This window comes from Alteromonas sp. Cnat2-8, from assembly GCF_022348355.1.
Lineage (GTDB): Bacteria > Pseudomonadota > Gammaproteobacteria > Enterobacterales > Alteromonadaceae > Alteromonas > Alteromonas macleodii.
In genome coordinates, this window is sequence record NZ_JAKREX010000004.1 from 1 (window position 1) to 230686 (window position 230686).

The 230686-nt window shown below is 43.3% G+C and carries 195 protein-coding genes and 6 tRNA genes (1 of these 201 cut by a window edge); 85 read left to right on the top strand and 116 right to left on the bottom strand.

The features are described from left to right. Positions 1–331: 331 nt before the first annotated feature. Both MHN00_RS10905 and cysK read right to left on the bottom strand, forming a co-directional pair. On the bottom strand, positions 332–790 hold the full coding sequence (locus MHN00_RS10905) for a hypothetical protein (RefSeq protein WP_014949692.1): 459 nt from the start codon (positions 788–790) through the stop codon (positions 332–334). Positions 791–1035: 245 nt separating this feature from the next. Continuing rightward, on the bottom strand, positions 1036–2001 hold the full coding sequence (gene cysK / locus MHN00_RS10910) for a cysteine synthase A (protein WP_101564755.1): 966 nt from the start codon (positions 1999–2001) through the stop codon (positions 1036–1038). Between the two features lie 271 nt (positions 2002–2272). On the opposite strand from cysK, the gene MHN00_RS10915 reads away from it, so the two are divergent. The 3 genes from MHN00_RS10915 to MHN00_RS10925 are packed head-to-tail and all read left to right on the top strand — an operon-like array spanning position 2273 to position 5058. Beyond that, positions 2273–3109, top strand: coding sequence for a MoxR family ATPase (locus MHN00_RS10915; RefSeq protein WP_039220753.1), 837 nt, complete (start codon positions 2273–2275; stop codon positions 3107–3109). Next, positions 3109–4290, top strand: coding sequence for a VWA domain-containing protein (locus tag MHN00_RS10920; RefSeq protein ID WP_039227619.1), 1182 nt, complete (start codon positions 3109–3111; stop codon positions 4288–4290). The genes MHN00_RS10915 and MHN00_RS10920 overlap by 1 nt, the downstream gene beginning before the upstream one ends. Before the next feature lie 48 nt (positions 4291–4338). Then, complete coding sequence (locus MHN00_RS10925; RefSeq protein ID WP_239301160.1) at positions 4339–5058, top strand: nucleotidyltransferase family protein; 720 nt, start codon at positions 4339–4341, stop codon at positions 5056–5058. A gap of 88 nt (positions 5059–5146) precedes the next feature. Here the strand turns inward: MHN00_RS10925 and MHN00_RS10930 are convergent, their stop codons facing one another. The 9 genes from MHN00_RS10930 to cmoA all read right to left on the bottom strand — a co-directional run bounded on the left by MHN00_RS10930 (position 5147) and on the right by cmoA (position 15297). Next, positions 5147–6520, bottom strand: a complete 1374-nt coding sequence (locus MHN00_RS10930) for an MATE family efflux transporter (protein WP_014949686.1) — start codon at positions 6518–6520, stop codon at positions 5147–5149. 100 nt (positions 6521–6620) lie between these two features. Continuing rightward, positions 6621–7835 carry a gephyrin-like molybdotransferase Glp gene (glp, locus tag MHN00_RS10935; protein ID WP_014949685.1) on the bottom strand — a complete coding sequence of 405 codons (1215 nt, stop codon included), beginning with the start codon at positions 7833–7835 and terminating at the stop codon, positions 6621–6623. Positions 7836–7973: 138 nt separating this feature from the next. Then, a complete protein-coding gene (locus MHN00_RS10940) occupies positions 7974–8645 on the bottom strand; it encodes a phosphoglycolate phosphatase (protein WP_232362753.1) in 672 nt (223 codons plus the stop codon). 99 nt (positions 8646–8744) lie between these two features. Beyond that, a complete protein-coding gene (locus MHN00_RS10945; protein ID WP_061095214.1) occupies positions 8745–10499 on the bottom strand; it encodes a sugar phosphorylase in 1755 nt (584 codons plus the stop codon). Positions 10500–10504: 5 nt separating this feature from the next. Continuing rightward, the gene (locus tag MHN00_RS10950; protein WP_014949682.1) at positions 10505–11728 is read right to left on the bottom strand and encodes a glycosyl transferase; all 1224 of its coding nucleotides are present in this window, start codon (positions 11726–11728) and stop codon (positions 10505–10507) included. Positions 11729–11740: 12 nt separating this feature from the next. Beyond that, on the bottom strand, positions 11741–12550 hold the full coding sequence (locus MHN00_RS10955) for an HAD-IIB family hydrolase (RefSeq protein WP_014949681.1): 810 nt from the start codon (positions 12548–12550) through the stop codon (positions 11741–11743). Then, positions 12547–13419 (bottom strand): kinase, encoded by an 873-nt coding sequence (locus MHN00_RS10960; protein WP_239301162.1) that lies wholly within the window; start codon positions 13417–13419, stop codon positions 12547–12549. Before MHN00_RS10960 ends, MHN00_RS10955 begins: the two co-directional genes overlap by 4 nt. A 94-nt stretch (positions 13420–13513) precedes the next feature. After that, the gene (cmoB, locus tag MHN00_RS10965; protein ID WP_014949679.1) at positions 13514–14512 is read right to left on the bottom strand and encodes a tRNA 5-methoxyuridine(34)/uridine 5-oxyacetic acid(34) synthase CmoB; all 999 of its coding nucleotides are present in this window, start codon (positions 14510–14512) and stop codon (positions 13514–13516) included. 53 nt (positions 14513–14565) lie between these two features. Further along, complete coding sequence (gene cmoA / locus MHN00_RS10970; protein ID WP_039227627.1) at positions 14566–15297, bottom strand: carboxy-S-adenosyl-L-methionine synthase CmoA; 732 nt, start codon at positions 15295–15297, stop codon at positions 14566–14568. Between the two features lie 173 nt (positions 15298–15470). Between cmoA and MHN00_RS10975 the strand changes: the two genes are divergently transcribed. After that, positions 15471–16106, top strand: coding sequence for a response regulator transcription factor (locus MHN00_RS10975; RefSeq protein WP_014976692.1), 636 nt, complete (start codon positions 15471–15473; stop codon positions 16104–16106). A 35-nt stretch (positions 16107–16141) separates the two neighbouring features. Here MHN00_RS10975 and MHN00_RS10980 read toward each other — a convergent pair whose 3' ends face one another. The 5 genes from MHN00_RS10980 to purM all read right to left on the bottom strand — a co-directional run bounded on the left by MHN00_RS10980 (position 16142) and on the right by purM (position 22096). After that, positions 16142–16855, bottom strand: coding sequence for a CAP domain-containing protein (locus tag MHN00_RS10980; protein WP_039227628.1), 714 nt, complete (start codon positions 16853–16855; stop codon positions 16142–16144). Further along, a complete protein-coding gene (gene fadE, locus MHN00_RS10985) occupies positions 16839–19301 on the bottom strand; it encodes an acyl-CoA dehydrogenase FadE (protein WP_014976690.1) in 2463 nt (820 codons plus the stop codon). The genes MHN00_RS10980 and fadE overlap by 17 nt, the downstream gene beginning before the upstream one ends. A gap of 386 nt (positions 19302–19687) precedes the next feature. Then, the gene (locus tag MHN00_RS10990) at positions 19688–20449 is read right to left on the bottom strand and encodes a DUF3108 domain-containing protein (RefSeq protein ID WP_231506486.1); all 762 of its coding nucleotides are present in this window, start codon (positions 20447–20449) and stop codon (positions 19688–19690) included. Then, entirely contained in the window at positions 20409–21059 is a 651-nt protein-coding gene (gene purN, locus MHN00_RS10995; protein ID WP_014979424.1) for a phosphoribosylglycinamide formyltransferase, read from the bottom strand. Before purN ends, MHN00_RS10990 begins: the two co-directional genes overlap by 41 nt. After that, a complete protein-coding gene (gene purM / locus MHN00_RS11000) occupies positions 21056–22096 on the bottom strand; it encodes a phosphoribosylformylglycinamidine cyclo-ligase (protein ID WP_239301164.1) in 1041 nt (346 codons plus the stop codon). Before purM ends, purN begins: the two co-directional genes overlap by 4 nt. Before the next feature lie 304 nt (positions 22097–22400). Here purM and MHN00_RS11005 point away from each other — a divergent pair, with 304 nt between their 5' ends. Both MHN00_RS11005 and hda read left to right on the top strand, forming a co-directional pair. After that, the gene (locus tag MHN00_RS11005; protein WP_239301165.1) at positions 22401–23852 is read left to right on the top strand and encodes a DUF2066 domain-containing protein; all 1452 of its coding nucleotides are present in this window, start codon (positions 22401–22403) and stop codon (positions 23850–23852) included. A 6-nt stretch (positions 23853–23858) separates the two neighbouring features. After that, on the top strand, positions 23859–24596 hold the full coding sequence (hda, locus tag MHN00_RS11010; protein ID WP_061095203.1) for a DnaA regulatory inactivator Hda: 738 nt from the start codon (positions 23859–23861) through the stop codon (positions 24594–24596). Positions 24597–24700: 104 nt separating this feature from the next. On the opposite strand, the gene MHN00_RS11015 is transcribed toward hda, so the two are convergent. The 4 genes from MHN00_RS11015 to arsC all read right to left on the bottom strand — a co-directional run bounded on the left by MHN00_RS11015 (position 24701) and on the right by arsC (position 28154). Further along, the gene (locus tag MHN00_RS11015; RefSeq protein ID WP_239301166.1) at positions 24701–26668 is read right to left on the bottom strand and encodes a hypothetical protein; all 1968 of its coding nucleotides are present in this window, start codon (positions 26666–26668) and stop codon (positions 24701–24703) included. Between the two features lie 43 nt (positions 26669–26711). Beyond that, positions 26712–27134, bottom strand: a complete 423-nt coding sequence (locus MHN00_RS11020; RefSeq protein WP_039220793.1) for a DUF2069 domain-containing protein — start codon at positions 27132–27134, stop codon at positions 26712–26714. Between the two features lie 76 nt (positions 27135–27210). Next, positions 27211–27801: an NAD(P)H:quinone oxidoreductase gene (gene wrbA / locus MHN00_RS11025; RefSeq protein ID WP_014976683.1), complete on the bottom strand. Its 591-nt coding sequence runs from the start codon at positions 27799–27801 to the stop codon at positions 27211–27213. After that, complete coding sequence (arsC, locus tag MHN00_RS11030) at positions 27801–28154, bottom strand: arsenate reductase (glutaredoxin) (RefSeq protein ID WP_014949666.1); 354 nt, start codon at positions 28152–28154, stop codon at positions 27801–27803. The genes wrbA and arsC overlap by 1 nt, the downstream gene beginning before the upstream one ends. Positions 28155–28372: 218 nt before the next feature. Between arsC and MHN00_RS11035 the strand changes: the two genes are divergently transcribed. Further along, positions 28373–28885 carry a TlpA disulfide reductase family protein gene (locus MHN00_RS11035; RefSeq protein ID WP_239301167.1) on the top strand — a complete coding sequence of 171 codons (513 nt, stop codon included), beginning with the start codon at positions 28373–28375 and terminating at the stop codon, positions 28883–28885. A 17-nt stretch (positions 28886–28902) separates the two neighbouring features. On the opposite strand, the gene MHN00_RS11040 is transcribed toward MHN00_RS11035, so the two are convergent. Next, the gene (locus tag MHN00_RS11040) at positions 28903–30366 is read right to left on the bottom strand and encodes a M48 family metalloprotease (protein ID WP_014949664.1); all 1464 of its coding nucleotides are present in this window, start codon (positions 30364–30366) and stop codon (positions 28903–28905) included. A gap of 343 nt (positions 30367–30709) precedes the next feature. Between MHN00_RS11040 and MHN00_RS11045 the strand changes: the two genes are divergently transcribed. Further along, complete coding sequence (locus MHN00_RS11045; protein ID WP_014949663.1) at positions 30710–31783, top strand: AI-2E family transporter; 1074 nt, start codon at positions 30710–30712, stop codon at positions 31781–31783. Positions 31784–31943: 160 nt separating this feature from the next. On the opposite strand, the gene bcp is transcribed toward MHN00_RS11045, so the two are convergent. After that, positions 31944–32408, bottom strand: coding sequence for a thioredoxin-dependent thiol peroxidase (gene bcp / locus MHN00_RS11050; RefSeq protein WP_239301168.1), 465 nt, complete (start codon positions 32406–32408; stop codon positions 31944–31946). Beyond that, complete coding sequence (locus MHN00_RS11055; protein ID WP_014976680.1) at positions 32386–32949, bottom strand: glycine cleavage system transcriptional repressor; 564 nt, start codon at positions 32947–32949, stop codon at positions 32386–32388. The genes bcp and MHN00_RS11055 overlap by 23 nt, the downstream gene beginning before the upstream one ends. Before the next feature lie 178 nt (positions 32950–33127). Here MHN00_RS11055 and dapA point away from each other — a divergent pair, with 178 nt between their 5' ends. The 6 genes from dapA to MHN00_RS11085 all read left to right on the top strand — a co-directional run bounded on the left by dapA (position 33128) and on the right by MHN00_RS11085 (position 40672). Continuing rightward, positions 33128–34012: a 4-hydroxy-tetrahydrodipicolinate synthase gene (dapA, locus tag MHN00_RS11060; RefSeq protein WP_014949660.1), complete on the top strand. Its 885-nt coding sequence runs from the start codon at positions 33128–33130 to the stop codon at positions 34010–34012. A 12-nt stretch (positions 34013–34024) separates the two neighbouring features. Continuing rightward, positions 34025–35128 carry an outer membrane protein assembly factor BamC gene (bamC, locus tag MHN00_RS11065; protein WP_239301169.1) on the top strand — a complete coding sequence of 368 codons (1104 nt, stop codon included), beginning with the start codon at positions 34025–34027 and terminating at the stop codon, positions 35126–35128. Between the two features lie 12 nt (positions 35129–35140). Then, positions 35141–35854: a phosphoribosylaminoimidazolesuccinocarboxamide synthase gene (gene purC / locus MHN00_RS11070; protein WP_014949658.1), complete on the top strand. Its 714-nt coding sequence runs from the start codon at positions 35141–35143 to the stop codon at positions 35852–35854. Positions 35855–36042: 188 nt separating this feature from the next. Next, positions 36043–36918, top strand: coding sequence for a DMT family transporter (locus tag MHN00_RS11075; protein WP_039227637.1), 876 nt, complete (start codon positions 36043–36045; stop codon positions 36916–36918). Between the two features lie 170 nt (positions 36919–37088). Then, positions 37089–38273, top strand: coding sequence for a diguanylate cyclase (locus tag MHN00_RS11080; RefSeq protein ID WP_014949656.1), 1185 nt, complete (start codon positions 37089–37091; stop codon positions 38271–38273). A 65-nt stretch (positions 38274–38338) separates the two neighbouring features. After that, the gene (locus MHN00_RS11085; RefSeq protein ID WP_110289162.1) at positions 38339–40672 is read left to right on the top strand and encodes an EAL domain-containing protein; all 2334 of its coding nucleotides are present in this window, start codon (positions 38339–38341) and stop codon (positions 40670–40672) included. 37 nt (positions 40673–40709) lie between these two features. On the opposite strand, the gene MHN00_RS11090 is transcribed toward MHN00_RS11085, so the two are convergent. Then, a complete protein-coding gene (locus MHN00_RS11090) occupies positions 40710–41807 on the bottom strand; it encodes an NADH:flavin oxidoreductase (RefSeq protein WP_014949654.1) in 1098 nt (365 codons plus the stop codon). Between the two features lie 330 nt (positions 41808–42137). Then, on the bottom strand, positions 42138–42449 hold the full coding sequence (locus tag MHN00_RS11095; protein WP_014949653.1) for a hypothetical protein: 312 nt from the start codon (positions 42447–42449) through the stop codon (positions 42138–42140). Positions 42450–42775: 326 nt separating this feature from the next. Here MHN00_RS11095 and MHN00_RS11100 point away from each other — a divergent pair, with 326 nt between their 5' ends. Then, positions 42776–43018, top strand: coding sequence for a DUF2164 domain-containing protein (locus MHN00_RS11100; protein WP_014949652.1), 243 nt, complete (start codon positions 42776–42778; stop codon positions 43016–43018). Positions 43019–43100: 82 nt separating this feature from the next. On the opposite strand, the gene MHN00_RS11105 is transcribed toward MHN00_RS11100, so the two are convergent. From MHN00_RS11105 to ubiG, 5 genes are all read right to left on the bottom strand, one after another. Beyond that, a complete protein-coding gene (locus MHN00_RS11105; RefSeq protein WP_239301170.1) occupies positions 43101–43838 on the bottom strand; it encodes an SDR family oxidoreductase in 738 nt (245 codons plus the stop codon). Positions 43839–43952: 114 nt separating this feature from the next. Next, positions 43953–44225, bottom strand: a complete 273-nt coding sequence (yfaE, locus tag MHN00_RS11110) for a class I ribonucleotide reductase maintenance protein YfaE (protein WP_014949650.1) — start codon at positions 44223–44225, stop codon at positions 43953–43955. 12 nt (positions 44226–44237) lie between these two features. Continuing rightward, positions 44238–45368, bottom strand: coding sequence for a class Ia ribonucleoside-diphosphate reductase subunit beta (gene nrdB, locus MHN00_RS11115; protein WP_014949649.1), 1131 nt, complete (start codon positions 45366–45368; stop codon positions 44238–44240). Between the two features lie 122 nt (positions 45369–45490). Then, entirely contained in the window at positions 45491–47812 is a 2322-nt protein-coding gene (gene nrdA / locus MHN00_RS11120; RefSeq protein ID WP_014949648.1) for a class 1a ribonucleoside-diphosphate reductase subunit alpha, read from the bottom strand. Positions 47813–48361: 549 nt separating this feature from the next. Then, positions 48362–49066: a bifunctional 2-polyprenyl-6-hydroxyphenol methylase/3-demethylubiquinol 3-O-methyltransferase UbiG gene (gene ubiG, locus MHN00_RS11125; protein WP_014949647.1), complete on the bottom strand. Its 705-nt coding sequence runs from the start codon at positions 49064–49066 to the stop codon at positions 48362–48364. A gap of 302 nt (positions 49067–49368) precedes the next feature. Between ubiG and gyrA the strand changes: the two genes are divergently transcribed. The 10 genes from gyrA (at position 49369) to pyrF (ending at position 62378) form a co-directional block, all read left to right on the top strand. Further along, positions 49369–52083 carry a DNA topoisomerase (ATP-hydrolyzing) subunit A gene (gene gyrA / locus MHN00_RS11130; protein WP_014949646.1) on the top strand — a complete coding sequence of 905 codons (2715 nt, stop codon included), beginning with the start codon at positions 49369–49371 and terminating at the stop codon, positions 52081–52083. Positions 52084–52228: 145 nt separating this feature from the next. Continuing rightward, the gene (serC, locus tag MHN00_RS11135) at positions 52229–53314 is read left to right on the top strand and encodes a 3-phosphoserine/phosphohydroxythreonine transaminase (protein WP_239301171.1); all 1086 of its coding nucleotides are present in this window, start codon (positions 52229–52231) and stop codon (positions 53312–53314) included. A 1-nt stretch (position 53315) separates the two neighbouring features. Beyond that, complete coding sequence (aroA, locus tag MHN00_RS11140) at positions 53316–54599, top strand: 3-phosphoshikimate 1-carboxyvinyltransferase (RefSeq protein WP_239301173.1); 1284 nt, start codon at positions 53316–53318, stop codon at positions 54597–54599. A gap of 183 nt (positions 54600–54782) precedes the next feature. Next, positions 54783–55454, top strand: a complete 672-nt coding sequence (cmk, locus tag MHN00_RS11145; RefSeq protein ID WP_014976668.1) for a (d)CMP kinase — start codon at positions 54783–54785, stop codon at positions 55452–55454. A 118-nt stretch (positions 55455–55572) separates the two neighbouring features. Continuing rightward, entirely contained in the window at positions 55573–57243 is a 1671-nt protein-coding gene (gene rpsA, locus MHN00_RS11150) for a 30S ribosomal protein S1 (protein ID WP_014949642.1), read from the top strand. Between the two features lie 76 nt (positions 57244–57319). Further along, positions 57320–57607 carry an integration host factor subunit beta gene (gene ihfB / locus MHN00_RS11155; protein WP_014949641.1) on the top strand — a complete coding sequence of 96 codons (288 nt, stop codon included), beginning with the start codon at positions 57320–57322 and terminating at the stop codon, positions 57605–57607. Between the two features lie 201 nt (positions 57608–57808). Further along, entirely contained in the window at positions 57809–60151 is a 2343-nt protein-coding gene (locus MHN00_RS11160) for a PilZ domain-containing protein (RefSeq protein ID WP_014998498.1), read from the top strand. Between the two features lie 92 nt (positions 60152–60243). Further along, complete coding sequence (locus MHN00_RS11165) at positions 60244–60504, top strand: lipopolysaccharide assembly protein LapA domain-containing protein (protein WP_232298182.1); 261 nt, start codon at positions 60244–60246, stop codon at positions 60502–60504. Then, positions 60504–61673, top strand: coding sequence for a lipopolysaccharide assembly protein LapB (gene lapB / locus MHN00_RS11170; RefSeq protein ID WP_014949638.1), 1170 nt, complete (start codon positions 60504–60506; stop codon positions 61671–61673). Before MHN00_RS11165 ends, lapB begins: the two co-directional genes overlap by 1 nt. A gap of 6 nt (positions 61674–61679) precedes the next feature. Further along, positions 61680–62378, top strand: a complete 699-nt coding sequence (gene pyrF / locus MHN00_RS11175; RefSeq protein ID WP_239301174.1) for an orotidine-5'-phosphate decarboxylase — start codon at positions 61680–61682, stop codon at positions 62376–62378. 115 nt (positions 62379–62493) lie between these two features. Here the strand turns inward: pyrF and ald are convergent, their stop codons facing one another. Then, positions 62494–63627: an alanine dehydrogenase gene (gene ald / locus MHN00_RS11180; protein ID WP_239301175.1), complete on the bottom strand. Its 1134-nt coding sequence runs from the start codon at positions 63625–63627 to the stop codon at positions 62494–62496. A 185-nt stretch (positions 63628–63812) separates the two neighbouring features. On the opposite strand from ald, the gene lrp reads away from it, so the two are divergent. From lrp to MHN00_RS11220, 8 genes are all read left to right on the top strand, one after another. After that, a complete protein-coding gene (gene lrp / locus MHN00_RS11185; protein WP_014949635.1) occupies positions 63813–64298 on the top strand; it encodes a leucine-responsive transcriptional regulator Lrp in 486 nt (161 codons plus the stop codon). A 284-nt stretch (positions 64299–64582) separates the two neighbouring features. Further along, on the top strand, positions 64583–67378 hold the full coding sequence (locus MHN00_RS20555; protein WP_239301176.1) for a DNA translocase FtsK 4TM domain-containing protein: 2796 nt from the start codon (positions 64583–64585) through the stop codon (positions 67376–67378). Between the two features lie 16 nt (positions 67379–67394). Next, positions 67395–68219 carry an outer membrane lipoprotein chaperone LolA gene (gene lolA / locus MHN00_RS11195; protein ID WP_239301177.1) on the top strand — a complete coding sequence of 275 codons (825 nt, stop codon included), beginning with the start codon at positions 67395–67397 and terminating at the stop codon, positions 68217–68219. Then, positions 68206–69513 (top strand): replication-associated recombination protein A, encoded by a 1308-nt coding sequence (locus tag MHN00_RS11200; protein ID WP_239301178.1) that lies wholly within the window; start codon positions 68206–68208, stop codon positions 69511–69513. Before lolA ends, MHN00_RS11200 begins: the two co-directional genes overlap by 14 nt. Positions 69514–69586: 73 nt before the next feature. Next, entirely contained in the window at positions 69587–69970 is a 384-nt protein-coding gene (gene crcB / locus MHN00_RS11205; protein WP_014949631.1) for a fluoride efflux transporter CrcB, read from the top strand. A gap of 10 nt (positions 69971–69980) precedes the next feature. Beyond that, on the top strand, positions 69981–71282 hold the full coding sequence (serS, locus tag MHN00_RS11210) for a serine--tRNA ligase (protein WP_014949630.1): 1302 nt from the start codon (positions 69981–69983) through the stop codon (positions 71280–71282). A gap of 508 nt (positions 71283–71790) precedes the next feature. After that, positions 71791–74697 carry a TonB-dependent receptor gene (locus MHN00_RS11215; protein ID WP_061485930.1) on the top strand — a complete coding sequence of 969 codons (2907 nt, stop codon included), beginning with the start codon at positions 71791–71793 and terminating at the stop codon, positions 74695–74697. Between the two features lie 110 nt (positions 74698–74807). Then, a complete protein-coding gene (locus MHN00_RS11220) occupies positions 74808–75521 on the top strand; it encodes an SOS response-associated peptidase family protein (protein ID WP_239301179.1) in 714 nt (237 codons plus the stop codon). Positions 75522–75597: 76 nt separating this feature from the next. On the opposite strand, the gene MHN00_RS11225 is transcribed toward MHN00_RS11220, so the two are convergent. From MHN00_RS11225 to MHN00_RS11250, 6 genes are all read right to left on the bottom strand, one after another. Beyond that, positions 75598–76035 carry a host attachment protein gene (locus MHN00_RS11225; protein ID WP_239301180.1) on the bottom strand — a complete coding sequence of 146 codons (438 nt, stop codon included), beginning with the start codon at positions 76033–76035 and terminating at the stop codon, positions 75598–75600. 270 nt (positions 76036–76305) lie between these two features. Then, a complete protein-coding gene (locus tag MHN00_RS11230) occupies positions 76306–76653 on the bottom strand; it encodes a TusE/DsrC/DsvC family sulfur relay protein (protein ID WP_014949623.1) in 348 nt (115 codons plus the stop codon). After that, positions 76650–76970, bottom strand: a complete 321-nt coding sequence (locus tag MHN00_RS11235) for a hypothetical protein (protein WP_061095153.1) — start codon at positions 76968–76970, stop codon at positions 76650–76652. The genes MHN00_RS11230 and MHN00_RS11235 overlap by 4 nt, the downstream gene beginning before the upstream one ends. Continuing rightward, positions 76970–77338 carry a DsrE family protein gene (locus tag MHN00_RS11240; protein WP_239301181.1) on the bottom strand — a complete coding sequence of 123 codons (369 nt, stop codon included), beginning with the start codon at positions 77336–77338 and terminating at the stop codon, positions 76970–76972. The genes MHN00_RS11235 and MHN00_RS11240 overlap by 1 nt, the downstream gene beginning before the upstream one ends. Further along, complete coding sequence (gene tusD / locus MHN00_RS11245) at positions 77338–77727, bottom strand: sulfurtransferase complex subunit TusD (protein WP_239301182.1); 390 nt, start codon at positions 77725–77727, stop codon at positions 77338–77340. The genes MHN00_RS11240 and tusD overlap by 1 nt, the downstream gene beginning before the upstream one ends. Before the next feature lie 55 nt (positions 77728–77782). Further along, positions 77783–78448, bottom strand: coding sequence for a Bax inhibitor-1/YccA family protein (locus tag MHN00_RS11250; RefSeq protein ID WP_014949619.1), 666 nt, complete (start codon positions 78446–78448; stop codon positions 77783–77785). A 239-nt stretch (positions 78449–78687) separates the two neighbouring features. Here MHN00_RS11250 and MHN00_RS11255 point away from each other — a divergent pair. Continuing rightward, positions 78688–78779: transfer RNA gene (locus MHN00_RS11255), tRNA-Ser, on the top strand. 143 nt (positions 78780–78922) lie between these two features. After that, complete coding sequence (locus tag MHN00_RS11260) at positions 78923–80389, top strand: DUF3360 family protein (protein ID WP_014949618.1); 1467 nt, start codon at positions 78923–78925, stop codon at positions 80387–80389. A 182-nt stretch (positions 80390–80571) separates the two neighbouring features. Here MHN00_RS11260 and MHN00_RS11265 read toward each other — a convergent pair whose 3' ends face one another. Continuing rightward, the gene (locus MHN00_RS11265) at positions 80572–81477 is read right to left on the bottom strand and encodes a LysR family transcriptional regulator (RefSeq protein ID WP_014949617.1); all 906 of its coding nucleotides are present in this window, start codon (positions 81475–81477) and stop codon (positions 80572–80574) included. A gap of 194 nt (positions 81478–81671) precedes the next feature. Between MHN00_RS11265 and MHN00_RS11270 the strand changes: the two genes are divergently transcribed. From MHN00_RS11270 to MHN00_RS11285, 4 genes are all read left to right on the top strand, one after another. After that, positions 81672–82121 (top strand): DoxX family protein, encoded by a 450-nt coding sequence (locus MHN00_RS11270; RefSeq protein ID WP_014949616.1) that lies wholly within the window; start codon positions 81672–81674, stop codon positions 82119–82121. Between the two features lie 176 nt (positions 82122–82297). After that, positions 82298–83188 carry a class III extradiol ring-cleavage dioxygenase gene (locus tag MHN00_RS11275; protein ID WP_239301183.1) on the top strand — a complete coding sequence of 297 codons (891 nt, stop codon included), beginning with the start codon at positions 82298–82300 and terminating at the stop codon, positions 83186–83188. 169 nt (positions 83189–83357) lie between these two features. Further along, positions 83358–83449, top strand: a tRNA-Ser gene (locus MHN00_RS11280). Positions 83450–83850: 401 nt separating this feature from the next. Beyond that, positions 83851–83942, top strand: a tRNA-Ser gene (locus MHN00_RS11285). A gap of 71 nt (positions 83943–84013) precedes the next feature. Here MHN00_RS11285 and MHN00_RS11290 read toward each other — a convergent pair. Continuing rightward, complete coding sequence (locus tag MHN00_RS11290) at positions 84014–84415, bottom strand: hypothetical protein (RefSeq protein ID WP_014949614.1); 402 nt, start codon at positions 84413–84415, stop codon at positions 84014–84016. Positions 84416–84844: 429 nt separating this feature from the next. On the opposite strand from MHN00_RS11290, the gene ovoA reads away from it, so the two are divergent. The 19 genes from ovoA (at position 84845) to MHN00_RS11390 (ending at position 105520) form a co-directional block, all read left to right on the top strand. After that, positions 84845–86956 (top strand): 5-histidylcysteine sulfoxide synthase, encoded by a 2112-nt coding sequence (gene ovoA, locus MHN00_RS11295; RefSeq protein ID WP_239301184.1) that lies wholly within the window; start codon positions 84845–84847, stop codon positions 86954–86956. 137 nt (positions 86957–87093) lie between these two features. Continuing rightward, a complete protein-coding gene (locus tag MHN00_RS11300) occupies positions 87094–88557 on the top strand; it encodes an aminotransferase class I/II-fold pyridoxal phosphate-dependent enzyme (RefSeq protein ID WP_239301185.1) in 1464 nt (487 codons plus the stop codon). 207 nt (positions 88558–88764) lie between these two features. Further along, on the top strand, positions 88765–89493 hold the full coding sequence (locus tag MHN00_RS11305; protein WP_049588228.1) for a pirin family protein: 729 nt from the start codon (positions 88765–88767) through the stop codon (positions 89491–89493). 180 nt (positions 89494–89673) lie between these two features. Beyond that, complete coding sequence (gene uvrY / locus MHN00_RS11310; protein WP_014949610.1) at positions 89674–90318, top strand: UvrY/SirA/GacA family response regulator transcription factor; 645 nt, start codon at positions 89674–89676, stop codon at positions 90316–90318. A gap of 31 nt (positions 90319–90349) precedes the next feature. Next, a complete protein-coding gene (gene uvrC, locus MHN00_RS11315; RefSeq protein WP_039227661.1) occupies positions 90350–92167 on the top strand; it encodes an excinuclease ABC subunit UvrC in 1818 nt (605 codons plus the stop codon). A 123-nt stretch (positions 92168–92290) separates the two neighbouring features. Then, complete coding sequence (pgsA, locus tag MHN00_RS11320) at positions 92291–92863, top strand: CDP-diacylglycerol--glycerol-3-phosphate 3-phosphatidyltransferase (RefSeq protein WP_014949608.1); 573 nt, start codon at positions 92291–92293, stop codon at positions 92861–92863. 169 nt (positions 92864–93032) lie between these two features. Beyond that, a tRNA-Gly gene (locus MHN00_RS11325) sits at positions 93033–93108 on the top strand. Between the two features lie 41 nt (positions 93109–93149). Next, positions 93150–93223 (top strand) — tRNA-Cys (locus tag MHN00_RS11330). Positions 93224–93282: 59 nt separating this feature from the next. Further along, positions 93283–93369: transfer RNA gene (locus MHN00_RS11335), tRNA-Leu, on the top strand. A 248-nt stretch (positions 93370–93617) separates the two neighbouring features. Continuing rightward, entirely contained in the window at positions 93618–94631 is a 1014-nt protein-coding gene (locus tag MHN00_RS11345; RefSeq protein ID WP_187447638.1) for an FRG domain-containing protein, read from the top strand. Between the two features lie 978 nt (positions 94632–95609). Next, positions 95610–99293 carry an SIR2 family protein gene (locus MHN00_RS11350; RefSeq protein WP_239301187.1) on the top strand — a complete coding sequence of 1228 codons (3684 nt, stop codon included), beginning with the start codon at positions 95610–95612 and terminating at the stop codon, positions 99291–99293. A gap of 320 nt (positions 99294–99613) precedes the next feature. Next, a complete protein-coding gene (locus MHN00_RS11355; RefSeq protein ID WP_014976631.1) occupies positions 99614–100306 on the top strand; it encodes a DTW domain-containing protein in 693 nt (230 codons plus the stop codon). Between the two features lie 74 nt (positions 100307–100380). Then, positions 100381–100878 carry a thiol peroxidase gene (gene tpx / locus MHN00_RS11360; RefSeq protein ID WP_014949606.1) on the top strand — a complete coding sequence of 166 codons (498 nt, stop codon included), beginning with the start codon at positions 100381–100383 and terminating at the stop codon, positions 100876–100878. Positions 100879–101000: 122 nt separating this feature from the next. Next, on the top strand, positions 101001–101831 hold the full coding sequence (locus tag MHN00_RS11365) for a sulfurtransferase (protein ID WP_014949605.1): 831 nt from the start codon (positions 101001–101003) through the stop codon (positions 101829–101831). 82 nt (positions 101832–101913) lie between these two features. Continuing rightward, a complete protein-coding gene (gene cobB / locus MHN00_RS11370) occupies positions 101914–102639 on the top strand; it encodes a Sir2 family NAD+-dependent deacetylase (RefSeq protein ID WP_101564704.1) in 726 nt (241 codons plus the stop codon). 12 nt (positions 102640–102651) lie between these two features. After that, positions 102652–103278 carry a LysE family transporter gene (locus MHN00_RS11375; protein ID WP_014949603.1) on the top strand — a complete coding sequence of 209 codons (627 nt, stop codon included), beginning with the start codon at positions 102652–102654 and terminating at the stop codon, positions 103276–103278. An 82-nt stretch (positions 103279–103360) separates the two neighbouring features. Next, positions 103361–104092, top strand: coding sequence for a stress protein (locus MHN00_RS11380; protein WP_239301189.1), 732 nt, complete (start codon positions 103361–103363; stop codon positions 104090–104092). Continuing rightward, positions 104085–104876: a glucosaminidase domain-containing protein gene (locus MHN00_RS11385; RefSeq protein WP_014949601.1), complete on the top strand. Its 792-nt coding sequence runs from the start codon at positions 104085–104087 to the stop codon at positions 104874–104876. The genes MHN00_RS11380 and MHN00_RS11385 overlap by 8 nt, the downstream gene beginning before the upstream one ends. After that, positions 104873–105520 (top strand): DUF2987 domain-containing protein, encoded by a 648-nt coding sequence (locus tag MHN00_RS11390; RefSeq protein ID WP_014976627.1) that lies wholly within the window; start codon positions 104873–104875, stop codon positions 105518–105520. Before MHN00_RS11385 ends, MHN00_RS11390 begins: the two co-directional genes overlap by 4 nt. Before the next feature lie 14 nt (positions 105521–105534). Here the strand turns inward: MHN00_RS11390 and MHN00_RS11395 are convergent, their stop codons facing one another. The 12 genes from MHN00_RS11395 to ccoN form a co-directional block, all read right to left on the bottom strand. Then, on the bottom strand, positions 105535–106557 hold the full coding sequence (locus MHN00_RS11395; protein WP_014979378.1) for a patatin-like phospholipase family protein: 1023 nt from the start codon (positions 106555–106557) through the stop codon (positions 105535–105537). After that, positions 106558–107511: a tRNA 2-thiocytidine(32) synthetase TtcA gene (ttcA, locus tag MHN00_RS11400; protein ID WP_014949598.1), complete on the bottom strand. Its 954-nt coding sequence runs from the start codon at positions 107509–107511 to the stop codon at positions 106558–106560. Between the two features lie 148 nt (positions 107512–107659). After that, positions 107660–108583, bottom strand: coding sequence for a universal stress protein UspE (uspE, locus tag MHN00_RS11405; RefSeq protein ID WP_014979376.1), 924 nt, complete (start codon positions 108581–108583; stop codon positions 107660–107662). Positions 108584–108827: 244 nt separating this feature from the next. After that, positions 108828–109565 carry a fumarate/nitrate reduction transcriptional regulator Fnr gene (gene fnr / locus MHN00_RS11410; protein ID WP_014949596.1) on the bottom strand — a complete coding sequence of 246 codons (738 nt, stop codon included), beginning with the start codon at positions 109563–109565 and terminating at the stop codon, positions 108828–108830. Positions 109566–109610: 45 nt separating this feature from the next. Next, on the bottom strand, positions 109611–110270 hold the full coding sequence (locus MHN00_RS11415) for a sulfite exporter TauE/SafE family protein (RefSeq protein WP_014976623.1): 660 nt from the start codon (positions 110268–110270) through the stop codon (positions 109611–109613). Further along, positions 110257–110487, bottom strand: a complete 231-nt coding sequence (ccoS, locus tag MHN00_RS11420) for a cbb3-type cytochrome oxidase assembly protein CcoS (protein WP_014949594.1) — start codon at positions 110485–110487, stop codon at positions 110257–110259. Before ccoS ends, MHN00_RS11415 begins: the two co-directional genes overlap by 14 nt. Before the next feature lies 1 nt (position 110488). Next, entirely contained in the window at positions 110489–112939 is a 2451-nt protein-coding gene (locus MHN00_RS11425) for a heavy metal translocating P-type ATPase (RefSeq protein ID WP_239301191.1), read from the bottom strand. Then, positions 112939–113418: a FixH family protein gene (locus tag MHN00_RS11430; RefSeq protein ID WP_039227668.1), complete on the bottom strand. Its 480-nt coding sequence runs from the start codon at positions 113416–113418 to the stop codon at positions 112939–112941. The genes MHN00_RS11425 and MHN00_RS11430 overlap by 1 nt, the downstream gene beginning before the upstream one ends. Positions 113419–113634: 216 nt before the next feature. Further along, a complete protein-coding gene (gene ccoP, locus MHN00_RS11435) occupies positions 113635–114588 on the bottom strand; it encodes a cytochrome-c oxidase, cbb3-type subunit III (protein ID WP_014949592.1) in 954 nt (317 codons plus the stop codon). A 16-nt stretch (positions 114589–114604) separates the two neighbouring features. Continuing rightward, a complete protein-coding gene (locus MHN00_RS11440) occupies positions 114605–114766 on the bottom strand; it encodes a cbb3-type cytochrome c oxidase subunit 3 (RefSeq protein WP_014949591.1) in 162 nt (53 codons plus the stop codon). A 1-nt stretch (position 114767) separates the two neighbouring features. Beyond that, entirely contained in the window at positions 114768–115373 is a 606-nt protein-coding gene (gene ccoO, locus MHN00_RS11445) for a cytochrome-c oxidase, cbb3-type subunit II (protein ID WP_014949590.1), read from the bottom strand. Positions 115374–115388: 15 nt separating this feature from the next. Further along, the gene (gene ccoN, locus MHN00_RS11450; RefSeq protein ID WP_014949589.1) at positions 115389–116822 is read right to left on the bottom strand and encodes a cytochrome-c oxidase, cbb3-type subunit I; all 1434 of its coding nucleotides are present in this window, start codon (positions 116820–116822) and stop codon (positions 115389–115391) included. A gap of 229 nt (positions 116823–117051) precedes the next feature. On the opposite strand from ccoN, the gene MHN00_RS11455 reads away from it, so the two are divergent. Next, positions 117052–117531 (top strand): hypothetical protein, encoded by a 480-nt coding sequence (locus tag MHN00_RS11455; RefSeq protein ID WP_039227669.1) that lies wholly within the window; start codon positions 117052–117054, stop codon positions 117529–117531. Positions 117532–117651: 120 nt separating this feature from the next. Here MHN00_RS11455 and bfr (MHN00_RS11460) read toward each other — a convergent pair whose 3' ends face one another. From bfr (MHN00_RS11460) to MHN00_RS11470, 3 genes are all read right to left on the bottom strand, one after another. After that, positions 117652–118119 (bottom strand): bacterioferritin, encoded by a 468-nt coding sequence (gene bfr / locus MHN00_RS11460; RefSeq protein ID WP_014949587.1) that lies wholly within the window; start codon positions 118117–118119, stop codon positions 117652–117654. Next, positions 118119–118595 carry a bacterioferritin gene (bfr, locus tag MHN00_RS11465; RefSeq protein ID WP_239301193.1) on the bottom strand — a complete coding sequence of 159 codons (477 nt, stop codon included), beginning with the start codon at positions 118593–118595 and terminating at the stop codon, positions 118119–118121. The genes bfr (MHN00_RS11460) and bfr (MHN00_RS11465) overlap by 1 nt, the downstream gene beginning before the upstream one ends. A gap of 134 nt (positions 118596–118729) precedes the next feature. Next, positions 118730–120301 carry a cation:proton antiporter family protein gene (locus MHN00_RS11470; protein ID WP_239301195.1) on the bottom strand — a complete coding sequence of 524 codons (1572 nt, stop codon included), beginning with the start codon at positions 120299–120301 and terminating at the stop codon, positions 118730–118732. Between the two features lie 339 nt (positions 120302–120640). Here MHN00_RS11470 and MHN00_RS11475 point away from each other — a divergent pair, with 339 nt between their 5' ends. Next, a complete protein-coding gene (locus tag MHN00_RS11475; protein ID WP_239301197.1) occupies positions 120641–122272 on the top strand; it encodes an FMN-binding glutamate synthase family protein in 1632 nt (543 codons plus the stop codon). A 78-nt stretch (positions 122273–122350) separates the two neighbouring features. Here MHN00_RS11475 and MHN00_RS11480 read toward each other — a convergent pair whose 3' ends face one another. Next, entirely contained in the window at positions 122351–122827 is a 477-nt protein-coding gene (locus tag MHN00_RS11480) for a c-type cytochrome (RefSeq protein ID WP_014949583.1), read from the bottom strand. Between the two features lie 203 nt (positions 122828–123030). On the opposite strand from MHN00_RS11480, the gene MHN00_RS11485 reads away from it, so the two are divergent. Both MHN00_RS11485 and MHN00_RS11490 read left to right on the top strand, forming a co-directional pair. Continuing rightward, entirely contained in the window at positions 123031–123453 is a 423-nt protein-coding gene (locus MHN00_RS11485; RefSeq protein WP_014949582.1) for a universal stress protein, read from the top strand. Positions 123454–123578: 125 nt separating this feature from the next. Then, positions 123579–123935: a diacylglycerol kinase gene (locus MHN00_RS11490; protein ID WP_069944377.1), complete on the top strand. Its 357-nt coding sequence runs from the start codon at positions 123579–123581 to the stop codon at positions 123933–123935. Between the two features lie 38 nt (positions 123936–123973). Here the strand turns inward: MHN00_RS11490 and MHN00_RS11495 are convergent, their stop codons facing one another. The 3 genes from MHN00_RS11495 to MHN00_RS11505 all read right to left on the bottom strand — a co-directional run bounded on the left by MHN00_RS11495 (position 123974) and on the right by MHN00_RS11505 (position 128786). After that, the gene (locus MHN00_RS11495) at positions 123974–124324 is read right to left on the bottom strand and encodes a hypothetical protein (protein ID WP_014949580.1); all 351 of its coding nucleotides are present in this window, start codon (positions 124322–124324) and stop codon (positions 123974–123976) included. A gap of 204 nt (positions 124325–124528) precedes the next feature. After that, positions 124529–125725 carry a tyrosine-type recombinase/integrase gene (locus MHN00_RS11500; RefSeq protein WP_239301199.1) on the bottom strand — a complete coding sequence of 399 codons (1197 nt, stop codon included), beginning with the start codon at positions 125723–125725 and terminating at the stop codon, positions 124529–124531. Positions 125726–127481: 1756 nt separating this feature from the next. Next, a complete protein-coding gene (locus MHN00_RS11505; protein WP_239301200.1) occupies positions 127482–128786 on the bottom strand; it encodes a DUF2254 domain-containing protein in 1305 nt (434 codons plus the stop codon). Between the two features lie 160 nt (positions 128787–128946). On the opposite strand from MHN00_RS11505, the gene MHN00_RS11510 reads away from it, so the two are divergent. Beyond that, on the top strand, positions 128947–129636 hold the full coding sequence (locus MHN00_RS11510) for a response regulator transcription factor (RefSeq protein WP_239301201.1): 690 nt from the start codon (positions 128947–128949) through the stop codon (positions 129634–129636). Then, complete coding sequence (locus MHN00_RS11515; RefSeq protein WP_239301202.1) at positions 129633–131006, top strand: sensor histidine kinase; 1374 nt, start codon at positions 129633–129635, stop codon at positions 131004–131006. Before MHN00_RS11510 ends, MHN00_RS11515 begins: the two co-directional genes overlap by 4 nt. Positions 131007–131025: 19 nt before the next feature. Here MHN00_RS11515 and MHN00_RS11520 read toward each other — a convergent pair whose 3' ends face one another. The 12 genes from MHN00_RS11520 to MHN00_RS11575 form a co-directional block, all read right to left on the bottom strand. Continuing rightward, positions 131026–132147, bottom strand: coding sequence for a heparan-alpha-glucosaminide N-acetyltransferase domain-containing protein (locus MHN00_RS11520; RefSeq protein WP_239301203.1), 1122 nt, complete (start codon positions 132145–132147; stop codon positions 131026–131028). 44 nt (positions 132148–132191) lie between these two features. Next, positions 132192–133733 (bottom strand): PepSY-associated TM helix domain-containing protein, encoded by a 1542-nt coding sequence (locus tag MHN00_RS11525; RefSeq protein ID WP_039227684.1) that lies wholly within the window; start codon positions 133731–133733, stop codon positions 132192–132194. A 246-nt stretch (positions 133734–133979) separates the two neighbouring features. Next, on the bottom strand, positions 133980–134315 hold the full coding sequence (locus MHN00_RS11530; protein WP_239301204.1) for a hypothetical protein: 336 nt from the start codon (positions 134313–134315) through the stop codon (positions 133980–133982). Between the two features lie 38 nt (positions 134316–134353). After that, positions 134354–135199, bottom strand: coding sequence for a sugar phosphate isomerase/epimerase family protein (locus MHN00_RS11535; protein WP_239301205.1), 846 nt, complete (start codon positions 135197–135199; stop codon positions 134354–134356). Continuing rightward, entirely contained in the window at positions 135196–136449 is a 1254-nt protein-coding gene (locus MHN00_RS11540; RefSeq protein WP_239301206.1) for a DUF6005 family protein, read from the bottom strand. Before MHN00_RS11540 ends, MHN00_RS11535 begins: the two co-directional genes overlap by 4 nt. Before the next feature lie 74 nt (positions 136450–136523). After that, positions 136524–137828, bottom strand: a complete 1305-nt coding sequence (locus tag MHN00_RS11545) for an AMP-binding protein (RefSeq protein WP_239301207.1) — start codon at positions 137826–137828, stop codon at positions 136524–136526. After that, a complete protein-coding gene (locus tag MHN00_RS11550; RefSeq protein ID WP_110289125.1) occupies positions 137821–139635 on the bottom strand; it encodes an IucA/IucC family protein in 1815 nt (604 codons plus the stop codon). Before MHN00_RS11550 ends, MHN00_RS11545 begins: the two co-directional genes overlap by 8 nt. Beyond that, positions 139625–141517 (bottom strand): IucA/IucC family protein, encoded by a 1893-nt coding sequence (locus tag MHN00_RS11555; RefSeq protein ID WP_239301208.1) that lies wholly within the window; start codon positions 141515–141517, stop codon positions 139625–139627. Before MHN00_RS11555 ends, MHN00_RS11550 begins: the two co-directional genes overlap by 11 nt. An 80-nt stretch (positions 141518–141597) precedes the next feature. Continuing rightward, positions 141598–142974: an MATE family efflux transporter gene (locus tag MHN00_RS11560; RefSeq protein ID WP_101564667.1), complete on the bottom strand. Its 1377-nt coding sequence runs from the start codon at positions 142972–142974 to the stop codon at positions 141598–141600. Between the two features lie 163 nt (positions 142975–143137). Further along, positions 143138–143290 (bottom strand): DUF2256 domain-containing protein, encoded by a 153-nt coding sequence (locus MHN00_RS11565; protein ID WP_014949565.1) that lies wholly within the window; start codon positions 143288–143290, stop codon positions 143138–143140. Then, the gene (locus MHN00_RS11570; RefSeq protein WP_101564666.1) at positions 143277–144815 is read right to left on the bottom strand and encodes a cryptochrome/photolyase family protein; all 1539 of its coding nucleotides are present in this window, start codon (positions 144813–144815) and stop codon (positions 143277–143279) included. Before MHN00_RS11570 ends, MHN00_RS11565 begins: the two co-directional genes overlap by 14 nt. Positions 144816–144818: 3 nt before the next feature. Beyond that, a complete protein-coding gene (locus tag MHN00_RS11575; protein ID WP_239301210.1) occupies positions 144819–146243 on the bottom strand; it encodes a deoxyribodipyrimidine photo-lyase in 1425 nt (474 codons plus the stop codon). Between the two features lie 111 nt (positions 146244–146354). On the opposite strand from MHN00_RS11575, the gene MHN00_RS11580 reads away from it, so the two are divergent. Both MHN00_RS11580 and MHN00_RS11585 read left to right on the top strand, forming a co-directional pair. Then, complete coding sequence (locus tag MHN00_RS11580; protein WP_239301212.1) at positions 146355–147662, top strand: DASH family cryptochrome; 1308 nt, start codon at positions 146355–146357, stop codon at positions 147660–147662. A gap of 16 nt (positions 147663–147678) precedes the next feature. Further along, a complete protein-coding gene (locus MHN00_RS11585) occupies positions 147679–149310 on the top strand; it encodes an FAD-binding domain-containing protein (protein WP_239301214.1) in 1632 nt (543 codons plus the stop codon). A gap of 5 nt (positions 149311–149315) precedes the next feature. Here MHN00_RS11585 and MHN00_RS11590 read toward each other — a convergent pair whose 3' ends face one another. Beyond that, positions 149316–149603: a hypothetical protein gene (locus MHN00_RS11590; protein WP_014976601.1), complete on the bottom strand. Its 288-nt coding sequence runs from the start codon at positions 149601–149603 to the stop codon at positions 149316–149318. Between the two features lie 208 nt (positions 149604–149811). On the opposite strand from MHN00_RS11590, the gene fabA reads away from it, so the two are divergent. Next, positions 149812–150330, top strand: coding sequence for a bifunctional 3-hydroxydecanoyl-ACP dehydratase/trans-2-decenoyl-ACP isomerase (fabA, locus tag MHN00_RS11595; RefSeq protein WP_014949559.1), 519 nt, complete (start codon positions 149812–149814; stop codon positions 150328–150330). Between the two features lie 101 nt (positions 150331–150431). On the opposite strand, the gene rmf is transcribed toward fabA, so the two are convergent. The 28 genes from rmf to MHN00_RS11735 all read right to left on the bottom strand — a co-directional run bounded on the left by rmf (position 150432) and on the right by MHN00_RS11735 (position 190819). Continuing rightward, positions 150432–150608, bottom strand: a complete 177-nt coding sequence (gene rmf, locus MHN00_RS11600; RefSeq protein ID WP_014949558.1) for a ribosome modulation factor — start codon at positions 150606–150608, stop codon at positions 150432–150434. Between the two features lie 302 nt (positions 150609–150910). Next, complete coding sequence (locus MHN00_RS11605; protein ID WP_239301216.1) at positions 150911–152668, bottom strand: DUF3466 family protein; 1758 nt, start codon at positions 152666–152668, stop codon at positions 150911–150913. 12 nt (positions 152669–152680) lie between these two features. Beyond that, a complete protein-coding gene (locus MHN00_RS11610; RefSeq protein ID WP_239301218.1) occupies positions 152681–154621 on the bottom strand; it encodes an ABC transporter ATP-binding protein in 1941 nt (646 codons plus the stop codon). Then, positions 154618–154851, bottom strand: a complete 234-nt coding sequence (locus MHN00_RS11615; RefSeq protein ID WP_014949555.1) for a glutaredoxin family protein — start codon at positions 154849–154851, stop codon at positions 154618–154620. Before MHN00_RS11615 ends, MHN00_RS11610 begins: the two co-directional genes overlap by 4 nt. Beyond that, entirely contained in the window at positions 154848–156944 is a 2097-nt protein-coding gene (rlmKL, locus tag MHN00_RS11620; RefSeq protein ID WP_239301220.1) for a bifunctional 23S rRNA (guanine(2069)-N(7))-methyltransferase RlmK/23S rRNA (guanine(2445)-N(2))-methyltransferase RlmL, read from the bottom strand. Before rlmKL ends, MHN00_RS11615 begins: the two co-directional genes overlap by 4 nt. Before the next feature lie 84 nt (positions 156945–157028). Continuing rightward, positions 157029–158036 (bottom strand): quinone-dependent dihydroorotate dehydrogenase, encoded by a 1008-nt coding sequence (pyrD, locus tag MHN00_RS11625; RefSeq protein WP_014949553.1) that lies wholly within the window; start codon positions 158034–158036, stop codon positions 157029–157031. A 166-nt stretch (positions 158037–158202) separates the two neighbouring features. After that, positions 158203–163041 carry an NAD-glutamate dehydrogenase gene (locus MHN00_RS11630; RefSeq protein ID WP_239301221.1) on the bottom strand — a complete coding sequence of 1613 codons (4839 nt, stop codon included), beginning with the start codon at positions 163039–163041 and terminating at the stop codon, positions 158203–158205. Between the two features lie 196 nt (positions 163042–163237). Further along, positions 163238–165556, bottom strand: a complete 2319-nt coding sequence (locus MHN00_RS11635; protein ID WP_239301222.1) for an MMPL family transporter — start codon at positions 165554–165556, stop codon at positions 163238–163240. A gap of 15 nt (positions 165557–165571) precedes the next feature. Continuing rightward, complete coding sequence (locus tag MHN00_RS11640) at positions 165572–166618, bottom strand: YCF48-related protein (RefSeq protein ID WP_014976597.1); 1047 nt, start codon at positions 166616–166618, stop codon at positions 165572–165574. 79 nt (positions 166619–166697) lie between these two features. Next, positions 166698–168065, bottom strand: coding sequence for a DUF1329 domain-containing protein (locus MHN00_RS11645; protein WP_014949549.1), 1368 nt, complete (start codon positions 168063–168065; stop codon positions 166698–166700). Between the two features lie 11 nt (positions 168066–168076). After that, complete coding sequence (locus tag MHN00_RS11650) at positions 168077–170137, bottom strand: DUF1302 domain-containing protein (RefSeq protein WP_014949548.1); 2061 nt, start codon at positions 170135–170137, stop codon at positions 168077–168079. A gap of 333 nt (positions 170138–170470) precedes the next feature. Further along, positions 170471–170713, bottom strand: coding sequence for a DUF2835 family protein (locus MHN00_RS20470; protein ID WP_039227708.1), 243 nt, complete (start codon positions 170711–170713; stop codon positions 170471–170473). Further along, positions 170700–173309, bottom strand: coding sequence for an aminopeptidase N (gene pepN, locus MHN00_RS11660; RefSeq protein ID WP_239301223.1), 2610 nt, complete (start codon positions 173307–173309; stop codon positions 170700–170702). Before pepN ends, MHN00_RS20470 begins: the two co-directional genes overlap by 14 nt. A gap of 47 nt (positions 173310–173356) precedes the next feature. After that, complete coding sequence (gene nhaC / locus MHN00_RS11665; RefSeq protein WP_014979337.1) at positions 173357–174832, bottom strand: Na+/H+ antiporter NhaC; 1476 nt, start codon at positions 174830–174832, stop codon at positions 173357–173359. Between the two features lie 72 nt (positions 174833–174904). Further along, entirely contained in the window at positions 174905–176239 is a 1335-nt protein-coding gene (locus MHN00_RS11670) for a sodium-dependent transporter (RefSeq protein WP_014949544.1), read from the bottom strand. Positions 176240–176321: 82 nt separating this feature from the next. Beyond that, positions 176322–178364, bottom strand: a complete 2043-nt coding sequence (gene prc, locus MHN00_RS11675) for a carboxy terminal-processing peptidase (protein ID WP_239301224.1) — start codon at positions 178362–178364, stop codon at positions 176322–176324. Between the two features lie 3 nt (positions 178365–178367). Beyond that, positions 178368–179036 (bottom strand): RNA chaperone ProQ, encoded by a 669-nt coding sequence (gene proQ, locus MHN00_RS11680; protein WP_014949542.1) that lies wholly within the window; start codon positions 179034–179036, stop codon positions 178368–178370. 16 nt (positions 179037–179052) lie between these two features. After that, positions 179053–179343 carry a hypothetical protein gene (locus MHN00_RS11685; protein ID WP_014949541.1) on the bottom strand — a complete coding sequence of 97 codons (291 nt, stop codon included), beginning with the start codon at positions 179341–179343 and terminating at the stop codon, positions 179053–179055. Between the two features lie 2 nt (positions 179344–179345). Next, on the bottom strand, positions 179346–179801 hold the full coding sequence (locus tag MHN00_RS11690) for a GAF domain-containing protein (protein WP_014949540.1): 456 nt from the start codon (positions 179799–179801) through the stop codon (positions 179346–179348). 12 nt (positions 179802–179813) lie between these two features. Beyond that, a complete protein-coding gene (locus tag MHN00_RS11695) occupies positions 179814–180545 on the bottom strand; it encodes an SIMPL domain-containing protein (RefSeq protein WP_014976589.1) in 732 nt (243 codons plus the stop codon). A gap of 372 nt (positions 180546–180917) precedes the next feature. Beyond that, the gene (locus MHN00_RS11700) at positions 180918–182039 is read right to left on the bottom strand and encodes an alanine--glyoxylate aminotransferase family protein (protein WP_239257516.1); all 1122 of its coding nucleotides are present in this window, start codon (positions 182037–182039) and stop codon (positions 180918–180920) included. A gap of 520 nt (positions 182040–182559) precedes the next feature. Then, positions 182560–183084: a gamma carbonic anhydrase family protein gene (locus MHN00_RS11705; protein WP_110289107.1), complete on the bottom strand. Its 525-nt coding sequence runs from the start codon at positions 183082–183084 to the stop codon at positions 182560–182562. 10 nt (positions 183085–183094) lie between these two features. After that, on the bottom strand, positions 183095–183955 hold the full coding sequence (gene tesB, locus MHN00_RS11710; protein ID WP_014949536.1) for an acyl-CoA thioesterase II: 861 nt from the start codon (positions 183953–183955) through the stop codon (positions 183095–183097). Further along, positions 183948–185828: a phosphotransferase gene (locus MHN00_RS11715; RefSeq protein ID WP_039227720.1), complete on the bottom strand. Its 1881-nt coding sequence runs from the start codon at positions 185826–185828 to the stop codon at positions 183948–183950. Before MHN00_RS11715 ends, tesB begins: the two co-directional genes overlap by 8 nt. Positions 185829–185911: 83 nt before the next feature. Further along, positions 185912–186790, bottom strand: coding sequence for a 23S rRNA (adenine(2030)-N(6))-methyltransferase RlmJ (rlmJ, locus tag MHN00_RS11720; RefSeq protein WP_239301227.1), 879 nt, complete (start codon positions 186788–186790; stop codon positions 185912–185914). A 147-nt stretch (positions 186791–186937) separates the two neighbouring features. Beyond that, the gene (locus tag MHN00_RS11725) at positions 186938–188638 is read right to left on the bottom strand and encodes a dihydrolipoyllysine-residue acetyltransferase (RefSeq protein ID WP_239301229.1); all 1701 of its coding nucleotides are present in this window, start codon (positions 188636–188638) and stop codon (positions 186938–186940) included. Between the two features lie 16 nt (positions 188639–188654). Next, positions 188655–189632, bottom strand: a complete 978-nt coding sequence (locus MHN00_RS11730; protein WP_014949532.1) for an alpha-ketoacid dehydrogenase subunit beta — start codon at positions 189630–189632, stop codon at positions 188655–188657. Next, entirely contained in the window at positions 189632–190819 is a 1188-nt protein-coding gene (locus tag MHN00_RS11735; RefSeq protein WP_069944353.1) for a thiamine pyrophosphate-dependent dehydrogenase E1 component subunit alpha, read from the bottom strand. Before MHN00_RS11735 ends, MHN00_RS11730 begins: the two co-directional genes overlap by 1 nt. 501 nt (positions 190820–191320) lie before the next feature. On the opposite strand from MHN00_RS11735, the gene MHN00_RS20475 reads away from it, so the two are divergent. Next, positions 191321–195289 (top strand): S8 family serine peptidase, encoded by a 3969-nt coding sequence (locus tag MHN00_RS20475; protein WP_275444310.1) that lies wholly within the window; start codon positions 191321–191323, stop codon positions 195287–195289. A 42-nt stretch (positions 195290–195331) separates the two neighbouring features. Here the strand turns inward: MHN00_RS20475 and rmuC are convergent, their stop codons facing one another. Next, on the bottom strand, positions 195332–196621 hold the full coding sequence (gene rmuC / locus MHN00_RS11755; protein WP_239246722.1) for a DNA recombination protein RmuC: 1290 nt from the start codon (positions 196619–196621) through the stop codon (positions 195332–195334). A 233-nt stretch (positions 196622–196854) separates the two neighbouring features. Then, positions 196855–198384 (bottom strand): fumarate hydratase, encoded by a 1530-nt coding sequence (locus MHN00_RS11760; protein ID WP_014949528.1) that lies wholly within the window; start codon positions 198382–198384, stop codon positions 196855–196857. A 268-nt stretch (positions 198385–198652) separates the two neighbouring features. On the opposite strand from MHN00_RS11760, the gene pabB reads away from it, so the two are divergent. From pabB to MHN00_RS11775, 3 genes are all read left to right on the top strand, one after another. Then, positions 198653–200092 (top strand): aminodeoxychorismate synthase component I, encoded by a 1440-nt coding sequence (gene pabB, locus MHN00_RS11765; RefSeq protein ID WP_239301231.1) that lies wholly within the window; start codon positions 198653–198655, stop codon positions 200090–200092. Between the two features lie 62 nt (positions 200093–200154). Continuing rightward, a complete protein-coding gene (locus tag MHN00_RS11770; RefSeq protein ID WP_239246720.1) occupies positions 200155–200727 on the top strand; it encodes a CoA pyrophosphatase in 573 nt (190 codons plus the stop codon). 153 nt (positions 200728–200880) lie between these two features. Continuing rightward, the gene (locus MHN00_RS11775; RefSeq protein ID WP_239246719.1) at positions 200881–202254 is read left to right on the top strand and encodes an L-serine ammonia-lyase; all 1374 of its coding nucleotides are present in this window, start codon (positions 200881–200883) and stop codon (positions 202252–202254) included. Positions 202255–202341: 87 nt separating this feature from the next. Here the strand turns inward: MHN00_RS11775 and cysB are convergent, their stop codons facing one another. Further along, entirely contained in the window at positions 202342–203316 is a 975-nt protein-coding gene (cysB, locus tag MHN00_RS11780; RefSeq protein WP_014949524.1) for an HTH-type transcriptional regulator CysB, read from the bottom strand. A 208-nt stretch (positions 203317–203524) separates the two neighbouring features. Between cysB and MHN00_RS11785 the strand changes: the two genes are divergently transcribed. Together MHN00_RS11785 and MHN00_RS11790 are read left to right on the top strand one after the other, a co-directional pair. Then, the gene (locus MHN00_RS11785) at positions 203525–204229 is read left to right on the top strand and encodes a HAMP domain-containing sensor histidine kinase (protein ID WP_014976578.1); all 705 of its coding nucleotides are present in this window, start codon (positions 203525–203527) and stop codon (positions 204227–204229) included. Between the two features lie 95 nt (positions 204230–204324). Next, on the top strand, positions 204325–205083 hold the full coding sequence (locus tag MHN00_RS11790; protein WP_014949522.1) for a hypothetical protein: 759 nt from the start codon (positions 204325–204327) through the stop codon (positions 205081–205083). 37 nt (positions 205084–205120) lie between these two features. Here the strand turns inward: MHN00_RS11790 and MHN00_RS11795 are convergent, their stop codons facing one another. Further along, positions 205121–206005 (bottom strand): LysR family transcriptional regulator, encoded by an 885-nt coding sequence (locus MHN00_RS11795; protein ID WP_014949521.1) that lies wholly within the window; start codon positions 206003–206005, stop codon positions 205121–205123. Between the two features lie 122 nt (positions 206006–206127). On the opposite strand from MHN00_RS11795, the gene MHN00_RS11800 reads away from it, so the two are divergent. The 4 genes from MHN00_RS11800 to MHN00_RS11815 all read left to right on the top strand — a co-directional run bounded on the left by MHN00_RS11800 (position 206128) and on the right by MHN00_RS11815 (position 209849). Further along, a complete protein-coding gene (locus tag MHN00_RS11800; RefSeq protein WP_239246717.1) occupies positions 206128–206835 on the top strand; it encodes a CoA transferase subunit A in 708 nt (235 codons plus the stop codon). Continuing rightward, positions 206835–207488 (top strand): CoA transferase subunit B, encoded by a 654-nt coding sequence (locus tag MHN00_RS11805; RefSeq protein WP_014976576.1) that lies wholly within the window; start codon positions 206835–206837, stop codon positions 207486–207488. Before MHN00_RS11800 ends, MHN00_RS11805 begins: the two co-directional genes overlap by 1 nt. A gap of 262 nt (positions 207489–207750) precedes the next feature. Then, on the top strand, positions 207751–209073 hold the full coding sequence (locus tag MHN00_RS11810) for a DEAD/DEAH box helicase (protein WP_239301233.1): 1323 nt from the start codon (positions 207751–207753) through the stop codon (positions 209071–209073). Between the two features lie 242 nt (positions 209074–209315). Next, entirely contained in the window at positions 209316–209849 is a 534-nt protein-coding gene (locus tag MHN00_RS11815) for a hypothetical protein (protein WP_239301235.1), read from the top strand. Between the two features lie 523 nt (positions 209850–210372). On the opposite strand, the gene MHN00_RS11820 is transcribed toward MHN00_RS11815, so the two are convergent. Further along, complete coding sequence (locus MHN00_RS11820; RefSeq protein WP_239301237.1) at positions 210373–211836, bottom strand: hypothetical protein; 1464 nt, start codon at positions 211834–211836, stop codon at positions 210373–210375. 179 nt (positions 211837–212015) lie between these two features. Between MHN00_RS11820 and MHN00_RS11825 the strand changes: the two genes are divergently transcribed. Next, complete coding sequence (locus tag MHN00_RS11825) at positions 212016–212780, top strand: hypothetical protein (RefSeq protein WP_239301239.1); 765 nt, start codon at positions 212016–212018, stop codon at positions 212778–212780. A gap of 722 nt (positions 212781–213502) precedes the next feature. Beyond that, positions 213503–213868, top strand: coding sequence for a hypothetical protein (locus MHN00_RS11830; protein WP_239301241.1), 366 nt, complete (start codon positions 213503–213505; stop codon positions 213866–213868). Positions 213869–213896: 28 nt separating this feature from the next. On the opposite strand, the gene MHN00_RS11835 is transcribed toward MHN00_RS11830, so the two are convergent. Then, entirely contained in the window at positions 213897–214784 is an 888-nt protein-coding gene (locus MHN00_RS11835) for a LysR family transcriptional regulator (RefSeq protein WP_239301243.1), read from the bottom strand. A gap of 219 nt (positions 214785–215003) precedes the next feature. On the opposite strand from MHN00_RS11835, the gene MHN00_RS11840 reads away from it, so the two are divergent. Both MHN00_RS11840 and MHN00_RS11845 read left to right on the top strand, forming a co-directional pair. Continuing rightward, complete coding sequence (locus MHN00_RS11840; protein ID WP_239301244.1) at positions 215004–215732, top strand: SDR family NAD(P)-dependent oxidoreductase; 729 nt, start codon at positions 215004–215006, stop codon at positions 215730–215732. A gap of 62 nt (positions 215733–215794) precedes the next feature. Beyond that, a complete protein-coding gene (locus MHN00_RS11845) occupies positions 215795–216385 on the top strand; it encodes a 2-hydroxychromene-2-carboxylate isomerase (protein ID WP_239301245.1) in 591 nt (196 codons plus the stop codon). Between the two features lie 210 nt (positions 216386–216595). On the opposite strand, the gene MHN00_RS11850 is transcribed toward MHN00_RS11845, so the two are convergent. The 5 genes from MHN00_RS11850 to MHN00_RS11870 all read right to left on the bottom strand — a co-directional run bounded on the left by MHN00_RS11850 (position 216596) and on the right by MHN00_RS11870 (position 220393). Continuing rightward, the gene (locus MHN00_RS11850) at positions 216596–216952 is read right to left on the bottom strand and encodes a hypothetical protein (RefSeq protein ID WP_239301246.1); all 357 of its coding nucleotides are present in this window, start codon (positions 216950–216952) and stop codon (positions 216596–216598) included. Then, the gene (locus MHN00_RS11855) at positions 216939–218087 is read right to left on the bottom strand and encodes a transposase (RefSeq protein ID WP_239301247.1); all 1149 of its coding nucleotides are present in this window, start codon (positions 218085–218087) and stop codon (positions 216939–216941) included. The genes MHN00_RS11850 and MHN00_RS11855 overlap by 14 nt, the downstream gene beginning before the upstream one ends. 305 nt (positions 218088–218392) lie before the next feature. Next, positions 218393–218635 carry an EF-hand domain-containing protein gene (locus MHN00_RS11860; protein WP_012518428.1) on the bottom strand — a complete coding sequence of 81 codons (243 nt, stop codon included), beginning with the start codon at positions 218633–218635 and terminating at the stop codon, positions 218393–218395. Between the two features lie 58 nt (positions 218636–218693). Next, complete coding sequence (locus MHN00_RS11865) at positions 218694–219689, bottom strand: rhodanese-related sulfurtransferase (RefSeq protein ID WP_014949513.1); 996 nt, start codon at positions 219687–219689, stop codon at positions 218694–218696. A gap of 149 nt (positions 219690–219838) precedes the next feature. Beyond that, positions 219839–220393 (bottom strand): VC2046/SO_2500 family protein, encoded by a 555-nt coding sequence (locus MHN00_RS11870; protein WP_239301248.1) that lies wholly within the window; start codon positions 220391–220393, stop codon positions 219839–219841. 121 nt (positions 220394–220514) lie between these two features. On the opposite strand from MHN00_RS11870, the gene MHN00_RS11875 reads away from it, so the two are divergent. Further along, positions 220515–222155, top strand: coding sequence for a response regulator (locus MHN00_RS11875; protein WP_014949511.1), 1641 nt, complete (start codon positions 220515–220517; stop codon positions 222153–222155). Positions 222156–222174: 19 nt separating this feature from the next. After that, a complete protein-coding gene (locus MHN00_RS11880; protein ID WP_039227739.1) occupies positions 222175–222720 on the top strand; it encodes a hypothetical protein in 546 nt (181 codons plus the stop codon). Between the two features lie 120 nt (positions 222721–222840). Here the strand turns inward: MHN00_RS11880 and MHN00_RS11885 are convergent, their stop codons facing one another. Then, positions 222841–223683 carry a DUF6279 family lipoprotein gene (locus MHN00_RS11885; protein WP_239301249.1) on the bottom strand — a complete coding sequence of 281 codons (843 nt, stop codon included), beginning with the start codon at positions 223681–223683 and terminating at the stop codon, positions 222841–222843. Between the two features lie 176 nt (positions 223684–223859). Between MHN00_RS11885 and MHN00_RS11890 the strand changes: the two genes are divergently transcribed. Beyond that, complete coding sequence (locus MHN00_RS11890) at positions 223860–224864, top strand: ATP-dependent 6-phosphofructokinase (protein WP_014949508.1); 1005 nt, start codon at positions 223860–223862, stop codon at positions 224862–224864. Between the two features lie 111 nt (positions 224865–224975). Here MHN00_RS11890 and MHN00_RS11895 read toward each other — a convergent pair whose 3' ends face one another. The 4 genes from MHN00_RS11895 to MHN00_RS11910 all read right to left on the bottom strand — a co-directional run bounded on the left by MHN00_RS11895 (position 224976) and on the right by MHN00_RS11910 (position 228231). Continuing rightward, positions 224976–225803 (bottom strand): LytTR family DNA-binding domain-containing protein, encoded by an 828-nt coding sequence (locus tag MHN00_RS11895; protein ID WP_014949507.1) that lies wholly within the window; start codon positions 225801–225803, stop codon positions 224976–224978. 1 nt (position 225804) lies between these two features. Beyond that, positions 225805–226878 (bottom strand): histidine kinase, encoded by a 1074-nt coding sequence (locus MHN00_RS11900; protein WP_239257526.1) that lies wholly within the window; start codon positions 226876–226878, stop codon positions 225805–225807. A gap of 147 nt (positions 226879–227025) precedes the next feature. Next, positions 227026–227487, bottom strand: a complete 462-nt coding sequence (locus tag MHN00_RS11905; RefSeq protein ID WP_014949505.1) for an Mpo1-like protein — start codon at positions 227485–227487, stop codon at positions 227026–227028. A 60-nt stretch (positions 227488–227547) separates the two neighbouring features. Beyond that, positions 227548–228231 (bottom strand): PilZ domain-containing protein, encoded by a 684-nt coding sequence (locus tag MHN00_RS11910; RefSeq protein ID WP_014949504.1) that lies wholly within the window; start codon positions 228229–228231, stop codon positions 227548–227550. Positions 228232–228423: 192 nt separating this feature from the next. Here MHN00_RS11910 and MHN00_RS11915 point away from each other — a divergent pair, with 192 nt between their 5' ends. Continuing rightward, complete coding sequence (locus tag MHN00_RS11915) at positions 228424–230250, top strand: PDZ domain-containing protein (protein WP_239301250.1); 1827 nt, start codon at positions 228424–228426, stop codon at positions 230248–230250. Between the two features lie 96 nt (positions 230251–230346). Here the strand turns inward: MHN00_RS11915 and MHN00_RS11920 are convergent, their stop codons facing one another. After that, on the bottom strand, positions 230347–230686 hold the 3' portion of the coding sequence (locus MHN00_RS11920; RefSeq protein ID WP_239301252.1) for a M23 family metallopeptidase. The gene runs 569 nt beyond the window's last position; 340 of the gene's 909 nt are visible here — the last part of the coding sequence; its start codon lies off the right edge, out of view; the stop codon is at positions 230347–230349.

The following is a 230686-nucleotide window of genomic DNA, read 5'->3' on the forward strand; positions in this document are numbered from 1 at the left end:
CCAAAAATGAAACGGTGCCCGTAATAGTAGAGCATATGAATCCGAGAAAAATCGCTAATATCCTTTCTCTTCTTGTAGGCAGTCTGTCAATAGATTGGGGGTGAGCAATTTTCATAGAGGCCCTAACAATTTAATGTACAGAAAAAATCCTTTGTGCAAGGTGGAAACTATCCGTATATCACTTATGAGCGCTTTGAAATTATTACCCTAAAACAACTCATTAAACAAAAAATAAACGCTTTTAAGCATAAAAGCCGGAAAACATCCTTTTTATTTTCTTCATTTGTAAAAAGCTACGTTGCTGGCCATAAAAACAGCGTTTATCTACACGTTATAAATAGGCATCTGGATGAATTTTATTAACCTTCCATTCACCGTCTTCTTTAATCAAGTCTAGGCTACGCAAGTCTTCAATTTTATCGTCGTTGTATGTTCCACTTAAAAATACGGTGATTGTCGATTTTTCTGCGAACTCGTTGCGGCCAACTCGGCCTGCACTTTGAGGCGTGATGGTGACGGTGTCATATTTAAGGTTTAAGAGGTGGCGCTGAACGTTACTGTTAGTGTGGTATCTCGTTAATATACGAGACAGTTTTTCGCTTGATAGTCGAATTGCTGTATCAAGGTTGTCATCTTCATAAACACTTTTGAGAAACGCTACGGTGGTGTACTCAGGGGTACTTTCATCAAGCATGCCGTACCGCCCGATGCCTTCTTCCTTTTTACCGCAAGCGGATAAAATCAACACTGTAAAAAGCCCGAATAGGGCGTACCACATACGCGTTTTCATTTGGATTACCTTAATGTAAAGAGGTCCGTTTCTTATTGATAGTTTTATATCTCAACGAAGTCAATGTGCTCGCCGCTTCGCTAATCTATGCTTTGATTATTCACAATATTGCGCACAAAAGCAAAGTAATAGAGCGTAAAGCTCAGGTGTTTGTGTTCATGAAACTTCAGGAGAAACAGAAGAGAGTAGGCATAAAAAAACGAGGCACTAGGCCTCGTTTTTAAATAATTGAAACATTTTGGTGGTTATTGAACTTCTTCTTGTTCGTCGAACGCACCAGCAAACAGAGGGCTACTTAGGTAACGTTCTGTGCCGCTTGCTAGAAGTACTACAACCACTTTGTCTTTGTTTTCTGGGCGTTCAGCAAAACGCTTAGCAGCAACAACGGCCGCACCAGAAGAAATACCTGCAAGAATACCCTCGTCGGTCATTAGCTTGCGCGCCATGTCCATACATTCTTCGTTGGTAACTTGCTCAACTTCGTCAATTAGGCCTAGGTCTAGGTTACCTGGAATGAAACCTGCGCCAATACCTTGAATTTTGTGTGGGCCAGGGGTTAATTCTTCGCCCGCAAGCGCTTGGGTAATTACTGGAGAGTCTGTTGGCTCAACGGCAATAGAAGTAATTGCTTTACCTTTCGTATTTTTAAGGTAGCGACTTACACCCGTGATTGTACCACCCGTACCTACACCAGCTACGAATGCATCTACTTTACCGTCTGTATCTTCCCAAATTTCAGGGCCAGTGGTTTTTTCGTGAATAGCCGGGTTAGCCGGGTTGTCGAACTGTTGAAGCAATACGTATTTGTCTGGATCTGATGCCACAATTTCTTGTGCAGCGGCAACGGCACCTTTCATGCCCTTAGGCGCTTCAGTAAGAACAAGGTTTGCGCCCAAAGCTTTTAGAAGTTTGCGACGCTCAAGGCTCATGCTGCTAGGCATGGTTAGCGTTAGCTTATAACCGCGAGATGCTGCAACAAACGCCAAAGCGATACCTGTGTTACCACTGGTCGGCTCAACAATTTCTTTACCTTCGGTAAGGACACCGCGCTTTTCAGCATCCCAAATCATGTTTGCGCCAATACGGCACTTAACGCTGAAGCTTGGGTTACGCGATTCAATTTTTGCGTATACATTACCTGATGTTACGCGATTTAGCTTAACTAGTGGCGTGCGGCCAATAGATAGGGAATTGTCGTCAAATACGTTCATTATAAATCCTTACCTCGTTCCTTATTTTATAGGAAACCCCGTCTGTCGTGATCTGTACGACCTTTTTAATAGTTAATAATTCAACGCGTGTGATAGTTAATAATTCACAGCCTGAATTAGGGGATTTCGTCATACCCCTATATCATTGGTCGCAATCAGTAAAATGCAAAGTGCTTTTTAGCTATATGTTATATCTATGGGCAATCATGAGAAGGCCTTGATATTATAGTTAAAATTGCAAAGACGAAAAATTATACGGAGTACAACAATAATGGCTTTTAGTGGCACGTCTAATTATATCGCAACCAAAGACTTACAGCTGGCGGTTAACGCAGCTATTACGCTAGAGCGTCCGCTTTTAATTAAAGGCGAGCCGGGCACAGGTAAAACCATGCTTGCTGAAGAATTGGCCGAGAGTTTAGGCACCGAACTAATTCAGTGGCACATTAAATCAACCACTAAAGCACAGCAAGGTTTGTACGAATACGACGCAGTATCGCGTCTTCGCGACTCTCAACTTGGTGATGATCGCGTTCACGATATCAGCAACTACATCGTAAAAGGTAAATTATGGGAAGCCTTTAGCGCAGAAAAGCGCCCGGTACTATTAATTGATGAAATTGATAAAGCTGACATTGAGTTTCCCAACGACTTGCTGCTAGAGCTCGATAAGATGGAGTTCTTCGTTTATGAAACGCAGGAACGTGTAGTCGCGAAGCAGCGTCCTATTGTTATTATTACATCGAACAACGAAAAAGAGCTGCCAGATGCTTTCTTGCGCCGTTGTTTCTTCCACTACATTCAGTTCCCGAATCCAGAGGAAATGCAAGAAATCGTTAACGTACATTTCCCAGATTTAAAGAAAAAGCTGCTTGATGAAGCGTTAAAGGCTTTCTTTGAAATTCGAGATGTACCAGGGCTTAAGAAAAAGCCTTCTACCTCTGAACTTATCGACTGGCTTAAGCTCTTGGTTGCCGAAGATATTCCACCAGAAGCGCTTCACTCAAAAGACGGAAAAGCTGCTATTCCACCACTTTACGGGGCACTACTTAAAAACGAACAAGACATACATTTGTTTGAAAAACTGGTCTTTATGGCGCGTCGCTAATGCTTATTCAGTTTTTTTATACACTGCGAAAATATCAGGTGAAAACCACGCTGCGCGAGTTGCTGGATTTGCTTAGTGCGCTTGAAAAGCACGTGGTGTATGCCGATATCGAAGCGTTCTACAGTTTGTCGCGTACTATAATGGTGAAGGACGAAACTCAGTACGATAAGTTCGACAGGGCGTTTGCTGAATATTTTGAAGGTGTTGAATCTGTCGATTTGTTTGGCAAAGAGATTCCTGAGGAATGGCTGCGTAAGGAAATTGAGAAAAATTTAAGCCCTGAAGAGCGTGAGGCACTGCGTAAAGCCGGTGGCCTTGAAGAACTGATGGAAACGTTGAAAAAGCGCTTAGAAGAACAAGAAAAGCGTCACCAAGGTGGAAATAAATGGGTGGGCACCGGCGGAACATCCCCGTTTGGCGCTTATGGCGATAATCCCGAAGGTGTGCGAATAGGGCAAAAGGGCAATAGAAAGTTTTCGGCAGTAAAAGTATGGGATAAACGCGAGTTTAAAAACCTAAGCTCTGATGTAGAGCTGGGTACGCGTAACATAAAAGTGGCCCTTAGGAAGCTACGCAAGTTTGCTCGCACCGGCGCCAGTGAGCAGCTAGATGTACCTACCACCATAGGTGAAACCGCTAAAAAAGGCGGTTTACTTGATATCCACATGGCACCAGAGCGTCACAATGCGGTAAAAGTGTTGATGTTTTTTGATGTGGGCGGCTCTATGGACCCACACGTAAAAAGTACTCAAGAGCTTTTCTCTGCGGTGCAAAGCGAGTTTAAATACTTAGAGTACTTTTATTTCCACAACTGCGTGTATGAGGAGGTGTGGAAAGATAACCTTCGTCGTAATAAAGAACGCATTCCTATCTGGGATATCATTCATCGCTACGGAAAAGACTACAAGGTAATTTTTGTAGGTGACGCTACCATGGGGCCGTATGAAATAACGTATCCAGGTGGCAGTGTAGAGCATTGGAATGAAGAGCCGGGCAGTGTGTGGATGCAGCGTTTATTGAACCACTTTAACAACGCTGTGTGGCTTAATCCGCAAGCTGAGAATTATTGGCCGTATTATTCGTCTATCAAAATTATTCGTGAAATAATGGAAGACAGAATGTATGGGCTAACGCTTGAAGGGTTAACGGCTGCTATTAAAGGGCTTAGCAGAAGCCGCTAAGCCCTTTGACGTCTAACGTTTTATTTCTTTGATATAACGGATGTTGAATTGAAGTCGGAAAATTATGCCGTAGCTCTTGTGGTGTTGGCGGGCGGAAAGAGCGCTCGCTACAAGGGTAATAAGCTTTTATCGGAACACCCAATTTCTGCGCTTTCTCTTATACAACACAGTGTGGGGGAGGTAGTTAGTGCGCGCAATGACTTAGCGTTAACCAGTGAATTACCCATTACTGTTGTTACGGGTAAATGGCATGATTCCGTAAATACGCAGCTAGAACACTCTCCATCTAAGGTTTCTGAACTACCCATCAGTGTCGTTCGCAACGCTAATTGGGATGAAGGCCTTGCATCAAGTATTCGCACTGGACTCACGCACCTTTTAAGCCTTTCATCACAGTCGAAATCAGTGTCCCCGACAGCAAAGGGCTTGTGTACAAGACCTACTCATGTGCTATTCACGTTGGCCGATTTGCCGAGTCTTAATGCACAAGACTTCGTTCGCCTTATCAACACTTCTTATGCGAACCCTAATCACATAGTATGCAGTGAATGGCAAAAGCAGGGAGAGAACAATAGTCGATTAACCGTACCTGCTATCTTTCCTGAAGCGGTATTTAGTGAACTGCTAGCGCTAAGTGGCGATATGGGGGCTAAGCCGGTTATTAGGAAGCATGCGAAATTAGGTAGGGTAACGGCTGTGTCTATACCTAACGCACAATTTGATATAGACACGCCACATGACTGGGACAAACTAAAAAGCAGGGGGTAACTGCTTTGGTTCAATTGAACATTTTAAACTCGGCCTTCGGGAAGGTCTGGCAAGCTTCTGAGTGGGCAATGATCTATGCGGATTGGTATTATGCATTCGCGATACGATGCACAGCACTGGGCCTTTGGATGTAAAGAAGGCGTGCACCTAGCATAACAGCTGCGGCACTCAATCCTACAATGAAGCCAATCCAAAACCCTGCTGCGGCCATTGGTTCTGCCGTTATCCAGTTTGTTCTACCTAAAATAACGCCTGTAGGTAGACCTATTAACCAGTAGGACACAAAGGTAATAACAAACATCGCTGTTGTGTCTTTATAGCCGCGTAATGCATTAGCCGAAATCACCTGAACCGCATCAGACAATTGGAATAACGCCGCATAAATCAATAGCGCATTTGCCAAGGTATATACGGCTTCGTCGCTGGTGTACAGGCCAATAATGAATCCCTTTGCTAGCAGAGTGAAGCTAGCCGTACACGCAGCGGTGAAAAAACCGATCAGAATAGCGGTTCGAGCTGCAATTTTTGCCTGTCGTGGGTTATTTTGCCCTATGCGATAGCCAATGCGAATTGCTGCTGCCATACCAATACTCATAGGAAACATGAACATCAGGGCTGAGAAGTTCAGTGCGACTTGGTGGGCCGCTACCGTTGTGGCACCAAAAGGGGCTAATAACAATGCAACCAGTGAAAACAGCGTCACTTCAAACAGGATAGTCATAGCAATGGGTAAGCCCATTTTGAAGGTGCGATTTATGGTTACCATGTTAGGTTTATATAACTGTCCGAACAAATTGTACTTTTGCAGGGCAGGGGCAAAACGAACATAGATAACGGTTGCTATAAGCATAGTGTAAATCACAATGGCCGTTGCAATACCACAACCCGCACCGCCCATAGCTGGTAATGGGCCTACACCATAGATAAACAGGTAGTTTCCTACAATGTTCGCCATCAGCCCGATAACCGTAATAATCATAGTGGGTTTGGTTTTACCCAAGCCTTCACAATAGTTTCTAAGCCATTGGTAAAGTGCAAATCCAGGCATAGCGAACAGCACATACAGTACGTAGTCTACGGTAATGCTAAATAGCTCGGGCGCCATAGGGAACAGCGCGACTATGCTTTCAGTAAATGGAATTAAGCCTGCTACCGCTAATCCCACAAAGAAAACCAGATAACCAGCTTGCTGACTTGCGTCGGCAATACCACTTAAATTTTTGTTTCCCTGCAGCCGTGAAATGATTGGGGGAAGTGCCAGCGCTATACCCTGTATAAAGCAAAGCAGTGGAACAGTGATGCTAAATCCAAGTGCTACCGCAGCCATGTCGGTTGCACTGTAACGCCCAGCCATAATAGTATCGCTAACGCCCATTAGCATTTGAGTAATCTGCGCAACCAACAATGGCCATGCTAGTTTTAAAATGTCTCTTCCTTCTAAAAGAAAGCGTTTCTTATTCACGGTAATGTGTCTCTATATGGGTCGCCTAGGGCGATAAAAATGCAGAAAATAAAAACGAGCTTAAAAGCCTTAACGAAGTAGCGTTTCAACAACGAACTTGTTAAAAATGTAGCGGTATAACCGGAACCGTATCGCCAACTTTTAACTCACTTATATCTTCATGTACTACCATTAGGCAGTTAGCAGAAGTGATTGAAGTCATAACGCCAGAGCTTTGTGACCTAAATGGTGTGACTTCCCATTCACCTTGATTATTTCTTACCATGGTTGCACGCTGAAAGTCTCGGCGGCCTGCACGTCGCTTAAGAGGTGTCGTAATGCTAGCGTTAACAAAGAACTGCTCGTGCGGTTGTACTTGCCCTTGCATTTTTTTGATAACAGGCACAACCAATAATTTTGCGGTAACAAATGAAGACACAGGATTGCCCGGCAAACCGCAAAACAACGTGTTGTTTATTTTACCCAGAGCAAAGGGTTTACCCGGTTTAACTGCGACTTTCCAAAAGTCGATAGTGCCCAATTCAGCGATGATATCTTTTACATAGTCGGCATCGCCCACAGATACACCACCGCTACTTACCATTACATCTACACGCTCGCTCGCCTCAATGAAGAGTTTACGCAAAGAAGCTTCGTCGTCTTCTACAATGCCGAAATCAACAAGCTCTACGTTTTCATTGCTTAAAATGCTGCTTACACCAACGCGATTAGACTCGAAAATTTGTGTCGATTTACAGGGTTCGCCAGGTGCAGCAAGTTCAGAACCAGTCGCGACTACACCAACGCGAAGTTTTCTGAATACTGCCACCTTACTGTTTCCTTGGGAGGACAGCAGCATAAGGTGTTCGGCGTGAAGGCGCGTGCCCTTGCTTATTAGTGTATCGCCACTGGCGATATCATTGGCCTTTTTACGTATATTCTCTTGCGCCGATGGAATTTTATTGATCAAAACCGCGCCATCATGACTTTCGGTATTCTCTACCATTACAACGGCGTTAGCATTGGCAGGCACCGGGGCCCCCGTCATTATTTTAAATGCTTTGCCTTTTTCAAGCGGCTCATCAGCACTCATGCCAGCTGTAATTACACCCTGTACTTTGAGTTTATCACTGTGTTTAAGATCTTCCGCATTTACGGCATAGCCATCCATTGCTGAATTATCCCATGGCGGGACATCAACGTGGGCAGTTACATCTTGGGCCAAGATGCGGTTGTTGGCGTCAAAAATGCTCACTTGCTCAACGTCGTTTATCGCTTTTGCAGCGTCTAATGCTTTAGTGAGGGCTTCTTCTAGTGAAAGCCATTTAGATGACATACCAACAACTCCATGAAATGATTTAACACGCGGATATTACAGAAAAAGCGGCCTTATACCAAAGGTTAAAGCGTGAAATAAAAGAAAGTATGCGTAAACGACGCAATTGAAGTTTCATCAACGGCTATGTCAGATGAATTAAGAAGCGAGCGTTAATATCTCTTCAAAGTCGTCGAAAACCCAGTTAGGTTTATATTTTGCGATGCTCTCACCATAGTTATACCCATAGGTAAGCCCTATACTCTTTATGTTCGCGGCTTTTGCGGCAACAATGTCATTTTTAGAATCTCCAACCATTACACACTGTGAGGGTGAAACACCAAGCTTTTCACAGGCATGCACAAGGGGAAGGGAAGAAGGCTTTTTTTCCGGTAAACTATCACCGCCAATGGTAAGCGAAAACAACGAAAATATTGAGAACGAAGAAAGAATAGGCTCAATAAATTCCGAAGGTTTATTAGTGATTAATGCTAGCGTGAACCCTTGTTCTTTTAGCGCGTGAAGTGTTGCGAACACGCCGTCGTACAGCACTGTACTTTTAGTATCTAGCGTTCGGTAATAGAACAGAAATTTTTCTAAAGCGGCATCAATCTCGTTTGATGTGTAATGGTGTCTGATCTTTGCGTTGCCGCTCAATCCGCGTTCCACCAGAACACGAGCACCATTTCCAACCCAGTGTCTAATTGTCTGCTCGTTATACGTTGGTAATTGGTAGTCGTTTAATGTTTGGTTTAACGCTGTTGCCAAATCAGGAACAGAATCTACCAAGGTTCCGTCTAAATCGAAAAAAAAGGTATTAATTTCTTGCATTACAAACTTTTGATTTGCTAACTCGTGTGACAAGCATAACACCGCAGTATCCTTACCGCGGTAGATTTATTGGTCAACTGGCGTTATAAGCTCAAAGATTCATTCAAAATCTTGGTTGCTGATCCAAAGCACTTGATAAGGCTTCATTTGTAAGAAACCACTAGAAAGGGCTATCTCGTCACGGGTGATGAGATCAATCCAATTATCTGTGCCAATAAGATTTATGTCAGACAGCAAAATTGTTTGTTCTTCGTCTGAAATATTACTAATACAGAAAATACTTTGCTTTCTATCGAGACTTTGTCGCCAGTAGCCAAATAATTGATTACCAAGCTGCAATGTAAACTGCGTTGCATTGGGGTGAAATGCGGGCTGCGCTTTACGTATGCGTATAAGCTGCGAGATTCGAGTGAGTACTTTATGATGCTGTGAAAAGGGCGAGTCTAACAGAGCCTCTAACTCGTTAAAGTCCCAACGTTTTCTGTTGATTGAACGATTTTGTCCTGTATTAGCGACTTTTTCGTAATCGTTGGATGTGCCGAGTAAACTGTGAATGTAAATTCCTGGTATACCTTCCATACCTAACATTATGGCGTGAGCACAAATAAATCGGTCCACTTGATACTTATCAGGGCCCTTGGTGGTTCCTTGCAGCGCGTCGAACAGGGTGATGTTTATCTCGTAAGGCTTTTGCTGACCGTGATCAGAAGCGCGCCACGACACCTTGCCGCCAAAGTGCTGCATTGTATGCACAAGCTCTGAAATTTCTTCATCTGACAGTAGGCCTTCCGCCGGACGCAAGCCAATACCATCGTGCGAAGCGATAAAGTTAAAGTAGGCTGTGCCGTTTTGCGCCGGTGGCATACTCATCATCCAGCTTTTCAAATACGTACAATCACCCGTTACTAATGTATTTACAAGTAACGGCGGAAGCGAAAAGTTGTAGATAGCATGGGCTTCGTTAGCATTACCAAAGTACGTTAGGTTTTCCCTGTTGGGAATATTGGTTTCGGTAATGATTATGATGGAAGGATCCACATGTTCAATCAGCGTTCGGATCAAACGTATGACTTCATGGGTTTGGAATAGATTAATGCAGTTTGTACCTACAATTTTCCAAAGGAATGCCACTGCGTCTAAGCGAAAGATTTTAGCGCCTTTATCAATATACAGCTTGATGATATCGATGAACGCTAACAAAACCTTGGGGTTTCTAAAGTCAAAGTCAACTTGGTCGTGACTAAATGTGCACCATACATGCTTTGTACCGTTGGCGGTTTCCGTTTCTCGCAGCAAGGGCGACACACGAGGGCGAGTTACCATGGAGAGGTCATCGGATGGATCTGCCGTGAAGAAAAAGTCAGATCCTGGTCCTTCACCCTTCACAAAGTTATCAAACCACACGCTTCTTGCAGAGCAGTGATTGATAACTAAGTCGGTCATCAAGCCATAATCCTCAGCAATGACTTCAATATCATCCCATGAACCTAGTGCTTCATTCACCGTAGAGTAATCGATAACCGAAAACCCGTCGTCTGAGCTGTATGGGAAGAAGGGCAGGATGTGAACGTTATTAACGGTATTCTTGCAGTAGCGGTGCAAAAACTTATTTAACGTAACCAGCGGGCGCTCCCCTTCGTCAATGACACTATCACCGTAGGTAATCATGATAATGTCATCTTCATCCCAATAATTGTGATGAGACTGAGGTGAAGCAATATCCGTTTGCTGTTGAATGCCTATAGTGTTCATTAACTCAGTCGCTAGCGTCTCATACGAGACGTCCAGCGATACATCGGCATAAATGCTTTCTAAATGGTGTTTTACTTTGTCATGGAGATGGTCCCATGCCATATTACTTACTCCATATATTCTGCAGTATCGGCTTCAACCGCTTCTAATAGTCGTTCTAAAATATCGGGTACCGCGCTGGTCACGCGGTTCCAGCTTGGTATAAACGGTGTTTCCATAGGGTTTTCTAAAAAGTTTTGCCCCGCTTTCATGATGTTGCTGGCAAACATTTCTACTGCTTTTTCTTCGCTGTGAATGTCTAAGTTCAAACCGTTCATTACCGCGTCATTGTGGTAGGTTTCTATAAAGTCTAGTGCAATACGGAAATAGGTGGCTTTAATTGAGCGGAACATTTCGTTGCTAAACGTATAGCCTTGCGTGGCAAGTTTTCTGAAAATGGCTTTGGTAATGTCGATAGACATTTTAGACAAACCACCTTGGTCGTTATTAAGCGATAAATCCTGATGTTTATGGTCGTAAATATCACATATATCTGCCTGACACAGGCGGTTGTGCGAATAGTTGCGATGCATTTCAGAAAGCACACCAATTTCTAAGCCCCAGTCACTTGGAATGCGAATATCGTTTAGTACGTCGCGTCTAAACGAAAATTCACCCGCTAATGGATAGCGGAAGCTATCCATAAACTCCAAGTATTCGTTGTCTCCCATAATGCGTTTTAATGCACGAAGTAATGGCGTAACAAGAAGTCGAGAAACACGGCCATTAATTTTGCCGTTAGCCACACGCGCATAGTAACCCTTACAAAACTCGTAGTTAAACATTGGGTTGGCTACAGGGTAGATAAGCTTGGCGAGCAAATCTTTGTTATAGGTAACAATATCGCAATCGTGTAACGCAACTGACTCTGCGCGATTCGATGCTAGTACGTAGCCCATGCAGTACCAAACGTTTCGGCCTTTACCTAACTCCTTTGGCGCCAAGCCTTGAGCCTGAAGCTCTTCATCAAGTGCTTTAAGGCGAGGACCGTCGTTCCATAGCACTCTGTGATGCTGAGGAAGTTTGCCGAAGAATTTTAGTGCGTGTTTGTACTGCTCTTCATTGGCTCGGTCCAGACCGATGACAATTTCTGATAAGTAGGGCACGTCTGTTAATTCGTTGACGATATGTGGAAGTGCGTCGCCTTCTAATTCAGAAAAGAGCGACGGTAAAATAAGTGCCATAGGGCGCTTCTGTGAAAACTGTAGAAGCTCTGCTTCAAGCTCTTCGGTAGGACGACGAGCTAAGTTATGTAACGTAGTAACCACACCATTTTGATAAAAATCAGCCATGTGTCCTCCTGATCATAGGGATAGCAATTGAGTAAGCATTTCGTTCCAGCCTTCAGGGCCGGTTAGGGTGCTGGTATAGACCTCTTCTTTTTTTACTGCTGGTGGAGGATTTACCGGGGATAAAATGCGAATGGGGACGTGCGCCGCTTCAAGCATTGCAACGTCGTTCTTACCATCGCCAAGGGCAATAGTGTTAACTTTGGTGGTATGTTGCTTTTGATATTCATTGGCCAGCCACTTGAGAGCCTGGCCTTTATCGCAATTACCTGAAATATGAATGAAGCGGCCGCCTTCTAGAGGGAAAGCACCGCGATCTTTTACTACCTTTAAAAAGCGTTGTTTTTCTTCGTCAGTGCCAAGCCACAAAACCGGCTCGCCAAACTGGCGTTTGGCAGCAAGTGACGCTGACCTTTCGTCAAGCCCAGTACATTCCTGAATTTCTTGAATCGACATTTTTGAGAATTGTTTATACTTGCCGTCAAATTCGCTACCTATTTTTTCAAGTAGCTTAATCCAGTAATTTTTGTTTGAGATAAACGCCTTACACCAGTAGCCATCTATCCAAACCGTACCGCTGGGTTTTTGTTTGAAAAAGCCATGAGGGATGAAAATAGCGGCGCCATTTTCAATAATAAAAGGCCCGTCTAAACCAATACTCTCGCGCAGCGGTTGTAATTCAGCAAAGGTTTTGCTGGTAGTGGGAATAACGGGAATGTCCTTTTTTTCTAATGCCGTTAAAGCCGGTTTCGCCGCCTCGAAAGAGTAGGTATGGTGGTCTAACAGCGTGCCGTCCATATCGGTGAAAACAAGCGTTTTCGTCATCGTTTTACGTCCTGTTTAGTTATCGTTCTTGTTTCATCTAGATAAAACACGGTGTCGCACTTTTCAGGCAAGTGACTTAATGCGTGTTCAGTGATGCGTTGGTAGTGTTGCACAAAGTTTGCCACTTCTTCATCAGACATCACTCCATCGCTATCTTTTAACGCTTTTTGGGCGAGTTTATGTTCTTGTTCTAACCGCCATTGATACACACAGTCGAAACTCGGTGCTTTCAGCATAATGCGGTAGTCTATTTTGTCGAACAACGTCTGATAATCGCCTGCTAGTTCAGTGTTTACAAAAGAGCGCCAAATGCCCAATGGGTCCTCTACTTCTTCAAGGTGGTTTACTGGCCGTTTAAGTTCGCAAGATGTTTGCGCAATAGCGCCCACACACCATCCTTCAAGTATGATGAAATCGGGTGAAGATTCGATTACAGGCCACTGTTCTTTGGGGAACGGGTTATCTGTAGCTTTGTTAAAGCGGGGCAGCGATGTACGCGTGCCTTTTTCTAAACTGCGAAACGTATTTAACGCTAGAGGAATGTCATGAGTACCCGGTACACCACGAGTTGCTAGAAGCGGGTGAACTTTTATTGCTAGCGCATTTCGCTGCGACTGGTCGTAGTAAAAATCGTCAATTGAGAGTGATACCACTTTTTTGTTGTGGACCGAGGTAAGGAAGGACTCGATAAAACTGGTCAGAGTTGATTTACCTGAACCCTGACTGCCATTTATGCCCACGATAAATGGTTGTGTTGCACCGTCTTGGTGCTTAAGCAGTTGCTCACATAATGGGGTGAACCATTTTTGTGCAGTTTCTGCATAGGTACTTGGCAATTGATGCGTCGTTAGAAAGCCATGTATATCCATGTTGTCACCTTAATCAATGCAGAATTCGCACGTTCTTCTTGATTAAGATAACAACATTTGTGCCAATAGGGTAACAGAGGCGTGGTCTTACGACTTACTTCTTGTTAGCGACAATAACGGCCCTTTGTGGTGCAGGGTAACCTTCGATAGTGCGAGTAATATCTTCCGGATCGAGAAAATCTTTCAAAGATTGCGTTTCCATCCAAGGCGTTGCGCGCTGCTCATCTAGGGTTGTGTGGTTGATATCTACAACGCGAATATTTTCAAAGCCTAAGCGGCCTAACCAAACAGATAGGGCTGCAGTGCTCGGTAAGAACCACACATTTCGCATTTGTGCATAGCGTTCACCCGCCATCAATACTGTATTTTCATCACCATCCACAACAAGGGTTTCAAGAACCAGTTCGCCACCTTTTCTTAGCTGGTCTTTAAGTTGCTGCAGAAACGCCATTGGGTCTTTACGGTGGTAAAGTACACCCATAGAAAACACAGTGTCGAAAGCTCTCAGTGGCTGCATGTCTTCAATGCCCATCGGTAGAAAATGGATATTCTCGGAAGGCGCACTACTTTTACTAATAAATTGTTTAATGGCGTGAAACTGAATAAGAAACAGTTGGGTAGGATCTATACCTATTACGTTATTGGCACCTTCACCCAGCATGCGCCACATGTGATAACCACTACCACAACCTACGTCTAAAACGTTTCGGTCTTTCAGCGAACTAATATGAGGTGCTACGCGATCCCATTTCCAGTCTGAACGCCACTCTGTATCAATATGAATTCCATGAAGATTAAATGGCCCTTTTCTCCAGGGCATAAACTGCTTTAGTAATCCTTCAATTTGTTTTTGGACATATTCATCTACGTCATTTTCGGTGCCAATAGAAACGCTTGAAGCTAAATCAACACAACTCGGCGACGTAGTCGGCAGCTTCGAAAGTAAACGGCACCATTTATCAAACTCACCGTGTTTAGCAGTTCGCTGCCAGGTGTCCATTTGTGCCGGCAGCGTTTGAAGCCAATGTGATAGCGGGCTGTCTATTAACGATTTGTAGCAATCGGTAAACCAAGTTTGTTCTAATTTGCTCATACTGTTCTTAATATGTGTTGGCGTTGCGAAAAGACGGACGTAGCGAGATTTGTTTAGCCTTTAATGGCAACCATAGACGTGAAGTTATAACATTTGTACCACATCACAACATCGGTAAACCCGACTTTTCTCAAGCGAGTATCATGCTCGTTAAATGTATCGGTTAGCATAACTTTTTCTAACGCGGCGCGCTTTTGGCTCACTTCTAGTTCACTATAACCGTTGTCGCGCTTAAATTGATGATGTAAATCTACCAGCAGTTCATTGCCAGTAAGGGTAGGGTGGCGTATTTTTTCTGATAGCACCAACATACCGCCGGGGTTAAGCCCGTCGTAAATGCGCTTTAATAACGCTTCGCGGTCAGCGGGTGGGATAAATTGCAAAGTGAAATTCATCACAACCAAAGAGGCATTCTTAATTTCTACACTTTGTGCAAACCCATGCTGAATAACAATTGGGTTTGGCAGTGTGAAGGTCTGTACGACGCGTTTGCAGCGTTCTACCATTGCTTCTGAAGCATCCACACCAATAATTTCACATGTATCGTTAGGTACAGCTCTTGCCACAGATAAACTTGCAGCACCTAAGCTACAGCCAAGATCATAAACGACGGTATTGGGCGTAACGGCAATTTTAGCCAATTCGCCTATAGTGTGAACAATGGTTTCGTATCCAGGCACTGAGCGCTGAATCATATCGGGAAACACATCAACGACAGACTCGTCAAATTTAAAGTCATCTACTTTATTGAGTGCCTTTGCGTATATATTGTCGTGTTTCTTCACAGTGGGTCTTCAATTAACTAATTTGGGGCGCAATTTTACCGTTTGATACGTAAATGCCAATGGAAAACACCAAATTTGTTATATTTTGCGTGATTTTTCTGGTTTAGGGCTTTTCGTTAATGATCTAAAGTATTAATCTATACTCATAATACAATAAGGAAGCAGTAACGCTAATGACAAGAATTCTAGTAGCAGACGATCACCCATTGTTTCGCGAAGCTTTGAGCGGCGCGTTGGAACCTTACTTTGAAAACGCACAGATAATTCAAGCAGGAAGCTTAGATGATGCGATGGCGAAGCTAAACGAATTCGACGGTGTTGAGCTGATCCTTCTTGACCTTAATATGCCTGGCGGTGAATATTTTAACGGCCTTATCACGCTGCGTGAACAATACCCGAATATCCCTATTGGTGTTGTTTCGGGCAGCGATACTGTTGAGGTTGTCGCTCAAGTAATGAGCCTAGGTGCTCAGGGCTTTATCCCCAAAGTGTCCCAAACACGAGAAATTGCTCAGGCTATTGTAGACATTATTGGTGGCAAAAAGTGGCTTCCAGAAGGTATGGAAGAAGAACTAGAGAAAGTTGACGATGAGCTTAAAGTTCTACTTCAGCGCTTCCGTGAACTTACACCTAAACAGATTCAAGTGCTTTCTTACTTACGCGCAGGCTTAATGAACAAGCAAATCGCTCACGAGATGAACGTTACGGAAGCAACCATTAAAGCACACATTAGTGCCATTCTTCGCAAGCTAGAGATCAACACGCGTACGCAAGCCGTATTGTTGATGGATAAACTCCAACTTAGTTAAACTAAGTATTTATCTAGCGCTAATAAAAAACCGGATTATTCATCCGGTTTTTTTGGCTGTAAAATAATTTCACCACTTTCCGTGACGATCCCAAGGCCTTTATCAGGGACATGGTCAAACTTCTTTTGACGCTTTATTAGAAGCGTAGTTGTTGTGTCATCCTTTAAGTCATTGTTAGACGTTTCTGTGTCAATCAGTTTGGTCAAGTATATAGCCCAGTATTCAACGTGAGGCGTTGAGTAATCTTTGTAAAAGGCAATACCTATTTGATCTTGTTCTTGATAAAAAGGTAACTCTGCTAACAAGTGTTGACGGTGTGAAGTCGATGTTTTAAGTGCGTACCACACGTCATCAGCTGTTATATAACCACCAGCAAGGGCCTCCACTTGATTGCTCATCGCATCGCCATAATATTCTGGTAACGTTAAACCAGCATTGCGAATGCGAGTGTTCGGACTGCCGCCCAAAAAGTGAGACACCAAGCCTCTCTCAGCCATGTCTTTCGCTTTTGTTTCAGCCAGCATAACAAGCGTAGGATTACATTTTAGTACCGAACGTTGTTGACCTTTGTCGTTAGCAATTAATAAAGAGAGTTCTCTCGCCTGTTCGGTATTTCCGCAGGTTGTTTGATCGGCCAAGCAAAGGCTAGAAAATACGTAGGTGAGTGATGTTAATAGAATGAATCGTTGACGAAAAAGGCCGCGAGAGCGGCCCTTTTGTTTGGGTATGAAATTAAGCAGCTTTGCCACCTCGTTTCTTAGCAGTGGTGTTGGAATTAACCTTCGCTACTAATTCTTCGTGGTCGAAATCATCGACGTTGATAGTGCGAAGTCTTCCAGCTTCAGTCTTACGAAGTAGATTCGCTTCTTCTTCGTTAATAATTCCTTCTGCTAGCGCTTCGTCAGCAAGCACATCTAAACGGGTAAACGGTAGTTTAGCTTTTTTGTGCTTACAAATACGTTCGAAGATAGGCTCACTTGCTAGTACATCATCAAGAGTTTGCTCAAGATCGCCAAACAAGCTTCCTTCCTCACGGGTGAGGTACTGACCATAACCTAAACGGCTACGTGCAGTTGAAGGCGTTTGAAGCATTTGTGCAATAGCATGTTCTGTCTTGTCTGAAGGCTTACCAATACGTCGGCCAAACGGAATCACCATAACGCGAAGCGCTGCAGCGATTGCGCGGTTAGGGAAGTTAGCCAAGAAGTCATCAATTGCTGTCTCGATATCGTGCAATGTAGTTTGCATTGCCCAATGTAAAAGCGGTAAATCTTCTTTTAGACGACCTTCTTCGTCGAAGCGTTTAAGCGTTGTACTACCCATGTAAAGGCCACTTAGGATGTCACCTAAACGCGCTGATAAACGCTCGCGACGCTTAAGATCACCACCAAGCACACCCATAGAGACATCGGTTAGTAGTGCTAAGTTTGCACTGTAGCCTTGAAGTAGCTTGTAGTAACGCGCCGTTTCGTCAGTGAACGGTGCGCTGCTGAATGCGCCATTGGTTAACGAGAACCAAATACTGCGAACAGTATTAGCTACCGCAAAGCCAATATGACCGAATACCGCTTTATCAAACGCTTTCAACGCTTCTTTCTTGTCTTCGATAGACGCAGCTTCTATTTCCTTAAGCACGTAAGGGTGACAACGCATTGCACCTTGACCAAAGATCATCATGTTACGGGTTAGAATGTTTGCGCCTTCAACCGTAATTGATACTGGTACACCTTGATAGCCGCGACCAAGGTAATTGTTTGGCCCAAGCATAACGCCTTTACCGCCGTGAACATCCATCGAATCATTAATGATTTGACGCATCTTCTCGGTCAAGTGGTACTTACAGATAGCCGAGATAACAGAAGGTTTCTCACCAAGGTCTACACCCACCGTTGAGAAGCGTGTTACGCCATCCATCAAATATGCATTACCACCAATGCGCGCAAGCATTTCTTCAACACCTTCCATATGACCTACAGGCATACGGAACTGGCGACGAATACGTGCATATGCACCCGTTGCAAGAGATACTGATTTAGCACCACCAGCAGCAGATGAAGGAAGGGTAATACAGCGACCTACCGACAAACATTCAACCAGCATGCGCCAGCCGCGACCTGCCATTTTCGGACCACCAATGATGTAATCGATTGGAACGAAAATATCTTCACCCTTAATAGGGCCATTTTGGAATGGCGTATTGAGTGGGAAGTGACGGCGACCAATCTCTAAACCTTTAGTGTCGCGAGGAATAAGGGCACATGTTATGCCCGGCTCTTTGTTATCACCTAGAAGACCTTCAGGATCTTGAAGTTTAAAGGCAAGACCAATAACCGTAGCAACAGGCGCAAGGGTGATGTAGCGTTTGTTAAACGTTAGGCGCATACCCAACACTTCTTCGCCATTCCACTCGCCTTTACATACAACGCCAACATCAGGGATCGCACCTGCATCAGAGCCAGCTTCTGGGCCGGTTAATGCAAAACAAGGGATTTCTTCACCGGCAGCAAGACGGGGAAGATAATGATCTTGTTGCTCTTTTGTACCATAGTGCTGAAGTAATTCGCCCGGGCCCAATGAGTTTGGTACACCGACTGTGCTTGATAGCACCGCGCTTACGCCTGCAAGTTTTTGAAGAACGCGAGACTGGGCATATGCTGAAAACTCTAAACCGCCATACTCTTTCTTGATGATCATAGCGAAGAATTTGTGTTCCTTAAGGAACTGCCAAATTTCAGGTGAAAGATCAGCATCTTTATGGTTTATTTGCCATTCATCGACCATTGAGCACACTTTGTCACAAGGACCGTCTAAGAATGCTTGCTCTTCAGCAGTGAGTCGACCTTTCGGAATGCGGTGTAATTTATCCCAGTCTGGCTTGCCGCTGAAAATATCACCGTCCCACCATACCGTACCTGCGTCGATAGCTTCTTGCTCAGTGCTCGACATTTCAGGCATAACTTTGCGGTAGAAGGCTAGCAGCTTCTTAGAGATGTGCTGCTGTCTAATATTTGCAAGCGTGAACGGCAGTGTTAAAGCAAGGAACACTACCCAACCAAGCAGGCCGATGTCACCGAAAAGGGTGCCTAAAATCATAACACCTGCGCCCATGGCAACCGCTGTTACCAAGCTGGTTCGCTGATAACTAGCTACCGCTAGTGTCAGAACGACCAGTAAAAACCATATAAAATCTGCCATACTTCACTCCTGAAAGGCGTTAAACGTTACGCTAGTCTTATCTGGAGCATAGTGAGTTGCTTTATGAAAAGCAGTCACAGATCGAGGTCAGACCAGCATGCTGTAAACCTATTATTTAATAGGGCAAAGATCAAGATTTTTACATGAATATTCTATTAACAACGACATAAATAATAGGGTAGTGCGTTATCCGCTCTATAAGTATAGTCGTTGCTTATAAATACTGATTTAGAATGTGAATTGTGTTGCGAAACGAGAAGAGGTTACGTGAGGATAAGACAGCAACAGTGTAAATAAAAAAGCACGTCTGAATGCTAGTTCATAACGTGCTTTATTCAACAATTGTGAAAAAGTTGTTGAGACAAAAAACGGTTTATCTTTACGCTTTACTGCGTCTCAAACGATTTCAGTTTGATATCGCCCTGTTCATCGCCTTCTTTGAACTGTTGCAGACGAACTAACGTGTAGTTAAGTGATGGCGCAAACCAAGCAAACGTCTCACGCTTATTTGAGTCGCGAATAAGCTTAACTTTTACAGTTTCAATTTTACCGAAAGGTAAAGACAATACCTCTTCATCCACCACTTGAACGCCGTAGTGACGAAGTTCGCCACGATAATTTACGAAGTGGTATTCTAAAGATGTCTTACCTTCCGCTAACTGCTTTGCAAGGTCAATACGATAAATTTGATTATCAAATTCACCGTTCCAATCAAATGTTTCGCCATTCTCGACTGCAATTTTGCCTTGTCCCTGATGACTAAACGTTACCTTAAGCTCTTTATCAGGTCCTGTGCCAGAACGATTATAGTAGTACTCAGAGGGTACGACGGTATTATCATTAACAGTAAAAATAGAATGTTCACTGCGTTTGTCAGACAAGAAAAACTTAGACACTTTTGACGTGTAAATTAGAGAATACTGTTGGTCACCTAATTTCGAGAGCTCAATATTCGCTTCGCCTACATCGTCACCCCATTTGTAAGCGGTATAGGTTGCCTTGTAGGGCTGAAGCGGTAGCTCTGCACTATCCGTATTTTCTGTACTAGGGTTTGCTTGCGCGGCTACTGAAAGCGATGCTGCTAACAGTGCGCCTAAAGCAAAAGGCTTAGTCGCTTGCATAACCAGATTCTGGTAATTCTTGCTCATCTAAAACTGCCTTATTGTTTCGCATCGATAATCGACCTGCACTAAACCAAGATAGCACAAGCGGATAGATACGACGTTCTTGTTCTTGAACACGCTCGGCCAAGTCGCTTGCTGTGTCGTCTTCAAACACAGGTACGCGGCTTTGAATGATAACAGGGCCGCCGTCGAGCTCTGGTGTAACAAAGTGCACGCTAACGCCGTGCTCCTTGTCTCCATTGTCGATAGCTCGCTGATGCGTATTCAAACCTTTGTACTTCGGCAACAAAGATGGATGAATGTTCACTAATTTTCCAGCAAAGCTGTCGACGAACTCCGGTGTTAAGATACGCATAAAGCCCGCAAGAACAACACAGTCTGCGCCAAAAGCCTCAATTTGTGCTTTGAGCGCCCCGTCATAAGACTCTCGTGAATCGAAGCCTGTATGATCTAAGCAAACCGCATTGATCCCGGCTTCTTTAGCGCGTTCCAGACCATAAGCAGTAGGGCGATTACTGATCACGCCGCTGATTTCCGCATTCAGACGGCCTGCTTTTATTTCATCGATAATGGCTTGTAAATTGCTGCCATTACCTGAAATAAGTACGCATAGTTTGGTTACACTGTTACTCACGCGTTGATCTCTACTTGCTCTTCGCCATCTTTTGCTGCGATATCACCAATAACCCAAGCATTTTCACCGTGTTGTTTAAGAATATTCAGTGCAGCATCGGTATCGCTTTCGTCAACAACGATTACAAGGCCAACACCACAGTTAAACGTGCGGTACATTTCGTGGCGAGTCACGTTACCGTTTTCTTGTAACCAAGAGAAGATTGCAGGCCATTCCCAGGTGCTTTCATCAATAACCACTTTCGCATCTTCAGGTAATACGCGAGGGATGTTCTCCCAAAAACCACCGCCCGTGATGTGAGAAATAGCGCTTACTTGTACTTCTTCAAGCAATGCCAATACCGATTTAACATAGATGCGAGTAGGCTCGAGAAGTTGGTCGATGATAGGCTTGCCGTTTAGGTCGGCGTTTACATCTGCACCACTAACTTCAATAATCTTTCTAACTAATGAGTAACCGTTTGAGTGAGGGCCCGATGAACCAAGTGCAATTAGTTTTTGACCTGGTTTAACGTTAGCGCCGTCAATAACCTTATCAGCTTCAACCACGCCTACGCAGAAGCCTGCAATATCGTAGTCACCATCGTGATACATGCCAGGCATCTCGGCTGTTTCACCACCAATTAATGCACAACCTGCTTGCTCACAGCCGGCGCCAATGCCGGTTACAACCGACGCGGCTACATCAACGTCAAGCTTGCCAGTTGCGTAGTAATCTAGAAAGAATAGGGGCTCAGCACCTTGAACAATAAGGTCGTTTACGCACATTGCTACTAAGTCGATACCAACACCGTCATGACGGTTAGCATCCATAGCAACTCTTAGTTTTGTACCCACGCCGTCAGTACCTGAAACAAGTAGCGGCTTTTTATATTTTGTAGGCAGTTCACAAAGTGCACCAAAACCACCCAGATTACCTTTTACTTCTGGTCTATGGGTTTTCTTGGTAACAGATTTAATGCGTTCAACAAGTTGATTACCTGCATCGATATCTACGCCTGCATCTTTGTAACTTAAAGAGGTTTTATTTTCGCTCACGGTTGGGCCCTGAAACTAAGAGGTAGAAAACCGCGGATTCTACCAGCAAGTCGTCACAAGTCCAATTTGTGAAGGCTATTTTATGCGCTTTTTGATCTTTTTTATTTTAGGGGTGAAATTAAACCCAATATAAAAGACAATAGAAGGCTATCTTTTGGTGAACATCTTGCTTGATAAAATGTCTCGCTCTAAAAAGTAGAGTGAATTGCGCGCAGGTTAGTCCAAGTTTACCGTATATAGGTAAACGAGATTAACTGACGATTCGATAGGTAAGGAATTGATTTTAAGAGAGTATGGAGTGTCAATGTTAACGGCAGTAAAGCGTAACACCAATGGAACTAATTTAACGAGAGTTAGCTTGAAAGGCATTCTGGGCATTTCATTTCTTGCTGCGCTGACTTACGCCCCCTTTATAAATGCGGCTCAACGCGTTGTGGTCAACGAAGCGCAGATTCAAGTTGAAGATCAAACTCAGCGTACCCAACAAAACGCGCTTAAAAAAGCATTAAGGCAGGTTTTTGTGAAGATGTCGGGCAGCACAAGCGTGCTCGATAATGCCGGTGTTAGAGCAGCGTTATCGTCGCCTCAATCGCTGCTTCGTTCCTATCGATTTGCTTTTGACAAAGGTAGAACGTATTACGTTGCGGAGTTCGATCAAGCAAAACTCAATGAACTTCTTCAGCGTGAAATGCTTCCGCTCTGGGGTGATAGACGCCCTGAAACGATAGTGTGGCTTGCGCAGGAAGACGACAACGAAACTCGCATCATCTTAGACGAATCTCTCAATACAGAATTACAACATACGCTCAAACAAACGGCGAAAGAACGAGGCGTACCATTAAGCTTGCCTTTAATGGACCTTACCGACAATGTAAATATTTCTACTTATGATGTGTGGGGACGATTTGTTGAGCCTTTGCGCAAAGCATCTACACGCTATGGGGTCGACAACATTATTGGTGCCAGAGTTTATCGTAACGACGCGAGTGCAATCCCTGATTTGCCGGAAAATGTTGTGCCTTCTGGCACAGTAGAATCTCTTGATAGCGTGCTAGATGAAGAAGCACAGTTTAGAGCACAAACTGATGAACAAAGTTTCGGTGAGCGAAATCCGCGTGTAGATAATATGGACGCACAGCGCACCTTTTCAGATAACGTTGAGTCTGGTGCGATGAATAACGGTGTTGATGCTCAGTTAAATGACGGTTATGACGCTACAAACCAAAACTTAAATAATGCTGACGGAACCTCGGCGAAGGAGCTGGCGCAGGAAGAGAGCACAACGATGCCGTTCACCATGAACGAGTTTGCCAACTATGCGAAGCGTGCCGATGAAGGTGACTATGCACTAGACTGGGTGTTCGTTGGTGGCGGTAAGGTTAGCTATGGCAGCATATACGGTGATTCGCCCGAAGCTCTTGGCAATCAGTTAATCGATGCCTACTCAAATTATTTATCGTCGCTTTATGCAATCGTAGGAATCGAAGCGTCTGAGCGAGAAGTTATCAAGGTATCGATTGCCAATATTGGCTCGGTAAAAAGTTACGCCAGCGCTACTGACTATTTAAATAGTTTAAGTGTGATTGAAAACGCTACACTAGTAGAGCAATCTGGTTCTGTTGCCACGTACTCACTTACATTAATTGGAACGGTGGACGATTTACTTAACAGTATTAAACTAGAAAGCAAATTACGCCCCGTAACCGATTCGTACGGACAAACCGTGAAAGGACACAGTTTCTATTGGAGCAATTAATTTAGCATGCAGCTGCCTTTGCCTGTCACGCTACCTGTTGACGAAAACTTCGATAGTTTTGTCAATACGGGTAACGAAGAAGTAGTTTCAGTCCTTGAGCAGATTGCAGATGCGCTGCCACACTGGCGCGAGGCTCCTGAATTGGGGCCTTTAGCATCGCTTCAGCTGCCTTTGCTTACTTTACTAGGCAGTACCGCTATCGGTAAAAGTCACTTATTGTTTGCCACTTGTCATCAACTAGCCGAAAAATCGGTTAGTCACCTTTATTTAAATCTTAATAATTACGAAGCGTGGTCGCTCGATATTTTTGAAGGCCTAGAGAATCTTTCGTTAATCGCATTAGACAACATTCACGCGATAGCGGGCGATTTACGTTGGGAAGAAGCGTTGTTCGATTTGTTAAACCGAGTGATTGAGACTAAACAAACCATGGTACTTTGTTCTAGTCACCTAGGCCCATCTAACCCGGCTTTTGTTTTACCTGACTTGCGTTCTCGCTTGGCGTGGGGGGTTATTTATCACGTAAACCAACTGGATGACAATGGTCGTGAAGAAGCCGTGCGCTTACGTGCAGCGGAACGTGGGTTAAAGCTATCAAACCAAGCACTACAGTTTCTTTTGCACCATAGTGAACGAGACCTAAAAAGCCTCATGTCACTATTAGCCCGTTTAGACACACGCTCACTCCAAGAACAAAAACGCTTATCGGTGGGCATGGTTAAGCGCGAGCTTAACTTAAGTTAGCCAAAGCGCGAGCTTAACCTAAGTTAGCCAAAGCGCGAGCTTAACTTAAGTTAGCCAAAGCGCGAGTTTAACCTGCGTTAGTCAAAGCGCTGCTGTGTTGCCGTTTATTGTTCTTTTCTTAAACTATGAGCGCTTGATGTGGTGCTAAATTCTTCTGCTACCGTCATTAGAGTTCCATCGGAAGTAACCGAATTGTTTCCGCCGTTCTGTAGCATTAACTTATCGCTCGCAGACTGTACGTTTGGATTTGTACTAGACGCAGAGTCCCGCCAGGTAATATCGTTCGGAAGCAGATAAGGGCTTGGAAGTGACGCTTGAATAGCAGGTACATCGAGTTCGGGTAAAATTCTACTTAATACGTAATCTACGCGCATAGTAACGTTATCATCATTAACACGGTTTCTCTGAGCCCAAGTGGGAATGAAACTGCCGTCTTCCAGTGTCTCTCTTGTAAATACGCCTACATCCGCTTCTGCCTCAAGCCGGTAAAGCATCATGAAGCGCTCGAATAACATGGCGAGATCTTCTCGTTCCGTAAAGTAAGAGTAGAAAGCAACCGCACCATCATCCTCAAACCAATTTGCCACTTGTAGCGCGGTATAATTTCGCTGCGCGCTTGAAGCGGTTGCGCCGCCGTATCGAACTTCGGCCAAAGCATGGAGTTGTGACGACGTAAGAGGCAATGAAGTTGTTAGCCCCGTAGAAATGGGAGAGCTGTCATCATAAGACGACAGTGGGCTCGCGCTATTGCTGAGTTGTTGCCATTCGGTGTAGTCGAAAAAGTCATTGGCGTGAGCTAGCTCGTGGTATAGCAAATAGCTTAATGCTGCTTCTACATCGCTCACGTCACGTGGAAGTCTATCTGCTACGTTCGCTGTGCTGATATTAGGAAAATAATAGGCCCCGTTTTTCACGTAGCGCCATGACGTCGTAAAATCGAGCTCACTACCAAAACCACTTCTATAATCTGGGCGAGTATTTAGCGTGTCTCGCTCTTGCGGTGTGCGCCAAAAGTTGTTGGCATCTAAGTAAATGGCACCAGTGGCAACCCAATAAAATGACGGGCGGATATCGTAAGAAATCACAATCGCGTTAGTTGCGCGTAGTAACTTAAGCATGTCATCACGGGTTGCTGAAGTTTCTAAATACGTTCTAAATGCATCGCCCATCCACGGATGCGAGACGTATGTTCTATCTAAAATATCATCGATAGTGGGGCTTTCGGTGACTTGGCCAATCAGTGGTAGCTGAGAGAACGTACAGCTGTTTGAAACCTGATTGTTATAAACACAATCAATAAGTGCCGACGCGTAAGGGCTGTCGGCTCTATAGGGCTGCATATGCGCGCTTACCGTTTCGGGAATACTTGTCTCGTCATCTACAAAAAAGCCGCTATTGTTAATGTCGATGTTTTTCACTAGAACTTGCGCGCTATCGGTTAACACCTCGCCATTTGAGAGTGTAACGGTACTTTCTATTTCAATGATTGTGTCGTTGCTGACTCGAGGCGCTTGAAAATATATCGAATGAGAATAATCGCCTTCATCAAAGTTGAAGTTATTGACGATTGGTCCAGACGTTTGTTGCCACGTGATATTTGAGATTGTTAACCCTTGCGAGTTAACGGTGTCAACGCGAAGAGAAACTCTGCCGCCTTCGGATGCCTCATGACCCAATCGTAATGCGGCTAGCGGCGCGGTACTTTCGTTCGTTTGTAACGTTATGGTGTCTGTAAGCGTTGTGCCATTTTCTAAGCTAACGTTTACGGCGATATCGAAGCTACCTGAAGAGGTAACATCAAAGCCGATAGCCTGCGTGTGAGCACTGAGAGGCTGCTGTGATACGCCTGAGACTTGCCAATCGATATCTACAATAGCGTGGCCAGTAGGCGAGGCGACAGCAAAGTCGACCGCATCGCCTACAACGGCGTTTGTAGGGCCTGAAATGCTAATGGTTGGAGGAATGGAAGGAGTGCTTGGGGCTGAACTATCGCCTGAACCAGAGCCTCCACATGCTGCAAGTAACGATAACGATGCGATTACTAATGTAAGTTCAGGCAAATGGCGTGTCATATTAACCCCTTGGCAGCATGTGTTTTCGCTGTGTATTACATGATCATTGTTGACCTTGCTCAAAGCGTGCTTTTTCTTCTTGCATCTCTTCTTTAAGCTTTTTAAGGCCCAAACCCAATTCACGACCACGTTTTCTAGCAAACGCACTACAGCCGACAAACATACCCGTGCATAGAATAATCTCTACCACTGCATACCAACGTTCATCAGGTACAGCGTATGCCACAGTGCATCCGTGAATGAGGTAAAACAAAACGACAAAATTGGCCCATGCGTGAGTATATGGCTTGCCTTTTAATATACCCCAGTAAGGTAACAATAAAGGTAAAATATAAAACAAGGCAATAAACAAAGGAGAGTAAGTATGCTCTTTAGTAAAAGTAAATTGCCACAGTGTTATCCATACGATTAACCCGGTGTGGCTTATAAGTGCGAGATAGCGATAAAAACGCGTATCTGGTGCCATGGTAATGTCTCCGAAACAATTTGTTTTTTAATGTTCTTTATAAGGTCTACGTTTTATGCGCCAAATAACGTAACTGTTAGGCGTTGTCAGCTAGCTTTTTAGCGAACATTGCAAGTCGCTTACCCTGAGCAATGCATAGCGCTTTTTCATCTGCACTCAATTGCTCTGGTGCACTTAAACTGTGATGAGCGACGTGTGTTACACCGTAAGGGGTGCCACCCATTGTGGTGTTGTGTAGCGCAGGCTCACTGTAAGGTAACCCGCAAATCACCATGCCGTGATGGATAAGCGGAACCATCATGGAAAGTAATGTGGATTCCTGGCCGCCGTGCATGGAAGAAGAAGATGTAAACACGCACGCAGGCTTATCAATCAACGCGCCTTTTAACCATTGACTGCTTGTAGAATCCAAAAAATGTTTTACTGGCGCTGCCATATTGCCGAAACGCGTAGGACTACCTAACGCCAGGGCACTGCACTGTTCGAGTTCCTGAAGGGAAACCTCGGGTACAGCACTAGATGCCGCGTCATTAGCTGCATCGCTGATACTCTTGACTGTACGTACTATCACAGGAACATCTAATGACGATACTCCTTGGGCGATGGCATCAGCTAATCGCTTTGTGCTGCCGTTGCGGCTGTAATAAAGTACGAGAACAGGTTGCACTATACAATTTCCAAGACAGATTCTGGCGGACGACCAATTCTGGCTTTCTCGCCATTTATAACAATGGGACGCTCTATCAACTTAGGCGTGTGAGCCATAGCTTCAAAAAGCGCATTATCAGACAGTGCGCTATCACCTAAGTTAGCATCTTTATATTCTGCTTCTTTAGTACGCATCATATCTCTAACCGATCCAAGGTTAAGTTTTTTAAATATCTCTTTCAGTTCTTTTGCGTCAAGAGGGTGCTTTAGGTACTCAACAATAACAGGCGCTACACCTTGCTCTTCAAGTAGTGCTAGGGTTTGTCTGCTCTTTGAACAGCGAGGATTGTGAATAATGGTAATGTCTGTCATAAATACTCTTGTTCATGATTATATGAATTGGCGCGAACTATTGCGTTTTTGCCATAGAATATCAAGCAGTTTACCGATAACGGGTAATAAATTCGTACTATTCTTTGTTTACAGCATCGTTTCTGGAAAACGGTGCTTAAAAAGCGTGGTTGAATTTATGTTAGTGCGCGAAGTAAGAATCTGGCACTATGAAAAAATAGTCAAAGTTAGAAGGTTATATGTTGTTGTCACAGCCAAAAAGCAATGCAGGAAAAATAAAGCCTATACTCTTTCTAGTGCTGTTAGCGCTTGTTGCGTTTGCCGGTGCATATACGTATCAGCGTCTTCAACATGACTTTGAAACATTAGATGGAATTGCTTACCTTTGGCAAGATCTTGAGGGGAAGTGGGTTGTGGTAAATTACTTTGCGCCATGGTGTGCACCATGTCTACGAGAAATGCCTGAGCTCGTCACATTTAATCATTCGCTACCTGACGATACCCGTCTTTTTGCTATTAACTACGACCTTAAAACGAAGCCTGAACTCAAAGCCATGGCTGAGAAGTTTGATATTGATTTGCCTGTTATTATAAGTTCGCCAGACACTAAACTGCCCATGCAAAAACCCCCTTATTTACCAGCCACGTTTATTCTTGGACCTGATGGGAAAATAAAGGATACGATAATGGGAGAAATTACGGCAGCGCATCTGCGTCAGCGCCTAGCTGAATTGAAAGGCGCTGAAGAATAGCAGTGAAGTGCGATGGTCTAGAGTCGTTGTAAACGCTCTTCTTGGTCGCGAAATTGTTTTATTCTCGCTCTGATTCTTTGTTTTTCAAGGTGATCATCGCCTGCGAAATTATACGCATATTGAAGTTCGTCAACCGCGCGGTTATAAGCTCCATACAATGCATATACTTCCGCTTTGCTCTGATGCATTTGCGAGAAACGTTTCGACTTTTGATACGCCTCACTCATCAACTGATGTGCCAGTTGATAATCTTTTTTAACCAGCAGGAAATCCTTAAGTAGAGACACCGCTTCTTCATATTTGTTTGCGCTTATGTAAGCATTGGCCTGGTTTAGTGCCAATACTTGATTTCTAGGGTTATGCGTAACGTGAGGTCTTAGCATTTCAACGGCTTTTAAAGGCTCACCTTGCGAAATATAGATATCTGTCATAGCGTCGAGATAAAAGAGGTTTCCTCTATCTTTTGCTATTAACTCATCCATAATGTCTTTGGCTTTTTCGATTTTTTCGGCGCGCATATAAGCAAGCGCTAAACCATATAATGACGCTTCTTTACTGCGCTGTACGTCTTGTGCCACGGCCGCTTCGAAATATTCTACAGCGTAATCAGCTTTAAACGAGTAGCGTGCCTTTATACGTGCTTTTGCCAACTCGAATTGCTTGTTAATGGGTAAGTAGCGTCTAGGGTAGTCACCAGCGCGATTTCTCGCGTCAGCAATACGGGTTTCGGTTAAAGGGTGAGTAAGCAGCCTTGCGGGTGGACGAGAAACCATGCGGTACTCTTCCGCCATGGTAGAAAAGAATGAAGCAGCCGCACTCGGATCGAAGCCCGCACGAGCAAGCATTGCGATACCAATTCTATCGGCTTCTTGTTCATTCGAACGGGTATAGTCGATTTGCAATTGTGCAGAGGCTGCGGTTCCCGCCTGCATGGCCGCAATACCCGCTTCTGGGTTGGCCATTGCAATTAGCACCCCGCCGATAAGTGACGCCAAGGCTAGGGGAGATGAGCGCTGCTGCGCCTGCATACGTCGTGCTATGTGGCGTTGAGTTACGTGAGAAATTTCGTGCGCTAGCACCGAAGCCAGTTCACTTTCATTTTCAGCACGACGCATTAAACCTGTGTGAACACCAATGTGACCGCCAAAAAACGCAAACGCGTTAATGGCATCATTATTTACCCAGAAAAATTCAAAAGGAAACTTGGCGTTGTCAGCATGGACAACCAATCGGTTGCCTACATCCTGTAGATATTCATCCAGCACCGGATCTGAGATTACAGGACTTTGACCGCGCATTTGCCGCATTACGGCATCGCCTACGATCATCTCCTTATCAAGCGATATGGCGTCTGACGCAACAACACCTATTTCAGGTAACGCATTTTTATTGCTGTAATTGGCATCTTGTGCAACAGCCGTTAGGCTCGATGTGAGCACGAAGGAAAGGGCAACCAAAGATGCTGAAAACTTTTTTCTCATGAACCTACAATCATTGTATACGGTTAATACTGCTTAATCCTTAGAGCGCTAAGTTGCTAAACAGTTTCAAATTTTATTTTTTTCTTATATGCATCATTTTCGAAGACACAAGGCAATATCGCCTATGCCATCTCGTTTATGACACGTCAGTTATACCAATGCGACACAAACGCATCCAGTTTATTTTTTACTGTTGTAACAACCACTCTACACATTAATGCTTATACTGTAAAAACATCATACCAGTTTGATTTTGAAAGATTCTTAAGTGCTACTTATTGCTAAGTGCTAGCGCTATCAACTATGATGCGTGTCCTATTCTTAGTAATTTCTAGGCGTTTATATGATTAGCGTTTTTGGTCGTTGGTACCGACGCAAATTTTCTGATCCTGATGCAGCAATGTTGCTTATCTTGATCCTTTTGACCACGGCAGTGTTGCTATTGTGGGGCGGGCTAATTATGCCTGTGTTGGTTGCAGCAGTGATTGCGTATTTACTCGATTGGCCAGTCTGTCGCTTGGTAAATGTCGGCGTAAGTAGAACGCTCGCCTGCGTCGTTGTAATGCTCGGCTTTATCACTATAACCATATTAACCTTAATTGGCCTTGTTCCAATTATATCCAAGCAAAGCGTTAACTTGATTCAAGAAACGCCGCTAATATGGCAGAAAGCACAAGAATGGATATTAACGCTTCCGGACAAATATCCAGATTACGTTCAGGTATATCAAATCCATCAAATGATGGAAGGTTTAAATGACAAATTGGTTGAGGTGGGCGAAACCCTTATTTCTGCTTCGTTTAGTAATATCGCCAACTTAGCTGCGTTGCTCGTTTACGTTATCCTCGTACCGCTTATGGTGTTTTTCATGCTAAAAGATAAGCTTTTCTTTTTAGACAGCATATCTCGCTTGCTGCCTAAGGAGCGACGCTTAATTACGCAAGTTGGTCACGAAATGAACTCTCAAATTGCCAACTATATTCGCGGCAAAGTGATCGAGATTATAATTGTGGGCGCGGTGAGCTGCGTAACGTTTGTATTGATGGACTTACGTTATGCTATTTTGCTTGGCGTATTGGTGGGATTTTCAGTACTTATTCCGTACATCGGTGCAGCAGTGGTTACTATACCCGTGGCCGTTGTCGCTATGTTTCAGTGGGGTATTTCACCAGAATTTTGGTATTTAATGATAGCGTACGGCATTATTCAGGCGTTAGACGGTAACTTGTTGGTACCGCTGCTATTCTCGGAGGCGGTTAGCTTGCATCCGCTTTATATAATCGTTGCAGTATTAGTGTTTGGAGGTCTTTGGGGGTTCTGGGGCGTATTTTTCGCTATTCCTCTCGCTACCCTCGTGAAGGCGGTAATTACAGCGTGGTCTAGTAACCCCGTTATTGTACCCGAAGAGGCAAAGTAGTTATTCCCATTTGGCGAACCAGTCAGCGCCATCCAGTACGAGATTCAAAACGAGTACTGATTCAAATAGGCGTTATAGGTAAACACTGACACGAATTGAACAAGTATAAAAAAGCCCCGAAAACATAATGTTATCGGGGCTTTTTAAATTCTATACCGGTTTAGCTGTTTAGATAATCAAGTACTACGGTGTGGTGTTCTTTTGTTTTGAACTTGTTGAAAACGTGCTCAATAACACCGTCTTCATCCACGAGGAATGTTTGGCGATGAATGCCATCATACTCTTTACCCATAAACTTTTTAGGTCCCCACACACCAAAAGCGTCGGCAACGGCGTGGTCTTCATCAGAAAGCAACGTAAAGTTTAGGTTTTCTTTTTCGATGAATTTAGGCAGGCGTTTAACTGCATCTGGGCTAATTCCTAGCACAACCACATTTTTCGCCGTTAGTTCTTCGTTTACGTCGCGTAAGCCCTGGGCTTGTACTGTGCAACCAGGCGTCATCGCTTTAGGGTAAAAATAAACCAGTACTTTTTTACCTGCGAAATCAGCTAAAGATACGGTTTCATCATTTTGGTTCTGCAATGAGAATTGTGGGGCTTTATCACCAGCTTGTAACGTTTTCATTGGGATCCTTTTTTTGTTTGTCTACAACTTTGCCTGTCACATTTAACGAAGTGAACAGGGACATTAGATCAGATTCTAGTGCGTCTACATTTTCATTAGAGGGAAGAGAAACAACAAATTTGCAGCGCATGTTGTCTTTACCCGATGTCTTGTCTTTAAATGTGCGTTGTCTAAATGCACTTATCATTGCATGACGCTCGGCAAAAAAGCCGGTCACCGCTTTAATCAAGCCAGCTGCATCTTCGCCACTAAACTCGACATTAAAAAGATGGGCAAGGTTTTGCTTTTCGTGATGGCTAGTGCGCTTCATCATAGAAAGCAGGTCAAGACGCTGAAATAGCGAAGGTAAAATACATTCAGCCTTTGTGATAGCGCTTTGCGTTCCTTCTATGATCATGGTCAACGAGAACTCTTTGCCGTAAATGGCTTGCCTGCTATCTAGAATATTGCACTGAGCTTCTGATACCGTCGTTGCAATTTCGCTTAAAATGCCACTTTTGTCTGTCCCCAAGATGGTGACGATAAGTTGGTGTTTCGACATCTACTTCACTTCAATGTTAATAATGTCGGGATGTTAGCACAGAGTTTTTTTATAAGTCAGCGCCTTTTTCTTGCCTTTGAATAAGATATTGTCAAATTCTTGTCATTTTACTTGCGCTATTACTTGTGTTTAAGCACCGACATATTTACCATGTGCGCTCACATTTTTCGGAGAGATTATGTTTACTGGTAGTTACGTAGCACTCGTCACGCCGATGTTCGAAAACGGCGATATTGATTACAAGTCTTTAGAGAAACTTGTGAAGTTTCATGTAGAGCAGGGCACCCACGGTATAGTGTCGGTTGGAACTACTGGTGAGTCAGCAACGCTACCTTTTGATGAACACATCAATGTGGTTAAAGAAACCGTTGCTATGGCATCGGGAGCAATTCCGGTTATTGCCGGCAGTGGCGCAAACTCTACGGCAGAGGCTATTTTTCTTACAGAGCAATTAGGCTCTACAGGTATAGACGGTTTCCTAAGCGTAGTACCTTATTACAATAAGCCTCAACAGGCGGGTATGGTCGCGCACTTTAATGCAATTGCAGACGCTAGTGACTTACCTGTTATTCTTTACAATGTGCCAGGCCGCACCGTAGCCGACATGCTGCCTGAAACGGTGGCTAAATTAGCAACGCACAAAAATATCGTTGGTCTTAAAGACGCGACTGGCAATATTGCACGCCTTAAGGCTACTCAGCCTTTGGTTCCCGATGACTTCGTTTTACTTAGCGGCGATGACGGTTCAAGCTGCGAGTTTATGTGTGAAGGCGGTCATGGCGTTATCTCCGTAACGGCTAACATAGTGCCTAAAGCAATCGCACAAATGTGTGAAGCTGCGCTAGAAAATAATTTTGATAAATGTCGCGATATCGATGAAACCATTAAATTACTTCACAGCGAACTATTTATTGAACCAAATCCTGTAATGCCGAAGTGGGCATTGTATAAAATGGGCATGATGGAAAGCGCAGTTATGCGATTACCTATGGTTTTACCGGAACTATCAAGCCAAAAACGTATCGAAGAACTACTAAAAAAATACGCATTGATTTCTGGTTAATAAGGAACACAGATGAAAAGAACGCTGGCTATAGCAAGTTCAGTAGCGATGGTTGCACTTGCAGGTTGTTCAAGCCAAATAGATAGAAAGACCGCGTCTGGCAGCTACGAATACTTAAAAACTAAAGAACAAGAATCGCTAAAAGTACCTTCTGACTTAGATGCACCTGCTTTTTCTCGTGATTTTGTATTACCTGAGTTAGGTCAAGAGGCCGATTCAAATTTGGTGGGCAAGTCGTTGATGGTTCGCTCGCCAGCATTAGTTTTACCGTTAGTTACGGGTTCTCACATTGAGGAAGGTAAGAGTTCAGCAACCATTTGGTTTGACCAGGTTGACGATAGTCAGCCGCTAAGCCAAGCAATTTGGAACTCGCTTTTAAGTTTCTTAGATGAACAAGGTATTGGTGTAGATAGCTTTAGTCCAGAAGAGAAAGTACTGGTTACTGACTGGATGGTGATAACTAAAGAAGTCGAAGGTCCTTGGTATAGCTTTATAGATGAAGAAAGCGAAATCGGTCGACGTTTTGAATTCAGCTTAGACGTTAAACCTCACGGCCGTAGTGCTGCGCTTACTGTTGAATTAAAGGACTATATGCAAACATTGGGCAACGACGTGATTGCAGAAGTCTCTTCAATGGAAGAACGTCGCGAAGAAGTTGAGGTGTTGAACCAAGTTGTTGGTCACTATGAGTACCAAATTCAGCTAGCAGAGACACGAAGAATTGCTCGTATCCGTCAGGGTATCAATACCGAGATGGGCTTTAATGCCGATGGTGATGCGGCGTATATCGTAGAAGCTAAGTATGATGTAGCGTGGCCAAGAATGCTGTTAGTACTGCGTAAGCTTGGTTTTGACGTTAAAGATTTAGATAAATCAAACGGCCTATTATTTGTCACTTACAATGGTGATCAAGGTAGTTGGTGGGATGGTTTATTCTCAAGCGATAAAGAGTTGCTAAAGAAAGGTGACTATCGTTTGAAAGTTGCAAGAGCGGGTGCAGATCGCACGTCAGTTACCTTCATGAATAATGAAAGTGTACCGTTTGAAGCAAATCAGGTTTCCGACCTTTACAGTGCATTTGCTGAGGTCATGTCAGAAGATAACCTTGATATATAACTGAGACTAAGAATGGAAAAACGCGACGAGCTTTACCGCGGTAAAGCAAAAACTGTTTATTACACTGATGATAGCGATAAACTTATTCTTCACTTTAGAAACGACACTTCGGCGTTTGATGGTGAGAAGATTGAACAGCTAGAACGCAAAGGTGAAGTAAACAACAAGTTTAATCACTTTATTATGACAAAGCTTGAAGAAGCAGGCATTGCAACGCAAGTTGAGGCGCTGGTTTCTGACACTGAGTCTTTGGTTAAGAAGCTCGACATGATCCCTGTTGAGTGTGTGGTGAGAAACTTGTCTGCTGGCTCTTTAGTTCGCAGACTGGGTGTGGAAGAGGGCAAAGAGCTTAACCCACCTATTTTCGAGTTTTTCTTAAAGAATGATGCACTTCACGACCCAATGGTAAATGACTACCATATTTTATCATTTGGTTGGGCAACCGAAGCGCAAATTGCTGAAATGAAAGCATTGACCTTCAAAGTTAACAGTGTTTTGAAAGCACTCTTTGATGACGCGGGTATGTTGCTTGTAGACTATAAACTAGAGTTTGGTGTCGACAAAGATGGCAATATCGTACTAGGTGATGAGTTCACACCAGATGGCTGTCGCTTGTGGGATAAAGAAACCCGTAAAAAGATGGACAAAGACCGCTTTAGACAAGGTTTGGGCTCTGTTGTCGAGACCTATATTGAAGTGGCTGAGCGCTTAGGCTTATCGCTTTAAAACTCTCATCAAGTAATAACTAATTTAAAGAGGACCTTTCGGTCCTCTTTTTCGTTTTAGTCAGTTTGACCTGTCTACGTCGTTGTAAAATATTGTCTCTTGCGTTTAAGCATTTACTTTTCGATGCATTACGGGATAAGTTAGTGTACTGCTGAGCATTTTTGCGTTTAAAACTAGGGAGATTCGGTTTGTTGAAAACCTTTGTATTGGTCGCTATTGCCATGATTGCATTTGCTGCTAATTCGCTACTTTGCCGCATGGCTCTTGCTAACACCGATATAGATCCTGCTAGTTTTACTATCTTACGCTTAGCGAGCGGGGCGATAGCGTTGTTACTTTTGTCTTCTTATTTCCTACGTCGCAAAAGTGAGAGCGTGCCTTCTCAAGGCCTTTTTCATGGCCTAAAAACCAACGCCAGCGTACTCGGTGGCATTTCGTTGTTCGTTTACGCTATCTGCTTTTCATATGCCTATATTTCAATGTCCACGGGAACGGGGGCACTTTTATTATTTGGTGCCGTGCAACTCACTATGATTTCCGTAGGGTTGTTCAATGGCGAGCGATTTAAAAAATGGCAGTGGTTGGGGTTTGTGTTGGCATTTTTAGGCCTTGTTATCTTACTGTTGCCTAGCGCGGCAGCACCGCCTCTTTTAGCAGGCGCGGTTATGGTTTTGGCGGGTATGGCTTGGGGCGTCTATTCGCTTTTGGGTAAAAAAAGTAGCTCAGCCCTTTTATCTACATCGGGTAATTTTGTCTATGCCGCGTTTTTCTGTGTTCCTTTGGTTGGTGTGGTTTGCTTCGTGGGCGCAGATAATTTTGTCTTAGATAGCGAGGGTGTTTATTACGCGCTTGCATCAGGGGTGTTTGCATCGGGTTGCGGATACGCTATTTGGTACAGCGCGCTTCCCCTTATCAAATCAACCACCGCCGCGACAGTGCAACTGAGCGTGCCTGTCATAGCATCGCTGATGGGGTGGATAGCGCTTGGTGAGCCACTCACAATGCAGATCCTGGTTGCTTCAATAGCTACGTTGGGTGGCATCTACTTGGTTATAAAAAAATAGCGTTTTATACGCTACGTTTAAAACAGAAAAAGCGTTATTTTCCGCCGTGGCGAAATAGTTCTATAAAGTTCAATGGGGGAGCGTTAACGCATATTTCTAGACTAAAGAGCAATATTTGAATTTTCCAACAGTGCTAACGTAGTAGATCACTAAATAATGGGAACGCAGTTATGAACGCAGAAGATCCAATAACGATAAGAAATCCAGGCAGATTGTTAACGCTAACTTATGTTATTTCGCTTTCAGTGATTGCGGTACTGTCTCTGGTTGTTCACTTCATGTTAGATGAAGTCATTTCAGAGCAGAATAATACTGGCAAAATTGTTAACGTAAGTGGTCAGCAACGCATGCTTTCGCAAAGAGCCAGTATGTTTGCGGTCGATTACTTGCAAACTGGCGCTCAAAAATCAAAAAGACTCTCTATAGCTGCGATTGAGAAAATGAAGCAAAACCATCAGTTTCTGCTAGCACCACATTTTGAAGCATTATCAAAAGGTCAACCCAGCCCACTTTCTGAAGAACTGTATAACCTCTATTTTATGCCTCCCTCTGATGTAGATAAGAAAATAAAGTTATTTGAAGGCGAGATAAGGGCCGCACTTTCAGAAAATGGTAACGTTGGCGCTGTCCAGTTTTCTAACGGAAGTTTGATGTTTTTACAACTCGCAGAAAGCGACCTGCTAACACCGTTACACAACATTGTTGGGCAATATGAAAAAGAGAGTTTGGAAAAAGTAAACGACCTTAGAAATGCACAAAACGTAGTGTTGGGCATCATTATCCTCACCATATTAGTTGAAGCGTTTTTCATATTTCGTCCAATGGTGGCAAAGGTAAGTCGTTTTGCCACTAAGCTCCAGCGAGACGCTAATTTTGATTACCTATCTGGTTTGCTAAATCGACGGGCATTTCAGATTGTTTCCCAACAAGCAATAGCGGCTAGTCACCGCTACAAGCGATCGCTGTCAGTGGTGATGATCGACATCGATTTTTTTAAACGTATCAACGACACTCACGGCCACGACATGGGTGATAAAGCGATTAAACACGTAGCAAAAATTTTAAAAATGTCTTCGCGTAATGCAGATTGCGTAGCGCGCATTGGCGGTGAGGAATTCGTACTTTTATTGCCTGATACCGACCGCGCAGGCGCCTTCAAGTTAGCTGAAAAGTTAAGAGATCGAATAAGTAAAAACCCTCTAGATGTGAACGGGAAGTTTATTGATATCACTGTTAGTGCGGGTGTATCTTATGTAAAAGAACATCATGACACTATTGAGTCAGCACTATCGGAAGCCGATGACGCATTATATAAAGCCAAAGAGAGCGGCAGAAATAATGTCCAACTGGCTTAACCTCGCTATTGAAAGCGTGTTGCACAATGTGCGCAATTCGACCGTGTTGGATTTAGGAGTGAGTTGTGCGCACACCCCCGACTATTGTAAATGAACATGAGAGGTTAGCTGCACTCAACAAACTGAGAGTGCTCGATACCCCACCAGAAGAGCGCTTTGACCGTATTACTCGACTAGCGAGTAGCATTTTTGATTGTAGATTCGCATCGGTCACATTTGTCGATGACAGTAGGCAGTGGTTTAAGTCGGCTATTAATCTCGATATGACTGAAACAGAAAGGGATGTCGCCTTTTGTGCCCATGCTATAGCGCAGGACAAAACCTTAGTCGTTCCAGATACTCAAGAGGACCCTCGCTTCAAAAGCAATCCTTTTGTGGTTGGTCATCCTCACATTCGTTTTTACGCGGGTGTTAGGCTGATGATAGAGGGGTTTGCGGTGGGAACGCTATGTGTGTCGGATAATAATCCAAAAATATTCAATTGCGTTCAAATACAGCAATTAGAGCAGCTTGCAAAACTTGTAGAGTCGGAACTACAGCGACAAGAATTCAATGATCTCTCAACTCAGTTGGAAGAGTACCAATTTAAGCTAGCTCAAACACAAAAAATCACCCGTGTGAGGAGCGCTATTTTAGAGAAAGTGGTAAATGCAGAGTCATTGCATACCGTACTCCACGACATTGTGAATGCTATAGAGGCCGAATACACAGATCAAATTTGCAGTATCCTGCTATTAGAAGATGGCAAGCTGAAAATGGGTGCTGCGCCTTCTTTACCCGACTTTTATAACGACGCTATCGATGGCGTTGAGTTTGGTGTAGGCAGGGGATCATGTGGAAATACAGCCGCGACGAACTTACCGACCATTGTTGAAGATATCAGTACGCACCCGTTTTGGACCGATTGGAAAGATTTAGCATTGCGCGCTGGTGTATGTTCTTGTTGGTCACAGCCAATACAAGGAGCTAATGGTGACGCTATTGGTACTTTTGCAATTTATCATAGAGAAAGAGCAGTACCGACAGCGGACGAAATGCGCTTAATCGAACAGTTCGCGCATATCGCTAGCATCGCTATTGAAAGAGAGCTGGCGAATCAACTTATATGGAAGCAAGCCAACTTTGATTCTTTGACAGGACTTCCTAACCGAAACCTTATGTTGGATCACTTACAGTTAGCCATTAAGGCTGCCGATAGAGAGAGCGATAAGGTAGCGGTGATATTCTTGGACCTTGATAATTTCAAAGATATTAATGACACGCTTGGTCACGATATAGGTGATAAGCTTTTAATTGAGTGCGCCAGAAGAATAAAGCAGTGTTTGCGTTCAGATGACACCGTTTCCCGATTAGGCGGTGACGAATTTGTCATTATCCTAAACGGCATTAAAGGCCTAAGTTCTATAGAACTGGTCGTACAAAAGCTACTTGGCGAGATCGTAAAACCTTATAGTTTAGAGCTGGAACGTGTGCATACTAGCGCGAGCCTAGGTGTCACCTTATACCCGGACGACGCAAAAGATGTCAAAGGCCTGTTAAAGAATGCCGACCAAGCGATGTACGGTGCTAAAGATCTCGGTAAAAACAACTATCAGTATTATACCCACGACATGCAAACTGCAGCAATCAAGAGAATGACCTTGTTGAATGATTTGCGCTATGCAGTTAAGAACAAAGAATTGTTTATTGAGTACCAGCCAATTGCATGTTTCAGCAGCCAGAAAGTGATGAAAGCTGAAGCGTTACTTCGATGGCAGCATCCCACGAAGGGGAGAATTACACCAGATGAATTTATTCCACTTGCGGAAGAATCTGGACTCATCATTGATATCAGTAATTGGGTATTTAATGAAGTCTGTGCCAATATCAAACAATGGAAAGCCCAAAACCGTCAAGAGCTGCAGGTGAGTATTAATACGTCACCTAGCCACTACTTCAATTTAGAATCTAATATAACTCAATGGTTAAACCTGCTTTTAGACCAGAAGATCTCTGCGCGTTCTATACTTCTTGAAGTCACGGAAAACTTATTAATGGAAGCCAATGAGATGGTGTCCAAGAAGCTTTTCCAGTTTAGGCAAGCAGGCGTTGATATCGCGTTGGATGATTTTGGTACAGGTTACAGCTCTATTTCTTATTTAAAGCGCTTTCCTACAGACTTTATCAAGATTGACAGGAGCTTTGTGAAGTCGATGACTGACGTTAGCAATGATAAGGTGCTGTGCGAAGCCATTATTGTGATGGCGAATAAACTCGGAATAAAGGTAGTAGCGGAAGGTGTCGAGACACAAGAACAATACGATATTCTAAAAAGCATGGGCTGTGATTATGCGCAGGGTTATTTCATTGCAAAACCGCTCAGCAAATCAGACTTTGAGTCCTTTTGGGAGAGGCACTAGCGCAACTTTGCCGCGCCAGTGCTTAATTTAATAGGGCTTAAGACAGCGTTGCTAACGCTTTACCAGAGTATTGCTCTAGTTCGTTGGTGCGGTTTTCTTTTATTTTGTTTGCCCAGTTCGGATCTTGTAGTAGCGCTCTTCCTACAGCAACCAGATCAAATTCGCCAGCGTCTAAACGTTCAAGTAAATCATCGACTGAGCGAGTGCTGGAATCTTGCCCTTTGAATGCGCCGAAGAAGTCGTCATTGAGCCCAACTGACCCTACCGTTATGGTGGGCTTGCCAGTTAATTTTTTCGTCCAGCCTGCAAGGTTTAAATCACTGCCTTCAAATTCGTTTTCCCAATAGCGGCGCTGAGAACAATGAAAAACATCTACTCCAGCTTCACTTAGCGGCAGAAGAAACTGTTCTAGCTCTTGGGGCGTGTGCGCTAAACGAGCGGTGTAATCTTGTTGTTTCCACTGCGAATAGCGCAGTACGATCGGAAAATCGGGACCGGTTGCATCACGTATGGCTTTAATTATTTCAACCGCAAATCGTCCACGATTTTCCATGTTACCGCCCCAACTGTCAGTTCGCTGGTTTGTGCCTTCCCAGAAGAACTGGTCGATTAGATAACCATGAGCACCGTGAATCTCAATTCCATCCATACCAATAGTTTTGGCATCTGCTGCTGCTTGTGCAAAGGCAGTAATCACGGATTCAATGTGTTCAACGGTCATAGGTTCAGCGCCCTGTTTTCCTGGTTTGAATAAACCTGAAGGCCCTGCACTTGGAAGTTCAGGATAAGGCGCTTTTTCCGCTACCCTCGCCATACCCACGTGCCATAGTTGAGGCATAATTTTCCCACCGACACTGTGAACTTCATCTACCACATTTTTCCAACCGGCTAGCGCTTCATCGCCATGGAATTGAGGGATATTTGCATCCATCGTAGCGACTTTATCGTTTACTGTAGTGCCCTCGGTGATAATCAAACCTGTGCCACCTTGAGCTCGGCGTTTATAGTAACCAGCTACATCGTTGGTAGGTACGCCGTTAGGCGAAAATTGACGAGTCATGGGGGCCATAACAATTCGGTTGGTTAACGATAAGTTGCCCTTTGAGTAAGGCTTAAACAGTGCGTTAGCTGCCATTTTTTGTTCCTGATTTCTTTATTGCAATTGGGGCCGTTTGTACTTTCATCATAGAAAATGAAACGCCGCCATTATTATAGAAGTGTTAAACAAGTCATTAAGTTGGGGATTGTTGAGTCTTGATGTACAACAAAGAATAACTGGCTCTAGTATATCCTGCGTGATGTGTTGCAGGAGTAACATGATGGCTACCCAACTAAAAAACTATGGTTGATTCCAGATACTACTGTCGAGTGAGGGCAAGTCAATTTTCAAATGTTGATAGTAAGCCATAAGTAAAAGTGAGCTAAGAGCTCCATATCAGAAGCTCTCTTTCAGATATGAGCAGGCTTAATCTAAAATCTCTACAATTTCCCTTGTGGCTTGAATAAGGCGTACCACTTTGTTTTCAATGCGAACTGTTACTAACCCGTCTCCTCCCAAAGGCACAATGATGCGGGCATGGTTGTAAATATCACGATCTAAACGATTTCCAACGGCTAGCTTTTTTTCCCAACCCGGCGGTAATTCACCTGTTCGTTCATACTTCTTCTCTATACCCGGAGGGAGTGATTTATCTTTATGAGGGTTAGGGTTGGCGCAAGCAGGTAAACTATTTGCTGCTAGTACGGTTGTTATTCCGATAATAGGTAGAACTTTCATTGTTAACCTCGCAAATTACGTGAAAGCGATGCTCCATTTTGATGTAATTATCTACGCAAACTATTGCGACAGTGCTTTGAACAAAAGGGCATGTAGACTCTGCATTAAAATAACTGTTTTTAGACAATCAGCAATTAAAAATAGAGAAGTCTACAAGGTGTATACGAAAATCATACCAGGCCGAGTCTACATGCTAAAAAAATCTAAAATTAGGCGTGCGGTGTGTTAACGTTAAAACGTTTATAATTGCTAACGAGCAAGAAAAACGATAGTTGAGTCTAAAACAAAGAACGTGACATTTTATAAGTGACGAATGAAGGATGACAATGAGTGATATTGCATTTACCCGTGAGGAAAAAGACGCGCTAGTCGCTAAACTGCAACGATATTTTGATGATGAATTAAGCGTGGAACTTGGTCAATTTGACGGAGAATTTCTTCTGGACTTCATTAGTAAAGAAATGGGCGCATCGTTTTATAATAAAGGCGTAAACGACGCGAGAGCCGTTGTAGCATCTCGCTTACAGGTCATTGATGAAGAATTGTATGCCATCGAAAAAGTACTTTAAATTCAGAAATAAATTAAGCCTGCATTTGCAGGCTTAATCATTAGATGGCCAATCAATACCATTACGTTAGAAATGAGCTGTATTAGAGTTCCTGACGGGTAGGTCTGATGATCATTTCGTTTATGTCTACGTCGCCAGGCTGCTCTATGGCAAATGTTATTGCACGTGCAATAGCATCTGCATCGATAGCATCGTCATACATATCATCTGCCATTTGCTTTGAGTCTTTGTGAGAAATGTGGTCAGTAAGTTCTGTCGCCACTGCACCAGGTGAGATGTTGGTAGAGCGAATTTCACCATTTGACTCCCTGCGAATGCCTTCACTTATTGCTTTAACAGCGAATTTAGTTGCGCAATAAACCGTTGCTCCAGGGAACACAACATGACCTGCCACAGAGGAAAGATTGATAATATGCCCGCTTTTTTGCTCTCGCATTTGTCCTAATACAGCTGCTACTCCATACATAACGCCTTTTATGTTTACATCTATCATCTGATCCCACTCGTCAACTTTCATCTCGTCAAGCGGAGCGAGTGGCATAAGACCAGCATTGTTGACGAGCACGTCAATACGCCCATAGGCATCTATGGCCGCTTTCGCAAGCGCCTTGACTTCATCCTTTTTCGTGACATCTACCGTTTGATAAGTAGCTTGGCCACCTGAAGATTCAATTTCATCTACAAGTTTTTTAAGACGGTCTTCACGGCGGGCGCCCAACACTAATTTAGCACCTTTATCCGCAAGCATTTTCGCCGTTGCTTCTCCAAGCCCGCTACTTGCACCTGTAATGATGACAACTTTTCCAGAAACTTCACTCATAACATTATCCTTACGTTTGATTAGTGTTAAGTTGCTACGTAAAACTATTGAAGTGGATTACTCTAACGCGCAGAAACACTGTGAGAGTGATAGTGAGAGCGATGAATGAAAATTTTACAGCGGTACTTTTATTTTTAGCGGGCATTTAGCCACGCAACAACAAGGAAGAATTTCATCGTCGTCAATGAAGGCGAGGGGATCTGTGGTGTACTCAACTTCGCCTTCAATTAGCTTTGTGCGGCATGCACCACAAAAGCCTTCACGACAATGGTAGTGAATATGAACGTCCGCTGCTTCAAGGGCGTTTAAGATAGTGGAATCAGAAGGGGAAATAATCGCCCCCACATCGACAACGTCGATGCGGAGTGATTTATCGTTGCTGCTCATTAAGCTGTAGTTTTACAGCTCAAAATCAGCAAAGTCGTCTTCGCTCACGGCAGAGTCGATTTGACCAACAAGATAAGAGCTGATTTCAGACTCTTGAGGTGCCACTTGCACGTTGTCTGAATTCAAATAGTTATTCATCCATGGAAGTGGATTACTGCTTATCTCGAACGGGGTGTCTAGACCAATAGCAGACATACGTTGATTCGCAATGTACTCAACGTACTGGCAAAGAATTTCTTTATTCAAACCAATCATTGAGCCGTTTTGGAACAAGTAGTCAGCCCACTGCTTTTCTTGCTCGACAGCGTTCATGAAGATAGCACGCGCTTCTTCTTTACATTCTTCTGCAATTTGCGCCATTTCAGGGTCATCTTTACCCTTAGCCCACAAATTAAGGATATGCTGTGTTGAAGATAAGTGTAGATTCTCGTCACGGGCAATCAAACGAATAATCTTAGAATTACCTTCCATCAGCTTCCGTTCAGCGAAAGCGAATGTGCAGGCAAAAGACACGTAGAAACGGATTGCTTCCAGTGCGTTCACCGAGTTCATGCATAGGTAAAGCTTCTTTTTAAGCTCATACATGTTGATAGTGTGTGCAACACCATTCACTGTATGTACGCCTTCACCCTGTGTCTGCCAAAGCTGAGTGGCGAAAATGAGATCATCGTAATATTTAGAAATATCAGCAGCACGTCGCTTAATTTCGTCATTCACTACGATATCTTCGAATATTTCGCTTGGGTCTGAGAACAAGTTTCTCAAAATATGGGTATACGAACGTGAGTGAATAGTCTCGAAGAAAGACCATGTTTCAACCCAAGTTTCTAACTCTGGTAGTGAAATAATAGGCAAGAACGCGATGTTCGGGCTACGGCCTTGCACCGAATCTAACAGGGTTTGGTACTTAAGGTTCGAAATAAAGATGTGCTTTTCTGGGTCGGTCAATTTTTGGAAATCAACACGGTCGCGAGAAACGTCAACTTCTTCAGGGCGCCAAAAAAAGCTAATTTGCTTCTCAATAAGCTTTTCGAATATGGCATGCTTTTGCTGGTCGTAGCGTGCAACGTTTACGGGGTTACCGAAAAACATCGGCTCGATCAATGGATTAGTACTTTGCTGATTAAACGTAGTGTATTTCATGATGGCCTAACTAAAAACTTAATGATTAACGCGTATTATTGTTTGTGTTCTTGCTGCGAAACGTTAATGGCAAATGCAGTTAACTCCTTTTATGCATTTGCCATTTAAACAGGGGGCGTGTTCTAAATCTTACACGCACCACCTGCACAATCATCATCTTCCTCTACAACCACTTCTTCTTGACGTGGCATAGGCTCGCTCGCTTTAGCATCGAGAGCAGATGTGTCTGACGCGCCGTCGCGAGTGTTATGATAGTAAAGTGTTTTAACACCCAGTTTATACGTAGTAAGAAGGTCCTTAAGAAGAAGCTTCATTGGTACCTTGTTACCTTCGTAACGGCTTGGATCGTAGTTGGTATTCGCTGAGATAGTTTGGTCGATAAACTTCTGCATGATACCAACAAGTTGTAGGTAACCATCGTTTGAAGGAATATCCCAAAGTAGCTCGTATTGGTCTCTTAGCGTTTCGTACTCAGGTACAACTTGCTTAAGAACACCATCTTTGCTCGACTTAATGCTGATAAAACCACGCGGAGGTTCAATGCCGTTTGTCGCGTTAGAAATCTGAGAAGACGTCTCTGACGGCATTAATGCTGACAGCGTAGAGTTACGCAATCCGTGAGTTTTGATTTCTTCACGAAGTGCATCCCAGTCGTAATGAAGTGGTTCATTACATACGCTATCAAGATCTTTCTTGTAGCTATCAATTGGCATGATGCCTTGAGAATAGGTGGTTTCGTTAAACTTAGGACACGCACCTTTTTCTTTAGCAAGATTGTTCGACGCTTTAAGTAGATAGTACTGCATTGCTTCGAACGTGCGGTGAACTAGACCGTTCGCGCTGTGATCAGAATATTTAACGCCATTTTTAGCAAGGTAGTATGCAAAGTTGATAACACCAACACCCAGCGTACGACGTCCCATTGTTGCGTTATATGCAGCAGGAACAGGATAGTCTTGGTAATCAAGCAGGTTATCTAGGGCACGTACAGCAAGATCAGACAGCTCTTCAAACTCGTCAAGAGACTTAATCGCACCTAAGTTAAACGCTGACAGCGTACAAAGTGCAATTTCACCATTTTCGTCGTTAACGTGCTGTAATGGCTTAGTTGGTAGTGCAATTTCAAGACAAAGGTTGCTTTGACGTACAGGCGCAACTTCTGGGTTAAACGGACTGTGCGTATTACAGTGGTCAACGTTTTGAAGATAAATACGACCTGTGCTTGCACGCTCTTGCATGAACAAGCTGAATAGCTCCATCGCTTTAATTTGCTTTTTGCGGATGCTGTCGTCGTTTTCGTATTTAACGTATAGCTCTTCAAACTTCTCTTGGTCAGCGAAGAAGGCATCGTAAAGACCTGGAACGTCAGACGGGCTGAATAGTGAGATATAGCCGTCTTTCATCATGCGCTGGTACATTAGTTTGTTGAACTGAACGCCGTAATCTAGGTGACGTACACGGTTTTCTTCAACACCACGGTTGTTCTTAAGCACTAACAGTGATTCAACTTCCATATGCCAAATAGGGTAGAAAAGCGTAGCAGCGCCACCACGAACACCACCTTGTGAACAGCTTTTAACGGCTGTTTGGAAGTATTTGTAGAACGGAATACAACCCGTATGGAATGCTTCACCGCCGCGAATAGGGCTACCTAGCGCGCGAATACGGCCTGCGTTTACACCGATACCCGCACGCTGGCTTACGTATTTAACAATGGCACTTGCGGTTGCATTGATTGAGTCTAAGCTGTCGCCGGTTTCGATAAGTACACATGAGCTAAACTGGCGAGTAGGCGTACGTACGCCAGCCATGATAGGTGTAGGCAATGACAGCTTGAATGTTGAAGCGGCATCATAGAAGCGGCGGATGTAGTCCATACGCGTCGCTTTATCGTAATTTGCGAAAAGACATGCCGCCACTAAGATATATAGGAACTGTGCACTTTCGTAGATTTCACCTGTAACTCGGTTTTGAACCAGGTATTTACCTTCAAGCTGTTTAACTGCAGCGTAGCTGAAGTTCATGTCTCGCCAATGGTCGATATACGAGTCCATTTCAGCAAATTCTTCAGGCGTGTAGTCTTCAAGCAAGTGCTTATCGTATTTGCCCATATCAACCATCTTACCTACATGCTCAAGTAGGGCAGGCGGCTCAAATTGACCATAGGCTTTTTTGCGAAGGTGGAAAATGGCCAAGCGCGCAGCTAGGTATTGATAATCTGGCGCATCGGTAGAAATAAGATCTGCCGCTGATTTGATCAGGGTTTCATGGATCTCGCTAGTATTGATACCGTCATAAAACTGGATTTGTGCCTTGATTTCAACTTGTGAAACTGAAACGTTTTTAAGTCCTTTGGCTGCCCATGTCACGACTTTGTGGATTTTCTCTAAGTCGATGGACTCTTTTTCACCGTTGCGTTTGGTGACTAATAAGTTGTTGTTCATGTTACTGGCCGTTTGTCTGTTAGCGCTTGATGCGTGGGCTATGTAATGCCCATTTTCATTTTTAATTTATTGAGTGTGAGTGACATTATCACCATTGGCTCACGCCAGATAACAACACACACGAAAGCGGCCTAAACCAATACTGAAAGTACAAAGTAGAGACTGCTCATTTAATTTTTTCACTGCATTTATATTTTCAGCGAGGTTGATGTCACACACTGCATATGGCATTGCCATAATCTCGTTAGCGATCTGTGCGATCCCAGAAAATCTGCATTGGGATCACGTGCTGAATTAAACACAAGATAGTGAGGTTTTAGTCTTAATGCAACCCAATATCTGGTGGTATTTCAAGCACTCAATCTGGCATGAAATTTATGTTAGTAACAACTAACTTTTTAGCGTTCTACAAGCGTAAAATATCTGGATTGCAAGCATTTTTAATAATTTCTTCGACATAAAAATTAATTTATTCTTAGAAAATAGTTTTTATATAAACACGATATATGGTGTTTAAAATATCGCCGCAACCCAATATATAGTGTTAAATTAATTTTGCGCTACTGTATATAGTAAGTAGTTAACGTCGACATTATTCGCAGAGAGATAAAAGCCTTGAGAAATTGGGTCCATGTGTAGACCTGTCATATCTCGAGGCAGCAAACCAGCATGATCGGTCATCGCCATAAGTTCAGATGGTTTGATGAACTTACTGTGATCGTGGGTGCCTTTTGGAACCAGTTTAAGGATATATTCCGCTCCTACGATCCCCATCAGATACGACTTTAGGTTTCGGTTAAGCGTAGAAAAGAAAACATGGCCACCAGGCTTAACCAACTTAGCACAGGCCAATACAACAGAAGCAGGGTCGGGTACATGCTCTAACATTTCCATACAGGTTACCACGTCGAACTGTCCCGCATTTGCTTCTGCGAATGCTTCGGCAGTTGAACATACGTAGTCAACTTTTACACCTGATTCTAAACCGTGCAGCTTCGCTACTTCTAACGACGCTTCTGCCATATCTAAACCTGTTACCGTCGCGCCTGCACGCGCCATAGACTCTGCTAGAATACCGCCACCACAGCCAATATCGACGACCTTTTTGTCAAACAGGCCTTCACTGTGTTGATTAATGAAGTCTAAGCGAAGTGGGTTAATAAGGTGCAATGGCTTAAATTCGCCTTCTGGATCCCACCAGCGTGAAGCGAGTTCAGAGAACTTATTGATTTCTTGTTGATCGACGTTCGTCATGAGTAAAACAATCCTTAATCTATCTCTTTTTAAGATATCGTAAATTACGGTTGTGTTTCACTGTTTTTAAACAGAAATAGACAAATTATAAGAAGGGTCGAACGAAAAATAATCGCTTGCCTTTTAGTTGATTAATAAGCGTAATTAAGCGCTACATAATTCTGTCATCAAGTGGTACACTCGAAGCACGATTATGACCCACATAATAATAACAGTGCGCTCCCACGCCTTGTTTTCACAATGATGTGAAGCGAAGTGCTGGATAACGCAGAACAAACCAAGATAAAGGGATTAAGCAGTTTATGTCTGATAACGCTAAAGAAATCCTCCCCGTTAATATTGAGGAAGAGTTAAAGAACTCTTACCTTGATTACGCGATGAGCGTTATTGTCGGGCGAGCCTTGCCTGACGTAAGAGATGGCTTGAAGCCAGTGCACCGTCGTGTGCTGTTCGCAATGAACGAACTGAAAAACGACTTTAACAAGCCATACAAAAAATCTGCCCGTGTGGTAGGTGACGTAATTGGTAAATATCACCCTCACGGTGACTCTGCAGTTTACGACACTATTGTTCGTATGGCCCAACCGTTCTCACTTCGCTATATGCTAGTAGACGGTCAAGGTAACTTCGGATCGGTAGACGGCGACTCTGCTGCTGCGATGCGTTATACCGAAGTTCGCATGGCTAAAATTGCGCACGAGTTACTTGCCGATTTAGATAAAGAGACCGTAGATTTCGTACCTAACTACGATGGTACAGAGCATATTCCTGAAGTATTACCAACGAAGGTGCCTAACCTTCTTGTTAACGGTTCATCGGGTATCGCGGTTGGTATGGCGACGAATATTCCGCCACATAACCTCACCGAAGTAATCAACGGCTGCGTAGCGTTAATTCAAGACCCGTCTATTACCATCGACGACTTGATGACTCACATCCCAGGTCCAGATTTCCCAACGGCGGCGATGATCAGCGGGCGCAAGGGAATTGAAGATGCGTATCGCACAGGTCGCGGTAAAATTTATCTTCGTGCTAAGGCGGAAATTGAAACTGACAGCAACGGTAAAGAAACCATTGTTGTTAACGAGATCCCTTACCAGGTTAACAAAGCGCGTCTTATTGAAAAGATTGCTGAACTGGTAAAAGAAAAGCGCATCGAAGGCGTTTCTGCACTGCGAGACGAGTCTGATAAAGACGGTATGCGCATTGTTATCGAAGTTAAACGCAACGAATCTGCCGAAGTCCTACTTAATCATTTATATGCGAATACCCAGCTTCAAACGGTATTCGGTATTAACATGGTTGCGCTTGATAACGGTCAGCCTAAGGTATTCAACCTCAAAGAAACGCTAGAATGCTTTATTCTTCACCGCCGTGAAGTAGTAACACGTCGTACTGTTTTTGAATTACGTAAAGCCCGTGACCGCGCTCACATTCTTGAAGGTTTGGCGATAGCGCTTGCGAACATCGACCCAATTATCGAGTTGATTAAAGCGTCACAAAGCCCAGCAGACGCCAAGAAATCGCTTGTAGCACAAGGTTGGGACTTAGGTGATGTAGCGCAAATGCTTGAGCGCGCAGGCGATGACGCTGCACGCCCTGATTGGCTAATGCCAGAATTTGGTATTCGCGACGGCAAGTACTACCTGACAGAACAGCAAGCGCAAGCTATTCTTGACCTTCGCTTACACAAGCTAACAGGTCTTGAACACGAGAAAATTCTAGAAGAGTATAAGCAACTTTTAGAGATCATCGCTGAACTTCTTCACATCCTAAACAGCCCAGAGCGTTTGATGGAAGTGATTCAAGAAGAGCTTGAAAAAGTACGTGATGAATTTGGTGATGAGCGTCGTACTGAAATTACGGCAGCAAGTCACGATATTGATATTGAAGATCTTATAGAGCAAGAAGATGTTGTTGTAACGCTTTCTCGCGAAGGTTATGTGAAATATCAAAAACTTACAGACTACGAAGCACAGCGTCGTGGTGGCCGTGGTAAATCAGCAACCAAGATGAAAGATGAAGATTTCATCGAAAGATTATTGGTAGCTAATACTCACGATCACATACTTTGCTTCTCAACCCGTGGTCGCTTGTACTGGTTGAAAGTATATCAGTTGCCGTTTGCTAGCCGTAACGCGCGCGGACGCCCAATTGTTAATATCCTACCGCTTGAAGAAAACGAACGTATTACTGCTATTCTTCCTATTAAAGAGTTTGAAGAAGGCAAGTTTGTACTGATGGCGACGGCAAACGGTACGGTTAAAAAGACTGACCTGAGCCTATATTCTCGCCCACGTTCAAGCGGTATTATCGCCGTTAACCTGAACGAAGGTGATGAGCTGATTGGTGTTGATATCACTCATGGTGATGACGACATAATGTTGTTCTCTGATGCAGGTAAAGTGGTTCGCTTCAACGAGAAGCTTCGCGACAGCGAAACCGGTGAAGTTAAGCGTGACCCAGAGACGGGTGAAGAGCTTCTGGCACTTCGTCCTATGGGAAGAACAGCCACAGGTGTTCGCGGTATTCGTCTGCAAGATGGTCAAAAAGTGGTATCACTTATTGTTCCTAAAGGCGATGGCCCAATCCTGACTGCAACAGAGAATGGTTTCGGTAAGCGTACTCCGCTTGAAGATTACCCTGCGAAGAGCCGTGCGACACAAGGTGTTGTATCAATTAAGGTGTCTGAGCGTAATGGTAAAGTGGTTGGCGCGGTTCAAGTAGACGAAACCAATGAAATTATGCTTATTAGTGACCAAGGCACACTGGTTCGTACCCGTGTAGGCGAAGTGTCAGTAGTAGGCCGTAACACACAAGGCGTTCGCTTAATACGTACAGTAGAAGGTGAGCACGTTGTAGGGTTACAACGCATTGAAGAAGTGGAAGAGTTACAAGAATTCGACGAAGACGGTAACCTAATCATTTCAGACGATGCGCCAGAACAAGCAGAAACTGCTGTTCAAGAGCAAGAGAACACCGCAGAAGACGGTGACGGCTCAACGACAGAAGAGTAGGGATAGGGCGCAGGTATTCATACTTGCGCATTATCAGTGTTCTTTCAAACAAGCGGCTTAAGCCGCTTGTTTACCTAATAGACCCGCAAAACGTTCAAAACAAAGCGAGTTAAACGGTAATTATCTACAGGTGTTGAAAAACGCGATGAAAGAGGTTTTTAATTTTAGTGCTGGCCCGGCTATGCTTCCAAAAGAAGTCATGGAAAAAGCACAATCAGAATTTACAAATTGGCGCGATTTAGGCTGCTCTGTAATGGAAGTAAGCCATCGTGGTAAAGACTTCATTGAAATAGCGGCAAAAGCTGAGCAAGATTTACGAGATTTATTGTCCATTCCTTCCAACTACCATGTGCTGTTCACGCACGGTGGTGGGCGTGGGCAATTTGCCGCTGTACCGCTCAACTTATCCAACGCTAACGATACTAGTCTTCACCTAGTCAGCGGTTCTTGGTCTAAAGGTGCCGTTGACGAAGCAAACAAATACAACCACGCCAAAGTGGTGGGTGAAGTGTCTGAAAAAGACGGCTGTCACTACGTTGCGCAGCCTCAGTTGAGCGATATTGATCAATCTGCCGCGTATTACCATTTCTGTCCAAATGAAACCGTTGATGGAATCGCTTTTGATTGGCTACCAAAGTCGGGCAAGGTTCCGCTGGTTTCTGATATGTCTTCGACTATATTGTCACAGCCGTTAGATGTAGCAAAGCATGGCGTTATATACGCTGGGGCACAAAAGAATATCGGCCCAAGCGGCTTATCAGTTGTTATTGTTCGCGAAGACCTGGTTGGCAAAGCACGTAAAGAAACGCCATCTATCTTCGATTATGCATTAGCGGCAAAGTCTGACTCTATGTACAACACACCGCCAACGTTCTCATGGTACTTAGCGGGGCTTGTATTTGAATGGCTTAAAGATATGGGCGGCGTTGACGCTATGGCTAAACGCAATGCTGAAAAGGCGGCGTTATTATATTCAGCCATCGATAGCTCTGACTTCTATTCAAGTAAAGTTCACCCTGACAACCGTTCAAAAATGAACGTGCCGTTTCATTTAGCCAATGCTGAACTTGACGGATTGTTCCTTAAACAGTCACAAGAAGCAGGGTTACTTGCTCTTAAAGGGCATCGTTCAGTTGGGGGCATGCGTGCCAGTATTTATAATGCAATGCCAGTAGAGGGCATTGTTGCGCTAGTTGAATTTATGCGCGAATTTGAAAGAGTGAATGGATAAAATGGAGCAGTTAACATTAGACCCGATTGCAAAAGTATCGGGAGAGGTCAATGTACCTGGCTCAAAAAGTCTGTCTAACCGCGCACTACTGCTAGCCGCGTTAGCTGAAGGTGAAACTGAATTAACTAACTTGCTTGATAGCGAAGATATTGAGCATATGCTCAATGCACTTACTAAGTTAGGTGTTAGTTATCGCTTAAGCGATGATAAAACGCAATGCGTTGTACAAGGTAACGGAGGCGCATTCAACGTAGCTGAGCCTCTTGAGCTTTTCTTAGGTAATGCCGGTACCGCAATGCGTCCTTTATGCGCGGCACTTGCTGCTAGTAATGTCGACACAGTACTTACTGGTGAACCACGCATGGAAGAGCGTCCAATTGGTGATTTAGTGGATGCGCTGCGCGAAGCTGATGCTGAAGTAACCTATCTCAAAAACGAAGGTTTCCCGCCGCTTCAAATTAAAGGTAAAACTTTAAACGGTGGCGAAATGTCGGTGGACGGCAGTGTATCTAGCCAGTTTTTAACAGCCCTTTTAATGGCTGCGCCGTTATTTTCTGGTGATGTGACTATTCGCATAAAAGGTGAGTTGGTTTCTAAGCCTTATATCGATATCACGTTAGATACCATGGCGAAGTTTGGCGTTACTGTTAAAAATGATAACTACCAAACGTTCACGATTTCTGGTGACGCTAAGTATATTGCGCCGGATAAATTTATGGTTGAAGGCGATGCATCGTCAGCATCTTACTTCCTTGCAGCCGGTGCCATTAAAGGTGGAACGGTACGCGTAACCGGAATTGGCCAGAACAGCATTCAAGGTGACATTCGTTTTGCTGATGTACTTGAGGCCATGGGTGCAACGGTGGTTTGGAACGATGAGTATGTTGAAATAACGGGGGCGCCGCTTAAAGGCGTGAACATGGATATGAACCATATTCCAGATGCGGCCATGACCATCGCGACTACGGCATTGTTTGCTGAAGGTCCAACTACCATGACTAATATTTATAACTGGCGTGTTAAGGAAACAGACCGTCTTGCGGCTATGGCCACCGAGCTTCAAAAGTTGGGTGCGAAAGTGGAAGAAGGGCATGATTATATTAAAGTGTGGCCGACTGACTCGCTAAAACATGCTGAGATAGACACGTATAACGACCATCGCATTGCCATGTGCTTCTCGCTTGTTGCGTTAAGCGATACTCCGGTAACAATAAACGATCCGGGCTGCACGCGCAAAACGTTCCCAGACTACTTTACCCGCTTTAAAACACTGTATAGCGCGTAAAGGCTCAAAAAATATTCCTCTTAAATAATGGTAGGCAATGCCGGTAATCGCCTCACTTGCCCCATTGATCTGAATCAGGTTTAACCTGATGTTCAATGCCGCCAATTAGAGGCGGCATTGCTTATCTCTCACTAAAGCGTATAATTGCGCGCGATTTTTAGTAATTTAAACGATGGAGCAGGTATGCATTCCACACCCGTAGTCACGGTCGACGGTCCTAGTGGTGCTGGTAAAGGTACGTTAAGTAGCTTATTGGCAAAGAAATTAGGGTGGCACTTTCTAGATAGCGGCGCAATTTACCGCGTATTAGCAGTTGCTGCACTTCACCACGACCTTCCGTGTGATGATGAAGAATGTGTTGTTCCTCTAGCAACCGGTCTTGATGTTAGTTTCGAGACGAATGGCGATACCACTCGCATTATATTAGAAGGCGAAGATGTTACTGACGATATTCGCACCGAAGAAGTCGGTGCGGTGGCATCTAAAGTTGCGGCATTACCCCGTGTTCGCGAAGCATTACTTCGCAGACAGCGCGCTTTCCAACAAGATCCTGGTCTTGTTGCTGACGGACGTGACATGGGTACAGTGGTATTTCCTGATGCGCCTGTAAAGATTTTCCTTACAGCAAGCGCAGAAGCCCGTGCTGAACGCCGTTATAGCCAGTTGAAAGCAAAGGGCATGGATGTTAATATTGCGCGCCTTTTAACCGATATTAAGGCGAGAGACGAGCGCGATACACAACGTGCAGTGGCTCCTTTGGTACCGGCACAAGATGCAGTAATTATAGATTCAACGGACTTGGATATTGACCAAGTCTTTGAAAAAGCGATGGATATTATTTCCTCACGCCTTTAATGACGAGAGCTGATCGCATCCAAAGCAGTGTTGCTACAGGAAGTGGCGACTAATTTTAATAACCCCGCGTTATCCGGATAAGAAGCGTGGATATCAACTTAAAAGTTATTTGAGACTTATGACTGAAAATTTTGCACAACTTTTTGAAGAAAGCTTACAAGAACTAGAAACACGTCCTGGTTCAATTGTAAAAGGTACTGTTGTTTCTATCGACAAAGACATCGTTCTTGTTGATGCAGGCTTGAAATCAGAAAGTGCTATCCCAGCTGACCAATTCAAAAACGCTGAAGGCGAACTAGAAATCGCTATCGGTGACCAAGTAGACGTAGCACTAGATGCAGTTGAAGATGGTTTCGGTGAAACTATCCTTTCTCGCGAAAAAGCGAAGCGTCACGAAGCGTGGGTTGAGCTGGAAAAAGCTTACGAAGATAAAGCTACAATTAAAGGCGTTATCAACGGTAAAGTTAAAGGCGGTTTCACTGTTGAAGTTAACAGTGTACGCGCGTTCCTTCCTGGTTCACTTGTTGACGTACGCCCTGTACGTGACACTACGCACCTTGAAGGCAAAGAGCTTGAGTTTAAAGTTATCAAGCTTGACGCTAAGCGTAACAACGTTGTTGTTTCTCGTCGTGCAGTTATCGAAGCAGAAAGCAGCGCAGAGCGCGAAACGCTTCTTGCTAACCTTGAAGAAGGTCATGAAATCAAGGGTATCGTTAAGAACCTTACCGATTACGGTGCGTTTGTTGACCTTGGTGGCGTAGACGGTCTTCTACACATCACTGATATGGCTTGGAAGCGCGTTAAGCACCCAAGTGAAATCGTGAATGTTGGTGACGAAATCAACGTTAAAGTACTTAAGTTCGACAAAGAGAAGCAACGTGTTTCTCTTGGTATGAAGCAAATGGGCAACGATCCATGGCAAGAAATTGCTTCTCGTTACCCAGAAGGTACTAAGATCAACGGTCAGGTTACTAACCTTACTGACTACGGCTGCTTCGTTGAAATCGAAGACGGCGTTGAAGGTCTTGTACACGTTTCTGAAATGGACTGGACTAACAAGAACATCCACCCATCTAAAGTTGTTAACCTAGGTGACACTGTAGATGTAATGGTTCTTGAAATTGACGAAGAGCGTCGTCGTATTTCTCTAGGTCTTAAGCAGTGCATCGCTAACCCTTGGGAAACGTTTGCTGAGTCACACGAAAAAGGTGACAAAGTGTCTGGTAAGATCAAGTCAATCACTGACTTCGGTATCTTCATCGGTCTTGACGGCGGCATCGACGGTCTAGTTCACCTTTCTGACATCAGCTGGAACAAGTCTGGTGAAGACGCGGTTCGCGACTACAAGAAAGGCGACGAAATCTCTGCAGTTGTACTACAAGTCGACCCAGAGCGTGAGCGTATCTCTCTTGGCGTTAAGCAAATCGAAGAAGATCCTTTCAACAAGTATCTGACAGATAACAAGAAAGGTGCTATCGTTACTGGTACAGTAACAGCAGTTGATGCAAAAGGCGTTACTGTAAACCTAGCTGAAGAAGTTGACGGCTACATCCGCGTTGCAGATCTTGCTGTAGAGCGTGTTGAAGACGCGACAGAAGTAGCAAGCGTTGGTGATAGCATCGAAGCGAAGTTCATGGGCGTTGACCGTAAGAACCGCACTGTTAACCTATCTGTTAAAGCGAAAGATCAGGCTGACGAAAAAGAAGCTATCGATAAAGTTAACCAGCAAGAAGATGTTGGTTTCGCTAACGCGATGGCAGAAGCATTTAAAGCTGCTAAAGGCGAATAATGCTTTTGTGGGTGTGCATCTGCACACCCAATTCGCGATAGCTGTTTAAACAATAATATTGACAATGAGGTTAAGCATGACCAAGTCTGAATTAATTGAACGGCTCGCGGATCAAGCGCGTCATATTCCGGCGAAGGAACTCGAACTGGCTATAAAAGAACTTCTTGAACAAATGGCGCAAACTCTTCAAAAGGGTGAGCGTATTGAAATTAGAGGTTTTGGAAGTTTCTCTCTTCACTACCGCGCACCACGCGTAGGTAGAAACCCAAAAACGGGTGAAACAGTGAAACTTGACGGTAAATATGTACCGCATTTCAAGCCTGGGAAAGAGCTTCGCGAAAGGGTAGACGCCTCAATCGCATAATGCATTTTAAAAGCCGCTGATAAGCGGCTTTTTTGTGCCTGCTTGTAGGCATGCAGAAAACCTAAATAGTGTATGTCGCGACGTTTAAAAAATGGCGTGACAGGCTTGATATACTTTCGTTTAATTCCTAATACCTATTGACCCCAGCTTGAATAGGGTTATATATTGTTCAAATAATAATAAACGGTATTCATAGAAGTAATGTCAGCCGGCGACGAACAAGCAATAATTAAACAATACCAGCCGCTCATTCGCGCGTTAATTCCTTATGAACAACAAAACAAACTGTTAGAGGGAATTAACAAGTTTTCGAAGCGCTTACCTAGTAGTGTGCGTAAAGTAGTAAAAGAAGAAGTTGTACGTTTAACTTCGTTGACCGATGCTCCTGCTGATAATTCTGCGTTCGCCCAGTTTCCCGTCATGAAATTCAAACACTTCGGTGTTCAAATGCGCTTAGATAAAGTAGGCGCGCAAATACTCAAAAACGAAACGTCACTTTATCAAGACAGATACACTGTCGGCGTGTTTGAGTCAGTAATGAACTCAGACTTTTATCAAAACCAAATAAAAAAAGAGCAGTTTAAAAAAATTGTTGATGCTTTCAATGTTGAGAGCCAATCGTTTACTGACATAGATTTCGGCGATGACATTGCTATTCGCCCTAACTTCACTATTTCTTCCCCCGATTTTGAAAAAGGTCGCCATTGTTCAATCAGTTCGATGTCTCACAAAGGGATAGCCGTCGAGACTAAAAGGCCGCCTAACGCTTCTACCGGCGACATCATTACGTTTACTATTCCTGAAGTAAAAGGGCTTACCAAAGAGCCCACGGAAATAACGCTTGAACTAGAGTCGGTAAAATACAACAAGCACTTAGGAAAGTATGAGACATCGTTTGTCTTTCTAGATGATGTGGACAAAGGCTTTCTTGCTACGTTGAAACGCTATGTAGCAATTACCGCCTATAAACAACCTCTACAAAGAGATCTGGAAATAGAGCGCGCGATGCAAGAACTCGAGCGCGACCGCATACTTGAAAATAGCCCCTGGTTACCTGTTTTTTTGGCGCCAGAGAAGAAGTCGCTTAAACCTATTATTGCGCTCTTTACCAAAGCTAACGTTGAGCATAATGACGCCGAAAAATTACTGGCTAGCTTACAAGATAAACCCATTTTCGCTACGTTAGTTGAGGAACTGCGCAAATATAATGAAGCTTATGTATTTCACGGCAACATTAAAACCAAAAATGGTAACGTGCAAATAACAGCAACGCACAGACAACTGCTGGCATTAAAACAGCTCAATGCGTTGGTTTATCTTCTTGCCAAAAGTGGCGACTTCATCTGTACCCATTGTCGACTTGATAGCGTAACGCGCGAAGATAAGCAAAAAGCGTTTGCTATTCACGACATCGCTAGTAAAGAATTTGAACAACTTGCTCAGATTTCCCATGTTCTTTACTGTAAAGACGTTTCTGCCTACCTTACCAACCTGACGCTCTCGGCAAAATGCGATTTTAAGCCTTTGTCGAAAACACTAAAGGCCAGTGGTAAAAACTGGCGCATAGATTACGTAATGGAAGAGGATTTGGATAGGCGCAGTGAAACCCGCTACGTTATCGACAAGCCGGCTTCAATAAGGGTGGGGCTGCTAACTTCTTTAGAAGCTCGTGTGGCAGATTTAAGTGCCAGTGGTATGAAATTAATTGTGGCACCAAACAGTGACCTTCAAAAAGAGATTCGGGTTTCAGTGCCTGAACTCAAAATTAAAAATGAACGTTATAAGGTTGTGCACTATCAAGCTCAAACCGGGACAGTAAGACTGTGTCTTGTCGAAGATACCCGCAAAGCGAAAGTCAGCTCAAACGTAGATCATTTGGTTGAAGAAAACACCGCATATTTCAAAGTAAGAGATATCGCTCGTATTCAACGCTCAACGCATCGCTATATATGGGAACTGGCTGTTAGGCACATGCCGTCTTTATCTGTGTTGTGCGTAATGAACAGATTCACACTGGACAGGTTAAAGACCGTTTACCAGAGTGATGCATCAGACGATCTCTATCCGTTTTCGCGCACTCAAAATATTATTCCGCTGCACGGCTTTTTTGCAGACAAAGGGCAGGCTAAGCCCAAGTCTCAAATTCTAGAAGCAATGTTTAAAGAAACGTCCGAACAAGCGTTAGTTGTGCATTGCGTAAGAAAGAGTGATAACCGTTTAGTGTACATCAAAGAACGTGACTTCCTTTTTTCCAAACTGCGTACGCAAATCAAAACCCAGTTAGATGAAGAAAAGATACATCTCAGCGCCACGGATGTGACTGCGATTCGCTGCCACGGTGCGATAACGCCTTTAACCAAAAAACGACTTGCTCAGCTTTCGAAACTAGACAAAGCTATGTATGACAAGCTTGAAACAATGCAGGCGGGTTACACGCACTGTATTTTCATTACTAATATGTCAGCACTTCACCATGATTTGGTGGTAGACAACCTTATCGCTAAACCCGAACGTCAGGATTTAGAAAGCGAGGGAGTTGCTTAACGTTAGGTATAACATCATTTCGCTCACGCTTTTTGTGTTATCTCTTTTCGCATTTTGCTATTCTTGTAAATAAATCAACAAAAAAGGGTTGAGTGTTGAAAGGGATCCTAACGTTTCTTATCGTTTTGGTGCTACTCGCTATCGCATTTGTGATTGGCTCTCAAAATGAAGCACAAGTAACAGTTAATTATCTAATTGCGCAGGCGAACCTTCGCTTATCGACGCTAATAGCGATAACACTTTCTATAGGCGTGGGTATCGGCATATTGATAATGCTTATGAGCTGGCTAAAATTACGCGTCCAGCTAATGTCTGCGCAGTCTAAAATACAGAGTTTGGAACAAGACCACTAATGCTCGAACTGCTGTTTCTCCTTTTGCCTGTTGCGGCAGGTTACGGCTGGATAATGGGCCGAAATAGTGTCCGTCAAGCGCAGCGAAAGCAGTCTAGCATTCTATCTAAGCATTATTACAAGGGGCTAAACTTCCTTCTCTCAGACCAACCTGATAAAGCAGTCGATACGCTAATCAAAATGATTAACGTGAATAGCGACACAGTAGAGACGCATATCGCGATGGGGAGTTTTTTCCGTCACCGAGGTGAAATAGACCGCGCAATTAAAGTCCACCAGAATTTAGTTAGCCGTGATGAGCTCCAGCCGGCTCAACGAGAAAATGCACTGAGGGAGCTTGGTCACGACTACACACAAGCAGGCTTTCTAGAGCGTGCTGAAAATGCTTTTCTTCAACTGCTTAACAGCGATAAACACTACCTTGTAGCTCAACAGCAACTTTTCAGTATCTACCAGACCACGAAAGAGTGGGAAAGAGCCATCGAATTAGCCGAACGTATGGTGCAGTGTCATGGTGACAATGATGATTTGTGCGAACGCCTTGCACACTTTTATTGTGAACAAGCATCGGTTGAGTTAAAGAACGATAGCCAAGGGGCGGCATTGACCTTATTACAAAAAGCGGTAAATGCCGACGAACATGCGGTTAGGCCGTGGCTTATGTTAGGTGATATAGCTCTTGATCAAAAACGCTTTACTGATGCCAACGCGTACTTTACGCAAGTGGCCGAACGCGATATCAACTGGTTCAGCGAAGCCGTACCTAGTTTGGAAAAAATTGCTGAAGAAACTGACGACTGGGAAAGTTTTCAGAAGAACTTAGAAGCGCACTGGCAAGAGTGTGCTACGTCCTATTTAGCCATGGTTGATGTGCTTATGAAGCGCGGTGAAACGGCACAGGCGGCTGAATACTTACTTGAGCAACTTCGCAAACGCCCGACTATGCGCGGCTTTAAAACCCTTATGGGGCTTTACATTGACCAGCTTTCAGATAAAACCACGGCTGATAGCTTACGCTTACTTAAAGAATTGGTGGAAAAGCAAATGTTGCAGCGCCCTAAATACCGCTGTGGCAGCTGTGGCTTTTCCGGTCGAAAATTATATTGGTTATGCCCTAGCTGTAAAAAGTGGGGCGTAGTAAAACCTATCAAAGGGCTAGACGGAGAATAAAAGAACATGCATGACCCACGCGTTATTGTTGCATTAGACTATGACAACAAAGACACTGCATTGGCGTTTGTTGATAAATTAGATTCAAGCTTGTGCAAGCTAAAAGTGGGCAAGGAGATGTTCACCTTATTTGGACCAGAATTCGTAAAAGCGCTAATCGCTAAAGGCTTTGACGTTTTCTTGGATCTTAAATTCCATGACATTCCAAATACTGTAGCGAAAGCGTGTAAAGCAGCGGCGGAGCTGGGTGTATGGATGGTAAACGTACATGCATCGGGCGGCCTACCTATGATGCAAGCAGCTAAAGAGGCGATTGCAACAAGCAGCAACCCTCAAACTAAACTTATTGCGGTTACCGTTCTTACCAGCATGGATGAAGCGCAGTTGGCGGATGTAGTAAGCGGTGTTACACCAGAGCAACAAGTGCTGCGTCTGGCGGCACTAACAGAAAAAGCAGGATTAGACGGCATTGTCTGCTCAGCGCAGGAAGCCGGCGCATTACGCGAAAAACACAGCGACGATTTTCTGCTAGTTACACCAGGTATTCGCCCAGTAGGCGCAGACGCTGGTGATCAAAAGCGCGTCATGACGCCTCCCGATGCTATGAAAGCTGGCGTGAGCTATTTAGTTATGGGAAGACCTATCACTAAAGCAGAAGACCCTATTGCCGTACTGAAAGCAGTAAACGCATCAATAAACGGTTAGACTCATTTCAAATACAAAAAAGCTCGGATGTGATGTTCACATACCGAGCTTTTTTATTCCGATATTCTTATTCAAGGGTATGGCCACAGCCCTACCCGAGACTAATCTTTAGAAATTATTCGCCTTTAAGCGCTACTTCAGCTGGTGTATAGGTAAGGCCTAGTTCTTCACCTAGCGCGTCAACCACAGCTTTGTACGTTACCTTACCTTCGTGCACGTTTAGACCGTTAAGCAAGTGCTTGTCTTCTAACATCGCTTTCGCAGGGCCTTTGTTTGCAAGGGCTAAGCCGAATGGCAATGTGGCATTGTTAAGTGCCATCGTAGAAGTACGCGCAACGCCACCTGGCATGTTTGCAACACAGTAGTGAACCACGTCATCAACAATATAAACTGGGTCTTGGTGTGTTGTTGCTTTAGATGTTTCAAAGCATCCGCCTTGGTCGATAGCAACGTCAACAAGTACTGAACCAGGCTTCATTGCCTTAATCTGTTCGCGAGTAAGAAGCTTCGGAGCTGCAGCGCCAGGAATAAGTACCGCACCAACAACAAGATCAGCTTTTGAAGAGTAGTGCTCAATAGCGTCAACGGTAGAGTAAACCGTTTTTACTTGTCCGTTAAAGATATCATCGATTTGACGAAGACGAGGAAGCGAGCGGTCAAGAATAGTAACGTCAGCACCAAGGCCTAGTGCCATTTTTGCTGCGTTAGTACCAACAACACCACCACCGATAACCAGTACTTTACCTGGTGCTACACCCGGAACGCCACCAAGAAGTGTACCGCTACCGCCGTGTGCTTTTTCAAGGTAGTGCGCGCCAGCTTGAACCGACATACGGCCAGCTACTTCACTCATTGGTGCTAGTAGTGGAAGCCCACCGCGGTCGTCAGTCACTGTTTCATATGCGATACAAGTTGCACCAGATTCCACAAGCAGCTTTGTTTGCGTAGGATCAGGCGCTAAATGTAGGTAGGTGTATAGTGTCTGGCCTTTACGAAGCATTTTGCACTCGTTAGGCTGAGGCTCTTTAACTTTTACGATCATTTCTGCTTCAGCAAACACTTGCTCAGCCGTTGATGCAATGGATGCGCCTGCTTCGACATACATTTCGTTAGTGAAACCTATTGCGTCACCTGCGTTAGTTTCTACTAAAACGCTGTGACCGTGGCTAACAAACTCTTTTACAGCTGCTGGCGTCAAGCCAACACGGTATTCGTGGTTCTTAATTTCTTTTGGTACACCAACTAACATGTATAGTCCTCAATCTTATAGTGAGCTTCTAAGCGGCTCTGGTTGAACTTTTGATAAATAGTGTTCGGCTTTGAAGCACGTGAACATATTTGCGGAGTATACGTGATAAAAAAACGAACTATCTGCTGAAGAATGGGTTTTTGTAGCATATAATTCTCCTAAAAGATGCTTTTAAGATATTTTATATGCTGGTAAAGACACCAAAACACCTAGACCGAATAGACAGGAATATCCTGGTACAGTTACAGAAAAACGGGCGTATATCAAACGTCGAACTTGCTAAAGAAGTGGGATTAAGCCCCAGCCCTTGCCTTGAGAGAGTTAAGAGGCTGGAGGCTCAGGGCTATATAAAAGGATATCATGCTGTCGTTGACCCAGAAAAGCTCGGCGCAGCTATGCTTGTGTTCGTAGAGATTACGTTAACGAAAACATCGGTAGATATCTTTGCAGAATTTTCTGCTGCGGTAAAACTGCATGACGATATACAAGAATGTCACCTGGTGTCCGGAGATTTTGACTTCCTTCTTAAAGCACGCGTTGCAGATATGGGAAGTTATAGGAAATTATTAGGTGATACTTTACTGCGCTTGCCCGGAGTGAGTGAGTCGCGGACGTACGTTGTGATGGAAGAAGTAAAAAGTACATCGTCTCTGCGCATTAATTTGAAGTAATGAAAGCGTGGCTCAATAGCGTGGTTTTGTGGTAGGCTGTGCAAAAATACAGTGTTTGTGTTTTACCAAAGGATTAACAGCACGCTAAAGCACAGGGTAGGGGATGGGTGTATTAATTCAGTTGTACGCTCAGTAACTTACCAAAAAATAAATCAATAATAATTATGTAGGAATAGCAAAGAGTTCGCTAAGCTCTTTGTTGCGGTTAGTACTGCGGTTACCGCATAGCGTAAAAAGCTATCTGCGGTAATACATGCGATGGAAATTGAAGGTTTTTTAGGGTTATGGCGCGATTAACAGGGGTTCAGCGAGTGTGGGAAGCAGGTATGATTATCGCCTGTGTTTTCGCCTTCTTCTTATTGCTGGCACTAGCATCTTTTCATCCAGGAGACCCAGGTTGGAGTCAGGCTGGATTACAACTCGACGTTCACAACTGGGTTGGAGCAACTGGGGCGTGGGTCGCTGATCTGCTGCTATTCTCATTTGGTTTTTTAGCGTATTTACTGCCTTTCGGCTCCGCCTTCTTGGGGTGGTTTCTATTCCAACACATTAAAGAACTCGATGAATTCGATTATCTTACTATTGGATTAAGAATTATCGGTGGACTGTTGATGGCCCTCGGTGCAACGGGCATCGCCAGTATAAATTTTGACGACATTTACAACTTTTCAGCCGGCGGTTTTGTTGGCGACGTAATTAGTTCAGCGCTAGTGCCTTACTTCAATACCGCTGGCACAATTTTGCTACTTCTTTGTTTCTTCTGTACGGGCTTTACCTTACTAACGGGTATTAGCTGGCTCACTATTATCGACAGGTTAGGTGAAGGTACGCTGTGGTTAGGACGCAAGACTCTTTCAGCGCCTCAGAGTTTGTTAGCATTCGAAATGCCGCGACTAGCCCTAGCTAACAAATCGTCTAATCAAAGTGGCGACGAAGGTGCAGAGCTAGATATTACTAGTATGCGCGCTGAACCTTTGGCTTCTACTGCACAGACAAAACCATCACAGACACAGAAAACTACGCCATCACGCAGTGAGCCTACCTTTGGCATTGACGATGTAGATGATGAACCGCCGTTTTATACCTATGACGGAGACAAGTCTGTTCAATCTAATCCCAACGATACTGTCAACGCCGAGGAAGACGATGCGACATCAAGTGCAGATGTAGATGCAGCTGAGACGAAAAAGTCGTCGTTCTCATTGTCAGGTATGCGTAGTGCGGTTACTGGTAGCTTTAAAGACAAAGTGGGTTTGGGTAAATCGAGCCAAGATGACTCAGTTCAGTCAGAAGGTGATAGCAGTCAACATGAGCATAAACACCAAGCGCAGCAAAGTCCGCATATTAACTTCGACGACTTAGAAGAGTTTGATGAAGACTTGCCTTACGAAACTGGAAGCAAGCCAATAACTTCTGCAAATAACAGCGCGCCATCTGTTGAAGGTAGCGAACCAAATACGGAAACGCTACAGTCGCAAACTGTTGAAACTCAAGAGGCGAGTCAAGGTGCTAACCAAGCATTTACGCCTGCTGCACTAGGTGCCAAACCTGTGAAGGCTAGGGCAGGTGAGTTAGATCCTGATTTACCACCTATGCCGTCCTTTGATTTACTTGAACGTGCCGACAAACATGAAAACCCGCTTACGCCAGAAGAGATTGAAGGTATTTCTCGTTTGGTAGAGGAAAAACTGGCTGACTTTAACATTGAAGCGACGGTGGTTGGCGTGTTCCCAGGCCCTGTTATTACCCGGTTTGAGCTTGATTTAGCACCTGGGGTAAAAGTGAGCAAGATCTCAGGACTGTCGAAAGACTTAGCCCGCGCTATGTCAGCTATCTCGGTGCGTGTAGTGGAAGTTATTCCGGGTAAATCAGTAATTGGCTTAGAACTGCCGAATAAAAAACGTGAAATGGTGCGGCTGAGCGAAGTTATTAGCTGCGATACTTTTCAGTCTAATAAATCACCATTAACCATGGTGTTGGGCGCTGATATTTCAGGTCAGCCAGTGGTGGTCGATCTAGCCAAAATGCCCCACCTTTTGGTTGCGGGTACTACAGGTTCAGGTAAATCTGTAGGTGTGAACGTTATGATTCTTAGTTTGCTTTATAAGAGCACGCCAGAAGATGTTCGCATGATCATGATTGACCCGAAAATGCTTGAGCTTTCCGTTTATGAAGGCATACCTCACTTGCTTGCTGAAGTGGTTACCGACATGAAAGAAGCCGCCAATGCCCTTCGTTGGTGCGTGGGTGAGATGGAGCGTCGTTATCGTCTAATGAGCGCTCTTGGCGTGCGTAACCTAAAGGGCTATAACGCGAAAGTAGAAGAAGCTATTGCTAATGGCACACCAATAAAGGACCCACTGTGGAAGAATGAAGAAAGTATGGATGCTGAAGCGCCTGACTTAGCCAAGCTTCCTGCTATCGTGGTAGTGGTCGATGAATTTGCCGACATGATGATGATAGTGGGCAAAAAAGTAGAAGAGCTTATTGCACGTATCGCACAGAAAGCACGTGCTGCGGGCATCCATCTTATCCTTGCCACACAGCGTCCATCTGTAGATGTTATTACAGGTCTGATCAAGGCCAACATTCCAACCCGTTGTGCATTCCAAGTTTCTAGTAAAATAGACTCAAGAACCATTCTAGACCAACAAGGCGCAGAAACTTTGCTAGGGATGGGTGACATGCTTTATCTGCCTCCTGGTAGCCCTGTGCCAACCCGTGTTCACGGTGCATTTGTAGATGATCACGAAGTACATGCTGTAGTTGCAGACTGGCAGAAACGTGGTGAGCCTGAATACATTGATGAGATCCTGAATGGCGAAGCGACGGCTGAAGTCTTACTGCCAGGCGAACAGCCTGAGGGTGAGGATCAAGAATTTGATGCCTTCTATGATGAAGCCGTGGCGTTTGTTACTGAAACACGTCGAGCTAGTGTGTCGAGTGTGCAGCGTAAGTTTAGAATTGGTTACAATCGGGCTGCGCGCTTGGTTGAACAAATGGAAATGAGTGGTGTCGTAAGTGCACAGGGGCATAACGGGAACCGTGAGGTTCTTGCACCGCCGCCCCACAAAGAATAACGAATGGATTGAATAAATGAATAAAGCAGTTTCGGTTTATTTTGTGAGTGCATTGGTAACGGCAGGTACAGCAATGACTGCTGCTAACGCTGCGGTAGAATTAGATACAACAGGTTCAAATATAGGCAAGAACAATGCTCACGAGGTTGTCAGTGCTGATGACGCTATTCAGGCTAATGCCACAGTAAACACTAGTCAGCCTAAAACTTCATCGCTTATCAATGATTCTGCGAGTACTTCACTGCAGGCTTTGTTAAGCAATATGAAGCAGTTTCGTGCAAGCTTTGCGCAGACAGTAGTCGATGCACAGCAAAATGTCGTTCACGAAGCACAAGGCACGCTGACCATGACCCGCCCCAATAAGCTTCGCTGGGAAACAACGTTTCCTGATGAAACCCTTTTGGTTGCCGATAGCGAAGCGGTTTGGAATGTGGATACCTTCGTAGAGCAGGTAACAGTCCTATCTCAAGACAATGCGATTAAAGATAACCCTATTGTTTTGCTTACATCGACAGATGAAGCAACGTGGTCAAAGTTCTCTATCAGTCAATTAAATAGCGGTTCATCGGCCGTAACACCTGAAAATGGCGCGGCAGACAACATCAATGGTGTGAGCGTAACAAAAAGCTACCAAATCACGCCTAAGGAACAGGGCGGCCAAATCGCAACGCTTACATTAACCTTTAACCAAGACAGTGAACTCGCTTCGCTTAATATGCTCGATGCGCAACAGCAAATCAGCACTTTGGTGTTCAGTAATATTGAAACGCGTTTTCCAGTGCCCGCTGATACGTTCTCAGTTGATATTCCAGACAGCTTCATAATTGATGACCAGCGTTAATCAAGATTTCGCGCCCCTCGCGGCGCGAATGCGCCCGGTCACCATAGAGCAGTACAGCGGTCAAGAACACTTACTTGGCGAAGGTAAGCCTCTACGTAAAATGTTAGAGGCGGGTCACTGTCATTCTATGATTTTGTGGGGGCCGCCCGGTACCGGTAAAACTACCCTTGCTGAACTCATTGCTCAATACACCAACGCATCTGTATTGCGTATTTCTGCGGTTACCTCTGGGGTAAAAGACATCAGAGCCGCCATGGATACGGCTGAAGAAAACGCCCGTTATAACCAGCGAACCTTGTTGTTTGTTGATGAAGTACACCGATTCAACAAAAGTCAGCAGGACGCGTTTCTTCCATTTGTTGAGTCTGGCGTTGTTACCTTTATTGGCGCAACGACAGAGAATCCCTCGTTAGAATTAAATAAAGCGCTTTTATCTCGTGTACGTGTTTATGTGCTAAAGACACTCGAACACGAAGCACTGTCAGAGTTGATTGATAGAGCGCTGAGCGATACCGAAAAAGGTCTGGGTGACAGAGCCCTTGGTATTGAAGAAACAGCCAGAAACGCGCTTATTGATTTAAGTGGCGGCGACGCACGTCGTCTTCTCACCTATTTAGAGCTTGCTGCCGACTTCACCGGAGCAAACGAAATAACCGTAAGCGATGTTGAGCATGCGGTAGGCGAAAAAGTTGCTAGTTACGACAACAAAGGCGACACCTTCTACGACCTAATCTCCGCGTTTCATAAATCTGTTAGAGGCTCAGATCCAGACGCAGCCCTTTACTGGTACGCAAGAATTCTCGATGGCGGGGGAGATGCGCTGTATGTAGGAAGACGTCTACTTGCTATCGCGTCTGAAGACATTGGTAATGCAGACCCAAGAGCAATGCAGCTCTGTATTAATGCCTGGGACACGTTTCACCGAGTAGGGCCCGCAGAGGGCGAGCGCGCTATTGCGCAAGCTGCGGTATATTGTGCATTAGCTGCAAAAAGTAACGCGGTATATATGGCGTTTAACGAAGCAAAAGCATTGGCACGTAAAACCTCTGATGCACCTGTTCCCATGCATTTACGCAATGCGCCTACGTCGCTTATGAAAGAGCTCGGTCATGGCGATGGTTACCGCTATGCACACAACGAGCCGAACGCGTTTGCCGCGGGTGAGTCTTACTTCCCAGAAAGCCTTACTGGAACTCGCTTGTATAACCCTAATGAACGCGGTTTAGAGAAAGCTTTGAAAGCCAAGCGTGAATTTCTCGATTCACTTAATGCGAGAAGTAACAATAAAAGGTAAAGTTGCAGACATGTAACTCAACTAGTTCAGATTATATGAATTAGTTAATAAAAAAATGCGCTAGGGAGTTTTCGTGCCTCAAGGGTTAGCTTTGTATTGTTTTATTGCCGCTGGCGGTGCGACCGGCGCCTGTTTACGCTATTTTGTTACCACAAGTGTTGATTCCTTATTTGGAAAACACATGCCGTTTGGTACACTAACGGTGAATGTGGTCGGGTCGTTTGCACTCGCATTACTGTACGGTTTTATCGAACGTCATGATTTAAGCGACTCTCCTTACCGAGCGCTTATCGGTGTAGGGCTATTAGGTGCCTTTACTACATTCTCAACATTTTCCGTTGAAACCTTAACTTTATTAGAAAACGGGTTGTGGCTTAAAGCCGCAGCAAATGTATTTCTTAACGTTGGCGCTTGCCTAATAGCAGGTTGGCTAGCCATTCAATTGATGAAAGGATAATTAGAAACACATGTTAGATCCAAAGTGTTTGCGAAGCGATATAGAACAAACAGCTAAGCGATTAGCTGCCCGTGGTTTTAACCTCGATGTAGCAGCTTTCAGTTCGCTTGAAGAAAAAAGAAAAACACTTCAGTCCAGAACACAGGATCTGCAAAACGAGCGTAACGTACGAAGTAAATCCATTGGTAAAGCAAAAGCGCAGGGCGAAGATATTGCACCGCTATTGGCTGAAGTGGGTAAGCTTGGTGACGAGCTTGACGCCGCTAAAGCGGAACTTAGCGAACTGTTGGAAGAAATTAACACCCTTACGCAAGGCATTCCTAATTTGCCACACGAGTCTGTACCAGCGGGTAAAGACGAAGATGACAATGTTGAGATTTCTCGATGGGGCGAACCACGCACGTTTGATTTTGAAGTTAAAGATCATGTTGATGTGGCTGAAGGCTTAAACAACGGCTTAGATTTCGCTACCGCAAGTAAGCTTACGGGAAGCCGCTTTGTAGTGATGCGCGGCGATATTGCTCGCCTAAATCGTGCAATTGCTCAGTTCATGCTGGATACCCATACACAAGAACATGGCTACCAAGAGATGTATGTGCCTTACTTGGTTAACGCTGACAGCCTTTATGGCACAGGTCAGTTGCCTAAATTTGGTGAAGACCTATTTCACACCAAGCCAGCAACTGAAGAAGGACAGGGGCTTAGCTTAATTCCAACGGCGGAAGTTCCGCTAACTAATATTGCACGTGATGAAATATTAGATGCGAAAACGCTGCCTGTGAAAATGACTGCGCATACGCCTTGCTTCCGCTCAGAAGCTGGTTCGTACGGTCGTGATACCCGTGGCCTTATTCGTCAGCATCAGTTCGATAAGGTAGAGCTTGTACAGTTAGTTAAGCCGGAAGAGAGCTTTGACGCGCTAGAAGCACTTACAGGACACGCAGAAGTTATTCTTCAAAAGCTAGAATTACCGTACCGCAAAGTGTTGCTTTGTACTGGTGATATGGGCTTTGGTGCATGTAAAACCTACGATCTTGAAGTATGGCTGCCTGCGCAAAATACCTATCGTGAAATTTCTTCATGTTCAAACATGTTGGACTTCCAAGCACGACGCATGCAGGCTAGATTCCGTAACCCAGAAACGAATAAAACAGAACTTCTTCACACATTGAATGGTTCTGGTTTAGCAGTAGGGCGTACGCTTGTTGCTATTTTAGAGAACAATCAGCAGGCAGATGGAAGCGTTACGATTCCAAAGGCGCTTGTGCCTTACATGGCAGGCCAAGAGGTTATCAAAGCGACTAGCGTGTAAAGTACTGAAGCTTTAAAGATTAGATTTATTTAGTTAAGCGATAACTACTGCACAAAGCGAATTTAAATGAAAATCCGGCATCCGAAAGGTGTCGGATTTTTTTATTAGTAAACCTGATTAGCATAAAGTATTACTGAGAATACTGTGATGAGAGAATGGGGTAGTTGTTTAGTATGTAATGAATAGCTAATATTTAAATGGGCTCATAATCAGTCTTTTGATTGTGAAAAAGATGTTTCAAATTGTAAACATGTTGCAAGGGTTAAGAATTTATTCTTTATTTTTCATTGAGATAAGCTCACCGAAGATAGGTCTTTACCTGTCTTTACATTTCTTTACATACCCCCTACTTTTGGCTAATGTTTCGGTTGACGCAAGTTATTGAAAAATCGTATTTCATATCGCGTTTAGGAAAAGTTACATATCAATAAATATTGATGTTTGAGGATAAGGGAAATGTCCTTCTTGGAATTTCTCTTTCCCTTACATGAAATTCCAGGGAACACACATGTTTAAAAAAAACCTCATTACCAGGACGTTGCGAAATGCAGCGTTAGTTGGTCTTGTAGGCTCACTTGCCTATCCTGTCTTAGCTCAAGAAACTCCAGTTGATGAAGAATCTGTTGAAAAAATCAAAGTAACTGGCTCGCGTATTAAGCGAACAGAGCTTTCTACGCCCGCGCCAATAGTTTCTGTGAGCGCAGAAGAAATTAAGCGCTTCGGTACGCCTGACTTAGGTAGTATTCTTGCTGAACTTCCCGCGATAGCCGCAGGCTCTACTCTAATTGGTAACAACAATAGCAATGCTAACGCTGGTCTAAGCTCGCCAGATCTACGCTCTCTTGGTGAAAATAGAACACTTACTCTTGTGAACGGTAAACGACACGTAGCAGGTTCACCGTTTTCTAATGCGGTAGACACAGGTTCTATACCTGCCGCTATGATTGAGCGAATTGAAGTAATTACTGGTGGCGCGTCAGCTATTTATGGTTCTGATGCTGTATCAGGGGTTATCAACGTTATCCTTAGAGACGACTATGAGGGCCTTGAGTTCAGATTTGATGGCACCACTGACCTAGAAGGTGTTGGAAATAGAACCAATAATTTTAGTGCATTATACGGTCACACTACCGATGATGGAAAAGGCAATATCACCTTTTTCGCTGAAAAAAATAACATTAACCAAGTTATGGAGCCTGACCTTCAACAGGCCGCTGCATGGGGGACTATTGTAAACCCTCTAGATACTGGTGAAAACGATGGTATTGCAGATAGACTACGCGTTCCATTTGTTGGTTCAGAAATGATTAACCAGTTTGGCGTAATTAATCCATTTGGTGGTGGTCCTCGGATTACATTTATGCCAGACGGTTCGCCGATGGATCAAGTAAGTCGCTTGGAAAATAATAGCTTCGCTTTTGGTAGTTTCGATCAACGTTACGATTCTGTTTTCTTCGGCGAAGATTACGTTAACTACATTCCTGATCAAGAAACAGTTACCTTAGCAAGTACGTTCCGCTATGACATCACAGACAACATTCGCTTTTATGGTGACGTCAAACACGTAGATAAGAAAATTGAGCAGCAATTCCAGCCGTCTTTCCGTTTTGGTGGTATTTTCGTTGATGTAGAAGATAATGCATTCTTAGATGAGTCTACTCGCTCACGCCTTCTTGATGGCGGTCAATCAGTGGTTGAAATGTCGCGTTTCTTCACCGATATTGGTAACCGAACAGCGTCTAACGATCGTGAGCTGTTTCGCTTCATCGGTGGCTTTGAAGGGTACTTTACTCTGAGTGATACTGATTTCGACTACGATGTTTACTACACTCGCGGCGAAGTATCGAATGTACGTCGTACGCTAAATGATTTAATTCCTACAAATTTCCTGGCTGCGCTTGATTCGGTCATTGATCCTGAAACAGGGCAAGCGGCGTGCCGCAGCCAAGTTCCAGCGCTTCAGGGGGAAGACTATGAAGACCCAGCGTTAGTAAACCCTGAAAACTGTGCACCGTTTAATCCATTTGGTTTTGGTCAAGCAAGTGCAGCATCTGCCGACTTTATAGCTGGTGATGTTCAACGAGAAGATGAAATCACTCAAGAGATGGTTGGTGGAACACTTTCGTTCGATTCAGGTCAGTGGTTCGAACTTCCTGGTGGGCCATTAGGTATTGCGTTAGGTTATGAATATCGTGAAGAAGACGTTGAGACAACGACCGATGAATTAACAAAACAAGGGGTCTTTACCAACGCTGCTACGCCAGACTCCTTTGGTGGCTATGATGTGAGTGAGTTCTTTGTTGAGCTTCGCTTACCTCTTCTTAGTGACGTTATGCTGGCTAAGGAACTATCATTAGATGCGGCATATCGCACAGCGGACTATTCACACGCGGGTAATGCAGATGCGTGGCAAGTTGGCTTTATGTGGGCTCCAATTGAAGATGTGCGAATCCGCGGTACCGTAGGTGAAGCTGTTCGTGCTCCTAATGTTGACGAGGCATTTTCTCCTCAATCGCCAGGCTTTGCAAACATCAATGACCCGTGTGACGCCGACAATATTAACGATGATCCAGATCGCGCCGCAAATTGTCTAGCACTGGGTATTCCTGCTGGTTTTGAAGCAAATGATAACGTAAGTATCGAGACAGTCTCAGGCGGTAATCCTGACCTTTTCTCTGAAGGCAGTGAGTCGAGAACGATAGGCATTGTATGGACACCGGAGTTCTTAGAAAACTTCTCTGTCACGGTTGATTTCTATGACATTGAGATTGAAGATGCGATCACAGAAGTCGGTGCACAAGATATTCTCGATAACTGTGTGGATGCTTCAGGTGGTCCTGATGCAGGGTTCTGCTCTCAGATTGACCGCGACGAAAATAACGATGTTGAAGTTGTACGCTCTGGCTTTATTAATGCCTCTGCACTTAAAACATCGGGTGTTGAGTTTCAGATCCGATATACTACTGAGCTCAGCGATTTAGGTCTACCGGGTGAGCTTCGCTTAAACCTTCAAGGGAACAAAGTTAACGAACTTGAAGAATACGCTTTCCAAGACCGTCCAGATGAGATTAACGTAGAAGTGGGCGAAGTTGGCGACCCTGAGTATCAATTCAGAACCATCGTTGACTACCGTATTGATGAGTGGAACTTCAACTATACGAGCCGCTTTATTGATCGTTCTGCGCTATTTGACGTTTCACCTGGTGCAGATTCACCTGAAGACGTGTCTCCAGCGTTTGTTGGAAGTATTTGGACTCATGACTTCAGCATTGAATATACCTACAACGAAAATGTTGATGTATATGTGGGTTTAAGAAACGCGTTCAATAAAGTACCACCTGGCTACACGTTCGATCCGCTATACGACCTACTTGGTCGCAGGTTGAATGCAGGTATTACTGTTCGCTTCGAATAAGCGTTAACTAAAACGATGAGCTACCACGTGAACGTGGTGGCTCTTTTTTGTGTTACTTCCCTTATAATTTCTGTACCTTGAAGCGAGTACAAACTCATAGGCTTTCTTACATGTGCGGATTTATACAGCGTATTACTGACTCACCTGACGTTATTGCGCTACTTGAAGAAGTCGGGCTTACACAAACCATTCCGCTTTTTGTCAATGAAACTTCCACAAGCAATGTTATTAACTTTTATCCTGCATTTGGAAAAGTGCCAGAACGACAAATTACCAATTTAATTGTATCTGGTGATAGCACTATCGATGCAACGTGGTGGTTTGACGCAAAACCTAATGGAAACGCGCTTACCGTAGGTGATAGAACAACATTTAACGCTCGAAATCTCGATAGCCCTTATTGGAGCAAGTTCATTCGTGAACGACGCGCTGTGGTTGTCGCAACTGCAGTAGGGGAGTCAAACCCGCTTGGTAAAGGAAAAGCGCACTATTTAATGAAACCGGCTACTGGTGCATTGCTCATTGGCGCGGTATACCGGCGGTTTAGTAATGGCCTATTTTCCTGTGCAGTAGTGACGCGCCCACCCGTAGAGGGGTTTAGTCAGTATCATGAAAAATCCATTCCTTGCTTTCTTCCACATAATGCACATGCGATAAATGCGTGGTTAGCGGCTGACACACAAGGCTCATTGAACAATGAGGTAGAATATATTTTGAATAATCCTCGTATTTATACCGATCTCGAAGTTACGCGAGTAAAGACGTTTAAAAGCGCCGAGGCAATCGGTGAAGTTAACGTGTTAAAGGCTGACGAAAACCGCTGACTTTTACTTATAAGCGAGTAAGAGAAGGCGGCAATGACAACAGCCGCCTGTGACAATCTAACTACTAAATAACGTTTTATTTAAGGTAGGAAAGCAAGGTTTCCTCGTCTGCACCTAAAACATTCTTTTTCACTTCTTTGTCGACGACGTCTGAACATTGAGCTGACATTCCGCTTCTCAATTTACCAAGAAATCCAGGCCCACTAATAATATCTATAGAGCCCAATGCACCTCGTTTACGCTCACCATCTAGCCAGTCAGCAATGTCACTGGCAAATCGTTCATCTTCGAGTTCAGCGGCATCTTTTCGATTCATGCTATCAACGCCCGGCACCTGCGAAGCGGGAGCCGATTGTCTGCCGGGTTTATCTGTATAAATGTCTTGGTCACTCGCGTCACTAAACTCGTTGTGCCACTTTTTTACTTCAACAAGTGCACTTCCGTGGTTGGTATAGGTGTAAGCAGTGGCGTCGTCGTGGTTGGCCACAATTACGTAGTGTTTTTGAACTGTCATACAGCCTCCTATGTCCATTTATGTAAAACATTCACGTTTATGGTGTTCGGTAAAAGGTAAGTATGAAAAATATGCCTGAAACCCGAGATAAAACGCTAATGTAGGAGGGGAGTTGCAATATCAACACCAAGGCTAAAACAGTTAACAATAGGGTGGCTTTTCTGATAGCTACCTTAAATCGGGTTTCAACCCGTGAAGCAAATCAACAAGTGCTTTTAGCAGAAGGCTAGCCGGGGGCGCTAGCACTTTAAATATAATGTGCGATCGCCTTTACAAGCATTTCGCAGGTTTAGGTAATCCTGCCAGTTTGGTGGCTTGCTTAGCCGGGCCTTTTTTAAAGAGTCGCTGCAGGTAGCGGCTATTACCTTTTTCTGGCCCAAACTTATTGGCCATAGCTTTCACCAAAGCACGAATTGCTGGGCTGGTTTCGTACTCTTCATAGAATGCGCGTACGAAGCGCACCACTTCCCAGTGGGCTTCTGTTAATTCAATGTTCTCTTCTTGCGCCAGCAACTCAACCATATCTTCTTCCCAAAGGGTATAGTCGAGTAAATACCCGGCTTTGTCTGTAGGGATCGCTTGCCCTTTATAATTGAAGCTATAGGTTTCTTGTGTCATGAAAGGGGTATCCAGTGCTGATTTTTTGCTGATATTGCAGCAAGTTCTTTGTGAGAAATAGGATTAATATGTTCGGGAAGATTTGCGCCCCTGGTATCCGCATCTGTACTCAAGAACGACAGGTTTAGCGTTGATTTGTCTTTTACCGTGCTTTTTACCGTATTGGCCAGCCGCTCAAAAAACGCGGTGTTTAATGCAGGGGCATAAACGCCATCACCAACAAATACAACATAAGTAGAAGTCGATTGCTCATAAGTGGCTTCAATAAGCTGTTTGTATTCAGTGCTCAAAATTGGCGTTGAAATAGTAATAAGCATTAGAATGTCACCACATGATCTACGCTTTGGATAAGCGTGACCTTTTCTTCTGGGGTTATCCACTCACAGTCTAACTCATCAACTAAACTGTTATTTGAAAGAACCTGCTCAATGTCGTAGGTATCTGCACTTGCTTTACACACAAAGCATTCTTCGATATCGAAAAACGGCATGCTAGCTAAACGTTTGGTGTAATTTTTTAGTCCTTTGGTAGACGCTGCCTTAACAAGCTGCAGTACACCTTGGCTTTCAAAAAGCACTTTAACATCGTGCCCATAGTTTGTTGCAGCAAGCGCAAAATCTAAACCGTCTTGGCTTTTAGCATTGGAAAAAGGGCTTTGCGTAAACCTAATAAGTAGTTGCGCCATTAGAATTGTACCAACCTGTTGCAATCATGGAGCGCAGTGAAGAATTCGCCCAAGCCAGCTTGCTCGAAAGGCGCGGTTAAGTTGGACTGAGACAACCCATTCTCTTTCGCCTCTAACTCACTAACAATACCTCGCTTAACGGCGGCGGTAATGCATACAAGTAATTTCACGTTGTGCTCAGTCGCTAGAGTCTTCCAGCTATCAAGTACGAACAGCTCGTCGCCCGTCTTTAGCATTAAGTTATTGGTGTGGTGAACACCTTCGCTATAAAAGAAAACGTTGTTTATTACATCACCATTATCGATTACACCTTGTGCAAAGGAGAGGGCGCGTAACGCTGTATCGCCTTGAAACGGTGATGATGTGATAAGTACTGAATATTCTGCCATACAAATAAAAACACCCCGGTTAAGGGGTGTTTCTCTTTAAACCTTTAACGCTGTTTTAATCGTCGCCACCAAACGCACCTAGAAGGTGAAGGATAGACGTGAACAAGTTGTATATGTTCAAGTATAGCGAAACTGTTGCACGAATGTAGTTTGTTTCACCACCGTGGATGATACGACTTGTATCAAACAAGATGAAACCTGACATAATAAACACAATCGCTGCACTGATTGCTAAGCTTACCGCTGGAACTGCGAAAAAGATGTTCGCAATAGCAGCTACAAGCACTACAACTAGACCTACTACCAAGAATCCGCCCATAAACGAGAAGTCTTTCTTAGTGGTAAGTGCGTAGCCAGAGAGCGCGAAGAACACAAGGGCTGTTGCACCTAGCGCTTCCATGATCAAGCCTGGGCCCGCAACGCCTAGATAGAAATTAAGCGTGTAACCTAGTGATGCACCCATTAGACCTGTGAATGCAAACACCCAGTAGATACCAGATGCTGAATCAGCTTTTTTCTGAACTACAAATAACGTAATAAAAGCGCCGATAGTCATAACAAGAGACATCATAGGAGAAATGCCTACTGCCATTGCTATACCAGCACAAACCGCACTAAACGCCAGTGTCATCGCAAGCAGCATATAGGTGTTGCGTAGAACCTTGTTCGTCTGCAATACCGATGGTTGAGATGCACTTGAATACATCGAACGTTGATCCATTGTTTCCTCCAACAGGACTTATGATATGACCAAAATGGTACACAATTATTTAGTGTATGTTGTATGGGTTTTAGTTCCCATTTTCAAGTAGTTTCAGATGAAAATGGTGTCAGGTGAATATAAAAACATCTCTTATACGTGCTAAACAGTCTATTTGATTGAAATCTCGGCACTTAGACAACTTTTTTAATTTTTCGCTTTACAGTCATAAAAATATCATTAAGATACGCAGCACTTCAGGAGAGTTGGCAGAGCCCGGTTTAATGCACCTGACTTGAAATCAGACGTGGGGTCAAACCCACCGGGGGTTCGAATCCCTCACTCTCCGCCATATTATGAAAACCCGCACATTGTTGCGGGTTTTTTTATGCCCGTCTTCCACGTTAGACTTTCGTATAAGACCACAGTCGCATTGTTACATTCCATTCACATGTTTAGGCTTGCGCTTTTCTTCGCGCAATCTAAAGGTGTTATGTGTCACAAGAAAGTTCTTCTTATCAAAATCTTCACAAACCGAGCAGTAGTTTTAAATCAAGAGACGAATATTTAAATCACGAACTTCAAATACTTTCTCCAAAACGTTGGCGGTTGAACCTACCTGGTAAAGACTACCGCGTTGAGTGGGAAGACTTCGTGCCAGGCATGGCGGCGACCATAGGAAAAATCGTTATGGTTGCCGCCGTAGTAGGTGCATTCGCAGCACCGCTAGGGCTATCTCCTGAGTTTGTTATTGAAAACGTGCGCTTTGAATTACTCATTGCAGCAGTCTTGTTCGTTGTTCTGATTTCCGGTTTCCTAAACCCGTCAGCTAATTTAGCAGGTACACACGGCCCCTTACTGCCCTTGGTACCCCTTATTGTTGCATCTGGCGGCCATCCCATGGCGCTCGGTCTGCTCATTGGACTCTTTGGTTTTATCTTAGGAATAACGAAGGGCGGCAGTGTGCTTGCTAGGCTAACCAGTAACGGTGTATGCGGTGGATTGCTGTTGTACTTAGGGTTTATTGGCATTACAGGCCAGGTCAAGAAACTCTTTGCGTGGGCAGAAAGCTTCGATATGGCTTACTTAGCCTTCGTGGTGATCATTGCCACTATTTTAATGTATGCATGGCTAGAGCATATTCAAAAGCGCTGGCTAGCCATTCCGCTTGGTGCGGTGATGGCGGCGGTCATTGCGTTTTCCTTCGGTGCGCCATTTGAGTTCACAACGTCGCCGGGTATGCCTAACTTGAACCCTGCTTATTGGTGGGGGGAAGACACAGGTTGGAAACTAGGTCTGCCAGACTGGTCACATTTCATTGCTGTGCTGCCTTTTGCTGTGCTGGCTGTGTCTATGTGGTCGCCAGATTTCTTGGGTCATCAAGTCTTCCAAAAGCTTAGCTACCCTAAAAAAAGTGAACGAGCGCACATGAATATAGATGACACCATGATTGCTGCATCTAGTCGTCAGGCAGTGGGAAGCCTACTGGGAGGGGGGAATATCTCATCTTCGTGGGGGACCTACATTATTCCGGCTTCAATCGCGCGCAGACCCATACCCGGTGGTGCATTAGTTACTGGCTTTTTATGCGTTGTAGCGGCACTTTGGGGTTACCCCATGGATCTAGCAATTTGGCCGCCAGTGCTTTGCGTAGCGCTTATTGTTGGGGTCTTTCTGCCGCTAATGGAAGCCGGTATGCAAATGACGCGTGAAGGTAAAACGACGCAATCTGCCGCATTGGTGGTGATCTCCTCTGTACTAGTTAATCCAGTATTCGGATGGTCTTTTACTATGCTTTTGGATAATTTGGGGCTCGTTGGGTGCAAAGATAGAGCTGGAGAGCTCGGCAAAGCAGGGCGTTGGCTAATTCCAGGAATTACGTTTTTGGTGTTATGTACCGTTATGGCACTAATTGGTATGTTCCCGGGTGTGCCCGCGATTATGGAAACCTTCAGAATGTGATGAGGGCTTTAGGGTAAGGATACTTCTTTAAAGTTCAATTTACTGAAACCAGATATGCTATTACGCGAACGGCGTCGGAGGTGTTTCTCCACGCCGTTTTTATTTAATTTATTATGCTGATATCACTCATCCACTGAAGTTACGTTTTTACCACATAAATTAAGCGTTACGCGTACCGCGATTTACTTGTCCCAGTAGGGCGTACTTTCAAAATAGCTTGATAAAAAGTCAATGAAAACCCTTAGCTTATTAGAAATGAGCTTACGATGAGGATAGACCGCATACAAAGAGATAGCTTGCGGTACGAAATCGTCCAGTATGGACACGAGTTCCCCGTTTTTGAGCGCTTCACCGGCAATGAAGGTAGGTTGAAGTACATAACCTTCACCCTGCTTTGCTACATTGGTTAGGACTTCTCCATTATTGGCGGTTAGTTTAGGCGTCACAGTCTGGGCATTTGCTTTGAGCGCCGCAATAAGCGCTGATTTATCGTTATCGTAGTTGACGTAGGAGTACTCAAGATAGTGTTCAGGTTTTAATTCAGCTGGATGTTGCGGTGTGCCATATTTTTCCAGGTAGGCTGGTGAAGCGCACAGGGCCAGCTTTATCGTTGTGATTTTCTTGGCCACCAGCGACGAGTTAGCTAGGTGACCTGCACGTATTGCTACATCAAAGCCTTCGTCTATCACATCAATCTTTCTATCGTTTAGCTGCAAGTTTATCGATACGTGAGGGTGTGCTTGTTGAAACGCACTGAGTGCACTCGCTAAATGTAATGTTGAGAAAGAGACAGGGGCACTTACGTGCAGAACTCCCTTTGCTTCTGTATTGAGCAACCCAAGCTGACTTTCCATATCGGTTACGCTTTCAAGAATATGATTTGCATGTTGCAAACACTGTTGACCAGCCTCGGTTAGGTGAATTTTTCTTGTAGTGCGATTGAATAAACGCGTATCAAGTTGCTTCTCTAATTCGGCAACATACTTGCTTACGAGTTGATTTGACGTGTCTAGCTTTTCTGCAGCTTTTGTAAAACTGCCTTCATTCGCAACAACGCAGAAGGTTTTCAGTAGCGATAATTTATCCATCGTTTAGCCATTCGTCTCTATAAACAACAAATTGTTGGTAATCATTCAATATTTAACCGCTTTATTCAATAGGTGTTGGTAACTATTCTATATGCATCAGGTTAGCGCTGTGCCAACTCAATGAAGTTAGGCGGAGCGTTCATCACTTTTTAGATATGACACTTTCAATTACGAGAGACTTTGAGGATTCAACAATGAACAAGCAATTTCTGAAAAACATTTTTACTTCTAACAGCAGTATTTCTAGTTTGGTTTTACGTGTGCCTGTGGGCATTATTCTTACTGCACACGGCGCACAAAAGCTTTTTGCGTGGTTTGGTGGTTATGGACTAGAAGGCACAGGTCAGTGGATGGAAAGCATTGGTTTAGCGCCAGGCTTTTTAATGGCATTGCTGGCCGGCAGCGCTGAGTTTTTTGGCGGGCTAGCGCTTATTATAGGTTTTCTAACACGCCCAGCCGCTTTAGTAAGTGCATTCACAATGGTGATTGCGATTTTTAGTGTACATGCAGCAAACGGTTTATTTATGACTAACAACGGTTACGAGTTTGCACTAACGCTACTTGCTGCAACAGGTGCGCTAGCTATTCAAGGTGGCGGTAAACTTTCAATCGACTCTCTTATTAGTCACAAGCTTAATAAATAGAGGTTGTGAGATTCGACGACTAACGAAACCGGCCCAAATGCGCCGGTTTCAATGGCTATGGAGCCCTTATATCAATCCGCATAGATAATTGCCCACTCATAAGACGCTGGCAAGTTTCCTAGCGAAGCGTGGGAGTGCAGGAATGGTATTCTCTACATCTAACAAGGTATGGTTTTATGCAACAGCGAACGCAAACTCGCCCGTCTGTGAGAATTAGCACCGCTTATATTTCTCATGGTGGAGGGCCGCTTCCACTTCTTGAAATGCAGTCAGTAGGAGAGGCGAGAATGCCTGCCTATCACATTGAAATGATTGAAGCGCTCAAAGCATTATCAACAGATTTACCCAAACCTGATGCAGTCATAGTGATTAGTGCCCATTGGGAAGATACTGAAGTCTGTGTAACTACTCACCCAGAACCTTCCTTGATTTATGACTATTATGGCTTCCCTAAAGAGGCGTATTCCCTTGAATATCCGGCCAAAGGGGAAGTAGCACTCGCAACTTTATTACTAAAGCGTTTAGCAGGGCAAGGCATCGCTGTACGGGAGGATAGGGCACGTGGTTTCGATCATGGAATGTTCATTCCCCTAAGTATTATGTATCCCAGTGCCGATGTACCCTGTATTCAACTATCCATTACGTCTGATTTGGATTCTAAAAAGCATGTGCTATTGGGGGAAGCAATTAGGAAAGCTGTTGAACTCGGGGTAGAGCCTGTAAATAGTGAAGCAAAGAACGAAGTGAATATTTTAGTATTGGGCTCGGGGTCTTCTTTTCACAATATGCAGGGCTTTTTTGATAGCTCCGATGATGCAATGCGAAAAGCAACGCGCTTTAATAACTGGCTTCAGACAACTATGCAGACCAGTGCCTACAGCGAGAATGAACGAAAAGCTCGTCTTGTTGAATGGTACAGCGCGCCGGATGCGCGATACGCTCATCCTAGAGAAGAGCACCTTCTCCCTCTCCATGTTTGTTATGGTGTTAATAATAGAGCAGCTGATAAAGCTCTGTCTTTAACGCTTCTAACCAAACCTGCAAGCATGTTTATGTGGTGTGATTGACCAGTGCTTCACATTGCCGCGTCAGTGCAACACCTGATTGGATACCGGCTGCGTTAAACGAGAGCAATTAAATTTTGAACACTTTGATTATCAATTGGTCGTTTGAGTAAAAATGTTAAAATTAGTGCTTTACAGTCCCACATAAATCATTAAGATACGCAGCACTTCAGGAGAGTTGGCAGAGCCCGGTTTAATGCACCTGACTTGAAATCAGACGTGGGGTCAAACCCACCGGGGGTTCGAATCCCTCACTCTCCGCCAAATACGAAAAACCCGCACATTGTTGCGGGTTTTTTTATGGGCTAAATTTACGCGCTTTAGTATATGGCTATAGCCAAGAGTGAAACCTACGCAAAACTATATTGTTCAAAGCTAAACGAACATTATCATTTTGGCATCATGAACTGTCTACGTGCATAGAATACCTAATGAGAATTTTTGAGTGAGAACTTCAATCGCTTTTAAAAAACTTCGTTTTAAGTTTTACGTGCATTTATAGTAGGTTAACGCTAATAGTGTTTTTAAATAATGAGAACGCAGGTCATTTTCTACCAAGATGGTTATTATTCTTGCGAAAAGGTGAATATTTCACCAGTTGATTGATTTAATTGAAATTAGTGCTTTACAGCTTCACGTAAATCATTAAGATAAGCGTCACTTCAGGAGAGTTGGCAGAGCCCGGTTTAATGCACCTGACTTGAAATCAGACGTGGGGTCAAACCCACCGGGGGTTCGAATCCCTCACTCTCCGCCAAATACGAAAAACCCGCACATTGTTGCGGGTTTTTTTTATGGGTCAAATAAAAACGTGCTGCTAGAACGTTTTCAACCAACCTCGTTACACGTTGTAGTGTCGATACTTATCACCGCATAAAAATCATTATTCTTATCGTTGTACAAATAATTAACTGTAATGCCATGTCGCCTAAAAATTTCTTGCGAGGGTGAAGTGCACACATACGGATAGAGCTTCTTTTGTTGTTCCTCTACAAATTGATTAACGCCTTTGTTTTGAGTCAACGTCATAGAGCGATAGTGATAAGTGATCTCTCCGTCACTGGTTGATAGGCGCTCCATAGTGAGTGTTGGGTTTACAATTAAAGGGGTACTCTTATTGCCTTTGCGAACGGCTTCATTGAGAAGCGCATTAGTATAGTTGTCAGCTGCAGTCGCGGGTGAACCGTACAACGAGAGCAGCGTTACTGCTATGTAAATTACTGATTTCATGTTAAGAAAAATCCTTTTTCGTTTCTGAAGGTGTGAAGGTATAAACGTATAAGTATGCTGTTTACCGACGCAGCTTAATTAGCCAACGTTGAATCGGGCATTTAGTAAGCTAGGTAAACGTAACATGATAACCAACGGTATCTCCATGCTTTTTATGATCACGAGCTTTAAGTTAAACGGTGTTTCACAGCATCATCGCAGGCATAAGTTTGTTGTGAAATATTTTCTGATCTCATCCTGTCTGTATCTTGTAATTACAGGACATTCCATAAAAACCTAGATATGTCGCGCTTTATTCATAAAAGCTTGGTATACATAAAGGGTTAGCAATCAACTGAAATCATTACGGCATTTTAAAGCGCTCTTCTTTTATTTTTACGGCGCTGGTCCTACGCAGTTGGTAGTAATAACAAAAATCGAGAGGACATTATGCAGGCAATGCCCACACTTAATTTACGGGACGGAACAGTTGAGCAAAAAAGACAGGAAATAAAGGCTTATTTCCTCGATTCCTTTGATACCTACGAATCGCTTTTCTCTTGTCTTGCCAATGATGACGTATTTTATCAACGACCTGAAAAGTTGCGCCATCCGTTAATTTTCTATTTTGGTCATACTGCTACCTTCTTTATCAATAAATTAGTACTGTCTAAGGCGATAAACGAGCGCATTAACCCAAAATTTGAATCGCTATTTGCCATTGGTGTTGATGAAATGAGTTGGGATGATCTTAACGATGAAAATTACGACTGGCCGAAGGTGGAAGAGGTGCGTCAATATCGTAATCAAGTGCGCACATTGGTATGCGATTTAATAGATACCATGTCTTTCAGCATGCCTATTGACTGGGAAAGTCCAATGTGGCCCGTTGTTATGGGAATAGAGCATGAACGTATTCATTTAGAAACCTCATCTGTTCTAATCAGACAGCTACCCATTGCATCGGTACGCCCCAGCCCAGAATGGCCTGCATGTAGCACTATGCAAACTAATGCTGAAGCGTTAGAGGCTAATGTTTTAATGACCGTTCCGGCACAGAAAGTCATAAATGACAAAGCGTGGGACAGTGCTTATTACGGCTGGGACAATGAATATGGTTCTCAGCAAGAATCCGTTAGCGAGTTTAGTGCGTCTAAATTTCTTGTAAGTAATGGTGAGTATTTATCGTTTGTGCAAGACGGCGGCTATAACAACGCAAAATACTGGGAGGCTGAAGGCAATAAGTGGCGTGAATACACTAAAGCTCAGTATCCTGTATTTTGGATTAAAAAGGGTGATGATTATTTATATCGCAGCATGCTTGAAGAGCATCCACTACCTTTAGATTGGCCTGTGGATGTGAATTATCATGAAGCGAAAGCGTTTTGTAACTACTTGAGTGAAAAAACGGGTGATCTTATTCGTCTGCCGACTGAAAATGAATGGCAAGCGTTACGACAGCAGGCTGGTATAACACAAACCGTATACAGCGAAGGATTCAACATAGCGCTGCAAAAGTATGCGTCGAGTGAACCTGTTAATGTTAATAAGTCCGGCGAATTTTATGATGTTGTTGGCAACGTATGGCAATGGACAGAAACACCCATCTATCCGTTTGAGGGCTTTAACGTTCATCCTTTATATGACGACTTTACAACACCAACATTCGACAATAAGCATAACCTCATTAAAGGCGGTAGTTGGGTATCTACAGGTAACGAAGCAATGAAAGATAGTCGTTACGCTTTTAGGCGCCACTTCTTTCAGCACGCGGGGTTTCGGTATGTTCAAGGAAAGCGAGTTATAGCAGTGAACGATTTTGATTATGAAAGTGATACACAGGTTTCGCAATACAGTGAATTCCATTACGGCGACGAGTACTACGGCGTCCCTAATTTTGCTAAAGCCAGTGCGCAGTTTTGTATTGACGCTATGCAAGGGCGTCAACACGCTAAAGCGTTAGATTTAGGGTGTGCCGTTGGTCGGTCTACCTTTGAACTTGCAAAATACTTCGATCATGTCGATGGCATCGATTTTTCTGCACGCTTTATAAAAACAGCGTTTGAGATGCAAGAGCGTGGTGAAATACGCTATAACCTTATAGAAGAAGGTGAACTTACGTCGTTTAAGGCGCGCAAGCTCTCCGCGCTCGGTTTAGATGACAGTGTAGACAACGTTGCTTTCGCACAAGGTGATGCGTGTAATTTGAAGCCGCAATTCACAGGCTACGACTTGATCTTCTTAGGCAACCTTATTGATAGAGTGTATAGTCCAAGAAAGGTATTAACGGACATGGCCACGCGGCTAAATAAAGGTGGATTGCTCGTTGTCGCCAGCCCCTTTACATGGTTGGAAGAGTATACCGAAAGAAGTGAATGGTTGGGCGGCTACAAAGATGAAAATGGTGAAACGCTTAGCTCTACTCAGGCGCTTGAAGATGCATTAGGTCAGAGCTTTAAACGAATTGCTGAACCTAAAGACATTCCATTTGTCATTCGAGAAACAAAGCGGAAATACCAACATACGCTTTCTGAATTTAACGTGTTTGAAAAGATAGAATAACACGGTGTCTATTAAAGTGTGTGTGCAATATAAAGTGAGCGCGGTACGCGTGTTTCGCGCTTATAAATATAATAGATTTCAGAAGGCCTTTAGCTAATAGTAAATGCGTAAGGCTATATAGATAGGATAATGTGAAGGTGAGCAACGCGCTAAGCCATCTCCCCGTGTTCAACGCTATGCAAAGCGAGTTTATGCCTTACAAGGATGTATGGCAGGCACCTTCTCACCTTAAACTCGATCAAACCCGTCTTAAATATTCAGCGATATTTCGCCGCTTTCAGGGCGCGTCTTCATCTCAAGCGAACGTTGTCGCGTCTCAGCAAGACCCTATTCCAATGTGGATAGCGGATATGGACATCCCGCCTTGTGATGAAATTCTCAGCGCGATTACACAAAACCTTCGCTCTACTTATGGATATCAGTCCCTTGATATCGGTGACGCGGTAGCAAAACGTTTTGAGCGTACCACGCAAAAAAGTAGTCGCTTTAAAGTGGAAAGTGGCGATGTTGTGGATGTTGCGAGCGCAATAGGAGCAATAGACGTTGCACTTCACACTTTTTGCCAACCTAGTCAAAAAGTCATGGTTTTAACACCAACCTATTCCCCTTTAACAGAGACCATTCATAATAACGGCTTAACGCCAGTATCTATTCCAGTCATTCAAAACGCGCGTCAAATTCAGACTAAGCTTTCTGAAGTTGCCGCGACAAAGGATAGCGACAAGAGTCGTCAGGAAGACGTCGAAGGTTCTAACGCAACTATAGATACTTCAGCCTTCGATAGTGCTGCGGCTGCATTCGTGATTTGCCATCCTAATAACCCTACAGGTACAGTATTAAGTGCAGAAGAGCAGCGTGTTATTATGAGCTTCTGCGCCAAGAACGGTATTTTAATGATCACTGATGAGGTGCACAGCGAGTTTGCATTTAACTCGTCAAATGAACCAACGCTAATCCCCATGTTTGGTGCAGAGGTAAGCAATAAGAGCAAGGGTCGCCAAGAAAGTCTAAACGGTGGTAATATCCATACTCATCAACTGCCACGCATTATCCACATTAATAGCGTGTCCAAGGCGTTTAACCTAGCGAGTATTCCAGGTGCATCGTATGTGGTCATTAAGGATAAAACGATCAGAGAGACGTTTGCCCAAGCTATTAATAGCAGGCACCTGAACGCAAGTAACTTAGGAAAAGTTGCGTTGATTGCCGCCTATGAGAAGGGAAGTACTTGGTTAGACAGCGTAAAAAGTGCGTTGAGCTTCAACCGAAAGCTTGTTGTGCGCTTCTTTGAGCACTATGGTTTATCTGTTAATTATACAATGGGCAGCGCTGGCTATTTCTTGTGGCTAGACCTTTCAACATTCCCTTCGCATTTAACACAGCCGAACAGTATCGCTTCTGTGGATGAAGCTCCTTTAGGTGACGCTTCTCGTCAACCTCTCAAATATTCACCCGTGACCACTGTGGAAGGATGTATTGAGCGCGGCGTGATAGGTAACGACGGCGCGAGCTTTGGTTCTCCACACCATATTAGGCTAAATTTAGCCTGTCACCCTGCGGTTGTAGAAACCGCGCTGCAAAGACTGTGCTTTATTTCTTAGCGTAGCTTAACTCGCATCTGTTGACCGACAGTTAGTTTAATTCTAAATATTAGAATAATAAGCTCAAATATATGACATTTTATTTCTATTAAAGAGGATTAAAATGGCCTTATTAAACAATTAGCCCTTAACACATGTTCTATCGCCCAGCGTTACTCCTTTTGGGCAGAAGAGTCAGTGGCGGCTTACGGTTATAAGGAATGCAAGATGATGTATTTGAGAAAAGCGAATGAAAGAGGAAAAGTGAACTTTGGCTGGCTAAAAAGCCAACATAGCTTTTCGTTTGGACACTATTATGACGCAAAACATATGGGGTTTTCAGCGCTACGGGTTATCAATGACGATGTTGTTCAGGCCGGTAGAGGTTTTGAAACCCATGGTCACAGAGATATGGAGATAATTTCATATGTTGTGAGCGGTGCTTTAAAGCACAAGGATAATACCGGTAATGAGTACGTAGTGCCTGCGGGTGACGTGCAAGTAATGAGTGCAGGTAAGGGTATTATGCATTCGGAGTTTAACCCTTCTACTGAAGAGCCTGTTAACTTTCTGCAAATTTGGATTGTGCCCAATGAAAAAGGCGGTACGCCCAGCTATGCGCAAAAAACCTTTGGCACACAGGCGGGTGGAAATAACCATGATTCAAAGCTTGAATTATTAGTAAGTGATAACGGTAGGGAAGGGTCATTACGCATTAAGCAAAATGCGGCAATCAGCCGTTTAACTTTGAAAGCTGGCGAAACATGGGAGCATGGCACTGAAGACCAAAAGGGTTACCTTCATATGATTAGCGGTAATGTACAGGCTGTGGTAGACAGTGAAACGAATGCAGTTGAAATAGAGGCAGGCGATGCTTTGGGTATTTACGAGCAAGACATCATTCGTCTGAAAGCCTCAGAGGAAAGTGTGGCCTTGTGGTTTGAATTACCTAAATAGCTGCCTAAAAGTAATCTAGATCAATAATTTAGTTTCAAATTGTGTATCTCTACTTCACGAATTCTTATCTCGTGGTATGATGACTTGGATAAGGTTAAAGGCTGGTAATACTTCTCATTAATGAGCATTATCAGTCTTTATTCCAGTTGTATGTAAAACTGAAGTCAGTGAGATACTAGAGTGATAAAAATAATCCTAGCAGATGACCATGATTTGGTCAGAACAGGGATACGCCGGATTCTGGAAGACGTAGACGATTTTACTATTCTCGCAGAAGCGAAGAACGGTGAAGACGCGGTACTTTTGTGCCGAAAAAACGCGCCAGATGTGGTACTCATGGACGTGAATATGCCCGGTATTGGTGGACTGGAGGCGACAAAGAAAATTGTTCGTATGTCTGAAAATACGCGTGTTATTTGTGTTTCAATGCACAAGGAAAGTCCTATTCCAATGCAAGTTATGGACGCAGGCGCATACGGTTTTCTGACAAAAGATGCAGAGCCAGACGAAGTAATACGCGCTATCCATAAAGTTGCGGCAGGACAAAAGTATGTTGATCAAGAAGTGGCCAATAGCATCGCCATCGGTAAGTTATTGCCTAGTTCGGATAATCCGTTTGACGAGCTATCGAGTAGAGAACTTACAATAGCAATGCGATTAACCGAAGGTCACAAAGTGCCGGATATAGCCCGAGAACTCAGTATTAACTCAAAAACGGTTAATACTTACCGTTACCGAATGTTTCAAAAGTTAGGCGTAAATTCTGATGTAGAGCTAACGCACTTGGCCTATCGTCATAAGCTTATCAATCCTAACACCTTTTAAGCGTCACTAGACGCGCAACGTCAAAGTGATTATGTCTGCATTTGATTCAGCAGCATTTCTTAAGAATCTAACCTCTCAACCTGGCGTGTACCGCATGTACAATAGTCAGGAAGAGGTTATTTACGTAGGAAAAGCCAAAAACCTTAAAAAGCGTGTATCAAGCTATTTTCGTAGTAATCTTGATAACGCCAAAACGCGTTCGCTAGTTAGTCAGATTGCGAACATGGATGTCACGGTTGTAAACAGCGAAACCGAAGCGTTCTTGCTTGAGAACAACTTCATCAAGAAATACAAACCGCGTTACAACGTGGTCATGCGTGACGACAAGTCTTATCCCTTTATCTTCTTATCCGACCACGAACATCCAAGGCTTTCTTTCCATCGCGGCCCTCAAAAGAAAAAGGGCGAATACTTTGGCCCATATCCCAGTGCGTGGTCGGTGCGAGAAAGCTTGCGTTCAATGCAGCGAATCTTCCCCGTACGTCAGTGCGAAGATAGCTATTACCGAGCACGCAGCAGACCTTGTCTTCAGTATCAGATGCAGCGCTGCAGTGCGCCGTGTGTAGAAGGCTATGTGAGCGATGAAGAATATAAAGAGCAGGTCAATTTTGCACGCTTGTTCTTGAAAGGTAAAAACCAGCAGGTCATTGGTGGGCTGGTGGAAAAGATGGAAGCAGCCAGCGAGGCACTCAACTTTGAAGCTGCTGCCCGTTACCGCGATCAGATTAATGCACTAAGAAAAGTTCAAGAACGACAGTGGGTTGCCGGTACTCAAGACGAAATGGATGTGTTTGGGTTTGCGTTCAAAGGCAATATGGCGTGTATTCAGGTAATGTTTATTCGTGAAGGGCAGTTGTTAGGCAGCAAGGCCTATTTTCCCAAAGTACCCAACACTGCCGATGAACAAGAAGTTTTTGAATCTTTCTTCCTACAGTTCTATCTGGCGGGTAACAAAGTTATTCCCAAGCAGATAGTACTTAGCAATACATTAACTGACGAAGACGCGATAGCAGATGTACTAGCCAGTGAAGCGGGACACAAGGTCCAGTTCTTTAAAGGGGCGAGGGAAGAGAAACGCAAGTACCTGCAGCTGGCGCAGTCAAATGCGCAAACTGCGTTAGATGCTCAATACAGTCAGCAAAAGTCTGTGTTTGCACGCTATCTCGACTTAGAAGCGGCACTGGAAGTTGATACGCCTATTCAACGCATGGAGTGTTTTGATATATCACATACGTCTGGCCAGCAAACGGTGGCTTCGTGTGTGGTATTTAATCGTGAAGGTCCGCACAAAAGTGACTATCGCCGATATAATATAGAAGGCATCACCCCAGGCGATGACTACGCGGCCATGGCACAGGCGTTAAAACGTCGCTACAAGTCAGTGAAAGAAGTGCAAAAAATACCTGACCTTCTATTAATAGACGGTGGTAAAGGACAGCTTGCCCAAGCAGAAGCGTTTTTTGAAGATTGGCCCCATGATAAAAAGCCTATGCTGTTAGGCGTGGCAAAAGGCACCACCCGTAAGCCTGGCTTAGAAACACTAATACTGGCAGGTAGCCATCAGGTTCTGCCGATGGACAGCCATTCGCCAGGGCTTCACCTTATTCAGCATATTCGCGATGAGTCTCACCGATTTGCCATTACTGGGCACCGCAACCGACGCCAGAAAGTTAAAACCACGTCGAGTTTGGAAAGCATACCTGGTATTGGTGCTAAACGCAGACAAACACTGCTTAAATTCATGGGGGGCTTGCAGGGTCTTAAGAAAGCCAGCAAAGATGAAATTTCAAATGTACCTGGTATAAGCCCTGAACTGGCGGAAACTATTTACGACCACCTTCATCAATAAATGAATGAGTAACAAGCAATGCATTACAAATTAAGGTAATGTGTTAGAAAAATGAAAGATGCAGAGCTTATACGCTACCGCGCTAAAACGCCCATAGAGGCATAACACCGAGACGTACTTTTTATGTGGACTGTTCCAAACTGTATTACTTTATTCCGAGTAATCCTTATTCCTGTATTTGTAGTTGTTTATTTTCTTGATTGGCGCTGGGCGCACGAGGCAGGCGCATTTATTTTTTGGCTTGCGGCAATAACGGACTGGTTTGACGGCTATCTAGCAAGAAAACTACAGCAGTCTACACCCTTTGGTGCATTCTTAGATCCTGTAGCAGACAAGCTCATTGTGGGCGCTGCTCTTCTTATGATTACTCATAGTTATGCAAACCTGTGGATCACGTTGCCATCTATTGCGCTATTGGTTCGTGAAATTTATGTGTCGGCGTTACGTGAATGGATGGGTTCGAATGGTGTAAGGGATGCGGTTAAAGTGTCTTTTATAGGTAAAGCAAAAACCACTGCGCAAATGTTAGCCTTAATTGGCTTGTTGTCGGGATTAGAAACTTTCATGGGCATAACTATTTATTGGGTTTCTTTAGGTTATATTCTTTTATATTTCTCAGCAGTGCTGTCAATTTGGTCAATGTTTGTTTATACAAAAGCGGCCTGGCCACACCTTCGAAGTGGCGCAGTAAAGTGAAATTGATCGTACATTAATCAAAGTGAATAAAAAAATAGCAAACGATCATAAAAAACCGCATTTATCTCAATTTAAACGCTTTTTTGTGTTGACAGTTTTGAATGGGTAGGTAGAATGCACCCCACATTTCGAGAGGACATCAACCAAACGAAATGGTCGATTAAGACATGCGGGAATAGCTCAGTTGGTAGAGCACGACCTTGCCAAGGTCGGGGTCGCGAGTTCGAATCTCGTTTCCCGCTCCAATCTCTTAGAGATGAGTTTTAATCACGCGCCAGACGCATCTGGCGGAATGGCAGAATGGCTATGCAGCGGATTGCAAATCCGTCTATCTCGGTTCGACTCCGGGTTCCGCCTCCAAACGCTGCAACGCAGCATCAGGTTCTACGCCTGACACCTTTGCTGAAAAGCAACCCGATGCCCGGGTGGTGAAATTGGTAGACACAAGGGATTTAAAATCCCTCGCTGGTAACAGCGTGCCGGTTCAAGTCCGGCCCCGGGCACCATTTATTGGTTCTACCCCATAAACGGGGGAGCAGCAGTCAACTTACACAATTGATAACACCATCCCATCCACAATGGGTCACCACTCTTATTCTGTAATTCTCAAAGTTTCTAAAACCATACGCTCTTCTCGATATCATTTTGGGCTGCAGCCCGATTAAACAAGAAGCCTACCTGAAGCCAGCCATCGTATTTTGGTTTGCGTTTTACTTTTTTACTGATACTTTATGTTCAACAAGGAAGGTAAAAAATGATAATAAAGAAAGAAGATGCTTATTCATATAATGACAGAGATGACATGGAGGTTGAGACAATAGGTAGTGTTAGAACCCTTTTAGAAAAACTAGAAAAACTTAAAAGTTCTTCTGATAGCTTTATGCAAAGTAAGTCAGTTCAATACTACAGGGGGCACCCAAGTAAAAATTTCCAAATTCTTCCTAGTGTCTATCGCGACAAAAACTTTTTTCAACAAGAGTCAAGGTTAATAAGAGAGGTAACTCTACGTTGTCCCGACGATTTCAATAGTTCGAAAAGTGCCTTTGAATCTTTAGTAAAAATGCAACACTATGGAGTCCCAACTCGATTACTGGATATAACAGAAAATCCCTTAGTTGCTCTCTATTTTGTCTGTAGCGAAAGCATAGAGAATAAGCAGAAAAGGTTTGAAGATGGTGAGCTAATTTTGTTCTCAATTCCAGAAAGTGAGATAAAGTACTATGACAGTGATGTTGTCACCATTCTTTCTAATCTAGCATGGACCCCAGAAGACTTTTCGATTAAAAAGTCACATATCAATTATACTCGCCCTTCACCAATTCCAGAAATAGTAAAGCCTAAGCTTCTACACAATATAAGGCTGGAAAAGCCGAGTTTTACTGATTCAATAGATGCACGAGATATATTGACTGTAGCTTGTGTTAAACCAAAATTAACGAACCCTAGAATAATTAAACAAAGCGGGGCATTCATGATTTTTGGAATCGGGGAAGATAATGACGATAAAGGGTTGTATACAAAACTTCGCCCAGCTCCAATTCAAAGACATTGGCTGAATAACGGCAGTAATAAAAGGTTTATCATCCCTCACGACAAAAAAGAAAAAATTTTGAAACAACTTGAACAACTTGGAATAACTGCTGCAACGTTATTCCCTGAGCTTGATAAAGTGTCAGAGTATTTGAAAAAGCAGTTTTTGGGAATGGAGTCCTCAAAACCGGAATTGATTCGTCACCCTCAATTCGTTAGGGGTCCAAAATTTGGTTAGCTTTTTTCGATGACTGTTTGCACAAACTCCCTAAACCTATCACTTAGCCATGCTGGGTATGAATCTATTTTCTCACGTAACCGCTTTCGATATAGGCTGCGCACCACAATCTTTGTTCTGGGCTTGGCCTTGCTGGTGTGAGGTCATACCCTTTTTCCATTAGTACGCACCTGCGCACAACTTATAGTTGGCTACTAACTCATTACTCCCACTGCTTATATCACTTTCTGAAAGCACCAATAACACGTCAATTATCTTATTAAATTTGCACTCTATTTTACTAGGTCGGGTAATTCTTCCCTTCTACCCTGCGCAACGGGGCATAATGCGCTTTCAGTTGTAAAGACTTCTAAACAGACTTCACTCGAGCAAGGTGACATGGTGTACACCCACCACCATAACCTTTACCAACGAGCTTACTTCACAATGCTATTTGCCTATGCTTTTTCACGGGTCCTTTTGGAAAGGGGGGGTTATACGGCACACGGAACCGCGTATCTTTAACAGCTATAGAAAATTTCAAAGGGGGGTTGTATTTTAATTGAGATAACTTCATTAAAATCATTGGTTTAAATGATATGTGAATTCATACTTAGTTCGATTTATATGCTTTGGTTCAATTTAATGGTGGGCACACTGCACCGTTAAATTGAATGTTTGCACTAAGGTATTGTATACCAGACCTAATTTATAAATATTACTCAAAGGGTAACTGAGTTTTACCTCGTTATGGTTGTCCATACCCAATACAGCAAGACCAAAATATAGTGTGTCGAATCGGGCTTCTCTTCGCGTGGAAGCAAAAGGATAAGGGGCGCGGGGTTAGATAGGTATATTTCAACTGCAAAAAGTGCAAATAGTGCAAAAGTTAATAAAAAGCATATATTATTCATCTATCTATAAACTTGCACTCAACGAAAACGGCTTTGCTTCTAGTGCAAAAAGTGCAAATGCTCTATTAAAAAATAAGGAAGTTTAATGCAGTTTGTGAAGAACGGCCCTGAAGTGCCAGCAGCCTTGCTCAAAGCTCACGAAGACGGGAAAGTTGTATTCTTTTGTGGTGCAGGGGTTTCTTATCCAGCCGGGCTTCCAACTTTTAAAAATTTAGTCGATGAGATTTACAACGAACTATCGGAAACAAAAACTGAGCAAGAATGTCAGTCCTATAAAGAAAAGCGTTATGACCAAGTCCTCTCAGCTTTAGAGGCAAGGATAGTAAATGGAAGGGCTGTAGTTAGAAGAGCGTTGTTTAATATACTACAGCCAGACTTAAGTAAGCCTAATTCAACTTTAACTCATGAATCTATTCTCACATTAGCGACCAGTAATAAAGATGAAAGTACTCGTTTAGTAACGACGAACTTTGACCGTATTTTTGAGTTGTCAGCTGACAACTTGGCTCTTAAGTTAGAGTCAAACCAAGCACCTTTTCTGCCGATTCCAAAACCCTCAAAATGGTCGTCGATTGTTTATTTACATGGCCTTTTACCTGAAGATGTAGATGATGTTCAAATCATGAACAGACTAGTATTAACTAGTGGGGATTTTGGTTCAGCATACCTCACTGAAAGGTGGGCGTCTCGATTTGTAGGTGAATTGTTGAGAGGATACGAGGTCTGCTTTATTGGTTACAGTATTGAGGACCAAGTTGTAAGGTATATGATGGATGCTCTAGCTGCCGATAAGCTTTTAGGGGAAAAGACTAAAAGTGCATGGGCATTTGGAGCTTCAACTCGCATAGACATGCATAAAACAGCTAACGAATGGAAGGCAAAAGGCGTTGTGCCTGTTTTATATGAAATTGATGATGACAATGATCATTCTTTGCTTCATTCCACTTTGGAAAAATGGTCAGCTCTATACAGAGACGGTATCGAAGGAAAAGAGCGGTATGTTACTTCGAGTGCGCATTTACTGCCTGTTTCCAGTACAAAAGAGGATAATTTTATTGGCAGGATGCTTTGGGCTTTATTTGATGAAAGTGGCATACCTGCAAAGTCGTTTGCTCAAATCGAACCACCAGCGCCCTTAGAATGGTTTCTAGACGTCATTTCTAAGCCTAAAGCTAGCAATGATATGCTATCAGAACTGTCGGAAATTGGCTTTAATTCCTTATCTAACTTCAACAATTCACTCTTTAGCAATTCCAGTGATGGAGAGCCTTGGGGCAATATTGAGACTAGTTTATCTGGTTGGCTTGTGAAACATTTAGACGATGCCAGGCTACTTTCTTGGGTGCTCAATAATGGTCAACGGCCTGTGAGCCGTTTAAAGCGCCTTATTGAACAAGAATTAGTTAAGATGCAAACGGCACCTAATTCATGCAATGAAGTCGTTTCTAACATCCCAACTAATTATAGGTCAATATGGAATCTTATTATTTCTGATAGGGTACGATTCAATGAGTTTCGTAGTCTATCTTACGATTGGATAGAACGATTCAAGGCATTCGGGAAGGACTATTTTTGTCGGTTGATGTTAAGAGAAATTATTTCTCCGAAGGTTCTAGTCAGTGATGGAGGGCTACGAAATATTCGAGAAGAAGTCAGATTTAGTATCGAAACGACTATTGCTGAAAATTATTTCCGTAACGCTTTAGAAATGTTAGATAGAAATTTGTGGAGCAGCTGCTTACCGTTTTTTATGGAGGACTTTGAGAGGGCTTTGTTGGATGCTGTAGAGCTTCAAGATTTTATATCTCTGAAAGTAGGTTTAGACGAATCAACATATCATATGCCTTCTATAGAGCCTCATTTTCAAAATAGAGGATTCCATGATTGGACGATCTTAATTGAACTTACAAGAGATAGTTGGCTTGAATTAAACATGCAAAATCAACGAGAAGCCTTTAGTAAAGCATTAGAGTGGTTTTCTTCAAAACATGTTGTTTTCAAAAGACTCGCTTTATTTGCTGCGGCAAATTACAAAGGAGACTCAGAGGTTCCATGGCTCAGCTGGCTAGAATCTGAGAACGGTCGCTGGCTTTGGGAAATGGATACCAAACGAGAGGTTATGAGGCTTATAGTTAAAAAGGGCAACTCTCTCTCTCCTAGTGAACAAAGGCGCCTTGAGAGTCTAATCGTTGATCGAACAGTCGCAGTGAACTCTAAAAATCTAGAAGTCGATAAAGCTCATTACGATTTTAAGGCTTGGTATCTTCTGGCAAAGCTTGAGTCATCAGGCGTTGAGCTAGGGGAAGAGGCAGCAAAAACAGCTAAGCGAATTAAAGAGGAGTTTTCTTACTTAAAATTAGGTAGTCAAGAAGAAGAAGAGTTTTCAACATGGATGAGCACATCCGAAGACCCTGGTTATGTATCAAGTATCAAACAAACATCAATACCAACTGGTCGAAACGAGATTGTCCAGTATTTCGAGAATGAAACTGAGATCACGGATAGCTTTTACCGAGATAATTGGTATCAAGTTGCAGAAAAACACCCTCTAAATACTGTTTATGCTTTAGATGACCTTTATAAGCGAGGTATCTATGACGCGTCGCGTTGGAATGGCGCTATACAGGCATGGAGTAAGCCTAAAACTATCAAGTTGTTTTTAAAACTATTCGGTAATGAATTACTTAGACTGCCCTCTGATGTTTTTCAGGACAATCTCTACTCAATTTCCGTTTGGATAAGAAGATGCTCTGAACTCGCTGTGTTCGACATCGATTTATTCACCAAGCTTTGCCAACGTTTTTTAGAATTTAGTAAAAGTGATAAGAATGTTGCATTAGAGGAAGGCGCAGATGCTCTAAGTTTGGCTAGTAGTCCATTAGGCCAAGTAAGTAGTAGTATCGTTTCATCAATATTCCATGAAGGCGTTGAGGATGGTGATGGATTGAAGACACCGTTTAAAGAAATACTAGAAGGTGTGTTACAACTTCCTGACCACGTTTCGGTGGCCGCTAAAGTCGTACCGTTTTCAAATCTTGTTTCTTTACACAGGTTAGATAGTCACTGGACATCTTCTTGTCTTATTCCATTACTCGATATAAATAATTCAGCTATTGCACCTTTGTGCTGGCAAATGTTTTTATCAAATGCCCGAATACATCCCCCGTTATTAGAAGAAATAAAAGGTGGCCTTTTAGAGTTGGCTTCAAACATAAATTTACTTGGGAGGTATGGTGATCATTACGTTCGGTTTATCGTCTATCTTGCCATGTATCAAATTGACGGATTTACTAGCAGCGAGTTTCGAAACGTAATAGATAGGATTCCACAAACTAAGAAGAACAAAATTTTTACCTATGTTAGGCAGTTCAAAGGAAACTCAAATGAACTTGAGTTTTGGGAAAATAGAGTAGAACCGTTCTGGGAGCATGTGTGGCCTAAAGACAGAAGTTATTTGTCTTCAGAAGTTTCCGAGAGCTTAGTAAATCTAATTATTTCCTCTGAAAAACGTTTTGAAAGGGGAGTTCAGCTATTTAGTGATTGGCTTGAACCAATGCAATATGTGGCTACGAGTTTAAAAAAAATTGTTCAAAATAATTATTCGACTGAATTCCCAGAAGAATGCCTAGCTCTTCTTTACAAAGTAACGGACGATAAATCGTTTTTTGAAAGAGGCAAATTGAAGACTTGTCTATCAGAAATCAAGGATGCTAAACCTGAGCTAGAGAATGATTTCAGATATAAGAAGCTTATGGTCCTTACAAGGTAAAAAACTTACCAAAATATTTATGAATTTTTTTCAACAAATTGTCTACTATATCGCGCACCCTTCATTTAAGGTTTGAAGGGTGCTACAACGGAAAAGTGGTGCTACAAAAGGTGCTATATTCAAACTAGCTATAAATTAAACATCATATTATTCAATAGTATATGATTGTATTTTACATCCGGCTCCGGCACCATTATCTACTCCCAAACATTCCAAATTTTAATCAAAAAATTGATAAGATATTTACGCTCTTTTATCACAAATTACTATGGTAAAATCCGTAAAAATTTTGGCAAAGACGTACTATCTTGAATTCTGTTATGTCACTTCGTTTAGACGAGTTATCTCGTGCTGAACGTCCATTTCACGCTCGTGGGAGTAAAGTAGTTCGCTGCGACGCATGTCTGCTTCCAACGCAAAACTGTATTTGTGAATTTAAGCCTGAGGCTGGCACTGATGTGGCGGTTTTGTTCTTGATGTACAAAGGCGAATATTATAAGCCTACTAATACCGGTCGTTTAATTGCGGACGTGGTTAAAGATAACCACGCATTTTTGTGGAAGCGCACCGAGCCAGAAGAGGCGCTATTGGCGTTACTTCGCAACGAAAAATATTTTCCTATCGTGGTATTTCCACACGAATATGCTGCAGCTGAACGTTGTATTGATACGCCACCATTGAATACTGGGAAAACGTTACTATTTATTTTCTTGGATGGAACGTGGCGTGAAGCAAAAAAAATGTTCGTGAAGAGCCCTTACTTGCATGACTTTCCTGTGTTGGGCGTGAGTATGGACGTAGCGTCAGATTATTTACTACGCGAATCTACCCATGATTTCCAACACTGTACTGCTGAAGTTGGTATTAGCGTTTTAGACCTTGCAGAACAGAAGCAAGGGGCACAAACCTTAGCGCATTATTTCAGTGTGTTTAGACGGGAATATTTAAAAGGTAAGCCGCATTTGCAGCATAAGCTTGCGTTTGCAGAGTCGCAGGTTAAAAGTAACATTTAAAAAGCGTCACTTTTATTTGCGAAAGTATTGTTTTACATCCACTATTTCATATTAACAAAACACGGAGAAAGCGAATGGCATCAGTTACTTTTCAAGGCAATACAGTTACGACAAAGGGTCAGCTTCCTGAAGTAGGCACATCTGCACCAGACTTTACATTAGTGAAAGCAGATTTGGGTGAAGTAACACTGTCTGAGCTTGCAGGAAAAAATGTGGTATTAAACATTTTCCCTTCTATCGACACGGGAACATGTGCAATGTCTGTCCGTAAATTCAACGAAGAAGCGGCAAAATTGGATAACACTACAGTTATCTGTGTATCGGCAGATCTTCCGTTTGCAGCGGGTCGCTTCTGTGGTGCTGAAGGTATTGAAAATGTACTTACAGGCTCGACTTTCCGCTCAAGCTTTGGTGATGACTATGGTGTTACCTTTGAATCAGCGCCGCTTACTGGGCTGCTGTCTCGTTCAGTAGTGGTTATCGATGCCGAAGGCAAAGTGGTTTACACAGAGCAAGTTGCAGAAACAACAGAAGAGCCGAACTACGACGCGGCTATCGCAGCTCTTAGCTAAATAGATCCGCAACATAGGTTAGTTAATTAGCTAACTATGTGATGTGTTTGAATACGTACCGATTTGTTTTATCGGGGTATTACAGGGCACTCACTGATGTGGGTGCCTTTTAGGAGAATGTAATGGCATCGGTATTGCTCTCAGTTGGTGAATTAGCCAATGTAATGCAACAAAAGCCGGTAACGCTTGTACGAGCGTTAATGGACGACCCCGTTTCAAAAACACCAGATACGCGCACGGCAATGGTTTTACCTGCGTCAGTCGACTTTGACTTAGATAGTGAAGGTAGCGATCACACTACAGGTCTCCCTCACAGTATGCCTTCTGCAAATGACCTTGCAATTTATCTTGGTAATCAGGGTATAACAGCGAATACACCTATTACGGTATACGATACCCGTGGAATATATTCTGCGCCAAGAGTGTGGTGGATGTTAAAAGCGTTGGGCCACCAAGATGTTTATATTTTAAATGGCGGACAGCCTGCATGGGAAAAAGCAGCGCTGCCGGTTTCAGAACAACAACAATACGGAAAATTAACCTATCAAGCTACACCTAGGCCTGGTTGGTTCGCAAATTCCGGTGCAGTTCTTCAGGCAATAAATACTGAAGCACAACTTGTAGATGCGCGTAGCGCGCCGCGATTCAAAGGAGAAGTGTCAGAGCCTCGTGAAGGAGTACGTTCAGGTCATATGCCTGGAGCGTTTAATATTCCTTTTGACACCTTACTCAAAAGCGGGCATTTTTTGCCAGTTGAGCAGCTTAAGGCTATTTTTGACCGCGCTAATATCGATTTACGCAAACCTATTATTTGTACGTGTGGTTCTGGCGTTACCGCCTGCATAATTGGTGTGGCGGCATTATTGTGCGGCGCTACTCAGGTTTCAGTATACGATGGCTCTTGGTCAGAGTGGGGCGCTGATACTCAATATCCTGTGGTCAAAGATATGTAAAGAGTCGCGGCTTTTAACTAAGTAAATATACAACATGCTAATCGTATAATTAGCGCTATAACTACAGAGTAAGAACAACCTGATGCCATCTGATCAATCTCTACCCAATATTGTTATTCTTACCGGTGCGGGTATTTCCGCTGAATCTGGATTAAAGACATTTCGGGATAATGACGGCCTTTGGGAAAATCATCGCGTAGAAGAGGTGGCCACCCCAGAGGCTTTTGAACAAAATCCTAGCTTAGTTTATCGCTTTTACAACGCTCGACGTGCGCAGTTACAGCAAGACGACGTGAATCCTAATGCAGCGCATGAGGCGCTGGCCAAACTTGAGAAAGCGTTCGGTAGCAACCTGATGTTGGTTACTCAAAATGTGGATGACTTGCATGAGCGCGGTGGAAGCCAGTCTGTTTACCATATGCATGGCAAGCTGCTATCGGCGCGCTGCGCTATAACCCAGCAAACTTTTGACTGGAGTGATAGTTTTGATCACACCACTAAATGCCCGTGTTGCAACAGAGTAACCTTACGACCGGATATCGTGTGGTTTGGTGAAATGCCCATGTATATGGAAGAGATTTACGATGCGCTTTCAAAGGCTGATGTGTTTATTGCTATTGGCACATCAGGTAATGTCTATCCTGCCGCGGGTTTTGTTCAGATCGCTAAAGAAAGTGGCGCACACACCATAGAGGCAAATTTGGAGCCGGGCGTAACTAATGCATTGTTCGATGAATCGCTAACAGGCCCTGCTTCTCACATCGTCCCACAATGGGTTGATCAATTAATATCAAAGTACGCGCTGTAGGAGGCGCATAACATGCAGTATATGAATGAGTTTCTTACCATTGCGTTGGTACACCTTGTGGCTGTTGCTAGCCCTGGGCCAGATTTCGCGGTGGTTGTTCGAAACAGCGTGGCCTATGGCAGACGTATTGCCATGTACACCAGTATAGGGATTGGCTTAGCTATATTACTGCATGTGGCTTACTCGTTAGTGGGGCTTAGTGTGGTTATTGCAACTACTCCATGGTTATTCACCACATTTAGCTATGCCGCCGCAGCTTATTTACTGTACCTTGCATTTGGTGCGCTTAGAAGCGGGCCTGTAAAGCAGGACCAGGCAGTTAACGCTGAAAAGAAAACATCCCACATATCTGCAAAGCGCGCAGTTTGGATGGGCTTTCTCACAAATGGACTAAACCCAAAAGCAACGCTATTTTTCCTCTCGTTGTTTACTGCAATTATTAGTATTGATACCCCATTTACAGTGAAACTTGGCTACGGTATCTATTTAGCTATAGCTACTGGACTGTGGTTCTGTTTTCTTTCATACCTTTTGAGCACCAGTAAAGTAGCTGAGCTTATTGGTAAAAAAGGGTATTGGTTAGACCGTGCGATGGGGGTGCTACTCGTCGGTTTAGCTGCGAAATTAGTGCTAGGTTAACGTTTGTTTACCTTACAAACAGGCATTTGTTTTTGTGAATTGGTATAATCCCGCCGATTTTTCAAAAAGATAAGAGAGTTGTGTGAAAGACGTAAACCAAGACCGCCTGAACAATACGTTGTCTAAACAGTATCAATTTGATACCAAAGGTCTATTGCGCCGCGCTGCCGGTTTAACAAAGGCAAACTTTTCATCATTGCTGCAGGGAAGTGTTGTTCTATTTTTGACGTTTGTCGTGTTAGGTGTATTTGCTCAGCAGTACATCACAATAAATGCCGATGGGACCTACGTATTCGAGCATCAGTCTATCATAGAAATTGTTGCAATCTGCATCGTTGCCCCGCTGTTGACGGGGTTGTATATGATGGGCGTTTTTGTTGCCCGCGGCACTAAAACTTCAGTATTTACCGTATTCCAGTTTTTCCCCTTGATATTTTTGCTGGCGCTAACTCAGCTAGTGAACAGTATTCTTGTTCAACTAGGTATGATGTTGCTTATTATACCCGGCGTTTATTTTTATTTAGCCTCGTCCTTTTCACTTATGTTGGTTGCTGACAGAAAGTTAACGCCAATTAGCGCGATCATCCTGTCGTGTCGTGTATTTAATGCATACTGGGCTCAAATCGCCAGCATATTTGGTGTGTTCTTTTTACTGTTTGTGTCGGTGCCATTAACGCTGGGCTTTTCACTTATTTGGGTATTACCTTTTTATTTTAGTATGATGGGCTTGCTCTATCAGGAACTGATTGGCGAGCAGGGAGTAAGCACGGAAGCATCTGAAAACGATGTGAATGAGTCTAGCTTCGATGCATAAGCGTGAAACCTTTAAAATTGTTCTTATTACGTTAGGCGTATTGGCGGTAATCGTCATTAACGCCATAATTTTTACTGAGGACGAACCGGATATTTTAGATATACCGCAAACGGTTGAAGCTAAAAAGCCGGTGCCTAACTTCTCTGCCTATACAGATGTAAAAGAGAAGAAGGAGGCGTTTTTTAACTATTTACGCCCCGAAATAGAGAAGCAGAATGCGTACCTACTCACGCTAAGACATTACGTACAAACCTTATATAGAAAGGCGTTAGCTAACGAGACGCTCTCTGAAGAAGATATGGCAAGGCTTGAATGGTTAGAAGAGGAATATCGAGTTAAGCCAACGCAGCCGCTAAAATCAAAATTGCTAGCTCTGCTACAAAAGATTGATGTTCTACCCGCCGAACTGGTGCTTGTGCAAGCCGCGAATGAGTCAGCTTGGGGCACCAGCCGGTTCGCAAGAAAGGGTTATAACTTCTTTGGCTTATGGTGTTTCTCTAAGGGGTGTGGCTTTGTTCCGAACCGTCGAAACGATGGGGCATCTCATGAAGTTGCCAAATTCGACAGTTTGTCGCGTGCAACGTACACCTATATGCGAAACTTAAACCGCCACGACGCGTATGCGGATTTAAGAGAGATCCGCAGTCGACTGCGTGCAAACCAAATTCCTATAACTGGTGTTGCGTTAGCTGAAGGGCTAATGAATTACTCTGAGCGAGGAGCCGCTTATGTTGAAGAGCTTCAAACTATGATCCTATTTAACGAGGAGTTTTTATCCGAATGATACGCGCTGCTTTATTTTTTGCTTCATCTCTATTTATTGGTGTAGGCAGTTCTTCCGTTGCTGCTGAAACGATAGATGTTGAGTACAGCCGTTTCTATAGCCATGTCAAAAAGCTGGATAATGAAGATACCCAAGCACTTCAGTTTGCATTCGGGTTTGTTCGTGTTGGCGAAGGGCGTTTATGTGAAGTTAACGGAGCGTCTATCGTAACCGATAAGAAAACAATGCCCTTAGAAGTGAGTGGTGAAGGGCGATTCACGGTGCCTACTGAAAAGGCCCTGAAACTTGCCAACGCACTGGTTCGCATCGATTTAAACGAACGCGCGAACGTGTGTGATATGTCGGTACAACTTGAAACCAAGCCGGAATATCTTAAGCAGTATTACACAAAAGACGACCTTACATTTTTGTATGGTCAGTACGAAGCTTTCTTTAATGAAATGGGAAGCTTTTTGTCTTTCATGATGCCTTCGGTAAAGGGCTTGATGATTCAGTTTGATGACAAGAATTTAGATTTCATTACACCACAAGGTGTGCAAATCAATAACGGCGTGTTGCATCTAGAACAAGATTGGATCAACGACGCAAAAGGCTTAACACTGCCTCATGCGCCGCTACGTGTTACCGCTATGGCTTCAAGCTAGATGCATATTTGGGATTAGGTAAGAAGCTGATACCTAATTTGCTCTGCTAAACGCGCGATGGTTTCTTCGCCCTTCGCGCATAGCTCTTCGGCTCTGTGGAATTCCATAATACCCACGTCGGTAAGCTGAGGCTCAATAAGAATGTCAGGCGGGTCGCCAGCCAAACGTGAACGTGTGACGCGAGCTTGAAGTATCTCAAGTGAACTGCTCATCACGCTCATAATTCCAGGCGGGTTTCGCTTGTTCACTTTAGCGGGGACTTCGGTCAACTCTTCTTCCACTTTTTCAATCACATCAGAAGCAATGCCTTCTTCAGTCTTAACATTGCCAGCCGAGACGCTGTCTTTTTCATCTTTTTTCTCTAGGGCTTTTTCTTCTTTGTTGTCAGGGGAGAACCATTGGCGTAGTACGTTTTGACTCTTTGTAAAAAAGTCCTCGGTTTTGCGCTGGTTTTCTTCATGATCTTGTCTCAACTTTTCAAGACGAAGTGGTCGGAAATCGGCGTTAAGGTTAACCGCGATTACAAAATCGGCCCCTAATTGGCGACATAAGTTCACCGGTACAGGGTTTACAACGGCACCGTCTACCAACCAACGATCACCGTGTGCTACGGGCGCAAAAAGTGCGGGAATAGCGCAGGATGCTTGAATGGTGTCTCCAATAGGACCAGAGTTAAACACCACTTCACGGCCTGTATAAAGGTCGGTAGCCACAGCCGCAAACGGCTTAAGCATATCTTCATAAGTCGATTCACAAAACTCGCTTGCTAGTTTGTCGAAAACCTTCTGTCCGCTTGCAATGCCGCCGCGTCTAAGTCCTACGCCCATAAGAGCAAGTACCTGCCAGTCGCTAAGGGAACAGGCCCACTCTTTCAAGCCTTCCAGCTTGCCACTTGCGTAGGCAGCACCAACATAAGCACCAATAGAACATCCCGCTACAACGTCAATTTTTACGCCGAGTTTTTCTAATGCTTCAATTATGCCAATGTGAGTCCAGCCCCTTGCGGCACCGGCACCTAGCGCAAGTCCAATTTTCATTTACTTAGGTTCCATAATGTTTATTACTTCAATAGTATTATCTTCATCACTGAAGTCCGTACTATTTTCTGTAGTGAAAGAAGGTTCATCGAACCCGATATCACCGTCTTCTACCGGGCCTTCTTGTGTAGCTATAGCTTTAAAATCATAAAGGTTGCTGTCGATTAAGTGTGAAGGCGCTACGTTTTGAAGCGCACGGAACATCGACTCTATACGACCTGGGAAGCGACGGTTCCAGTCTTGAAGCATAGCCTTTATGTTTTGGCGCTGTAGGTTTTCTTGTGAGCCACAAAGGTTACAAGGAATAATCGGAAATTCAGCGGCCTGAGAATATTTCTCGATGTCTTTTTCTGTGCAGTACGCCAATGGACGAATAACGATGTGTTCACCGTTATCGCTGACTAGCTTTGGCGGCATAGACTTAAGCTTGCCACCATGAAACATGTTGAGGAAAAACGTTTCTAGCATGTCGTCGCGGTGATGACCTAATGCAATTTTAGTCGCACCTAACTCTTTTGCCGTGCGGTACAAAATACCACGGCGCAAGCGAGAACAGAGAGAGCATGTTGTCTTTCCCTCTGGAATTTTGTCTTTAACAATAGAGTAGGTGTCTTCTTCTACAATTTTGTAGTCAACGCCAATGCTTTCTAGATATTCAGGCAAGATATGTTCTGGGAAACCAGGCTGCTTTTGGTCAAGATTAACCGCAACGATATCAAAGTGAATAGGCGCAATCTTCTTTAAAAACAATAAAATATCTAGCATGGTGTAGCTGTCTTTACCGCCAGATAAACACACCATTACTTTGTCGTTGTTTTCAATCATACCGAAATCGCCAATGGCTTTACCCACATTGCGGCGAAGTCGTTTCTGAAGTTTGTTGAAGTTGTACTTTTGCTTACTTTGCGCAGCATTTAATGGCGACGCGTCAGCACTGTTTGTGCCTAAACTCATAATTAACTAGCTTGGTTTGTGATAAAGCCACCATTATACATTAAAGCGGCTTTTCGAGACCATGCTTGTGAAGTTAAATTTGTTGGTGACATACCGTGTTGGCCGCTAAGTAACGGCAAACACGTGCTATGTAGTACTAATAAAAAGACTACACCGACAACGGCGACACAAATCCATCTGGCTTAATAGCAAGTACATCGCAATTGAGTTCGTCGATCACGTGTTCTGCAGTGTTACCAATTAGGGCCGCTGAAATGCCCACACGGCCAACGGTACCAATAACAACCAGCTCTGCATCCAGTGTTTTTGCCACTTGCGGGATAACTTTTTCCGGAAGGCCTTCTCTTACTACACATTTGTTGTCAGGAATACCGTACTTTAACGCGTGACTACGCATTTCTTTTAAATGATGATTTTTTACCGCGTCGTGATAGGTATCGGGGTCGAACTCAGGTACTTCTATGGCGATATTAAGTGGTGTAGAAGGGTAACTGTTGACCAAATTTACGCTACCTTTCAATAAAGAGGCGTAGTCGTTAGCAATGAGGGTGAGCTTATCGTTAAGTGCGGCGTGCTCATCGTCTTCACTGCCTACGTTTACTGCAGCAATAATCTCTCCTCCTTCTGGCCAGTCGTGCTCTTTAACGAGCAATACTGGGCGAGGGCATTTACGCATTAAATGCCAGTCGGTGGGGGTGAAAATAACAGAAGCAAGATCGTCGTGCTTTTTGGTTGCCTTTACCACTAAATCTATCTGATTGTTTAGGGTGTAGTAAATAATCGACTCATACGCACGATTATTCCATTCTACAACGATATCAGTTTCAGTGAATCCTTGTTCTCTTAAGTGGGTGGCAAGCCATTTTGCATGCTCCTTTGTAACTGCATCGCGCATTGACTCGCGCTCATCCGGGCTAAGCATGGTCGTCATATCATAAGATAAGTCGTATACCACCATCATTGCGGTAACTGAAGCGCCTGTTTTTGAAGCGAGTTCATAAGCTCGGCTTAGTGCAGGTTGGTTATCGCGCTCGGCATCTACCACGGCCAGAATTCGTTTACACTCAATCATAACGTCCCCCTAACTACGAAACTTAGTAGCGGCTGTCGAAATCGAAGCTTTCTAATACTAACTATAAACGACATTGGGAAAAACGTAAGTTGTTTTAGATCAAGAATTTTACGAGGCGACCATGAGTGAACCTACCTAATTGAATATGGAGCAACCGGCGTGGCGCTGAAAGGGTAGATAGGTGGCTAACACAGGTTACAAAAAAGCGCGCTTAGTGCGCGCCTTATTTAACACTTAAAAAGGACTAACCGCAGACAACGCTAGGGCCGTTAAGCGCCGCTAGTTTGGTGTTTAGCCTATCGAAATCCAAAATAGTAATAAGCTTGCCGTCTACTTTTATGATGTTGTCTTTTTGAAAACGGCTTAACAGACGACTAATCGTTTCAATCGTTAATCCTAAATAGTTTCCAATTTCGTTGCGCGTCATGGTTAAGTGGAATTCTCTATGGGAAAAGCCACGCTCTTCAAAGCGTTGCGACAGGTGTGAGATGAAATACAGTAAGCGCTCTTCTGCAGTTCGCTTGTTTAAAAGCATGATCATGTCGTGATCTTGTTTTATTTCAGCGCTCATGAAGCTCATGATCTGGTGGCGTAGCTTTGGAAATTGCACTGACATTTCGTCGAGGGTCTCGTAGGGAAGCTCACACACCATGGCAGTTTCTAACGCAGAAGTATAGCTTTGGTGTTTGTTCTCTCTTAATGCATCGAAACCGATAATATCACCAGGAAAGTGGAAGCCGGTAATCTGTTCTTCACCTTCGGTATTAGTCACAAATGATTTGAATGAACCGGTTCTCACTGCAAATAGAGAACGGAATTTATCACCAGTTTGAATCAGCGTGTCACCTTTATGAAGCGGCTTCTTGCGTTCAATAATATCGTCAAGAGACTCGATTTCTGTTTTGTTTAACGCCACCGGTAAACACAGGTGACTGAAACTACAGTTTTGACAGTGAATAGAAAATTGGCTTCCTTTGCTCATAATGCACGCTCTCTAAAAGAATACCCGACAATAATACACCCATTTTTAAACGATTGCGCCATGAATAAGATAAGCTGCATATATTGCCATTATTACTGCAATAATTTGTCTAAAATGGTTATGTTGAAAACTTCGAACAATATATTGGCTACCAGCGCTTGCAGCGAGCAAGGTGGGTAATGTACCCAAACCGAAGAAGAACATAATAGCAGCGCCTTCTAGCGCGTTACCCGCCGCGAGAGACCAGGTAAGTGTGGAATACACCAAACCGCAAGGAAGCCAACCCCAAATAAAACCATAAGGCAACGCACTTAAAGGGGTCTTAAATGGCAAAAAGCGTTTTGAAAGCGGCTGGACTTTGGAAAATAGGCCTTTACCCGCATTTTCCAGCACTGTTAAGCCAGTCCACCACTTACCCAAATAACACGCCAGTAGAAGCAACATGATTCCGCTAAGTAGGGAAAGGGCATAGTTGGCAAGAGGTATATAATCTGCTGCAATTTTTCCAAGTGCCCCGGTTATTGCTCCGGCGATGGTGTAGCTCACTATACGTCCCATGTTATAGGCAAGGGTATAGGGTAGTGCTGAAGCGCCTTTAGGCGATACCATCCTTAGCGCAGCGACAATTCCACCGCACATTCCCACACAGTGAACTCCACCGGCTAAGCCGATAAGAAAGGCAGAGAAGTAGTTAATCCCTTCCATGTGGCGCTTGGCTTTTGTCTACTTTACTGTCTTGAAGTTGCTTGCGTTGCTCAGCTAGCTTTTTTTCTTCTGGCGGAAGATCATCGTCAAACAGTATGCTATACCCTTGGCGATCCAAATCTTCAAATTGATTGGTTTTCACCGCCCAAAAGAATATCACGATAGCGACGGCAACAATGATGATGGCGATTGGAATTAATACGTAAATAATACTCATGCTATTTGCTCAAAAGTCGCGTTGAGTTTGTGACCACAATGATACTGCTTAACGACATACCAACAACAGCCATCCACGGTGAAAGTAGGCCTGATACGGCGAAAGGTAAGATCAAAACGTTGTAACCTACCGACCAGCCGATATTTTGCCTTATTTTTTGCTTCACTTGATGCGCAGTTCGAATAAGCTCTGGTACAGAAAGCAGCTGATCTCCAAGCAGTATCACGTCGGCGGCAGTTTTAGCCACGTCTGTGGCATTACCCACTGCAATTGCCACATCAGCGCTGGCAAGAACTGGAGCGTCGTTGATACCGTCACCCATCATCATCACTTTCGCGCCAGATTGCTGCATAGCTTGAACGGCTTCGTACTTTTGCTCAGGTGTTAGGCCACCTTTAGCGGTCGAAATTGGCAATGGTGCGGTAAGCGCATTAACGTTTTGCTGTGTATCACCACTTAAAACGGCGAGGGTATGGCTTGCAGCTAATATATCGAGAGTTTCTTGCGCATCTTCTCTTAGTGAATCCTTTACTTCATACGCCGCCATAATACGCCCCTTAACCGTGAGAAACACGTTAGCTGAAGGGAACGCTTCAATGAGTTTTAGCTGTGATTCGTGAACGCTGAATGCTGCAGATCCCATAGAAAACAACGTGTCATTGATCTCACCGCTGATACCACCTCCTGGCGTAACGGTAAAATTAGTCACTTTGTGTACCGTGTTATCGATGGCGTCAGCACTACCGCTAGAGGCAGAAGTCTCGCTTAGGGCTACACCGTCGCTAAAGGCTTTGGCAATCGGATGTTCAGAGCGTGACTCCAAAGCGCGCGCAATTGATAGCGCACTATTACTATCCACGCCGTCAGCGTACCAGGCATTTGAAATAGTAAATTTGCCTTTTGTGAGCGTGCCGGTTTTGTCTAAAGCGATGGTGTCAATGTCAGTAATTTGTTCTAGCGCATCGGCCCGTTTTAGTAAAATACCTTGTCGGTTTAACTTTGCCATAGCGCAGGTTAACGCTGATGGCGTAGCCAACCCTAGTGCGCAAGGGCAGGTTGCAACCAGCACCGATATGGTGATCCAAAATGCCTCGTCGCTACCCTGATACGCCCAAAAGCCATAGGTTAACGCCGAAATCAGCAATACCGCGGTAACGAAATAGCGAGAAAAATTATCGGCTATCTGCGCTGCTTTAGGCTTACTCGCCATCGCACTTGCTTGCAGTCGTACAATTTGATTTACCAGCGCATTTTTAAGGGTCTGCGTAACCGTAATGGTTAGCGTACCATCTTGACAAACCGTGCCGCCGTAAACCGGGCTACTGTTCGACTTACGCACGGGGTTAAACTCGCCGGTAAGCATTGATTCGTCAACCGCTGCGTTGCCGTCGGTTACCACCCCATCAATGGGGACTGTTTCACCAGGCTTCACCAGTACTACGTCATCAATTTTTAGCTGCTTAGCCAGACACTCGGTTAGGCTGCCATCCGGATTTAGTTTGGTCGCTGATACGGGCACATACTGCATCATATTGGCAGAGATCTGTGAGGCGCGATGACGACTACGATGTTCTAAGAATCGGCTAAGTAACAGCAGAAAAATAAACATACAGATGGATTCGAAATACACTTCACCTTGCTCTAATACTGTAGAGCGAATTCCAGCAATGTAAGTACCGAATATGGCGAGCGTAACGGGTACGTCCATATTAACCGTTTTGGCGCTTAGCGCTTTAGCGGCGCCCACATAAAAGGTGCTGCCTGAATACAGCACCACTGGTGTAGTAAGCGTAAGGGCAACCCAATAAAAATATTGGCGGGTCTCTAACTCAATGGCGCCGAACCAATCAAAATAAAGCCCAGTCATCAGCATCATAACCTGCATGGTCATAATGCCTGCTAGGCCAAGCTTTTTTAGAAAGGTCTTCTGTTCGCGTTTATAACTGGCTTCGTGTTCGTCGGGGTGAAATGGTGACCCAACATAACCAATGCGTTTTAGCGTAGATAGAATTTGGCTAAGCTTAATTTGAAACGGTGACCAAGTGACTAAAGCGCGGCGCTCTTGTACATTCACCGCGACTTGCTTTATTCCTTCAACTTTTGACAACTGCTTTTCGATAAGCCAGCCACACGCAGCGCATGTAATACCTTCAAGGGTCAACTGAATCTGTTTGTCCTGACCTTCTTCAAACACGAACTCTTCTTGAAGGGAAGGGTCGTCATAGACTTTTAGCTTATCTAACGTTTCTAAAATACTGTCGTCAGATTTTTGCGCCGGTTCGGTTCTAAACTGGTAATAGTCTTCAAGGCCGTTGTTAACGATCGCTTCAGCTACCGCTAAGCAGCCAGGGCAACACATGTCTCGTTGTTGCCCTAAAATGACAGTAGTAAATTTCCCATTGTCTGGACTCGCTATAGGCAAGCCGCAATGGTAACAGTCGTGCTTCGTCATTATGGATTGAATTTCATTTTGCCAGTGTGGGGCAGATAGACCGTGTTTTGAATTTTCCAGCTATCATCAATCGGCGTCAGCGATATGCGCCATTTACCGTCAAGGTTTTCTTCAATAAAGCCGCGATAAATACCGTTAGCGTCGCGACTCAATAAAACGCTAACATCGCGCTCTTCTAGCGTTACGTGATAGAAACTTAATTTAACCGCGTTACCTTCTTGAGGAATCCCCGAATGAAATTGCAGCGCTATGCTTCCATCTTCAATGGTTAAATCAGTGGTGATATTCATGCGGCGGGCTATGGCTTCTTTGTCCAGACGGGCATTAATTGCTTTTCCTTCTTTGTAGTAGTCGTCTACCACCAAGCTATCTTCGGTAGAAATAGCAAGGTTTAATAACACGCCACCCATGATGAGGGTAATGATAGGAACGGCAATTAAAAACCAGGGCCAGAACTCTTTATACCAGGGTCTATTCATCGAAATCTTTTCTCGTATTTACTTCACTAACAACATATTTATTTTTACTTCCCCAACTACACGTAAAGCCGGCAAATAATGATAAATATAGTGTTGGCGAGACATGTTAAAAGTGTACAAAGAATGTTCGCATGGCACTCTCTATACCGCTGTATTTTCTCATAAAAAAAGCCCCGTAGTAACGAGGCTTTTTAAGATATTTAATGATTTAAATCATTAATCATTTGAAAGGCTGTATACATACGCTGCAACAACGTGAATTTTGTCATCACCCAAGGTTTTCTTGAATGAAGGCATTACACCGTTACGACCGTAAGTAAGCGTTTCTGTTACCGCTCTGTGGCTGCCGCCGTATAGCCAGATATTGTCAGTAAGGTTTGGTGCACCAAGTGCTTGGTTACCTTTACCGTCCATACCGTGACAAGCCGCACACGCTGCGAAACGAGCTTTACCTGCTTCTGCAAGCTGAGGGTCCACATCGCGACCGCTTAAACTAAGTACGTAGTTAACCACTTCTTCGATACCGTCTTCACCCATAGCATCTAGCCATGCTGGCATAGCTGCTTTACGACCAAGCGTAAGAGTTTCAACGATTTTCGCACCTGAACCACCGTACAACCAGTCGTTGTCCGTTAGGTTAGGGAAGCCGCCATTTTGACCACGTGCATCAGAACCGTGACACTGAGAGCAATTTTGTAGGAACAAACGCTGACCTACTTTATTTGCTTCTGGGTCTTTAGCCAGTTCTTCAACAGGAACTTGTGCATACGCTTCGAAGATCGGATCGAACTTCTCGGCAGCAAAATCTAGTTCACGATCATATTCTACTAGGTAGCCTTGCTCTTTAGCATCAATACGCGCCTGAGCTGACTCTTCTAGCGATTGAATATTTTGGTTAGAGCTCTTCCAACCCAAAATACCTTCATACGCACCTAGGCCAGGATAAAGCGCTAGGTATAAAAAGCCCCAAACGATGGTCATGTAGAACATAATTGTCCACCAGCGAGGAAGTTGGTTGTTCAACTCCTCAATACCATCAAATTCGTGGCCCATTGACTCACCTTCAGCTACGCCAGTCTTGTTAGAAAGGCACCAGCGAAGAAGGAAGTAGCAACCAATGATTAACCCTAGGGTTATCACTGAAATCCAAATTGTCCAAAACATACTCATGAGTTCGAGACTCCTGCTAATCTTCTTTTGATTTTTCTTTTTCTTCGTCTGCAAACACTAGGTTCGCAGCTTCATCGAATTTTTTCTTGTTGCGGCTGCTGAACGCCCACCATACAACACCGATGAAGCTTACAAAGACGATGACAGTAAAAATGCTGCCTACAATTCCCTGGTCCATATTATTTCAAATGTGTGCCAAGAGATTGTAGATAAGCAATAAGGGCCTGCATTTCCGTTTTGCCCTGTACTGCCGCTTTCGCACCCGCGATATCTTCGTCGGTATACGGAACGCCAAATCCACGGAATACTTCCATTTTTTCAGCTGTTAACTCGCCATTAAGCGTGTTTTCCGCAAGCCAAGGGAAACCTGGCATATTCGACTCTGGTACCACGTTACGAGGATTAAGCAGGTGAACTCGATGCCATTCGTCGCTGTAACGACCACCAACACGTGCTAGGTCAGGACCAGTACGCTTAGAACCCCAAAGGAAAGGGTGTTCCCATACTGATTCGCCAGCAACGCTGTAGTGACCATAACGCTCTGTTTCAGCGCGGAATGGACGGATCATCTGGCTGTGACAACCTACACAACCTTCACGGATGTAGATATCACGGCCTTCAAGCTCAAGCGCGGTATATGGACGTAAGCCTGTTACCGGTTCCATGGTTTGCTGTTGAAACATCAACGGCGTTATTTGAACCATGGCACCGAAGCTGATAGCGATAAGGATTAATACCGTTAACAGACCGACGTTCTTTTCAATTAACTCATGTGCGTTTTTCATTATTCGTCTCCTTTACTACGCCGGCTGAGTCGCTGGGTCTGCAGCGATACTGCCTTTAGGTGCACGAACGGTTTTCCATGTGTTGTATGCCATAACAAGCATACCTGCTACCACGAAACAACCACCAATGAAACGAACCACATAGAAAGGCTTAGACGCTTCTAATGACTCAACAAAGCTATAGGTTAACGTACCGTCAGCATTTACTGCACGCCACATTAGACCCTGTAGTACACCAGACATCCACATTGCTACGATGTATAGAACAACACCGATAGTTGCAAACCAGAAGTGTACGTTAACTAGCTTGGTGCTATACATAGCGCGCTGACCGAATAGCACTGGAATTAAGTGGTAAATTGAACCAATTGAAACCATTGCAACCCAACCTAGAGCACCAGAGTGTACGTGACCAATTGTCCAGTCAGTGTAGTGAGACAGTGCATTAACGGTCTTGATTGCCATCATTGGGCCTTCGAAGGTAGACATACCGTAGAAAGACAATGAAACAATAAGGAAACGCAATACTGGGTCGGTGCGAAGTTTATGCCACGCGCCAGATAGCGTCATAATACCGTTAATCATACCACCCCAAGATGGAACGAATAGGATAATAGACATCACCATACCTAGTGACTGAGTCCAGTCTGGTAGGGCAGTGTAGTGAAGGTGGTGAGGACCAGCCCAGATATACAGAGAGATAAGTGCCCAGAAGTGAACAATTGAAAGTCTGTATGAATAAACCGGGCGACCAGCTTGCTTAGGTACGAAGTAGTACATCATACCAAGGAAGCCCGCAGTCAGGAAAAAGCCTACCGCGTTATGGCCGTACCACCACTGCATCATAGCGTCTACTGCGCCTGCATACAGTGAATACGATTTAGTGAAAGATACCGGAATAGCCATGCTGTTACCAATATGAAGAATTGCAACAGTTAACATGAACGCGCCTAAGAACCAGTTTGCAACATAAATGTGCGAAACTTTACGGATTACTAGGGTTCCGAAGAAGTTAATGATATAAGCGACCCAAACCAGTGCCAAAAGGATATCAATTGGCCATTCTAGTTCAGCGTATTCTTTTGAGCTGGTCAAACCCATAGGCAGGGTGATAACAGCTAAAACGATAACGGCTTGCCAACCCCAAAAGGTAAATGCGGCAAGTTTGTCACTGAACAGTCTTACCTGGCAGGTACGCTGAACGATGTAGTACGACGTTGCAAATAGCGCACAGCCGCCGAAGGCAAAAATAACGGCGTTAGTGTGCAACGGACGCAAACGTGAGAATGTTAGCCATGGTGTGTCAAAGTTAAGCATAGGTGCAAATAACTGCGCGGCAATAAATACCCCTAGGCCCATACCAATGATACCCCAGACTATGGTCATGATGGTAAATTGCCTAACTACTTTATAATTGTAGTCAGGTTGTGCTTGGCTTATTTCACTCATTTTAATGAATCTTCCACTTCAAATGAACTATGGTCTCCAACTGCCGGAATAGTACGGTCGAGACGTGTATCAGCTAAGGAATAACGCTTCACACCGAGCTCGGAAAGAGTAATAATTATTGTCTCCAAGCCAGTTGGTACGCGGATGATAAGGTTTTTAATTACAAAAAGATACCATAAACTACCTAAGCTTGATCTCCGTCAATGAAGAAATACACAAAATTTAAGAAATGCTAAATAACGATAACAATAAACGATCAAAAATTTTACATTCCCAGCTTCCATTAGTGGCTATTATTGTTGTAGCCGTGTGTGTATACCTTGCACATAAATTCCAGTCATCGGTGTTAAAAGACACTAGCGTAGTTAATGGAATAGGAAACAGCTGCAACTTTGTCAATGAAACTTGCGAATTCTTAATTGATGACAGGTTAGCAATTGCCACTTTTTCAGCCATGCCTGAAGCCGAAGAGTCAGTAACGGTTAAGCTCTTAGTTCCTGAGGGAGAGGAAATAGAGAGCGCATGGATTGAAGGGGTAAACATGTATATGGGCAAAATTCCCGTGCTGTTAGATAACGATGGTCAAGGAAAGTGGTCAGGTTGGTTTATGTTAGGTAGCTGTAGTGAGCCAGTGATGAAATGGCAGCTACGTCTAAATATTAAAGATAAAGAAAGCCCCAGCTATTTGTATTTTGTTACACAGCAGTAACTGTATTAAAAGCAATAAGACTCTCCCTAAAGAAAGGGGAGTAAACAAGCAAAAAAGGCCGCTCTTTATTTAAGAGCGACCTTATTAATTACCTGTAAATTGTAGCGTGAACGCTAATTCTTACATTTGAGACTGAAGGTAGTTTTGAATACCTAGTCGCTTAATAAGGCCAAGCTGCTGCTCTAGCCAGTGTGCGTGATCCATCTCTGTATCGTCTAGTAGTACAATTAGCATGTCACGAGTAACATAGTCTTTCTCGGTTTCACAAAGCGCAATAACTTCACGTAACTTTGCATCAACTTCATATTCAACACGTAAATCGCTTTCAAGCATTTCAGGTACATCTTTACCCACTTTGAAGCCTGTGCGCTTCGTCATGTCAGGTGTACCTTCTAAAAACAGCATGCGTTCAATTAGCTTAGTTGCATGTCCACGCTCGTCATCAAATTCATGATCGATGCGTTCGTAAAGCTTATTCAAACCCCAATCAAGATACATCTGAGAGTGAATGAAATACTGATCCATGGCGGCTAACTCATAAGAGAGTAGTTCGTTTAAGCCATTGATGATTGCTTGGTTACCTTTCATTAGTCATCTCCCATTACTTGCGCTTGTAGGTAGTTCTCTATACCCATAGCATCAATTTGGTATTCTTGCGTTTCAATCCAGTCTAGGTGCTCTTCTTCATATTCAAGAAGGTCTTCAAGCAAGTCACGAGAAATATAATCCTGCTTTTCTTCACATAGCGCGATAGCTTCACGAAGTAGTGGAAGCTGTTCTTTTTGAAAACGCGCATCACATGACAGCATTTCAACGGTATCTTCACCGATATAAAGTTTGCCTAACGCTTGAAGATTAGGAAGGCCCTCAAGGAATAAAATGCGCTCGATAAGATCGTCCGCTTGCTTCATGTCCTTGATAGACTTTTTATAATTCTTTTCGTTAAGTTCAGAAAAACCCCAGTTTTTGAACATACGAGCGTGCAGAAAGTATTGATTTATCGAAGTAAGTTCACTTGTCAGTACTTCGTTCAATTTTGCAACAACTTGTTTATCACCTTGCATTGTGTAAACCCTATTAACGTATTTGCGTGAAGTTTAGTCTAAATTTGACCGCATGTCAAAAAAGTCTTTGTAAAACAGTTGTTTACAAACGATAACGTTTCTCAATTCATCCATTGTTCGCATTTAGAACAGCATTACTGTTGTGCATGCGCATAAGCAAGACTTTCTTCAGCAAAACCAAGCCCTGCTTCGGTAAAGAAGTTGAAGACTTTATCTACACCATTTTCTAATAGATGTGACACTTCATCCTCATAGCGTGCAATGGCTGCGACTTTTCCAACATAGCCCGCGTTTTTAAGCTGACGTGTGATGTTTATTGAGTCCTGAATAGAAGGCAGAGCAAGCAAAACAAGCTGAATCTGTTTGATATCTAAATTATCCCACAAATCGACGTCTTCACCGTCGCCGCATATTACGTTTAAGCCTTCGTCTGATAACTCTTTTACTTTTACTCGGTCGGCGTCCATTCCCCATACGCTCACATCACTTAATTTAGATAACGCATTGAAGGCACCGCGACCAACTCGTCCCATCCCCAACACTAAAAACTCCGCGTTGTGGAGAGTAGGATAAATGTCTTCTTTTAAGCGCTCGTTTTTCTCAAAACGTTTAATGGTGTGTTTATGATTGTGATATTGAGAATGAGAATTGCGATAGAGCACGCTGGTGATAACGAATGAAATAGATACGGCTAAAGCAATCACCACTAACCAAGAGTTTGCCAATAAACCTAATGAAACGGCTAGTGCGCCAACAATAAGGCCAAATTCACTGTAATTTGAAAGCACCAAGCTGCTCAAGTAAGCCGTGCGACCGCGAAGGCGAAGTGACGTAAATAAGCCGAAAAAGAGTGCTGCTTTTAACGGTATAAATAAGCAGAACACCATAGCTAGGACAATCATACTAAGATCGGGAAGGGCGGTAAGACCGATAGTAAGGAAGAAGCCGATTAAGAAGAGATCCTTAAAACTAAGCAGCGACTTCGCTAGCTCCGAAGCCTTTTCATGTTGTGCTAACATGATTCCAAAGATTAGTGCCCCAAGATCGCCTTTAATGTTAACCAGCTCAAACAAGTGATAGCCACCTAAGGCGAGGATAAAGCCAGTAAGCGGAAGCAGTTCACCGTGGCCCGACTTATTAATCATTTTGTTTATGATTGGCATTGCTGGGAATAAGGCCAACAAAGCAAGCGCCCACACAGAGGGGAGCTTTCCAGTTGCTGCAACAAGGAAGATAACGGCAAAAACGTCTTGCATGACCAAAATGCCAATGGCAAGGCGGCCGTGGCGGGTTTTACTTTCGCCACTTTCTTCTAATACTTTAACCACGCAGACTGTGCTACTGAAACTAAGGGCAAAAGCGATAAGCGCAGCGCTTTTCCATGTAAGCCCATCAACGAAATTTGCAGCAACCGCACCAATCGCATAGACGCAACAGGTAATAACGCCCACCCATACTAAGGTATGTGAAACGCTTCCCGCCCAAACTTCTCGTCGACTCAAATCGCGGATGTTGAGTTTCAGACCGATGGTGAAGAGCATAATGGTGATGCCCAAGTTGGCTATTTGGGTTAAATCTTCAGTGAGCGTGTAGCCTGCAAAATTTAATAAAAAGCCAGCTACCAAGTAGCCAACTAAAGGAGGAATGCCAATAAGTTTAACCGTTAAGCCGCAAACAAATGCGAAAAGAAGAAATGCATACTCCATGAATTACCTTTCAGAAAATGTTGAACGTAAAATCCGTTACCTTTGTATAGGTCACATCATCTATTAACCAGTGATAGCTATAAATCGCTCTCTCAACTCGCTAATTGAAAGGTTTTAGACTAGCATGCAATGGCTTGTTTTCGCAGCTAAAAAAGCATTGTAATTGCATACTTTGGTAACGCGTAACCAAATTGAACTAAAAGCCGGCTCAGTATATTTAACCACTAAATCAGTCATTTACCGCTAAAGTAAATCTAGTTCCCGATTTCAGGTGTATTGAACAGGGTTGTAGGCATATTATTTTGTTTAGATATGACCAAAAATAAAGAAGGACTTTGAATGCGTTTAACAATTCTAACTGTGCTAACCCTGCTCGTCGCTTTCAATGTGTTGATTGGCGTATTGTGGGCGCCCGTGTGGTGGTTTTTACTTTTATCAGTCACGCTACTCATTTTTGGTCTATATGATGCCTTCCAAACAAAACATGCCATTTTAAAGAACTTTCCATTAATTGGCAGGGTACGATGGACCGTCGAGGGACTAAGGCCCTACATCCAGCAATACATCATAGAAACCGATACTGGCGGAGCACCTATTTCCCGCATGTTTCGTTCGATTGTTTATCAACGTGCGAAAAACAGTAGAGAAACTGTTCCCTTCGGTACTCAGCTAGATACGTATAAAGATGGCTATGAGTGGATTGGCCATTCTTTATCTGCTCGCGAAGTGGAAGACATGGATGAAGATCCCCGAGTGACGGTAGGTGGTCCTCATTGCAAAAAGCCGTATCGTGCAAGCATACTTAACATAAGCGCAATGAGCTTTGGAAGCTTGTCAAAAAATGCTATTTTGGCGCTAAATAAAGGTGCTGCAAAAGGCGGGTTTTACCATAACACAGGTGAGGGTGGTTTAACCCCATATCACCTCGAAAACGGTGGCGATATCGTTTGGCAAATTGGTACGGGATACTTTGGTTGTAGAAGTAAAGATGGCGGTTTCGATCCTGTTCTTTTTGAAGAAAAAGCCAAACTCGACAATGTAAAAATGATAGAAATAAAGCTAAGCCAAGGCGCTAAGCCTGGACATGGTGGTATTTTACCTGCGTATAAAAATACTCCTGAAATAGCTAAAATAAGAGGTGTTGAGCCTGGAACTCAAGTTGATTCTCCCCCTAGACATAAAGCGTTTGCAACGCCTTTAGAAATGGTAGATTTTATTAGTCAGTTACGCAAGTTAAGTGGATATAAACCAGTGGGTATTAAGCTGGCGCTGGGTAGAAAAAGTGAGTTTATTGCCATGTGCAAAGCCATGGTAGAGAAGGACGTAACGCCAGATTTTATAACGGTAGACGGGGGCGAAGGAGGTACCGGCGCCGCACCGCTTGAGTACACAAACTCTATAGGATTCCCTCTGCGTGAAGCCTTGGCGTTTGTTGACGATTGTCTCACTGGTTTTGGTATTCGCGACAAAATTAAAATTATTGCTTCTGGAAAAATCATTACCGCTTTTCAGTTAGCGAAAAATCTAAGTTTAGGCGCCGATCTATGTAACAGTGCCAGAGGAATGATGTTGGCACTTGGATGTGTTCAGTCGCTGTCATGCAATACGAATAAATGTCCGACCGGTGTAGCAACGCAAGACCCCAAGCTTGCCAAGGGCTTAAACGTTGAAGACAAGTACGAGCGCGTGTACCGCTTTCACAAAAAAACTATTCATGCGCTGATGGATATCTTGTCTTCTACAGGACATGTGAGAACTAGCGAACTAAATCGTACCCATATATTTAGGCGAGTAGATCAGTGTAATATTGCGCGTTACGACGAAATTTTCCCGTTAGTTAAAACAGGAAGTTTCTTAACCGACGACGTTCCCGATAGATTTAAATTACACTTAAAAGAAGCAAATTCTGAAAGCTTTATGCCTTGTAGTTTATTGGCAGAAATAGAGAAAGAAACGAAAGCGTTATCTTAAAAAAACTAAGCCATGACTCCTAATCAAATACCGATTGTGGAGTCACGCTTAACGATTTTTAATGCCTAAAACTGCGAGTTAGTCTTTAGATTGCTCGCTTGGAATACGCAGTTGATAGAGACGGTAATCACTAGTCCTGTAGGGTGTTACTTTATATTTAGGCTGAAGATACGCCACTAAATCTATTAGTTCAGAAACGGTTAGCTCGTCGTTTACAACTCGCATTAATGACACTCCGTCTTCGCTGGTGAAACTGGCAGGCTGTCGAGGAGTAAGTTTGTGTGATGGGTTAATAATACTTGTCACCAACTCTGCATAAGTTTTAATTCTTCCACTGCTGCCGCCCAACGGAATAGGCTTCGCGACTAGGTATTGCGCATTGTCGGACTCTTTTTCTCCTGCAATTCTGTGACAGTCTTGGCACTGATACTTTTTAAATACCAAATAGCCTTTTTCCATATTGCCTTCGGGCAAGCTAAAGCCGCGAGGTGACTGCGCGCCCTGGTCACAGGCGAAAAGGAGAAGCGTTGCTATAACAACTATTGCCGTTTTCATACTCATTTCCCTCTTTCTTTTACGGTAAAGATGCGTAACGTTCGCTAGAACTAATGTGTATACACTGATTATGAATGAGGCTGCAGACTAATCATTGACCTAGCTCAAAGAATAATTATTTGTATAGCACTACTATTTAATGGAATTAGTTAACGGTATGGTAGAAAAGCACTGCTACCTAACAAAAATTGAGGACAGCCACAATGCAAGGTTACGAGACAATTTTAGTACCTATAGATATTTATTCTGACTACGAATTAGTGGTGGAGAAAGCCATTGCAATAGCGGGCAATAGTCACAAAATTCACCTCCTGTATGTTGCTTATCCACAAACCAATGTAGAGCCTTACGGACTATTTTTAGAACGGGATTTTTCAGAGGAAGTAAGAGAGCAGGCATTAAGGCAATTAAAAGACGTTGCCGCAAAACATGATATACCTTACAGCCACATCAATGTAGAGATAGGTTCTCCTGCTGATGAGATTCACCATATGGCCGAAAAGATTAATGCAGATCTCATTGTTGTCGGCACCCATGGCCAGAGCGGACTTCGTTTGCTACTTGGGTCAACGGCCAATGCAGTACTACATGGTGTTAAAACAGACGTGCTAGCTGTGAAAGTATAAATTAATGCGGCGATTAGCGTCGAAAATGCCTTAAATATTCATGATAAATACCTTCGCCGTCATGCAGATGTAACGAAGGTCAGTTACGTTTTGTAAGGCTGTAACTAATCTTAAAATTACTTATCATGATAACGAAACGGAAAGGCATTTTACGTGTACTCTATGCCACTTACTATTCACTTAAGGGGCTTCGAGCAGCCTTTTTAAGTGAAGCTGCGGTCAGACAAGAAATTTTCGCAATATTGATAATGACACCTATAGCGTTTTTCATCGACGTTACGCATGTAGAACGTATATTGCTGGTGATATCTTTACTGATAGTGCTTATCACTGAGCTACTCAACACCGCTATTGAGAAACTCTGTGATCATGTCAGCACAGACATCCATTTATTAATAGGGCGAGCTAAAGATATCGGCTCTGCAGCAGTGTTCATTAGCCTAATGATGGCCGGCTTTACGTGGATTAGCATTCTTTGGTAGTGCAATTTGCGATTTTTAGGCGGAAAGAAAGCCCTAATTTATAGGGCTTTGATTTTCTGGTCACAACATTCTGATACTAAGGTTCTAATTGTGCTATCTAAATTTTTAATGTGCGAATAATGCAATGAAGTTTCACCACCGTTATTGATATCTTTTATCGTAAAAACAACATCATCGCCTCGTGAAGTTACGCAGATTCTCACGTAATCATCAGATTGAGCTAATGGCACGTGGAGATATAACGGCTCATTGTTTGAGTTTAAATAATCTAGTGCTGCTTCTTGTGACTTGAATGGGTCTTGCTTCTCGGGTTGGACATTCCATGACGACGAGGGAACCACCATTTCCGCGAGTAATTTTCCATGCTTTGTATCAATACCGCTACTCATATATCACTCCTTTTACTTGAATGTTTGCCAACTTAGAAAACCTATTCATTAATATAGGTTTAGGGCAAATTTACCTTTTGATACGCGAGTAATACAGTTTCAGATTGGTAAAAGGATGTAGAGAGTAGGTGAGTTAGACATTGTTACTGATGTCGTCGGTTATGCGTAACCATGCATTAATTAAGTTACTGTATTTAATGAGCTTTATCTTTTTCGTTTTGCCGACAATTTTGCCATTCCACCACGCTTTACGTTAGCCTGTTTTGTATAATGCCCAGGCATTTCAGGTGATTGCCAACCTCCAGCCAGTTGAAGCTCGGGTAAAGATGCGCCATCTTCGGCTAGAGAAACTGCACCACCAACACGACCACTATGAGGGGTAATGTTTTCGCTAATACCTGCGCGTTGAGCAATACGTTGCCAAATCCTGTAGACACTCGAATAGTTAAGTACATTTGCCTTATGGCTGGGAATGTTCTCATCAAATGGCAAAAGTGCTGTTTTATGGTTTGTTAGTCGTCTAAACAAAACGCCTTTGTGCAGCCCGCGTAAATCTGAAGAAAGGCGGGTTGCTTTAGTCTTTGGATCAAGATTAGCTTCGTTAATATACTCTTGAACCATAGATATGGTGCTGGAAGAAATATAGCGATATTGACCTTGACCAGACTGGTCGCTTTTCGAAGAAACAACCAACAGCGTGTTATTACGCGCAGATATATCCTCGATGCAAACTCGAACTAATTCATCAGCGCGAAGCAATGCATCAAACATCAGGTTAATGATTGCAAGGTCGCGGAGTTCTAATAAAGAATCAGGAATAATTGCATTGTTTATTTGTTCAAGCATATCTATGGTAAGCGGAACCGCTTGTTTGTGAGACAAGCGAAACTTTCTATTCTCTATAAGCGATAAACGGATAAAGTCTCTTAGATACGCAGATCTAATAATGGGGTTTGGCAATTTAGCCACGCCCAAAAATTTACTAAGGGCAGATAACCGACGCTTAATGGTTCTATAGGCTAGGGGAGAACGACACAACGCTTCAACATATTGTTTAATGCAGATCTCATTGTGTTCGAAGTTGTTCTTAAAGCCACTTAATCCAGCTTGCTTACAAAAAATTGCGAACTCATTGTAGTCACTAATGTATGCCCGTTGTGTGTTGTATGGAAGCTTGGTAAAAATATCTTGATAATAGCTTTCAACGTTTTTATCAGAAGATGAACATTGACTTGTTGTTAGGTCGTTAGAACCTGACGTGTGCTGCTTACCACGAGAGTACTCGATACCAAAAGCTGGAACCGTCGCGCTACTTGAGTCTTGTGGCTGTGAGCTGCTATCACTGTTGCTGTTAACTAATTGAGTTGTGAGCAAGTATGAGCTATTAGTTTTTGAGGGCATTGAGCAACCTGGTGAAGACATTATTGTGACTATTATGCTAGTTTTATCAGAACTTGATAAGCTATTGATATATAACAATATTCACGCATGATAACTGTAATTATCATGCGTGAAGTTACGCACTAATCCATTCATCACTCCACAAACCGCTTTACTATTGTAATCTCAAGTACAGTGCTACTCTATCACATTACTGTATATATAAACAGTTTGGGTGTTTCAATGCCGTCAATTGCTGGCCTATCTCGTAATTATTCCAAACCATATCGCGAGATAAGGCTTGTGGCCTGCTGAGAGAGTACGTTTTTTGTGTAATTCAAATCGTGCGCTACGTGAAATCTGCAAGGTAACACCCCGAATGCGCGCTCAGATTTCACGTAGCGACGCCTAAAAAATAAGCTGAAAAGTGATGAAAAAACACCCTAAGAGCTTATTTATTAAAGAAGTACTTCACATGATTTACTTCCAACATGTTTGCTGGCTAATCGCACATTTTTCAAAACCAAACGAGTTAAAAATAAACGTTACAAAAGCGGAATAGGCGATAACCTAGAAGTTATTACCTTTGCTTTTTATACGCTTTTCATAGAGCGCCTATCTAATGTCGACTACAGTACGACGATAATAAGACGTCGATACGGTACGTAGCCGAATAAACGACGTCTACGCAGATATGAATTCAATAAAAATCGCGTCGATAATTATTAATTCTACGTGCTATCCACGCCACCCAACTTTAAAACAACGAACGGTCTCCATGCACGATGTTTAATTTAATAAGAAGTATAGATAATTGATGTTATTTAAAATAAAGAGCAATCAATAAATGAGTTTTAAGGGCCGTAATTATTACATGTAACGCTAAATGTTAGAAAAACCTTAACCTTATAGCTAGTCGTCTTATCTTAGAAATAATTAGGATCCTTTATTTAATTCATCAGCGTTAAGCCTTTGGTTATTTGAGCTAGTAATTAATATTACAAGCTGTGCATTCATTATTTAAAGTAAAGAAGACTAAAGCCTAATAAATGTTTTTAGGAACATGATTAAGTCTATTATTTATCTGTGCTAGTTGTCATTAAACCTTACGAAAATACCTAAATATTAAGAGAAGGATAGCGTAAAGCACCTTGCAAAGCTCCATCTGGCTCATTCACTATCAATTTTGATATCCTATTTAACATAATATACATTATGCGTAATTAAGTGTATGGACGATTAGGGCGAAGATGTCACTCTATTCGGATGTTTTGTTGACTGTGATTACTTACAGACCTTTATGCGCGGCAGCTGTTTTAGTGCTCCGGCCTTACCGCAATTGCTTCACTTGTGTCAGTGGTTTTTATTGAAAGTTGCTATGAACTTTGGATTTAGACATGGAATTTATAAATCGTGCGCTACGTGAAATCTGTAGCACTACACCTCGCAAAATGTATTTTATTTCACGTAGCGTCACGTTAGTTTTTTGATTAATTATGGGTATAACTAACAAACAGAAAGACGCAGTCTTTGAATTTTTATACTAGGCTTTAATTTATTAAATGTGGATTTTTAGCTATTTAGAGTGTTGCTGTGTTTATCTGAGTTGCAGTTAATCAGATTAAATCTGATTAACTACAAAAAGACACTCGATCGATCATTTACGTAGATTACATGGTTTGTGGTATGCAGAGATTATATAGACTGGCTAGTTGTTTACTTTAAGCATTTTTAGCAGCATTCTTAGCAGTGTTTCTGGCAGTAATAACTTACACGTTTAGTTATCATTATAAACGCGCTCAATTCGCTTAATATCGTCTTCGTAATCCAATGCCAACTTTGCACGTTCGTAACTTTGCTTCGCTAACTTAGACGCCGCCTCAACAAAATCTCTTTCTATGCTTGTACCTCCATCTTTAAAGCACGCTTTAATTGTTTTTAGTGACTTTTGTATTCGGATAGCAACTTCAATATTAGCAGCACCATCACGGGCAATGCTGGTGTAAGCATCGTCAAATAGATCATTCACATTTAACGCAGGCAATGAAATGCGGTCATATTTAAACTCCTCATGCTGAGCGCTATCGTTTTGTGAGTTTTCGGTTTCAGTTTCGGATTTGGGCTTGTGCCACAACAACATAAGGCGTGTAATGCTGCTAATGGTATTTATTGCAGTACCATGGTCATTAACCGATGGGGATAATGCACGAGATGCAATTTCGGCTAGTACGATAAAGCCAAAGCGAGGATCAGCCTCAAAGGACCTGGCTTCACCTATAGTAAATGCGTCAACAATTTCATCTGATACTACCTTTTTATTCGAATAAGCTATGGCACGTTCTGGAGAGACAAACTCACCGGGTAACATGGCAACATTGATAAAACCGTCGTTTTTATTAGCCCAGTGTTGTAGTTTGGCAATGTCTATAAGCTGAATATAGCCCACTTGTTTAGTATAAATGGCATGCGTCCCCTGCTCTTTTATTTGCTCATGCGGTACTGCGCCTAAGCACGGCATATCTATTCTATTTTTAATTGCGCGTGTCGTGGCGTGCTCCACTTTTAATAACGTTGACCCCACGCGCCCTAATCGTGCAACGCTGTCTACCCATCGGATAAAAGTTAAAATAACTATCGAAAAAGCCAGACAGGTTAGACAAAATAAAATGAAAAGCCCGGCTTTATCGAAAAAAGCTTGAGTCATTGCAGTAAGCGCTACAGCACTATAGATAAATGCGCCTATGAAAACTGACAGTGCATTTTGTGATACATCATCGGATATTATAAGGCTTAGAGAACGCGGCGTTGACGACTGACTGGCCGAAGCATAAGCATTAACCATGGTACCTGCAGAAAACGTGGCGATCACCATCATGCTAGATGCCATAATTGAAAGCAGTGTTTCAACTGATTCGGGTTTTATTTCAGGAATATGCTCAGCCAATGAAGTCCCGTCTGCTACTTTAGCGACGAATACAGCAAAGATTGAGAGCAAGCAAAAGCCAAGAGGTTTTACCCAAAGCTTTTCTTTTACACTGTATAAAAGGAAACGCAGTCTATCTACGGTAATCGGTGCTTCCACATTCTTCTCTTTTTATTAACTTTATTTCACTTAATACGGCAGTTAGGTGTTTTCTGATTTGTCCCAACTCAATTAGCAGGATCCGCCTTAGCATAAAACCTTATTGATAATGATAATCAATATCATTAAAATTGGTTAAAACAGTTTTAAGGTTATCAATATGGACGCTACAAAAATTCTTATCATTGAAGATGATATTACTCTTAATAAACAAATCGCTGCCTTGCTAAAAGACCGAGGCTTCGACGTACATCAATGCCACGACGGCAATCAAGGTCTGGTGACTGCACTTCGTGAAAGGTTCGACCTTATTCTTTTAGATGTATTGCTTCCTAACCTAAATGGTTTTTCGCTGTTAAGCCAACTTCGCAAACGGAAACAAACTCCTGTCATCATGGTTACTGCATGTGGTGCCGAACAAGAGCGTATAAAAGGCTATAGTAATGGTGCAGATGACTACATGCCAAAGCCGTTTAGTTTTGTGGAAATGATGCTTCGTATTGAAGCATTATTGCGTCGCTCTCTAAATGTAAAATCAAATGAAGTAACGAGAAACTCGATCGTCGTTGACGAAATAACACTTGACCGAAGAAACCAGAAGGCCAATTTTGCTGGCAAAGCACTAGATTTAACGTCGACTCAGTTTAAGCTTCTGTGGGTTCTGCTTGAAAATCAGAATGAGGTTTTAAGCAAACCATTACTTTATCAAACTGTTCTGGAAAGAAGTTTCAGCCGGTACGACCGAAGCTTAGATATGCACATGTCCCGAGTGCGAAAGAAACTTATCGAAGCTGGAATGTCCCCTACTCGTCTAGCAACCCAACACGGCAAAGGCTACTTATTCTCATGAAAAAAGTGTTATTGAGAAAGCTATTGGTCACTATAGCTTTAGGGACGGTTATTCTTATTTGGGTTATTGATTGGTTGTCAGCACATACAGAAACAACAATGAGTCACCTATCAGTAGAGCATCAGCGTGAACTCGTTGAATATGGCAAAGAGGCTGATTTAATTTACCGAAAAGAAGGTGAATTGGGTTTATCGAACTGGCTTCATGAATTTCAAGATAAAGAAAAAACATGGGCAGCAGTAGTAAAGTCAAACATTCAACCTATTGCGGGAAGCGTCATTCCTCAAAAGTACATTGATGAATTTAGAATAGGCCGCAGCGTGGAATGGAAAATTCACCTCTACTTTGAATATAACCCTATCATGGAGGTTCCTTTCTTAGATGAGAAATCACATCTATTAATCCAATTACCCCAGCGAATGAGACCGGGTGTTTATCTCACCTTTGTGGATATTTTGCTCAAGGTCGCACTGCCTTTTGTCGTTCTGTGTGTAGTGAGTTTAGTGCTTTACAGGCACGTAATGGTGCCATTAAGAAAGTTAGAGCATGCCACGAAAGCTTTCAGTCAAGGGCAGTTTGATGTGCGCGTTAGTAAATCATTTAGCAATAGAAGCGATGAGCTCTTCAACTTATCCGTAACATTTGACGGTATGGCCACACGAATTGGAAAATTAATTTACAACCAGAGAGAACTTTTATCCGATCTGTCTCATGAATTAAGAACTCCGCTAACGCGTATGGATATGGCCATCGATACTATTGAAAATGGTATCAATGACAGTGATACGTTAACTCGGCTTCGCTATGAATCCAACAATATGCGGGCATTAGTCGAAGACACGTTGACACTTGCTTGGCTTAACAATGAATCGCCTGTACTTAACACCGAGACTTTTGACCTTGCTGAATTGATTCAGGTTATTTGCGACGATGCAGCTTTTGAGTATTCCGAAACAAGACTAAATGTAGAATTACCTAACAACGCGGTAATTGATAAGAGTAGTCAACAAGCCCTCGGCCAAGCGATAGAGAACATTATCCGGAATGCCCTTAAATATACGCCAGAGAATAGCGGTGTTGTTGTAACGCTAAAGCAAAATGAAGATGTCTATATGCTTTCCGTCCTGGACTTTGGAAATGGTGTTCCAGTAAGCATGCTTAGCGATATTTTTAAGCCTTTTTTTAGAGTAGATAAGTCTCATGGCCTTCATGTTGTTGGACAAAAACGGGGAGGGTTTGGTTTAGGACTGGCGCTAGCGCAGCGGCAAATTACTGCTGTTGGAGGAAAAATTAAAGCGTTTAACCACTTGATAGCTGACTCAACAGGCATTGGAGGTTTACAAATTGATATAACGCTACCGAAAAGGTAGCGTTATACAAACGTTATATTCAAGGCTTCAAAGGAACGGCAGAAACATGAGGCATTGACGCTTTACTACTCTTAGACTTATATTCATGCCAAGGTAATACTAGATAGTGACAGGCCGTTAAAACAACTATCATGGCTACCAAAGTATATGTCATTGTAAGCTGTTGCAGCCCAACGAGCATTAACCCCCATCCAATTAATATCCATTGTAAAACATATAGTGCAGTGACGTTTTTACCCCAGAAAGCAAATAGCGTAACCACATAGTTTTTCTTAAAGCGTTCAATGAGTATGTGAGTGGTGTAAATAAAAAGCATCACGATACCTGTCATTAAAAGAACAATTCCAGGACCGCTTCTTAGGTTTGTTACAATGTGATATGCAGGGTTAGTGAGCGTGAGCCCTGTACCGAGGATTACACAAACTACGCCTAATTTAAGGCACCAAACAAAGTTTAACGTGCCTTTATTTTGTTGCTTTAAGAAGCGACCAAATGCCATACCAGCAATTGGGTATGCCGCCCAAGGAAAAATAGGAAACATAACTCCCGCTTCTTCGTTTCCTACAAAAAGCTTCAAAAATTCATTGAGTATAGGTAATGACGTGTACTTATCCCAGACGCTGTGTGATAAAAACGCAATGGCAATAGCCGTGCCGATCCAAATAGAGATTTTATTGGTTGCATGTTTCAATCCTGTACAAAGGAGTAGCGCTATACCTGCGAATTGAAAGACATCACCAATTAAAAATTCACTCAGCGGAGTGTGTGGAGCAACATCTTGGTACGTGACGAGCCCAATTTTAATCGAAAGCCACATGGGAATGGTTCCGCGAACAAAATTTAGTGCGTAACCTAATACAAACAGAGATATTGCTCGTTTGATATCCGCTTTCAGTGTCGATGATGGAGATAGGCCAACAAAAATCCCCATGATAAAGACGAACATTGATGCTGCTGGCCAACCCAATGCGAATTTTACCGTGGCTCCAAATGCACTAAACCGCACTTCAGGTAAGCCATAAAAGTCTAATACATGGATCATAACCATGAGTAAAACAGCAACACCTTTTGCTACGTCAAAAGTTTTCTGCCTGTTAATACTTGGCGTGCCAAAGTGACTAGGTAAATAAAATAGTTTCATAGTTTTCACTTGTTTTTATTTTGTCTTTTAAATGTTTGATGTTGCTATTCTTTGCTCTTTTCATCTTTCTCAGAAAACTTTATACCCAACCAAAATAACAGGCAGGCAAAAGCAAAAGAGACGAAGGAAATTGAAAAAGGCCCGGTGTAGCCATTATTTAGAAATTGGATTATTGCTTGGTTATGGCCAAGTGCCTCAATAAGGGATAAAAGTGCAAGAATGAGACCGCTTGCCAGTGCTGTTCGGCTTATCGCTAAATGTACATGCTTAGTGAAAAACGCACCTATGATCGATATGGCATAGACCGCAAAGAAAGCAGTTTCAACAATAAACGACCTGTTGTTTAAATCTGTACCAAGCACTCTCTCGAGTAAAAACGCAAACGCTGTCGCCGGCACGATGCCAGCACATCCACCTAATGTAAGTGCAAATATGCTGTGTTTAAAGCGACTAGAAATACTGCGATTATTTTGAAACTTAGTAAGCCACAACATATTGCCAACAACAATTAAGCCGCATACACCCAGCCCGAGTATGAAAAAAACAATTCTTATATCGACGCCTGCGAAGTGCCCAAAATGCAGTGCGTAAAGAAAACGTGTCCCATCGGCGAAGGCATTTCTTTCAGCGGGATTTAAATCTGCTGAAAATTCATTTTCACGCACACGGTAGGTCATATCTATCCGTTGCGAAAAGTTCGATCTATGTTGCCCAATAATACGAATTAGCGCGTTTTCATCACCATAGTTTGTAAGCCTGAGGGAGGAAGCTTTTGCATTCTCTTTCTCTTCCCACGAAGTTATAAGGGTATTCAGGTCTGGCATTTCTCTTTCAATGCCAGTGTAAGATTCGGTTACTCTTGGAAACCCTGTATCGTTTAGTAGCGCAGTCCTGTCTCCATCGTAGATAAACAAGAGTGTCACAATCTGAGAAATCAAACCTAAATTAAACATTAGACCGGTAAGAGCGTACATGAATGTATAGGGTAAGCTCATGACCCCTACTACGTTATGCATGTCTGTAAGTTGATATCGAAGAGTAGTGCTGCCACCTCGATAGTAGAAAAAGTGCGTGATCAGCTTTTTGAACTGAACGACTAGCCCAGTGAAAATGACAACGGTAAAAAACAGGGTCACAATACCGACAATGTGGTCACCCAGTGGCAAATTCAGGTCAATATGGAGGCCATAGAGAAAATCAGCTAAGTGAAAACTGTCTATAGACGCTACCGTTTCTCCATTAACCGGATCAACATAAATTGAAGTCAGTGCATTTTTAGCCGACGGGGTTTCATTTACTGGAAGATGAAGCTCGTATAGTGGCATTGTTTCAGTTGGAAGGACTACAAACATTCTTTGTTGCGTATTCACATCATATTCTGAAAACACTGTGTCCAATATGTTGTTAAGTGGCAGCTGGTCCGAGACTGAACGATATTCTGTATGAGGTAGAACAGACCATGCTTTGATTTCCGGGTAAAACAAAGTAAGAGAGCCTGCCCAAAAAACGATGAATAGAGGAATGGAAATAAATAGCCCTATCCATCCGTGACCTTCCAAGGCTGAACGAATCACGCTGGCTTTCATGCAACTACTCCTAATTTAATTAGTACATTAAGCACAAGTGAAAAAGTCAAAACGGAAAGGCATTGAAGCGCTGGCTTTTTAGTCTTTTCGAAACAGAAAAAGTAACTCATTAACCCCGCCCAAATCAAAAAACCAAGTATGTAACCCACCAGCAATTTGACATCTACATCGAATGGTAAAAAATGGTTAAGATTCAAAACGATGCTTGTGCTAAGTAGTAATCCAATTAGAAAGGACAGATAGGTTTTACGCCACATAAACCCCTCCTATGAGCGCTAGTACAACGTTAACGCCTGTTCCATATGTAAGTAGCCTTAAGGGACGATTTTCGTGTGCACCCGTAAACGTCACTAGCGCTAAATTAAAAATAATCATGGTAATCGTAGAAAAGATCATTGCCCAAGCGTTGTATTGCATTCCTAGAAGAAAGGCCGCCAGCACGATAGTGGCAACAAAAAGCGTGTTGCCTAAAGCCTTTGGCATTGATTGAGTGAACGTTCTTTGGTGATCCGACGAAAAATAAAGCGCTGTACATCCCCAGAAAATGGCTTGTAAAGCGAGAATATTTGAAATCGAAAACATATCGACAAGTCCTTTTGTATATATTTCTGCAGTTATACTTAAATGGCTTGAGCGGTAGTCGCGGCCTGGCTCATTTTCTGTAATTTATATCTGTCCTGACTGAGGATATTCTTGCAATTGTTCCCAAACCACTCGAGTGAAGAGTCAATATTTCGCAGAGATGGTTTCGAGTACAGATATTCAATAAACCCTTGATAATCTACCGCACCGTCGAAAATGGGAACCATGCCTTCTCGCGAGCCTGCTGCGGCATACACATTGTCTGGAGCAAACACACTTAAGTGTTTTCTGCTACTTATGTTTTTAAAGTGAAAATGATTTATATATGGAGCGAGTTGTTCACAAGAGGAAATAATGTCAGCGCCAGATTCCCATACATGCAACACATCGTAATTTAGTTGCAAATTGTCTTTGTTAACTTTTTCAAACAATTCAATGGTAGAACCCACCGAGTCAGCGTAAGTGTTAGGGTGTGTTTCGATAACTAAGTTAAGCCCATAGTCGCTAAGCCAATCACAGACAAGTTGTAACCGCTCGAAAAGCAGGTTTTTTCGGTCTTCAGGTATGGCTGCGCTGCCTTCGTTGCCAGCAAATGTGCGAATCTTGGTTGCCCCCCAGTGTTTAGCCAAACGACAAAGGCGATGAACCTTAAAATACAAAGCGTCGTTCCCTTCAAAAAGTGGCAAATAATCGCTTAGCATGGATGTTTTCAACGCGTAGCTTGAGAGCCACTCTTTCCCATACTCGGGTTGGTCTTCTAAATTCGTAGCATGTGCACCCCATAATTCGATCCCCTGAAAACCATTTGCCACAGACCATTTTGCAATTTCAGCGATTGAGATAAGTTGGTGCCTAAAAGTGATAGTGCATACTGAAAGATTCATACGGCGGCCTCCAAGTTTTCTACGCCCACGGTATTGTTAGCTTTTTTATCTTGAAGGTTGTGAAAAACTAGCCAGTCTTGGTACACAGTTTGAAGCTTACATTTAATTTTTCTTTCCGTGGTATCTTGCTCATTGAGTAATGTGAAAAGTTCATCAAACAACGGCAATGTGTCTTGATTCTCTTTAGCTAATTCAGAGAGCTTGATCGCTCGGTATTGTATTGCTTTGTATGTAGAAACCAGCTTTTCTATTTCATCACACCAGAGCTCGAATGTTACTTCTGGAAATCCAATATCTCTCCAGAAAAAAGCAAAGCCATGTTCATAGGCGTATTTCCTAATTGCAAGAACGGGGATTTGCTTAAGGGCATTACCCAGCAATGCTCTATCAGCAGGTTTTTGTTGATGAGCTACAATGACTTTCCGGATAGCATCCGTTAACACGTTGTGTTCAGGGAAAAATGTAGCATTGAAGTAACTGGAAATAGCTTGCAGAGAAGAATGAGTTATTTGATTACTATCAAATACGTAGCCCCCCGCAACATGTGGTGATGAAATAGCGTTGAGAACATCCTTACGCTTAACCTCTCCTTCCCACCTGAAGTCTGGGTCCAACATAAGCCACCGTTCCGTATCTTCCGTCTTCTTCAGCATTACATAGTGAGGGAAAGGATTCTGGTTAAACTTATTTTCTCGCTCAGGTAATAAGTACATATCTAGCATTACCATGATGTTCTGGGAAGGCGTTGCGTCATTGAGCAACCTTTCCAAATTGGCAATGTTCTGAGCTTTCGTCTGTTCATTGTTATACCAAGAGGTAACCTCTACGCCATAAATTTCCTTATACCATTGAATAAAAAAGTCGTGGCTAATAGATTCGTCGTGATAGGCGAGCATGTGGTCTTCATTGACGACTACCTCCGCGTCCCACACACCAAAATAAAAAGGACGATGATCGACTTTGGGGGATGCTTTTATACATTCACACAAACAGCTTACAAAACAGTGGACTTTAATGTCTTCGAACGGCACTTCATCTACACTATCACTTACCTCAATGTTGTTGGTTTGCTGATAAGATAAAATGAAGTGAGCAAGGCTCTCGACAGTATTAACATCCTCCTGAGATATTGCACTTTCCGGTATTTCAATATCGTGATTCAACTCTAAATGGATAAGCAACTGCATAAGCAACACTGAATCAATATAGAGATCTTCGTTTAAACGAGCTCGTGGAGAAAATTTTTGCATGTGCTTGCAATCCATGTCATGTGCCAGCACGTGTTCAATTGTGTTTATTAAGGACTCTGAATTCATAACGCACTCTAGGCTGTAGCTGCTGTTGTTTCTGCTTCTAACTGGAAATTTTTTGCAATTTCGTTGCGATTTACTTTGCCATTGGGTAAGCGCTTGATCGCATCAACCTGTATGAAATCGAACGGCACCTGATATGTGGCTAGTTGCTTGTGGCACCAACTTCGCAATGCGACCTTATCTTCATTCGAATAACGATGTGGCGCGCAAAATTGAAGATAAGCTCGATAGCCTGTACTTCTGTCCTGTACTTTAAATAAAACGGCATCGTCAATGTCAGGGTGACTAAGCACAACGTCTTCCACGTCTTTGGGGTACACATTAAGCCCCGATACAATAATGGTATCGTCTTGGCGCGCAACGAAGCACAGTTGGTGCACACCATCTTTGTCTTCAAAATAGCCGAGATCATTGGTATAAATTTCGGCCGATTGTCCATCAAGCGGTTGTTTAATTTTGATAACTATTTCACTGGGAGCGCTTTGGCTGCTGCCTGCTTTAACGCTAAGGTGAGGAAGGACTTCGCCTATTACATTTGTGCTTTCAAAGGTTTTACTTATTGCAACGCACCCGGCCTCAGAACATCCATACTGCTGATAAAAATGTTCCACTTTTGATTTGGCTCGCTCAAAGACAGGTCCTGACATGAGTGTGCCAGAGGTCATTACCGCGTGAAGTTTGCTTGTCTTGGGCCATAGCATACATACGGTATCTATCATTAACGGTGACGAATACAGTAATGGTTGCTCAAGTTTGAGCAATGCTTTTAGCAAATGTTTAGGATTTATACTGGTAAAAATTCTGGGATGCTTGCCTCTGGCAAGGCCAACGAATATACCGCATATGAGCCCGTAAGAATGAGTAACAGGGCAAGCAATCACCGGAGTCATTGAATTGGGTGCACTGAAATGTGCAACATAAGCAGACACCTCTTGATCGATACTACGCCAAGACCGTTTTATGCTCTTTGGTGCACCAGTGGTTCCAGAACTCATTTGAATTAATCCTGGAGTATTATCAGGCTTTTCGTTTTTAGGGAATATAATTACATTGTTTAGAGTTTGGTAAATGAGGGCATAGCAACCGGCATTTTCCGCGTATTTTTTCGCTAGTTTTTCTGGCGTACTGGCATGAATTGGCATCACGGTAAGGCCCGCTTCCTTCGCGTAAAAACACAGTGAAAGCCAGTCGCTGACGCTTTCTATGCACACAGCCACACTACCCTTTTTTGAGCTCAGATAGGGTGCGTTTGAAAATATTTTAAATTTCGAGCTGATGTCTTGGGCTGAGAGGACATTATCGTCAATACTAAGCATACGATTCTCCGCAGGTATCTTTGGCAAATTTTACTAAAGGGTTTGTAATGGTATGGTGGAACTCTTCATGCGCATTGCTTGCGTAGAGTTTTTTCTTCAAAAGCGACTCAGTAATAACCTGTGTTTCAAATATATTGAGACGGTTAATTCGGCTATGTGGCGTCACACCACTATCGTTGTAGGAACGTAAGACACTACATACCTTTGACCAAAAAGTGTTCTCATCACAATAGTTCTGCTCAGAGAAAAGAAACGACAGCTCGGTTAGGTTATAGACGAACACGGTATCGACAAATAGCTCTCGCAAGGCTTCGACGTCTTCCATCCAGTAATAAAGATTGGCAGGTGCGTTAACATACTCTGGATTAATCTTATCGAATTCTGGTACGTTACTTTTGTTCGCAAGAAAGTCAGGCACGAACTCTAAACTTTCGTGAAAGTCCCGCAGAATGACTTTCACAGGTAATCCATCTTTCAGTACAACGGACGTATTCTGAGCATGTGCCTCAATGGCTATACCGTGATGAATCAATAAATGCCAGACGGGAAGAACAACCGTGTTAAAAAGCGCTTCTAGCCATTTTTCTACTCCATGTTTCTCAATCCAGTGCGCCACGAAAGGCTTTCCGTCAACTTCAGTACTTGCAAGTACGGCGAATGGTACAGTTTGATAATTCGGTTCGTTCAGCACACTGGCATCGCGAAAGATAACACTAAGGCTTGGGGATAAATCATCAGCCCAACTGACATTTTCTCCACTATCCGCTGATTGCTTCAGCGAAATGCCCGCGTATTCACTTTGTATAGTTAGCGCATCACGGCTTTGTAACCACTCATCTTCGGCTATTAGGTTAGTCAACCATTTTGAGATATGTGGCGCAGTACAAACTGAATGCGGTTCAATAGTACGCAAAGAGGACGTGTTGACGATATTGAGCGGCAGTTTGACGCTCGCTTTGTTAACGTTACTTGTATTGAGCAAGGTTCTTAATGAAATACTGGCTTGATAATCGTCTCCAGCTAAGCCTAGAGAATATACGTCACCGTTTGATAACGGTTTTTCAAGAGAAGGCTTTAGCTTGTCATATTGCCACGGATGAACCGGTAAAAAACAGTAACGTAGGTTATCCCCGCCGTGTTTACGTAAGCTGTCAGACAGATTTTTATAGGTAGATTGGCCTAGCTCTCTTTTCCAAAAACTTTGCTCTACTTCACCGTTGAAATTTACGGACAAGTATTCACGCTTTACAGCAAGCCAATGAAGCTTAAACGTATTGCTGGCTTCAGGCCCATATTTTTCGTGGTCTTCAATGCTAAAGCCACTTCTTGATTTAAAGCATGGATGGTACGGGTGGCCCTCAATCAGAGCAGATTCTAAGCGAATATAGCTCAGTGCTCGTCTACTTGAGAGTTGTAGCAGGTTTTGTTGATTCCAGCGGCAAAGTAACAGTGTATGTTTTAACTCTTCGACTAGCTTATTTTGTCTTTCTTTGCTGCAAGGAAGCGTATGGATAATCTTCGCTGCGTCAGATAACGTAAGAGGGTCACCGTTTATCTTAATAGAATTGGCATCTAGACGAACCCGACTGAAAAGCGTCTGTTTACCATTAGCTGTTACAAAATTGTCGCCCACTTGAAATGTGAAAAGTCCATCTTCAAAACAGAAATCAATTAAGCCTTCGAAGATAAGCGCTTCAATTAATTGTCGGACAACGCGTTTCTCGTTTTTACACGATACTTTTCCCCTTGTTCCTGTAGGCACGCTGAGATGCTCTTCGGTAGTGTCTAAAGTGCAACTAGCAAGCATCAGCAATCACCTCTTCTAATTCACTCGCTTGTTTACAAACGAGCGATGGCGTGTCACTTCGAACCGCAACGCTTTTAAACGGGTTGGTTACCCAGACATAAACAGCTAGCTCGTCTTCGGCTTCTAACTCATCCACGTCTTCAACGCGAGTCAGAAGATTGGCCTTGAAAGGCAGTTTTTCTCGCCCCAATACCGATGTGACGAATGCTGTGCCCAACGAACCTAAAGTGGGAAGAATGGAATTTAGCCTGGTGTACACTTTTTGAAGTAGCGTACCTTCTTGAACAAGTTGATCGGCACCTAGGCGATTGATGACAGCGAATAATTGATTAAAGAATAAGTAGTATGTGAAGCGATTAATTATCATTTGTTCACCGTAGAACAGGTCATCGCACTGAGCGAGTCGCGGTTCCATAGTCTCAAGAATTTGCTGTCTTTCTTTTGATAAATAAAACCCTTGGTTATCACGATAATAGTAAGCAGTTGGGTAACCTTCGCTTAAATCCAGAAGCGAATTTTGCTGGTGCGCCTCTAACGCTATACCACACTGGTCAAAAAGTCTGATTGCTGGCTCAATTGCACAGTCTAGGTAATTATCAAACCAAGTTAGCGCGACATCAGCACATTCCTCGCCTTCTTTCTGGGCTAACATTTGGATTATTTTGGCAAGTCGCGAGTAAGTTCCTGGTGCAAGTGGCTCTTGTACCAAGGCGGCTATAGATTGCGTTCCGCCAAGCCCTGTGATTTCATTTTTTGAGTTAAATGGATTTTTTCTGAGTATCAACTCAAACCCACTTTCTTTTGAGGCGCCAGCGTTCAATGAAATATAAGCCGGGTCGTCGATGAACTTGAATTTAGGATAAAGCCTTGAAAAGCCGCATCGTTGAAGCAGTCGACAAAGTGTTACTCCGGCCTCTAACTCATGGTGCATGTTCTTTCGCAACGAATTCGTTACTTTTACTGGTATCGATAGCTTAACCATGTAATTAAGCTCGGCGTTATACAACGTTCTGACGGAAGACGTAGGTGTAAATAGAGGCCCTAATTCGCCCAATTGAATCAACTCACCTTTGTTGATCAGATCCTGAATGTGAGGCTTAGCGCACAACCAATCCGCTTGAAGCGGATGCAGAGCCAGCAGCTTTAAATTGTCTTTTCGAAGTTTTTCGATAAGTGTTTTTGTAGAATCTTTGCCATCGCTTAAAACAATTTCTTCTAGTATCTCAAAGGCTGAAATTGACTCAGCACTATTAGAAAGAGTGATATCCTGCTTGGCAGCAAAATAATGCAGTCTAAATTGGCCTTTTAGCTCCGGGGTAAAAAGTTCATGCTGCCATCGGTGCATGCCCTGTCTTGACTTTGGCGTGGGGTGTAACCAATGACCAAAAAGTATAGCTTGTTCAGAATCAATAAACTTATTACTTGCGAGATCGGGATCGCCAGCACGGTTTTCTAAGTAAAGCGCCATAATCTGATGGCTTTCGATTGTTCTGGCGTAAAGCTCTAAACTCTGCTCGTCGACTGCATCATTTGGTTCATGGCTCTCTTTGCTACCACTGTATATTTCGTCAATAAGCAACAAAATAGCGTTCATTAATGATACTTCTTCCCATTGAAAACTATTGGGGAGTTGCTTGAAAACTGCTGTGAATGCATGACGACCTACTGTAGAGCGGTAGGATGCTGATATTGAAAGTCGAGTATTAGTAGAGGTTAAATATAGCTCTACGGCATAGTTGTCGTTTGGTTGTAACTGTATTCCTGTCCGAATTACCCAGTCTTCTTTTGTGTGCCAAACACCGGAATCGATTTCTTTAATATAAGCATTAAAAAACGCTTGAAACGACGCGATATTAGCTTGTTTCTTAGCTACTGAAGTCATGTACAGACCCTTTTAAGATGAGCAAATTACCGGGTCAATCTAGTGAGAATGGTTCTCATTAGCAATGAATTTTACATTTGTTACATGTGGGTATTTTTTAGGTAGTAATGTTTATAAACCAAAACCACTGCGAGTAAAAAGGTCACCCATTCAGCCGCAGGCAGCGCAACGAGGAAAGAAATGTTGATGTCGTTGCCTTCATTAGCCAGGGGTGATGGCGTGAAGTGAAATAGCAATACTAGGAAACTAACAGGGAATAAAATGCTTCTACCTAACGCTATGACAGCGGAATGTAATGGTTTTTCAATTGCAGTCAAAAATACACTGAGCAGTACGTTACAGCCATTTACAAGAAACAGTGGCCAAACATATAAAATGATGGTGTGCGCGTATTTAGTAGCTTGTTGTTGGGAAGGCTCGATAAAAAGCGCCACAAAAACATGATTAAACCACAGTAAACAAACCGTCAATATTAGCCCTGCTATGAATGCTGTAGTTAGCGCTATAAGCAGGAAAGCATTGACACGTGACGTGTGGCTCGCTCCGCGGTTGTAGCTGACGAGCAGGTGAAGCGCATCTGCTATACCGAAACTAAGCATAATACTTAAAAAGATAAAGTAGTTAACTACACTGTATGCCGCAACGCCAATGCTGCCAGAATTGATAACGAGCAGAGTGTTAATTACAAGAAAAAGAACACCCACAGAAATTTCATTAGTAAACTCAGATAATCCATTTTTCACCGCTCTGAATACACGACGCCATGGCTTATTAAACGTCGAAAAGGTTATTGCACGATTTTTGTCACCAAAATAAAGAAGTAGTACAGAGAGCTGCACAATTTGAGCAGCAGCCGTTGCATAAGCTGCGCCTTTAATACCGTATCCCAAGTACGCCACTAATAATGCGTCGAGTAAAATATTTGTCACTGCACCCAATGCTAATGCAATAGTTGCAAGCTTGGTGTAACCGTCTGCACGGACAAGATAGTAAAACACCATCGTAGAAAATTGAAAAATGAAGACCCATCGGATTACTGACAAATACTCTCTAGTCAACGGTACGACATCGGACGGAATGTGTAGAAGCCAGAATAGAAAAGGCTCTGCAACGAAGCTTAGCACTGCCAACATAATATTAAGCGTTACAGCAACAACGATTATTTGTGTAAATAGCGCACTGGCAGATTTTGTGTCGCCCTTCCCCATAAAAGTACCAATCGATACGCTTCCCCCAATGGCTAGCATTAACGAGAGAGCGACCAGAAAGGTGATGTAGGGTAATAGTAATGAAACTGCGGCTAACCCAGATGCACCGACATATTGTCCTATAAAGATGCCATCGACTAGACTTGCAGTCGTTAAAGCAACAAGCCCTATGAGCGATAAGAAAGCTTGCTTAAAAAAAGTGCCGAGCAATGGGTTGTGTAAGATTGCATCTTTTGTAGAAAGTGACATTACTACTTCTCTAAATCAATATAATGCAATCCTAAGTTTGTTATGTGGCGCAATCAATTAAGGTTACATTTGTCACACTTGTTAATGCATTGTTACTTTGTCGTCTTGGTAAGGGTTAATATTTTTCACGGTATGAATTCATTACCTGCGCTTTCGCTTTGTGTCAGCAAGGCTCTTGATGTTTTGATTTTTTTGATGAAGCGCAACGTTTTGAGCAATAACGTACATTTTCCCAGTTCTTTTCCCATTTTTTGCGCCAAGTAAATGGTCTCTGACAAACCGGACAAATTTTGGTGGGTAAATCAGACTTCTTCATTTTTCGTTAGCTTAGTCAGGAATGTTGAGGCATCTTGCTTCATAGTTTCGATATTTTCTTCTTTCATTCGCCCGTAGGTTTTATAGATCATGGCCATGCGGTGATTGTTGCTCAATTTTTCCTTGTGTTTGTCAATAAAGTGCCAGTATAAGTAGTTAAACGGGCACGCTTTTGGTCCGGTCTTTTTAGAAACTTGGTATCCGCAATTTTTGCAGTAATTGCTCATCTTGTTGATGTAGCTTCCGCTTGCGACGTACGGCTTACTTGCTAGGTTACCTCCATCGCTGTACAAAATCATGCCCGCAACATTAGGAAGTTCAACCCATTCATATGCGTCGGCATACACTAACAGATACCATGCCTGCACTTCCTCAGGGCTAAGTTCAGTTAAAAGACTAAAATTACCAATAACCATCAATCTTTGTATGTGGTGGGCATAAGCGTTCTGCTGCGTTTCTTTAATACACTGGCGCATGCAGTTCATATTCGTCTGGGCGTCCCAAAAGAACGAGGGCAATGCGCGGCTGTTATTGAAGTAGTTATCAGTTTTTAGATTTGGCATAAAGTGCCAGTAGAACCCTCTGACATACTCCCGCCAGCCCAGAATCTGGCGAATGAACCCTTCAGCAGAATTCAGTGGAACTTGCCCTGCATGGTAAGCTTGCTCGGCTGCATGAATGGCTTCTTTTGGCGTCAATAAACCGCAGTTCAAATAAAACGCGATATGTGAATGGTAAAGCCAAGGCTTGCCTTCCACCATGGCGTCTTGATACTGACCAAAGTTAGGTAATCTTTCTTCTATAAAAGTATTCAATACGCTGAGTGCGTCTTTTCGAGTTACCGCAAAGTGGAAGTTATTGATATCGCCAAAATGATCGCTAAACTCGCTTTTTACGAGCTCGATAACTTTCGAAGTAATGTCATCAATCTCAAACGTAGAATGCTTCGGTACTCTCTGGGTTTCAGGCATTGCTTCGCGATTCTGGGCATCGTAATTCCACTTACCGCCAATGGGATTTTTTCCTTCCATGAGCACGTTGTGTTTGCGACGCATCTCACGGTAAAAAAACTCCATTCGAAGTTGTTTCTTGCCTTCAGCCCAGTCCGTAAATTCATGTGGGGACGATAAAAAGCGATTGTCATCACATATACTAACGGGTATGCCAAGCACGTTTTCCCATTGCTCCATGCTTTTGAGTAAGCGGTACTCTCCGGGCATAGTCACCTTTACTTCGTCAAAATCATTTCCGTTAAGTTCATGCTTAACCTGAGCGAGCAAATCGCCCTGATTGTTTTTGTCGCTATAATGAACATAGTTAACGTTAAAATTGTCTTCTCGCAACGCTTTGGCAAAATGACGCATTGCGCTAAACAAAAACGCTATCTTCTTCTTATGGTGCTTAACGTAGGTGGCTTCTTCACGTACTTCCGCCATCAAAATTGTGTCTTTGCTTTTTACTGCGTTAGCAATCGCTGGCAACGTCTCGGTAAGCTGATCGCCTAAAACTAAAATGAGTGCTGCCATACCCTACTCTTTTAATGTTTGGAATGCGTCTAGCGCGCGTTGACGCGATGCTTTTAAATCAACAATAGGTTTTGGGTATTCCTTACCAAGTTCTATACCTGCATCTTTCAATATCGCCGAAGGGGCTTCCCATGGCTTATGGATATACTTGTCTGACAGCTTTTTCAATTCAGGGCAATACTTACGCACATAGTTGCCCTTTTTATCAAATTTTTCGCCCTGTAGTATTGGGTTAAATATCCTGAAGTAAGGCGCAGCATCAGCGCCAGAACCCGCAACCCATTGCCAACTTGCACTGTTACTCGCAAGGTCGGCATCCAACAATGTATCCCAAAACCATCGCTCGCCTTCATGCCAACTGAGTAATAGATTTTTCACTAAAAACGAGCCCACAATCATGCGAACTCGATTATGCATGTAGCCCGTTTGCCACAGTTCGCGCATGCCAGCGTCTACGATAGGAATGCCTGTATTTCCCTTTTGCCACGCTTTGAGCGCTTTCGCATCTGTGCGCCAAGGAAACTTATCGAACTTTTCGTTGAAGTTCTTATTAGGCAAAGTAGGAAAATGGAACAGCAAATAATAGCTGAACTCGCGCCAACCTAACTCACTCAAGTAGGTTTCAATGCTTTTGTCTTCACTATTTCCAAACTTGTCTTTTATCGCGTACCAAACTTGATTTGGAGACACTTCACCAAAGTGTAAATGCGGCGACAAACGCGATGTCCCATTGGCTGACGGTATGTCTCTGCCGTCTTTGTATTTACGTGCTGAATTTTCAATAAAGTCAGCTAAACTATCAGCGGCGCCGTCTTCGCCTGGTGACCACTCTTTTTCAATGGTTGCATCCCAGTTGATGGAAGGGAGTAAATCTAGCGATGTTAATCCATCGCTGTCGTTGTCGACATCCGCATAAGTAATACGTGCGGGTGGTGCTTTGGGATAACGAGGCTCTTCAACCTGCAGGCAGCCCTTCTTGTAGTAGGGTGTAAATACGCGATACGGTGTACCGTCTTTCTTCAATACTTTCATTGGCTCCCATAGTAAGCTGCCGTTACAGCTATGGGCTTCATAATCATGCTCGATTAAGGTTTTCTTGATCGTTTTATCGCGGTTTATTTGCCATGGCTCATAGCACCGATTCCAAAAGATACCTTTAGCGTTAAATGACTTCATTAACTTTGGAATAAGTGTCTGTGGGTCACCCTTAAATATTTGTAAATGTCCGTTCAAGCGTTTATTGAGCGACGAGAGTGAATGATGCAGCCACCATTTACTTGCCCCCCCAGGCTCTCTGCCATTAGGTGCAGTGTCATCATATATGTAGATGGGTACTATTTTTCCCATATCACAGGCAGCGTTTAAGGCCGGATTGTCTTTTACACGAAGGTCTTGTCTGAACCACATTATACTAACGGGAACGGTCACTTTTTTTCCTCAGGCATTGCGCCAAATCTTAATATTATTCGTATTGCATGTACTACGATAAAACTCGGATTCAGGATCCGTAGAAATAGTAAAAAAGTACTCAAAATTAGTATGATAAATCACCACCAACAATCAAAACGTACGAACAACAATCAACGAGGTTTATATTGGTTTCGACATGACCTTAGACTTCACGATAATGCTGCTATTTCTGCGCTGTGTGAAGCAGTTCAGCAGGTTACTTTTCTTTATATTCTTGATGATAAAGCGTTTACACCTACGACATATGGTTTTGCGCCTATGGGGAAACATAGGCACACATTCCTGTTTCAAACACTTGTGGATTTAAAACGGCAATTAGCTAAGCTCGGACATGATTTGCTCATTGTCAAAGGCGACCCTGCTGAGTGTTTAGTTCAATTGATGAAGTCCGGACAATATTCTCACCTTGGGGTAAGCGAGCACTGTGGTTTTGATGAGAGAGCACAATTAAATACAGTAAAGCGCTTTTTCGATTCGGTAACAGTAATAGAAACTCCGACGTTTGGCTTATTTGATGCTCAAACCCTTCCTTTCAACATCGAAGAGATGCCCGACGTTTTTAGTCCGTTTCGCAGAAAAGTGGAAAAGCACTGTAAGCCATTATCTGTCCATCCACCCATGGAAAGCTTACCAAGCCCTTTTACACCGCAATTAGATGAGTCTTTTTTATTCGCCATTGATACTGATTTACCAAGCCCGTCTCAATCATCGTTTGTTGGAGGTGAAACAGCAGCGCTGACGCATTTAAATACTTATCTCTTCGATTGGAAAGCTGCAGCAACGTACAAAGACACAAGGAACGCTTTAGATACTTGGCAAGACAGTACCAAGCTTTCGGCCTGGTTAGCGAACGGGTCGCTGTCTGCACGGGAAGTCATTCGGCAAGTTCAACAGTTTGAAGCAACCGTTGAAAAAAACGATTCCACTTATTGGATATACTTTGAATTACTTTGGCGCGAATTTTTTCATTGGTTACAGTGTAAATACGGGGCCAATTGGTTTCGTTTTAGCGGTATCCAGGGTAAAAAGCCGTCGACACAGCATTGTCCGGAAACCTTTGCGTTATGGTGCGAAGGAAAAACTGGTTACCCGATAGTCGATGCTTGCATGCGACAACTCGCTGAAACTGGCTATATGTCAAACCGAGGCAGGCAACTGGTTGCGAGCTGTTTTGTTCACGAACTAAGGCAGGACTGGCGATACGGTGCAGCGTGGTTTGAGCATCAATTAATCGATTACGATGTGGGGAGTAATTGGGGCAATTGGCTTTACTTAGCTGGTGTTGGAAGCGACCCTCGCGGCCACAGACAGTTCAACCTTCAAAAGCAGACTGAGATTTATGATTCGGACGGCCAATTTCGTGAAAAGTGGTTGTAGTTAGTTAGTTCGTCGTATGGTTCCAGTACATTCTAAACAATCTGTCACTGTCATATGGTTTAAACGTGACCTTCGTCTTCGAGACCACGAGCCTCTCTACCGTGCAGTTGAAAAAAACGAAAACATTCTTCCGCTTTTTTGTTGGGAACCTTCCCTTATAGCCGACCCGCATATGGACATACGTCATTGGCAATTTATCCAGCAAAGTATCGACGACATTAACGCCCAGTTGCCTTCAGACGCCCGTTTACTGACCTTACACTGTGAAGTTATTGATGCGCTCGAACTTATTGCCCAGCACTACGCCATTTCAGCGGTTAGGAGTTACCAAGAAATAGGGTTGAGCGTTACGCATAACCGTGATATTTCAGTAAGTAACTATTTGAAGAAAAAGAAAATAAACCATATTGAGTCCCAGTATGGCGCAGTGATGCGTGGTTTGCCTCACCGTGAGCAATGGCAGCAAAACTGGGATCGTCACTTTACAACGAAAACCTATGATATTGATATAAACAGCGTTAATTGGGTCGACTGGGCCCAGCACAACAACATCAATACTGCTTGCAAAAATTTAGATGAGCTTGGTCTGTTTGATTTTCATATTACTAGTCAAACCGGCACTCATAGTACCGAGAAAGCGAATTATTATCGGCAGGATGTTTTAGACAAGTTAAAAAAATTAAACAAGATGCAGCCAGGCGGTGAAAGGCGTGCTTGGCAAGTATTAAAAGATTTTTTCGATGCTAGAGGACAATACTACCATCAACATATTTCTAAGCCGGAATATGCAAGACGGGCATGTTCTCGTTTAAGTCCCTACTTGGCATGGGGCAATCTATCAATTAAGCAAGTTTACCAAAGCGTTCAACATCAAAAGCAGACGAAAAAGTTACTGCCGAATTCTGATAGAAAACAATGGAGTCGCGCCCTAGCCGCTTTAACGTCTCGGTTACATTGGCACTGCCATTTTATTCAAAAATTTGAGAGCGAACACAGTATTGAATGGCGACCAATGAATAGTGGATACGAAAACTTTCCGTTTATAGATGGTCCAGAAGCCGAGCGTCGCTTTTACCTTTGGACAATGGGATTGACCGGCTATCCGTTGGTAGATGCCTGCATGCGAGCACTTAAGTATACAGGGTACTTAAACTTTCGAATGCGTGCCATGGTAACCAGTTTTCTGTGTCATCACCTAAATGTACACTGGCTAAAGGCAGCGCATTATTTGGCAACACAGTTCTTAGATTTTGAGCCAGGTATTCATTACCCCCAAATACAGATGCAGGCTAGCGTAACCGGCATTCACACCGTGCGCTTATACAATCCTGCAACACAATCTTCAAAATTAGATCCTGAAGGTGTATTCATCAAGAAGTGGGTGCCAGAACTTGCTAAATTACCCAGTGAAGCTGTTCACGCCCCTCACCTATTGCCGCCCCTAGAAGCGCAAATGTTAGATTTTGACGTTGAACGCGACTACGTGGAACCGCTCGTTGATATAACAGAGAATAATCGCATCACGGCAAAGCGCTTATGGGACTATCGCGAGCGAGATGATGTGGTTAAAGAAGCGCATCGCATTGTTAAACGCCACACCATGCAAAATAGTCCGAGTCGTGCATGGCTGAAAACAAAAATTAAATAAACCGGCTAACGGTTATTTTTGCGAAGCCATTCATTCAGTAGTTTAATTTGTCCACATTTGTAAGCTGCGTACATAAGCCGCATGGCATTTGACATGGCTTCACTGTCAGTCCAGCCAGTCTTGTCGCGTATTTCGTCATAACATGCCTTTGCTTCGGGGCTAACATAGCCTCTTACAAGTTTCTTACCTGCGTCTTTTTGCCTTTCTCTGAACCTTCGTTGTTTATCAGCGTTGGCTTTAGCTCTATCTGCGGCACTCTTTTTAATGCTTTTTTTCGTTGTTTGTTCTGTCATAGTTTTCACACAATGTTACGTTACTGTAGAGCTTGTATTTAGAAGTCGTACAAAAATCACACGTGTAGAACGATGTTTGTACAAGCCAAAGTTGCTAAACCTATATTAGCATGCGTTTTTCTTCAGAAAAATGACTGTTCAGAGTTGTTTGGCGTACAACTGTTCGCTAAATTAGCAGCGTCACTTTAATAACAGCAACGAGTTGGGAATGTCAGAGAAGAAAAATAGTTTTAACAAAGAAGATTTATTGGCGTGTAGCCGTGGTGAAATGTTTGGCCCAGGTAACAGTCAACTTCCCGCACCTAACATGTTAATGATGGACCGCGTAGTTTCAATTACAGAAGATGGCGGTGAGCATGGGAAAGGCGAAATTATCGCTGAATTAGATATTACCCCCGATTTATGGTTTTTTGATTGTCACTTCCCAGGTGATCCGGTAATGCCGGGATGCCTAGGCCTAGACGCGATGTGGCAGTTAGTTGGTTTCTTCTTAGGTTGGAGCGGCGGCCCTGGTAAAGGCCGAGCTTTAGGTGTAGGTGAAGTTAAATTTACCGGTCAAATCCTTCCAACCGCTAAGAAGGTAACGTATAAGATCACGATGAAGCGCGTGATAAAGCGTAAACTCTTCATGGGTATGGCAGATGGTTCAGTAGAAGTTGATGGCCGTGAGATTTACGTAGCGAAAGATTTGAAAGTTGGCTTGTTCCAAGATACCTCAAACTTCTAAACTGCCTTTATAGAGCTATAAGGTCAACTAACGTTGACCAACAAAAAAGCCCCTTTTCAGGGGCTTTCCTTTTTGCATAATCAGTTCATAAAAGAGAAGTGTTACTTAACACTTAAACCTAAGTGTCTGTCTTCTACTGCCTCGCGCCATCCACCTAACCACTGTGAACGTGCATCGTTTTGCTGAAATGGACAATTTTCCTTTGAACGACCGCTAATGCCAGCTTGATAGCCTTTCGAATGGGCGCGTGTCAGTTTATCTCTTTTTTGTCTTTTCATTGATTAGCCTCTTTTGTTTGTTGAAAGTACAACAAATCATTTTCTCGAGCGCTCTACATCATTTCGGTTGATAGTGCCGGAAAAGTGATTGCGTACAATACTGTGATAGTGCAATTAACTAAATGGTTCAAGAAAAATAAAAAATAAAAGGGCTTGACAAAATTTAAATAAATGAAGTTTCTATGAAATTTATGTTACATTTTTTATGCATAAATATGTCTTTTTTTACGTTTTTTAGGCATAAAAAAAGCCACGCATAGGTGGCTCTTTTAATATTGATTACATATTGTCCAAATGGTCAGCTATTTCTTTAAACGTCTACGCATAAATACTGCAGCAAATAGACCAAAAAATGCGAGTAAACCTGTTGCAGCTCCTTTTCGCTCATAGGGCTGTTCGTCCTCAGGAATTTCACATTCATCTATGGAACCATTCGATAACGGAGACAGTTTAACCGCCACTACGGAGTCGATTTCTTCTGTTTCACCGTCTGAATTAATTATATCGTTACCCGTTACATACTTGTTCGTAGCTTTAATTCTCGCATTCGCAATGATCTCATTATCATCGTTGATATCTACTGCTTCAATTAGCTCATATGGGTTATCACAAGAAACTAAATCATTTAAGTTAGTAAACTCTTCAGTATCAATGTTGTACATAAATGCCGCTGTATCGCGAAGCGTATCACTCGTTGCATCCACGTCTGCCTTACCCACTACGATATTATTATTGTTAATGGCATTCGCAGTCACACCAGCACTCACGAAGAAGCCATCAGGGTAATGCTGTTCTTGGGTATCAAGGTTGTATACAAACAAACGAGAACGTGCGATATCGCTTTGTGAACGAAGCACTGCACCCGTCACCCAATTTTCATCATTAATTGCGATAGCTTGGCTAATGATATTTTCTTCGCGTGGAAGAAGTTCAATGGTTTCACCGTCTATGAAAACCGTTGCAACTCGTTCACTTTCAGTCCTGCCTGATGTATTTGGGCGCGTTATCGTAATGCGATCTCCAGTAAGGCCTTCACCGACTGCGATACCTTGGTTATTTATGTCATAGGCATACGTGAAATAGTGGCGTGTATCGTCTTCATCAGGTTCAAATAATAACGGGTAGGTATCGGTGCTGATTACATCGCCGTTGACATCGATCTGCCAAATGGTAGCGTTAACCTCAGACAGCAATACGAAGCTCGGTAAGTAATTTGTAGATGAATTAATGAAGTAGCTAGAAATACGTGGAACAGCAAAATCGCCATTATAAATAGTAAACAGGCAGCGACCTTCAGATGTGTCACCACGAGACTCATCGTCTGTACACGTTTCAACAGCATCGGCAACATCATCGCGGAAACTAACAGTACTGAAACCTGCAACCTGTAAGTTTGCGTTTATTGCTCGAGCTGAAGAGAACCCTCCTACAGTGTCATCAACAGCTGGAAGTACTTTAGTCTCTCCAGATGCTTGAACAAAGGCTTGTTGTGCTGACTCTGGATACGTGTAGTTTAATGTATCGCCATCTTCGTTCTCATATGGGTCTAGAACAACCAGTCCCGAAGAATCACCGACAATAAAGTTACCGTTCAAGCTGTCACGACCAGTCGATTCAACAGATCGCGTATAGTCATCAAATTTGTCTGTAACTTCATCAAGACCTGGTACTAATGATATATCTTGAGTGTCGGTTGCATAGGTTCTATACGACGCTAGCTTCTGTCCCGTTGTAAGATTTGGGTTCGATAGAAGATAGTTTACTACCGTGGTGTAGTCTATGTCTGTAAAAACACCCTGGCGTGCGTCATCTTCGTTTTCTAGACTCTCACCGAACTGGTCAAAAAAAGTCGTGTCTTCTTCAAGCTGCTCTGCGTCGATTGGTGGATTGAACTCCAGTTGAACGACAGACAACATTTTGCCTGAGTTATCAATCGAACGAGCAAAATTGTTTCTAGCGGTATCCTGTAAAGGAAGAGGCGTCACTGAATAGGTCGCGGCGAATGCCGAAACACTTCCTGTTGCCAACAGAACGGCGGCGGCAAGCTGAGTTCGTTTCATTTAAAATCCTATTTACTGCTGATTATCTTCCAGCATACTTTCTAGTTCATCCCAGCGCGCATATTTCTGGGAAAGTAATTCTTCTTTATCTGCCAACTCGGCTAACGCGTTGGCAGTAATGTCACTGTCTTGTTTGAAAAAGTCCGGGTCGTTCACTTTTTCTTGCATAGCCTCAAGCTCTTCCTCAAGTGTTTCTAGTTCTTTCGGTAAGGACTCAAGTTCACGCTGGTCTTTGTATGATAGCTTTTTCGTCTTACGGGGAGAAGACTTAGCACTAGGACTGTCTGAAGCTGAATTAGTTTCATTCTTTACCTTGGCTTTTTCTTCCTTTTCGATTTGCTGACGTTTTTCCTGTTGCTCTTTATACCAGTTTTCTACGTCAGTGAAACCCCCAATAAATTCGCGAAGCATTCCATTACCTTCGAATACCACGCTACTATTTGCTACGTTATCAACAAATTCCCTATCGTGACTGACTAAAAGCACGGTGCCGGTATATTCGTTGAGTAAGGTTTCGAGCATTTCCAAGGTTTCAACGTCTAAGTCATTGGTAGGCTCATCCAGCACCAAAACGTTGCTCGGTTTAAGCATCAGTTTTGCTAGCATCAGGCGGTTTTTCTCTCCACCTGATAGCGACTTAACCGGGGCATTAACGCGTTCAGGCGTAAATAAGTAATCTTGTAAGTAGCTGATCACATGGCGTGGGTGACCATTTACCATCAGATCGCGTTTACCGTCGCCTACCGCGTCTATCACAGACTTTTCTAAATCCAGTCCGTGGCGGTGCTGGTCAAAGTAAGCAACTTCAAGGTTAGTGCCTTGTTTGCAGTTGCCGCTATCGGGCTGGAGTTCGCCGAGTAGAAGCTTGATAAGCGTACTTTTCCCGCTACCATTTGGACCAATGAGAGCAAGCTTGTCTCCACGCAAAACATTCAGGTTTAACCCTTTAACAATAGGCTTGCCTTCAATGCTATAGCTTAAGTCTTTTACTTCAAACACCATCTTTCCAGAGCGCGCGCCCTGGTGTTGATTGACTACCGCATTGCCCTGAACCGCTCTTCTCGCTTTACGCTCCTCGCGTAGTTTTTTCAGCGCTCTTACTCGGCCTTCGTTGCGGGTACGGCGGGCTTTAATGCCCTGACGAATCCATACCTCTTCTTGCGCTAGTTTTTTATCAAACTCAGCGTTTTGTGAAGCTTCAACCTCTAAATCGTGCTGCTTCTTTTCTAAATAAGTTTCGTAGTTACCCGGATAGCTCGTAACCGAGCCGCGGTCTAGATCAATAATTCGCGTAGCCATGGCACGTATAAATGCACGGTCGTGGCTCACAAACACAATTGCGCCTTGGTAATTACTCAAGCTGGATTCAAGCCAGCGGATCATTTCAATATCAAGGTGGTTAGTTGGTTCGTCTAACAGGAGCAAATCCGGCTGTCGAACAAGCGCACGAGCTAGCGCTGCTTTTCTGCGCCATCCCCCAGAAAGAGTAGATAGCGATATCTCAGGGTCTAGCTTTAGCATGGTTAGCGTCTGTTCAATTTGCTGTTCAAACTGCCACGCGTCTCTGGCTTCTAACTGTTCTTGTAGTCGCTGTAATTTATTTAAATTTGATTCGCTTGGATCTTCACCAACGATACGGGTTTGATGAAAGTAGGCTTTCAGTGTTTCACCTACGTCAGATAAGCCTTCGGCAACATAGTCAAAAAGCGTCACATCGGTGGTTTGAGGCGGGTCCTGCTCTAAGCGCGCAATGACCGTATTATTTTCAATTATACGCTGCCCATCGTCGGCAATAATATCGCCAGCAATAACTTTCATTAGCGTTGATTTACCACTACCGTTGCGACCTACTAGGCAAACGCGCTCTTTAGGCTGTACAACCAGTTCGACACCGTCTAACAGCGGCGGATTCCCATAAATAACAGTGATGTTTTTTAACTGCAAAATGCTCACTGAAGAAACTCCTCTAAATCGGCGGTATTAAAAGGCCAGCCGATTTCTTTTTCATTATCTGCCCGTTTCAAAACGGGGATCCTTGCACCGTACAAATGATAAAGCTCAGTGCTAGTGCGAATGTTAACCTTCTCTATATTAAGCGATGAAAACATAGACGTTTGTTGAAGCTCAACATCGGCTAAGTCGCACAGGCTACATTGCGGCCCGGTGTAAAAATAAATTTTCATGAAGCTAGTACCCAGCACTGATGGATATTGCCTTTACGTGCAAAATCTTCTGGAATTGTGTCTTTGGTAATATTGTCTACTGATAAGCCCAGTTCACTCATGGCTGTCTCATCTAGCTTAAAGCCACGCTTGTTGTTAGAGAAGATGATGATCCCCTGCTCTTTTAAGCACGCTTTAGCATCGGTAAGCATTTTTACGTGGTCGCGCTGCACATCCCACGTATTTTGCATACGCTTTGAATTCGAAAATGAAGGTGGGTCGATAAAAATTAAGTCGTATTTGCCTTTATGCGTGCCTAACCAAGTGGTGCAGTCAGCTTGAATAAAAGCATGAGGCGCAGTGAGTTTGTTCAGCGCTACGTTCTTCTTTGCCCACTCTAAATAAGTATTAGACATATCCACTGTCGTTACAGACTTTGCGCCACCTTTAGCGGCGAATACCGACACACTACCCGTATATGAAAACAAGTTAAGAACGTCTTTACCTTGGGACAACGCCTGCACTTTTTGGCGGGTATTACGGTGATCTAAGAAAAGGCCTGTGTCCAAGTAGTCAGTAAGGTTAACCAGGAAACGAGCGCCATTTTCAAACACTTCCATCATGTCGCCAGTCTGATTAATTTTCTCGTACTGTTTTGTACCTTTTTGTTGGCTACGCACTTTAAGCGCTATCTGTCTTGGTGAAACACCTGTTACTGCTGGCAAATGAAGCAAGACTTCTTGCAGACGCTTGCGTGCTTTATCTTCAGAAACCGTTTTTGGCGGCGCGTATTCTTGAACGACCAGCCAGTCACCATATCTATCTACGGCAACGTTATAATCTGGCAGGTCAGCATCGTATATGCGGTAACAGTTAGTGTTAGCGTTCTTGAGCCAGCCTTTCATGCGTTTGAGGTTTTTCTTCAAACGATTAGCAAACTCGTGGTTGCTAGCGTCCTCGCTAAACTGTACCGTGTTTTCTTCATCCAACACATAATTCGCTAAACGACATTCCAGCTTACCGTTATTCATGGCATAGTCTTTGGTGGCGCGAAGCTTTAAAACCCGAAGCAAATCACGATTGCTGCTAAGAAGCGACACATGCCATCCCTTCCAGGCTTCTTTAAAACGCTTACCCCAATCACTAAATAGCGGTATTAACGATGTTAGCTCGCCCAAACGTTCTCCGTAAGGAGGGTTTGAAACGACATAGCCTGGTGTGGCAACGGGCGGAGAAGATTTTGTTGCGTCTTGCTGTGAGAACGAAATATCGTTAAATACGCCAGCAAAATCAGCGTTTGCTTTTGCAATTGCTACCATTTTACGGCTGAAATCACCCGCGTAAATACCACTGCAGCTTGGCTTTTGCGCGGAAATAGCTTGTTCTACCAAATCATCCCAAAGCTTCTCTTCGTGGCCGAGCCACTTAGTAAAGCCCCAATACATACGCTTTATACCTGGCGCAATATTGCGAGCGATGTAGGCTGCCTCAATCGCGATGGTGCCCGAGCCACACATTAGGTCGACCAATGGCGCATCGGTATTCTCTGTCCATCCACTACGCATTAGCATTGCGCTTGCGATATGCTCTTTAAGCGGCGCGTCACCGGTTTCTTGTCGGTATGCGCGTTGGTGCAGACTTGCCCCCGCTAAATCTATGCCTAAAATTACATTATCGCGATGTAGTCTTGCATACACAGAAATATCAGGGCTCTTTCGTTCTACTGATGGGCGCGGTAAGCCTTGCTCTACAAATGAATCTACTATGGCGTCTTTAACACGAACCGCACCAAATTGAGTGTTTTTTATGGCAAAGTTTGTGCCGATAAACTGTACAGATAAGGTATGACGTGAATCCATCTGCATTTGCCAGTCAATACCCATAGCCGTGTTATACAGTGCATCTGCATCGCCTGCTTTGCCTGATGCCAACACCCAAACTACGCGGTTAGCTAAGCGTGACCATAAGCAAAGTTTATACGCATCCTCTTTTGAGCCTTCAAACTGAATAGTGCCAGGCCCTTGCTTAACTTGCGCATCAGGGCAAAGGCGTAGCACTTCTTGTTTTAATAGTTCGTCAAGACCGCGACTGGTCGTAACCAGAATAGTATTCATTCATGTACCTGTTTTTGATGTACGTGCTTAAGAAAAAGCACGTACACGAGAGATTGGTTTCGGGTGTAGTTTACTTAGATTGTATTATAACGCGTTTACGATGCGTTTAACGAGCGATGGGCCTTGATAAATAAAAGCCGAGTAGACCTGCACCAGTGATGCGCCAGCGTCCAAGCGTGCTTGTGCCGCTTCGGGTGAGTCAATACCACCAACGCCAATAATAGGAATAGCGCGGTCAAGTGCTTTGTTTAGCTTGCGTGTTACTTCTAAGCTCATATCTGTCATAACTGAGCCACTTAAACCGCCCATTTCCTCAGCGTGCTGTAATCCGGCAACGGCATCACGTGAAAGTGTCGTATTAGTAGCAATTACGCCATCCATTTTGCTGTTAATTAGCGAGGCAGCGATACTGTCAATTTCCACATCGCTCAAATCTGGCGCTATTTTAATGAACAGCGGCACATATTTACCGTGGGTTTGCGTTAGCGTTTCCTGTGCTGCTTTTAGGCCAACTAACAGCTTATCGAGCGCTTCACCGTATTGAAGGTTTCTTAGGCCAGGTGTGTTCGGTGACGAAATGTTAATAGTGACGTAGCTTGCGTAAGGATAAACTTTGTTTAAACAAATCAGGTAATCGTCGAGCGCATTCGCTTCTTCGGTATCTTTATTTTTACCAATATTAATACCAATAGGCCCTTTAAACTGAGCCTTTTTCACTTGTTCGACAAGATGATCAACACCTTTATTATTAAATCCCATGCGATTAATAATGGCGTGCTTTTCCGGAATTCTGAATAAACGAGGTTTTGGGTTTCCTGGCTGCGGACGAGGCGTTACCGTGCCTATCTCAACAAAACCAAATCCCATGCTCGCAAATGCATCAATACAATCGCCGTTCTTATCAAGCCCGGCGGCAAGTCCTACCGGATTATCGAAGGTCATGCCGGCAACGGTAACGGGCTTTTTTATCGTCGGTGTGCTGTACATCCATTTCAGCGGTGTATGTTGGGTCTTGTTTAACCAGTTAATGGTGAAATCGTGACTTTTTTCAGGTTCACACTGAAGCAAGAATTTTTGCACTAGAGATTGCATGGTTATTTTTACCGCTCGCTAATTAAGGGCCTGTTGATCATCAACGTATCTTGCGCTTGCATGAGGTTTGCATTTGCAAACGATGCTGCAAAAACGTACAGCAATGTTCAGTCGGCCAATAAAAAGCCCTGATAAACAGGGCTTAAATCATTAAGGTGCGTGTATTCTAATGGTTAGACTTCACGCTTAAAAGCATCAATTCACGTAAAGCGACAGAAAATTTCGCAAATTCGTGCGTTGTACTGGTCTTAAACTCAGACATCATGTGATACCAGCGCTTAAGTAGGACTTGATTGCTTTCAATCCACTCATCAAGAATTTGATCTGCACTACTTACGTCTTCGCGAGAAGCTAGCAGGTTAGCTGCAATGGAACGCTGCTGCCAATCTAACTCTTCACGATACGAGGCGCGAGCTAACGCTTGCCAGTGGTTGCTTACCGCCTGGTTGTTTATCTGATCTAAGAACCAGTGAAGTTCTAAACGAGAACCTAGCTGATAGTAAAGCTTAGCGACTACATCGGTATCATGCTTATCTGCTTCAACGATTTGCGCAAGGTCAAAGCTAGAGAACATGTTAGAGAAGCTTGCAACCTGATAAGCGATGTCTTCTGGTACACCCTTATCAATGTATTTCTGCGTAGCGTTTTCAAGCTGAGTAAATTCGCTTTTAACCAAGTAGTTTTGCAGGTTCTTCGATAAAATATCGAAGGTACCACGGTAGCTCGCGATGGCTTCTTCAATGGATTGCGTCTTATTACCGTGGCGAATATACCAGCGCGAAGCGCGACGCATAATTCTACGTGCTTCATCTAACATTTTAAGCTGTAGCTGAGCTGGAATAACGTTATCCAGTTGTTCGATGCGCTCCCACAGCGTCTTCATGTTAAAGATACCGTGAACAATTGCGTATGCGTCAGCAATTTCGCTCACACTTGCGCCAGTTTCTTCCTGCATTCTAAACACGAAGTTAAGGCCCATGTCGTTAACCATGTTGTTGGTTAACTTAGTCGCAATAATTTCGCTTCTAAGCGGATGCTGTTGCATGTGTGTTGCGAATTTTTCGCGGAGCACTTTAGGGAAGGCTTCTACTAACAACTTACCGTGGTAAGGATTGTCAGTAATTTCCGGAATATTAAGCGCATCTTTAAGTACCATTTTGCCGTACGCAATCAATACGCTTAACTCTGGGCGAGTTAAACCTTGATCCGTGGCTACGCGATCTGAAATCTCATCGTCACTTGGAATAAATTCCAATTCACGGTTTAGCTGACCTTCACGCTCAAGACCGTGGATAAAGCGAAGCTGTTCTTTAAGTTGCTTAACGCCAGCTAACTCAGTAATAGAGATAGACTGAGTTTGACGGTAGCAGTCTTTCAGTACAATTCGACTTACATCGTCGGTCATATCGTAGAGCAACTTATTACGCTGTTTAAGCGTAAGTTCACCGTCGTTTACTAGGCTGTTAAGCAAGATTTTGATGTTTACTTCGTTATCCGAGCAATCAACTCCACCTACGTTATCGATGAAGTCAGTGTTAACTCGGCCACCGTTAGACGCATATTCAATACGACCTAACTGCGTTAGACCTAAGTTACCGCCCTCGCCCACAATTTTAGCTTGTACGTCACGACCATTGACGCGTAAGTCATCATTAGCACGGTCACCTACGTCTGAGTGAGATTCTTTCTTGCTCTTAATATACGTACCGATTCCACCGTTCCACAGTAGGTCGACTGGCATTTTCAATATATTGTGAATTAGCTCATTAGGCGTCATCGTTAGCTGACGCGTACCTAACCACTTTTTCATTTCAGGTGTAAGCTTGATAGATTTAGACGCGCGGCTAAATACGCCACCGCCTTTTGAAATCAGCTTACTGTCATAGTCTTCCCAGCTTAGGCTTGGATTCTCAAACAGGCGTTGACGCTCTTTATAACTTGCTGCTGCATCTGGGCTTGGATCGAAGAAAATATGTAAATGGTTAAACGCAGCGATTAGTCGCGTATGCTCTGATAGCAACATACCGTTACCGAATACGTCACCTGCCATGTCACCCACACCAACAGCGGTAAAGTCAGTGGTCTGACAGTCGATACCAATTTCTCTGAAATGACGTTTAACCGACTCCCATCCGCCGCGCGCAGTAATACCCATTTTCTTATGGTCATATCCAATACTACCGCCAGATGCAAATGCATCGCCCAGCCAAAACCCAAACTCTTCCGCAATACCGTTTGCGATATCAGAGAATGTGGCGGTGCCTTTATCTGCAGCAACAACCAAATAAGGGTCGTCATCATCAAGGCGAACAACATCCTTAGGAGGAACAATTTCACCATTTACAATGTTGTCAGTAATATCTAACAAGCTGGTGATGAAAGTGCGATAGCATGCTTGGCCTTCAGCCTGAATAGCTGCGCGACCTTCGCCTACAGGTAGGTTCTTACAAACGAAACCACCTTTTGCACCAACCGGCACGATCACCGTGTTTTTAACTTGTTGCGCTTTTACTAGGCCGAGTACTTCTGTTCTGAAGTCTTCTTGTCTATCAGACCAACGAAGACCGCCGCGGGCAACTTTGCCGCCACGCAGGTGCACACCTTCAACGCGAGGACTGTAAACAAAAATTTCAAACTTAGGCAGTGGTAATGGCATGTCAGGAATGAGTTCAGGCATCATCTTAAATGATACATATGATTTTTCATTGCCGGCATTGTCTGCCTGATAGAAGTTTGTACGTAACGTTGCAGACATCATATCCAGATAACGACGAATAATTCGGTCATCATCCAAGTTGCTAACGTTATCTAACTGTTCCTTAATAGTCTCAAGAATACCTTCCTCTTTTTTCTCATTGCGCTTTTTCTTAGGATTAAAACGCTGGTCGAAAAAGTCTACGAGTAAACGAGCAATGTCTGGATAGTTAGCTAGTGTGTTTGCGATGTAGTCACGGCTGAAAGAACTGCCGGTCTGGCGCATGTATTTAGCATAAGCACGGAGTACCGTAACTTTACGGCCAGTCATATTCGCGCCAAGGATAAGGCGGTTAAACGCGTCGTCTTCTAGTGTCTTGTACCACACTTTGGCAAAGGCATCTTGAAAGAGAACCTGGGCGTTTTCCATGTCAAAGTGCTGACCACTTTTATGTAACATGGTGAAGTCCATGACCCAGTTACGTTCACCTTCTGAACACGTAACTTTATAAGGGCTTTCATCGATTACGCGTAACCCAAAATTCTCAAGCATCGGTAACACGTCAGACAAATGAATAGGCTCAGCACGGTGGAAAAGCTTAAGCTTAACTACTTGGCTGTCAGCGTCTTCTTCTTGTGGACGATAGAACAACATATCCAATGTGTGGTTGTCGTCTAACATCTCTAGTTTGCCAATATCTACAAGCGCTGCTGACGGTAGGTTATGCTCCATATAGCTGCGAGAGAAAGCATTGTTGTATTTGCGTTCCAACGCTTTACCCGAAGCCTCACCGTGTGCCGCTGAAATAGCTGACGCGAGTCTGTCATTCCAGGTTTTGGTCAACTCAATAATGTTTTGCTCTATTTCCTTCACATCGAATTCCGCGTTGTTGTCGTTGACTCTAGCAATGTAATGCGTACGGGCATATACAGACTCTGAGAAGAACGTAGTAAATTCCACTTCTTCAGTTGCGCCCAATGACGCTTTAAGTAGCGCTTGGGTTTCTTTGCGTAACTGGGTGTTATAGCGCTCTCTTGGCACAAACACCATGCACGAGAAAAAGCGGCCAAAAATGTCTTTTCGAATGAATAAACGTGAAATTCCACGCTCTTGCATTTGAAAAATACCCATCACAATTTGCGCTAGCTCTTCCGCTGGCGTTTGTAGCAACTCATCTCGTGGGTAGGTTTCTATAATATTTGCAAACGCTTTGTATGCGTGAGTTCCAGGCTCGAAACCAGATAGCTCACAAATACGTTTGATTTTTTCACGTAAAATCGGAAGCTGAGTTACGCTGTTGTTATAGAAAGAGGCAGAATACAGACCTAAGAAGCGGTGCTCACCAACAACCTGACCTTCTTTGTTAAATACCTTCACGCCTACATAGTCCATATATGCAGGACGGTGTACTCGCGCGCGTGAATTTGTTTTGGTCAGAATCAATGGGTTTTTGCTAAGCGCTTCCGCACGGGCCGACGCAGGCAAGCGAGACAACAAACGCTCACGGTCGTTTACTGAGTTTTTAAGCAAACCTAAACTGGTGTCGTTTTGAGGGATCCATCTATGGTCCCCTTCAATGGCTTTAACGTCATAATAACGGTAACCCATCATTGTGAAGTTGTGATCGCCTAACCATTCTAAGTAAGCTTTAGTTTGCTTTTTGGCTTCTGCAGATACAGGCCAGTTAAATTTACCATTGTTTTTAATTACGTCTTGCAAGGTATTTGTCATGCCTTGCCAGTCTTGAACTGCCAGAGAAACTTCATCAACGACAGAGTGCAGTTCTTGTGTTAGAGCATCAATGTCTTTTTTCGATGTTTGTCTATCGATTTCGATAAAGATGACCGTTTCTTTTTTCGCACCTTCAAGCGATTGACCTGGCTCAGCAAACGCTTCAACTTTGTTCGCTTTGTCGCGCTTAATGCCAATTGGGCTGTGAAGGAATAAATGTGCGGTGATGTTCAAACGATTTAGCAACATGCGCACCGAGTCAACCAAGAATGGCATATCCGACACAATAATCTCAACAATTGTGTGGCTTGAGTGCCAGCCGTGTTTGGCAATTTCCGGGTTAAATACGCGTATGTATGGCGACGTATGCTCAAACTTCGCCAAGCCATTCCATAAACTAAGTGTTGCACCATAAAGGTCGCTGTCGTTGCGATTTTCTAGGTCATCGCTTGAAATATTTTTATACAACAGACGTCCGAATTGCTGCACAAGAGACTTCTGCTTGGTATCTACTTTTTTGTCGATAAGTGCAAATACATTGTCTAGCAGTACTGAGTGTCGCTGTGAGGTGACTGTCATTTGTTAACCTTTTTTGAATGTCGTAATACCAATCCAGCTTGGTATAAGTGCCGAGTACCTAACTATTTTCTCTAATAAATGACGCTAATGAAAGCCCATTTTTAACCTTATATTAACAGCATAGATAAGTATGCAGAAAACACCCAAAAAAAAGGGCCTAAAGGCCCTTTTTAATGCTTAGCTATGCAAAAATATTTTATGCATCAGGGTCATTCTTGTTCCACCATAGGAATCTTGCTAGTGCAGGCAGTACAATTATTGCTCCAAGCATGTTCACGACGAACATAAATGTAAGCAAAATGCCCATATCCATTTGGAACTTAAGCGAAGAGAACACCCATGTGCTCACGCCTATTGCCAGCGTAATACCGGTAAATAGCACAGCACTCCCACGTTCTTTTAAGGCAGCGAAATATGCTTCTTGAACGGTAGCGCCTTTCTTCAGCATTAAGCTCTTGGTAGAGAGTATATAAATACCATAGTCCACACCTATACCCACGCCAAGTGCGATAACTGGTAATGTAGAAACGGTGAGGCCAATCTGAAGGTATGTCATTAGGGCTTGCGCCAGTACAGACACCACATACAGCGGAATAACAACAACTAACGTAGCACGCAGCGAGCGGAAGCTAATTAGACACAACGCAATAACGGCGCCAAATACATAAAGCATCATAGGGTCTTGCGCTGCACTAACCGCTTCATTAGTTGCGGCCATCACGCCAACAGGCCCAGAAGCAAGACTGAACTTCATATCATCGGTTTGATATTCATCGCGATACGCTTTTACCGCTTCAACGACACGAGAGATCGTTTCTGCTTTGTGGTCTTCCATAAACAGAATAATTGGCATGACCGAGCAGTCGCCGTTAAGTAAACCAGACGATGTTGGAACGCGAGAAATTGCCTGCACCAATGTTTGCTGGTTCCGAGGGAGTACCTGCCACTTAACGTTGCCTTCGTTGTAACCTGCGTTAACAATTTTTGCTACAGATGCCAACGAAACCGCCGATTGAACGCCTTGAACATTTTCCATTTTCCACTGGAAATCGTCCATGGCCTTCATCACGCTGTGTGACGTACAAGCTTCTGGTGTGGTTTCAACCAAAATAGAAATGTAATCTACCGTTACTTCGTACTTATCGGTAATCAGGAAAGTGTCCTGATTGTAGCGTGACGTTTCATGAAGCGCAGGTGCACCCGCATGTAAGTCCCCTATCTTCATATTCTGAGCTTGGAAATGACCAAACACGAATAGGATAGCAGTAACGATAAGAATTATTGCCGCAGGCTTTTTACGTGAACAAGCTGCAATGACTTCCCAGAATTTCGAATTAGCGTTTTCTTTACCCGCGAATTTTTCGACATATTTCTGGTCAAGTTTTAAGAAGCTCATCAGCACAGGCAGCAGCAACAAGTTGGTAAGAATGATTACCGCTACACCCATACTTGCCGTAATCGCCAACTCGCGAATAATGCCGATATCGATTACCAATAACGTCATAAAGCCAACCGTATCAGATAACAATGCAATTCCGCCTGGAACCAGCAAGTTTCTGAATGCCGCCATAGATGCCCGTTTAGCACCAATACCGGTTACGGCTTGTTTTTCTACCGCGTTAATCATTTGTACGCCGTGGCTCACACCAATGGCAAATACCAAAAATGGCACCAGTATTGACATAGGGTCCATACCAAAGCCAATTGAAGTAAGCAGTCCTAGCTGCCAGACAACGGCAATGATTGAGCATACTAATGGCAATAACGTAAGCATGATGCTGCGCGAGAAGAAATACACCATTACGGCAGTAATCGCGATAGCAATGGCGAAAAAGATCAACACGTCTTTTGCACCGTCGGCCACATCGCCAATCATTTTCGCAAAGCCAATTATATGAATAGACGTATTTTCGTTTTCATATTGACCGCGAAGCTGCTCTTCAAGCTCTGCTGCTAATGCCAATGTATTGAGAGGTTCGCCAGTTTGCGGGTCAATATCGAGCAATTGCGCTGTTACCATTGCGCAGCTGTAATCACTGGATACTTGTCTTCCGACGATGTTTGCCTTTTCTACGTTGGCAGCCACCAACTCTAATGCTTCTGGGCTTGCAGAATTAAAGTCTGCAGGAATTACCGGTCCGCCTGCAAAGCCGCCTTCCACAATTTCAGTAAAGCGGGTTGAAGGAGAGAAAAGCGAAATAACTAACGAACGGTTCACCCCATTAATAAAGAAGAGTTGGTCGTGAACATTCTTTAATGTATCGAAGAAGTTTTGATTGTAGATGTTATCGTTTTTATCACACACAGAAACTAATATATTGTTAGCGCCACCAAAATCTTGGCGGTGCTCAATGTACGTTTTCATGTATTCGTGATTTAGCGGTATGTTCTTTTCAAAACCTGCGTCTAAGCGCATTTGTGAAGCTTGGTAACCAAGGAAAACTGTGGCTATAGCAAACAAGGCTACGACAATTTTACGGTTTCCGAATACTAATTTTTCAAGAAAATGGGTCATTGTTTTTATACTGCCCTATTTTAAATTCAACGTTTTAATGCCATTCGCAGTAACGGCAATATTCTTACCTTTAAACTGTGTTGCATTAAGAAGCGCGGCTTTGTCTTTAATTTGTGAAACGACAATGCCTTCATCAGCTTCGCAATCTGAAAGGTTTGCATAGGGGTCTCGCATACTGGTGGGTAAAGGTCGCTGTGCGCTTACCATCATCCCATTGTTACCCAAAGCATAAACCTTCGATTCAGAACCAATTAGAATTGAATTTAGTGTGCTGGTTGAGCAAGTTTGTACGTATTCCCACTCACCTTCGTTTCTGTTAACAAATATATTTCCGCGAAGGCCAACCGCTAGAACGGTATTTTCATCAAGCGGCTTAATATCGAAAAACGATCCTGTATAGTCGACGTAATACCGTTCCCACGATTCTCCCATATTGGTACTTTTGGCTAGCAGGCCGGCTTCGCCTGCTAGGTAAAGCGTATCACCATCAAGGGTAATTCTGTTTAAGTGGGGTAAAATAGATTCAAGTTCTTGCTGATAGAAGTCTTCATCTTCTTTTCGAATATCTTCAAGGTATTCTTGATCCATTGGGTCAAGCAGACTGGCATGACGTTCTGCCGTCCACGTTTTTCCACCGTCTAAGGTTCGATAGAACAAACCATAGGCTCCTGTAGCAATACCCTGCTTTTCATTGAAGAATAATACGTCTAGAAATGGGCGCTGAAGGTCAGGTTGGAAATTTTGAATTTCCCACGTTTCGCCTTTATCTGAAGAATGAAGAATGACAGCGTCGTGGCCCACTGCCCAAATATTATCGCCTACAACAGTTGTCGCTGTAAGCGTTGATTGTGTTGGTACGGCTTTTTGAGTAAATGCCTCACCATCCTCTGAAACTAACACGTGACCGCGTTCACCGACAATAACGACAAATGTATCAGCGTCTATGTCCAAAAGAACCGATTGCTCAACCAATGGTGCCATGAATGCTTCTTCGGCGATTGCAGTTGTAGAGTAATTAACTGCGAAAGTGGCGGCAATGCACGCTGCAATGGTTTTTTTCATAATTAACCATTCCCCCTATTTATAATTGTCTGCATACAAAAACGGCTGGCAATTGCCAACCGTTTGTTGTTTAAGGCGATTAGCGCATACCTTCTCGTCGTAACGCCTGAGGTGTGAATTCCACATCTCGTGGGCGTACGGTGAAGTCGTACATCTCTTCTTCGTTATCGAGGCCAATGGCCAGGTAACGACGAGAGTTCAAGTCATGGTACACATCCAGCGTAGACCACTGAGTAGGTACTTCATAATAGTTCACACCATACGCTACACCAACACGATAAAGTTCGCCACGATTATCATACATATCAGCAACTTGAATTTGCCAGCTATCTTCATCAATGAAGAATACACGCTTTTGATAAATATGACGGAAACCGTCTTTTAATGTGGCTTCCACTTCCCAAACGCGGTGTTTTTCCCAACGTGTTAGGTCTGGATTAACGTGATTTGGCTTTAAGATGTCATCGTACTTCGCATTATCTGAATGAAGTGCATAGTTGTTGTATGCAACGAACATTTCTTTCTTACCCACTAACTTCCAGTTGTAACGGTTTGGTGAGCCGTTAAACATATCAAAGTCATCGGTAGTACGAAGGCCATCAGCTGCGGTTCCAGGTGTATCATAAGCAATGTTTGGTGCTAGACGTACACGGCGCTGACCCGTGTTGTAGGTCCATGCTTTACGCGGCTCTTTTACTTGGTCAACTGTTTCATGTACAAGCAGTGCTGTACCCGCCAAACGAGCAGGCTTTGTTACTTTTTGTTTAAACATGAAAAGGACGTTTTCGTCAGTAAGCTTTTCTGGTGTAGCACCTTCTTCTGCGTACTTAATTAATAACTGCTCATCGAAACCGATTACGTTGTAATCACCGCCAGTTGTTACTGCAGCTTGACCACCATTACGCTGAACCGCTTCACCGCGATAGCGAAGTATATGGTTCCAAATTGCTTCAAGACCATTTTGTGGAATTGGGAACGGAATACCAAGAACAGCCCCTTTAATTCCGTTACCGCCGTCTAATAGCTCCGCGCTAGTTGCATTTACCTTAGTTGCATCGTAGATAGCCTGGGGATTAGACGCAGAACGACGCGTTGGGTAAACCGGCATACGGAAGGTTTCAGGGTAAGCTTCGAAAAGCTTTTTCTGACCTTCAGATAGAAAGTCCGCATATTCTTTGTAGTTTTGTGCCGTGATTTCAAATAGCACTTTATCTTCAGGGTACGGGTCTGGATGGTGATCACCCACTGTGTAGCCCGCTGGTGCTGAAGTAATACCGCCAGTCCACGCTGGGATACTGCCGTCTGCATTACCTGCTTTCATAGCGCCCAGTGGCGTCAATTCGTTACCTAGTTTATTGGCATCTGCGTCAGACACCTTTGCCATCGCGCTTGCACCTGACAGAGCAAGTGATAAAGCCGCAGCGATAATTCCTACTTTTCTAATCATAAATACCACTCTTAGATTGCATATTTGATGTTAAATGAAACGAAGTCTCTGTCTGATAGCGCATTAGTAGTACCAATACCGCCCCAGAAAGCGCTGTACGACGCTGTTGCTGACCACTTGCTTAGGTAGTCGAACGTCAATGAAATTGCAGCAGACTTAACATCTTCTGTGAAAAGGAATAGAGGGTCTGGTGTTGTACCCTCTACATCGTGAGAGAATGTTGCACGAGCACGTAAGTTAATTCCGGCCATGACGTCGTTGTAATCAGCGACAGCAAGTAAGCGGTAACCCCACGCATCGTCAGTAGCAAACGGGTTAGTCTCTGGTCCGTCTGATAGCGCTTGGTGTAAACCTTCACGACTATTGCCGTTGATAGGCTCTAGTGACGGCGTACGTGCTGTACCAGGCGCATTTAAGCGAATTACGTTCGGATCTGGCATATCTACAACGTTCACATAACCTACTTCGCCTAATAGTACGAAGTTGTCAGAGCCAAATTTAGGGCCAAACACGTGTGAGGCAGTAAACTGCATTTGCCATGTATCAGAGAATAGATAACCTTCCGCTGTTTCGCCTGGGCCTACTGCTCTTCCGATATTGTTTAGCTGTGAAATACCTTCTAAATCTGGACGTAGCCCAGCATTCGCTAGCTGCTCTGGCATACCCATGTAAAGCAATTCAACATCATCGATTTGAAGCGGCTCATCTACACGGTAAGCAAATTCACCCGCAAGAGCCGTAGTACCGATGTTAGTGTTAAAGCTCATACCATAAAGTTTGATATCTTCTGGGTAGAAGAACTCTGACTGTGTAAATGCACCCAGTTCAGTGATGTTGTCGCGAGTAACGGTATTAGACGCTAGGAACGCGAGATCCGCGCCAATTCCTTCAGCAGTAAAATCGGATGTCTTACCTGAGATAAGCGGGCGTTGGCTGTGGTAATTGATGTGATAGAAACTAAACTCTGTTTCATTCAAATTCTCAGCAAACCACGTCAAGCGTAAACCGTATTGACCCTGATCGTCCGCGTCATTGTGCGCTTCGTCAGAAAAACCGCGGATAGCCACTTTGGTTGGATAAGCAAGGTAGGCTTGCGAAATGTCAGCTGGATTAGCGCCAGAGCGAAGCAAATCGCCATATCCGTTTAACGCAGTGAGAAGGTGATCTAAGTCGATGTCTGGGTTACCACTGAAACCAAGCTGGATATTTTGGCGTTGACCGCCCTCACCTGCAAAGTCGTTGCCCGCGAAGTAGCTGCCAGAAACTGGAAGCCAGCTGCGCTGCCATTCGTACTGGTAATAACCAGAAATACTCACTGTGTCAGTCAAACCTAAAGACGCGTACACCATCCCTACTGGAAGGAATACTTCTTTAAGTTCTGCACCTGGAGCACGAGCTCGTGTTACATCAACAGGGTTCGTTGTGTTAATACCGTGCTGGATGAATGTACTTTCACCCCAACTGATCACCTGACGGCCTACACGAAGCGTAAGTGGTTTGTCGCCAATCCACCAGTCGCCATAGAAGAATGCGTCGTAAAGACGTACATCGGTACACAGTAGGTCTTCTGCTTCAGGGTCTTGACACAAGTCGTATTGGTTACCCGTTATTGGGTTAGAGTATGGACGGTCGCCGTCCATTTGCTCAAAGTCGTAGAACCAGAAACCACGGGCGAAGAAACCATAGTCGCCAAAATTGATATCTAATTCATGAGTACCTGAAATTTGCGTTGCAAACGCGTCACCTGGATCGTGTGCAAGGTTACCAAGGTCACCATTGGTGGAATAACCGCCATCTGCTAAACCCCACACGTCGCCACTTGGGTATAAAGGGTTGAAAGCTGCGTGATAACCGCTCCAGTCGAATTGAGGATGGTTACTGTTACCTATAAGGTCGTAATCTCTTGCCTCTGTTCGAATACTTGTAGCTAATGTAAATGTTGAATCTAAAGATATACTTACATCACCCACTTGCCAATTCGCAGCGTGTGCTGGTACTGCAGCAGCACCTAGCAGTGAGAGAACTCCCGCTGCTACCGGTGATATCTTAAAAGCGCTAGGCCCGTTTTTCATATTTTTATACTCCCAAGTCGATGTGACTTAATACGTGACATCATGACCAACCATAACGATTAACAAAATCATTACATCATTTTGCCATAACCGCAAGAACTAATCCTACCAGTTAACAAAATTTACAACATTAGTCGTATCAAATAGTTATTGCTTTATTGTGAGTATAAAAGGCATTTATAAACTTGCAGGAAAAATGTACAGAAATATTGCGAAACTGTTGCGTTAAGTATTTTGGAACGCTCAATGACAGAAGAAAACGCATAAGTGTTACATATGGGAGTGGTGAAAGCTCGTGTAAAAGAGAGTAATTCGTCGCGTACAAAAAAGGCTCTATGCGAGCCTTTCAAAGGATTTTATTTTTTTGTTGGCATCAATAATCATCCTAAAACGACCTTTAATACCATCAGACGTAACAAATTGCCTGAGCCGGTTGGTCGGTACTTGGACGCTTAGGCCTGATTCACTGACCATGACCACATCTGGCATAGTTGGAATATAAAGCACCTCACATTGCTTGTAAGGTGCATTTATTGAAAAGTAAAAAACCGAGTCAGTTTGGCTAATGCTTGTCATAAGCAAGGCTTTTACTTACTTTCTCAAACAAATCTTTACTTAAACCTTTATGATTAAGCAAACGGCCAAGCTGTTGCTTCATATGAACCTGATGCTCGCTTGCAAAGCCCTGCCATTGCGTCAGTGGCGTTACAATACGGGCGGCAACCTGTGGGTTGACCGCATCGAGCTTAAGTAAGTAGTCGGTTACAAATTTATATCCACTGCCATCGAGTGCATGAAACCTTTCGCTGTTATAGAAAGCGAAGCTACCAATAACAGAACGAACACGGTTCGGGTTACTCATTGCGAACTGAGGGTGCTCACATAACATTGTGATAGTCGCAAAGATATCGTCTCGATTTTGTGTAGCGTGGAGTGCGAACCATTTGTCCAAAACAAGCGGGTCATGATTCCACGATTCCTCAAACTGAGCCATCAAACTGTCGAAAGTGGTGGCGCTACAGTGTTGTGCGCTTCTCAACGCGCCTAGCGTATCTGTCATATTATCAGCGGTTTCAAACTGAGAAACCACAATATGCTCGTGTTGGGGTAACCGCGCTAAGTGTGCAAGCACGACATTTTTGCAGCGACGTTGATTCACCGCTTCTTGCGTGTAGCAATACGCGCTTTTCTCGATATTTTCGAAGACTTGTTTTAGCTCTTTTTCGAGTGCGCGAGCAAACTGGTCGCAGAACGCTTTTCTCGCTTTCGAAAGTGCGGAAACGTTTATGTTACTTCGGCTTTGGCACAGTGTCTCAAACGAAGGTATGACTAAACATTCACTCAGCAATTCAAGGTTGTTCTGCTCTTGGGCAATCGCTTGCTTGATACCGTTCCAGATTTCATTGCTGATACCAGACCCCGGCGATTCCTCTAATTGCTTCACACAGCGGTCATACAACGTTTGCATTGCATCCCAACGATTAAATGGATCCTTCGCATGCTTAAATATAGTAAGTAAAGACTCTGTCCCCAATGGGTTTTCTACTTTCGCTGGCGCTGAGAAGTTACCCAATACTACAGGTGTTAAATTAGTAGTTTTGGCTTCTACAGTAAAACGCAAAGAATCATCTTTTAAAATGACCATGCCGTTTTGAATTAAAGACTCGTTATCTGTGTAGCTTTTCCCCTCATCATCAATAATCTCGATATTTACAGGAATATATAGAGGAAGCTTTTCTTTCTGATCGGAGGTTTCAGGTGTGTGCTGTGACAATGTAAAGCTATGCTTAACAATGCCTTCATCATCGACCTCAGTGCTGTGTGCGACAGAAATCACTGGCGTACCAGATTGACTATACCAGCGGGTAAACTGGGTTAAATCTAAATCAGTAGCAGACTGCATTGCTGAAATGAAGTCATCACAGGTGACAGCCTGACCGTCGTGTCTTCTAAAGTACTCGTCCATACCACGTCTGAAGCCGTCAGGCCCCAATAATGTGTGGAACATGCGAATAACTTCAGCGCCTTTGTCATAAACCGTCACCGTGTAGAAGTTGTTCATTTCAATGACTTCTTCTGGACGAATTGGATGACTCATTGCACTCGCATCTTCTGCAAACTGGTGTTCTCGCATAACACGAACGTGCTTTATACGATTACTTAACGCCGAAGTCATATCAGCGCTGAACTGTTGGTCTCTAAATACAGTAAGCCCCTCTTTAAGGCTTAGCTGGAACCAATCGCGACAAGTAACACGGTTGCCGGTCCAGTTGTGGAAGTACTCGTGCGCGATAACCGACTCAACATTGAAAAAGTCATCATCGGTGGCACTTTTTTGATCGGCTAAAACAAACTTACTGTTAAATACATTTAAGCCCTTGTTTTCCATCGCTCCCATATTGAAGAAATCGACGGCAACAATCATGTAGATATCTAAGTCGTACTCTAACCCGAACACATCTTCGTCCCACTTCATCGCCCGTTTGAGAGATTCTAATGCGAAAATGCCTTGAGACTTTTTGCCTTTATCAACATAAAGTTCTAGCGCAACCTCTTTACCGCTAGTGGTGGTGTAGCTATCGGTAAGTAGATCGAAGTCACCGGCAACTAGAGCAAAAAGGTAGCAAGGTTTTGGATGTGGATCGTGCCATTTAACAAAATGCGTATTTTCGTCAACCTCGCCCTTGTCCACTGGGTTGCCATTGGCCAAAAGCATCGGTACTGATTTGTCGGCAACTACCGTCACTGTGTAGACCGACAAAACATCCGGGCGGTCCATGAAGTACGTAATGCGACGAAACCCTTCCGCTTCACACTGCGTACAATAGGCACCACCTGATAAATACAAGCCTTCCAGCGCTTTGTTGTGCTCAGGGGCAATGGTATTGGTAATTTCTAAGACGAACTCATCAAGTTCAGTAACCACGCTTAAAGCGCTATCTGTTACCGTGTATTCATTATCAGATAGGTGCGTACCGTTAATAGAAATAGAATCTAGCGATAAATTATCGCCATCAAGCACTAATGGACTATCGTGCGCGCCATTACGAGTGACGGACAACGTGCTGATAACTTTGGTTTGCGTTGGGTGTAGCGTTATATGTAGGTCAACTGTCGCTATTGAAAAAGCGGGCGGCTGGTAATCCGCCCGGCGTTTAGCTTGAACTGACATAGATCCTCCTGGAAGAAAGCCTACGTGGGTTTAATTGGAACTCTGTGTTAAACCGTATCTTTGCTGTTTACTTCAACATGCGGTGGCGTAATACGTAAAATCTTAATTCCTAAATACGCATAAATAACAGCGAGGATCGGGTTGATTACGTTGAAGAATGCATAGAATACGTAATCAAATGGATTGACTAATAAAACACTGTGCATGTAAGCACCACAGGTGTTCCAAGGAATAAGTGGAGACGTAAGTGTGCCGCCGTCTTCAAGGCTTCGAGAAAGATTCAATTGGTCTAAACCACGCTTTTTGAATTCTTCTTTGTACATACGGCCTGGCATCACGATTGAAATATACTGATCTGCAGTAACCAGGTTGGTACCAAAACAAGTAAGAATTGTACGGCTCACCATATCCCCTGCGGATTTTGCACCAATTAATATGGCAGAAACTGCACGCTTTAATAGGCCAACACGCTCTAATACGGCACCAAACGACATTGCACAGATGATCAACCAAATGGTATTTAACATAGAAGACATGCCACCACGAGAAAGCAAGCTATTTAAGTTCTCGTCAGGCGTTGAGAAGCTTACGCCATCGAATAGCGCAGTCCAAACTACCTTCAACGCACCTACATTCACCGAGTCGTCACCACTTGCCATAGAAGTAACCACATCCCACTGGAATACAACTGCCCAGACGCCACCTAACAAAGCGCCGATAAAAACAGCTGGAAACGCAGGCATCTTTTTAATCGCTAAAGTGAGCAAAACGACAAGCGGAATTAACAAATGCCAACCTAAGTCAAAGGACTCGTTTAACAAAAGTTGCATCTGCTCAATGCGTTCTGCTTTGGCTTCACCCACTTCACTAAAGCCCAGTACCGTAAATAGAATAAGCGCAATAACAAAGCTCGGAATCGTCGTCCAAAGCATGTAACGAATGTGCTCAAATAAATCCGTGCCCGCAACGGCAGGCGCTAAGTTTGTTGTTTCAGATAAGGGCGAAATTTTATCGCCAAAGTATGCACCTGAAACTACTGCGCCGGCTGTTATGGCTGCCGACATTTCCATGCCTGCAGAAACCCCCATTAGCGCAACACCCACAGTCGCCGCGGTAGTCCAAGAACTACCTATACTCATTGCAACAACCGCACAAATCAGACAAGCGGCAGCATAGAAAAACGAGGGGTTAAGCAACTCTAAACCGAAATAGATAAGCGTAGGCACGGTTCCGGCTAGCATCCATGTGCCAATAAGAGAACCTACCGCTAACAGAATTAAGCAGGCACCTAAAGACATTGAGATACCGTCTACAATGCCCTTTTCGATAGTTTTCCAGCTGTAGCCATTTTTCATTCCAATGATAGCAGCTAAGCCCATCGCTAGAAGAAGTGCAATTTGGTTTGGACCGTAAGAAGAGTTATCGGCAAACAAATAAACTGCGCTTCCCATCATTATGACTAACGCAAGAATAGGAAGCATTGCATCGAGAAGTGACGGCGTTTTTATTTCTTTATTCGTCATTGTCGTTTTTTAAAACCTTATTATTGTATTTGTAACGCGTTAAGCGTGCTGTCCGCTTTTTACCAGAATGCTTTAGAAGACTGAGCGGTAGAACATAAGCGCAATGATAACGGGACACACAAAGCGTACGTACCAAGGCCAAATCTTCCAGAAAATGCTGTGTTCAGCAAACTGATCACCTTGTTTAAGTTCATCGAGTATTGCATCTCTGCGCCACACCCAACCTGCGAAAATACACAAGGCGAGTCCTAGTAACGGTTGGCTATACTCGGTAGTTAATGCGATAACAAAGCCGAACAAGGTTTCAAAATTTAAGATGATGATGCAGCTTAATACAAAGATGACCGATGCCATTAATAACACGGCCTTTTTACGTTGAAGACCTTTACTTTCTACCATAAACGCAACGGGAACTTCCAACATTGAAATTGAAGACGTGACGGCAGCAATCGCCATTAGCGCGAAAAAGGTAAAAGCAACGAAAAGACCTACGCTACCAATGGTATCAAACAGTGCTGGTAGTACTTTGAAAATCAGCGTATCACCTTGGATTAACGCGCCTTCAGGTGTGAAGATTTCAACGCCGTTGTTTAATGCAACGTACATGGCCGGGATAATAAGCATACCCGCAATAACCGCAACACCGATATCGACAAGCGCTACAGACGCACCAATGCTTGGTAGATTTTCATTTTTACTTAAGTATGAACCATAAACCAGCATGGTACCCACACCTAAAGACATTGAGAAAAAGGCTTGTCCCATGGCGTTAATTAATAAGTCTGGGTCTAGAACGCGAGAGAAGTCAGGTACTAAATATGCTGACCAACCTTCTACGGCACCAGGCTGTAGGCTCACATAAACAATCAGTGCAAGAATGAGAATAACCAATGTAGGCATCAAACGCACCGACCACTTCTCAATGCCTGACTTTACACCACCGACAACGATAAATGCAGTTAAGCCCATGAATAAGAAGCAGAAAATAATGTTACGCGTAACTGATGAAGTGAGTAGCCAGTCGCTAGCACTCGTAAATCCCACCATGCTAACGGCTGCATCGGCGAAATAAACCAGCATCCATCCGCCTACAATAGCGTAGAATGCAAGGATAAGTGACACGGTAACACAGCCCCAAATGCCCGTTAGCCTTCCGACGAAATTGCCTGATATTTTACCTAAAGCGTCAACCATATTCGAACGTGAACTACGACCGATTATAAGTTCTGCCATAAGTACGGGATAAGCGAGTACAAAAGCCAGCAGTAAGTATACGAGAACAAATGCTGCGCCGCCGTTACTTGCTACCTTTGTAGGAAAGCCCCAAATATTACCTAGTCCTACTGCCGAGCCTGCCGCTGCTAGCACGAACCCTATTCGAGAGGAAAATTCGCCTCTGATAGCCATGTTATTTCCCTTTATTATTGTTTTAATAATTTATAGACACAAAAAAAGGGCTGGCCCTAGACCAGCCCTTTTTTCTAATCACTTAATTTCTTGTGATAGCGTAACGGCCTGTTTCGATCATATCGAAAGTAATATTGGCTGCCTCGTCCAAGAATGGATCTAATTCTTCCATATCTTCAGGTAGGTCGTCCAATGTTGTGACAGTTTCCATTCCCAATCGCTGTAAACGTTCGTTAGCACGAGCAAGCGACTTCTCTTCCGCCTCTTTCTTCTCGCCTTCACGTACAGATTTAACTAATGAGATGAAGTTCTTGTCTTTATTTTCCTTATATTCCTTTATGTCGTCTTGGATATAAGAAAACTCAGGATCTTGTAAAATACGTTTGTTGTGCTTCGCTGTTAAAACATCAAGCGCAGCAGTACCGTCTGCAAACGTCGTATAGTTAGCGCGATTGATACTGTCCCATGGCAACGCATTTTCCGCTTGGCTTTCTCCCCATTCAGCTGGTTCAACTGCCGATGGATAAAGAATATCAGGAATAACGCCTTTATGCTGTGTGCTGCCGCCGTCAATGCGATAGAACTTGGCGATAGTAAACTGAACACTACCTAATGGGTTGTCGTAAAGGTCATAAATTTTACCTAAACCGCGATGCTGCTGCACTGTCCCTTTCCCGAAGGTTTGTTCACCTACGATGAGAGCACGGTTGTAGTCTTGCATCGCTGCCGCAAAAATCTCTGAAGCAGACGCGCTATATCTGTCAACTAATACGGTTAACGGGCCATCATAAGCCACTTCGCCATCTGTATCACGGTTAACGCTAACTTTGCTTTGACCGTATCGAATTTGAACCACCGGGCCTTTTTCGATAAATAGGCCAGTAAGTAACGTTGCTTCGGTTAGAGAGCCACCGCCATTACCACGCAAGTCTACGATAACGCCTTTAACGTTTTGCGCTTTCAAGCTTTCTATTTCTTTAGCAACATCCATACTAAGGTTGTTGTAAAAACTTGGAATGGTGATTACACCTAGAGGCTCACCCGCGTGAGGGCCAGTCTCTGGCACATATACCTCCGATTTGGCTGCGCGATCTTCTAACTTAATTTTATCGCGAGTAAGGCTAACTACCGACGTGGTTTTCGCGTCCGTGGCTCCTTTTTCAACCTGTAGACGAACAGTACTTCCTTTCGGGCCTTTAATTAACTCAACCACTTCGTCCAATCGCCAACCAATCACATCAACAAACTCTTCGTCGTCTTGTGCTACGCCAACAATTTTATCTTCTGGTTTTATTGCGCCAGACTCATCTGCAGGACCGCCAGGTACAACGCTTTTGATTACCGTGTAATCATCTTCGCTTTGCAAAACCGCACCAATACCTTCGAACGACAAGTTCATGTCCATTTGGAAACGTTCAGCGTTACGCGGAGATAAGTAACTGGTGTGAGCTTCAATTGTACGTGCGAATGCATTCATTGCAGTTTGAAAAACGTCTTCGCTCTTTGCTTGCTTAGTGCGCTTAATCGCTCGTGTATAGCGTTTGGTAAGAAGCTCCTTCGCCTCTTCCCACGTTTTGTCTGCAAGTATTAGATTCAACGCGTCGTATTTAACGCGTTGACGCCAAATTTCATCCAGCTCAGCTTTATTAGCTGGCCATTCAGCATCTTCTCTGTCGTAAAAGAACTTATCGCCTTCTTTTTCAAAGTCGAACGGGCCTTTCTCTAACAGTGCAAGTGCAAATTCATAACGCTCAATGCGTCGTTTTGCGCTTACGTTATACATATCATAGGCAACAGAGAGGTTGCCTTTACTCAGCGCATCATCAAACAATGTGCGGTATTTCTCAAAACCCACAACATCAGACAGCAATAACACTTGTTTATTGTGATCTAATGAATCGATGAAGCGCTGGTAAACTCTAGCTGAGAGTGCATCATCCAACGAAATTTCCTTGTAGTGCGCCCTCGAAAAGAGTGCGCTTACTCGCTTAGCTGCAACACTGTGTTGAGATTCCTGTTGTAAAATGGGAAGCTCGTCTACCTCTGGTGTTGACGTAACTGCGCCTGCTCCTACCCCAACGGTAAGAAAAGCACTGGCGATGGAAATTCGAAGGATGTCTCTCATATTTTACGACCTCTTGGAGCGTGCCAAACGTAAAGCGTCTGCGTTTACTTTAACTACCATGCCTGAGTCTAATTGAACGTGAATGCCATCTTTAGCTACTTCGGTAATTACTGCAGGCATAGGTGCTTTACCTAATTTAACGGTAACTTGCGTACCTTGCTGTAAATCGCTATCTGTCAATTTCGCAGGTGGTGTATTGTTTGGTCTGTTATTTTTCGGTTTAGTTCCGCGCTTAGTATCAGCATGGTCCGAATTTGCAGATTTTTCACCTTTTGGACGATTAAATTGACGTTTATCTTTTCGCTTAGGCTGCTGAGCTAGCTTAGCTTTGCGCTTTTCAGCTGCTTTTGCTTTGCTTTCTTCTAACTGCTGCTGCGCATGATCAGCGTGTTCTTTTTCAATTGCATCGCCTTCAACGCCGTCTAAATCTACACGGTTTGCACCTTCTTTGATGCTATGAAGATAGCGCCAGCTGTTGGTGTAATGTCGTAGTGTAGAACGAAGTAAGGTTTTGCTAACGCGTTCCTCTTCTTCTAAACGTGTGGCAAGATCTTGAAAAATACCGATCTTAAGTGGGCGGGCCTCGCCTTCAATGCTAAAACATTTCGGAAAGGTCTCTGCAAGGAAAGCTATCACTTCCTTACTGTTGGTAAACTTCTCTGGTGATTCCATTAACTTTCTAAATTATTCAGGAGATTTCATCGTTACTTGCATCATCCCAAGTTGCCAGCGTGTGGTCAACCCAATCAAGCAATTCGTCGTCATCTATTTCTAATAAATGCTTATCTTGTTGCCAAGATTCCCATGCGTAGTGCAAAATTTGCTCTAAACGCTGTGTTTCAATATCTTCTTCTGCATTGTCGTACACCGCATGTAAGATGAAATTTAAACGTTCAGATGCCTCGTCTGGGTCATCATGAAAGTCTTCCATATCCTCATACGTGGATAAAACAACGTGAATATCAACACTGGATTTCATAATTATTTCTGCGAATCCATAAGAATTTGAGCAATTTCAACGAGCCCTTTTTCGTCTTCTTCGGTAAAGCGTTCAAAAACAGGGCTGTCGATATCAAGTACGCCAACCAGCACATCGTTTAGCACTAGTGGAACAACAATCTCAGAGTTTGACGCTGCATCGCAGGCAATGTGTCCTTCGAACTGATGAACGTCTGCTATACGCTGAACAGTTCTGGTACTTGCACTCGTTCCGCAAACGCCTTTTCCAAGTGGAATGCGAATACATGCTGGTTGCCCCTGAAATGGACCGAGTACCAACTGCTCTTCTTTATAAAGGTAAAAACCTGCCCAATTCACCTCTTCGAGGCTATTGAAAAGCAGCGCACTTATATTTGCCATGTTAGCGATAAGATCGTGCTCGCCAGAAACCAAGCTCTTTGCTTGGTTTATTAACTGACCGTACTGTTGTTCTTTCAAACGAATTTCCTGCTATTGAACAATGTTAAAAGACACATTAACACGCGCTTCTATGCGCTCTTGGCCAGGTAAAGACATAGACATGTCTTTGGCAAAAGCTTCTGCGCGCATTACTGGAATCGGCATATTGCCACCAGATTCTGAGATTGCAACAACTTCACCTACTTCAATCTCTAATTCTTTTGCTAATAACTGTGCACGTTGCTTTGCGTCTTTTACCGCAGAGATAAGTGCTTTTTGATAGGCATCGCCTTCACCAACTGAAATAAAGTTGAATTGTTGTATGCGATCAACACCTCGTTTGAGCACGCCATCTAATACTTTGTCATAAGTTTCAAGGTCAGTAGATGTGACGGTGATATCTCGTGACAACGTGAAACCTTCTTGCTGACGTCCTTGAGGCGTATTGATATAGCGAGGTTGTAAGCGTACTTGCATACTCTGAATGTGCTTTTCATCGATACCTTGATTAAGCAAGAACTTAACAATAGAGCGGAGGTCCGAATCAAGCTGAGTGTTCAGTTTACCTACTGTATTACCTTCTTCTTCAACAACGAGTGTGACTGAATAAGCGTTTGGTGTCACTTCTACCGCTCCTACGCCTTGCACATTTATAACCGCTTCTTGTGCGGCCTGTGCAGCAACCATAGGTGCAGATAAGGCAATAAATGATGATGCTAACAATGCTTTTTTAACTACACTTTTAGCTGTCGAATAAGTATTGGTACGCGTGATCATTTTCATAGAGATTCCTTTTTTATGGTGCCTTTTAATTACGTTACCTAAAGGATAAATGTTTAAAACTGAATAGTTTATGAATATACGCAATAAACGAAATCTTAGCACTGAACTAAGACGAGAAGAGATATAACTTCGCCGAGATGTGCTTTTTATGAGGCAAGACCCAAAAATGGATAAGTAATACCAGTCAACTTGATGTAGAACCACTATAACTGCGGTAACACGGCGTGATTACAAAGATTTTAAATCTCGCTGAGTGGGTAATGATCTATGCGGACTGATATCAAAGCGCTATGTTAACGGCTAAAAGCCAACCGTTCAGCAAAGCATCTCGCTGAACGTGTTGACCGAAAAGATTAAAAGGCGTTAGGCGTTTTACTTAAGCACAGTGCGCAACGCAGCAAGGCAGTGATCGATATTACGGGGCTTACATGCGTATCCCATAAGACCAATTCGCCATACTTTACCGGCATGATCGCCTAAACCGGCGCCGATTTCTAAATTAAAATCTTCAAGCAATTGCTTGCGAACGGCAGCATCGTCTACGCCGTCTGGAATTTTAACTACATTTAATTGAGGCAAACGATAAGCACTGTCTACCGTTAGCTCTAACCCAAGTTCACTTAGACCCTGCGCAAGTTTATCATGACCCAATGCATGACGCTGCCACGCATTTTCTAAGCCTTCTTCTTTTAAAATCAGAAGTGCTTCGTACATAGCGTACATACTGTTGACAGGTGCGGTATGGTGGTAGGCACGCTTGGCGCCCTGCCCCCAATAACCAACAATCAAGTTCATGTCTAGAAACCAGCTTTGCACTTTCGTTTTTCGGTTTTGAATAACGTTAACTGCTCTTTCACTAAATGAAACAGGAGAGATACCCGGCACGCAACTCAAACACTTCTGTGAACCTGAATAAATAGCGTCAATGCTCCAACCGTCAACATCTAACTCGATACCTCCTAGAGAGGTAACTGCATCAACAATGCTAAGACAATCATACTTTTTAGCCAGCTCACAAAGCGCTTTGGCTTCATTGCGTACGCCCGTAGATGTTTCTGCGTGAACAAAGGCAAGGATCTTAATATCCGGATTGGCTTTAAGGGTGTCTTCTACCACATTAAGGTCAGTTTGCTCGCCCCATGTATTGTTGACGGTAATAGCCTCACCACCACAACGCTCTACGTTTTCGACCATTCGATTGCCAAATACGCCGTTAATACACACGAGTACCTTATCGCCTGGTTCTACAAGATTAACAAAACATGCCTCCATTCCTGCTGAGCCCGGAGCAGAAATAGGCATAGTAAGTGCATTGTCAGTTTTAAATGCATATTGTAAAAGCTGTTTGGTTTGGTCCATTAACTCAATGAATAATGGATCGAGATGACCCAGGGTGGGTCTCGCCATGGCGTTTAGAATTCTGGGGTTAACATCGGATGGTCCTGGACCCATCAAAGTCCGTTCAGGGGGAATAAAAGTAGAAAATGATTGCATAATCCATCCTCGTATTAATGTAAGAGCCTGTTTTTAGAGTCAGTATCACGCATATTTAGCATGAACGTTGACGTCATACTACAAGGATAATGGCATGGTACAACCGTCTGTTTTCAACATAACTTACATGAATGAAAGTATGTCTATATATTTAACAAGGGTATACATTAACAACGCTTCATCACGTGGATAAAATGTGTGCAACATGTGGATATAAACTGTACACCTTTTTACTCAAAAAACACCACATCCGACCAGTCTTTAGTCCATTGATTACTAACGTATAAGTTCTACAATTAAATTGACTTTGAGAGTGTAAGATAAAATTCACACAAAAATTGTTTATAATTTAAACAAATGTATTCTATACTCATTGTCCGTTTAAAAGATTTTATTTAAACTCTCCTGTGTAAAAGTTAGCGCACGGCTCAGCAATGAGCCATTCCCCTAGGCCCGGAACGTTTGTTCTGGGCATTTTTTATGGGGATTCAAAATATCGCGAACAGCCTAGTCTTAAATTTCAGCTATCAACTGGCTGTAATGATGACTTATATGTTTTGGCGTTATCTACGTAATGTTCAGCGGACGCTTTTAGTTTGGGTTCGATCTTCTCATCAAATGTTCTAATGACTTTACCAGGCGCTCCAACTACTAAACTGTAATCAGGAATTTCCATGTTTTCCGTTATCAAAGCGTTAGCGCCAATGATGCAGTACTTTCCAATTTTTGCACCGTTTAATACGACAGCGTTAATTCCTATCAAGGAATAGTCACCAATCTCGCAGCCGTGAAGCATGACTTTATGTCCTACTGTTACCCCTTCACCTAGCACTAAAGGAATACCTGCATCGGTGTGTAATACGCTGCCATCTTGGATATTCGTATTTTTACCAACGGTTATCTTGTCCATATCGCCGCGTATAACCGCATTGAACCAAACGCTTGAACCCACTTTGAGTTCAACATTACCAATAACATGTGCGCCTGGCGCTATAAACGTACTTTCATCAACCAGCGGTGATGTAGAACCTAATTTGTAGCGCATTACCCTCTCCCTATTCGTCTACTTTTCTCATTAATCCTTCTTGCATGGTTGACGCAACAAGTTCACCATTTTGGTTAAATATTTGTCCGCGTACCAAACCTCTAGAGCCTCCGCTAAAGGGACTCTCCATTGCATACAATAACCATTCGTTCATATTGATTGGGCGGTGGAACCACATAGCATGGTCTATCGTTGCGATTCGAAGTGATTTATCGGTTACCGCAACACCGTGTGGTTGAAGCGACGTACTGAGAAAATGATAATCTGATGCGTAAGCAAGCGCAGCTTGATGAACAGTCAGTGATGCATTCATTGTGTCTCTTGCTTTTAACCAGATGTAACGCGTCGGTTCGCGTTTCGCTGACTGGTAAGAGTTAGCTGCATCTACCGTGCGGATATCTACAGGTTTATGATAGCTCAACGCTTCTTGCATAGGACGTGCAATCTTATTGAAGTTAGCTTCATAGAATTCAATGTCAGACTGCACATCTTCCGGCGCAGGCACATCTGGCATTGTTGGGTTTTGATGCTCCATGCCATCTTGAGGAACCTGAAAAGACGCTGTCATGTAGAAGATATTTCTACCATCCTGAATGGCTTTAACCCGTCTAGCAGAGAAACTTCTGCCGTCTCGCACTACTTCAACATCGTAAACTACAGGCTTTTTAGCGTCGCCTGGTAATAAAAAATAAGTGTGGAATGAGTGTGCGACTCTACCAGCCTCCACTGTTTCGTATGCAGCTGCTAACGCTTGCCCCAAAACTTGTCCACCAAACAAGGCGCGGAAGCCTAAATCCCAGCTTTGACCTCGATAGATGCCAGCTTCCACTGTTTCGAGTTCAAAAAGTGACGATAGTTTAATCTCAGACATGTTGTACTTTCTCTTCAATTACTGCTTTTGGGTTTCGCGGGTAGTACTTTTCAGGCAATTTTGCTTTATGCTCGAAAAAGCGCGTATCTTTATAGGGTAACTTCATAAACCCTGAAATGCCTAGCCCTTTTATTTTGGGAATTTGCTGAACGAGTTGCGCTAATAACGCGTGGAAGCGCTCTTCTTGGCTGTGATCAAGCAATGTGTAATAGTTGTGAATTTTCAAATGCCGCGGTAATGCTTCAAATATAATACAACCAGTGTGATGTATTGTATTAAGTTGAACGATGGTATCGATAATCTCCTGAGGCAGCTTTAATAATTCATCTGGATCATCGCCATCTTCGAAATATGAGTGAGTACGGCTTTCATCCTTTTGTGCAGAAACCCGTGATAGTTCGTAGGGAATAAACATACCGCCTGCTGGTTTAAAGTCTTCATCTTCACTTTCGCGTTCAATGTGCAGCGTGTTTTTGGCGTTGAACATACAACATTTGAACACCGCGGGCTTGTGAATAGCCCTTGCTAAATTAATGACATTATTCACTGCTAAATCAAACGCTGCTTTCATTGATTCATCATATAAGTTCAAGCTCGAATCGACATATATACCTTCTGGCTCCCAGCGCACAGCCATACCGCCAACTACAGGGTAACGGCCTAGTCTGCTTATTGCAGAAACAAATGCTTTTTCGGTATCCCCCATGCCCTGTAAATAGTTTTTGTAGTAGCGGTCAAATTGCGCATCGTCTATATAACGAAGTTCCTCTACGTCTTTTTCATCTAACGAGTCAGACAGTCTTGCCTGTTGGCGTAGGTAAGATTTTCGAGAGCTGTAAACAACGGTTTCAATATCAGCACGGTTCTGAGTGTGGGCCAGCCATGTAGGGATTAACGGTGTATATTGCGTTGGCTTGTCTTGAGTGAAAACCATATTCTTCAAAACGTGGAGATGATTAAACAGGTAATCTCCGCCTTGTCTTCTCTTTGTAGGATCTTCACTGAGCATGTGCTCAAGGATATTAGCAAGCATTTTAGGAAGACCAAGGGATGAAGGTGTAATAACCTTGCTTCCGTAACGACACGATTGCCCTGATGCCAATGCATATAATGTACTGGCCAAGCCTTGTTCATCGAAGCGGGGGCTGGAGAGTGCGCCATTAAGCTGCTCCTCGCCAATAAAATACACATCGCCAAGTCGAGCATTAGTTTGATGCAGTTCACCCGACATTAAATCCATTACATTGTTACCCACATATTGCCCAGTGATGTCAGTCTGTGCGAACACTGAAGAGCCCCAATCAATCAATCCAACCGATTCATTTTCGGCATCCCAAACCAGATTCGAGGGTTTTATGTCTCCGTGCACAATGGGTTTAATTTCTCCATTTTCACTGTATTGGCGAAAACTGGATAAAAGTTCGCCGACCTGCACTGCAATTTTGACGATAATACGGGGCGAAAGTGGGCCTGTTTTCAAGCTGACTTTTTCTAGGTCTTCGCCAGGTGCTCGCCCCATAACTAAGATGGATTGTTTGCGTATTTGTTGATATTCAATAAACCGCGGCACAAACTCATGATTAACGTGAGAAAGCATAAAAGCTTCCTCTTCTAGTCTATCTTGCACATGCTGCGGCAAGGTTATTCGCGAAAATTTAAATACCCGAGATTCACCGCTTGGCGCGTTCCCTGCAAACGCAAACCCAAAGGCTCCTTTCCCTAAAAGTTCGATGTCACTGTACCCCAACCCTTCTAACTGCGAGATACAAAGGTTTACCCAGTCTTTTAGCTTTTTAGCATCCGCATGAGATAGCAGATATATCGACTGCTCATCGGGTATATAGAAATGTTTTAGGCCTTTGAGTTGCGACATGTTTTTTACTTCACGCTTTTAGTGACTTATTTGAAACGGATTAATCAGCAACAATACGCTTACCATTGTTAACTGCACAGCAATCAATTATCTTCGTTTATCCAGGTAACATGCGCTGTAGCGTGATAACCCGTTTCATCGGCACCTAACATACCAACAACGCTTTCTAACGCACTCTCTAAATTAGCATCTAATTGCCAAGGCGGGTTCAAAACGAATACGCCCGAACCATACATTCCCGCATCAGCGGTATTTTCTGCCACGCATATTTCTGCTTTAAAACAGGGTTTACCTATTGCTGCAAGCTTTTCACACATAGCTTCACTTGCACCACTTTTGGCGCCAGCCCTCTCTGACAATAGTGGATACCACACTACGATTTGTGCCTGCTGCCAGCGTTTAAATACCTGTTCCACACCCTTAACAAGGTCGCTATATTCATTCACGCGCTCATAAGGAGGGTCGATTAAAATAGCACCGCGATTGGGTTTAGGTGGCGTGAGTGCGCGAAGCCCTTCGTACCCGTCACGTTTATGGACGTGGCTATTAAGGGTACGCAAACGGGATACGTTGCTGTCTAATTTATCGAATTCCGCAGGGTGAAGTTCCATGAGGTGTAAGTTATCACCGTCCCTTTTCGCTTTTGCGCTTATTGCCGGTGAGCCCGGATATTGCTGTTGTGCTAAAAACGGTTCACACAACGATAGATAGTCTGCCAACAAATTTGGCAAGTCCTGAACACCTTTGTCATCTGAAAGTAAACGGGAAATACCTGTCTCATACTCTTTATTTTTTGACGACATGGCATCGGTTAAATCGTACGCGCCCGCGCCTGCGTGGGTGTCGAAAAGCGTAAAAGGTTTATCTTTTTTCTTTAATGCGTTGATAACGCCAATCCAACAAAGATGTTTGATGACATCAGCGTGGTTGCCCGCATGAAAGGCATGTTGATAACTAAGCACAAAACCTCAGTGAAATTTTCGTTTGTTTATAGTGCTCTATAATAACGTCAACGCGCTTTGAGGTATACAAAACAAAAAAGGGCCAATAGTTTTACTATTGGCCCTTTAAAAATATTGCTACTGCAAATCAAATTGCTTTGAATGATATCACTTGAGGTGCATCAACATTTTTTCCGGCTGAGTTAGGTAACTCATCCATAGATTATTGAATCGCACCATAGTCGCACCATCAATAATACGGTGGTCGCCAGACCAATTAACCGCCATGATATTTTGCGCGCTAACATTCCCTTCATCGTCAAAGCGTGGAAGTTTCTGCGTTTTGCCAAGAGCAACAATAGCAGCTTCTGGTTTATTAATTACTGGCGTTGCGGTAATACCGCCTATTGCACCGATATTAGAGATACTAATCGTACCGCCTTTAAGGTGCTCGCCAGCCACGCGGCCCGCTCTGGCTTGTTCGATAATATCCTGCATTTGAACAGCAATATCTAACAGAGATAGGTTTTGAACACGCTTAATATTGGGTACAAGCAAACCAATTTTAGAGTCTACTGCAAAACCAATATTGTGATCTGCGAAGTAGCTTATCTCAGTGGCGTCTTCGTTAAGCTGACTGTTAACTACAGGGAACTCATTAAGTGCCAATGACATTGCTTTAACGAAAAACGGCATAAAGCTGAGTTTTACGTTCTTCGCTTCAAATTCAGGTTTAAGCAGGTTGCGTAGCGCCATCAGGTTGTCCATTACCAACTCGTCACTGACTGTGAAGTGCGGGATAGTATAGACAGAAGCCGACATTTGCTTCGCCATCGCTGCCTGAATACCGCGTACTTTTTCGGTTCTAACGCTGCCTTTAACCACTGTGCTTGTGCTATTCAAATCACCTTTTTCTGCGTTAGATGAGCTTGGCGCAGAAGATGTCGAATTTTGAGACGACGTGTCAACATTCGAATGTTGTAGATTCAACACGTCAGACTTAAGGACCCGTCCCTTTTTACCCGAGCCTTCCACAGTAGAAAGGTCGATATTCTTTTCTCTTGCAACACGTCTTACCGCGGGGCTAGCCAACACTTTACCTTCTATAGCGATAGGTGGCTCGTATTCGCCGTCGCTGAATTTTGAAGGAGCAATTTGCGCTGATTGCTGACTTGAACCGTTTGTTTGCGTGTTCACTGAACTTTGAGATGCAACGCTTGAAGCGCTGTTGTTTGCCGATGGTGATTCGTCATCAGTACCGCTAGTAGTTGTGACTTCACCGGCAACTTCTAACGCAAACAATGCACTATGCACTTTCGCTATATCGCCTTGCGCGTAATAAAGACGATGCACGGTACCTGCGTTTTTAGCGGGGATCTCTACCACTGCCTTGTCGGTCATCACTTCTACAACGGCTTGATCTTCTTCAATTTCATCGCCTTCAGCCACGTTCCATTTCACAATTTCGCACTCGACAATACCTTCACCAATATCTGGCAAAATAAAGTCTTCGATGTGCTTGCCGTTTGAAGCGCCTGAAGAAGCACTATCATTCGCTGTCGCTGTTTCAGACGCATTGTCTTTTACTTCCGCTTGCGCGTCTTCATGTGTATCTGAGTTAGCGTCGGCATCATCTGGCGTCATAGAGAATAATGGTGCGTGCACTTTAGCAATATCGCCTACCGCGTAATGCAGTTTATTAACCACACCCGCATGCATTGCAGGAATTTGCACGGTAGCCTTGTCGGTCATTACTTCCGCGACAGGTTGATCTTCTTCTATATGCTCACCTTCAGAAACTAACCATTCCAGAAGTTCACATTCAACTATACCTTCACCAATGTCCGGTAAGATAAATTCAATTGTCATTTCATCGTCCCCCGGCTTAGTAGTGAAGCGTACGTTTTATGGCTTCGTACGTCTTCGTTTCATCTGGCATATATTCTTTTTCGTGCGCCAAAGGATACGGCGTGTCTAAACCACACACTCTTGCAATAGGCGCTTCAAGGTATAAGAAACAACGTTCCTGAATGCTCGCTGCGATTTCACTCGCAAAGCCACCTGTTAGCGGTGCTTCGTGGTTTATCAATAAGCGACCTGTTTTCATTACAGATTGCATAACCGTTTCAACGTCCCACGGTAATATGCTGCGTAAATCGATAATTTCACACGACACACCATCTTCAAGAGCCATTTCTGCAGCTTTTTGCAGAATTTCTATTTGCGCGCCCCACCCTAATAAGGTGATATCGCTACCTTCTTGAACAATATCTGCCTTACCTAATGGCAGTTCGTAATCTTCTTCAGGCACTTCCGATACAGAAGCACGGTAAAGACGTTTAGGCTCCATAAACAATACGGGGTTTTTATCGCGAATTGATGCAAGCAACAAACCTTTCGCCTGATATGGGTCACGAGGGATAACAATCTTTAACCCTGGGCAGTGAGCGAAGAATGCCTCTGGTGATTGACTGTGGTAGTGGCCGCCTGCGATACCGCCACCATAAGGTGTACGAATTGTTAGCGTACCAACATCGAACTGACCGCCTGAACGGTAGCGCCATTTAGCCGTCTCATTCACAATTTGATCGAATGCAGGGAAAATGTAATCACCAAATTGAATTTCAGCAATAGGTACAGAGCCTTGTGAGGCCAAGCCGTTCGCGAAGCCAATAATGCCTTGTTCAGTAAGCGGCGTGTTAAAGCAACGCGCCTTACCAAATTTTTCTTGAAGGTGACTGGTTGCACGGAACACGCCACCAAAATGGCCTACGTCTTCACCAAAGACCATTACTTTTTCATCTTCGGTCATGGCTGTGATGAGTGCATTATTAATTGCTTGAAGTAGATTCATCTTAGCCATTATTTTACTCTCCCTGCTGTTTTAGGGTACATCTTCGGGTACTTCTTAATATGCGCTTTCAATTCACTGAGTTGTTCTTTTAAGTGCCAAGGTGCTGTGTCGTATACATCTTCGACAATGTCTTCAATGGCACATACGTCAGTCTTTTCACAACTCTTCATTGCTGCTAAAACGTCTTGTCTTGCTTTATCGACGCGCTTTTGGTTCTCCGCTTCGTCAAACCAGCCCTTGCTGTCTAACCATTTCGCCATACGAGCGATAGGATCTTTTGCACGCCACTTATCTTCTTCTTCACGAGAGCGATAGCCTGTTGGGTCGTCTGACGTGGAGTGCGCCGCTAAACGATAAGTCATGGCTTCAATAAGTACAGGACACTTTTCTTCAATGGCAATACGACGGGCTTCTTTTGTAGCTGCGTAGATGGCTAACACATCGTTACCATCAACACGGATAGTTTTAATACCGTAACCTAAGCCACGAGAAGCAATGCCGTCACCCGCGAATTGCTCTTCTGCTGGTGTTGAAATGGCGTAGCCATTATTACGGCAAAAGAAGATAACTGGGCAGTTTAAAACAGCGGCCATATTTAACCCTGCGTGGAAGTCTCCTTCAGACGCTGCACCTTCACCGAAGTAACAGATAGTAACCACATCTTTACCCGACATTTTTTGACCATAGGCGTAACCAGATGCTTGGGGGATCTGTGTGCCTAGTGGTGAAGATATCGTCATGAAGTTAAGTGGCTTGTCACCATAATGGATAGGCATTTGACGTCCTTTGTTAGGATCGTCTTTATTGCTAAACATTTGGTTCATGAATTGTTCTGTGGTGTACCCGCGATATGCTAAAGCGCCTTGCTCACGGTACTGAGACATGATCATGTCGTCGTCTGAGAGTGCTGCTGCACTTGCAACTGACGCCGCTTCTTCACCCGTGCTTGCCAAGTAAAAACTAATACGACCTTGGCGCTGTGCACCCACCATACGTTCATCCAATACTCGAATGTAATGCATGGTATTAAATATTTTTAATGCTTCTTCTTTGCTGAGGTCAGGTTCAACTGCTTTTTCAATGAGTTCACCTTCGGCAGAAAGGATTTGCAGCATTGGGATATCAACAACCCCTTTAGTAATAATTTCGACCTTATTTGTTGTTTTTACTTCGGCCAAATGATTTCTGTCTTTCACGTTTGTTCCCCTTAAATATGAGGGTTAATAGCGACTTATAGTGATAACAATATGCTAGTTGAGAAAATGCAGGAGCGTCCTACTTATTCATTGGCATTTTTTCAAATGGGTGAAATAGACATACTCAATTAGTCTAAATGAAAAGGATGTTCGTCCTAAAAACGTAAACCCCATGTAAAAAATATGAAAACCGAGTAGGACAATCATTTCTCATTCACATCCAGTAATAGAGTTTCTAACGTTTCAAACGCTTATATATCCAATAATCTACTGCTTAGAACTTCAATGAAAAAAGGAAGTTATCTATGCAACGACTAATCGTCGTTAAATGTAACAAAATGTGTAAATTGTGTATTGCAGAAACACACGTTACAAAAAGAAAAAAAGTGTGCTAGTAATAGATAGTCACAGCGATAAGTTGCGTTTTAAAAAAGGCGAATGACCTTTTAAGCAAACAAAAAAATCGTTGGGCTCCAGGGAACTATTCACACGAGAATAATTATGAAAAAAACAATCCTTAGTACGGTTATTGCTACCGCATTAGCAGGCTCAGCCTTTGGTGCACTAGCAATATCAAATCAATTATCTGGCCACAGCGTTGAACAACGTAACGCCATCGAAGCATCCTTCGACAAAAAGAATATTCTTGCAAATGCAATCCAAGCGGATAGTGATAGCGTACGTGTTATCGTACAACTTACTGACGTGCCTATGGCGCAATTCAGCGCAGTAAATCCAAGTGTAAGCAGCATGGCTGCCCACAAAGGTCAAAAGGTAAATTTCAAGTCAAATGCAGCGAAGGAATATCAATCTTTCCTTGAAGCTCAACAGCAATCGGTTATCCAGTCTATCAAGTCATTCGATAAGTCATTCAAAGCTGACATGTCTTACACAGCAGCATTTAATGGTTTTGCGGGTATCGTTTCAAAAAGTGCACTTGATAAGCTTTCCAGCCTTTCAACGGTAAAAGCGGTATACCCAGACTTAGTACACCATGCCCAAATGGACGCTAGTTTGGATCTGATCGGTGCAGTTCAAACGTGGGAACAGTTCGGCGGCAAGGAAAGCGCCGGTGCAGGCGTGAAAGTTGCGATCATCGATAGTGGTATTCGTCCAGAAAACCCTTTATTCAGTGGTGAAAACTTTACAGCACCTGATGCTGCGACACTTCCTACTGACGACTACTGTTCAGAAGTTCCTGATTTTTGTAACAATAAACTGATTGTTGCTCGCGCAGCAGACATCGTAGAAGGCTTCTCTGTTGTTGAAGAAGAATACGAGAGCCCGCTAGGATTCAATGGACACGGTACGCACGTAGCAGGTACAGCAGTAGGTAATTACGGGGTAATGGCAGAGCGCGATGGCGCAGAAGCTGAAATCTCTGGTGTTGCGCCAGCTGCTTATCTAATGGTTTACAAAGGTTTGTATGCCACACCAGCTAACCCTGCTTCTTCTAGCGGTGCTTCTTCAATGCTGCTTTCTATGCTTGAAGCTGCGCTTACAGATGGTGCTGACATTGTTAATAACTCGTGGGGTGGCGGTGCAGGTGGAAACCCTAACGGCTCTGTATATGAAGACGTACTTGAAGCCATGCACGATGCGGGCGTTGTTACCGTTTTTGCAGCGGGTAACGATGGTCCGGGTGCTGGCACTATTGGCTGTCCTGGTTGTTCAGAAGACGTAATAACGGTCGCAAATACAACAACGGGTCGTTTGTTCGCAAACGAGGTGACCGTCGAAGGCGACACCACTTTAGGTTCTATTCCGGCCCTTTACTCAGTCGGCAACCCTGCCATTGTATTTGATAGCCCAATTACTGCACCTGTTGTTTATGCAGGCGAAGTAGATGCGGCAAACGTAGAAGGTTGTGATGCATTTGCTGCGGGCGCGTTCGATGGTGCAATTGCGCTTATCAGCCGTGGTACGTGTGGTTTCGTGACTAAAATTGAAAACGCAGAGGCTGCGGGAGCAACAGCTGTTCTTATTCATAACGTTGATGGACGCGGTGAAGCGCCAATATTAATGGGCGGCTTAAGTGAAGCTCAAACAATTCCATCACTTATGCTTCCTGCTACACCAGGTTTAGCGCTTGCTAACCTAGCTGAAACTACTGAAGAGTCGCTAAATGTAACTATCGGTAGCGATATTGTTCGCGTTGTTTCAGACAGCCTTGCTGACATAATGAATGAAAGCAGCTCTCGCGGTCCTAACGGCGACCCGACGTTCCTTAAGCCTAATATTGCTGCTCCTGGTACTCGCATCTTCTCTGGCGAATCACCGGATGCACCAGGACACGAAGACCAGAACTTCTCGTTCAAGAACGGTACTTCAATGGCATCGCCACACGTAGCTGGTGCAGCTGCACTTCTTAAGCAAATGCATCCTGATTGGACTGCACAGCAAATAAAGAGTGCGCTTGTTACTTCTTCAATTCGCGATATTTTGAAAGAAGATGCGTCTACCGCAGCAGACAACTTTGACATGGGTGCAGGTCGTTTAGATCTTCCTCGTGCTACAACGGTAGAGCTAACTTATAGCGATTTAAGCTTAGTAGACGGTAACTGCTACCTGAACTGCGAAATGTCTATCACTGTAACAAACACCAGCGATGAAGAAGTTACAGTCGATGCTACAGCAATGTTTAATGACTCAGCTATTTCAGCAACCGTTACACCTCAAATGGCAACCCTTGCAGCAGGTGCTTCTGCTGAAATTATGGTAGCAGTAGATGTAACAACAGCGTCTACAGGGTCATGGTCTTTCGGTGGTATTAATTGGGCAGACACTGACGACACAACAACCGATTATTTCATCCCAGTAGCTATCTATCCTATTAGCAGTGATGAACCATCATTGTTTGACAGCGATGTAAGCACGCAAATAGCAGCTGAAGGTGAATTGGTGGTAACCGAAGCGTTTGCTACTAACACTGATGTAACTGGTATGATCAGCATCACGGGTGAAATTGACCACAAATATGCGATTAACCCTTCTACAATTTCTGCTGTTAAAAACGGAAACCAAGAGCCAGTAAGCTATGACGCTGAATCAGGTACCGTATATTGGGAAGGCGCACTTAACACCGCTTCTTTCTCGATGAACGCAGATACTACTATTGGTGACATACTTGAAGGTTTTGGTCTTGACCGTTACGTACCAATGGCATCTATTGGTGTTGCGCCGCTAGAGTGCTCTGGTTCGTGTGATGACGCTTCAATTGAAGTAAGCCTACCTCGCACTATCACTTACTTAGGTAGCGAATACACAACCATGCAGATTTCATCTAATGGTTTTGTATCGTTAGGTACAAGCTCTGGCAACATTACTACACCGTTTGCAGAAGTATTGCCAAGCCTAAGTGAGCCAAACAATATTGTCGCACCTTATTGGACTGATTTTGACCTTGCGGGTGGCGGTGCAGGCGCTGGTAATATCTACGCAGTAAGCCTTACAACAGGTCACTTTGTTGTTGAGTGGGAAAACGCTCAAATTTGGAATGAAGATGGCACAAGCTTTAACTTCCAGTTGTGGTTTGAGTACGAAACGGGCAACGTAAACTTTGTATATGGCCCAATGGACTCACCTGTTTACGCAACGGTAGTTGGTGCTGAAAACATTTCAGGTAGCGTTGGTACAACGTACGCTGCACTAACATCTGCGGGCCTTCAAGGTACCCTTCCAGTTGAAGGTGACGAATTTGTACTAACTGCTAATGCGGGTGACGAAGTTACTATCAGCTACGCAGGTACTGTTGTTCCATCTAGTGAGTATATGGACGACATGTTGTCAGTTAACGAAGATGCGTCGGTAACGGCTAACATTCTTGCTAACGAAATGGACAGCACAATCATCAATAAATTCACCATGGACTCTCTGTCTGGTGAGTTCCGTACGTTTACGCCTATCACTATTGATAAAGCGCCTCTTGATCCATCAACAGTTGTAATTTCTGGTGAGCCAGCAAATGGCACAGTAACTGTAAATGATGATGGAACAGTAACGTATGCACCAAATACTGACTTCTTCGGTGAAGATTCATTTACATACACCGTTCGTGTTGAAGGTACAATTGATGAAAACGAAGAGCCAGTTGAAGGTGAAATTGTTGGTGAAGGCACAGTAACTGTAGCGGTTGCAGGTGTGCAAGATGCTCCAGTTATTTCAATATCTGCTCCAACTAGCGTTGATGAAGGTCAGTCTTACACTGTAACTGCTTCTGCAACTGACGCAGACGGAGACGACGTGACTATCACCATTAACGGTGTAGAGCGCACTTCGTTCACTGATACAGCGCCTAGTAACGAACAGTCTAACCGTGTAACGGTTCAAGTAACGGCTTCAGATGGTATTGAAACTACTACAGAAAGCGTGACTATTCGCGTTAACGATAAGTCTGGTGGTTCAATGGGCTGGATTGCATTGCTTCTTGCTCCAGCAGTTTACCTACGTAGACGCATGAAACGTTCATAACGTTTTTTGATAAGAGAAAAAAGGCCGCAATTGCGGCCTTTTTTAATCGTCTTGAGAAAGTTGCTGTAAGTGCTGAGACATTCGCTTACTGGGTTGTACGCCAAGTTCTCTAAACTTTTCTATTTGCCTTACCAAGTTCCCTCTTCCACTGGTTAACTTATTCATTGCTTGTTCGTAGTTTGCGTGAGCGGTATCCATCGACTTACCTACTTTTTCCATATCCGTCACAAACCCAACGAACTTGTCATAAAGCTTTGCTGCTTGTTCCGCAATAAGCTGTGCGTTTTGATTTTGGTACTCATACTGCCAAATGTTATTAATAGTACGCAGTGCAACCAGTAAATTAGTTGGGCTAACCAACATGATATTGTGATTAAGTGCCATTGTGACTAAATCTGGTTCTTCTTCGACAGCAATCAGAAATGCAGGCTCAATGGGAATGAAAAGTAACACATAATCCAGTGTCTTTATGCCTTTCAGCGTTTGGTAGTCTTTCGCGCCTAAGCCTTTGATGTGCCCTTTTATAGAAGCCACATGTTGACTTAAAAATTGCGCTTTCTCAACTTCATCATCACAGTTGTAATACCTTTCATAGGCCGCCAAACTTACTTTTGAATCTATGATCACATCTTTATCATTTGGCAAATGCACCACGACATCTGGTTGAAATCGCTTGCCGTGCTCTGATGTTGCTGACATTTGTGTTTCAAATTCATGACCCTCGCGTAAACCAGATTCTTTGAGTATCCGCTCAAGCACTACTTCGCCCCAGTTTCCTTGCTTTTTATTGTCACCTTTTAGTGCATTGGTCAGCGCTGCAGCTTCTTCCGTAATTTTCTGGTTGAGAGCCTTTAAACTTAGAATCTCTGTTTTAAGTGAGGCTCGCTCCTGCCCCTCACGTATGTGTTGTTCTGAGATTTGACGTTTAAAACCATCTAACTCGTTTTTGAATGGCGCCAAAACAGCTTCTATATTGTGTTTTGTTTGTTGCGTGTAACGCTGTTGCTTTTCTTCAAATATCCGATTTGCTAGATTTTCGAATTGCGTATGCAGACGTTGTTCAGATGCATTCATAGACGCAAGCTTATCTTCATGCGCAGCATGAAGCGCCTGTATTCTTGCTTGGTGCGCTTCGTTTTGTGCTTGAAGCTTGGCAATAGCAATACGCTCGCTATTCAAATCATTTTGTAGCTGCTCATTGATTTGCGAAAGCTGCGCTATCTGGGTGGCATTCGCCTGGCCTCGAATAAATGAATAAAGTGAAAAAGCACACACACTTACGAAGGCTATTAGAAAGGAAATGGGTTCGCTAGAAATAAGGTTAATTAACATAGTGCACGATCATACTGTTATTTTGTACAGCACTATAAACAAAATCAGATAAATATACCAACTGGTATAAATTTAAAATGAAATTGGGGCAAAACGTCTAGCACGTAAACCTTTGAAAAAATGAAACTACACAAATGAAAACGGGTGCTATTGCACCCGTTTTTTATACTGTGATGAAAAACCTAATTAGCTTTCTTAAGCAGAACGGCTCATCTTAAGTTTTGCCTTTCTATCTATTTAGATAGCGAGGCATCAAGCTCTTCAATTTTTGCTTTCCAAATGGCCGGACCATTTTTGTGAGCATTGGCACCCGTGCTGTCTACTGCAACGGTTACTGGCATGTCTTCTACGTCGAACTCGTAAATTGCTTCCATACCTAAGTCCTCGAATGCTACGACACGAGATTTCTTAATGGCTTTAGATACAAGGTACGCTGCACCTCCAACTGCCATTAGATAAACCGCTTTGTGTTTAGCAATTGAATCAACGGTTGCTGGACCACGCTCTGCTTTTCCAATCATGCCAATAAGGCCTGTTTTCTCTAGCATCATGTCAGTGAACTTATCCATACGGGTAGCCGTTGTCGGGCCAGCCGGACCAACCACTTCGTCACCTACAGCGTCAACAGGACCAACGTAATAGATAAAGCGGTTAGTTAGGTCAACGCCCTCTGGTAAACCTTCACCATTTTCCATCATGGTTTGAATGCGCTTGTGAGCAGCATCACGACCGGTAAGCATCTTACCTGACAGCAGTACCGTTTCGCCTACTTTCCACTCTTGGATATCTTCTTTTGTTACTTCATCAAGGTTAACGCGGCGAGTGTTTTCGCTTACTTCCCAAGTTACTTCTGGCCAATCTTCTAATTTAGGTGGCGTAAGCTCCGCTGGACCCGAACCATCTAGATAAAAATGTGCGTGACGAGTCGCCGCACAGTTTGGGATCATTGCTACAGGTTTTGACGCAGCGTGAGTAGGTAGCGACTTAATCTTAACGTCAACAACAGTCGTTAAACCACCTAGGCCTTGTGCACCGATACCCAACTTATTTACGCGGTCAAAAATTTCTAAGCGAAGTTTTTCGTCGGTAGTTTGCGGGCCGCGCTCTATAAGCTCTTGGATGTCTACTGGGTCCATAAGGCTTTCTTTTGCAAGTACCGCTGCTTTTTCAGCCGTACCGCCAATACCTATTCCCAGCATACCTGGAGGGCACCAGCCTGCCCCCATCGTCGGCAAAGTTTTTACTACCCAGTCAGCAATATCATCGCTTGGGTTAAGCATTACCATTTTAGACTTGTTTTCAGAACCGCCGCCTTTAGCCGCGATCATCACTTCGATCTTTTCACCCGCTACCATGTCGATATGCACAACAGATGGCGTGTTGTCTTTAGTGTTTTTGCGCGCACCGGCAGGGTCAGCAACGATAGAGGCGCGAAGTGGATTGTCTGGATTAAGGTATGCACGACGTGTACCTTCATCAACCATTTCTTGAACGGTCATGTCAGTTTTATCCCACGTCACACCCATACCAACTTTAACAAAACAGGTTACGATCCCCGTGTCTTGACACAAAGGGCGCTTACCCTCTGCAGACATGCGTGAGTTGATAAGAATTTGCGCCATCGCGTCTTTCGCGGCTTGGCTCTTTTCCTTTTTATAGGCTTCTTCTACGGCTTTAACGTAATCGAGCGGGTGATAATAAGAAATAAATTGCAGGGCATCTTCAATGCTGTCAATGAAGTCTTGTTGACGGATAACGGTCATGACATCCTCTTTTTATTTGGCTTTCGTGGTCTTAGCTAGCTAAAAAAGCGTATACTAGCGCATCTAAAGACAACGCACCATGTAAAACCATGTGCTTGTGGCTAATTCCAGTCATTTTTAAAAACTATGCTGAAGGGATATTTGAAAAAGCAGCCTAATGTGATCGGTTATTAGCCCTTATTTGTTAACGCCAGTTAAAAATAGAAGGAAGTTTGTGCTTAATTCAAGCACCAAACGCCCACGATAAAAAGAAGTACAGAAAACACCTATGTCACACGCAGATACTATTCACGTTCATGTTTCCCGTTTCACTGCAGAGGAATTAGCCGATAAATTAGCGCTAAATTGTGACGAGAACACAGCCGTTTTCAATGAACTTTTTAAGCGAGTCTCTACACACCCATATTCCCTTTTACTAGATACTTCTGGTTCGTCGAAAAGTGAAGGACGCTTCAATATTATGGCATTTTCACCTTCCGCAATTATCGAAGCAAAAGGTGATAATGTTCAACTCATCGATCTAAACACTTCAAAGCGTCAGCAATTGACATTAGCTCCCTTTGAAGCGGTGCAAGCACACTTACATGCGCGCGTTTCAAATGTGAACATACATGCCAGTGTAAATACAGCGCACCTCCCTTTTATTATCGGTGTGGCTGGTATGGCAGGCTATGACACTGGGCGCTTTTACGAAACGATGCCAAGCATCGCCAAAGATGACTACGAAACCCCTGATTTCGCGGTTGGCCTTTATCTTCGTTCACTTATTGAAGATACAAAAACAGGTTACATCTATTATTGCTCCGTTGACAGTCAACCACTGACTCAGTTTTTTTCTTCGTTCAACGACGAAATACCTGAGCCAAAATTCAAGTTAACGTCGCGGTTCGAATCAAATTTGTCTAAAACGGAATATGAAGCTTGTTTGGATAAAATACACGCCTATTTGCGTGCCGGTGACTGCTACCAAGTAAATATGGCGCAACGTTTTAGCGCAGCGTTTGAAGGGAATATGTGGCAAGCATATTGTGAGCTACGCAATCAAAATCAAGCGCCATTTTCAGCTTTTTATAACCTTCCCCAAGGCTGTATTGCTTCCATTTCACCAGAACGCTTTCTACGCGTTAAAGATGGGGTTGTAGAAACAAAACCGATAAAGGGTACACGCCCGCGATTTGAAGACAAAGAAGAAGATGCCGCCAGTGCTCAGAGCTTGCTCTCAGCAGAAAAAGACCGTGCAGAAAATCTTATGATTGTAGATCTGCTGCGCAACGATATTTCAAAGCACTGCAAACCTCACTCGGTGAACGTACCTGCACTCTTTGCTCTTGAAAGTTATCAGGCTGTGCACCATTTAGTAAGTACGGTAACTGGTGAATTAAATGAATCTTCTTCGCCTTTATCGCTTCTGGCATCAGCATTTCCTGGGGGGTCAATAACTGGAGCACCGAAAATCCGCGCGATGGAAGTTATCGATGAGCTAGAGCCACACCGCCGGAATATCTACTGTGGCAGCGTGTTCTATATGGGTTTTCGTGAGGACATGGATTCAAGTATTTGTATTAGAACCGTATTGGCTGAGAACCGTCGATTACATTGCTGGGCCGGTGGTGGTATTGTGCTAGATTCTGTTTCTAGTGAAGAATATCAAGAAACCCTAGATAAAGTGTCTAGAATACTGCCAGTACTTGAATCAATTAACCAATAGCACAGTATTTGTATGTAATGTGCTAGCACAAAGGTAAGCATATAGGTTGTAAGCAAATATCTATGACAAAGAACGAATTCCTATCACAGTTTCACCACTTAAGGCAGCCTCACACCGAGCCAGATTTTCCGTTGCGAAAAACAGGACGCCCTGCGGCTGTACTTATCCCCCTGATAGATTATGGGAATTCGCTTCAATTACTGCTAACCGAACGAGCGCACCACCTCAAGCATCACCCAGGTCAAATCAGCTTTCCAGGCGGAGCGGTCGACGAAGCTGACAATTCTTTTTTTGACGCGGCACTTAGAGAAGCTGAAGAAGAAGTTGGTTTACCCGCTACTCACGTAGACGTAGTAGGAATGTTGCCTAGATACCGAACAATCAGCGGATATGAAATTGCGCCAGTTGTTGGCTTTGTAAATCCTGACTTTACACCGATAATTGACAAAAATGAGGTAGAAAGCGCTTTTGAAGTGCCTCTCGCACATGTTTTAGACAGAAGAAATCATTTAGTTCACACGACGCATCGCGATAAAAAGGCATTTCCAATTTACTTTATCCCATGGAAAAACCACATGATATGGGGCGCAACGGCGGCAATGTTACGCAATTTATCTCATCATATTCATCCATAGCCTTTGTATTTGCTTAACCGCTCTTGCGTGTACTATAAATTAAACTTTACAGCGTATTAGCAAAACTAATCCCTTTATTAGCTTTTCTGTATTGTGGTTTTTCCGTGGTGGATGCATGATCTTACTATTACTTTGTTTTAATTTTGAAAGTTTATGATCAGTGTATTTGATATGTTCAGCGTGGGCATTGGCCCATCGAGTTCGCACACCGTAGGACCAATGAAAGCAGGCGCCGAGTTTGTCACCGAACTCGCTCAGGAAGCTACGCTTTTTGATTCAGTGGATAGCGTGAAAGTTGAACTGTTTGGGTCATTAGGCCAAACCGGTATCGGCCACGGAACAGGAAAAGCTGTTATCCTCGGTTTACTAGGAGAACTTCCAGACGTTGTCGATGTGGACAGCATCGAGACTAAACTTGAAGAAATACGCAACACGGAAAAGCTTTGCCTTAATGGCCAGAAATTAGTGCGCTTTCCTAACAAAAACGCCATTGTTTTTCACCGCCGTAAAACGCTCCCCAAACACGCTAATGCCTTAACGTTTTATGCGTACGCGAAAGATGAGCTTGTAAAACAGCAAACTTATTACAGTATTGGCGGTGGTTTTATCATAAAAGACGAAGACTTCGATGCGACCAAAGCGCATGCGGCCAGCCTGCAAGCATCAGTACCCTTCCCTTTTAAAACGGCCGGTGACCTTCTCGCTCTGTGTAAAACTAACGGCTTAAGCATTAGTTCACTGATGCTACGTAACGAATCAACTTTCAGGCCCAAGCACGAAGTGAAGCAACAGCTACACAACATTTGGTTAGTAATGAAAGCTTGTATTCAACGAGGTATCGAAAGCGAAGGTATTTTACCTGGCGGGCTTAAAGTAGTTCGCCGCGCACCTGGACTATACCGTCGACTTCAAACTGAACACACAAACGACCCTATGCAGACTATGGATTGGGTTAACTTGTTTGCTTTAGCTGTAAACGAAGAAAATGCAGCTGGCGGCCGTGTTGTAACTGCACCTACAAATGGTGCAGCGGGTATCATTCCGGCGGTTCTACAGTACGTAGATAAGTTTATTCGACCTGTTGATGAAGAAGTAGCAAGTCGATTCCTGCTTACCGCAGGCGCTATTGGTATTCTCTATAAAGAGAATGCGTCAATCTCAGGTGCTGAAGTAGGTTGCCAAGGAGAAGTAGGCGTCGCTTGTTCAATGGCTGCAGGCGCGTTAGCTGAAATTATGGGGGGCACAGCTGCCTCGGTAGAGAACGCTGCGGAAATCGGTATGGAGCACAACCTCGGCCTTACTTGTGACCCCGTGGGTGGCTTGGTTCAGGTTCCTTGCATTGAGCGAAATGCCATGGGTGCAATCAAAGCCATTAATGCTTCTCGTCTTGCACTGCGCGGAACGGGTGAGCAAAAAGTATCGCTAGATAAGGTTATTAAAACCATGCGCGATACCGGTAATGATATGAAGACTAAATATAAAGAAACGGCGAGAGGTGGACTCGCGGTAAATATTATCGAATGTTAGCGCCTCGTTCTAACTAGACAATATGTGAAATGCAAAAAAGGGGCAATTAGCCCCTTTTTTAATGAACGTTTTCAACAAGCGCTGCGTTTACTTTACTGGAAGCGTCACGCCTTTAAACATTTTTTCTACTTCTTCGTTATTTTTCAGCATCATAGCCTTCTCAACCTTGTCCTTGGTCAGATGAGGCGCAAAACGCTCAATGAAGTCGTACATATAACTTCTTAAGAACGACCCTTTTCTGAATCCAATTTTCGTCGTGCTGTAATCGAACAGGTGACTAGCATCTATCTTCACAAGATCATCATCTAATTCTTCGCTTACCGCCATCGACGCAATAACACCAATACCGACACCTAAGCGAACATAGGTTTTAATAACGTCGGCATCTGTTGCGGTAAACACGATTTTAGGTGTTAGCCCTGCCCTTTCAAACGCTTGATCTAATTCAGAGCGCCCGGTGAAACCGAAAACATAAGTAACCAACGGATATTTGGCAATGTCTGAAATATCGATAGTGCCCTTTTTCGACAAGGGATGGTCCTTGTTTACTATTACACTGCGATTCCAGTGATAACAAGGAAGCATGACTAAATCGTTGTACAAGTGGAGAGCCTCGGTAGCGATAGCAAAATCGGCTTCGCCCTTGGCAGCCAGGTCGCTAATTTGAGACGGCGTGCCCTGATGCATGTGTAATGACACTTTTGGATACTTGCTCATGAAACCCTGAATAACATCAGGTAATGCATAACGGGCTTGCGTATGCGTAGTCGCAATATTGAGTTTACCTTGATCTGGAAGCGTGTGCTCCCTTGCTACCGCTTTAATACTCTCTACTTTGGCTAGTATTTCACGAGCTATATTGATTACATCATTACCCGCGTCTGTTACGTGTGTTAAATGCTTACCGCTACGGCCAAAAATCTGAACACCTAGTTCATCTTCCAACATGCGAACTTGTTTGCTGATACCCGGCTGTGAGGTATATAAACTTTCTGCTGTTGCTGACACGTTCAAATTGTTATTGAGGACTTCTACGATATACCGTAGTTGCTGTAGCTTCATATTTTACACCGTTTAATGCGATAGACTGACACTGTACTCCCCCCGTTATAACCAAAACCACCTTTTTTTACTAGTTGCTATTACGAAATTGGCATTATAAAGTTGAAAATAATTGAATTTTTGCATTTTCGAGTGGGATTTATTCGCCTTTGTCCGATTTCTTCTACATTATGGGTAGGTGATTAAAAAGCACGGTGTTAGATAGATAATGAGTAGCAGTAAACAAGTTACATCCACAATTGATTTTTCATCGGTGTTGGCAGCTGCTGTGCACGATATGAAAAATTCACTTTTTCTCCTTATTCAATCTATTGAAACACTCAGCGACGCCCTTTCTCCTCACGACGAGAAAGCTAGAGAGCAGGTTGCGAGTGTTCATTATGAAGCATCCAGGCTCAACACCAATCTCGTTCAAGTACTCTCTTTGTACAGGGCTGAATTAGAAAGTTTACCCATTACCGTTGACGAAAGTTTCATCAAAGATTTGGTTGAGGATGTTGTTGGCTCTAATGCGTTATATGTATCGCAGAAAAATATTGATATAAGCATCGCTATCGAAGATGACCTTAGCTGGTACTTAGACAGTGAGTTAATTTATTTGTTATTAAACGATGTAATCATTAACGCAATGCGCTATGGAACATCCAAAATAATAGTAAGTGCCAAGGCAGACGAGAACGACTTCATGACCATTAAAATAGAGGATGATGGTCGTGGCTATCCCGAAGCGATGTTAACCAAAAGCCACGAAGAGCTCTGTGATTTTGAGTTAAGCCAAGGAAGAACGGGGTTGGGGTTATTTTTTGCGAAGTTAATTGCAAACGCACATTCTCAAGGAGATAAAGTGGGCTCAATTGCCCTTTCCAACGGCGGGAGTCTCGGTGGAAGTGTATTTGAAGTAAAAATACCGTAAGATTGACCGATAACATTAAGTAATACAAAAAGTAACGCTCGTACGTAGTAATACGTTAACGTTATAAAAAATAAAAAACAGACGGAAACACACGCATGTACGTGATTATTATTATATTAATTGTTGTTTTGCTAATCGCAGCTATCTTTATCAATGCAATGCAACAACATCGTCAAAAGCAAGAGGCTGAGCGCAGAACTGAACTTGCGAAACAGCGTACTATTGTCGACGAAACTGAGAACGTTATTGCCGCCTGTGTAAACATGCCTGTTTCTTCGCGCATTATGGGCATACTTCACAATCGTATTCTAAATGCCTTGAAAGCGATGAACGATTTATCGAGTACATCTGAACTAAAACAGCGTATCTCAAGCAGTGAGCAAGCAACCGCCGCTGCTCTTTCGGACAATAGCGGTATCACTAACGATTTCGCGTTACCCGACAATGACAAAATGATCATTCAATACATTCAGGCCGTTAAGAAACTGCGCATTATTCTTCGTTCAGAACATAGCAAAGGGCAAATTGATTCTAAAGTATTCATGGATGAAGATAAGCAGCTTGAACGCTTGCAGGTAAAAGTAAATGTAGAAACATTGATTAAGCGCGGCCGCGCTGCACTTCAAACCAATATGCTTGGGTCAGCCAGACAGTATTTTGAAAAGGCGAAAAACGCACTAGAAAATCAAAATCCCCAAGACGAATACTCAATGTCTAAACTTGCTACACTTAACGAGTGGTTACACGAAATCCAAAGCAACCTTAAGAGCGTGAACGAAAAAGATCGCGCCAAGAAGCAAGAAGAAGAAAGAGACGAATTAGACGAGTTGTTCGCACCTAAGAAGAAGTGGTAGGTCGAACCTTTTCTTAGAAACTATAAAGCGCATTATTTCACTCATAATGCGCTACGGCCATGTCCCACATAGATTGAGCCGGCAGCGATAACCCTTTTCGCGCATTTCGAATTATTCCAATATTTTTCACCAGAGGCATGTCACTAATTTCTTTTGTTACTAGCCCCAATCCCTCCATTTGCGCTTTACAAATCGCCGGCATAATAGATATACCTAAACCATTTAGAATAAGCTTTCCTAGTGTAGATAGCTGCCCCGTTTCCGCGATTATATTTAGCTCACCATATTGTGCTAGCTTAGATTGAGTCCAATGACGTACCGCAGATCCCCTATTCATCATTACCAATGGAAGTTTTAGACAGTCCTGCCAATGCAACTTGTCCCCTAAATGGGCTGATTGTGCTTTGTTGGTCACAACAACAAACTCATCAGCAAAAAGGCTTTTAAACACTAAACCATCTTTGCGCTCTGGCTCAAACGAGAACCCAATCTCGCTGCGGCCAGTAGTAACTTCATGAATTACCTGTTCCATTACTACATCGACAATTCGTAAGTTTACGTTTGGAATTCGTTGATGAAATACTGACAAGATATTCGGTAAATGAGACTCGGCAAATGACGGCATAGCGCAAATGGTAAGCTGCCCTTTCGCCATAGCAAACAAATTTTGAATATCAGAAAAAGTATTGTCCCAGTCGTGCAGTAGCCTCAAAGCATTTGGAAACAACACCTCTCCTTCTGGTGTTAGGCTTACATTGCGTGTATTGCGTTGGAATAACTTACCGCCTAACTGCTCTTCCATTTTTTTAATTGCCGATGACAAAGCTGGCTGTGTTAAATGTAGATTTACCGCGGCTTCAGCAAAGGTTGATGACTTGGCCACTTCTACAAACGCTTTTATTTGACGGTATGAAACATCCATAAACTTTTCAACTGACTTCAACAAATAATAAATAGTTTTTATTAATCGCAAGATTAATTCGATTTTACAAATGAAGCAACAATGTCGATACTTATTATTAACAAATGCATTGGAGATAGAGAATGGCGGGATTTAACAAAGTTGTATCCTCATACGAAGAAGCAATGGCTGGCCTTGAAAATGGTATGACAGTCATTGCGGGCGGTTTCGGATTGTGTGGTATACCCGAAGGACTGATAGGCCAAATTAAGAAAATGGGCGTAGCTGGACTTACTGTAGTTTCTAATAACTGCGGTGTAGATGGATTTGGCTTGGGTCTTTTACTAGAAGACAAACAAATAGCAAAAATGGTGTCTTCTTATGTAGGTGAAAATGCCCTGTTTGAAAAACAACTGCTTAACGGTGAGCTGGAAGTTGAGCTTACACCTCAAGGAACGCTGGCGGAAAAAATGCGCGCTGGTGGTGCTGGCATTCCTGCCTTCTACACTGCCACAGGTTATGGTACGCCTGTTGGTGAAGGAAAAGAAGTCAAAGAATTCAACGGTCGCCCTTATATTCTTGAACATGCTATTACTGGCGACTTTGCCATTGTAAAAGCATGGAAAGCAGATACTTACGGAAACTGTATTTATCGCCATACAGCACAAAACTTTAATCCTATGGCCGCTACTGCAGGTAAAATCACTGTGGTTGAAGCAGAGGAAATTGTAGAGCCTGGTGAATTGAACCCTAGCGAGATCCACACTCCCGGGATTTATGTAAACCGTGTCATTCAAGGTTCATTTGAAAAACGTATTGAACGCCGTGTAGTTAGCAAGGAGTCAGTGTAATGCTTAGTAGAGAACAAATCGCAATGCGCGTCGCTCAGGAATTTAAAGATGGCGATTACGTTAATTTAGGCATTGGTATCCCTACCCTTGCAGCTAACTATGTACCAGATGACATCAGCGTGATGCTGCAATCAGAAAACGGTCTTTTGGGGATGGGACGCTACCCGACTGAAAGTGAAATTGACGCTGATATGATAAACGCTGGTAAAGAAACGGTAACGGCTATCACAGGCGCATCTATTTTTAGTAGCGCTGAGAGCTTTGCCATGATCCGCGGCGGCCACGTTGATTTTACTGTACTTGGCGCATTTGAGGTTGATGTATCGGGCAATATTGCGTCTTGGATGATACCGGGCAAACTCGTTAAAGGCATGGGCGGTGCTATGGACTTAGTTGCTGGCGCGAAGAACATAATAGTTACCATGACCCATACCGACAAACACGGTAACCCAAAACTACTTAGCGAATGTACCTTACCGTTAACCGGTGTGAACTGTATTACGCGCATTATTACCGACTTAGCAGTGCTGAGTGTTGAAGACGGCGCATTTGTGCTTCAAGAACGCGCCCCGGGCGTCAGCGTTGACGAAATTAAAGAGAAAACGGGCGGAAAGCTTGTTGTTCCTGAAAATGTACCTGAAATGCAGTTTTAAACTCTGCGTTTAATTGTGCTTTTCATTTAATTGTGTTTCGCAATGTCGCGCTTATCATTCAGCATTTATGCTCTTGTGGTAAGCGCGCGCCATTGAGTTAACTCACATTTTTGCTTTAACTTTATATTCTTCGTTGAGTAACGATTGTTACAAGCACCTGCCTTCAGTCTGCAAACTCATAAGCCTTTCCAATAAACCTTTAAATGCACCGTGCATTAAGGGATAATGCGCCCGAATGTCATTTTAAAAAGGCTATACCTTCTTGCTAGTTACTGATTTACCTGTTCACCACAAAATTATTTCAAAGCTCGAAACGAAAAACATTTCGACGCTAACCGAAATTCAAGAACGCACTATGCTGCCAGCTATTCAGGGCAAAGATATTATTGCGTCATCAAAAACGGGGTCAGGTAAAACCTTCGCCTTTTTAGTGCCAGCTATAAACAGGTTAATGTCGCAAAAAGCCCTTAGTCGTCAAGACCCACGCGCACTTATTCTTGCGCCAACTCGTGAGCTAGCCAAACAAGTTTTCATTGAAGCTAAATCAATGTGTACCGGGCTAAATCTTACTTGTTCACTTATTGTGGGTGGTGAAAATTATAACGACCAAGTTAAAGCGCTTCGCCGTAACCCTCACATTATCGTTGGTACCGCTGGTCGTGTAGCCGACCATCTATTAGATAAAAGTGTGTATTTAAACGGTTTAGAGTTGCTTATCTTTGATGAAGCCGACCGAATGTTAGACTTAGGCTTCTCTGCTCAGCTTAAAATGATTAACGACTATGCTGATCACAGAAAGCGTCAAACTATGTTGTTTTCTGCCACGCTCGATAATATTGAGCTAAAGCATATGACAACGCAGTTAACCAAAGGCGCTGTCCGTGTAGCTGTAGGAGACTCAACCGCAGAGCATGGCGATATCGAACAGAAGTGCTTCTTTGCAGACAATGTTGATAACAAAGATCAAATTTTACAGTTTGAACTAGCCAATCGTACCTACAACCAAGCTATCGTATTTACAGCTACCCGTGAAGATACCGATAGAATTGCAGCACTGCTTAACGAACAAAACTTCGAAGCTATTGCGCTTCGTGGTGATATGCTACAAAGCCAACGCGCAGCAGTAATGAGTGCGTTTGCTCGTGGACAGCACAGTATTCTGGTTACTACCGACCTCGCCTCTCGTGGACTAGATCTATCAAAAGTTGGATTGGTGGTTAACTTTGACCTTCCTAAGAACGCGGATGAATACATTCACCGTATCGGCCGTACAGGCCGTGCTGGGCAAAAAGGCGAAGCATTCTCGCTAATTGGCCCTCGTGATTGGAACAGTTTCGAGGGGCTTAAGAATCACCTTCAATATGCGTTAGAGTGTTCACCGCATGACGAATTCTCGGCGTCTTTCAAAGGTTTTACGCCGAAGAAAAAAGTATCGAAACAATCAAATGCGAAAAGTGGTAAAAAGCGCGTAGCGAAACCAGCAAAACCTGGCACTAAAAAACGTGTCGATACCATGTCTGGAGAAGACATTGGTATGGTTCCTGTGAAACGCAAGCCAAGAAACACTCTGTCTGACGACGAGTAAAACTCTATATCGTAGTTTGAACCATCACCGCCGCTAGTCACAATTCACTATTGAATAGCGGTGTGTAACCTTTCACATTGTTTTTAATCACATTTCCTGCAGCCCTTTGATGGAACACTTCGCCATCATATGCTCTACTACGCATATAGAAACAAGTCGATTGTGCTGACTACACGCTTCAACTGTTTGTAACAAAGCGTGTAAGCGGCACAAACTCCCCCTTTAAAATGGATTTTAACCACATGAAATTTATAAAGTTCGTATCGTTAGTCTCGTTTATAGTAATAGTCGTTGTGGCACTTTCCTATGAAAAAATAATAGCACGCGTATTGTTGCCGCAATACATAGAGTGGGCACATGAAACAGATATGAAAGGCTTAAAAATAGGTCAACCGTTGAACGAACAAGAATTGGCGCTAGCAGCGGAGATAGGCATAAAACAGCCTAAGAAAGTAAGAATTGTTTATGTAGATGAAGTGCCTTATCCCTACGAAAACTTCGCGCTTAAAGTGTTTGGCGAAGCCGTTGGACTTGTTGGAGAAGGAATAATAAATAACGCACAAGTTTTCGGCTATTCGATTTATGCTCGTAAAGATTTCGAGCTTAATAGGCCCAAGTTAGCCCACGAATTAGTGCATGTGTTACAGATTGAACGAGCCAGTTTAGATGAAGTTGTCACCCAACACTTTTTCGACATGGCTGAATACGGTTACGATAAAGCCCCACTAGAAGTAGAGGCGTCCGCAGCCAATATAGTATACAGCGCTGATTGGTAGTCTTTACTACATAGCATACTTTTTTAGCTTCGCCCAACGTGTAGGTTCATCTGTCGAGGCTTTAAGTTCTGCTATAGACAAGTTGCCGACGAACAGATTGTTGACTGGCTACTTCTGCTTTGTGCCAATTGCCGACTTCTAACCAATCAAATTCGAAGACTCATAAATTGACAAAAGCAGACGTGAATTTTGACTATCAAGTTTCGGCTACTGCCACAGAGCCGACTACATTGGATATTATGCTTAGGTCATGTTTAAGATACCAAAAGGAGACGTTGAGTAATTTACTACCGTTCAACAACGCCCGCCTATAATGTGGAGCAGACTGGTGCTACTTTTTGCTCTGCAAAAATCGCGACAGCCTGCAGAATCAGATTTTAGGCACTTGTTATGAGTCAATCGACCTGTTCAGGAGGGCAGCTTTAAACCGCGCAACATGATTTTTTTCACTGCTTATTGATTTTAATTTTTACCAAGCGGTTATAGGTCAAGCTGAGCTGTATTGATTTAGTTTGCAATAACCTCATTTTAATGAAGCTAATAAATCTTGCAACCAATGTGTATCGTCAGATATTGCCGTGTTTTCTTCGTCTAATAAAAGATCATGAGGTAATATTTTAGTTGGATCTGTACCGTTTCTGCCAAATCTAATGGTTGTTTCAGCCCATTCCGAGTCTTCAACACCTGTTGAAGGTTGAAGAGCATGACAGTAAACAGCACTTACATTTTTCTCGCCATAATTGAATGTGTTTATTGAATTGGCAATTTTTTTATGCCGTTCAATTTCGACTTGTGGGCCTTCTAATGTTTCGTAAGCTATATGAATGATGGTGTCCCCGTTTGCTGGTGCTTGTTTTATAGCTTTGCTAAGAAGCTTGCGAACATCTTTGGCTTTTTTATCAATTGAGATGTCAGAAATACATTCCCATTTAGCACAATAAGCACTATGCACTCCTGAGCAGTATAAATTCAGAACATGCTCATCATCATCTGGCCCTACGATGTTTATGCCTTTGGGTGAATGAATTTGGGTGTAATTACCATTACTCTCATAGCCACCAGCAAATAGAGAAATCATCTGAGGTGAGTTCCATAGCACTTGGTATTTGTCAAAGTGCTGGTCGACAGAACTCATATCTATATTTTTAACTGACACTTTAATTTGGTCATTTTCAAGAAAGTGACCAGAATCAATCATATTATTTTTAACAAGCTCGTTGAAAGCAGATACTAAGACTAATTCATTTGTTTCAGAAACTTCCACCTTGAACAAAATATCCATATGGGTAGGTGTATTATATGCAGTCATAGCTGGAACAAGTTTATCCCAGCGCTTAAGCCATTCATTCCTCTCTTTTTCTGAATACTCAGTGACTTTTGACTGCCTTTTACATTCAACATAGAAGCTAATATTACCTTTTTCTATTAAAAGGTCTGGTGATTTTTCTGGGGGAGTTTCTGTTATAAAAGATACTTTCCAGCCGTTTCTGGCGTACATTAACGCTACACTTATTTCGAAAAGTACTGCGTCAGGTTGGTTAATTTTACCTCTCAACAGTTCGTGTAATTTATCATCGACCCCAGAAATGTTTTTGATTAAATCTATATGACGCCCTATAGCCGAAAAAAAAGGAAATATCCTACAGGATTGAGATGGCTGGCTTACATAAGGTCTGTAAAAAAGGGACTCTACTAAGTATAAATACCAAGCTGTCCAGTCTTGATGGAATGCTACAGCTTTCTCATTTTCAGATAAATACTTTTGGGGTTTACCGTTTTCTGGAAAGATGCTTTCTTGTTGCTTTTTGAAATAAGCAACCACTGCCTTTTTCCGTTTCGCCCATTCATCTTCTCCCATTACTTCAAGAAACCAGTCCAGAGCGTTTTTTGCATCACCAACCCATTTTTCTTGAGTTCTGCTTTTGATAAATTCGCGATGTTCTTCCCATTGTTTACTGTTTGACATAAGAGGTTTTAAATTATCCATGCGATAACGATTAGGTCGTATTGTATATCGCATGCGGTTATATTTCAGCAAATTAAGGGCTATTTAGCATAGAGACCAAGTAAATAATTTAATAAAAATTAAAGTGTTGGGGAGCTTAACAAAAAGTGATTAATTGGTATTATATCAAGCTGCCTTACTATAACTAACTGGTTGGAAATATGGATTATTTTGAATTGGACTTGGCTGAAGTTCAAAGTGTTTTGAAAAAGCGAAGAGATAAAAAGAACCTGACGTATGACAGCACCTTTTTTATGGTTAGTCCATCCATGAGGTTTGCATTTGAAATATCAATCTACCACGATGACAATTTTTGTCATCCGCCAATAGTGCATATCGATTACTTAAAAGGTTTCAATGAAATTAAAATGATTGGTGGGGTTGAAAAGCCTTTTATAAATGAAATCAACTCTCAGATAAAAGAATACTTAAAGAGAAAAAGATTTGAAAAGAATAGCGTACTTACGAGTATTATTACCTATTGCTCCGAGCTTATTCAAAATTACATTTTAAGCAGCCATGCTGTGCAATGGTTTGTTCTTCCGTCATTCGACTGGTCACCGATATACAAAACTGCTATTCATGCTCCTGACGCGAATGAACTTTATCATGATTTTAAAAAGCTTCTTGATTTTACATCTGAAAATAGCTTGTTTAGATATACACTTAAAGAGCTTGAGTTTTCAGCAGACCGAAAGGCTTTTAAAAAAGCTTGTGCTTCAATCCCAATAATCACAGCTATTCCAGAAACCACATCAGTCGAATTCTCTTGCCTAACTATAAGAAATAAAAAATTTGAACGACGTACATATTCTGAGCTTGTTTATCTACAAGAAGTACAAGGAGCTATTGGTATAGATGTTTCCGAAAAAAATAATGATTTAGATGTGGTCAAAAATAGAAAATACTTAATCAGTATACTTTAGTTGAGAATATATAAGTTTTAAAAACACCATTTTTCAGGGGCAGCTTTTAGCCCTTTCGGGCATTTGAGGAGCAGTTTTACCAATGCCAGCTATCAGATCATCCAACGGTCGAGTCCGGTTCAACTCGCTTTGACCGCTTTCGGCCTAAAGTTACGGCGCTTTACAGTATTAATGAACATCTGCTTTAAGGAAATGAGACTTAAGCGAAAAAGAAAGCGCGAATGACCGTAATACGCTCATAGCTGTCGCTTATGTACTAGCTTGGGGAAGGCAGTTACTGACAAAATTTCGACTATAAGATTGATTTTTGTTAAACATCTTTATTAAAAATAAGGTTCCACCCACTTATTGATTTTACTGGGCAGTATTAAACGACTTATTTACTGTAAACACTAAGCTTCTGCTAATTTAGATTGATATAAAAACCCTCGCTAAGACGAGGGTTTTTTATTGTTGTATTTTTAAAAAGGACTAAAATGTTAACGTATCTGCCTTATTCAACGTGTACAGGACGTATAAATACACGCTTTCCTACAGGTATACGGTTTCGTACTTGATTGGCGCTAGCAGCTTGAGAATACGGTTTTCTTGTTGATAGGTTAGCCCCACATCGCGCCTATCCCATGAATTGTGAAATGCACGCTGCTGGTGATATTATCTATTATCGAATTTTTATTATCAAAAAATATTTGAAACTGATTCGTTTTTTATGGGGCTTATCATTGAAAATCCGAATCTATATCATACACGCCATATTCATTGAGTACTTTAATTTTCGGTTCACTGCATTTGCACCTATGCCACGCTATATGGGTAAGCCTATAAAAAAAGCGGTGTTCTACGAATTGTTAGTAGACATAAAACAAAGCAACTTGTGCTGTTTTAAAGAAGATTTTTTGCCCGACATTAATGTAGTAAGTGCGCCTATCTTTAGTTCAGACGGTTCGATAAGCACCGTTATTAGCTTGTTGGGCAACAGCAAAGAAACACCGGTAAATGCGACAAGCATATACGTACAAGCAGTGCAAAAAGCCAGTGTAGAAGCCACCCGTAAAATAGCGGGCTATTCTACGGGTATTGGGAATTGATTTTGTAGCGCGCTTGGAATCTTCTTAATCACCCTAACTTCGGCAACTTACCAAATAGTTGAGAAGACCACTTGTAACCTGCGTCAATCAGTGTGTTGTCAGTGCGTTGTTTAGGGTAAACAAACCAATAGCCCGCCTCTATTTCAAACATTTGATGAGTAAGGCACTGTAGCTTTTGATTGTTTATCCAATTGTTAACCGCTGGAAAAATGCCAAGGGCAATACCTACGCCCATTTCAGCTGATTTAATAATTGAAAAGTAAGAGTCGCACACCACAACCTCTTTAGGCGTAATGTTGGGAAACAGTTGTCGCCACTCTTTAATGCTCTCATCGGTAGTAAGAATAATCTGGTTATTCAATTGCTCTTCGAGTATTTGCTGACTATCGATATGTGAACTTGCATAAATAGTTGAACAGATTGGGCTAGCAGTTACTTTGCATAACAGTTTTGCGTTTAACTCAGGCCAATTTCCATGTCCAAAGCGTATTGCGGCATCGGCAATGTTGAAATCAAAGTCGATGTATTCGGTGCCAGTAGAAATGCGCAACTCCGCATTCGGCTCTATCACTTTAAAATGCATATAGTTTGGAATAAGGAGCTCTTGAGCAATAAAAAGAGGGGTATTTAAGCGCAATACGCGTTTGTTAAACCGCCTATCAAACTCATTAAAGCTGCTGTGATAGTGCATCATTATTGGCTGAATACTTTGATAATAAAACTTACCTTCATCGGTTAGCGTAAGCGTCGGGCCATTTCGCTTAAATAAACGCATACCCAAATACGCTTCGAGGCTTTTTATATGTTGGCTCACCGCCGGCGGCGATACGCACAGGCGCTCAGCCGCTTTTCGAAAGCTCTTGTACTGGGCTGCATAATAAAAAACAGGTAACCATTGGATAGGAGGTGGGTTCACAGTACTCGCTCTTTACTCTTTTTGCTCTTAAGTCAGTTTTAGGTGTCTAGGTAGTACGTGTATTGACCTTATATGCACAGATTTTTGATGTTTAAAGATTAGTAAAACTTACCTTAAGTTAACAATAAATGAATTTTAAAAGTCGAATGGTCAGATTAACTTAACATCATCGTTGTTGCTAGTTGCTTTTAATTTATTGCCTAAAGTGGAGAGTTATTGATGAAAGATAAGAAAGTGGCCCTAGTGGTAGGGGCAGGTGATGCCATTGGTGGTGCCATTGCCAAGGCTTATGCGCTGAAAGGTTTTACCGTATGTATGGCCAGGCGAAATGCGCAGTCACTATCTGCCTATACTGAAACCTTAAGGACAGAAGGTTTTGATGCTCATGGGTATGGCGTTGATGCCAGAAATGAAGAGCAGGTAGAGCAGTTATTTGCTGACATTGAGGCCAATATTGGTGTTATAGAAGTGGTGGTTTTTAATATTGGGGCAAATGTGCCCATGAGCATTCTCGACACAACTGCTAAGAAGTTTTACAAAATATGGGAAATGGCGTGCTTTTCGGGCTTTTTGGTGGGGCGTGAAGCCGCGCGCAAAATGATTCAGCGCAATAGCGGCACCATTATTTTTACCGGTGCAACAGCAAGCGTTCGTGGTGGCGCATCTTTTGGTGCATTTGCCAGTGCAAAACACGGGTTGCGAGCGCTTGCCCAGTCGATGGCACGAGAGCTTGGCCCGAAAAATATTCATGTTGCTCACGTCATTATTGATGCCGCCGTTGAAACACAGTGGATCAAAGATAATCACCCCGACTATGCAACATTGTCATCAAAAGATGGTGTGGTGCAGCCTGCAGATTTAGCTACAAACTATGTAATGCTGCACGAGCAACCTAGAAATGCGTGGACATTCGAATTAGACATACGTCCATGGGTAGAAAAATGGTAGGGCAAGATTAGCCCATAAAAGCAATAAATTAACCACTTAACAAATAAAAAAGAGAATTCTGAATGAACCAACAAATAGATTTTTATTTCGACATTGGTAGCCCAACGGCGTATTTCGCGTATGGCGAGCTTAAAAGAATTGCCAGTACTTACAATGCTGATATCGCTTACGAGCCCATGCTGCTGGGTGCAGTACACAAGGCCACAAACAATGTATCTCCCGGTGCTGTTGCCGCCAAGGGACGCTATATGCTGAAGTATGACTTGCCAAGATATGCCAAGCTCTACGGTATTCCTTTTATTATGAATCCACACTTTCCTATTAACACGCTAACCATAATGAGAGGGTGTTTTGCAGCCAAAAAAATGGGCGTTTTCGAAAAGTATCTAACCGTATTGTTCAACGCAATGTGGGTGAAAGGGCTGAACGTTGGAGTGGAAGAAATACTGCGGACCGTGCTAATTGAAAATGGGCTGGACGCTGATGCGCTTTTATCACTCATTGAGACCGATGATATTAAAGCGGAACTAAAATTAAATACTCAGAAAGCAGTGGAAAAAGGTTGTTTCGGTGCGCCTACCATGTTCGTGGGCGATGAAATGTTCTTTGGTCAAGATCGCGTGTTTTTCATAGAAGATATGGTAAAAGTATAAGAAGAACAAACGCTATTTACTACCCTTTATACCAGCTGAATTAAAGACTTGTTTCGTATACTCAGATTGAAGTTTGGTAATGAAGTGATGAACTAATTGTCCGCCACATAGTTGAGTTCGCAGGCCATTGGTACTGAATAATTGTTCGTGAAATGTGAAAGATGGTGCCTCAACAAATTAATGCTCAAGCTCTATTTTGCGGTAGGACGTTTAAGCCCCAAAATCGAAATTTCGCTGAATGACAAAGTCTTCAAATGACGGTGGTTCTAGTACTTCATCTAACGGTGGTGCTCTGCATGTGTTGACAGTAATGGGAGAGCCGTTTTTGTCTAAGTGCATCAATATCTTGTTGATGATAGTAGGCTGTGTAATACAAGCGACAATTTTGACATTGTGGCTCTCACACGCTTCGCAAATGGTAATATCATTGTTGAATACTCGCTTTAACCGCTGAGCCCACGACATACTGCGGGCGTGGTAGGGTTTATCTGGATCTTTCAGATGTTCTGCTAACCGAGGGCTGTTCTTTCCTCGCTGAGAAGCCGTGACCTCTTCACGTGGGGGCAAATACCCCGTAAAAACGAGTAAGATTGAGTCTAGGTGGTGGCACAAGTGCAGCAAGTTTGCCTATGAAGTCAATCGGCGAAAAGTAAACGTGAGTGGTACCTTCTGTATATGGCGTCTTGAGTTCATATCTGACGTTGCCTGTGAAGGTTAGACTTAAGCGTTTTTCACTCACCGCTGGCCTTGCGATGTATCTGCAAAAGCGTTCGAGATTATCAGATTGGTGGGTATCAGCAACCCCCGCTGCATGTGAGCTAAATCTAGCTATCTTTGCGAGTTGACCAAAGTTTTCCGAATCTTTTGCTGGAACTGCTTGTAGACTGAACACTTTTTTACTTGGATCTGGCCCCATAGCGATACGATAACTAACCGATGCGGCCTGTAATGGCAATAAACTATCTTCATCATCAATCGGCAAGTTTAGAAAGGTGTTGTCCATGTCACGTTGGATCTGTCCTGTTTTTTCCAGATATTGTGCGATGCGATGGCTGATGGTGTTGTCTACCCGCTCCATATCGCTATGGCTAGGGGCTTTGACTCGTTTGAATTTGGTTTGACCTCGCTCTTTTTTGACGACGCCTTCTAGAAATAGCATGTGGAAGTGGATATTGAGATTCAGTACACTACCAAATCTTTGGATATAAGCCACTGCCTCGGTCTTGGCTTGCTTTTTCAAGTAACCTGCTCGATGGATGATGTCAGTGGAAATTGTGCGAAGAATGATTTGCATGACTTTACTGAGCTCTTTGGAATATCTAGCGAGCAATAAACGCAGTGGGATAGGTAAGCTTAGCACCCATTGGCGGACTGGGTGGCCTCGAAGAACATCATCAACTAGCAACTTGGCACTCTCTGCCGTACGTCTTGCCCCACAACTTGGGCAGAACCCCCTGCGTTTGCAACTAAACGTGACCAGCTTCTCATGTTTGCAGTCGTCACAAATAACACGCAAAAATCCGTGTTCAAGATGACCACACTTAAGAAATTCGGCAAACTCTTTTTCCACATGGCGCGGTAACGACTTTCCTTGATCCGAATGCTGCTTTATAAATTCTGGATAGTGACTTTCGACTAATTGATACAGCAATGTCTGCTCTGGCCGATGTCGTTTATAGGTAGAGTATTGAGCTACTAGCAAATGTATCCTTGCCAAGGATTGGTATTTCAGTGTGCAGATGAAGTTGGGTTTGGTCTACTGTCCTTTGAGGTGGAAAAATTCCTTGTCCCAAGGTCCGCTCTACGCTCGAAGCCGACATTGAAGGCTATCCAAAGGAAGCTATATCTCACTCCCAACACAAATCACCAAACTCAACACATAAAAAAACGAGTGCTTAAAAGCACTCGTTTTCAATTGGCTCTTTTACGTGGCCTAGCCCTCGTTTCCACGCTTAGCCTAGCGTGTCGAAAAGCCTCAGTCGACGATAAGTGTTACTAAGTTTAAACTTAGTACTCCCACCATCCTTCTTGCCACCACTCCAAAAACTCTTCAAAGTCGATGTAACCGTCGTCGTTACTATCGATAAGCTTAAAGCCTTCTTGTACGTGGCTAGCTTTCGTTTTTGGTGAAATAACGGTTAGAAGCTCGATGAACTCCGGCAAATCGATTTGGCCGTTGCCATCACGATCGAAAAAGCTGAAGTCCTTTCTAATTTCTTCAATTTTAGATTCTGAAAGTTGAGTGCTCACTCGCATTCCTTATTTCAACTGCAATAAGCACGAGTGTAACGCCCTTCTTTCTAGCTGTCTACGCCTGATTTTCTTTTGCTTTAAGTGCGCGTAAACGTTGAGCTTCTGCTTTTTCTTGACGCTTTTGTTCCATGGTCAAACGCGCTTCCGTTCCTACGTGCTCTTGTTGACGCTCTTTTGCCAGTTGAACCTGTTTTTCACGTTCTCTAAAGCGAGCAATTTGATCGTCGGTATGGGTACCAAAGCAGTGTGGGCAGCTTACACCCGGCTCATACTTATCACTCTGCTTGTCTTCTTCAGTAATTGGAAGTCTGCACGCGTAGCACTGCTCATAATGGCTTTTCTCTAAGTCGTGGTTAACTGCAACGCGATTATCAAATACAAAGCAATCGCCTTCCCACAGTGACTCTTCTTTCGGTACATCTTCAAGGTACTGTAGAATACCGCCTTCTAAGTGATAAACCTCGTCAAACCCCTGCTCTTTCAAGTAAGCCGTCGATTTTTCACAGCGAATACCACCGGTGCAGAACATAGCCACTTTTTTATTTTTTGACGGGTCGAGCTCTTTCGCTACGTATTCAGGAAACTCACGAAACGTTTCGGTTTTAGGGTCGATAGCGTGTTTGAAAGTACCTATTTCAATTTCATAACCGTTTCGCGTGTCAATAACCGTAACATCTGGGTCGCTAATAAGTGCGTTCCAGTCTTTAGGTTTTACATAAGTACCAACGGTTTTGCGAGGGTCAATACCCTCAACGCCCATGGTCACAATTTCTTTTTTCAGTTTTACCTTGGTGCGATAGAACGGCTGTTCATCGTGAAGAGATTCTTTGCAAGAAATAGGATTAATACGCTCGTCGCTGTTTAAATAAGCAAGTAATGCGTCGATACCTTCGCGGGTACCAGAAACCGTACCGTTTATCCCTTCGTGGGCAAGAAGAAGTGTACCTTTAATACCATTAGCTTCCATTGTTTCGAGAAGCGGTTGGCGGATTTCTTTGAAGTTTTCAAGCGCAACAAATTTATACATTGCGCATACAATATATTTAGACATATTTTAACCTTTGCTGATTGGAGCGTAAGACCAGTGCAAAAATGCGGCGCGCAATATAACAAAAAGGAATGATAAAAACTAGGGCGGATACGAATTAGCGCTCGCACGTCAACCCAAACTTGGCACGCAATAACGAATTGAAATAACTGCTATGCAATTTTCTCAAAAGATGTGAAGTGTGACGAATTTTCTTGTTGTGAATAGTGTTCTTTATCTTGTGATGAGAGGATATCGTATAGCAGCGTATTATCTTCCTTCACGGTGTTAGCGTATTCCTTTTTCAACCGCTTTTGTGTTGCCAAACTACAATTATCTACTACATCGTCGGGTAGACGTTTAGCATCATCAGTTTGTGATAGTGGAGAGGGATTCATACTTAAATATAATCTTGCTGCCGCATAGTCTTGAGAGACTAACTCAGACAAAACGCGCATTCTGCCCCATTCGCTTTCATTAGCGGCTAGCGATGGCCTTCTATAATAATTTAACGATGCAAGCTTGGATTCGATGCTGCTTTTATCATCAGATTCTGACGCTACCGCTTCGATTTCAAATGGCTCGGCAACACTATGTTGCTGCATAGCAAGATATAGAGAGAACAACGCTCCCTGCGCAGATGCTTTAGCAAGCACACCACTGCGCTCCCAGTATATACTGGGGTCAATAGGTATTTGCTCACGAGCTTCGACAGTTTCTTGCGACATTCTTATTTACAACTTCATATGTATACTTATGTTTTCGGCAAGATAATGTTTTTCTTAAGCTTATTATCTAGAATTAGATATACTCCTATAAAGTAATCGCGCGCTCATTCATGGATTTGAAATGCAATTTAGCAACAAACAAGTACTGATTGTTGAAGACCAACGCCCTTTCCTTCTTTTATTGAAGGGGCTGATGCATTCGATGGGCGCATCTGATGTAGTTACGAAGTCATCTGCTGAACAAGCGGTATCACTATGTAAAAAGCATAAGTTTGATATTGTCATTTGTGATCTACACTTGGGAGCTGACAACAAAAATGGCTATGAGCTCATTGAAGAGTTGCGCACTCGAAGGCTTATCAGTCCCACATCGGTGTTCATTCTGATAAGCGCAGATAGCGCTCGACCGATAGTATTAGGCAGTATTGAACGTAGACCCGATGATTTTTTAATTAAGCCCTTTTCTCAAGTTCAGCTGAAGTCTCGTATTGTTCGTGCGTGGCAAAAAAGACAGTTTCTCCAGCAAGCGTTTAGTCTCGTTGAACAGGGTGAAATAAACAGTGCGATCGACCATATCGAAGCGTTACTTGACGCCCCTTCCCACTATAAAGGTCACTGTGAACAGCTATTAGTCGAGCTATATTGGCGTATAAAGCAACCCGATAAAGCGCTAGATGTGTTACGTGACTACATTGACGGAAAACCCGTACTGTGGGCGCAAATAGCTATTGGAAAAACTTACTTGCTTTTAAAGGAGTATGAGAAAGCGATTTTAATTGCCAAGAGAACGCTAAAGCGAAACCGGTTCAATGCAGACGCTCACGATATTCTTGCGCAAGCACACCAAGCCACGACATCTGGCGACAGAGCACTAGATGCAATAAAAGAGGCAATAAAACTGTCGCCCTACTCCCTACCCAGGCATTTCAAAGCCTGTGAGATAGGTCGGCAAAATGACGATTTAGTGCTGGCTGCGAGTTCAAGCCAAGCGATCTGGGATTTATCAAAACGAACCGTTCACAAAACAAGTTTACACTGGTGCGGTATTATCCGAAGCCTTTTAGATGTCGCAGAGTTTGCAGACGACAAGCGCCAGCGCAATAAGTATCAGCAAGAAGCATTACTTACCCTGCAACGAGGAAAGTTTGATGAACATCTTCAAAAAATGGACAGAGATTTTGACGTAGATATATTTGGTACAATCGTCAACGCTAGAATTAGCGCTATAGACGGCAAACTGATTGATGCCAAACGCCACTTAACAACGTCACAAACACTTCTTGACGATAAGTACACGGAAGTTCCTACCGCGTTCATTCCTGACAGTATTAACGTTATGTATAAACTGGGTGAGTTTGATGATGCGCTACAGTTGAATGCACTTTTAACTTCAAGACAGGATGAGCTCGACCAAAACAGTTTAAACATGCTGGATGCGCAAGCCCTCAATGCTCAGAAAAACTTAGCCAGTTATCAACAGTTCAATCGCGAAGGCATTCAACACTATCAGCAGCAAGATTACGAACGTGCTAAAGCTTCGTTTGCCCTTGCTCAAGGCTTTGCTCCTGTAAATACAGGGGTTGCGCTTAATCTATTGCAATGTCTTCTACAAATTGCAATCAAAGAAGATAAAGCCGAAATGAAACTCATTAATGAGTGTAAGCGGCTTTTTAAATTGATTGACGATATGTCACTTAAGGCGCCTTACAAAGAAAAATACACCAACCTTAGAGATGAACTCTCTAAATATATTGGCTTTTGAATTAGAAAACTGGTGAGCTATGAGATTGTTAGTTTTTTTACTGGTGGCAATTTTAATCGACGAGGTTAGCGCCAATGAACAGGCGCTAAGTCAGAACGAGTCTTTTGTACTAGCCGATGCTGGTATTCACAGAATGACATTTGAAGAGCTAAACAGTGGTGAAATATTTGTTATTCGCGGATTAAAAGTACCTAGCACACAGCAATTCGAGGGTAGTCAAGCTAACGAGAAACACCTCCCAAAACTCGTCAAAGTTAAAACTGGCAAATACTATCTAAAATCGATAACTCCAGCTTTTTCGAACATTGGGGTAAGACGTTTTAAAAAACCTGAATGCGATGGCTGCTTTTTCTCGCTTCAACCAAGCGCGGTTTCTTATCTGGGTAGGTGGAATATTGATTTAGAATACAAATCAAGGAATAAGGTAGAGTGGCATATACAGAGGCAGTATTCCTACGAGAACCTTAAAACATTAAAACAAAAAAACACTAAATTGACCGAACTTCCCCTTTTCGTTGCTAACGAAGAAGGTAAAGTTCTTAAAATCGATTGGAAAGAATTATAACTTAATACCTTATTTAGTACTGAGTGCTACCACCATAAGTCGGAGTTTTCTTCTTGTATTACGAGAAGACCAGTACTGTATCGACCGAGCTGAATGTGTACTGAGCCAGAGTATTACTAATTAATCCATAAAATTATCAACCGTTTCGATTAGCTCATCCACGTTTTCAATCAGTGTTTGACGCTGTTTCCCTGAAAGAGTTGAAAATATCTCGGCCAGTAGCGTTGCTGTCACAGTCATATTATGAGCACTACTTTGCTTGTACACATCGCTTTTATAATTATCCGGATTTTGCATTAGCGACACCAATTCTTGCTCAAACCTTTCGTTTTGCTTGCGCGAAACGAATAGCTTTCTTGCCGCAGTTTGAATGTTTCTGCGATACGTTATCCAAGCGTCACCTGTAGAAATAAATTGTTGTGCGTAGGTGCTAACAATTTGTTTTTGCTCTTTACTTAGATCTCCAATACGCTCACTTATTGTTTCTTGTATTCGCTCAATTCTATCTTTAAGTCTCTCTGCTTCAGACTTTTCCAGCGCCTCTTGTCGCTCTTCCTCTTCTTCTTTATTGTCTTTTTCTAATGCCGCAAATAGGGTGACAACTTGTTCATCATCGAGTGTTTTAGCTATAGCCGCTAGTTCAGGACTGACCTCGTCTCGTACGCGCTCCCAATGCGATCTAGCTAGCTCAAGGTTGTTATATACAATACTCGAATTAAGGGTGTCATTCTGAATCTGCTTTTTTATATCCTCTAATTGCGCTTTATAACGAGTAAGTTCACTCTTCTTGTGCCAGCTCAACCAATTTTGTAAATGCGCATCAAACTTCTCCTCTTGCTCATCTTTAAGCTCGATGTAATCGTCCATGTACCAATACACCCACCAATCCAGGTTGTTATAAGCCAGCTTAGAACTGCATGAAGTAAGAAAAATAATAAAGACAACAACCAACAATGAACGCATAGTATTTCCTTTTTTACGTTAGTTACGGCGTGACAAGCAAAAACGCTTATTGCTGTGTACTGAAAAATTGAATTTTACTTTGATATTACGCAATAAATATCCGCAATAGAGAACTTTACGTTGCACAGCCTTTACTCTACTTTAATGGCATTGCCTGTAAAAAGAAGGACTTTAATGTGTCAAAACGTGTCGCAATTTTAACCTCTGGTGGCGACGCCCCAGGTATGAATGCATGTATACGTGCCGCAATTATTGCGTGTCAGAAAGCTAACTTCACCTTGCTTGGCTACAAGCACGGCTACAACGGATTACTACAGCAAGAGTTTATTCCTCTATCTCTTGATTCAACGCACAATCTTATCCAGCAAGGCGGCACCATACTACACAGCGCAAGGTGTAAAGAATTTAAAAATCGTGAAGGGCTTATCAAAGCGGCTGATAACTTGAGACAGGCCGAGATCGACACACTTATTGTAATCGGTGGTGACGGATCTTTTCGCGGCGCAGCAAAGTTGAGCGAACTATGGGATGGCCAGATTCTTGGTATTCCGGGAACAATTGATAACGATATAGCGGGTACTGATGCCACTATAGGCTACTTTACCGCAATAGATACCGCCATGAGTTCTATCGATAAAGTTCGTGATACAGCTGATGCCTTCGAACGTATTTTCCTTGTAGAAGTAATGGGTCGCAATGCTGGCTTTTTAGCATTAAATGGTGCCCTTTCCGCGGCGGCTGACTATGTGGTTGTTCCTGAGTTTTTTGAATCCGCTGAAACTGAAATCAAAAAGATCGTAAACCAGATCAAAGCGCAGCGTGCCTTGAAAGGGCCCGTCAGTTTTATTGTTGTAGTTGCTGAAAACGTTTGGCCTAATGGCTTAACAGGATTAACCGAAGCTTTGCAGTATCACAATATCAACGACGTTAGGCCAGTAACCTTGGGGCATGTCCAACGTGGCGGCTCGCCGGTAGCACAGGACCGACTACTCGCCACTACTCTTGGCGAATTCGCCATAAGCTTAGTAGGAAGCGACGTCACCAACATAATGGTTGGTGAAGTTAATCAGCGCCCTATTACCGTACCCCTACCCAAAACTTGGGAAGAAACAAAGCCCCTCAATCAAGCTCGGGTTGACGCTATGCGTACCCTAATGAACGAAAGATACAGCTGCGACTAAGTAAGATGGTTCAGACGCTGTTTAACCTGAAACATTTGTAGATTGTAAAAACAAAAAAGGCGGTGTTTTATAATAAAACACCGCCTTTTAGTACTTAAGGCTCAAGTTTCTTTACATCTTCATTGCCGCTTTCACTTTATCACGATGACTGCGACTCACTTTAAGTTCTGTATCATTTTGAAGTATTAAATGATACTCGCCACTAATATGGCTCACTAACTTTTTAACAAAACGGATATTAGCAATAGCTGAACGGTGCACTCGAACAAAGAACTGTGGGTTTAGTTCCTGCTCAAGTTCTTTCATGGTTTTGCGCATTATATGCATGCCATCCAGTGCGTGAACGCACATATAATCACCTGCAGCATCAATCCATTGAATGTCTTGAACGTTTACGCGCGTTACTTCTGAGCCATCTTTAATAGCCAATACATCTGGGTATGGATTGGTTTCAACCGGCTCACCATTAGCTAACTTGCGTAAAATCTCTTCGCAATCATCGCCAGTAAGTTCAGCAACAAGGCTTACCAATTTTTGTGACTGCTCATCTTGATGCTGAGTTGAGTAATATTCACGTACTTTGTTTAACGCCGCACCTAAGCGCTCGTCGTCTGCTGGTTTTAACAGATAATCTAAAGCATGCACGTCAAACGCTTTTATTGCGTAGCTGTCATAAGCAGTTACGAAAACGATCATGGGAATGGGCTGTTTCAGTTCGCGCAACTTGTGAATAACCTGAAAGCCGTTTAAGCCAGGCATTTGAATATCTAAGAACACCAAATCTGGACGATGTTGAGAAATGCTACTTACAGCCTCTAGGCCGTTCTGACACTCTGCAAGCACCTGCACATCATCATGACGCTCTAACCTGGCACGAAGGCCCTTGCGTGCTAAAGGTTCGTCGTCCACTACAATGGTTTTAATCACTTGCTTTGTCATGTTATACGTCCTTAACTTCATAGGGAATGCGTATTCTAACTCGCACGCCTGAAGGCTGATTGTGTTCTATAGAGAATGCAAAATTACGCTGATAGAGGGATTGCAAACGCTCTTTTATATTGGCTAGGCCTACGCCGTTTTCTCGACTAAGTGTTCCGTCTTTGATATCTGCACCAGGGCCGTTGTCGGCAACATCCATTAACAAATCATTGCCAAATGTACGTGCTGTAATCGCTATACGACCACCATTTTCCATCTTAGATATGGCGTGCTTTATTGAGTTTTCAATAATGGGCTGCAAGATCATGCTCGGCACAAGTGCACTTTCACACCCTTCATCGATGTCCCATAGCACTTCTAGACGATCGTCAAAACGTACCTTCTCTATCTCTAGATAGAGTCGTAATGCCTTTATTTCCTGACCTAGTGGTACTCGCTTTATCGGGTCGTTGTCTAATGAATAACGTAGAAAGTCACTCAAACGCGACACCATCGCTTCTGCTGTGTCGTTCTCTTTTAAAAGAATAAGGGTTGAGATAGCGTTAAGCGTATTGAAGAGAAAATGCGGGTTGAGTTGATAGCGCAACATCTTTATGTGAGCTTGGTGCGCCATGGTACTCGCCTTTAGCGCGTTCTGCTTCTCTTTTTGAAGCATTTGGAAGTTCTTGATGCCAAAGTACACACCACTCCAACACCCCACCATTATTAGCGAGTTAATAGTGTTGGTAAAATACATATACCATTCGTCTGGGCGATATCCGTGCTTGTAGATTTCCCAGTAGTTAATGTTTTTTACCACGGCCCATAGCAAAGCAATTAAGTAGCACGACACAATCACTATGATGATCATGTTGAGCGGTGATTGCTTTCTTGCCCATCGATAGATGTAGCGAAGCGGAATGGTTAGCAACCATCCTGCATAGGCATTTAGCATGATGATGAAAACCCAAATGGGTCGAACATCATGGAGAAAAGATCCGATGTAATAAATTATTGCGAACCCTGCCCAGCCTGCACTGTGCAATGTCCAAAATAAACGTTCATTACTTTCTATTACACGCTGAAAGCGACTCACAATATTACCAATTTAAAAACTTATATGAAGATTATACGCAAGCCTTGCCACGACCCAAGCGCCTTGGTCGTGCCCCTTATGCTTCTTGTCGCAGGGCAAAATCTTGAAATTAGACATGTTTTGGCTATATCACTTCGCTGATTAAGCTCAGTAACTGATATTCATTCTTTTCAGCCAGTGCACCCACCACCAGGCTGGGCCAACCAGCAAGAAGCGCAAATCGTCAAAAAACGAAGGCTTTTTGCCCTCGATATGATGGCCAATAAACTGCAAAATCCACATAACGACAAACAGTACAAGAGAAAATAACCATACTGAGATACTGAAGTGGTCTAGGGTATTAACTGCACCGAAACACAGTATAGTTAAGAGGGTCATTGCAGCCCCAATCGGACCAGACAACATAAAATAATAATACAATACGGGAACCGCTATGATATGCGCCCACGTTATATCGAATTGCGCTATCATTTCAGGTACCGGCAAACTCCACAGCAAACCTATCGTTACAAAATAGATGCTGGGTACGGCAATAGCATGGATGATAACGTTGGTCTTGTTTTGGTGGCTTTCACCGTACTGCATTAAAAGTCGCTCAATACTTCTCATGTAGATCCCCTTAGGCTGTTATTTTGATTATTATCTAAATAGCACCCAACTATTGTTTTCCTACGTTAACAATGTGTGTCGGGACAACAGCGTTTTTATCAATTTTTCTTCACAGGTAAAGGCGAGCCCATAATAAACCACATCACTATCAAGCTTATGATTTTTAACTTTTGCAGTAAGCGCTACTTCTTTACCGTCCAACGAATAGTTTAGCTTAACCTCAGCTTCATCGAGCATTACCGGCCAATTTGGCTTGACCTGTAACGCTACTTTGCACCCTTTTTCACTTAAATCTATGATGATCCCCGTTACGTTTTCGTCACTGGGATAAACGTCAGCTTCTAACGTTACTGAAACGCCAAGTTGAGCACGCTTTACAGCGCGAAGCCCTATACTTTCAATACGTTTTGGGAAGGTTGTAATAAGTAAGCCTGATGGCTTTGAAAGCAATTTGAGTACTTTCACTTTAAACGCAATAACCTGGCCAGTATCGCCCTCAAGCACAGAACGCACCACGATATCGTTGCCAACAGTCAGAGCATCCCTAACGGTAATCCACTTCGCCGATGTTGGAATATGAAAAAGCAAACATTCATCAATAAGCATGCCTATGTAGTCAGTCTTCACACGCTTTGGCGCTGCAGGCATAGCAATTTGTAAATCTACTGTATCGCCGGGTACCAGCGTACGCAACGATTCCAAATTATCTTCGCTTAGTAAATTGCTTTGTATTTTTTCAGCCATTTGTATTTGTTATTGCTGGATTTAATGTCATTTAACTCAATGTACGCATCAAACAAAAACTTATCAATACTACGATTGAAAACCATGTTCAATAAACGTAAAAATTGCCCCTTAGTAGCAGGCAATCTATTGGGATTAACTCAATAGGTTGATATAGTTGAGGGATAGTTTTGCTTATCTTTTCGGACGTTTATGACCTCTGCTCTTCGCTATACGTTAACTATTTCCAATTGGCGTGCCCATCAATTTACTGTCGCGCTGCAAATACCTGAGCATTCTGGCTCATCAATTGAGCTTAGCCTTCCAAGCTGGATCCCGGGAAGCTACATGGTGCGCGATTTTGCAAAAAGCATTATCGAGCTAACTGCAAACACTTCTGAAGGTCATAGTACTGAAAATGTTGGCGATAGAAGCGTTTATAGCCTTTCGGTAACTAAGCTCGATAAACAAACTTGGCGTGTAGACACAGATGGAAAACCATGTACGGTCGTTTACTCGGTTTATGCCAACGACTTATCTATTCGCTCTGCTTTTATGAACGACCAATATGCGTTTATAAATGGAACCAGTGCGTTTCTAAACGTTTCCAGCTTCGAGAATGTGCCGTGTGAGGTGGACATTGAGCTGAACGACAGCGATTCTGCAACCTCGAATTGGAAGGCTTATACGTCAATGCCTTCTCGTTGTGAAAGTACAAGCCCGTCTCGGTGGCACTTCGTTGAAAAAAATTACGATGAGCTCATTGATCATCCCATTTATGTGGGCATTGCAGACACACACAGCTTTGAGGTTGACGGCATTACGTTTACGTTACTTTTCTCAGGTAACAACAATATTGATTATGAGCGCATAGCAAATGACTTAACGCCAATTTGCAAGCACCACCTAAATTTGTTTGGTGCTCCACAACCTATTAATAACTACCTGTTTATGACGCTGCTTGCCGACAATGGGTTCGGCGGTTTAGAGCATAAGTATTCTACTGCCCTTCTTTACCCTCGCTTCGACCTTCCTCAAGTTGGTGAAAGTGAGAAAAAAACCGACAGCTACATTACGTTCTTAAGTCTGTGCAGCCATGAATTTTTCCACACATGGCATGTTAAGCGCATTAAACCTAGCGTAATGGTGAAACCAGACTTATCTCAAGAAACATACACGAATCAGCTGTGGATTTATGAAGGCTTTACCAGTTTCTATGATGACGTCACCCTTGCTAGAGCCGGCGTTATTGAACCACAGAAATACCTCGATATTGTTGCGCAAAATGTCAGTCGACTTTTGCAAAACGCTGGTCGCTTTAAACAAAGTGCAGCTGAAAGTAGTTTCGACGCATGGACAAAATTCTATAAGCAAGATGCGAGCGCTACTAACAATATCGTAAGTTATTACACCAAGGGAGGCATTATCGCCCTTGGGTTAGATTTACTCCTTCGTAAGCAGTCAAACGAACAAGTGAATTTAGATACCTTGATGCAGTTATTGTGGAAACACTATGGCGTGGATGAAAAAGGTACGCCTGATGACGTGATCCAAAATCTATGTACAACGCATTTTGGCATTGATGTTTCAGAATACTTAAATCGCGTGGTGTATGGCACAGACGATGTAGAATTGGCTTCGTTAGTATCTGAAATGGGCGTTAACTATGCGGTTCGTGCTCGCGTGCCAGGTGAAGATAAAGGCGGTGCTTCCTCGCTGCCTGCTATTAAAAATCAGCTTGGCGCCACGTTAAAGCCAGCTACCTTCGGACTTACTGTAATACAGGTATTTGAGGGTCTTGCCGCAATGAAGGCAGGTGTTCTTTTAAACGATGTCATCATTGGGTTAGACGGTCATATCGTCAATGCCCAGAAGCTTCAGCGCCTATTAGATAATGCCCAAACGTCGCAGGTGGAGTTAACGCTTATTCGAGACGGGCGGCTTCTAACCCTGCCTCTTGAGGTAACTCAGGCAAGAAAAGAAATGGCTTACTTTGAAATCACTGATGAAGAAACGCTTAATCAGTGGCTGGGGAAATAACTCCGCCCTGTAGCGTAAAAACTAAAAAGGCGCTTTGAGAGTTTACCTGAAAGCGCCTTTTTCTTTATGACTGTTAAAACTAAATCAAATTAATGGTTACTCTTCGGGAGACCCCGAAATGATAGTCTGTGGGTCTAAACGAGTGTTTCCCAAATTAATACGCCAATCCAGATGCGGGCCTGTAGAGCGCCCTGTTGAACCTATTGTTCCAATCTGCTCGCCTTGCTTAACGGTTTCACCCACTTCTACCGTTATAGTGTCCATATGAAGAAACGTTGAAAACACGCGCATGCCGTGGTCGAGAATCAAGGTGTTACCCGAATAATAGAGATCATCAGCCATTGTTACCACACCATCAACAGGTGCATACACAGGCGTGCCCGTTTCATTGGCGATGTCCAAACCATAATGCGGCCATTTCGGCACGCCATTTAGA

Bases quoted from the DNA above. Each gene is read 5' to 3' on its own strand.
- MHN00_RS10905 (WP_014949692.1), bottom strand. From the start codon at position 790: ATGAAAACGCGTATGTGGTACGCCCTATTCGGGCTTTTTACAGTGTTG.
- cysK (WP_101564755.1), bottom strand. From the start codon at position 2,001: ATGAACGTATTTGACGACAATTCCCTATCTATTGGCCGCACGCCACTA.
- MHN00_RS10915 (WP_039220753.1), top strand. From the start codon at position 2,273: ATGGCTTTTAGTGGCACGTCTAATTATATCGCAACCAAAGACTTACAG.
- MHN00_RS10920 (WP_039227619.1), top strand. From the start codon at position 3,109: ATGCTTATTCAGTTTTTTTATACACTGCGAAAATATCAGGTGAAAACC.
- glp (WP_014949685.1), bottom strand. From the start codon at position 7,835: ATGTCATCTAAATGGCTTTCACTAGAAGAAGCCCTCACTAAAGCATTA.
- MHN00_RS10940 (WP_232362753.1), bottom strand. From the start codon at position 8,645: ATGCAAGAAATTAATACCTTTTTTTTCGATTTAGACGGAACCTTGGTA.
- MHN00_RS10945 (WP_061095214.1), bottom strand. From the start codon at position 10,499: ATGGCATGGGACCATCTCCATGACAAAGTAAAACACCATTTAGAAAGC.
- MHN00_RS10950 (WP_014949682.1), bottom strand. From the start codon at position 11,728: ATGGCTGATTTTTATCAAAATGGTGTGGTTACTACGTTACATAACTTA.
- MHN00_RS10955 (WP_014949681.1), bottom strand. From the start codon at position 12,550: ATGACGAAAACGCTTGTTTTCACCGATATGGACGGCACGCTGTTAGAC.
- MHN00_RS10960 (WP_239301162.1), bottom strand. From the start codon at position 13,419: ATGGATATACATGGCTTTCTAACGACGCATCAATTGCCAAGTACCTAT.
- cmoB (WP_014949679.1), bottom strand. From the start codon at position 14,512: ATGAGCAAATTAGAACAAACTTGGTTTACCGATTGCTACAAATCGTTA.
- MHN00_RS10975 (WP_014976692.1), top strand. From the start codon at position 15,471: ATGACAAGAATTCTAGTAGCAGACGATCACCCATTGTTTCGCGAAGCT.
- fadE (WP_014976690.1), bottom strand. From the start codon at position 19,301: ATGGCAGATTTTATATGGTTTTTACTGGTCGTTCTGACACTAGCGGTA.
- MHN00_RS10990 (WP_231506486.1), bottom strand. From the start codon at position 20,449: ATGAGCAAGAATTACCAGAATCTGGTTATGCAAGCGACTAAGCCTTTT.
- MHN00_RS11005 (WP_239301165.1), top strand. From the start codon at position 22,401: ATGTTAACGGCAGTAAAGCGTAACACCAATGGAACTAATTTAACGAGA.
- hda (WP_061095203.1), top strand. From the start codon at position 23,859: ATGCAGCTGCCTTTGCCTGTCACGCTACCTGTTGACGAAAACTTCGAT.
- MHN00_RS11015 (WP_239301166.1), bottom strand. From the start codon at position 26,668: ATGACACGCCATTTGCCTGAACTTACATTAGTAATCGCATCGTTATCG.
- MHN00_RS11020 (WP_039220793.1), bottom strand. From the start codon at position 27,134: ATGGCACCAGATACGCGTTTTTATCGCTATCTCGCACTTATAAGCCAC.
- arsC (WP_014949666.1), bottom strand. From the start codon at position 28,154: ATGACAGACATTACCATTATTCACAATCCTCGCTGTTCAAAGAGCAGA.
- MHN00_RS11035 (WP_239301167.1), top strand. From the start codon at position 28,373: ATGTTGTTGTCACAGCCAAAAAGCAATGCAGGAAAAATAAAGCCTATA.
- MHN00_RS11040 (WP_014949664.1), bottom strand. From the start codon at position 30,366: ATGAGAAAAAAGTTTTCAGCATCTTTGGTTGCCCTTTCCTTCGTGCTC.
- MHN00_RS11045 (WP_014949663.1), top strand. From the start codon at position 30,710: ATGATTAGCGTTTTTGGTCGTTGGTACCGACGCAAATTTTCTGATCCT.
- bcp (WP_239301168.1), bottom strand. From the start codon at position 32,408: ATGAAAACGTTACAAGCTGGTGATAAAGCCCCACAATTCTCATTGCAG.
- MHN00_RS11055 (WP_014976680.1), bottom strand. From the start codon at position 32,949: ATGTCGAAACACCAACTTATCGTCACCATCTTGGGGACAGACAAAAGT.
- dapA (WP_014949660.1), top strand. From the start codon at position 33,128: ATGTTTACTGGTAGTTACGTAGCACTCGTCACGCCGATGTTCGAAAAC.
- bamC (WP_239301169.1), top strand. From the start codon at position 34,025: ATGAAAAGAACGCTGGCTATAGCAAGTTCAGTAGCGATGGTTGCACTT.
- purC (WP_014949658.1), top strand. From the start codon at position 35,141: ATGGAAAAACGCGACGAGCTTTACCGCGGTAAAGCAAAAACTGTTTAT.
- MHN00_RS11080 (WP_014949656.1), top strand. From the start codon at position 37,089: ATGAACGCAGAAGATCCAATAACGATAAGAAATCCAGGCAGATTGTTA.
- MHN00_RS11090 (WP_014949654.1), bottom strand. From the start codon at position 41,807: ATGGCAGCTAACGCACTGTTTAAGCCTTACTCAAAGGGCAACTTATCG.
- MHN00_RS11095 (WP_014949653.1), bottom strand. From the start codon at position 42,449: ATGAAAGTTCTACCTATTATCGGAATAACAACCGTACTAGCAGCAAAT.
- MHN00_RS11100 (WP_014949652.1), top strand. From the start codon at position 42,776: ATGAGTGATATTGCATTTACCCGTGAGGAAAAAGACGCGCTAGTCGCT.
- MHN00_RS11105 (WP_239301170.1), bottom strand. From the start codon at position 43,838: ATGAGTGAAGTTTCTGGAAAAGTTGTCATCATTACAGGTGCAAGTAGC.
- yfaE (WP_014949650.1), bottom strand. From the start codon at position 44,225: ATGAGCAGCAACGATAAATCACTCCGCATCGACGTTGTCGATGTGGGG.
- nrdB (WP_014949649.1), bottom strand. From the start codon at position 45,368: ATGAAATACACTACGTTTAATCAGCAAAGTACTAATCCATTGATCGAG.
- nrdA (WP_014949648.1), bottom strand. From the start codon at position 47,812: ATGAACAACAACTTATTAGTCACCAAACGCAACGGTGAAAAAGAGTCC.
- ubiG (WP_014949647.1), bottom strand. From the start codon at position 49,066: ATGACGAACGTCGATCAACAAGAAATCAATAAGTTCTCTGAACTCGCT.
- gyrA (WP_014949646.1), top strand. From the start codon at position 49,369: ATGTCTGATAACGCTAAAGAAATCCTCCCCGTTAATATTGAGGAAGAG.
- serC (WP_239301171.1), top strand. From the start codon at position 52,229: ATGAAAGAGGTTTTTAATTTTAGTGCTGGCCCGGCTATGCTTCCAAAA.
- aroA (WP_239301173.1), top strand. From the start codon at position 53,316: ATGGAGCAGTTAACATTAGACCCGATTGCAAAAGTATCGGGAGAGGTC.
- cmk (WP_014976668.1), top strand. From the start codon at position 54,783: ATGCATTCCACACCCGTAGTCACGGTCGACGGTCCTAGTGGTGCTGGT.
- rpsA (WP_014949642.1), top strand. From the start codon at position 55,573: ATGACTGAAAATTTTGCACAACTTTTTGAAGAAAGCTTACAAGAACTA.
- ihfB (WP_014949641.1), top strand. From the start codon at position 57,320: ATGACCAAGTCTGAATTAATTGAACGGCTCGCGGATCAAGCGCGTCAT.
- MHN00_RS11160 (WP_014998498.1), top strand. From the start codon at position 57,809: ATGTCAGCCGGCGACGAACAAGCAATAATTAAACAATACCAGCCGCTC.
- lapB (WP_014949638.1), top strand. From the start codon at position 60,504: ATGCTCGAACTGCTGTTTCTCCTTTTGCCTGTTGCGGCAGGTTACGGC.
- pyrF (WP_239301174.1), top strand. From the start codon at position 61,680: ATGCATGACCCACGCGTTATTGTTGCATTAGACTATGACAACAAAGAC.
- ald (WP_239301175.1), bottom strand. From the start codon at position 63,627: ATGTTAGTTGGTGTACCAAAAGAAATTAAGAACCACGAATACCGTGTT.
- lrp (WP_014949635.1), top strand. From the start codon at position 63,813: ATGCTGGTAAAGACACCAAAACACCTAGACCGAATAGACAGGAATATC.
- MHN00_RS20555 (WP_239301176.1), top strand. From the start codon at position 64,583: ATGGCGCGATTAACAGGGGTTCAGCGAGTGTGGGAAGCAGGTATGATT.
- lolA (WP_239301177.1), top strand. From the start codon at position 67,395: ATGAATAAAGCAGTTTCGGTTTATTTTGTGAGTGCATTGGTAACGGCA.
- MHN00_RS11200 (WP_239301178.1), top strand. From the start codon at position 68,206: ATGACCAGCGTTAATCAAGATTTCGCGCCCCTCGCGGCGCGAATGCGC.
- serS (WP_014949630.1), top strand. From the start codon at position 69,981: ATGTTAGATCCAAAGTGTTTGCGAAGCGATATAGAACAAACAGCTAAG.
- MHN00_RS11215 (WP_061485930.1), top strand. From the start codon at position 71,791: ATGTTTAAAAAAAACCTCATTACCAGGACGTTGCGAAATGCAGCGTTA.
- MHN00_RS11220 (WP_239301179.1), top strand. From the start codon at position 74,808: ATGTGCGGATTTATACAGCGTATTACTGACTCACCTGACGTTATTGCG.
- MHN00_RS11225 (WP_239301180.1), bottom strand. From the start codon at position 76,035: ATGACAGTTCAAAAACACTACGTAATTGTGGCCAACCACGACGACGCC.
- MHN00_RS11230 (WP_014949623.1), bottom strand. From the start codon at position 76,653: ATGACACAAGAAACCTATAGCTTCAATTATAAAGGGCAAGCGATCCCT.
- MHN00_RS11235 (WP_061095153.1), bottom strand. From the start codon at position 76,970: ATGCTTATTACTATTTCAACGCCAATTTTGAGCACTGAATACAAACAG.
- MHN00_RS11240 (WP_239301181.1), bottom strand. From the start codon at position 77,338: ATGGCGCAACTACTTATTAGGTTTACGCAAAGCCCTTTTTCCAATGCT.
- tusD (WP_239301182.1), bottom strand. From the start codon at position 77,727: ATGGCAGAATATTCAGTACTTATCACATCATCACCGTTTCAAGGCGAT.
- MHN00_RS11250 (WP_014949619.1), bottom strand. From the start codon at position 78,448: ATGGATCAACGTTCGATGTATTCAAGTGCATCTCAACCATCGGTATTG.
- MHN00_RS11265 (WP_014949617.1), bottom strand. From the start codon at position 81,477: ATGGATAAATTATCGCTACTGAAAACCTTCTGCGTTGTTGCGAATGAA.
- MHN00_RS11270 (WP_014949616.1), top strand. From the start codon at position 81,672: ATGAACAAGCAATTTCTGAAAAACATTTTTACTTCTAACAGCAGTATT.
- MHN00_RS11275 (WP_239301183.1), top strand. From the start codon at position 82,298: ATGCAACAGCGAACGCAAACTCGCCCGTCTGTGAGAATTAGCACCGCT.
- MHN00_RS11290 (WP_014949614.1), bottom strand. From the start codon at position 84,415: ATGAAATCAGTAATTTACATAGCAGTAACGCTGCTCTCGTTGTACGGT.
- ovoA (WP_239301184.1), top strand. From the start codon at position 84,845: ATGCAGGCAATGCCCACACTTAATTTACGGGACGGAACAGTTGAGCAA.
- MHN00_RS11305 (WP_049588228.1), top strand. From the start codon at position 88,765: ATGATGTATTTGAGAAAAGCGAATGAAAGAGGAAAAGTGAACTTTGGC.
- uvrC (WP_039227661.1), top strand. From the start codon at position 90,350: ATGTCTGCATTTGATTCAGCAGCATTTCTTAAGAATCTAACCTCTCAA.
- pgsA (WP_014949608.1), top strand. From the start codon at position 92,291: ATGTGGACTGTTCCAAACTGTATTACTTTATTCCGAGTAATCCTTATT.
- MHN00_RS11345 (WP_187447638.1), top strand. From the start codon at position 93,618: ATGATAATAAAGAAAGAAGATGCTTATTCATATAATGACAGAGATGAC.
- MHN00_RS11350 (WP_239301187.1), top strand. From the start codon at position 95,610: ATGCAGTTTGTGAAGAACGGCCCTGAAGTGCCAGCAGCCTTGCTCAAA.
- MHN00_RS11355 (WP_014976631.1), top strand. From the start codon at position 99,614: ATGTCACTTCGTTTAGACGAGTTATCTCGTGCTGAACGTCCATTTCAC.
- tpx (WP_014949606.1), top strand. From the start codon at position 100,381: ATGGCATCAGTTACTTTTCAAGGCAATACAGTTACGACAAAGGGTCAG.
- MHN00_RS11365 (WP_014949605.1), top strand. From the start codon at position 101,001: ATGGCATCGGTATTGCTCTCAGTTGGTGAATTAGCCAATGTAATGCAA.
- cobB (WP_101564704.1), top strand. From the start codon at position 101,914: ATGCCATCTGATCAATCTCTACCCAATATTGTTATTCTTACCGGTGCG.
- MHN00_RS11375 (WP_014949603.1), top strand. From the start codon at position 102,652: ATGCAGTATATGAATGAGTTTCTTACCATTGCGTTGGTACACCTTGTG.
- MHN00_RS11385 (WP_014949601.1), top strand. From the start codon at position 104,085: ATGCATAAGCGTGAAACCTTTAAAATTGTTCTTATTACGTTAGGCGTA.
- MHN00_RS11390 (WP_014976627.1), top strand. From the start codon at position 104,873: ATGATACGCGCTGCTTTATTTTTTGCTTCATCTCTATTTATTGGTGTA.
- MHN00_RS11395 (WP_014979378.1), bottom strand. From the start codon at position 106,557: ATGAAAATTGGACTTGCGCTAGGTGCCGGTGCCGCAAGGGGCTGGACT.
- ttcA (WP_014949598.1), bottom strand. From the start codon at position 107,511: ATGAGTTTAGGCACAAACAGTGCTGACGCGTCGCCATTAAATGCTGCG.
- uspE (WP_014979376.1), bottom strand. From the start codon at position 108,583: ATGATTGAGTGTAAACGAATTCTGGCCGTGGTAGATGCCGAGCGCGAT.
- fnr (WP_014949596.1), bottom strand. From the start codon at position 109,565: ATGAGCAAAGGAAGCCAATTTTCTATTCACTGTCAAAACTGTAGTTTC.
- MHN00_RS11415 (WP_014976623.1), bottom strand. From the start codon at position 110,270: ATGGAAGGGATTAACTACTTCTCTGCCTTTCTTATCGGCTTAGCCGGT.
- ccoS (WP_014949594.1), bottom strand. From the start codon at position 110,487: ATGAGTATTATTTACGTATTAATTCCAATCGCCATCATCATTGTTGCC.
- MHN00_RS11425 (WP_239301191.1), bottom strand. From the start codon at position 112,939: ATGACGAAGCACGACTGTTACCATTGCGGCTTGCCTATAGCGAGTCCA.
- MHN00_RS11430 (WP_039227668.1), bottom strand. From the start codon at position 113,418: ATGAATAGACCCTGGTATAAAGAGTTCTGGCCCTGGTTTTTAATTGCC.
- ccoP (WP_014949592.1), bottom strand. From the start codon at position 114,588: ATGAGTATGTTTTGGACAATTTGGATTTCAGTGATAACCCTAGGGTTA.
- MHN00_RS11440 (WP_014949591.1), bottom strand. From the start codon at position 114,766: ATGGACCAGGGAATTGTAGGCAGCATTTTTACTGTCATCGTCTTTGTA.
- ccoO (WP_014949590.1), bottom strand. From the start codon at position 115,373: ATGAAAAACGCACATGAGTTAATTGAAAAGAACGTCGGTCTGTTAACG.
- ccoN (WP_014949589.1), bottom strand. From the start codon at position 116,822: ATGAGTGAAATAAGCCAAGCACAACCTGACTACAATTATAAAGTAGTT.
- MHN00_RS11455 (WP_039227669.1), top strand. From the start codon at position 117,052: ATGCTAAATAACGATAACAATAAACGATCAAAAATTTTACATTCCCAG.
- bfr (WP_014949587.1), bottom strand. From the start codon at position 118,119: ATGAAAGGTAACCAAGCAATCATCAATGGCTTAAACGAACTACTCTCT.
- bfr (WP_239301193.1), bottom strand. From the start codon at position 118,595: ATGCAAGGTGATAAACAAGTTGTTGCAAAATTGAACGAAGTACTGACA.
- MHN00_RS11470 (WP_239301195.1), bottom strand. From the start codon at position 120,301: ATGGAGTATGCATTTCTTCTTTTCGCATTTGTTTGCGGCTTAACGGTT.
- MHN00_RS11475 (WP_239301197.1), top strand. From the start codon at position 120,641: ATGCGTTTAACAATTCTAACTGTGCTAACCCTGCTCGTCGCTTTCAAT.
- MHN00_RS11480 (WP_014949583.1), bottom strand. From the start codon at position 122,827: ATGAAAACGGCAATAGTTGTTATAGCAACGCTTCTCCTTTTCGCCTGT.
- MHN00_RS11485 (WP_014949582.1), top strand. From the start codon at position 123,031: ATGCAAGGTTACGAGACAATTTTAGTACCTATAGATATTTATTCTGAC.
- MHN00_RS11490 (WP_069944377.1), top strand. From the start codon at position 123,579: ATGATAACGAAACGGAAAGGCATTTTACGTGTACTCTATGCCACTTAC.
- MHN00_RS11495 (WP_014949580.1), bottom strand. From the start codon at position 124,324: ATGAGTAGCGGTATTGATACAAAGCATGGAAAATTACTCGCGGAAATG.
- MHN00_RS11500 (WP_239301199.1), bottom strand. From the start codon at position 125,725: ATGCCCTCAAAAACTAATAGCTCATACTTGCTCACAACTCAATTAGTT.
- MHN00_RS11510 (WP_239301201.1), top strand. From the start codon at position 128,947: ATGGACGCTACAAAAATTCTTATCATTGAAGATGATATTACTCTTAAT.
- MHN00_RS11515 (WP_239301202.1), top strand. From the start codon at position 129,633: ATGAAAAAAGTGTTATTGAGAAAGCTATTGGTCACTATAGCTTTAGGG.
- MHN00_RS11520 (WP_239301203.1), bottom strand. From the start codon at position 132,147: ATGAAACTATTTTATTTACCTAGTCACTTTGGCACGCCAAGTATTAAC.
- MHN00_RS11525 (WP_039227684.1), bottom strand. From the start codon at position 133,733: ATGAAAGCCAGCGTGATTCGTTCAGCCTTGGAAGGTCACGGATGGATA.
- MHN00_RS11530 (WP_239301204.1), bottom strand. From the start codon at position 134,315: ATGTTTTCGATTTCAAATATTCTCGCTTTACAAGCCATTTTCTGGGGA.
- MHN00_RS11535 (WP_239301205.1), bottom strand. From the start codon at position 135,199: ATGAATCTTTCAGTATGCACTATCACTTTTAGGCACCAACTTATCTCA.
- MHN00_RS11540 (WP_239301206.1), bottom strand. From the start codon at position 136,449: ATGCAAAAATTTTCTCCACGAGCTCGTTTAAACGAAGATCTCTATATT.
- MHN00_RS11545 (WP_239301207.1), bottom strand. From the start codon at position 137,828: ATGCTTAGTATTGACGATAATGTCCTCTCAGCCCAAGACATCAGCTCG.
- MHN00_RS11550 (WP_110289125.1), bottom strand. From the start codon at position 139,635: ATGCTTGCTAGTTGCACTTTAGACACTACCGAAGAGCATCTCAGCGTG.
- MHN00_RS11555 (WP_239301208.1), bottom strand. From the start codon at position 141,517: ATGACTTCAGTAGCTAAGAAACAAGCTAATATCGCGTCGTTTCAAGCG.
- MHN00_RS11560 (WP_101564667.1), bottom strand. From the start codon at position 142,974: ATGTCACTTTCTACAAAAGATGCAATCTTACACAACCCATTGCTCGGC.
- MHN00_RS11565 (WP_014949565.1), bottom strand. From the start codon at position 143,290: ATGAAGAAGTCTGATTTACCCACCAAAATTTGTCCGGTTTGTCAGAGA.
- MHN00_RS11570 (WP_101564666.1), bottom strand. From the start codon at position 144,815: ATGGCAGCACTCATTTTAGTTTTAGGCGATCAGCTTACCGAGACGTTG.
- MHN00_RS11580 (WP_239301212.1), top strand. From the start codon at position 146,355: ATGATAAATCACCACCAACAATCAAAACGTACGAACAACAATCAACGA.
- MHN00_RS11585 (WP_239301214.1), top strand. From the start codon at position 147,679: ATGGTTCCAGTACATTCTAAACAATCTGTCACTGTCATATGGTTTAAA.
- MHN00_RS11590 (WP_014976601.1), bottom strand. From the start codon at position 149,603: ATGACAGAACAAACAACGAAAAAAAGCATTAAAAAGAGTGCCGCAGAT.
- fabA (WP_014949559.1), top strand. From the start codon at position 149,812: ATGTCAGAGAAGAAAAATAGTTTTAACAAAGAAGATTTATTGGCGTGT.
- rmf (WP_014949558.1), bottom strand. From the start codon at position 150,608: ATGAAAAGACAAAAAAGAGATAAACTGACACGCGCCCATTCGAAAGGC.
- MHN00_RS11605 (WP_239301216.1), bottom strand. From the start codon at position 152,668: ATGAAACGAACTCAGCTTGCCGCCGCCGTTCTGTTGGCAACAGGAAGT.
- MHN00_RS11615 (WP_014949555.1), bottom strand. From the start codon at position 154,851: ATGAAAATTTATTTTTACACCGGGCCGCAATGTAGCCTGTGCGACTTA.
- rlmKL (WP_239301220.1), bottom strand. From the start codon at position 156,944: ATGAATACTATTCTGGTTACGACCAGTCGCGGTCTTGACGAACTATTA.
- pyrD (WP_014949553.1), bottom strand. From the start codon at position 158,036: ATGCAATCTCTAGTGCAAAAATTCTTGCTTCAGTGTGAACCTGAAAAA.
- MHN00_RS11630 (WP_239301221.1), bottom strand. From the start codon at position 163,041: ATGACAGTCACCTCACAGCGACACTCAGTACTGCTAGACAATGTATTT.
- MHN00_RS11635 (WP_239301222.1), bottom strand. From the start codon at position 165,556: ATGACCCATTTTCTTGAAAAATTAGTATTCGGAAACCGTAAAATTGTC.
- MHN00_RS11640 (WP_014976597.1), bottom strand. From the start codon at position 166,618: ATGAAAAAAACCATTGCAGCGTGCATTGCCGCCACTTTCGCAGTTAAT.
- MHN00_RS11645 (WP_014949549.1), bottom strand. From the start codon at position 168,065: ATGATTAGAAAAGTAGGAATTATCGCTGCGGCTTTATCACTTGCTCTG.
- MHN00_RS11650 (WP_014949548.1), bottom strand. From the start codon at position 170,137: ATGAAAAACGGGCCTAGCGCTTTTAAGATATCACCGGTAGCAGCGGGA.
- MHN00_RS20470 (WP_039227708.1), bottom strand. From the start codon at position 170,713: ATGACAAGCATTAGCCAAACTGACTCGGTTTTTTACTTTTCAATAAAT.
- pepN (WP_239301223.1), bottom strand. From the start codon at position 173,309: ATGTCAGTTCAAGCTAAACGCCGGGCGGATTACCAGCCGCCCGCTTTT.
- nhaC (WP_014979337.1), bottom strand. From the start codon at position 174,832: ATGACGAATAAAGAAATAAAAACGCCGTCACTTCTCGATGCAATGCTT.
- MHN00_RS11670 (WP_014949544.1), bottom strand. From the start codon at position 176,239: ATGGCTATCAGAGGCGAATTTTCCTCTCGAATAGGGTTCGTGCTAGCA.
- prc (WP_239301224.1), bottom strand. From the start codon at position 178,364: ATGAGAGACATCCTTCGAATTTCCATCGCCAGTGCTTTTCTTACCGTT.
- proQ (WP_014949542.1), bottom strand. From the start codon at position 179,036: ATGGAATCACCAGAGAAGTTTACCAACAGTAAGGAAGTGATAGCTTTC.
- MHN00_RS11685 (WP_014949541.1), bottom strand. From the start codon at position 179,343: ATGAAATCCAGTGTTGATATTCACGTTGTTTTATCCACGTATGAGGAT.
- MHN00_RS11695 (WP_014976589.1), bottom strand. From the start codon at position 180,545: ATGAAAATGATCACGCGTACCAATACTTATTCGACAGCTAAAAGTGTA.
- MHN00_RS11700 (WP_239257516.1), bottom strand. From the start codon at position 182,039: ATGCAATCATTTTCTACTTTTATTCCCCCTGAACGGACTTTGATGGGT.
- MHN00_RS11705 (WP_110289107.1), bottom strand. From the start codon at position 183,084: ATGCGCTACAAATTAGGTTCTACATCACCGCTGGTTGATGAAAGTACG.
- tesB (WP_014949536.1), bottom strand. From the start codon at position 183,955: ATGTCTGAGATTAAACTATCGTCACTTTTTGAACTCGAAACAGTGGAA.
- MHN00_RS11715 (WP_039227720.1), bottom strand. From the start codon at position 185,828: ATGTCGCAACTCAAAGGCCTAAAACATTTCTATATACCCGATGAGCAG.
- MHN00_RS11725 (WP_239301229.1), bottom strand. From the start codon at position 188,638: ATGACAATTGAATTTATCTTACCGGACATTGGTGAAGGTATAGTTGAA.
- MHN00_RS11730 (WP_014949532.1), bottom strand. From the start codon at position 189,632: ATGGCTAAGATGAATCTACTTCAAGCAATTAATAATGCACTCATCACA.
- MHN00_RS20475 (WP_275444310.1), top strand. From the start codon at position 191,321: ATGAAAAAAACAATCCTTAGTACGGTTATTGCTACCGCATTAGCAGGC.
- rmuC (WP_239246722.1), bottom strand. From the start codon at position 196,621: ATGTTAATTAACCTTATTTCTAGCGAACCCATTTCCTTTCTAATAGCC.
- MHN00_RS11760 (WP_014949528.1), bottom strand. From the start codon at position 198,384: ATGACCGTTATCCGTCAACAAGACTTCATTGACAGCATTGAAGATGCC.
- pabB (WP_239301231.1), top strand. From the start codon at position 198,653: ATGTCACACGCAGATACTATTCACGTTCATGTTTCCCGTTTCACTGCA.
- MHN00_RS11770 (WP_239246720.1), top strand. From the start codon at position 200,155: ATGACAAAGAACGAATTCCTATCACAGTTTCACCACTTAAGGCAGCCT.
- MHN00_RS11775 (WP_239246719.1), top strand. From the start codon at position 200,881: ATGATCAGTGTATTTGATATGTTCAGCGTGGGCATTGGCCCATCGAGT.
- cysB (WP_014949524.1), bottom strand. From the start codon at position 203,316: ATGAAGCTACAGCAACTACGGTATATCGTAGAAGTCCTCAATAACAAT.
- MHN00_RS11785 (WP_014976578.1), top strand. From the start codon at position 203,525: ATGAGTAGCAGTAAACAAGTTACATCCACAATTGATTTTTCATCGGTG.
- MHN00_RS11790 (WP_014949522.1), top strand. From the start codon at position 204,325: ATGTACGTGATTATTATTATATTAATTGTTGTTTTGCTAATCGCAGCT.
- MHN00_RS11795 (WP_014949521.1), bottom strand. From the start codon at position 206,005: ATGGATGTTTCATACCGTCAAATAAAAGCGTTTGTAGAAGTGGCCAAG.
- MHN00_RS11800 (WP_239246717.1), top strand. From the start codon at position 206,128: ATGGCGGGATTTAACAAAGTTGTATCCTCATACGAAGAAGCAATGGCT.
- MHN00_RS11805 (WP_014976576.1), top strand. From the start codon at position 206,835: ATGCTTAGTAGAGAACAAATCGCAATGCGCGTCGCTCAGGAATTTAAA.
- MHN00_RS11815 (WP_239301235.1), top strand. From the start codon at position 209,316: ATGAAATTTATAAAGTTCGTATCGTTAGTCTCGTTTATAGTAATAGTC.
- MHN00_RS11820 (WP_239301237.1), bottom strand. From the start codon at position 211,836: ATGGATAATTTAAAACCTCTTATGTCAAACAGTAAACAATGGGAAGAA.
- MHN00_RS11825 (WP_239301239.1), top strand. From the start codon at position 212,016: ATGGATTATTTTGAATTGGACTTGGCTGAAGTTCAAAGTGTTTTGAAA.
- MHN00_RS11840 (WP_239301244.1), top strand. From the start codon at position 215,004: ATGAAAGATAAGAAAGTGGCCCTAGTGGTAGGGGCAGGTGATGCCATT.
- MHN00_RS11845 (WP_239301245.1), top strand. From the start codon at position 215,795: ATGAACCAACAAATAGATTTTTATTTCGACATTGGTAGCCCAACGGCG.
- MHN00_RS11865 (WP_014949513.1), bottom strand. From the start codon at position 219,689: ATGTCTAAATATATTGTATGCGCAATGTATAAATTTGTTGCGCTTGAA.
- MHN00_RS11870 (WP_239301248.1), bottom strand. From the start codon at position 220,393: ATGTCGCAAGAAACTGTCGAAGCTCGTGAGCAAATACCTATTGACCCC.
- MHN00_RS11875 (WP_014949511.1), top strand. From the start codon at position 220,515: ATGCAATTTAGCAACAAACAAGTACTGATTGTTGAAGACCAACGCCCT.
- MHN00_RS11880 (WP_039227739.1), top strand. From the start codon at position 222,175: ATGAGATTGTTAGTTTTTTTACTGGTGGCAATTTTAATCGACGAGGTT.
- MHN00_RS11885 (WP_239301249.1), bottom strand. From the start codon at position 223,683: ATGCGTTCATTGTTGGTTGTTGTCTTTATTATTTTTCTTACTTCATGC.
- MHN00_RS11895 (WP_014949507.1), bottom strand. From the start codon at position 225,803: ATGACAAAGCAAGTGATTAAAACCATTGTAGTGGACGACGAACCTTTA.
- MHN00_RS11905 (WP_014949505.1), bottom strand. From the start codon at position 227,487: ATGAGAAGTATTGAGCGACTTTTAATGCAGTACGGTGAAAGCCACCAA.
- MHN00_RS11910 (WP_014949504.1), bottom strand. From the start codon at position 228,231: ATGGCTGAAAAAATACAAAGCAATTTACTAAGCGAAGATAATTTGGAA.
- MHN00_RS11915 (WP_239301250.1), top strand. From the start codon at position 228,424: ATGACCTCTGCTCTTCGCTATACGTTAACTATTTCCAATTGGCGTGCC.